Raw genomic sequence first — 175,080 nt, 5'->3', positions numbered from 1 at the left:
GAAACCCCCAAAGCCGACACGACCTGCGGAGCCGACGCACCACCCACCAGCATCCTCAACGCCTGAACACGTGTCTCCAACGACGAATCCGAAACCATCCCAACCCCTCCCAAGAACAAGAGGTGTTGCACTCACCAACTGAAACCGCCTCGCAAATTCAGACGTCTACTCACGACTCGGCCGGCAAGCCGGACGCTCCCCGCCGACGCGCCTTTCAGCCGGCCGCGCGGAACTCCTGCTCGAGGATGGCGTACACGGCGGTGTCCGACCACTCGCCCTTGAAGATCTCGGTCTCGCGGAGCAGGGCCTCCTGCCGCATCCCGATGCGCTCGCAGAGGCGCGCCGAGGCGTCGTTGCGGGCGTCCAGCTGCGCGAAGACGCGGTGGGCGCCGAGGGTGTCGAAGCAGAGTTCGAGCACGCGCTGTGCGGCCTCCGTGGCGAAGCCGCGACCGTGGACGGCGGGGTGGAACACCCAGCCCATCTCGAACTTGCCCCAGTTCGCGTTCTTGAGGAACAGGCTGATGTCGCCGATCACACGCCCCGGTCCGCCTTCCGCGTCGGCCAGCTCGACCGCGAAGACGATGCCGTCGCCGTTCTCGGCCAGGCGATTCATCGCGATGCGCTTGCGCAGGTGCTCGGCCGACTCGTCGTGGTCGTGCACCTCCCAGTAGAGGTAGCGGACGACGTCCTTCAGCTTCTGGTAGGAGTGCACATCCTGCAGGTCGCCCGTGTTGAGGGGGCGCAGCAGCAGCCGCTCGGTGCGGAGCTGCTCCGCTGCGTAGGGCAGCCCGGTTGCGCCGTGAGGCGGCACGGCGGTGGTCGTGGCTTCTTCGCTCACGGTCGCTCCTTCGGCGGTAGGGGTCAGGATGCCGCGGACTCGTCGTCCACGGCGGAAAGGCGGGGGCGGGCGGCTTCGGCTTCGGCCTCGACGTCCACACCGAAGAGGGCAGCGGCGCCCTCGATGAACGCCTGCGCGTCGCCCTGGCGGGCCAGCTCGCGGGCACGGACCGAGGGGGTGTGCAGCAGGACGCCGGCCAGGTGACGCAGCGCGGCCTCGGTCTGCTCGCTCCCGTCGCCGCGCGTGCGTGCGCGCTCGATCTCCGCATCCAGCACGCCGAAGACGTGCTTGCGCAGGGCGACGAGCGCGGGGGTGACCGCCTGCTCGGCCGTCCGTGCCTGGTACTCGGCGGCCGCGGCGTCCACGATGCTGCGTGCGTCATCGGCGGCGCGCAGCTCGGTCAGCGGCGCGTGCAGGCTGATCGTCTCCAGGTCGAGCAACTCGACGCCGACCAGCTCGGCGACCGCCGGGTCGACGTTCCGAGGGAGACCCAGGTCGACGATGAGCCGGCGTTCGAGTGCTCCTGGGCGCTCCAGCGCCTCCGTGAGCAGGGGCCCGGTGAGCACATAGTCGGTGACCGCGGAGCAGGTGACGACGAGGTCGCTCTCGGCCAGGGCATCCACGACGCCGTCGGCGGCGATCGGCGCGATGTCATGCGAGCGCGCGAACGCGGGCGCCCGGCCGGAGGGCGAGAAGACGCGCACGTCGGTGGCGCCCCGGTCGCGAAGAGCGGCGAGGCTGGCTCCGGCGTACTTGCCCGTGCCGACCAGCAGGACGCGGGTCTGCGCCCAGTCGCTGATCCGGCTCTCGGCGAGGTCGAGCGCGAGGCGGACCATCGAGCGGCCGGCCGACATGATGCCGGTCTGGTTCTTGACGCCGCGCGAGGTTCGCGAGGCGAGCTGGAAAAGACGCTCCAGCTCGCTGGTGACCGAGCCGGCCTTCCGGGCCGAATCGAGCGCGCGGCGCACCTGACCGGCGATCTCGCCCTCACCGACGACGACCGACTCCAGGCCGCTCGTCACCGCGAAGAGATGCTCGGCGACGGCGTGGTTGCTGTAGACAGCGCTCGCGGTGCGCAGGGTGTCGACGTCGATCCCGGATGCGGTGCTCACCGCCTCCAGCACGGCATCGGCAGAACCTGCACGTGCGCTGCCGGGGGCGGCAGCGATGTCGAGATACGCCTCGAACCGGTTGCAGGTGGCCAGGACGACGGAGCCCGAGACGATGTCGCTGTGCTCCGAGAGTGCAGCCGTGACGGCCGGAGCGCGACGCTCGAGCCGTTCCAGGAGGTCGAAGTCAGCCGTGCGGTGACTCGACGAGAAGCACAGAAGCACGGACGAAGCCTACGCTCGCGTCCGATCAACATCGAATCGGCACCCAGCATCCGATCAGCAGGGCGCCCGGCCCCAGCCGCTTGTCAGCCGGAGCACTGGCAGAATCGTGTGGTGACCACCCTCGCACCCGAGCATCCCCTCGCCTCCGGGCGTACCGCCTCCAGCCCCCTCGTGCGGGCCTATCAGGGCGAGCGCCAGGAGGTGACACCGGTCTGGTTCATGCGCCAGGCGGGGCGGTCCCTCCCCGAATACCGCGAGCTGCGGGTCGGAACGCACATGCTGGACGCCTGCCTCGATCCGGCGATGGCGAGCGAGATCACGCTCCAGCCGGTCCGCCGGCACGGGGTGGATGCCGGCATCTTCTTCAGCGACATCGTCGTTCCGCTCAGGCTGGCCGGCGTCGACGTCGAGATCGTCCCGGGCAAGGGGCCGGTCTTCGCACAGGCCGTGCGGACCGCCGCGGACGTGGACCGGCTGACGGCCGTCGACCCTGCCGCTCTCGGACCGGACGTCTTCGCGCCCATTCAAGAGGCCGTCCGGCTGACCATCGCCGAGCTCGACCGGACGCCGCTGATCGGGTTCGCGGGGGCGCCGTTCACCCTCGCCGCGTACCTCGTGGAGGGCGGTCCGTCGAAGGACCACATCCGTGCCCGGACGCTGATGCACGCCGACCCGGACGCCTGGGCCCGGCTGATGGCGTGGACAGCGGACATCTCCGGAGCCTTCCTCCGTGCGCAGGTGCTGGCCGGCGCGAGCGCCGCTCAACTGTTCGACTCATGGGCCGGATCCCTCTCACTGCACGACTACGTCACCCATGTCGCGCCCGCGTCGGCGCGAGCGCTCTCGCACGTCCGCGACCTGGCGTACGGGCTGCCGGAGGCGGAGGGCGCGACGGTCGACGGCGTCGAGCCCCCGATCGACGCCGTCGTCCGCAACGTCCCGCTGGTGCACTTCGGCGTCGGCACCGGCGAGCTCCTGAAGGCGATGCACGAGGTGGGAGCCGACGCGGTCGGCGTCGACTACCGCATTCCTCTCGATGAGGCGAGCCGCCGGCTGGGCCACGTCGTCCCGGTGCAGGGCAACGTCGACCCGGCGATGCTGGATGCGCCCTGGCCGGTGCTCGAGGCGCACGTCCGCGAGGTGCTGGCGCGTGGGCTCGAGGCGCCGGCGCACGTGCTCAACCTCGGCCACGGCGTGCCGCCGGAGACCGACCCCACCGTGCTCACCCGCGTGGTCGAACTGGTGCACGGGTGGCGTCCCGAATGAGCGACGAGCCGGTCCTTCCTGGCGACGGACCCGAGACGGTCGACGACATCGGCGAAGAGATCCGGCACGTTGTCGAGGCGCCCCCGACGCGGATCGTCGTGATCGGCGGCGGTGTGGCCGGCCTGGTGATCGCCCGCGAGTGCGCCCGTCCCGGTTTCGAAGTGACCGTACTGGAGGAGTCGGGACGCGTTGGCGGGAGCGTCGCACCGCTCGAACTCGGGGGGATGACGCTGGACGCGGGCGCCGAGAGCTTCGCGACCCGCGGAGGGCACGTCGCCGAGTTGCTGCAGGACCTGGGACTCGATGACGACGTGGTGCAGCCGAACCCGTCGGGCGCGTGGGTGCGGCACGGCTCGCGGTCGGTGCCGCTGCCGAAGGCCGGCCTGCTGGGCATCCCGAGCTCGCCCCTGGCGACGGATGTCGTGGCCGCGATCGGTGCGGCCGGCGCGGTGCGCGCCTACCTCGACCGCCTCATCCCGGTGCTGAAGATCGGCCAGGAGCGCCGGCTGGGCACCCTGGTCCGCAAGCGGATGGGACGCAAGGTCCTCGAACTCCTCGTGGCACCGGTGGCGACGGGCGTGTACTCGGCATCGCCGGACGACCTCGATGTGGAGGTGGTCGCGCCCGGCCTCAATTCCGCCCTCACCCGGCTGGGATCGCTCTCGGGCGCCGTCGGCGAACTGCGGTCGGCCGCGAAGGCGGGCAGCGCAGTCGGAGGCCTCCGGGGCGGGATGTGGCGACTTCCGCAGGCGCTCGCGGCGGACATCGAGGCGCGCGGCGGCGGAGTGCGGACGGATGCGCGGGTGATCTCGGTCGAACCGTGGAGCGCGACGGAGGTCGACGACACGGAGGCCGGCGAGGCGGAGTCCGGCCGCGCACAGCTCGACGACGCGGAGCGCGCGGCTGCGGAGCCGCAGCGTGCCGGTCGATGGATCGTGCGCACGGCGGACGGCGACCTTCTCGTCGCGGATGCCGTCGCGATCGCCGCGCCGGCCGACTCCGCGCTGACCCTCCTCGCTGGAGTCGCCCCGGAACTCGGCGAGCTGGCCGCGCTGGACTGGCCGGCCGCCTCCAGCGTCGAACTCGTGACTCTGGTCATCGACGACGACCGGCTCGCCGCGAGCCCCGTCGGCACCGGGGTACTGGTCGCCGACGTCCCTGGCGCGGACGTCACGGCGAAGGCGATGACCCATTCCAGCGCGAAGTGGGCCTGGGTCGCCGAGGCGGCCGGTGACGGTCGGCACGTCGTGCGGCTCTCCTACGGCCGTGCGGGCCGGGCGCCCGAGTCGACGGCTCTCGGTGACGCCGAACTCCGTGCTCTTGCGGTCGCCGACGCCTCCCGGCTGCTGAATATTCCGATCGCGGAATCCTCAGTGACCGCTTTCGCCCGCACCCCCTGGACGAACGCCCTCCCGTATGCGACAGTGGGGCAGCGAGAACGCATCGAGCGGGTTCGCTCCGGGGTCGACGGTGTCGAGGGTCTCGAGGTCACCGGGTCTTGGCTGACCGGAACTGGCCTCGCGTCCGTCATCCCGGATGCGCGCCGGACGGCCGAGCGGGTGCGAGGTCTACGGTGGAGATCCCTGACCGATGCCCTGCACGCGGACCGGCCAGCACAGACAGACTGACCCGAGGGAGACGGAATGCGCGGCAAGATCCTCTTCGTCACCGGAGCGGCGGTGGGCTTCGTGCTCGGCGCCCGCGCGGGACGTGAACGATACGAGCAGATCAAGGCGGCCGCCGGCAAGGTGTGGCAGTCCCCTGGGGTGCAGAAGCAGGTGCACTCGGTCGAGGATTTCGTGGCCGAGAAGGTGGGCGAGTTCCCCGAGACGGTCTACATCACCGTCAAGAAGCTCGTCGTGCAGGCGAACCGCCGCCGACGGGAGTCCCGCGCACCGTATCCGTCGCCTGCTGCCGAGGCCGCCCTCCGGGCCGACGAAGGCCGCAGCAACAGCGCCTCCTGACGGGGGTACTGTACGGAAGCGACGAGGGGAGAGGCGATGACCGACCCGGAACGGGCGCCGAGCGCGCGGACGAAGTCGCTGGCGCAGCTGGTCTCCGACCTGCCGCAGCTGATCGTCCGCCTGCTCAAGGCCGAACTGAACCACCTGAAGGCGGAGTTCGCCGAGAAGGCCAAGTATGCCGGGGTCGGCATGGGTCTGCTCGCCGCGGCGGCGCTGCTGCTGTTCTACGCGCTGGGCGTTCTCATCGCCGCCGCGATCCTCGGTATCGCTGTGGCCCTGCCCGCGTGGGCGGCTGCGCTCATCGTGTTCGGCGGCCTGGTCGTGATCGCTGTGGTGCTCGCGCTCATCGGCATGCGATCGTTCAAGAAGATGGACGGCGTCGCTCCGTCGCAGACCATCGACAGCATCAAGGAAGACGCCGACGCGCTGAAGGGACTGGGCAAGTATGACGACTGACCGCAGCGACGTCGACCGCGCGCGCGCCGAGCTGGCCGCGACCGTGGACGCCATCGAATACAGACTGAACGTGCCCAAAAGGGCGTCGGAACGCCTGCAGCGGCTCCGCAAAGAGAACCCCGCCGCCCTCGCCGGGATCGTCGCGGGTGCCGTGGTCGCGGTCGCCGGTGCCGTGTGGGGCATCGTGCGCCTCATCCGCCGGTGAGCGGCTCCCCGTTTTTGGCCTTCCCAGGTTTCAGAGGGAGACTGTGGGTATGAGTACCCCGGCTGCCGCTCCGGCAGAGTCGTCCACCCCCGAAACCCCCAGCGACAACCCGAACGGCTTCACCCTCTGGGCTGTGCTGCGCCGCGACCCCGCCCGCCCTGACGACCTCGACGGCACCGATGTGCCCAGGGCCGTGCGCGAGCTCGAGGGCGTCATCGCCGACATCGAGTTGCGGGGCGTGACCACCCGCGGCCTCTACGACGTCTCCGGCCTCCGCGCCGACGCCGACATCATGATCTGGCTGCACGGTCCCGAGGCGGACACCCTGCAGTGGGGGCTCCGCCAGCTGCGCCGCACACGGCTGCTGAAGGCGCTCCTTCCGACCTGGAACGCGATGGCGGTGCACCGCGACGCCGAGTTCAACAAGGCGCACGTCCCCGGCTTCCTGCGGGGCATCGAGCCGAAGGCCTGGCTGTGCGTCTACCCGTTCGTCCGCAGTTACGAGTGGTACCTGCTGCCGGATGAGGAGCGTTCGGCGATGCTGGCGGACCACGGCCGTAAGGGCGCCGCGTTCCGCGCCGTCGTCGCCAACACGGTGGCGTCGTTCGCCCTGGGCGACTACGAGTGGATCCTGCCGATGGAGGCCGACGAACTCACCGACCTGGTCGACATGATGCGTGAGCTGCGCTACACCGAGGCCCGTCGCCACGTGCGCGAAGAGGTCCCGTTCTTCACCGGCCGCCGGGTGGAGCCCGCCGAGGTCGTGGAGGTCTTGCAGTGACCGACGTCCAGGCGACGCAACCGCAAACCGTGCAGCGGGTCCTGGCAGCCACTCCCGCGGCGGCGGCAGGTCCGGAGCACGTGACCGAGCCCGTCGCGTACGACGCGATCCTGCTCGCCGGTTTCGGTGGCCCGGAGGGCCAGGACGACGTCATCCCGTTCCTTCGCAACGTCACGCGCGGTCGCGGCATCCCGGAGGAGCGCCTGGAGGAGGTGGCGCACCACTACCGCCACTTCGGCGGCGTCAGCCCGATCAACGACCAGAACCGTGAGCTGAAGGCGGCACTGGAGGCGGAACTCGCCGAGCGTGGGATCGATCTGCCGGTGCTGTGGGGAAACCGCAACTGGGATCCGTACCTGGCCGATGCCCTGCGCGAGGCCGATGAACGCGGCTTCACCCAGCTCATCGCCATCGCCACCAGTGCCTACTCCTCCTACTCGAGCTGTCGTCAGTACCGCGAGGACTTCGCCGGCGCCCTGCAGTCCACGGGCCTGGAGGGACGCATCCAGATCGACAAGGTGCGCCAGTTCTTCGACCACCCGGGTTTCGTCGAGCCGTTCATCGAGGGTGTGCGGAACGCCATCGACGAGCTGCAGCAGAAGCTGCCGGGCATCGACCCGGCGACCGAGGTGCGCATCCTCTACTCGACGCACTCCATCCCGTCGACCGATGCCGCCAAGTCCGGACCGGCCGAGCGTGCCGATACCGGTGGGCGCTGGGGTGAGGGCGGCGCGTACGCCGCGCAGCACCTGGCCGTCGCCGAGGTCGTCTCGCACGCCGCCACCGGCGGCACCGTGGGGTGGGATCTGGTCTTCCAGTCCCGGTCCGGGCCGCCGTCGATGCCGTGGCTGGAGCCCGACATCAACGACCGGATCGCGGAGCTGCCCGCGCTGGGCGTCAAGGGCGTGGTCATCGTGCCGCTCGGCTTCGTCAGCGACCACATGGAGGTGCTCTGGGACCTCGACAACGAGGCGATGGAGACCAGCGACCAGCACGGCCTGGTGGCCGTCCGCGTCCCGACCCCCGGCACGCACGCCGACTACGTGAAGGGCCTCGTCGACCTGGTCCTGGAGCGCCGCGACGGCGTCCCGGTCGACCAGCGGCCCGCCGTCACCTCGCTCGGCCCCTGGTACGACGTGTGCCGGCCGGGTTGCTGCGAGAACGTGCGGCTGGGCTTCAAGCCGGCCGCAGCGGGGCTGGCACCGTGACCGGAACCGTGACGAGGGTCGACGACGCCGCCGAGCGCCGCGATGGCGTGCTCCGCATCGGAACGCGTGGCAGCGCGCTCGCGGTCGCCCAGACCACGGCCGTCGCGCAGTCGGTCGCGCGCGCGACGGGGCTGGATGTGGAGATCGTCACGGTGACCACGCAGGGCGACACCTCGCGTGAGTCGCTGGCGCAGCTGGGCGGCACCGGCGTGTTCGCGACCGCGCTGCGGGACGCACTTCGCGCCGGGACGGTCGACCTGGTCGTGCACTCGCTCAAGGACCTCCCGACCGCGCCGGCACCCGGGCTCGTGGTCGGCGCCATCCCGAAACGTGCCGACGCCCGCGACGCCCTGTGCGCGCGGGATGGCCTCACGATCGAGACCCTGCCCGAGGGTGCCCGCGTCGGCACCGGCTCGCCGCGCCGCGTCGCGCAGCTGAAGGCGCAGCGTCCCGACCTCGAGGTCGTCGACCTGCGCGGAAATGTGGACACCCGGCTCGGCCGGGTCTCGGAGGGCGACTTGGACGCGGTGGTGCTCGCCGCAGCGGGTCTCACCCGACTCGGACGACTCGATGCGGTGACCGAATTCTTCCCGCTGTCGGTCATGCCGACTGCGCCCGGGCAGGGTGCTCTCGCGCTCGAGGTCCGCGCCGGCGACCAGAAGGGTCGCGGCGCGATCGCGCGCGCGCTCTCCGCCGTCGACCACGTCACCAGCCATGCGTCGGCCATCGCCGAGCGGGTCGTGCTCGCCGGCCTGGAGGCGGGCTGCGCAGCACCGATCGGCGCGACTGCGCTCGTCGACGACGGCCTGCTCTTCCTCACGGCGACGGTGTACCGGCCCGACGGAACCGAGCAGCTGACCGCATCCCACGCAGCCACCCCGGACTCGTTGAGCGCCGCGCACCTCGAGGAGGCCGCGCAGGACGTCGGCGCGCGCGTGGTCGCCGAGCTGCTGCAAGCGGGCGCCGCAGAGCTGGCGCCGCTGGGGAGCTCGCGATGACCAATACGGCACCGACCCCGAAACCGCTCGCCGGCTGGCGGGTGCTGGTGCCGCGCGGCGGCCCCTGGGGAGACTCGGTCGCCGCCGACCTGCGGTCGAAGGGAGCATCGCCCGTCGTCGCGGCGATGATCAACTTCGCACCCACCGCGGACGCACCCGCATTGGAGACCGCCCTCGCGCGGCTCGCCAACGGCGACTTCGACTGGATGACCGTCACCAGCGCCACCACGGTCGACGTGCTCAGCGCCCAGCGCGCGGTCGTGCCGCCGTCGACGCGCGTCGCCGCCGTCGGTGAGACGACGGCCGCAGCCCTCGCCGCCGCGGGCTACCACGTCGACCTGGTCCCCTCGGAGGACAACTCTGCGCGCGGCCTGCTCGCCGAGTGGGAGGCCGCGACGCAGGGCGCCTTCCCGCTGCGCGTCCTCACCCTCCGCTCGGAGATCGCGAAGCCTCTGCTCACGGAGGGCCTGCGGCGCATCGGCCACGAAGTGGAGTCGGTGGTCGCCTACCGCACGGTCGGAGTGCCGGTGCCGGAGACGGTGGTCGCCGACGTCCGCGAGGGTCGCGTCCAGGCCATCCTCGTGACCAGCGGCTCGGTCGCCGAGCAGGTGCAGCAGCAGCTCGGCCCGGTGCCCGAGTCGACGCTGATCGCGGCGATCGGTCCCCAGACCGCCCGCGACGCCCGCGGCTTCGGCCTCCGGGTGGATGTGGTCGCGGACGAACGCATCGCCGCATCCCTCATCGATGCGGTCGTCAAGGTCGCCGTCTCGCGCGCGATCGACGCCGACCACTGACCCTGTCCCGGCTGGGAAAACCCTCAGCGTGGCGGGCGTAGGGTGATGCGAGTGAGTGAACTGCATCCCGTCATCCGCCCCCGACGGCTGCGGCAGTCCCAGGCATTCCGCCGGCTGACCGCCGAGACCCGCCTCCACCCCGCCGAGTTGATCCTCCCGCTGTTCGTGCGCGAGGGCGCCACCGAGCCGGTCCCGATCGGCTCGATGCCGGGCGTCTCCCAGCACAGCCTGGACTCGCTGAAGCGGGTCGCGAACGAGGCGGCGGAGGCGGGCGTCGGCGGGCTGATGCTGTTCGGCGTGCCCGAGACGCGGGACGCGGTGGGCTCGGCGGCGACCGACCCGGACGGCATCCTGAACGTGGCGACACGCATCCTCGCCGAAGAGGTGGGCGACGCGCTGGTCGTGCAGACCGACCTCTGCCTGGACGAGTTCACCGACCACGGCCACTGCGGGGTGCTGGACGCGCACGGGCACGTCGACAACGACGCCACTCTCGTCCGCTACCGCGACATGGCTGTCGCCCAGGCCGAGGCCGGCTCGCAGCTGCTCGGGCTGAGCGGGATGATGGACGGCCAGGTGGCGGCCGTCCGTCAGGCGCTCGACGGCGCTGGCCGTACGGATGTGGCGATCCTCGCCTACTCGGCCAAGTACGCTTCCGGTTTCTACGGACCGTTCCGCGAGGCCGTCGACTCGCAGCTCTCCGGTGACCGCCGCGCCTACCAGCAGGACCCGGCGAACCGGCGGGAGGGGCTGCGCGAGGCGCGCCTCGACCTGGAGGAGGGCGCCGACATCCTCATGGTGAAGCCGGCGCTCAGCTACCTCGACGTGCTCAGCGATGTCGCCGCGATCAGCGATGTCCCCGTGTGGGCCTACCAGGTCTCCGGCGAGTACGCGATGGTGGAGGCGGCGGCCGCGAACGGCTGGATCGACCGCGACCGCATCATCGAGGAGACGCTGGTCGGCGCGAAGCGCGCAGGAGCCGACGCCATCCTGACCTATTGGGCGACCGAGGTGGCGGCGTGGCTGCGATGATCGAATCGAATCCGGGTGCGAACCGCGCGCAGTTCGAGCGCGCTCAGCGCGTCATCCCGGGCGGGGTCAACTCGCCGGTGCGCGCCTATGGGTCCGTCGGTGGCACGCCGCGCTTCCTCGTCTCGGCTCGCGGGCCGTATGTGACCGACGCGGAGGGGCGGGAGTACGTCGACCTGGTCGCGTCGTGGGGTCCGGCCATCCTCGGCCACGCCCATCCGGCCGTCGTGGAGGCGGTTCAGCAGGCGGCAGCGCGCGGTCTGTCGTTCGGCGCGTCCACCCCGGCGGAGACCGAGCTCGCCGAGACCGTGATCGGCCGCGTTCCGTTCGTCGAGAAGTTGCGCCTGGTCTCCACGGGCACCGAGGCGACGATGACCGCGATCCGCCTGGCGCGCGGCTTCACCGGCCGCCCGCTGCTGATCAAGTTCGCCGGGCACTACCACGGGCACTCCGATGGCCTGCTCGCGGAGGCCGGTTCGGGGCTTGCGACTCTCGCGCTGCCCGGCTCGGCCGGCGTCACCGAGGCGACGGCCGCGCAGACCATCGTGCTGCCGTACAACGACCTGGCTGCGGTCCGCGCCGTCTTCGAGGCGCAAGGCCCCGACATCGCGGCGGTCATCACCGAGGCGGCGGCGGCCAACATGGGCGTGGTGGCGCCGGACGAGGGCTTCAACGCCGCCCTCACCGACCTGGCGCACGAGTTCGGGGCGCTGCTCATCCTGGACGAGGTGCTGACCGGGTTCCGCGTCAGCGAAGCCGGCTTCTGGGGCCTCGACCGTGGCTACACTCCCGACCTCGTCACCTTCGGCAAAGTCGTCGGCGGTGGGATGCCGTTGGCGGCGCTGGGCGGGCGTGCCGAGCTGATGGACTTCCTCGCGCCGGCGGGTCCCGTCTACCAGGCGGGCACGCTCTCGGGGAACCCGGTCGCCGTCGCGGCCGGCCTTGCGACTCTGGCGCACGCCGACGCGGCCGTCTACGACCGGCTCGACACCGTCGCCGCGACGGTCTCGGCCGGCGTCTCCGACGCGCTGTCGGAGGCGGGCGTCGCGCATCGCGTGCAGCGCGCGGGCAACCTGTTCAGCTTCGTCTTCGGCGACTTCGCGGAAGCCCCGCGCACGTACTCCGAGGTGCAGCGGCAGGAGGCGTTCCGTTACCGGGCGTTCTTCCACGCGATGCTCGACCAGGGCGTCTCGCTCCCGCCGAGCGTGTTCGAGGCGTGGTTCGTCACGGCCGCACACGACGACGCGGCCGTCGCGCGCATCCTGGACGCGCTCCCCGCTGCCGCCCGCGCCGCAGCCTCCGCCACTCCCGCGTCTCCCGTCTCCTGAAGGCCGCCGAGTTGCGACATGACGTCGCGACTCGAGCCGGATAACAGCGCCGAGTCACGACTCGTGAGGCCCACGGCCTACGCGTCGGGAGCCGCGGGTTCCCTGGAGAGCGACTCGACGTACGTGTACGTCGCCGACGCAGGCCAGCCGTCGGCGTCCAGCAGCGCGTAGACGTCGAAGTTCAGTGTGCCACCGCCCCCGGCGGCCCTGCGCAGCGTGCGGGGCGGCGCATCCGACGACGACCGCACCGTCACCGTCTGCGGCTCCACTCCGAGACGCAGAAGGCGGGCGCGGAAGGTGGTGGTGCGGGTCACCCCACCACTCTCCCACGCCCGCCTCTCACGACACAGGCGGGACGGCGTCCCTAGGCTTGGCCGTGCGACTCCCGCGACCGCCGTGACAGCGAGTCGATGATCACCGCGAGCAGTAGCACTGCGCCCGTGATCATGAACCGGTACGACGAGTCCAGGTTCATGAGCGTCAGGCCGTTCGAGATCGACTGGATGACGAGGATGCCGAGCAGCGCCGACCACGCCGATCCGCGTCCACCGAACAGGCTCGTACCGCCGATGACCGCCGCCGCGATCGCGTTCAGGTTGGTGTCCGTGCCGCCGGACCCGGCTCCGACCGAGGCGAGGCGGGCCGCGGCGAGCAGACCGCCGACCGCAGCGAACGTCGAGCAGAGGATGAACACGCTGATGAACACCCGGTTCACCCGGATGCCCGACCGGCGCGCCGCCTCCACCGAACCGCCGACGGCGAACACCGAGCGGCCCCACTTGGTGCGGGTGAGCAGGAAGTTCATCACGATCACCAGGACCACGAAGAACAGGAACATCGCGCCGGTGCCGCGGTCGGTCGAGAGGTACCACACGCTGATGGCCAGACCGATCAGCAGGAACACCGCCTTGACCGCGACGACGGCCATCGAACCCTCTGACAGTCCGGCATTCCGTCGACGCACGTTGCGGCGCCAGTCGGAGAAGAACATCCCACCGGCGGCGATCACGGCCAGCGCGTACGCCGCCCACGGCGGAAGGAACCACTGCTGGGCGAACTGCACGATCCAGGAGTTGTAGGGGATGTTGATCGAGCTGTTCGCACCGAGGATCCACAGCTGGAGGCCCAGGAACCCGAGCAGACCGGCCAGCGTGATCACGAAGCTCGGCACGCCGAACCGGGTGAACAGGAAGCCGTAGAGCAGGCCGATCAGCGAGCCGGCGAGGATCGCCACGATCACGGTGAGCCAAAGCGGCCAGTGCAGCTGGGTGAAGCCGACGCCGAGGATGGCGGCGGACACACCACTGACCGAACCGACCGAGAGGTCGATCTGGCCGAGCAGCAGTACCAGCACGATGCCGATCGAGATGGTGCCGATCGCCGCGCACTGCAGCGTCAGGTTCACCAGGTTGTTGGCGCTGAGGAAGTTGGGGTTGAGGATCTGGAACACCACCCAGATCACGGCGAGGCCGATGACGACCGGGAGCGACCCCAGGTCGCCCCCGCGCACGCGGCGCCCGAAGGCGCGGACCGCGCCGGCGAGCCCCTGCTCGCGGATGAGGCGTTCGTCCTGAAGGTCGGCCGCCAGTTCGGCTGGCGTCTCCGGCGCCGTGGATGCCGGGGTTCGCGCTGTGTTGGTCATGCTTCCGGACTCCGTTCGATGGATTCTTCGGCCTCCATGAGCCGCTCGGCGCGACGGACGACGACGTTGTCCGTGGCTCCGGTGATGGCGGAGATGATCTCCTCGTAGCTGACATCCGGCACCCGGAAGTCACCGTTGTTGCGGCCGAGCCGCAGCACGGCGACCCGGTCGGCGACGGCCTGCACGTCGGCCATGTTGTGGCTGATCAGGAGGACGCCGAGCCCGCGCTCGCGCAGTCGCTCGATGAGGTTGAGCACCTCAGCGGTCTGGGCGACTCCCAGTGCGGCGGTCGGCTCGTCGAGGATGACGACGCGCGGGTCGCCGATCAGCGAGCGCGCGATGGCCACGGTCTGGCGCTGGCCGCCGGAGAGCGACGCGACCGCGATGCGGACGGAGGGGATGCGCGCGGACAGCTGGCGCAGCAGGCTCCAGGACCGCTTCTCCATCTCCTCCTCGTCCAGCGTCCCCTTGGTGATCTCGCGTCCGAGGAACAGGTTCGAGACGACGTCGAGGTTGTCGCACAGCGCGAGGTCCTGGAAGACCGTGGCGATGCCGAGTTCGCGCGACGCGGCGGGTGTTGGGATGCCCACCACCTGCCCGTCGAACTCGATCGTTCCCGAATCCTGCGGGTGCACGCCGGCGAGGATCTTGACGAGGGTCGATTTGCCGGCGCCGTTGTCGCCGACGAGGGCGACGACTTCGCCGGGATAGACGTCGAGGTGGATGTCGGTGAGCGCTTGGACGGCACCGAACCCCTTCGATACCCCCTGGAGGGACAGGACGGGCCGGCGGGTCGACCGGTCCTCGTCCACGATGGCGGATTCCATGGTCACGGCGTTCTCCTTCGAGCTGTGCGCAGCATGCTTCCTGTTCTCAGGCTAGAGCGGAACCACCCGGCCCGGGATGCGCCCTTCCGTGGAAAGGGGATGCAGCCCGGGCCGGGGTCCTTCGGGTCTTTCGTTTGCTAGATGTTCGCTTACTTGATGCCGTACTTGTCGCAGGCTGCCTTGTAGTCGGCGGTGCAGATCTTCGACGCGGAGTCCGCACCGTAGAACTCGTCCTTGACGACCGTGCTCTCGATGTTGTCCGTCGTGACCGAGACCGGGGTCAGCAGGAACGACTGGATCGCCGCACCGCCGGCCGTGTTGACCGTGGTGTCGCCCTTCGGCTTGTTGCCCTTGGTCAGGTCGACGGCGAGTTCTGCCGCCTTCTCGGCTTCTGGCTTCAGCGCCTTGTAGACGGTCATGTACTGGTCTCCGGCGAGGATGCGCTGGATGCCCGCGAGCTCGGCGTCCTGTCCGGTGACCGGCGGGAGCGGGCTTACGTTGGCCGCCTTCATGGCCGCGATGGCGCCGCCGCCGGTGCCGTCGTTAGCCGCGTAGACGCCCTTGATCTGGTCCTTGAACTGCGTGACCTGGCCGGCCACCCAGTCCTGAGCCTTGGCCGGGTCCCATCCTGGGGTGTCGAACTCGGCGAGCACCTTGTAGCCGCTGGAGTCGATGACGCTGTGCGCGCCCTTCTTGAACAGCGTCGCGTTGTTGTCCGTCGGCGAGCCGTTGACCATCAGGATGCCGGCGCCCGATGGCACGTTGTCCTTCTTCAGCTTGTCGACGAGCGCCTTGCCCTGCAGCTGACCGACCTTCTCGTTGTCGAACGAGATGTAGTAGTTGCTGTCGGGGCTGTTGATCAGACGGTCGTAGGAGATGACGGGCACGTTCTTGGCCTTCGCCTCGCCGACGATCGAGGCAGCGGCCTCACCGTCGAACGGGTCGAGCACGAGCACCTTGACGCCCTGGGTGAGCATCGACTCCGCCTGCTGCTGCTGCTTGCTGGCGTCGCCGTCGGCGTTCGCGTAGAGGACCTTGCAGCCGGAGCAGAGTTCCTTGACCTTCGCCTCGAAGAAGGGCTTGTCCGCCGCCTCGTAGCGGGCGGTGACGGAGTCGGGGAGGAGGAGGCCGATCTGGGCGTTGCTGGCGCCCGAGGTACTGCCGCCCGAACCGTTGCCGGATCCGTTCGAACACGCTGTAAGGGTGACGGCTGTGAGCAGAATCGTCGCCGATGCGATGACCGCTCTCTTGGTGGCGATCTTCATTGAAAAACCTCCGAATCGGGACCGCCTTCGTTGGCGGCTGCGTTGAGTGTGCCAGGTGGGACATTTGGCGTCAAGACTTGAAGCCAACGGATTCGATAACGGTTCGTGCCCAGTTCCGGGGCCAGCGGGAGAGCGCGATCAGTACGAGACGCCGTTGGAGCTGATCGAGACGCAGTCCACCGCGTAGGCGACGGCGCCCAGCGCTGCCGCGCGCGTCCCGAGCTGGCCTTGGACGATATCGGGCATCAGCTCCGGGTTGACGATGATGGAGCGCTCCACCGCATGCCGCATCGGGCCGAGCAGCAGCTCCCCGGCACGCGCCAATTCGCCGCCGACGATGACCCGCTCGGGGTCGAGCAGGTTGCACAGGTTGGCGGTCGCGACGCCGATGTGGCGGCCTGCGTCGGCGATCGCACGGATGCACCGCGCATCCCCTGCCATCGCTTGCAGCACGACATCGCCCAGCTTCAGGCTGCCGAGGTGGTCGCGGAGCTCGTCCAGGATGGCCGGACCGCCCGCGAGCGCCTCCAGACAGCCGCGATTCCCGCACCGGCAGAGCGGTCCGTTCTCGCGGATCGTGGTGTGTCCGAACTCGCCGGCGACGCCGTGGTTGCCCCGGTAGATCTGGCCGTTGAGGATGAGGCCGGCGCCGATCCCGTCACCGATATCGAGGGTGATCGTGTTCCGTTTGCCACGGCCCGCGCCGAAACGCGACTCCCCGAGGGCTCCGAGGTTCGCCGCGTTGTCGAGGTAGACCGGACGCTTGATCCGCCGCTCCATCGACTCGGCGATCACCACGCCGTCCCACCCGCGCATGATGCCGCTGCGCGCGATCGTGCCGGTCGCCCGGTCGATCGGCGCCGGTACGGCGATGCCGACGGCGAGCAGATCGTCGCGGGTGGCGTCCACCGATTCGAGCATGTCGTTCAGCAGCAGCGACACTTTGTCGAGCTCGTTGTCTGCTCGGTGATCCTTGGCGAGTGGCATGTGGTTCTCCGCGACCACGGTGTGGGCGACATCCGCCAGGGCGACGCGCAGGTGCCTGGTCGAAAAGTGCACGCCGACGACGAGACCGAGTGCGTGCGCGAGGGTGACATGTTGCGCGCGCCGGCCGGAGCGGATGCTCTGTGCGGTGTGCAGGACGCCGGAGGTCGAGAGCTCTTTGACGATGTTGGACACCGTCGCGGCCGACAGTCCCGTCGCGCCGGCCAGCTCGACCTGGGTGAGGCCGCCATGCTTCTTGATGGCGTCGACGATTCGCGCTCGGTTGGCTTCACGAAGTGAAGTCTGCGAACCCGGAGTTCGTCGCTGCGTTGCCACGACGAGAAGGATACATGCCCGCGGAACGGTCGCCGATCTCAGCGAAAGTAATGGCTTTGTGAGGTTCCTGTGACCCGCGGAGGCCGCCGGCTTGGCAGGATAGAGCTATGGCCGACCTGCACGTTCACCCCGACCGCCTGGAGATCCACCTCACGCGGGCCGAGAAGGTGCTGGCTGTGAAGCGCGACGACCTCGTGGTGCCGCGCGACAGCATCCGCTCGGTCGCCATCACGGAGGACCCGTGGATCTGGATCCGCGGCATCCGCGCCCCCGGGGCCGCTGTCCCGCTCACCCTGTCGCTCGGGACCTGGAAGTTCCACGGCGGCAAAGACTTCCTGCTCATCAAGGGCAAGCAGCGGGCGGCCGTCGTGATCGACCTCGACGGTGAGGAGTACTCGCGCATCATCGTCTCGACGCCGCATGCGGGCCGGCTCGTCGAAGCGCTGCGTGTCGACGGGAGCCAGCTCGCCGCCGACGGCAGCGTCATCGAGTGAGATCCCGGGCGGTGTAGTCGTTCTGCTCAGCGTTCGCCGATGGCGAGCCCGATGAGCAGCAGGATGAGCCCGATGAGGGGCAGGATGCCCTGGATGACGGCCGGTCGCAGATACCCGCGGCCGGTTGTGACCAGCACCACCGCGGCGCCGATCATGCTGGCCGAGGCGAAGATGATGAGCGCGAGCCCCGCCGCGTGCTGGCCGACGGCGTAGAGGACCAACCCGACCACCGCACCGATCGCCAGGAACAGGTTGTAGAAGCCCTGGTTGTACGCCATCGGCCGGACGGTGTCGGCCGCCTGCTGGCTGGCGACGCCGAACCGGCGCCACACGGCGGGCCGCGTCCAGGCGACACTCTCCATGAAGAAGATCGCGACGTGCAGCGCGGCGGCGAGGGTGACCACGATGGTGGCGAGGAGGATCATGGCGTCAGCATACCGACGGGTACGCCCGGCTCCGTCGCTTCGACCCGGCCCTGCGTTACAGCCGCGCCCGCCGGTTCAGGCGCGCACGTCGACGACCGTGCGCCCACGCAGCCGGCCGGCGAGGATGTCGTCGGCCGCGGGGATCGCCTCGGCCAGCGAGACGAAACGGGTCATCGCGGCCAGGGACTCCTCGTCGAGGTCGGTGGCCAGCCGACGCCAGGCCGTCTCACGCAGCGCGACGGGAGCCTCCACCGAGTTGATGCCGACGAGGCTCACCGCTCGGAGGATGAACGGGAGCACCGTGGCGGGCAGATCGGAGCCCTGGGCGAGGCCGCAGGCGGCGACGGTGCCGCCGTATCGTGTCTGCGCCAGCACCGTCGCGAGCGTCTGGCTGCCGACCGAGTCGACCGCACCCGCCCAGCGCTGCGACTGCAGAGGCTTGCCGGGAGTGTCGAGTTCGGAACGGTCGATGATCGTCGTGGCGCCGAGGTCCGCGAGGTAGTCGCCCACCTCATCCACCCGACCGGTGGATGCTGTGACCGGGTAACCCAGTTTCGCGAGAAGCGCCACCGCGACCGACCCGACGCCGCCCGCCGCGCCGGTGACCAGGACGCTGCTGCCGCTGGCGGCGACCTCCCGCGGGTCGACGCCGTTGCGCTCGAGGGCCAGCACCGCGAGCATCGCGGTGAAGCCCGCGGTGCCGATCGCTGCCGCCTGCTCGGAGGTGATCGAATCGGGGATGCGCACCAGCGCGTCGCCGCCTACCCGCGCCTTCTCCGCGAAGCCGCCGTGGTGCGACTCGCCCAGGCCGGCGCCATTGAGAACGACACGGTCGCCCGGACGCCAGCGCGAGTCATCGGACTGCTGCACGGTGCCCACCAGGTCGATACCCGGGATCAGCGGCGACGTCCGAGCAACCCCGGGGCGGCCTGCGATCGCGAGGCCGTCCTTGAAGTTGAGGTCGGAGAACTCCACGTCGATCGTGACGTCGCCCGCCATCAGGATCGCATCCGTCACCTGCCGGACCTCCGCGATATGGGCGGTGATCCGTCCTCCGTCCACCTGCTGCTCGATCACGATGGCCCGGAAGTCGCTCATGGCGACACCCTACGCTGCGCGCTCGCCGGCCCCGCCGACCGCTCCCTCAGTTGAGCGTCTGCGTGCCCGGGGGAAGCGCACCACCCGCGTACAGCTCCAGCGCGGAGTTCCGCAGGGCCGTCAGCGCGACCCGCTGCGTCCACGGACCGTAGGACACGCGGGCGACGCCCAGCTCCTGCAAGCGGGCGGGCGAGGGCGATCCGGGCACGGCGATGACGCTGAGTCTGCGCTCGCCGAGTCCGGCGACGAGCCGTTCGACCGTCCGCTCGTCGAGCTTTCCCGGGACGAAGACGCAGGTAGCGCCCTCGTCGAGGAACGCGCGACCGCGGCGAACGGCCTCCGCGATCCTCTCGTCAACGGTCGGGAAGGCGTCGCGGAGGAAGACGTCGGTGCGCGCGTTCAGGGCGAACGGGACTCCCTCGGCTGACGCGGCCGCGACGGCGGCCCGCACCGCGGCGACGGCGTCGTCGAACGGTCGCAGCTGGTCTTCGAGGTTGGCGCCGACGGCCCCGACGCCGATGGCGCGACGGATGGTCTCGCCGGCGTCGCCGTAGCCGCCCTCCAGGTCGGCGCTCACCGGGAGCTCCGTCGCCTGCACGATACGGCCGACCATGTCCAGCATGAGGTCGAGAGGGATGTTCTCGCCGTCGTCGTATCCGAGCGTTGCGGCGATGGAGTGGCTGGCGGTGGCGAGGGCGCGGCTGTCGGGGAGGTCGCCGATGACGCGGGCGCTCACCGCATCCCACACGTTGACGACCTGCAGGAGCTCGGGTGCGTCGTGGAGTCGGCGGAGTTCTTCGCCGCGCGCCTGGATGCTGTTCATGGGTTCACCCTACGGCGGGCGGACCCTGCCGTTCTAGGATGGCGCCATGGCCCGCACGGGGGAGCCCCAGGAAGTGCCGAAGAGTCGGTCGGCGCCGCATCGACGCGCCTCCGCCAGCACCGTCGTGGACTACTTCTTCTTCGTGTTCGGCGGGGTTGCCGCGGTGTGGCTGGCCTGGCTCGTGCTCACGGAGAGCTTCGAGTGGGGCTGGTTCCTCATCCTCTTCTTCGTGCTGTTCTGGGTCGTGCTCGCGTACCTCGTGCTGCCGCGGCTGCATCGGATCCTCACCGAGATCTACGTGCCGGACTATTTCATCGGCCGTGCCCGCACCAGCGACGGCCTGCTCGGTGACCCGATCAACCTGGCGTTGCTCGGTTCGGAGGCTCAGCTCGACGACGCCATGCGGCAGGCCGGGTGGACGCGCGCCGACGACGTGACCCTCCGTTCGAGCGGACGCATCATCGGGTCGACCCTGCTGCGGCGGAGCTACGACGAGGCGCCGGTGAGCCCGCTGTTCCTGTTCGGTCGACAGCAGGATGCCGCGTACCAGCAGGAGGTGAAGGGCAACCCCGCGAAGCGGCACCACGTCCGGTTCTGGCGGTGCCCGGACGGCTGGCTGCTGCCAGGCGGACGCCGGGTCGAGTGGCTGGCGGCGGGCACGTTCGACCGTTCCGTCGGGTTCTCCCTGTTCACGCTCCAGATCACCCACAAGATCGACGCCAACACCGACATCGAACGTGACCACATCGTCTCGACCCTGCTGGATGCGGACATCGGCGTCGAGGTGAACGTGATCCGCGACTTCGCCAGTGGCTACCACGCGCGCAATGGCGGCGGCGACACCATCGAGACGGACGGCGACCTGCCCGTGGTGGATCTGACGGCGGTGGCGGTGGATGCGCAGGGCACGTCGGTCGCGGGGGACGCGGATGCGCGTCGCCGCGCTGCGGCCGAGCGGCGGCCGGTCCCGACGGCGCTCGGCGTGCTGCTGATGGTTCTCCGGGTCGCGGCGGGTGTGGGCTACGTCGTCCTCAACCTGCTCGACTGGCAGCGGTTCGTCGGATCGGAGCTCGGGTCGGCATCGGTGACGCCGGACGAGCGGGCGACGGTGAGCCTCGTGCTCGGTGTCGCGATGGGCGTGTTCGCCGCCGGCCTGGTGCTGTACTTCCTGCTCGCGCTGCTGGTGTTCTTCGGCAGTAACTGGGCTCGCATCGCGGCGATGTCGTACAGCGCGCTGATCATCGTCGTCTCGGCGATCGACTTCTTCAATGGCGGCCCGCAGCTCTCGTTGAAGAACAACCTGCTCGGGCTGGCGCTGGACATCCTGGTGCTTCTCGCCCTCTCGTCGAAGCGTTCGCGCGTGTGGGCACGCCGTCCGGCGGCTCAGCGTGGTCGTCGGGACGGTGCGCCCGCAGCCTCCGCTGTTCTCGCCTCAGCCGACGCGGCGGCCGACGCGGCAGCCGACACGGACGCCGACGCGGCAGCCGACGACACGACCGTCCGCTGACGTCGCGGCGTTCCTCGCGCATGATGCGGGCCGGGTTCACATGAGCGACTTCTTCCCATCGGCGCCGCCCGCCTTGAGCGCCGATTCTTCCGCATCCAGGAAGGCCAGCACCGACCGCACGGCCTGCTCCTGATATCGGCCTTCCGCCCGCGCTTCCAGCACCGCCTGCCGTTCCGCCACGATCATCGTGCGGCGAAGCTTCCGGTACTCAAGGGGGAGGTCGGCCGCACCATCGGTCGCCGGGTTCTCCAGGGCATCAGCGAGGAACAGGGCGTTGATCCGCAGCCGTTCGATCACGCGTTCGTCCTCGCTGCCGGTCACCTGCGACTCGAGGTGCTCCAGACCCGCCGATTGCGCTTCCGCGAGCAGTCGCTGCATCTCGCTCGCCTCCTGCGCGAAGTCGGGTGGGGGCAGCTTGAGTCTGCGGATCACCCACGGCAGCGCGAGGCCCTCCAGCAGTGTCGCGATCACCACGATGAAGGCGAGGAACTGGAGGAACTCGCGATGGGGAGTCGACAACGGCAGCAGGAAGACGGCCGCGAGCGTGACCACGCCTCTGATGCCGGCGAAGGAGACCGCGATGCCGGTCGGCCACGACCAGCCGCGTTCCCTGAGTCTTTGCGGGCCGTAGCGGTAGAGCGTGGTCGTGCCGATCATCCAAAGGAACCGCGCGAGGAAGATGGCGAGCAGAACCACGACGCTGATGGCGATCGTCTGGGGAACGGTGATGCCGGACGTGAACGCCGCGGTCAGAATGGACCGCAACTCGAGCCCGATGAAGAGGAAGACCGCGTTCTCCAGCAGGAAGCTGATGGTTCGCCAATTGATCGTCTCCGCGATGCGTGCTTCGGCGGTCTGAATGGTGGGCGAGCGGTAGCCGAGGTAGAGACCGGCGACGACGACGGAGAGAACCCCCGAGCCGTGGAAGAGCTGCGACGGGATGAACGCGAGGTACGGGGTGACCAGGGCGAGCGATGTGTCGAGCACGGGCGAGCGCAGCTGTTTGCGGATAATGGCGAGCAGGAGGCCGACGACGAGCCCGACGCCGATGCCGACCACGACCGCGAGGACGAAGTCGCCGCCCACCGCCCACGGGTTCACCACGCTGACGATGGCCGCGATGCTCGCGTTCAGGGCGACGAGCGCCGTCGCATCGTTGAGCAGGCTCTCGCCTTCGAGCACCGTCACCAGCCGTCGAGGCAGCCGCGCGCGGCCGGCGATGGCCTGCACCGCCACCGTGTCGGTGGGGGCGACGACAGCACCGAAGGCGAAGGCGGCGGCCAGGGTGATGGCCGGCACCACCAGGAACGTCGCGAAGCCGACGACGATGACGGTGAACGCCACCAGGCCGACCGAGAGAAGCAGGATGCCGTCGCGCCTGGCGCGCACATCCACGATCGACGTCTGGATGGCTGCGGCGAACAGCAGAGGAGGGAGCAGACCGAAGAGCACCACCTCCGGTTCCAGTGCCACCTGGGGGACGCCGGGGACGAAGGAGGCGGCCGCTCCCACGACGACCAGCACGACGGGTGCCGACCAGCCCACCCTCCGGGACAGGCCGGTGACCGTGACCGTGACGACGACGAACGACACGATCCAGACGATTGTGGTGACCGGATCCATGCTGTTCATGATGGCGGCAACGCAACGGGGCTGCCAAGATTTCCGCTGAACGGTGGAGAACCTGTTCGCTCTCCGCGATGTGGAGAACCTTCGCCGTCAGGCTGCGTGCGCCTCGCAGGACGCCGAATCGCACTGCCCGCAGACGACAAGCTGCTCCCGGCATGCGAGGTCGACGCAGTTGCGCATCCTGCTCGTCCGTGCGCCGCAGGTGGTGCAACGGCCGATAACGGCGGGGTGGTCGCTGAAGGTCATTGATCCGCGGTCGTCGAAGACGTACAACGATCCGTCCCACAGACCGTCGTCGCCGTACGCCTCCCCGTAACGGACGATTCCGCCGTCGAGCTGGTAGACCTCCTGGAAGCCCCGCGACCGCATGAGCGACGAGAGCACCTCGCAGCGGATGCCCCCGGTACAATAGGTGACGACCGGTCGATCCTTCAGATGGTCGTAGGCGCCGCTGTCGAGCGCCTCGACGAACTCGCGGGTGTTGGCGACGTCGGGCACGACCGCATCCCGGAACCGCCCGATGCTCGCTTCGAAGCGATTGCGTCCGTCGAAGAACACGAGGTCGTCCCGCTTCTCGGCGAGCGCGTGCAGACCTTCGGGGTCGAGCCGTGCGCCGCCGCCCACGACGCCGTTCTCGTCGACCTGCACTTCGTCGGGTGCGCCGAACGAGACGATCTCGTCGCGCACTTTGACCGACAGTCGCGGAAAGTCCAGGCTGAGATTGTCCGCATTAAGGCCGGTGCCTTCGCTCCACTTCGCGTCCACGTCACGGAAGGCGGGGTACTCCTTCGTCACGCGCAGGTAGCGCTTGAGGGCATCGAGCTCACCGCCGAGCGTTCCGTTGATTCCGTGCGGTGAGAGGAGGATGCGGCCGCGCAGCGCGAGCCGCTCGCACAGCTCCCGCTGCCAGAGGCGGATGGCTTCCGGATCGGGCAGCGGCGCGAATACATAGAAGAGGAGAACTTTCGGGACGGCCACCGCCTCATCGTAGGCGAGGCTTTCCGGACGGCGATGATCGTAGGATCGTGGAGCCTGTGAGCGACGGAAGGCTCGTTCGCCTGCCGTTCAGACTGGTGCGACAGGGTGAGAGAGGTCCGCCGGGCGGCCCTGACAGAAAGGCGGGTTGTGCGAACCCTCGTGATCATCCCGACCTACAACGAGCGGGAGAACGTCGGCTCGATCGTCGGGCGCGTTCGTGCATCAGTGCCCGACGCGGACGTGCTGATCGTCGACGACGGTTCGCCCGACGGGACCGGAGAGCTTGCGGACGCGCTCGCGGCGACCGACGCGAGCGTGCACGTTATGCACCGCACCGCCAAGGAGGGCCTGGGCGCCGCCTACCGGGCAGGGATGACCTGGGCCTTGGATTCGGGCTACACCGCGATCGTCGAAATGGATGCGGACGGCTCGCACCAGCCGGAGCAGCTGCCCCGGCTCCTCGGCGCGCTTCGGAACGACGGCCTGCACGGCGGGGCCGCGGGCGCCGAGGCCGCGGGCGCCGATGTCGTAGGCGCCGATGTCGCGGGCGCCGATGTCGAAGGCGCCGATGTCGTACTCGGCTCGCGCTGGGTCGAGGGAGGCGGGGTCGTGAACTGGCCGGCCTACCGACGTCTGATCTCGCGGGGCGGCAGCGCGTACTCGCGTATCGCGCTGGGGATTCCGATTCGGGATGTGACGGGCGGCTTCCGCGTTTTCACTGCGGATGCGCTGCGCACGCTCCATTTCGAGCGCACCGAGAGTCAGGGCTATTGCTTCCAGATCGATATGACGCGGCGCGCGTACGCCGCGGGGCTCGACCTGGTCGAGGTGCCGATCACTTTCGTGGAGCGTGAGCGGGGGGCCTCGAAGATGGGCGGCGGAATCGTCGTCGAGGCGATGGTCCGGGTCACGCTGTGGGGCCTCGCCGGAATCCCGCGGCGCTTCCGCAAGGGTTCGACCACACCGGCGGTCGAACCGGTGGCCCGGGCGTAGCCTGGCGCCATGGCACACGATCCTCTCGAGCGCTTCGGCGCCGTCCCTTTGTTCACTGTGACCAGCGACGATGTCGCCGACGGACGACCGCTCGCGCGCGAGCACTGGGGCGCCAGCGGTGGCGGCGGTGACATCTCACCCCAGTTGTCGTGGTCCGGGTTCCCGGCCGAGACGAAGAGTTTCGCCGTGACGATCCACGACCCGGATGCGCCGACGGGCTCGGGCTTCTGGCATTGGGCCGTGTTCAACATCCCGGTCTCCGTCACCGACCTCGCCTCGAACGCCGGCGCTGAGGGCGGTGCCAACCTTCCGCAGGGCGCGGTCATGCTCTCCAACGAGCTCCGGTCGAAGAGCTTCACCGGTGCCGGGCCACCTCCCGGAACGGGAACGCACCGCTACGACATCGTCGTGCACGCGCTGGACGTCGAGCACCTGGAGCTCGACCCGGAGTCGACACCGGCCGTTCTCGGCTTCAACGCCCACTTCCACTCGCTGGCTCGGGCGGTCCTCGCGCCGGTGGCCACGGCAGGCGATATCTGAGAACGGGCCGCCGGCGTCCAGTCAGTGCTTGACGCCGGTGAAGGCGAGCACACCGCCCAGGCCGATCATCAGGACACCGCCCGTCGCGCCCAGTCGCTCCACCCGCTTGGGCGAGCGACCGAACCACTGGCGCGCTGTGCCGGCGGCGAGCGCCCAGATGCTGTCGAAGATGAGAGCAAGTACGAGGAACACCGCACCCAGTTCGAACAACTGCAGGGGGAGCGCACCCGCGCGGTAGTCCACGAACTGCGGCAGGACGGCGACGAAGAAGACCAGGGACTTGGGGTTGGTCAGCCCGACCACGAATCCTTCGCTGAGGATCCGCCAGCGGGATCGCTGCGGGGGCGTCGCCTCGTGCGTCACGGCCGTGTGCCTTCTGTGCCGGATCGCCTGGATTCCCAGATAGACCAGATAGCCGGCTCCGACGAATTTGATGACCGTGAAGAGGACGAGTGACTGGGCGACGATGGCCCCGATGCCCAAGGCCACCGCGATGACGAGGGGCAGCATCCCCATCGCATTCCCCAAGACGCTGAGCAGGCCTCCGAGTCGACCGAGGGCGAGGGATCGCCCGATGACGAACAGCACGCTCGGACCCGGGATGACGATGAGCGCCAGCGACGCAAGAGCGAACGCCAGCAGCGAGGGACCGGGAACCATGTGCCGAGCGTAGGGGAGGTAGGTTCGTTACGTGAAGCTCCACAACGTTCGTGTGCACAGCAGCGAGGAGAACCTGGCTCGCCAGGATCAGCTCGCGTGGAAGATCGCCGAGGTCGCGACCGATCCCGTCGAGGTCGACGCGGACGTCACCGAGATGGTGATCAACCGCGTGATTGACAACGCGGCTGTGGCGGCCGCTTCGCTGACCAGGCGGCCGGTGGTTTCCGCGCGGGCGCAGGCTCTGGCGCATCCGATCCCGGCTCGTCAGCTCCAGGAGTTGACCGAGTCGACGGAGCATCCGCAGGACGGCTCGACCGTCTTCGGGGAGTGGCCGTCGACCCGGGTGTCGCCGGAGTGGGCCGCCTGGGCCAACGGGGTCGCTGTCCGCGAACTCGACTATCACGACACATTTCTCGCCGCCGAGTATTCGCACCCGGGCGACAACATCCCGCCCGTCACCGCCGTTGCTCAGCACGCGGCCCGGGCTTACGGGCTGAGCGGCCGGGACCTGGTTCGTGGGATTGCGACCGGTTACGAGATCCAGATCGACCTCGCACGGGCGATCAGTCTGCACCGCCACAAGATCGACCACGTCGCCCATTTGGGGCCGTCGGCGGCCGCGGGCATCGGCACGCTGCTCGGGCTTCCCGCCGAGACGATCTTCCAAGCGGTGGGTCAGGCGCTCCACACCACGACGGCAACGAGACAGTCCAGGAAGGGTGAGATCTCGAGCTGGAAGGCGCACGCCCCCGCCTTCGCCGGAAAGATGGCGGTCGAGGCGATCGACCGTGCCCTTCGCGGCGAGACCAGCCCGACCCCGATCTACGAGGGGGAGGACGGGGTCATCGCCTGGCTTCTGGGCGGCCCGGACGCTTCCTACGACGTGCCCCTTCCGGAGCGCGGAGAGGCGAAGCGCGCCATCCTCGACTCGTACACGAAGGAGCACTCGGCCGAGTACCAGGCGCAAGCCTGGATCGACCTGGCCCGCAAGCTCCACCGGGAGCATCCGGAGGTCGCCGATGCCTCGCGCGTCGAGAGCATCGTCATCCACACGTCGCACCACACGCACAACGTCATCGGGTCCGGCGCGAACGACCCGCAGAAGTACGACCCCACCGCTTCCCGCGAGACGCTGGATCACAGCATTCCGTATATCTTCACGGTCGCGCTGCAGGACGGCGGCTGGCACCACGTCGACTCCTACCTTCCGTCGCGTGCCGCCCGCCCGGACACCGTGGAGCTCTGGGGCAAGGTGAGTACCACCGAGGACCCCGAGTGGACCCGCAGATACCATTCGGCCGACCCGGCCGAGAAGGCGTTCGGTGGCCGCGTCGTGATCCGGTTGGCCGACGGCACCGTCGTGGAGGACGAGATCGCCGTCGCGGACGCGCACCCGCTCGGCGCGCGCCCGTTCGCCCGTGAGGACTACGTCGCCAAGTTCCGCACTCTCGCGGCCGGGGTGCTGGAGGGGGAGGAGATCGAGCGTTTCCTGACGCTGGCGCAGCGCCTGCCGGAGCTGAGTTCCGCTGAGCTGGGTGGACTCACCATCACGGCCCGCCCCGGCGCGCTCGCCGCTGTCCCCGCCCCGCGGGGGCTGTTCTGACCCTGAGAAGATAGGTAGGGCCATCTTCTGGTGGCCCTTGTGACGACGAGGACTCCCCGCATGCTGTATTCGACCGTTCCGGCGCACGAGAAGCGCGCCGCTTTCCGCGCCCGTCTCGCTTCCGGAGAGCTGGTCCGGATGCCGGGTGCATTCAATCCACTGAGCGCACGGCTCATCGAACGCAAAGGCTTCGAGGGGGTCTACATCTCGGGGGCGGTGCTGTCGGCGGAGCTGGGGCTCCCGGACATCGGCCTCACAACGCAGACGGAGGTAGCGGGGCGTTCCGCGCAGATCGCGCGCATGACCGATCTGCCCGCCCTCGTGGACGCGGACACCGGTTTCGGCGAGCCGATGAACGTCGCGAGGACCGTGCAGGCGCTTGAAGACGCGGGCGTGGCCGGCCTGCACATCGAGGACCAGGTGAACCCGAAGCGTTGCGGCCACCTCGACGGTAAGCAGGTGGTCGACCAGGACACCGCGCTCAAGCGGATTCGTGCGGCAGTGGATGCTCGGCGGGACTCCAACCTGTTGATCATGGCTCGGACGGACATTCGCGCGGTCGAGGGTCTGCAGTCGGCCGTGGATCGCGCCAAGGCGCTCGTCGACGCCGGCGCGGACGCGCTCTTCCCGGAGGCGGTGGCGGACCTGTCCGAGTTCGAGGCCGTGCGGGCGGCCGTCGACGTCCCGATCCTTGCCAACATGACCGAGTTCGGAAAGAGCGATCTGTTCACGGTCGACCAGCTTCGGGACGTCGGCGTCAACATCGTCATCTGGCCGGTGTCGCTTCTTCGGCTGGCCATGGGCGCCGCCGAGCGCGGCCTCGAGCAGCTTCTCGCGCAGGGGACTCTGGAGCCGATGCTGGACGAGATGCAACATCGCGCCGATCTGTACGACCTGATTGACTACGAGGGATACAACGCGTTCGACACCTCGGTGTACAACTTCGAGGTGCGTCGCTAGGGACCGCTTCCCGCGGCCCACTCGAACGGCGACCCCAGCAGCGAAGGAGCTCAGATGACCGACCAGGAGATCCACAAGGGCCTCGCCGGTGTCGTCGTCGACACGACGACGATCTCTTCGGTGAATCCGCAGACCAACTCGTTGCTGTACCGGGGCTACCCCGTGCAGGAACTCGCGCGTCACTGCTCGTACGAGGAGGTCGCTTTCCTCCTCTGGCACGGCGAGCTGCCCAGCCACGACGAACTGGTCGCCTTCGAGTCTCTCGAGCGTTCCCTTCGCCGCCTCGACGACCGCACCCGCAGGGCAATCGATGATGTACCCGTGTCTGCCCACCCGATGGACGCGCTCCGCACGGCCGTGAGTCAGCTCGGAGGGCTGGACGCCACCCTGCAGCAGCCCGACGGTGCTCTCGACCGCGATCTCAATGAGGGGCGCGCGATCTACCTGCTCGCGCAGTTGCCCACGATCGTCGCCTACATCCAGCGCCGTCGGCGCGGACTCGAGCCGATCGAACCGCGCGACGATCTGGACTACTCGCGCAATTTCCTGTGGCTGACCTTCGGAGAAGTGCCGGACGACGTCGTGGTCGACGCCTTCCGCGTGTCGCTGATCCTCTACGCGGAGCACTCGTTCAACGCGTCGACCTTCACCGCGCGGGTGATCGCCTCGACACTGTCGGATGTCTATTCTGCGGTGACCGGTGCCATCGGGGCACTGAAGGGCCCCCTGCACGGAGGAGCCAACGAGGCCGTCATGCACGCTTTCGATGAGATCGGCTCGGCCGACCGCGCGGCGGACTGGCTGGACTCCGCGCTCGCCGAGAAGCGCAAGATCATGGGTTTCGGTCACCGCGTCTACAAGAACGGGGATTCGCGGGTTCCCACCATGAAAGCTTCGCTGGTCACGCTCGCCGAGCACTACGACCGGCAGGATCTGCTCGACCTCTACGAGGCCCTCGAGAGCGCAATGGGTGAGCGGAAGAACATCAAGCCGAACCTCGACTACCCCTCCGGGCCGGCGTACAACCTGATGGGCTTCGACACCGAGACGTTCACGCCGCTGTTCGCGGCCGCCCGAGTGAGCGGCTGGACCGCGCACATCTTCGAGCAGTACGCCGCGAACTCCCTCATCCGACCGCTCTCGCAGTACACCGGTCCGGACGAGCGTCACCTGGAGCGCTAGAACACGAGCTCGCAGCGACTCCAGCCACGCTCGGGCGGAGCTCAGCGGTACAGCAGCAGAGCGTCTCCCTGACCGCCGCCACCGCACAGCGCCACCGCAGCACGCCCAGAGCCGCGCCGCGCGAGTTCGTGCGCCGCGTGCCCGGCCAATCGTGCGCCGGACGCACCGATCGGGTGGCCCAGTGCGATCGCGCCACCGTGGATGTTGACCTTCTCCGGGTCGAGACCCAGATCGGACATCGACTGCAATGCGACCGCCGCGAAGGCTTCGTTGATTTCGATCATGTCGAGCTCGGAGACGCTCCAGCCCGCTCGCCTCAGCGCGGCGTCGATCGCCCGCGATGGCTGAGAGTGCAGGGAGTTGTCCGGTCCGGCCACCTGACCGCTGGCGCCGACGAGCGCGAGCCACTCCAAACCGAGTCGCTCGGCGTTCTCGCGACTGGTGAGCACCAGGGCCGCAGCGCCATCGCTCAAGGGAGACGAATTGCCCGCGGTCAGCGTGCCGGATTCGGCGAAGCTCGGACGAAGTCGCGCGAGCGTCTCGGCAGTGGAGTCGGGTCGCACTCCCTCGTCGGTGTCCACGATCACCGGGTCGCCCTTGCGCTGCGCGATGCTGACCGGCGCGATCTCGTCCTCGAACACTCCGTTGGTCGCCGCAGCTCCGGCCCGCTGGTGGGACCGCGCCGCGTACTCGTCCTGTGCTTCCCGCCGCAGCCCGAGTTTCTCCGTGTACTTCTCCGTCGATGCCCCCATTGACTCCCCGTCGAAGGCATCCGTCAGCCCGTCGTACGCAGCGGAGTCCAGTGCTTGGAGCGATCCGTAGTTCCAGCCCATCCGCGATCCGGGAAGGATGTGGGGCGCGTTGGTCATCGATTCCTGGCCGCCTGCGACGACTACCGTCGCCTCGCCGGTGCGGATGAGGCGTGCCGCATCGATCACGGCCGCCAGCCCCGACAGGCACACCTTGTTGATCGTGGTGGCAGGCACCTCCCAACCGATGCCGGCCCCGATCGCCGTCTGGCGTGCGGGGTTCTGACCGGCGCCGGCCTGGAGCACCTGCCCGAAGAGCACCGCGTCGACGGTATCCGCACCGATTCCCGACCGCTCCAGCGCCCTCTGCACCGCTATCGTCCCGAGCTGGACGGCGCTGAGGGACGCGAGCGCACCCTTGATCTTCCCCAGCGGTGTACGTGCGGCGGACAGGATGACGACGTCGTCGGAACTCATGGGCTACTCCTTCGTGCCTGGTCCCTCCATTCTCACACCTGCCGCACCGGTAGGCTTGGGGCTCGTGACAGCACGCGTTCTGATCAAAGACCTCGCCGCTCTTCCCGACGGCCCCGTGAGCGTCGCCGGATGGGTTGAGACCGTTCGCGACCAGAAGAAGGTGCAGTTCGTCGTGCTGCGTGACGAATCGGGTGCCGTGCAGCTGGTGAACCCGCGCACGGTCGGCGACGACGGCGCGGTCGTGGCCGATGAGCCCGCGCTCACCATTTCGGGTCTCTCCCAGGGCACGTTCGTCCGGGCGACCGGCGAGCTGAAGCACGACGAGCGCGTCAAGCTCGGCGGCATCGAGATCCGGCTCTCGACTCTCGAGGTCGAGACGGCCGCCATTCCCGAGACCCCGATCGCTGCGGACAGCGGCATCGACAAGCGCATGGACTGGCGGTTCCTCGACCTGCGCGAGCCTCGGCACAACCTGATCTTCCGTGTGCAGACGACCTTCGAGCACGCACTTCGTCAGTACTGGGTCGACAACGGCTTCGTCGAGATCCACACGCCGAAGCTCATGTCCTCTGCCTCCGAGTCGCGCGCCGAGCTGTTCGAACTCCCGTACTTCGAGACGACCGCGTACCTCGCTCAGAGCCCGCAGATCTTCAAGCAGATGGCACAGGCGGCCGGGTTCGGCCGCGTGTTCGAGATCGGCCCGGCGTTCCGTGCCGATCCGAGTTTCACCAGCCGCCACGCCACCGAGTTCACCAGTGTCGACACCGAGCTCAGCTGGATCGACAGCCACGAGGACGTCATGAAGGTGCACGAGGAGCTCCTCGTCACCGGCTTCACCGCGGTCAAGGAGAAGCACGGTGAGGAGATCGAGCGGCTCTTCGGTGTCGAGGTCACCGTGCCGTCGACTCCGTTCCCCCGCATCCCGCTCGCCGAGGCCAAGCGCATCGTCGCCGAGCGCGGTTACGAGATTCCGCGCGAGGACGACGACATGGACCCTGAAGGCGAGCGCCAGATCTCGGCGTACGTGAAGGAGACCTACGGTCATGAGTTCGTCTTCCTGACCGACTATGCCGCGAGCATCCGGCCGTATTATCACATGCGTCACCCCGAGGACCCGTCGATCACGCGGAGCTACGACCTGATCTTCAACGGGGTCGAGATCTCGACCGGAGCCCAGCGTGAGCACCGCGTCGACATCCTCGAGCAGCAGGCCGCAGAGAAGGGCCTCTCCGTCGAGGAGCTCGAAGACGTCCTGGCGTTCTTCCGGTACGGCATCCCACCGCACGGTGGCTTCGGCATGGGCCTGGCCCGCGTCCTGATGCTCATGCTGCACCTTGCGAACCTGCGCGAGACGACCTACCTCTTCCGCGGCCCGACCCGCCTGACGCCGTAGCGCCGGAACCAGCTGCCGGCAGAGCCGTCCAGCTGTCGCCCGCCACCAGGATGTGGCCGAGGAACCGCAGCCCAAGGGTTGCGGCCGACTGGTCGAGCCGCCGCGTGAGCATGAGGTCGGCCACGGACGCGTCGAGGACGCCGGACGGATGGTTGTGTGCAACGGCGAAGGAGCGTCCCCCACGAGTGAGGACAGCCTGCAGCACATCCGCCGGCTGCATGGCGGTTTCGTCGACGCCCCCGTCGCGCATGAGCACCAGTTCGATCGGCCGCGCGGCGCGGTCGGCGACGACCACGACGAAGCGCTCACTGTCGCGGTGCAGCAGCTCGGGGCGCACGACGTCGGCGATCGCCTTGTGGTCGACGAGCCGTGTCCACGCCGACGACGCTCCGGCCCTCCGCCAGATCTCGATGATGGCGACGAGTCGCCCGGCTGTCGCCGGCCCGACCCCCGGCAAGCGTTCGAGCCGGGCGAAGTCCATGGTGGCAAGCCCGGGGAACCCGCCGGTTCGCCGCAGTACCGATCGTGCCAGCGCGAGAACGCTGCGCCCGGTCTGGCCGGAGCCCAGCACCAGGGCGAGCACTTCGTCATCGGTGAGCGATCCGATGCCCAGGCGGCGCATCCGTTCGCGCGGTCTGTCATGGTTCGGGATGTTCGCAAGAGCCTCACCCTCTTCTTCCTCGTCGGCCATGGCTCGACGCTATGAAGTACTCGGCGTCAGGGGTCTGGCGGGGAGAAATCTGGGGATAAGGCGTCCTCCACAGTCGACTGTGGACGGAGGCTTATCCCCAGCCCGTCGCGCTCAGTGAATTCAAGGGGAACCCCTCCGTAGACTGGAGCGGTGGTAGCAAGCCAAGTGCACCTCGTCCGCCATGGCGAAGTGTTCAATCCCGACGGCATCCTGTATGGCAGGCTGCCGGGCTTCGGCCTCTCCAAACTCGGCCACAAGATGGCGCAGGCAGCGGCCGACGACCTGGTCGCCCGAGCCCGCCCGGTGAACGCGCTGCGGGTCTCCCCGCTGCAGCGCACCCGGGAGTCGGCAGCGCCCATCGCTGCAGCATTCGGTCTCGAGCCCGTGATAGACGAGCGCATCATCGAGCCGACGAATCGCTTCGAGGGCACGAAGATGAAGCTCGCCGTCCGCAAACCGACCTATTGGCCCTTCCTCGTCAACCCACTGCGCCCCAGTTGGGGCGAGGCCTACACGAGCATCGAGCGAAGGATGCTGGCCGCGATCGACGAGGCTTTCGAGTCCGTCGACTCCGGTGACGTCATCCTGGTCAGCCACCAGCTGCCCATCTGGGTGACACACCTGTCAGTGGCGGGGGAGCGTTACCCGCACGACCCGCGCAAGCGGCGCTGCGCCCTGTCCAGCATCACGACGTTCGAACGCGCCCCGGCTGCCGACACCGCAGACCAGCCGCAAGAGGAGTCGCAGCCGGCCCACCCCGGCCGCACGGCTCAGTCGCAGCGCCTCGTGGAGGTCTCGTACCTCGAGCCGGCTGCGAGCCTCCTCGTCGCAGCCACCGATGTGGGGGCCGTGTGACCGCCGCACCCCGTCGTCGCTCCCGCATCCTCCTTCCCGTCCTCGCCGCCGTCGCTGCGACAGCCCTTGCTCTCAGCGGTTGCACCGCGAACGACTCGCTGGCCACCCAGTACCGCTCCGGCAACGGCCAGAACTACATAGCCGGAGACGGAACCGTCAGCGAATACGCGGCGGGCAACCGCGGCGAGCCGGTGTCCTTCACCGGGACCCTGCAGAACGGCGAAACCGTGTCGTCGAAGGACTACGCAGGCAAAGTCCTTGTCGTGAACTTCTGGTACGCAGGCTGCCCCCCGTGCCGAGTCGAAGCGCCGGCACTGGAAACGTTGAGCCAGAAGTACGCAACGCAGGGCGTCGGCTTCCTGGGCGTCAACCTCTACGACTCCGCGCAGACGGCCGAGAGTTTCGAGAAGGAGAAGGGCGTCACCTACCCGTCGGCGCTCGATCGCGACACGGGCTCCATCCTGCTGGCGTTCAGCAAGACGGTTCCCCCGAAGGCGACCCCGACGACCCTCGTGGTCGACAAGGAGGGTCGCGTCGCGGCGCGCATCCTCGGCGCCATCCCGGACAAGAGCATCCTCGACACCCTCATTTCTGACGCCGTGGCCGAGCACTGACGTGGGCGACGTCGGTCAGATCGTCTTCAGCGGTCAGCTTCTGCTGGCCCTGCCGATCGCACTCGTTGCGGGCCTGGTGTCCTTCGCCTCTCCGTGCGTACTCCCCTTGGTTCCCGGCTACCTCGCGTATGTCGGGGGGATCAGCGATCCGGGTGCCAAGCGGGACCGCTCGCGTGTCCTCACCGGCGTCGCGCTGTTCATCCTCGGCTTCGCGATCGTCTTCATCGCGTACGGCGCCGCCTTCGGCGCTCTCGGATACTGGCTGGTGCGCTGGCAGGATGTGGTGGTCCGGGTCCTCGGCGCTCTCGTGATCGTGATGGGCCTGGTCTTCATCGGCCAGTTCTCCTTCCTGCAGCGCACGATCAAGCCGTCCTGGCGTCCAGCGACCGGGCTGATCGGAGCCCCCCTGCTGGGCATCGTCTTCGGGTTGGGCTGGACGCCCTGCATCGGACCGACCCTCGCCGCGATCAGCGCTCTGAGCGTGGGGAGCGGTTCGCCCTGGCGGGGCGCGCTCCTCGGGCTCTTCTACTGCATCGGCTTGGGGATACCCTTCCTCCTCGTTGCGCTCGGCTTCGACTGGGTGGCCGGTTCCGTCAGCTTCGTCAAGCGCCACATCCGGGCGATCAACGTGATCGGCGGCGTGCTCCTGGTGCTGATCGGTCTCCTGATGGTGACCGGTCTGTGGAGCGACCTCATGTCCCAGTTCTTGGCGGTGATCCAAGGTTTTGAGCCGGCCCTCTGATCACATCGACGCGGCGCCTCCCCTGGAGGACCCGGACGTCGCCCAACCGAAGCTCGGCCCCAGTGGGTGGCTGCGCTGGTTCTGGCGTCAACTCACGAGCATGCGCACCGCGCTGTTCCTCCTGCTCCTTCTCGCCATCGCCGCGGTGCCAGGGTCTCTGGTTCCGCAGCGGAGTTCGGACCCCAACGGCGTCACCAAGTACTTCACCGACAACCCCTCGTTGGCACCGGTGCTCGACAAGCTGCAGTTCTTCGACGTCTACACCTCGGTGTGGTTCTCGGCGATCTACCTGCTGCTGTTCGCCTCGCTGATCGGTTGCATCATCCCGCGCACGCGGCACCACTTCGCGGCGATGCGGGCGAAGCCGCCGAGGACGCCGGTCCGGCTGGCGCGGATGGCCGGTTTCCAGTCGCGCATCCTGCCCGCCGGCCTGCGAGGTGGCGGCACCGATCCGATCCTGGCCGCCCGTGACATCCTCAAGGCCAACCATTACCGGGTCGCCCTCTATCAGGATGCGCGCTCCACCTCGGTCTCGGCGGAGCGCGGCTACCTTCGCGAGTCGGGCAACCTGGTCTTCCACATCGCCCTCGTCGGGGTGCTGCTCGCGATCGGCGTCGGCGGCGGCTTCGGCTACACCGGCCAGAAGATCGTGGTCGAGGGCCAGAGCTTCGTGAACAGTCTGCCGTCGTACAACTCGTTCAACCCCGGGCGATTCTTCAGCGACGGGTCGCTCTCGCCTTTCTCGATCGCCGTGAACAAGCTCGACGTGCGTTACGAGACGAAGAACAAGGATGCGATCGGCACCCCGCTGGACTACACCGCCCACGTGACCACCACCGGTCCGGGCGACTCCAGCGGACAGACGACGATCAAGGTGAACGATCCGTTGGCGATCGGCGGAACCAACGTGTACCTGCTGGGGAACGGTTACGCCCCGACGATCACCGTGAAAGACACGAAGGGGCAGGTCGTGTTCAACGATTCGGTCCCGTTCATTCCGCAAGCGGACCCGAACCTGACGTCGTTGGGCTTCGTGAAGATCCCGGACGGGTTGAAGGAGCAGGTCGGGATGATCGGCTTCTTCTATCCGACAGTGACGGACAGCCAGACCGCGAAGGGGGCGCTTGCCTCGAAGTTCCCCGGCCTGGACGATCCGGTACTCAGTCTGAACGTGTACGCCGGTGATCTCGGCGTTGATGACGGTGTTCCGCAGTCCGTCTACAGCCTGAACACCGACACCCTGGAGCAACTCGCCGGACCACCGACGAAGACCAAGGCACTCGAGCTCAAGCCGGGCCAGACGGTCGAGCTTCCGAATGGGCTGGGGACAATCACCCTGGACGGTGTCAAACGGTTCGCGACGCTCGAGGTGCACAATGACCCGGCGCAGATCTGGGTGCTGCTGTTCGCGATCCTGATCCTCCTGGGGCTGCTGACCTCCCTGTTCGTTCCCCGGCGCAGGCTCTGGGTGAAGACGATCGAGAATCCGGACGGATCGCTCACACTCGAATACGCGGGTCTCGCTCGAGGCGACGACCCCAACCTCCTGGCCGCGGTGATGGCCGTGGCCGACCAGCATTCCCGGGTCCTTTCCGGGCGTCCGACGACTTAGGCTTGCATTGTGACCGAAACCCTGGCTCAGCTATCGACCGTGTTCCTGTACGCGGCGATGGGACTCTACGCGGCGGCGTTCATCGCCTTCGCGCTCGACCTCGCCCGTCGCGGCGCACGAGCGACCGCGGTGGAGGCCGCGGTGGTGCCCAGCGCGGTGGCGCGTCGCGCTGAAGTGGCGGCGCCTGTTGGAGCGCCGGCAGCGACGGTGATCGGAAGCGCACCGGTCGAGGCGTCGCCTCCCCCGTCCTCGGCGATCGGGCGGCTGTCCTCACGCATCAGCACGCGTGTGGAAGACGACGTGATGAATGGGTCCGGCGGCGGAGCGTCCCTGAAGTGGGCCTTCGCGCTGACGATCATCGGCTTCGCATTCCATCTGGTGGCGGTCGTGCTCAGAGGCATCGCGGCGGCACGGGTGCCGTGGGCCAATATGTGGGAGTTCTCGATGACGGGCACCCTCGTCATCATCGGCGTGTTCTTGGCCGCCAACCTGAGGTGGCCGATCAAGTACGTCGGCACGTTCGTTCTGGGGCTGGTCCTGGTGCTCCAGGGCATCGCTCTTCTGAGGTACTACGTGCCGGTGGTCCCCTTGCAGCCGGCTTTGCAGTCGTACTGGTTGGTCATCCACATCATCGTGGCCGTGCTGGGCACGGCGTTCTTCGCACTCGGGTTCGCTCTCTCGGGGTTGCAGCTGCTGCAGTACCGGCGCGAGCGGCAGGTCGCGGAATCGCGTCCGCAGCAGTTCCGCTTCTTGGCCACCCTGCCCAGCTCGGTCGCTCTGGAGAACCTTGCCTACCGGATCAACATCGTCGGCTTCATCGCCTGGACCTTCACGTTGATCGCCGGCGCCATTTGGGCCGAAAAGGCCTGGGGCCGGTATTGGGGATGGGACACCAAGGAAGTCTGGACGTTCATCATCTGGGTGATCTACGCGGGATACATCCACGCACGGGCGACGCGCGGTTGGCGCGGATCGCGCTCTGCGTGGCTGGCGATCATCGGATTCGCGGCCGTGCTCTTCAACTTCGGCATCGTGAACGTGTTCTTCCACGGCTTGCACGCCTACTCGGGACTCTGATCCCGCGAACGACTCGAGACCGAACCCCCTGGGATGCCGCGCAGCATTCCAGGGGGTTTCGTCGTTTTCCCGGGGCAGTGAGAGCTCTAGCGGTGGAGAGATCCGCGTAGTTCCGCGGAAGTCAAGCACGACACGCCCGGGCTGCTGGCCGAATTTGCACCCGCCGGAGGGCCTGCGTAAAGTACTTACTTGTCACCCCAAAGGTGCGGGAGAGCGGAAGAGCTCCCCGGCCTCAAGCGGGACCAAATCCAAGGCCTAGCGGCAAATCCGAACTTGAATTAGTTCGCTTGCTGCGCTTAGGATTAACACCCACTCACTGAGCAGGTCTAACCGGTTCGGATCGTGTGATTCGGTTGTGCCCAACAAGGGTCAACGAGGAACGCGAAACGCCAACTTGACAAACTGACTGAGAGTGGTAAGGTAGACAAGTTGCCTCACGGAGAAAGCCTAGCGGCTGAAAAGTGAGAGCGTCCGATCCTTGAGAACTCAACAGCGTGCACAATGTCAAATGCCAAATAACCTCTGCATTGGCTTCCTAGACCTAGTCTAGTGGCCGATGCGAGATTCCTTTGGATTAGAACAGAATGTCAGTAGATATTCGAAACTAGTCAAGACAAACTCGCAGTCGTAGACATATTTCCTGTCTGCTTCTGCACCATGTTTCCCGGTCGCTTGCGACTGTGGAGCTAAACATTTACGGAGAGTTTGATCCTGGCTCAGGACGAACGCTGGCGGCGTGCTTAACACATGCAAGTCGAACGATGAACCTGGAGCTTGCTCCGGGGGATTAGTGGCGAACGGGTGAGTAACACGTGAGTAACCTGCCCTTGACTCTGGGATAACCTCCGGAAACGGAAGCTAATACCGGATATGACGTACGGAGGCATCTCCTGTACGTGGAAAGAACTTCGGTCAAGGATGGACTCGCGGCCTATCAGGTAGTTGGTGAGGTAACGGCTCACCAAGCCTACGACGGGTAGCCGGCCTGAGAGGGTGACCGGCCACACTGGGACTGAGACACGGCCCAGACTCCTACGGGAGGCAGCAGTGGGGAATATTGCACAATGGGCGCAAGCCTGATGCAGCAACGCCGCGTGGGGGACGACGGCCTTCGGGTTGTAAACCTCTTTTAGTAGGGAAGAAGCGAAAGTGACGGTACCTGCAGAAAAAGCACCGGCTAACTACGTGCCAGCAGCCGCGGTAATACGTAGGGTGCGAGCGTTGTCCGGAATTATTGGGCGTAAAGAGCTCGTAGGCGGTCTGTCGCGTCTGCTGTGAAAACCCGAGGCTCAACCTCGGGCCTGCAGTGGGTACGGGCAGACTAGAGTGCGGTAGGGGAGAATGGAATTCCTGGTGTAGCGGTGGAATGCGCAGATATCAGGAGGAACACCGATGGCGAAGGCAGTTCTCTGGGCCGTAACTGACGCTGAGGAGCGAAAGCGTGGGGAGCGAACAGGATTAGATACCCTGGTAGTCCACGCCGTAAACGTTGGGCGCTAGATGTGGGGACCATTCCACGGTTTCCGTGTCGCAGCTAACGCATTAAGCGCCCCGCCTGGGGAGTACGGCCGCAAGGCTAAAACTCAAAGGAATTGACGGGGGCCCGCACAAGCGGCGGAGCATGCGGATTAATTCGATGCAACGCGAAGAACCTTACCAAGGCTTGACATATACGAGAACGGGCCAGAAATGGTCAACTCTTTGGACACTCGTAAACAGGTGGTGCATGGTTGTCGTCAGCTCGTGTCGTGAGATGTTGGGTTAAGTCCCGCAACGAGCGCAACCCTCGTTCTATGTTGCCAGCGCGTAATGGCGGGAACTCATAGGAGACTGCCGGGGTCAACTCGGAGGAAGGTGGGGATGACGTCAAATCATCATGCCCCTTATGTCTTGGGCTTCACGCATGCTACAATGGCCGGTACAAAGGGCTGCAATACCGTAAGGTGGAGCGAATCCCAAAAAGCCGGTCTCAGTTCGGATTGAGGTCTGCAACTCGACCTCATGAAGTCGGAGTCGCTAGTAATCGTGGATCAGCAACGCCACGGTGAATACGTTCCCGGGCCTTGTACACACCGCCCGTCAAGTCATGAAAGTCGGTAACACCCGAAGCCAGTGGCCCAACCGCAAGGAGGGAGCTGTCGAAGGTGGGATCGGTGATTAGGACTAAGTCGTAACAAGGTAGCCGTACCGGAAGGTGCGGCTGGATCACCTCCTTTCTAAGGAGCAACTGGCACTCTGTCGGTCTGACCGGCAAGAGTGTCCAGGCGCCGGATCTGGGCGAACGTCCCAGCCGGTAGCTCATGGGTGGAACATTGACATTGGTGCGGAGCCGAACGGCTCGAACTCAGTACATCTCTTGCAGATAGGAAAGGTTCGGAACGGGAAGCTTCGCACATGCACGCTGTTGGGTCCTGAGGGACCGGACCTCATCCGATCGGATGAGAACCGAATCCTCTGGACCTTTTCTCGTTGGCATAACTGGCCGGCAGAAAAGGTACCGCCCGTACTTTGAGAACTACACAGTGGACGCGAGCATCTTAGATTCGAACCTTCGGGTTCGAATCACAAAGATGATCATCAGTACTTATGTACTGATTAGATCATTGGTCAATCTGCCCATCTTCGACTGCGCTTGTCGCAGCTGGAGCTGGGCCGATCGATTCAAACTCATGTGATTTCAAATTTCTAAGAGCAAACGGTGGATGCCTTGGCATCTGGAGCCGAAGAAGGACGTAGTAATCTGCGATAAGCCTCGGGGAGTTGATAAACGAACTTTGATCCGAGGATTTCCGAATGGGGAAACCCCGCTGGGCCCTTTGGGTGACCCAGTGACTCCCGCCTGAATATATAGGGCGGGTAGAGGGAACGTGGGGAAGTGAAACATCTCAGTACCCACAGGAAGAGAAAGCAAAAGCGATTCCGTTAGTAGTGGCGAGCGAAACCGGAAGAGGCTAAACCGATCATGTGTGATAGCCGGCAGGCGTTGCATGGTCGGGGTTGCGGGACTTTTCAGCAGCTTCTGCCGAACTGCAAGCGTTACAAAGGAATATAGGCGAATGGTATTGAAAGGCCAGTCATAGAGGGTGCCAACCCCGTAGCCGAAATGTTCCAATGGCGCGAAGAGTATCCCAAGTAGCACGGGGCCCGAGAAATCCCGTGTGAATCTGTCAGGACCACCTGATAAGCCTAAATACTCCCAGATGACCGATAGCGGACAAGTACCGTGAGGGAAAGGTGAAAAGTACCCCGGGAGGGGAGTGAAATAGTACCTGAAACCGTTTGCTTACAAACCGTTGGAGCCTCCTTGTAGGGGTGACAGCGTGCCTTTTGAAGAATGAGCCTGCGAGTTAGCGATATGTGGCGAGGTTAACCCGTGAGGGGTAGCCGTAGCGAAAGCGAGTCTGAATAGGGCGATTCAGTCGCATGTCCTAGACCCGAAGCGAAGTGATCTATCCATGGCCAGGTTGAAGCGACGGTAAGACGTCGTGGAGGACCGAACCCACTTAGGTTGAAAACTGAGGGGATGAGCTGTGGATAGGGGTGAAAGGCCAATCAAACTTCGTGATAGCTGGTTCTCTCCGAAATGCATTTAGGTGCAGCGTTGCGTGTTTCTTGCCGGAGGTAGAGCTACTGGATGGCCGATGGGCCCTAAAAGGTTACTGACGTCAGCCAAACTCCGAATGCCGGTAAGTGAGAGCGCAGCAGTGAGACGGTGGGGGATAAGCTTCATCGTCGAGAGGGAAACAACCCAGACCACCAACTAAGGTCCCTAAGCGCGTGCTAAGTGGGAAAGGATGTGGAGTTGCACAGACAACCAGGAGGTTGGCTTAGAAGCAGCCACCCTTGAAAGAGTGCGTAATAGCTCACTGGTCAAGTGATTCCGCGCCGACAATGTAACGGGGCTCAAGCACGCCACCGAAGTTGTGGCATTGACATTATTGGTAGGCCTTCGTGGTCCAGCCGTGTTGATGGGTAGGAGAGCGTCGTGTGGCGAGTGAAGCGGCGGTGTAAACCAGCCGTGGACGCTACACGAGTGAGAATGCAGGCATGAGTAGCGAAAGACGGGTGAGAAACCCGTCCTCCGAAAGACCAAGGGTTCCAGGGCCAGGCTAATCCGCCCTGGGTAAGTCGGGACCTAAGGCGAGGCCGACAGGCGTAGTCGATGGACAACGGGTTGATATTCCCGTACCGGCGAAGAACCGCCCAAGCTAATCCAGTGGTGCTAAGAGTCCTAATCCTGGACACGGATCCCTTCGGGGTGAAGGTCCGGGCCTAACGCTCGACCCCATGCTGGTGCGGCTAGCGTATTAACAGGTGTGACGCAGGAAGGTAGCCCAGCCGGGCGATGGTTGTCCCGGTGTAAGTGTGTAAGCCGAGGGATAGGCAAATCCGTCTCTCATATAGGCCCAGGCACGATGCGTAGTCTTAATTGACGAAATGGGTGATCCTATGCTGCCAAGAAAAGCATCGACGCGAGGTTCAAGCCGCCCGTACCCCAAACCGACTCAGGTGGTCAGGTAGAGAATACTAAGGAGATCGAGAGAATCGTGGTTAAGGAACTCGGCAAAATGCCCCCGTAACTTCGGGAGAAGGGGGGCCTGAGGCGTGAAAGGACTTGCTCCTGGAGCGTTTGAAGGCCGCAGAGACCAGTGGGAAGCGACTGTTTACTAAAAACACAGGTCCGTGCCAAGTCGCAAGACGATGTATACGGACTGACGCCTGCCCGGTGCTGGAAGGTTAAGAGGAAGGGTTAGCTTCGGCGAAGCTCAGAATTTAAGCCCCAGTAAACGGCGGTGGTAACTATAACCATCCTAAGGTAGCGAAATTCCTTGTCGGGTAAGTTCCGACCTGCACGAATGGCGTAACGACTTCCCAGCTGTCTCAACCGCGAACTCGGCGAAATTGCACTACGAGTAAAGATGCTCGTTACGCGCAGCAGGACGGAAAGACCCCGTGACCTTTACTACAGCTTGGTATTGGTGTTCGGTGTGGCTTGTGTAGGATAGGTGGGAGACTTTGAAGCCGGCACGCCAGTGTCGGTGGAGTCAATGTTGAAATACCACTCTGGTCACTCTGGATATCTAACTTAGAACCGTAATCCGGTTCAGGGACAGTGCCTGGTGGGTAGTTTAACTGGGGCGGTTGCCTCCCAAAAAGTAACGGAGGCGCCCAAAGGTTCCCTCAACCTGGTTGGCAATCAGGTGTCGAGTGTAAGTGCACAAGGGAGCTTGACTGTGAGACTGACAAGTCGAGCAGGGACGAAAGTCGGGACTAGTGATCCGGCAGTGGCTTGTGGAAGCGCTGTCGCTCAACGGATAAAAGGTACCTCGGGGATAACAGGCTGATCTTGCCCAAGAGTCCATATCGACGGCRTGGTTTGGCACCTCGATGTCGGCTCRTCGCATCCTGGGGCTGGAGTAGGTCCCAAGGGTTGGGCTGTTCGCCCATTAAAGCGGTACGCGAGCTGGGTTTAGAACGTCGTGAGACAGTTCGGTCCCTATCCGCTGCGCGCGCAGGAAATTTGAGAGGATCTGACCCTAGTACGAGAGGACCGGGTTGGACGAACCTCTGGTGTGTCAGTTGTTCCGCCAGGAGCACCGCTGATTAGCTACGTTCGGGATGGATAACCGCTGAAAGCATCTAAGCGGGAAGCCGGCCTCAAGATGAGATTTCCATGCCTTCGGGCGAGAGGCTCCCAGCTAGACTACTGGGTTGATAGGCCGGATGTGGAAGTGGGGACTAAAGACCCATGGAGCTGACCGGTACTAATAAGCCGATAATTTGATAATCACTACTCTCATACATGTTGTAAGGCTGGTATGAGAGGCCAAGATTGCTTGCGTCCACTATGTGGTTCTCGATGTACGGTCGAGAACTGATTCGAGCTAACGCTCGACGTTCACTTTTGATACATCAATAGTGTTTCGGCGGCCATAGCGAGAGGGAAACGCCCGGTTACATTCCGAACCCGGAAGCTAAGACTCTCTGCGCCGATGGTACTGCAGGGGGGACCCTGTGGGAGAGTAGGACACCGCCGGACTTCTTTGTGAGATGGCCACCCAGTGATGGGTGGCCATTTCGCGTTAACGGGGTCGGTAGCAGCACGAAGCATAGGCTGGGCTCGACCCGCCCATTCGACAGGAGAAGCCGTGAGCGACACACCGGCAGACGAGAACCCTCGCAATGAGCGTTCCGAGCGTCGGCAGCAGCCGGGACGTCCCGCCCGGGCGGGCGACGGCCAGCGCCACCCCCGAAACGACAGCAACGGCGACGGCCGGCCTCGCGCCGGCGGCGCATCCCGTGACCGCTCCAACTCGAGCGGCGGGAGCCAGTGGCGCTCCGGTCGGCCCGGCGGCTCGCGGGACGGCGGCGGCAACGAAGGCGACTCGCGACCGAACCGCACCTCGGGCGGGTATCGCCCGGCGGGTGACGGAAGCCGTGGCTCCGGCACCGATGGCGGGCGTGCGGGCTATCGCGGCGGAGATTCCGACCGGAGCGGCGGTCAGCGCTCTGGAGGTCAGCGCTCCGGTGGTGAGCGCTCGGGCGGCCAGCGCTCGGGCGCATCCCGTACCGGTCAGGGTGATCGTCCGCGCTGGAGCAACCCAACGCGTGATGGGCATTCCGGTGACCGTCAGCAGGGCGGCTACCGCGGCAACTCGGGGGATGGGCGGTCCGGCGACCGTCAGCAGGGCGGCTACGGCCGCGGTGAGCGGAGCAGCTCGCCCGATCGTCGCTCCGGCGACCGCCAGCAGGGCGACCGTCAGCAGCAGGGCGGCTACCGCGGTGCTGAGCGCGATGGGTCTCGCGAGAGGCGCTACGGTGATCGCCCCCAGGGCGGTTATCGTGGCGGAGAGCGCAATGACTCCCGCGACGGCCGGTCCACCGATCGGAACGACGGTGGCTACCGGGGCGGACAGCGCGGAGCGTCTGGATACTCGAATGAGCGCGCCCAGGGCGGCTACCGCGGAGGCGAGCGAAGTGGTTCCCGTGAGGGGCGTTCGGGCGATCGCACCCAAGGCGGCTACCGCGGCGGCGACCGCAGCAACCCTCGCGAGGCGCGAGAGGGGGACCGCCCGCAGGGCGGCTACCGCTCGGGCGAGACTCGCGGACAGTCCGGCGGTCAGCGTCGCGACGGCGGTCAGCGTCGCGATGGTGCTCAGCGCCCGGGGCGCGATGACAAGCTCTGGACGCGAGAGGGCCGGCCGGCCCGCGGCGACAGAGACGCCCGCGACGACAGCCGCCAGCACGACGAAGACGCAGAGCGCGCGCGCGAACTGCAGTCGATCCGTCCGCGGCACGACGACCCGATCATCCCCGACGACATCCAGGCCCGCGACCTTCCCGGTGAGGCGCGCGTCGAATTGAAGACGCTCAGCAAGGACAATGCCGATTGGGTCGCGAAGCACCTGGTCATGGCAGGCAGGCTGATCGAGTCCGATCCGGAGCTCGCGCACCAGCACGCCGTTTCGGCGTCCCGGCGGGCGGGTCGGGTGGCGGTGGTCCGCGAAACGCTAGCGATCACTGCGTACGCGATCGGCGACTTCGCGCTGGCCCTGCGGGAGCTGCGCACGTATCGACGGATCTCCGGGTCCAACGACCAGCTTCCCCTCATGGTGGACAGCGAACGCGGCGTCGGGCGCGCCGACCGCGCGCTCGAGCTCGGACGCTCCGTCGATCGCTCCACGCTGCCCGCGGACGTCCAGGTGTCCCTGGCCATCGCGATGTCCGGCGCGCGCCTCGACCTGCAGCAGCCCGAAGCGGCGCTTGCCGAACTGGAGATCCCCCAGCTGGACCCCGACCGGGCCTTCAGCTACAGCGTCGACCTCTTCCACGCGTACGCCGAGGTCCTGGAAGAGCTCGGGCGCGACGATCAGGCTGCGGAGTGGCGCGAGCGCGCTGCGCGCGCCGAAGCGGCGTTCGACCAGGCGCACGCGGCCGACGAGCTCGAGACGATCGACATCATCGAAGAGGAGATCGAGTTCGAGACGATCGACATCGTCGAAGAGGACATCTCGGTGGATGGCGAGGACGACGGAGAGGACAAGCCCGACGATGGCGCTGTTTCGACGGAGCAGTGACGGGCCGGCGCCGCTCGACGGTGTCGACCTGGTGCTGGCCGATCTCGACGGCGTGGTCTACACGGGCCCGGACGCCATCCCGCACGCCGTCGGCAGCCTGAACTCGATTGCAGAAACCACCAGGGTCGGTTACATCACCAACAACGCCTCCCGAACGGATGCGACCGTCGCCGATCACCTCAGCGAGCTGGGTCTCCGGGTGCAGCCGTCGGATGTCGTGACGTCACCTCAGGCCGCGGTTCGGCTGCTCGCGCAGCACGTCCCTCCGGGCGCGAGCATCCTGGTCATCGGTGGCGATGGGCTGGTCGACGAGGTGCAGAAGGCCGGGTTCACCGTGACGCGCTCGGCGGAGGACGGACCAGCCGCGGTCATTCAGGGGTTCTCACCGGAGATCGGCTGGGCGGACCTCGCCGAAGCATCCTTCGCGCTGCAGGGCCGCACGGACGCCGAACGGCCCTGGATCGCAACGAACACGGATTGGACGATTCCCGTTGCGCGAGGCATCGCTCCGGGAAACGGCACTCTGGTGTCGGCGGTGCATACGGCGGTCGGCCGACTCCCTCTGGTCGCGGGCAAGCCCGAGCGGGCGATCTTCGACGAGGCGGTGGCCAGGTTCGGTGCGCAGAAGCCGCTCTTCATCGGCGACCGGCTGGATACGGACATCCTCGGAGCCAACCGCGCCGGGATCGCGTCCGTGCTGGTTCTCACCGGCGTCGACCGGGGCAAGCAACTGCTCGCGGCGGATGCGGAGTCGCGGCCGACGTTCATCCTCAGCGACCTGCGTGGACTGAACGAGCCGTATCCCGAGGTGCGCACCGGCCGGAACGGGTCGGTCAGTGTCCGGGATGCCACCGTCGCGATCGATGGGAACGACGTCCGGATCGTGTCCGAGGGTTCCGACCAGGTCGACCTGCTGCGCGCCGCATGTGCCGCCATCTGGAATTCGGGCCGGGCGATCTACGGCCTCGAGGTTCCGGAACGCCTCTACAGCTGAGGCCAGCGCGAGCTGCCGATCAGAGCGCGACCGCGTGCTCCAGGATGCGGTGGCACCGCCTGACCCGATCGAGCCACCACCGGGTACGCTCGGCGTCGGCCTGGAGCGCGTCGAGCCGGCCGGTCGAGACGGTCGGGCGCACGACCGGGATACTGCCGTCCTGGGGCCGGAGCGGCTCGTCGGCCACGTCCTCCACGAACATGGCCACCGTTCCGAGTCCGCAGTCGAACTCCAGCTCGGGGAGGGCAGCCGCAAGGTACGCGCCCATGGCGATGCCGACCGACGTGTCGATGGCGCTGGAGACGACGGCGGGAAGTCCGGACTCGGCGACGATGCGCTGAGCGGAGTGCACGCCTCCCAGCGGCTGGGCTTTCACCACGAGGAGATCCGCGGCGCCCGACCGCGCGACGGCCAACGGGTCGGCGGCTTTGCGCACGCTCTCGTCCGCCGCGATCGGGATGCCCATGTAATGGATGCGGCGCCGCAACTCGGCCAGCTCCTCGACCGTCGCGCAGGGCTGCTCCACATACTCGAGGTCGAACGGCGCGAGGGCATGGATGGCGTGCTCCGCCTCGTCGACGTTCCAGAGTGCGTTCGCGTCGACGCGTATGCGTCCTTCCGGGCCGAGCGTCTCGCGCACGGCTCGCACCCGGGCGACGTCGTCAGCGAGAGTCTGGCCCGGCTCGGCCACCTTCACCTTCGCGGTGCGGGCGCCGGGATAGCGGGCCAGAATAGAATCCACATCGCTCGCGGCGACCGCGGGCACGGTGGCGTTGACGGGGATGCGGTCGCGCAGAGGCGGCGGAGTGGCGCGCCACCCGAAGTCGATGGCGGCATGCAGCCAGGCGGCGGCTTCGGCGTCGTCGTACTCGACGAACGGCGAGAACTCGGTCCAGCCTTCCGGACCTTCGAACAGGACCGCTTCACGCACCGTGATGCCGCGGAAGCGCGTCGTCAGGGGGAGGGACACAACCCGAGCAGTTGCTAACAGGTCGGCGATTTCCGGCACCATTTCCACAGTCTTGCACGTCCGGACCCGCGCGGAACCGTGAACCGTAGGCTGGACCCATGCAAGCGGACGTCTCAGAACTCTTCGACCACGACGTGTGGCGCGAGGTCGCCGGATTCGGTGGGCTCACCGACATCACCTATCACCACGACGTCGGCGGTCGTATCGCGCGGGTCGCGTTCAACCGGCCCGAGGTACGCAACGCCTTCCGGCCGCACACCGTCGACGAGCTGTATGCGGCGTTGGAAGACGCGCGCACCAACCCGAAGATCGGCGTCGTTCTGCTGACCGGCAATGGCCCGAGCCCGAAAGACGGTGGATGGGCCTTCTGTTCGGGAGGAGATCAGCGCATCCGAGGTCGAGACGGTTACAAGTACGCCGAAGGGGAGACCGCTTCGGGGATCGACGCGGCCCGCGGCGGGCGACTCCACATCCTCGAGGTGCAGCGGCTGATCCGCTTCATGCCGAAGGTGGTCATCGCAGTGGTCCCGGGCTGGGCCGCCGGCGGGGGGCACTCGTTGCACGTCGTCTGCGATCTGACCATCGCGAGCGAAGAGCACGGGCGCTTCAAGCAGACGGATGCGGATGTCGGCTCATTCGACGCCGGTTACGGCTCGGCGTACTTCGCTCGTCAAGTCGGGCAGAAGGTGGGTCGGGAGGTGTTCTTCCTCGCTCGCGAGTACTCGGCGCAGCGAGCATACGAGATGGGAGCGGTCAACGCCGTCGTGCCGCACGCCGAATTGGAGAACGTGGCGCTCGAGTGGGCGAACGAGATTCTCACCAAGTCGCCGACGGCGATCCGGATGCTCAAATTCGCCTTCAACGCGGTCGATGATGGTCTGGTCGGGCAGCAGGTGTTCGCCGGGGAGGCGACGCGGCTCGCGTACGGGACGGACGAGGCGGTCGAGGGCCGCGACGCCTTTCTGCAGAAGCGCGAGCCGGACTGGTCACCGTTCCCCTGGCAGTACTGAGGTGGCGGCACCATGACGAGAAGGTTGCGGGTGGTAGACGCCTCCCGGCCGGAGGAGGTGTTCGCTGCTTTGCGGGACGCGCTCGCCGGCGCGGGCGCGGCGGTGGTGCCGCGGTCGGAAGCGACGGAACCGGAGGAGACTACGCGCTGGCCACACCCCGGAGAGACCGTGGCACAGAACGTCGCGCTCGTCATCGAGACGTCCGGTTCGACGGGTGTGCCGAAACGGGTGGCGCTGTCCGCCGACGCGCTGCTGGCGAGCGCGGCCGCATCCGCAGGGGCACTCGGCGGACAGGGGCGGTGGTTGCTTGCGCTCCCGGCGCACTACGTCGCGGGAGCGCAAGTCCTGGTGCGCTCCCTGGCGGCGGAGACCGAGCCGATCTATTACGGAACGGGGCACTTCGACGCTCGGCGATTCGCCGACCTGGCCGCTGACCTGGGCGACGAGAAGCGCTACACCTCTCTGGTTCCGGTGCAGCTCGGGCGGCTCGTGGAGGCAGCCGAGAACGGTTCGCGGGGCGTCGTCGCTGCCCTGCGCGGATTCGACGGGATCCTCGTCGGAGGTCAAGCACTGAATTCTGAGCTCAGGGAGCGCGCCGAGCGGCTCGGGGCACGGATCATCAGCACCTATGGCTCGAGCGAGACGGCCGGCGGCTGCGTCTACGACGGGCGGCCGATCGGCACCACGGCCGTGCGTGAAACGGGGGGACTCCTGGAGATCGCGGGTCCCGTGCTCGCCGAGGGATACCTCGGAGACCCCGAACGGACGGCAGCGACCTTCCACGAGGAGGGCGGCGCGCGCTGGTACCGCACTGGCGACCTCGGCGAGGTGTCGGTCGATGGACGGGTGACCGTGTTCGGCCGATCGGACAACGTCATCATCTCCGGAGGCGAAAAGGTCCTGCTCGACGCGGTCGAACGAGTCGTTCACGGCATGTCGGGGTTCGCGAACGCCGTCGTCGTCGGCGTGCCGAGTGCGGACTGGGGCCAGGTGCCGGTCGTCGTCACGGAGAGATCGTCGACTACGTCGTTGCAGGATCTACGGCAGGCCGTCGCGGATCGACTCGGGCGGGCAGCGGCACCCGCTCGCATCATCCAACTGGACCCGATACCCCGACTGGCGAGTGGCAAGCCGGACCGGGTCGCACTCGCTGCGGCAGTCCGCGAGCAAGAGGCATAGCCGATGTTGTTACGATTCGCTCTGTGATGAGTGAGAACAAGCCACGGATGCAGCGGATGGCCCCGCCGATGGCGCGCGGACCGCGCGGAGGCCGAAGCGGCCGGCCGGGCGCGGCCGCCGCCGCCGTCAAGCCCGCCACGACTGCCGACTGGATCGCCGGAGCACGACTACGAACGCTCCCTCTGGCGGTCGCTCCCGTGCTCATCGGAGTCGGAGCAGCGAAGGTCGCGGAGGGACCGGGAATCTGGCACCCCGTCCGCTCGCTGCTGTGCCTCGCGGTGGCCGTCCTGCTCCAGATCGCGGTCAACTACGCGAACGACTACTCGGACGGCGTGCGCGGTACGGATCGGTTCCGGGTCGGTCCCGGTCGCTTGACCGGTTCGGGCAAGGCCGCGCCGCGCGCTGTCCTCACGGTGGCGCTGACGTTCTTCGCACTGGCGGCGGTGGCCGGCCTCATCCTCGTCATCCTCACCCAGCACTGGTGGGTGCTGCTGATCGGGGCGGCAGCGATCGCCGCAGCCTGGTTCTACACCGGCGGCAGGCGACCCTACGGCTACTACGGGTTGGGCGAGCTCTTCGTCTTCGTCTTCTTCGGCCTGGTGGCGACGGCGGGCACCACCTACATGCTCGCCGGAACCGTCAACCAGGAGTCCTGGTACGGCGCCGTGATCGCGGGACTCATCGCCTGCGCGGTTCTGATGGTGAACAACATCCGCGACATCGAACCGGACCGGCAGGCTCGGAAGCGTACCCTCGCCGTACTCCTCGGCTGGGTGGCCTCCCGCATCGTCTTCTGCGTGCTGCTGCTGGTGCCGTTCGGCATCCTCGCCGTGCTCGCCGTCTTCTACCCGCTGGCCTGGTTCGGGATGTTCGCCCTGCTCGCGGCGCTCCCGGCATGCGTCATCACGCTGTTCGGGCGGTCACCGCGGGAGCTGGTGACGGCGCTGCAGCTGACCAGCCTGACCGGGCTGCTCGTCGGGATCGCGCTCGGCGCCGCCTACGCGTTCTGATCGCCGCGCTCGCGGTCGACGGCGGCGTCCTCGACATCATCGTCCTCCGACCGTGCAGGCTTGTCGCGGTGACGCACGGCGTACAGGTCTGACGAGACGGCGTTCCTCGGCCGGCTGAGGAAAATGTAGGAGAGGCAGAGCCCGATGAGAGCGGCTGCGATGACGGAGAGCCACCAGATGACGCCCAGCAGAAGCAGGATCACCAGCGGCACCACGAAGACCAGCAGGCGCAGCACGGTGTAGGTAATCCAGGAGGGAATCCGCTTCACCCTCCCAGCTTAGAGACCGTCTCTGAGAGTTACGATTGACGCATGGTCCGCCTTTGGATAGCCCTCGGCGTCGCAGCCTTGGTGTTCTACATCTATTCGGTGGCAGACTGCGCCCTGTTCGACCGATCCCGCGTGCGTGGCCTTCCGAAGCCCGTGTGGCTGCTCATCATCATCCTGTTCCCCATCATCGGCGGGGTCCTCTGGTTCCTCATCGGCCGCGGTCGTCGAAAGGCCGCTCTCGGTCGTCGTGTGACCGCTCCGGACGACGACCCAGAATTCTTGGGCAAGCTCCGGATGGACCACGACCAGGAGGAGCGGATCCGCAAGCTCGAGAAGGAGCTCTCAGAACTCGACGACGGCCCGGACAACGACCAGACCGGCCGCCGGGATGGGTGAGCGCCCGCACACGGGCGACTCCACTGCGGCGGGCATCGCTGCGCCCGTCGACGACCTCCAGACGGTCGACGACCTCCAGACGGTCGACGACCTCCAGACGTTCGACGACCTCCGGACGGGGAACCCGGCGACCGACTTCTCGATAGCGCTGCTGACCGCATTCGTGCGGAACGGTGTGCGAGACCTGGTCGTCAGCCCCGGCTCGCGATCCCAGGCCCTCGCGCTGGTCGCCGCCGAACTGGAGCGCTCCGGGTCCGCCCGGCTCCACGTGCGGATCGATGAGCGCTCCGGCGGCTTCCTCGCCCTGGGGCTCGCCCGCGAGACGGGCGCTCCCGCGGTCGTGATCACCACCAGTGGCACCGCGACCGCCAATCTGCACCCGGCGGTGCTCGAGGCCCACGAGGCCGGCATCCCCCTCATCGTCCTGACGGGCGACCGCCCGGAAGAATTCCGCGGCATCCGCTCGAACCAGACCACGCAGCAGGACGGCCTGTACGCGGCGGCCGTCCGTTGGTCGGTGGACGTCGAAGCCCCGGTCGGGAGTGAGGACGAGACGGAACGCGCGGTGGCGCTCGCCGAGGCGGCTGTGCGCGCGGCGGTCGGTGCGGACACCGCCGACCCGGGGCCTGCGCACCTGAACGTAGCGTTCCGCGAGCCGCTCTCGGCAGCGGTTCCCGCCCTCCCGGAAGCGCTGGTGCCAGAAGCGGTGGTGCCAGAAGAACTGACGGGCCGGCTCCCCGAGACCGCGGGGCCGTCGGCCGTCGGTCGTGACACTGTTGCGATCGCGGGCGGAGTGCGCACGGTCGTCGTCGCCGGAGCGGACGCAGGTCCCATCGCGGAGGAGTTCGCACGCGAAGGTGGTTTCCCTCTGCTCGCCGAAGTGTCGAGCGGCGCCCATTTCGGTCCCAATCTGGTCGTCTCGTACCGCGAACTCCTTCGTGACGAGACCTTCGGGGGCGCGGTCGAACGGGCGGTCGTGTTCGGGCACCCGACCCTCAGCAGAGAGGTGCCGGCACTCCTCACCCGCGACGACGTCGAGGTGATCGTCGTCGCCCCGACGGGTGTTCAGGCTTACAATCCGGGCCGCCGGGCGCAGGTGGTCGGCGGCGTGCAGGCTGACGGGTCGATCGATGTCCGCACGCCGGAGGTCCGAGGCTGGGTCGGGCGCTGGGTGTTCGCCAGCCGCCGCATCGCCGAGCAGGCGGAGCGTGACGCCGGTCCCGCTGCCGTCGCACCCGACGTCGACAAGGCGCGCTCATTCGAGCCGGCGGACGCGTTGGCCTTTGCTACGGCCGAACTTGCGGCCATCCGCGCACCGATCACCCGGGCTTTGCTCGCCGAAGCGGTCTGGCGATACACCTGGCCGCACGACCGGCTCGTCCTCGGTGCGTCCCGACTGATCCGAGAGGTCGACCGCGTCGTGCCGGGCAAGAAGATCTCCGTCCACGCCAATCGCGGCCTCGCGGGCATCGACGGGACGATCGCGACGGCGACCGGGATCGCGCTCGCCAGTCAACGGGCCGCCGAGATCGCCGGAACTCCGAGCGGCGTGACGCGCGTGCTGCTCGGCGACCTGGCTCTCCTCCACGACGTCGGTTCGCTCCTGTTCGGGGTCGGGGAGACGCGTCCCCATCTGCAGGTCATCGTCGGGAACGACGGCGGCGGGACCATCTTCGACGGCCTCGAAGTCGCCGGCACGGCGCCGGAGTCGGCATTCGACCGTGTCTTGTACACACCACAAGCGGCGAATCTTGCGGCCCTCGCGCAGGCATACGGGTGGCACCACGCCATCGCCCGCACCAAGGGCGAGCTCGACCAGGCGCTGTCCGCGCCGCCCGCCGGCCTCAGCGTCCTCGAAGTCCCCCTCACGCGCTGAGAGAGCCTGACGCCGGGAGCCCGTTCTGGTCCAGAATCGTCCTGTGACCGAGACACACGATGACACCGGTACGAACCTGCCCGAACCGATCCGGCGGTTCATCGACGCGACCAATAGTGGCGACTCCGAAGCGTTCGTCAATGCCTTCACGCCCAACGCCTTCCTGAGTGACTGGGGGCGGGAGTTCCATGGCCGCGAGGGGGTTCGACGCTGGGACGGCACGGACAACATCGGAGTCAACGCACACTTCGCCCTGGTCGACGTGAGTGCGGGAACGGATCCGGAGAGCTACGTCGTCACGCTGACGGTGACGGGCGATGGCTACAACGGAACCGGCCCCATGACCTTCACGCTTCGGGATGGCCTGATCGCGAGCCTCCGCATCGGTTGACGTGAGTGTCGCGCTGTGAGATGCAGACGTACATGGCGAACTGACGCTCGATTGCAACGCTGCAATATACTTGATAGGGTCGGCATCACCGCAGCAGAAACGGCTGCGGATCTCGCCAAGAGATCCAGTCAATGAAGATAGGACCAACATGCGATTCCCCCCGCTTCGCCCGCGCGTCAGCGACGCTTCGCACGGTCGTGGTCGCCGTCGCGCTGCTGCCGCTGCTTCCTTCGCCTTCATCGCAGCAGTCACTCTGACTGCATGCAGCAGTGGAGGAACGCCCGCCGCCTCGTCTCCCAGTGCGTCGTCGACCACCGCGGCGGGATGCACGTCCTCGGCGACGCCCCTGACCTTCTGGGGATGGCCGGCCGGTTACGACCTCGCCGTCAAAGAATTCAATAAGTCGCACCCAGATATCTGCGTGAAGCTCGAGAACGCGGGCGCAGCGGGAGCGGAGTACACGAAGCTCAGCGACGCGCTCACAGCGAAGAGCGGAACGCCGGACGTCGCTACGATCGAGTACTTTGAGTTGCCGTCGTTCGAGGTGACGAACAGTCTCGTCGACCTTTCCAAGTACGGTGTCTCATCGGCCAAGGCCAACGAGGCGCCCGTGGCCTGGTCGCAGGTGTCTCAGGGCAAGAAGATCTTTGCAATGCCGGTTGATCTCGGCCCGCTCGCCTTGTATTACAACAGCACCGAGTTCGCATCAAGCGGTGTATCGGTACCCACGACCTGGAGTGACTTCGCGACAGCGGCAGCGACACTCAAGCAGAAGAACCCCTCGGCGGCCATCACGAACTTCGACCCGGAGAGCGCCCAGGATGTTCTGGCGCTCATGCAGCAGTCCAACGCCTTCCCGTTCAGCTACACCGGCGGCGACAAGCTCGGGATCCACTTCACGGGAGCTGCCGAGACAGCGTTCGCGCAGTATTGGCAGAAGCTCATCGATGCCAAGGAGGTGACCACCGCCGGAGACTTCTCGCCCGAGCAGTGGGCAAACCTCGACAGCGGCGCCAACGCAGCCCGGCTGAGCCCGGCATGGGGTCCGGTCGGGATGCAGCTGAGCATCAAGAAGACGATCGGCGACTGGCGCGCCGCGCCGATGCCGCAGGCGGCAGCCGGCGCGAGTCTTTCAGGCAACTGGGGCGGATCAAGCCTTGCCGTGATCAAGGGCACTCCGCACGCCAAGCAGGCTGCGGAGTTCGTGAAGTGGTTCGGCGGCTCGGGTGACGCGTGGAAGATTCTCAGCGGCCCCGTCGCTGGCGCCTTCCCCGCCTACCTCCCCCTTCTCACGTCGCCGGCCTTCCAGGCGACGACGCTTCCGATCTCCGCCTCGTCAACGCCCAACGTCACCTTCGCCGCCGCCGCGCAGAACATGGTCAGCCCGGAGTGGCCCCCGATCATGACGGCCGCCCTCACGCAGTGGACCTCGAGCTTCGCCGGCGTGACGAAGGGAAGTGAGACGCTCTCGCAGGCGTTCGCGTCATTCCAGAAGTCGATCGTGTCATACGCGCGAGCACAGGGCTTCACGGTCACGACGAACTAGCGCAAAGGCACAACCATCACGGTCGATGCCGAGGCCGCCCTTCGATGAGCACCTCGGCATCGACCTCGCGGAAGGAACCCATGTCAGAGCACACGATTCGTGCCACGCGCTCGGCGAGCCCCTCATCGCCGGCGAACGCTGCGTCGAGGCTGACGTCGCCCCGCACCCGACGCCGAACATCGCGAAAGCAGTGGCCCGGCGCCGTGTTCATCGCCCCGCACATGCTGATGCTCGGCCTCTTCATGCTGGTGCCAACTGTTTACGCTGTCTACACGAGCCTGTTCACGAGCCGGCTCGTGGGCGGAACACGCTTCTCCGGGCTGGACAACTATGTCACCGTCCTCCACTCGTCCGCGTTCTGGGAGGGTGTCGGTCGCGTGCTCCTGTTCGGGGTCATCCAGGTTCCGGTCACTATCGGTCTCGCGTTCGCCTTCGCGGCCATCTTCGACGCGGGGATCGTCCCGTTCAGCCGGTTCTTCCGCACCGTCTTCTTTATGCCCTTCGCCGTCCCCGGTGTGGTCGCCTCTGTGATGTGGTCATTTCTGCTCCTGCCCGGCTTCGGCCCCTACGCCAAACTTGCGCAGTCGCTCGGACTGGGAAACATCGATTTCTTCTCCAGCCAGTTGATCCTGCCGACCATCTTGCTCATCGTGATCTGGGGGTGGACGGGCTACAACATGACCATTCTGTTCACCTCGCTCAAGTCCATCCCGAAAGAGGTAACGGAGGCTGCAATCGTCGAGGGCGCGTCTCTGTTGACGATCATCCTCCGTATCAAGTTGCCGATGGTCTTCCCGTCCATCGTGATGCTCGCTTTCCTCAACACGGTCGGAGCGCTTCAGCTGTTCACCGAACCGTCCATCCTGGCGGCCTTCCAGCCGCAGGCCATCTCGTTCGGATTCACTCCGTCGCTGTTCGTCTACAACACGGCGGTCGGCAGCGGCCAGTACAACCTCGGTGCGGCAGCGGCGGTCATCCTCGCGTTGATCATCGGCCTCATATCGGTCGGCGCGTTCGCGCTCCAGCGCCGGAAGGGAGAGGTCAAATGAGTCGCCAGAAAACAGCGCCGGAGCAGGTGCCCGCGCACCTTTACGGGCTGAACCGCTGGACGCGCGGAGTGGTGATCGCATTCGTCTTCCTCTTCGCCGCGTTCATCATCGGCCCGCTCCTCTGGCTGGTCATCAACGCGACCAAGGACCAAGCCAACGTCTACCAGAGCTTCGGCTTCTGGTTCAGCGGTCCGTTCAAGCTCTTCGACAACATCGCAGCACTTGGCCAGGACATCAGCGGCGCCGGCGTATTCGTCGACTGGCTGAAAAACACTCTGCTGTACGCGGTGATCGGCGCGATCGGCGCCACGTTGCTTTCCGCCCTCGCAGGTTACGGATTCTCCCGCTATCGCTTCCGCGGGTCGAACGCGTTGTTCTTCCTAGTCATGGCGACCTTGCTCGTCCCCATCACGTCCATCGCGCTCCCGCTCTTCCTCGTTTATGCGAAGGTCGGGCTGGTGAACTCGATCTGGGGCATGATCCTGCCAAGCATGGTGTCGGTCGTCGGCATCGTGCTCATGCGTACCTTCATCGACGCATCCGTGCCCAACGATCTCATCGAAGCAGCACGACTCGACGGAGCGAGCGAACTTGCCATCTTCATCCGAATCGCTCTGCCTCTCAGTATTCCGGGCCTTCTCACTGTCTTCCTCCTCACCGTCGTCGCCGTGTGGAACAACTACTTCCTGCCCCTGGTCATCTTCAGCAAGAACAGCCTCTACCCGCTTACTGTCGGCCTCTCCTCGCTGTCCCAGGCAGCCGAGACGGGCTCGAAAGCCGACCTCGTCCCCATCCTGATCACCGGCGGCCTCGTTACGGTGCTTCCCCTCATCGTCCTTTTCCTCTGCCTCGAACGGTATTTCCGCGGGGGGATGCTGCAGGGCGCAACCACCGGATGACAATGCGCGCTGGTCGATTATGCATCGCTGCAATATGCTGTGCTCTACCAGACTCCGGAGGTATTGAATGGGTGCCCCGCGCCTGCAGGACGTGGCCGAGCTCGCTGGCGTGTCCATCCGAACGGTCTCCAACGTGGTCAACGGCTACGTCCCGGTCTCGGATGCCAAGCGAGAGCGTGTCGAGGCAGCCGTGGCGGCGCTCGGTTATCGTCCGAATGTCGCCGCCCGTAACCTCAAAGCCGGCCGCAGCGGCCTGATCGCCCTCGTTGTACCGGAACTCGACGTTCCCTACTTCTCAGAGCTGGCCCGGTTCATCGTCACGTTTGGTCGCAATCTCGGATTCACGGTCGTCGTCGACCAGACCGACGGCGACCCCGATCGTGAGAAAGAGTTGATGACCCGCGACGGCCGTGCAGCCATGTTCGACGGCATCATCCTGAGTCCGCTTGCACTGTCGCAGGCGGATCTCGACCAACGTGAAGCGGCTGCACCGCTGGTTCTCCTCGGTGAACGGATCGCCGACGGGAACAACGACCACGTCACGATCGACAACGTGGCCGCAGCGCAGGAAGCGACCGGGCACTTGATCGATCTCGGCCGTCAGCGGATCGCCGCCATCGGTGATCAGCCGTACGAGACAGGCGAAACGGCTCAGCAACGCACGCGCGGCTACGAGCTCGCTCACGCGGCGCGCGGTCGCGCTGTCGACCGGTCGCTCATCGTTCCGACACGCCGCTTTCACTTCTCCGATGGTTCCAGTGCAATGACCGCGCTCCTGGAACGCCCCGGTCCTCCACCGGATGCAGTCTTCTGCTACAACGATCTGCTCGCGATCGGCGCTATCCGCACATTGCTGGCGGCCGGCCTGCGGGTGCCGGAGGACGTCGCCGTGGTCGGATTCGACGACATCGAGGCCGGCCGGTATCACACGCCGTCGCTCACCACGATCTCGCCGGACAAACCGGAGATTGCCAGGCTCGCGCTTGAGCGGCTGGTTGCCAGGCTCGGCGACCAGGCGCGGGAGCCTGCCGAAGAGCTCCGCGCCCCGCACCGACTGATCGTGCGAGAGAGCACCGTCGGCCGGCCTCTGTGATTGTCAGTACCCGTCGACGTCGGTGACGGGCGGAGGAGGGGACCGGTCTGAACGATGAGTCCCCTCCTTGCTGAGCGTCGGCCCTCAACTCAATCTCGGCTGACGTCGACCGATCCACGGCCCACAACGCCCGTCGCGTCAGTGAGCAGCACGTGCAAGCGTGCCGCGGTCGACGCAGGAGGCATCGGCATATTGACCGCGACCGTCTGGCTCAGGCGGAACGGCTCCACATGAACGGTCCCGACCCTCTCGGTCGGTGTCGTCGGCTCTTCGCCGAAGATCGGTCCCCATGCGGCACGGACGGTCACGTCGATGGGCGCGGCCCCGTGGTGCGACACCGCGACCCGGAAGTCGGCCACACCATCGGAGGCGATCAGGTCGCGGCCGGGCTCGATTGGAATCACATCGAAGACCGTCACCGTTTCGGCGTTGGCGTGGGCCGCCGGGCGCCCACCATGATCCCGCAGGTGGCGCTCGAAGTCGACGATACCGGCGGTCTCGTGCTCGATATCGGTGAGTTCCGTCCACACGTAGCCGGCGATCGAATCGTGTCTGCGGAGCTCCTGGGTCTGCCAGTGGAGGTTCCACCCGCGCTCGATAGAGGTGTAGCCACCGCCGAATTCACTGTTCACGAAGGGGACGTCTTGTGGCACTTCGCCTTTGACCATGAGCCGTTTGTCGACGATGGCGTCGACGGCGATTGCAACGGGGAAGCGTGGAGACGGGTCGACGACGAGATGCTGAACCTTTCGCGCCCATCCGGCCGGCTTCTCGTCATACACATGCCAGTCAACGAGGTCCGTTTCGAGATGGGTCCACCCCGAGTTGTCGACTGCGGGGCGTTGGGGGTCGAGCCGCTTCATGAGCCGGAACGCGTCGCGCACCGCCTCCTGCTTAGCGGGGTCGTCGGGGAGTGCCCAGTCAAGTCCCCACTCCTCGTTGTACAGGCCCCAGATGACGATGCTCGGATGGTTGCCATCGCGGCGGAACATCGGCTCGATCTGGTCGGCGAAAGCCGCTGCGGCCTCCGTCGAGAAGCGGCCGGTCGACGCGGGCTCGGCCCAGACGAGCATCCCGAGACGGTCGGCATGGTACAGAAAACGGGGGTCCTCGAGTTTGAGGTGCTTGCGGACGAGGTTGAACCCCGCGTCCCGGGCGATCTCCAGGTCGCGGACGAAAGCCTCGTCAGCGGGGGCCGTCAGCCCAGTGCGCGGCCAGTAGCCCTGATCGAGGACCCCGCGCATCGAGATCCGCTTACCGTTGAGGTACAGCTCGCGGCGACGGGCTTCGAATCGTCGCAGCCCTGTCTCCCCGGTGACGGTATCGACACCGTCATCGCTCATCACTGTCACTGTGACGGAGTAGCGGTGTGGATCCTCGGGCGACCAGAGGCGAGGTGAGGGAATACCAACGACCACTCCCGAATCGAGAGCCGAGCGGTCCACGGAAATCGCATCCACCCCGTCAAGAGCAATCCGAGCGGTCGCTCCGGTCGCCGAGGGGCCGGAGATCGTGGCCCTCACGAGGATGCCATCGAGGTCGGCTGTGGGCGTCAGCCCGAGCGTGGCCAGATAGGTCGCCGGGCGGCCCTCGAGCCAGACCGACTGCCAGATACCGCTCGTCGGCGTAAATGAGCATCCGTCGTAGTCGTCGCGCGGGACGCTCCGCTGCTTGCCGTGGGCGATGTAACGCTTGTCTATGGGAGCATCCACCCGAACTGTCAGCGTGTGGGTAGGGCCGAAGGCGAGTGCGTCCGTGATGTCGAATTCGAACGGCACGTACCCGCCGGCGTGCGACCCGATGTTAGTGTCATCGATCCAGATCGTGCAGGAGTGCTGGACGGCTCCGAAGTGCAGGATAATTCGGCCGGCCGCCACCTCTGGGGCGATCGTGAACTCTCGCCCATACCAGGCGCGATCGAGCCACTGCGCCTCGACGCCCGAAGCCTCGGTCTCCCACGCGAAAGGCACCAGGATCTTCTCGGTCCAGTCCTCCAACGCCGGTGCTGAAACCACGTGCCCGCCATCTCGAGCAAAGTCCCACACGCCGTTCAGCGACTGCCAGCTGTGCGACCGATCGAAATACGGACGCGGGTACTCCGGACGAGGGATCGAAGATCGAGATGATTCGGTCAGGGGGAGCGCTACCAGGGAGTCGGTCACGAAGTGATTCCTTCAAGGATAGGAGGTCAGAACGGCACGGATGAGCTCGAAGACGTCATCCGAGGCCTTTGGGCTTCACCGCGATCGCCTCACGCTAACACGCGTATTGCAGCGTTGCAATATACAGTGATCGGCGATAGCCTCTACGCGAATCCCACAATGCAACGATGCAAAGCAGAATCACATGGTCACATCCGTTACTCGCAGAGCGCTGACCGGCACCTTGGGGCGGCAAAGGAAAACGCGGCGACTGGCTGCTTTGGTCGTCGCCGCATCCGTCGCTCTCGGCTTCGGTGGCGTCGTCCAGTCGGTATCCCCGGCCGTCGCAGCCACGACGTCGAGCGGCGTGCTCTATGCCCCCAGCACGGCGTCCGGTTCGACCGAGGACGCTAGCTACCCGCGCGTCGTCCGACTGCAGCACTCAGGATCGGCCAACGGTACGCTCCTGGCGACGTTTGCCCTCTCCGGCAACGGCACAGCCAAGGCAAGCTTCCCGATCTACCGCTCGACTGACAACGGAGTGACGTGGACCTCCTCACCGATCGGAACGGTGACGGACACCCAGCACGGCTGGGATCTCGACGGCCCGACCCTCTACGAGTTGCCGCAGACGGAAGGTACGCTGGCCGCTGGGACGCTGGTGGCGGCCGGAACAGCCTGGAACCACGGTGACTACACCCAGCAGGCCGTCGAGGTCTTCACTTCGACCAACCAGGGAGCGACCTGGAGCTACCGCAGCTCATGCGCCTCGGAGTCGGGCACTGCCAATACCACCGGTCACGGTATCTGGGAGCCCGAGTTCGACGTCGCAGCCAACGGCGACCTGGTCTGCTACTTCTCAGACGAGCGCCCGTCGTCGAACAACTACCCGCAGGTCCTCGCGCACGTCGTATCCACGAACGGTGGCTCAACCTGGGGGAGCGAGGTCTACGACGTCGCCCTCCAGAACGGTGTCGAGCGACCGGGAATGGCCACAGTCGTGAACCTCCCGAACGGCACCTACGCAATGACATATGAGGACTGCAAAGCCGGGTACGACCCCGACCAAGCATGCGATGTGTACATCAAGACCACATCGAATGCGGAATCGTGGACGCCAGGCAGCCTGGGAACGCGGATACAAACCAGCGATTCACGCTTCCTGCTGCACACGCCGTACCTCACCTGGTCGCCGGCCGGCGGTGCCAATGGCACGCTCATCGTGTCGGGTCAGCGTGTTGTCGCCGGCGCCGACGGGTCGCTGGCGGTCCTGCCGGAGACCGGGCATGTCCTGTTCACGAACACGAACCTGGGTGTTGGAGCGTGGAAGGAGATCACGACACCGGTGACAACCGACCCGACAGGGGGGTACGACACGGGCGAGACCGCATGCGCTGGCTACAGCTCGCCGCTGCTCGGTGCGACATCAGGATCGAGCTACATCATGCTCGCGGGAACACACATCTCTACGGGCAAGTGTGAGACGCAGTTCGCTTCGGCCACCCTCCCGACGGCGAACGGTGCTATCACGGGACCGGGCGCCACGGGAAAGTGTGTCGATGTCAACACCAACACCTCGAACAATGGCAACGCTGTCCAGCTCTACACCTGCGGTGTGGCGGAAGGGCAGCGATGGGCGCTCGAGACAGACGGCACAATCCGCGCCTACGACAAGTGCCTCGACATCGTCGGAAATGGCACCGCCAACTTCACGAAGGTCGAACTGTGGGGGTGCAACCACGCGGTGGGAGGCCAGCAGTGGGTTGCCCGACCCGACGGGTCGTTGTACAACCCGCAATCCGGGCGATGCCTCGATGACCCGGCGGCCGTGACCACGGACGGCACCCAGTTGCAGATCTATGACTGCAACGGCCTGTCAACGCAGGTGTGGCATATGCCAACGACTAGTTAGGAATCGCACTAGCGAAGGACGTGGGCTCGTCGCACTCCCGGAGAGAACGCGACGAGCCCAACTCCAATTTGTATAGGGCGGACAAGCCGTCTATCGGGTAGCGCTCCGCCACGTATCTCTTCTGCTCCGCCAGATATCTATGCATCTCACACGCGCTCCGTACAAGCTGGCGCCGCTCCATGTGGATGACACTTGGAGAGGTTGCACAACGATCCCACGGATATGCCGGTGGATCACTAACATGACGGCGTGCACATGATCTTCCGGACGATGCTTCACGCGATCCTCTCGCGCTTCGGGCCACGGCTCGGTCACTGGGATGTGGCGCGCACGCGGTTCCGCGTGCTCCCGACCGACCTCGACATCCTGAAGCACATGAACAACGGTGTGTACCTGTCGATCGCCGACGTCGGACGCTTCGACCTGCTGCGCCGCAGCGGGGTGTGGGCGATCCTCGCGCAGCGCGGCTGGTATCCGGTGGTCGCCTCGGAGACCATCTCCTTCCGCAAGTCGCTGGAGTTGTGGCAACCGTTCATCATCGAGTCGCGCATTCTCGGGTTCGATGAGAAGGCGGTGTACGTCGAGCAGAGATTCACCGTGGACGGCGAGATCTACACACAGGCCTTCATCCGCGCGCGGTTCCTCAAGCGCACAGGCGGCGTCGTGACGATCGGTGAGCTGCTGGACGCCGTGGGTCCCTCTCCGAAGGATGTGACCATCCCTCAATGGCTCATCGAATGGGGATCAGACGCCGCCCTGCCGTCCACCCGCGCCGAGGCGCCGAGCGTCTGGGCCGAGTGACCCGGACCGAGTGACCTGGACCGAGTGATCGAGACCGGTAGGGATCAGGACGGCCCGAAGGCGAAGACGCGGTCCGGGTCCCACTGCGAACGCGTGGCTGCCAGCCGCTCCTGAACCGGATCCGGCCACGCCCCCTCGAATGCCGCTCGGTCGGCAAGGTCGCCGGCGAAGTTCACGTTCGTGATCGCGGAGATCCGATCCCTCAGCGCGTCGGCGACAGCCAGCGCCCGGGCCGGCGCTGCCTCGGCGAACGTCGACGGGTCGGCAGCGAGGAGTGCCAGCGTGTATCCGCCGTCGCGGCCGCCCACCGCCGTGCCGTCTGCCGTGTCGCGCGCGGTGGCGCCGCCGAGCTGGCGGAGTTCCACCGAGAGGAAGGGGGATCCCGAACCGGGCCCCGCGAGTTCCAGAAGGACGTCGCCGGCATCCTGATCGAACGTGTCGAGCATGAAGCCTCGGATCCAGGCCGGGCCGCCCTCTTCCGGGTCGTTGTGGATGCTCGCTACGGCTGTCGTCGGCATCTCGGCGACGAAATCGAGGTAGACGGGAGCAGCCGCGCGGATCGGGGCGAACAGCCGCTCGCCCTCGATGCTCACCCCGGGATAGGCGAAGCGGACACTCAGGACGGTGCGGCCGCGCAGCGGCGGCGGGGGGCCGTCGACATCCGGAAACGTCAGCAGAGCGATCGACGTCGTCGCTTCGTCGGGCAGGTCGGCAGACCAGTCGATCCACGCGCGCAGCGCCGGTTCGATCGCGCCGCCCTCGAAGAAGACGCTGCCGCCGTACAGCGAGCGCAAGGCGACGAGCTCCAGTGTCATCTCGGTGACCACCGCGAGACCGCCCTTGCCGCCGCGGAGAGCCCAGAACAAATCGGAGTTCGTGTCTCGGTCGGCCGTCACGATGCGACCGTCCGCCGTGACGACGCGGAAACCGCGCACCCAGTCGGACGTGTAGCCGTAGGTGCGGGCGAGCGGGCCGATTCCTCCTCCGAGGGTGTAGCCCACGGCACCCACGCTCGTGGACGATCCGGTGATCGGCGCGAGGCCGTGTTCCGCCGCGGCCACGATGACCGGCGCCCAGCGGACACCGGCGCCGATGTGGGCCAGCCGCGAGTCCGCGTCGATGGAGAGCCCGTCCAAGCTCCGCGTCGAGAGGATCATGCCCCCGACGATCGGAGCCTCCGCACCGTGGCCGGTCGCCTGAACACGCACAGGGAGGCCGGCGGCTCGGGCGAAGCTGACCGCTTCGACGACGTCGTCGTCGCTCGCGAGGGCGACCACGATCTCCGGGTCGTGACGGATGGCGGGGTTGAAGCAGGCGATCTCCGCGGCGAGCCCCTCCTCGCCGCGGAGGTAGACGGTTCCGGTGACCCGGTCGCGCAGGCGCGCGACAGCGGTCGTGTCGAGTTCGATTCCCATGTCGGAAATCTAGGGGAGGCCACCGACATGCGGGTACCCCCTTCGGCGAACGTCCACCGTCAGCTGTGTGACGTAGCATTCGTGCATGTCCGCCGTCCTGCCTGCTCCCCGCGCCGCGGGGTCGAACGCGGTACCGGACGCGGAGACCGTGTATCGCCCCGCCGGGCCCCTCGATCTCGCCGGAACGCTGGCGATGCTCGGTCGAGGCCCGTACGACCCCACCACCGTGTGGGACCTGAGGGGGATGTGGCGCACCTGGCGCACTCCGGCGGGCGCGGCGACGCTGCGCATCCATCGGCCCGCCGCGGACGGATCCGTGTCGGCTGCCGCCTGGGGACCCGGCGCCGAGTGGGCCGTCGCCGCCGTGCCTGATCTTCTGGGTCGGACCGACGACTGGTCGGAGCTCGATGTCGAAAGCCATCGACTACTGCGCGAGAGTCGCCGCCGCAACCCGGGTCTCCGGCTCGCGCGGACGGGGCGGATGCTGGAGGCGCTCCTCCCGGCGATCATCGAGCAGCGGGTGACGAGTCTGGAGGCCTACCGCTCCTGGTCACGCCTCCTCCGCTGGTACGGTGAGCCCGCGCCCGGCCCCGCGCCGGACGGCATGCGTGTGACGCCGACGCTGGAGCAGTGGCGCGGCATCCCCTCCTGGGACTGGCACCGCGCGGGCGTCGATCCGCGCAGAGCGCGGGCCGTGCAGGCAGTGCTCGCCGTCGCGCCGTCGCTGGAGCGCACGATCGACGCGGCCGATACCCTCAGCGCGGCTGAGGACGTATTGCGGACGATCCCGGGCGTCGGGGTGTGGACGGCAGCCGAGACGCTGCAGCGCTCACGCGGTCACCCTGACCTCGTCAGCGTCGGCGACTACCACCTCGCGCACCAGGTGGGGGAGGCGCTCATCGGTCGCCGCGTCGACGACGAGGGGATGCTCGAACTGCTGGAGCCGTGGCGGGGTCACCGCCAGCGTGTGGTGCGACTCATCCTCGCGAGCGGGTTCCGTTTCCAACGGCTCGGCCCGCGCATGGCCGTTCAGGACCACCGCTGGCATTGAGCCGCGTCCACGCGAGGCAGGTCAGCGGGAGGCTCCCGACCGCGCAGCGGCTGCATCCGAGCGCAGATCCCGGTCCAGTTCACGACACAGGATCCGGTAGTGCTCGTCCATCGCGGGCTGGTAGTTGCTCCAGTCGGGCTGGGGCTTGTGATCGTGTGCGGCGACCAGCCGGTCGAGGTAGTAGTCCCAGCGCGGGCCGGCGTCGGCCTCCTCCAGCAGCGATCGGAGCCTCAGGCCGACGGTGACCGTCGTATGGCCGCTCGCCTCGGTGAGGTGCGCGAACATGCGGTGGGATGCGCCTGCCGCCCCGATATCGGCGTGGAGGCGATGGGGTGCGGCGCACTCCATCACAGTGACGTCCTCCCACGGTCCCTCTGTGCCGTCCGCGGTCATCCGCAGCTTCACCGCACCTGTGGCCCCGGAGCCGGTGTACTCGCCGAGCCATTCGGCCAGGCGCGGTGACCGGCCGAAGTACGGCCATACGTGCTCGATGGGAGCTTTGAACATCCGGTCGAAGACGAGGTATACCCCGTCGTCCTTACGGACGAGTCGTCCTGTCGGCTGCGGCATCATTGTGACCTCCGTCGGCTCAGCCTCTGGTGATCCACACCTTAGTCATGCTGCCGCCGAATCGGCAGGGGGACGCTTCGAGAGCTTTCAGCCTTCGAGCACGGCCATCGCGGCGTTGTGGCCGCCGAGGCCGCTGACGGCGCCGCCGCGCCGCGCCCCGGAGCCGCACAGGAGGATGCGCGGATGGCGTGTGGCGACGCCCCAGCGCGCGGCGGGCGTGTCGAGTGCGTCGTCGTCCTCGGCGAAAGGCCACGACAGCGGACCGTGGAAGATGTTGCCGCCGGGCATGTTGAGCGCCTGCTCGAGGTCGCGGGTCGTCTTCGTCTCGATGCAGGGACGGCCCTCCGCGTCGGTGAGCAGCAGGTCTTCGACCGGTTCGGCCAGGACGGAGTTGAGCGAGGCGAGCACCGCATCCTGGAGCCGCTGCCGCGTCGCGTCGTTGTTCTCGTCAGTGAGCCAGCGGTCGGGTGTGTGCAGGCCGAAGACGGTGATGGTCTGCGCGCCGGACTCCGCAAGTTCGGGATCGAGGATGCTCGGATCCGCCAGCGTGTGGCAGTAGATCTCGCACGGGAGCAGCTCGGGCATGACGCCGCGGGTCATGCCCGAGTAGGCCTCCTCGAGCTGACCGTACGTCTCGTTGATGTGGAAGGTGCCGCCGAACGCCGCCTTCGGGTCGATGGACTCGTCGCGAAGCCGGGGGAGGCGTTCGAGCAGCAGGTTGACCTTCACCTGGGCGCCCTCGGCCTTCTCGCGGGGCGGCTCGGGCGTCTCGCCGAGCAGTCGGTCGAGCACCTCGGGCGCCACATTCACCAGCACGTTCTGTCCCTCGACGCGGCGTTCGTGGCCGTTGCGGACGTATTCCACGGTTCCGTCCGGGTCGATCCGTGTGACCTCGGCGCCGGTGACGATGCGGGCGCCGGCCTCGCGGGCGACGCGCAGGAGCTCGCCGGTGACCGCGCCCATCCCGCCGACCGGGACGTCCCATTCGCCGGTGCCCTGGCCGATCACGTGATAGAGGAAGCAGCGGTTCTGAGCGAGGCCGGGGTCGGAGACGCTCGCGAAGGTGCCGATGAGGGCGTCCGTGGCGACGACACCGCGCACCACGTCGTTCTGCACCCGGGACTCGATGAAGTCGCCGATGGGACGCTCGACGAGCGCATCCCACAACTCGTCGTCGCCCACGAGAGCCTGTGCCTCGGAACGCGTGAGGAGCGGCTCGGTGACCGTCGGCCAGAGCGCCCGCGCCAGTTCGCCCGTGCTCCGGTAGACCGAGTCGAAGCCCGCTGCGTCGTCGGCCGCTCCGATGCGGGCGAAGGATGCCGCGGTCGCCACCTCGTCGGTGTTGTCGATCAGGAGCCCTGCGCCGTCCGGGTCGCCCGGGACGGGCGTGTAGGACGAGTAGCGGCGGCGTGCCAGCCGGATGTCGAGGCCGAGGTCTTCGATGATCCGCTGCGGAAGGAGGCTGACCAGGTAGGAGTAGCGGGAGAGCCGCGCCTCGACGCCGCTGAACGCCTGGGCGCTGACGGCGGCGCCGCCGACGTCGTCGAGCCGTTCGACCAGGATGACGGATTTGCCGGCGCGCGCCAGGTAGGCCGCGGCGGTCAGTCCGTTGTGACCCCCTCCGACGATGACGATGTCGTGCGTCGCGGCGGAGGTCGAGGTGGCGCGGTCGTTCATGGATCGACTCTACCGGCGAGTTATCCACATCTTCAGGTCGCTTCCGGGCCCGTACAGCGCCGGGTAATAGTGTCGTGAGCATGGTCGATGGAACAGATGGCGTCGAGGTGCACCCGGCGGCGATCGCTCACGAGGCGGTCGGGCTGGTGCAGCGCTGGCTCGCCGAGAGCGCACGGGCGGATGACGGCTCAGCCGGCCGCCGGGATCCAGCGGCGGAACGGCTCGCGGGCGTGCTCCGCGACCCCGACGGGCTGGACTTCGCGGTCGGTTTCGTCGACGGTGTGGCGCGTCCGCAAGACCTGTTCGTCGCGGGGTACAACCTGCAGCGGGTGGCCAGGCGCATTCCGCGGTTCCTGCCCTGGCACCAGCGATTGGCGATCTGGCTCGGCGGGGTGTTCGGCCCGGTGCTTCCGTGGGTGGTCGTCCCGACAGCGCGGCGCGTGCTGCGCCGCATGGTCGGTCATCTGGTGGTGGATGCGACGCCCGAGAAGCTCGGCCCGGCCATCGAGAGGCTCCGCGGGTCGAGCGACCCCGACGGCCACGGCGCACGTCTCAACCTCAATCTGCTGGGCGAGGCGGTGCTCGGCGAGAAGGAGGCTCTCCGACGGCTCGAGGGAACGCGGACGCTGCTCGCGCGGGACGACGTCGACTACGTGTCCATCAAGGTGTCGTCCATCGCTTCGCAGCTCTCGATGTGGGCATTCGACGAGACGGTCGAGCGGGTGGTCGAGCGGCTCACACCGCTCTACGAACTGGCGGCGGCGTCGCCAACCCCGAAGTTCATCAACCTCGACATGGAGGAGTACCGCGATCTCGACCTGACCATGGCCGTCTTCACCGCCATCCTCAGCAAGCCGCAGTTCCTCGGGCTTGAGGCCGGGATCGTTCTGCAGGCGTATCTGCCGGACGCGCTGGACGCGCTCCAGACGCTGACCGAGTGGGCCACACAGCGGCGGGTCCAGGGCGGAGCCGCCATCAAGGTGCGCGTCGTGAAGGGCGCGAACCTGGCGATGGAGCACGTGGATGCGACGATCCACGACTGGCCGCTCGCGACCTATTCGAGCAAGCAGTCGACGGACGCGAACTACAAGCGCGTCCTCGACTGGGCGCTGACACGGGAGCATGCGGACGCGGTGAAGATCGGCGTCGCAGGTCACAACCTGTTCGACATCGCCTACGCGTGGCTGCTCGCCTCACGGCGAGGTGTCACCGATCGCATCGACTTCGAGATGCTGCTCGGGATGGCGACGGAGCAGGCGGCGGTCGTCACCCGCACCGTGGGTCGCCTGGTGCTCTACACGCCCGTCGTGGATCCCCGCGAATTCGACGTCGCCATCTCGTACCTGATCCGGAGACTCGAGGAGAACGCGAGTCCGGAGAACTTCATGTCGGCGGTGTTCGACCTCGGCTCGGACCGGGGGCTGTTCGAGCGCGAGAAGGAGCGTTTCCTGGCGTCGGTGGCCGAGTTGGAAGCGGATGACGGCCCTCGGGGAACGGCGCCGGTGCCGAACCGCCAGCAGGACCGCACCCACGAATGGGAGGAGGCGTCCGCGCCGTCGTTCACGCGGCCGCCCGCGCCCACTGCGGCGGCGGCAGACGAGCAGGGACTGACCAGCGTCGTGCTCGGGCTGACGCGCGGGTCGGGCGGGATGGACCTTCTCCCGCCCTCAACCGAGCCGACACCGGAACGCACTGAACCCGCCGCGGCGAGTGGCCGCACGGAGGAATTCCGCAATGCTCCGGACACGGATCCGTCGCGCGCGGCGAACCGTGCCTGGGGACGGCGCATCCTCGCCCGGGCGGAAGCGTCGACGATCGGCGCCGACACCATCGCCTCCGCTGTCGTCACAGAGAGGGACCGCCTCGACCGGATCATGCAGATGGTGGTGGAGGCAGGAGCCGGGTGGGGCGGACGCACCGGCCACGACCGTGCGGCGCTGCTCGACCGTGCCGGTCATTCCCTCGAAGCGAATCGCGACCGCCTCATCGAGGTCATGGCGTCCGAGACGGGCAAGACCATCGCCGAGGCCGATCCAGAGGTCAGCGAGGCGATCGACTTCGCCCATTACTACGCCACACGCGCGCGTGAACTGGATGTGGTGCAGGGAGCGCGTTTCATCCCGTCGGCGCTGACCGTCGTCGCGCCGCCGTGGAACTTCCCGGTCGCCATCCCGGCCGGGTCGGTGCTCGCCGCGCTCGCCGCTGGAAGCGGTGTCATCATCAAGCCGGCGCCGCAGGCCCGCCGATCGGCCGCGGTGATGGTGGAGGCACTGTGGGAGGCCGGTGTGCCCCGCGAACTGCTCGCCCTCGTCGACGTGGCAGAGAACGAACTCGGTCAGCAACTCATCTCCGACCCGCGGGTCGACAGGGTCATCCTGACCGGGTCGTACGAGACCGCGCGCCTGTTCCGCTCATGGCGACCCGACCTTCCTCTGCTGGCCGAGACCAGCGGGAAGAACGCGATCATCGTGACGCCGAGCGCCGACTACGACCTCGCGGTCTCCGACATCGTGAAGAGCGCGTTCGGGCATGCCGGCCAGAAGTGCTCGGCGGCGAGCCTCGTCATCCTGGTCGGTTCTGCGGCGAAGTCCGAGCGTTTCCGCAGCCAGCTGATCGATGCGACGACCAGCATGCGGGTCGGTTATCCGCAACAGCCGGCCACCCAGATGGGGCCGCTGATCGAGCCGGCGTCCGGCAAGCTGCACCATGCGCTCACCACCCTCGGTGCGGAGGAGGAGTGGCTGGTCGAACCGAGGGCGCTCGACCCGTCGGGGCGGCTCTGGTCGCCCGGCATTCGCACCGGCGTGCAGCCGGGCTCGTACTTCCACCTGACCGAGTTCTTCGGGCCGGTGCTCGGCATCATGACGGCACGGAACCTCGACGAAGCCATCCGCTACCAGAACGCGGTCGAGTACGGGCTGACGGCCGGTCTCCACTCGCTCGACTCCGACGAGCTGGCGCACTGGCTCGACACCGTCGAGGCAGGCAACCTCTACGTGAACCGTGGCATCACCGGTGCGATCGTACGGCGACAGCCGTTCGGCGGCTGGAAGCGATCCTCGGTCGGAGCCGGTGCGAAGGCCGGCGGCCCGAACTACCTGATCGGCCTCGGCAGTTGGGTGCCGGAGGCGGGCCATTCGAGCTCCAGCCTCCACCTCCGCGGCCTCGAGCCACGAGTGTCCGATCTCATCGAGTCGGGTCAGGCGTCCATGGACTATCCGTCCTTCGACCTCGTCCGCCGCTCGGCCCTCAGCGATGCGATCGCCGTAGCGAACGAATACCACCGGGTGAGAGACGTCTCCGCGCTCGGCGTCGAGCGCAACCTGTTCCGTTACCGCCCGGTCCCGGTGGCGATCCGTCTCTCCGAAGGCAGCTCGCTCCCGGAGTTGCTGCGCGTCATGGCGGCAGGGACCGTCGCCCGGTCGCCGTTCACGGTCAGCACGCCCGTACCGCTGCCCAAGGGGATGCTCGCACTGCTGCGCGAACGTGAGGTCGAGGTGGTCGTCGAATCGGATGCGCACTGGCTCTCCCGGGTGCGTGGCAGACGCATCACCGCGCACCGGATCCGCCTGATCGGAGGCGACCCAGCCGCGCTGGCCGCCGCACTGGGAGGGAGCCCCGACGTCGCCGTCTACAGCGGACCGGTGACGCCCTCAGGCCGGGTCGAGGTGCTCACCTTCCTCCGAGAACAGGCCATCTCCATCACCAACCATCGGTTCGGCAACCCCACCGCGCTGTCCGACGGCGTGATTTGAGCCCGCGTAAGGTGTCAGCCATGGCGACCCCGATCCCCTCCCTCCCCTTCCGTGACGGCGGCAGCATCCCCCAGATCGGCCTGGGCACCTGGCCGCTCGATGACGCCGAGGTCGAAAAGGCCGTCGTGGCTGCGGCCGGGATCGGTTACCGGCACGTCGACACGGCGGTCAAATACGGCAACGAGGTCGGCGTGGGGCGGGGCGTCGCGGCCAGCGGGCTGCCTCGCGACGAGTGGTTCGTCACCACCAAGCTCGACGGCGTCTATCAGGGGCAGGACCGCGCGGTGGGCGGCCTCGACGCCAGCCTGCAGCGGCTCGGCCTCGACTACGTCGACCTGCTGCTCATCCACTGGCCGCTGCCCCAGCGCGACCAGTTCGTCGACACGTGGGAGACGTTCATCCGCCTGCGCGAGACGGGGAAGGCCCGCGCGATCGGCGTCTCCAACTTCAAGCCGGCCCACATCGACAGGCTCATCGCCGAGACCGGGGTCGTCCCGGCCGTCAACCAGATCCAGCTCAGCCCGGCGATCCCGCGCAGAATGCAGCGCGCCTACGACGGCGAGCACGGCATCGTCACCGAATCCTGGAGCCCCATCGGGGGCACCGGCGACCTGCTGGCCGAACCGGCGCTCAGCCGTCTGGCCGAGAAGCACGGCCGCACGCCCAGCCAGATCGTCCTCCGCTGGCACATCCAGAACGGGCTGGTCGCCATCCCGAAGTCACGCAACCCCGAGCGGATGGCCCAGAACTTCGCGGTGTTCGACTTCGAGCTCGACGCTGACGATCTGGCCGCACTCGACTCCCTCGACGAAGGCCCCGACGCCGGCGTCGACTCCGACCGCGCCGGGCACTGACCGGTCTCAGTTGCGGAGCAGTGGCAGCGTCACGGTCACCGTCAGGCCGGACGGCTCCGAATTCGCCAGCGCCACCCGGCCACCCGCCGCGTCCGCGAGGGCGCCCACGATCGCCAAGCCGAGCCCACCGCCGGACTGACCCGTGCGCGAACCGTCCGCGCGCGTGAACCGGTCCAAGGCCACCGGGATGAACTCCTCCGGCATGCCCGGCCCCGAGTCGCGCACGGTCAGGACGACGGTCTCGCCGCCGTTCGCATCCACAGACAGCACGAGCGATGCCGTCACGGTCGCATCCTCATGCTCGTCATCGGTCGAGCGGATCGCCGTGATCGCGTTGCCCAGCAGGTTGTCCAGGATGCGGCCGAAATCCGTGGGCGACAGCGCCACCCGTGCCCCGGGTGCCGGTCGCCGGCGTGGGTCGTACTCGAAGTCGACGGAGATGCCGGCCGAGTCGTCGTCACTGCTCACCAGCAGCCGCGCCCGGTCGATCGCGTCGGTCAGTTCGTCGACAAGGGTGCGCCAGTCTATCCGTCCGCTGGACGGCCCCGCCTCGATCCGGGACAGCTCCAGCAGATTGTTGGCCAGCTGGGCCAGCCGGATCGCCGTGGAGTGCGACGAGCGGATGTCGTGGAGCAGCGCGTCCGGGTCGCCCGCATCCAACTCGGCCAGCTCCAGCTGTCCGCGCAACACAGCGAGCGGGGTGCGCAGCTCGTGACTCGCGTCCGACACCATCTGGCGTTCCCGGTCCGCGGACGCCCGCAAGCGCAGGATGAGGTCGTTGAGCGTGGTCGCAAGCTCCGACAGTTCATCCTGCGCCGGTCCGACCGGGAGCAGACCGACCTTGTCGGGCGTGGAAGCTGCGATGCGGTCGGCCTGTTCGCGCATCCGGCTCACCGGGCGCAACGCCGTGCGCGTCAGCAGCCAGGAGGCCGCCCCGAACGCGAAGATGAGCACCCCGGCGCCGACGAGCAGGGCAGCCGTGAGCCGGTCCAGCAGAAGCGCCGTGGTCTCGCCGTTCCGCGCCGCCACGACGTACATGACGCCCGACGACGTCGCAACGCTCCGGCTGAGCACGAGATAGTTCTCCGGGCCTACCTGAACATCGCGCGGCTGGTCGCCCTGGTCGATCAGTCGGTCGATCCGGTCCTGCAAACCGTCCGGCAGGGTCGACGCCAGGATGGTGCCGTCCTTCGACACGATCGCGAGCTCCTGTCCGCCGCCCGGCAGGTCGAACGGGCCTCCCGGCTTCGCGGGAAGCGACTCCGCCGGCGCCGCGATGTCGTTGTTGAGCAACGTGGTCGTGGCGTTGTGGAGGATCGACGAGACCCCGATCCGGATGATCACGACGGCGACGAGAGCGAACAAAGCGGCGACGACCAGGCTGCCGATCGTGATCCGCGCCGTGATCGACAGCCGTCGCAGCCGATTCACGGCGTGGGCGCGGCGCCGTGTACGGAGCTGTCGGCGTCGGAGCGCTTGAACTCCGCGGCGTTGCGGGCATCGAGGCGGTAGCCGCGTCCCCGCTCGGTGACGATCGAGAGCCCGGCTCCGGCGGCATCCAGCTTCTTCCGCAGGTACGAGACGTACTGGTCGATGACGTTGGTCCCGATGTTGTCGGTGGTCCCCCAGACCGCCTCGAGGATGTCCGCGCGGGACAGGGTCTTGTCCGGGTTCGTTGCGAACAGCCGCAAGAGCGTGAACTCGCGGCGGCTGAGCGGCATCTCGTGTCCGGCCACCAGAGCCTGGTGCTCGTGCGAGTCGATCGTCAGTCGCCCGACCGATACGTGGGGGCGCATCCCGGTCGGCTCCCGGCGCAGAAGCGCCCGCACGCGGGCGGCCAGCTCGGCGAACGCGAACGGCTTCGTGAGGTAGTCGTCGGCACCGGAGTCGAGGCCGTGGACGCGGTCCTCGATGGCGTCGCGTGCGGTCAGCAGCAGGATGGGCATCGGGTTGGACGCCTCGCGGATGTGGCGGCACAGCTCGAAGCCGCTCATCCCGGGGAGCATCACGTCGATCGCGGCTGCGGAGAAGACGTTGTCGCGCAGGGCGATCATCGCGTCGACCCCGTTGGTTACGAGTGTGACGTCGTAGCCTTCGGCCGCGAGCCCTCGCTGAACGAGGCCCCCCATGTCCGGATCGTCTTCGACAACGAGCAGCTTCATGCGCCCATCGTGCCACTCTTGCCCGTGTCCGTGCTCTGATGAGGCGTCGGCACGGCTCGCCCGGGCTGAAGATTCTCGCAGGAGGCGGGTCAGTCGCCCTCGACCACCGTCTTGAGCGTCTGCAGCACCATGCCCCAGTTCTCGCCCATCCGCTCCGCCTCTGCGTCGTCGGCGCAGCCGTCCTGGGTGATCGCGACGAGCGTCCCGTCGCCGTCGTCCGCGAGCAGGTAGGACACGGTCTGGTAGCTGGCCGGCTCGTCGGGTTTGCCGCTGAGCGGGCTGTAGTAGCTGGTCACCAGTCGGTCGCCGGGAACGAACTCGAGGATCACGCCCTTGTCTTCGTACGGCTTGCCGTCCCATTCGCCGTGGTAGGTGATCGGGCTGCCTTCGCGCCAATCCGTCTCCACGCGGCTGCCGAAGAGGAAGCGCGCGATGGTGTCGGGGTCGGTCAGCGCCTCCCAGAGGCGGTCGCGTGAGGCGTCCACGTGGATGTCGGCTCGTGCTGTCGTGGTCATGCCGCCAGTCTCATCCACTGGGAAGCTCGTGTCTTGAAGTTTCGCGACGCTCAGGCGTGCCCGCGGTTGATGAGGCGCGAGAGCACGATCGCGCTCCGGGTGTGGTCGACGTTGGGGGCGAGCCGCACCTTCTCCAGCGCCGCCTCCAGGCTCGGGATGTCGCGTGAGCGGATGTGGACGATCGCGTCGGCGCTGCCGGTCACCGTTCCGGCGTCCACGACCTCCGGTACGGCCGAGAGGATGCGGAGCAGCTCCTCCGGCGACACGGTGCCCCGGCAGAACAGCTCGACGTACGCTTCGGTGCTCATGCCGTCGATCGCGGGGTCGACCTGGATGGTGAACCCGCGGATGACCCCGTCGGCGACCAGGCGGTCGACGCGACGCTTGACGGCCGACGCCGAGAGTCCGACGACGGAGCCGATGTCGCCGTAGCCGGCCCGCGCGTTCTGACGCAGGAGGTCGAGGATGCTGCGATCGAGGTTGTCCACGAGCCCGAGTTTATGGTGAATCGTTGCGTGAGCGTCACTGAAGTGGTCAAATCGTGCGCAGTCGCGCAACGTCCGGCCGAGCGGAGCGTTTCGCCGGGCCCGTGACGGTGGCACCATGGGCGCCATGAGTGAAACGGATACCAGGCCAGCCAGGCGGGACGACGACGCCAGCCACGGCTTCTTCGGTCAGCCGCGTGCGCTGGCGAACATCTTCGGCGTGGAGATGTGGGAGCGGTTCTCCTTCTACGGGATGCAGGGCATCCTCCTCATCTACCTGTACTACTCCGCCGCGCGCGGCGGTCTGGGGATCGACCAGCCGACCGCGGCCGGGGTCGTCGGCGCGTACGGCGGGGCGGTGTACCTCTCGACGATCCTCGGCGCGTGGCTCGCCGATCGCCTCTTCGGCTCGGAGCGGGTGCTGTTCTGGAGCGCGGTCGTCATCATGGCCGGCCACATCTCGCTCGCGCTGATCCCCGGCGTCGCCGGTGTGCTGGTCGGCCTGCTCTTCGTCGCACTGGGCAGCGGCGGACTCAAGGCCAACGCCACTCGAATCGTCGGAACGCTGTACGAGCAGAAGGATCCGCGGCGAGACGCCGGCTTCTCGCTGTTCTATCTCGGCATCAATCTGGGCGCCTTCTTCGGGCCCCTGCTGACCGGCCTGCTGCAGACGACGCTCGGCTTCCACTGGGGGTTCGGGCTGGCGGCGGTCGGGATGGCGATCGGCCTCATCCAGTACTCGCTGGGCCGGAAGCGGCTGCCGGATGAGGCACGCCACGTTCCGAACCCGCTGCCGCGTGGCCGCTACGCGCTGGTGATCGGCGTCGCGGTCGCCGCCGTGATCGTCATCGTCGTCCTCGTGCTGACCCACGTCGTCAACGCGTTCAACCTGGCGCTGTGGGTGATCGGTGTGACCATCGCCGCCGCGGTGGCGTACTTCATCGTCATCCTGTCGTCCCGGTTGCTGACGGGCGAGGAGCGCAGCCGGATCCTGGCATTCATCCCCCTCTTCATCACGAACGCAGCGTTCTGGTCGCTGTACCAGCAGCAGTTCACCGTGCTCACGATCTACTCCGACGAGCGGCTGGACCGCAACCTGTTCGGCTGGGAGTTCCCGGTCTCCTGGGTGCAGTCGATCAACCCGATCTTCATCATCATCCTGTCGGGTGTCTTCGCGGCGATCTGGACGAAGTGGGGCGCGAAGCAGCCGTCGACGCCGATCAAGTTCGCGGCGGGCACCGTGATCATGGGGCTGGCGTTCTTCCTGTTCCTGTTCTGGGCGGGCGGCGGCCCGAACAGCACTCCGCTGTTGGCGATCATCGGCATCCTGCTCGTCTTCACGGTGGCGGAGCTGCTCATCTCACCGCCCGGGCTTTCGGTGACGACGAAACTCGCGCCGAGGTCGTTCCAGGCGCAGATGGTGGCCCTCTACTTCCTCTCGGTGGCCCTCGGGACGGCGATGGCCGGTCAGCTGGCGAAGCTGTACCACCCGGCGACCGAGGGGATCTACTTCAGCGTGATCGGCGGCGTCGCGGTCGTGATCGGCATCATGCTCGCCGTGATCAGCCCGTGGGTGCTGCGGCTGATGCGCGGCGTCCGCTGAGAATCGGGCGCTGGCATACTGGGCCGATGGCGGAGATTCTGGCGGTGTGCCGTGTCGAGCAGTTGCATCCCGATACCGGGACAATCGGCGTCACGGCCATCGATAAGCGGCCGGTCGAGAGACGCCTGCGGGTGCGTCCGCTCGGGCTGCACGGGGACGTGCAGGCCGACAGGAAGCACCACGGCGGGGTGTCGAAGGCGCTCTACGCGTACGCCGAGGAGGACGCCGCCTTCTGGGCCGAGAAGCTGGGCCGCGACATCACGGCCGGGCTGTTCGGCGAGAACCTGCGGACGGCGGGGATCGACGTCAACGGCGCGGAGATCGGCGAACGGTGGGCCATCGGCGACGAACTGGTCGTCGAGGTGACGTGCCCCCGGGAGCCGTGCGCCGTCTTCCAGCGGCGGATGCGCGAGCCGCAGTGGGTGAAGCGCTTCACGCAGGAAGGGCGGCCCGGCGCGTACTTGTCGGTCGTGAAGTCGGGGAGCGTCGGTGCGGGTGACTCCGTCCGGGTGCTGTCGCGTCCGGGTCACGGTGTCACGGTCGCGTCGTGGTTCTCGGGCGCGGACGCACCCCAGGCGGATGCTCTCGAGGCGGCAGAAGCCGAGGGCGCGTTGATGCTCGCTCGTGAGATGCGGGAATCAATCGCGCACATTCGCAAACAGTATTTACTTGTTCTTGACAAGTGAACTTGCAAAGAGCAAGCTAGGCCATGTCGAACCACCGGATCACCTCAGGAGGAACACATGGCCACCAACATCTTCGTCAACTTCACCACCAGCGACCTCGAACGCTCCAAGGCGTTCTACGAGGCGCTCGGCTACACCATCAACCCGCTCTTCACCGACGAGAACGCCGCGTGCGTCGTGCTCAGCGACACCATCTACTTCATGGTGCAGACCCGCGAGTTCTACGCGACGTTCACCGACAAGGAGATCATCGACCCGCGGACCCAGGCGGGCGCGTCGATCGGGCTGAGCCAGGACTCGCGCGAGGAGGTCGACGCGATCCTCGCCAAGGGCCTCGAAGCAGGCGGCAGCGAACCGCGCCCGGCGCAGGACTACGGCTTCATGTACTCCCGTGACCTGGAGGACCCGGACGGCAACAACCTGTCCTACCTCTACATGGCCCCCGCCGCCGTCGAGAAGGGCCCGGAGCTCTACATGTCCGAGCAGGGAGCCGGCGCTCCGGCCCAGGCCTGATCACACATGGCCGCTCGATCTCCCCGCGGCTTCGGCCAGTCCGGCGGCGTCGCGCGTGCCCTCGAGCGGGTCGGCGAGCGGTGGGCTCTGCTCATCGTCCGCGACCTGCTCGCGGGGGCGCGGCGCTACAGCGACCTGAAGGCCGGGCTGCCGCGCATCCCGACCAACATCCTCAGCGACCGGCTGAAGGAACTGCAGGAGGCCGGCGTCGTCCGCCGGGTACCCACCGTGCGCGGCGGCTACGAATTGACGGCGCTCGGCCGCGAGCTGGAACCGGTCGTGCTGGCGCTGGAGCGGTGGGGCTGGGCGCAGGCGGGCGAGGGCGCAGAGGCGGACGTGCTCACGGCCGACGCGCTCGCGGTGACGCTGCACGCGGCGTTCCACGACCGGCAGGCCGAGGCGCTGCCCCCCACCGAGTATCTGCTGCACGCCGGCGAGACGTCGGTGAGTGCGGTGGTGGATGGGCGGCTGCTGGACGTGATGGACGTCGGCCCGGCTGCCCTGCCGCAGCCGCACCGCCGGGTGGACATCGCGGCGCCCGCGGATGTGCTCGAACTCCGGGTCGACCGGGACGACCTCGGCGGGCTGCTCTGCGGCGGGATGGTTGCGGTGCAGGTTCTTGCGGGGAGGGACGAGCTGCTGGCTCGCTTCCGGCGCACCTTCCGCTTCGATCCGCTGCCGGGCGCCGAGGCGGCACCAGAGGCGTCGGTCGCCTGACGCGGCCGGGTGGCGTTCGCGAGACATCGATCGAGCGTATGGCGAGTGCCCTACTGAGCAGTACGATCACTGAATGGAACTGCGTCAACTCGAGCACTTCGTCGCTGTAGCGGAGGAGCGCCACTTCACCCGGGCGGCCGAACTGCTGCGCATCTCGCAGTCGGGGCTCTCTGCGTCCATCCGCTCGCTGGAGCAGGAGTTGGGCACCTCGCTCTTCGTCCGCAGCACCCGCCGCGTGGAGCTGACTTCGGCCGGTCAGGCGCTGCTCGCCGACTCGGTGCGCACGCTGGCCAGCGCCGCGGCCGCGCGGGATGCGGTCGCCGCGGTTCGCGGGCTGGTGCGCGGCCGTCTGACGATCGGGGCCGAGCCGTGCCTGGGGGCGGTCGACCTGCCGGCGGAGCTGGCCGGCTTCCGGACGGCGAATCCGGGCGTCGAGGTGCGGCTGCGCTACTCCGGCTCGGAGGAGCTGGTGGATGACGTCGCCGGCGGACGGACGGATGTCGCCCTGGTCGTCGACACCGGCCACGCGCCGGCGGGAGTGCGGTTCCGCCGGCTGAGCACGCAGGAGATGCTGGTGCTCTGCCATCCCGGGCACCGGTTCGCCGCCGAGCGCAGCATCCCCTTGGATCGCCTGCGCGGCGAGCCGTTGGTGGGCTTCCAGGAGGGCTGGGGAGCGCAGGCGCTGACCCGGCGCGCGTTCGCGGCGGCCGGTTTCGACTACCGGGCCGCGATGGAGGTCAACGACGTGCATCCCCTGCTCGACCTCGTCGGCTACAATCTCGGGGTCGCCGTCGTTCCGGCGAGCTTCGCCCTCAAACGGCCGGACGCCCTGCGGGCCGTCGGCCTGCAGGGCGCCCCGGCGTGGACGGTCGCCGTCGCGGTCTCCGATCAGCCCAGCCCGGCCGCAGCGGCTTTCATCGCGCAGCTCGAGCCGGCCTGACCGGCGTCCGTCGTTCGGCCGTCCGTCGTTCGGCCGTCAGGCCGCGTTCAGCGCGTCGAGCTCCTCGGGGGTGAGCTCCACATCCACTGCGCTGGCCGAGTCCCGGATGGTCTCGGGTCGCGACGATCCAGGGATCGGAATGACGTGCGGGCTCTGCGCCAGGTGCCAGGCGAGCGCGACGACCTGGGGGCTGATCCCACGGGCGTCCGCGACGTCCTTGAACGGCTCGAAGCGGCTTCCGAGGTCGCCAGCGGATGTGATGCCGCCGAGGGGGCTCCAGGGCAGGAAGGCGATGCCGAGCTCGTCCGCCAGGCGCAGCTCCGGCTCACTGGAGCGGAACGCGGGGGAGAACTGGTTCTGTACCGACACCAGGCGGCCTCCCAGGATCTCCTGAGCCTCCCGGATCTGCTGCGGGTTCGCGTTCGAGATGCCCGCCATCCGGATGATGCCTTCGTCGAGCAGATCGCGCACCGCTCCGACCGACTCGGCGTAGGGCACCTCCGGGTCAGGACGGTGGAACTGGTACAGCCCGATGGCGTCGCCTCCGAGCCGTCGCAGCGACTCCTTGGCGGCCTGCGCGATGTACTCGGGACGGCCGTTCAGGGTCCAGGAGCCGTCGCCCGGGCGGAGGTGGCCGCCCTTGGTGGCGACGAGCACGGTGGAGGCGTCGCCGCCCCAGGTGCGGAGCGCCTCCGCGATGAGCTCCTCGTTGTGACCGACCTCGTCCGCGTGCAGGTGGTACGCGTCCGCGGTGTCGATGAAGGTGATCCCCTCATCCAGCGCCGCGTGGATGGTCGCGATCGCGCGCTCCCGGTCAGGGCGCCCCTCGATCGACATGGGCATGCCGCCCAGGCCGATGGCCGAGACCTGAACGTCGCCGATGGTGCGTGTCTTCACGTGTTTCCTTCTGTTCGGTTGCTGCCCGGAATCACCAGGCGTAGTCCTCGGGAGCCGTCCGGTGGCCCGGGAAGATCTCGTCGAGCCGCGCCAGCGCTGCGCCGTCGAGGGTGATGTCGAGTGCGCGCAGGCCGCCGTCCAGCTGCTCCTGCGTGCGCGGGCCGATGATGGGCCCGGTCACTCCCGGACGGGACAGCAGCCAGGCGAGCGCCAGGTCGCCTGGCTCGTGGCCGAGCTCCTCGGCGAACGCCTCGTACGACTCGATGGCCTCGCGATGCTTCTCCAGCGTCTCCGCTGCGCGACCCTCCAGCCGGCGCTTGCCCTCGTTCTGCTTGCGCACGACGCCGCCGAGCAGTCCGCCCTGCAGCGGCGACCAGGCGATCACGCCGACACCGTTCGCCTGCGCCGCGGGCAGCACCTCCACCTCGACCTGCCGGGTCAGCAGGTTGTAGATCGACTGCTCGCTGACGAGCCCGAGCAGGTTGCGCTTGCGCGCCTCGGCCTGCGCGGTGGCGATGTGCCAGCCCGCGAAGTTGCTGGAGCCGGCGTACAGGATCTTGCCCTGCGCGATCGCCGTCTCGATGCCCTGCCAGATCTCGTCCCACGGAGTGTCCCGGTCGACGTGGTGGAACTGATAGATGTCGATGTAGTCGGTCTGCAGGCGCCTGAGGCTCGCATCCAGCGCTCGCCGGATGTTCAGCGCGGACAGGCGGCCCTCGTTCGGCCAGTCGCCCATGTCGCCGTACAGCTTCGTCGCCAGCACGGTCCGCTCGCGGCGGCCCTCGCCCTGCGCGAACCAGTTGCCGACGATCGTCTCCGTCGCGCCGCGGCCCTTGTGCTGGCCGTAGACGTTGGCGGTGTCGAAATAGTTGATGCCGGCGTCGTGCGCGGCGTCCATGATCCGGTGGGAATCCTCTTCGGTGGTCTGCGGACCGAAGTTCATCGTGCCGAGGACGAGGCGCGAGACCTTCAGGCCGGACCGGCCCAGGTGTGTGTACTCCATGCTCGCCACTCTCCGCCGGCGAGAGTCAGTTGTCCAACAGGTGATTCGGATCGGATTGCGCGCCCTGGTCGATCAATCCGCTTGCGGCGGTCAGGCTGGAGCCGTGGATATCGTCGCCCAGATCGGCTGGCAGAGGGCCTCGACGCGGTCGCACATGGCGGCGAGGTCCGAGTTGGTCGCGCCCTCGGTCACGATCCGGTCGAGGTCTCGAAGGCCGGCGTAGTCCATCAGGCGCTTCTCGTTGGTGACCCACGTGCCGCGGGATGCGAGTGCGGCGTGGGCGGTCTGGAGGACGGCGACGGTGAGCGTGCTGGTGCACTGGGCCACTCGTCCGGCGGCTGCGTGCGATCGGGCATATCCGACGTGCAGCTGCCCGATCCCGGACCACACGGCGGGCGCTGACGCGCGAAGCGCCTGCGGGTAGTCCGGGCGGGGGAGGGATCCGACCAGCACGTCGGCGATGGCGAGTTCCGCCAGCAGGATGTATCCCGGAATGCCGGCCAGGTGGAAGGCGAGCGGCTCGATGTGCATCCTGCCGGCCGCAGCGTCCGCGAGCTCCCGATCGACGACGTCGAGGTCGCGCCAGTGCAGGTCCACCGCCGTGCCATCGACGGTCAGCCAGGCTCCGCCGTTGAACACGCCGCCGCCCCACGCCCCCAGTTCGGAGACCTCGCCCGGGTAGCCGAGCGCACGGACGCTCGCTGGGCTGAAATCCCCGCGATAGTAGACGCCGAGGTCCCAGTCGCTGTCGGCACGTGCTTCCCCCGTTGCCCGGGAACCGCCGAGTGCCACCGCCTGCACGCCCTCGATTGTCGCGAGTTGATCGACCAACCGTCTGAGTGCGCTATCCATTGGGCGATGCTATCCACCACGCGTGCGCGCGAGTGGCGAGTCGTTGCTCGTATTCGGCGCGAGTTGCGACATGTAGTCGCGAGTCGCGCGGGGGTGCGGGCGTGCCGGTGCGCGTCAGGCGCGGAGCGCTGCCTCGAGTTCGGGGTCCGTCGGCTCGACCAGGTGGCGGCCGTCCGGGAAGACGACGACGGGGATGTTGGTCCGGCCGCTGATCGCGTGGGCGCGGTCGGCCTCCTCGGGGCGGGCGACGAGGTCGATGTACTCGTAGTCGGCGCCGAGCCGGTCGAGGAGCGACTTGGAGCGGATGCAGTCGCGGCACCAGTCGGCACCGAAGACGGTCACGCGGTCGAAGGCAGGGGTCGGGGAGGTCATTGCTCCAGGTTAAGCGACGGCACCTGGGAGCCCGGTGGTGCCGTCGACCAGAAGCGTCGCGCGGGCCCGCGAGGCCTCGATCAGCACGGCGTTCGCGCCGTCGACGTCCCGAGCCCACGCGGTCGCGGCCTCCACCGTGCGTCCGTGTCGGGTGTGGCGGTCGACCAGGCGTCGCATGCGCTCTGCCTCTGGTGTCGTCACGAACCAGCCCTCGGCCAGCAGGTCCGGGATGCGCGACCAAGGGTCCTGGTCGACGAGCAGGTAGTTGCCTTCGGCGACGACCAGCCTCGTGCCCGGCGGGATCGGGATGGAGCCGGCGACAGGTTCATCCACGGCCCGCTCGAAGGCGGGCGCGTAGACAGTGTTGCCGGTCTCGGCCAGCACGCGTTCGAGGAGGGCGACGAAGCCCCAGCCGTCGAAGGTGTCGATCGCGCCCTTCCGGTCGTGCCGCCCGAGCGCATCCAACGTCGCATTGGCCAGGTGGAAGCCGTCCATGGGCAGGTGAACGGCGGTGCCGGCCCCCGCCAGGTCGTCGACGCGGTCGGCGATCGTGCGGGCGAGCGTCGTCTTGCCGGAGCCCGGGCTGCCTGCGACGCCGAGGATCACGCGGTGGCCCTCGGGTGCGAGCGCGAGGGCACGCTGAGCGAGCACGGTCAGATCGTGAGAGGCGGTGGCGGAGGTCACGTGTCCCATTCTCGCCCGCGCGCGGACCCCGGTCAGGACGCGCGGGTGGCGGCAAGTCGAGGGACCGGACCGGCCATTGGTCATTCGTTGTTTCGTTGCGCTTCGATGAAGTCTTCCTGCTCCTGCGAGTGCCGGGCTGTCATGGCGTGGTAGTCCTCTTCGAGCGCGGCGATCCTTTGGCCTGCTGGGCGGGTGTTCTGGTCGGTCAGGTCGGAGACGTGTTGGAGTTCGGTTCGGAAGTCGGGGTCGTCTTGGGTGCTGTGGCGTGCGCTGAGCTCGTAGGAGCTTTCCTGCACCAGGTGGATGCGGGAGCGGTAGTAGGCGACGTATTCCTCGGCTAGCTCGATGCGCAGCCTGGCGGTTTGGCTCTCCCGCTGTTGAGCGTCGTCGAGTTCGTGGAGTGATCGGTAGTTCACCATGTGATGCTGTTCACCCCTCGCGCGTAGTCGCTATCCGAACGGAGCTCGCCGATCCCCTCTTTCACTTTGTCGGCGACCGCGCCGGCGAGCACGGTGTTGCCGACATCCGCTGTGCCGATAGTGAATCCGACGACTCCGCCGGCACCGATCACGGTGGTGGACTCGCTGATCTTCACCACGGAGGTGTTCGCGTGGACGAGCGGGGGGAGCATGCTGTGCAGCAGACCAACCGCCACGCTGTGCACTTGCCCCTCGATCCAGTCCTGAACTCCCTTCTCTCCGGTCTCGACCTCGAGGTTGAGGTGGTCGGACAGGTCTTGAACGAACTGGTACGGGTCATCGCCGCCGTAGTGGGACATGTCGTGTTTCCTTCTGTCTACTGTGTCGCAAAGGCGAGAGCCCATTGCGCGTCTTGGGCGAAGGTGTGGAGGACGGCGTTGGAGATGCCGTCGGAGATCTCGTTCACTCGGGAGATGTGTTTGTCGACGAGTCGGTCGACCTCCGCGACGGCGTTCTCGTCGATCCTCTGGTGCACGTGCAGCCGGTTCTGATGGACGCAGTTCTCGATGTCGAGGGTGGTGATGTAGGGCAGCAGCGCTGCGGCGTTCATCGCGGCCAGCAGTCCCTCCTCCATGCGCGGGACGAGCCGGGCGTTCGCTTGCTTGATCTCGGCCAGCGCCACCTGTGTGCCTGCGATGCTCGCCGCGAGCCCCAGTGCGGAGACCGTGTTCACGGTGACGATCAGGCCGGCGATGCTGTTGCCGGCTCTCTTCGTGAACTCCGGGTTTCGCAACGTGGCGACCAGGCCGGTGAGCCCAGGGCCCAGCGCTTGGGCCAAGCCCGGTAGGTGGACCGCGTTCTCGATGATCTCCTCCAGAGAGCGGCCCTTGGCCCCGGCACCCTTGATCGTGCCGTCCGGGTTGACCTCGAAGCCTCCCCCTTTTCCAATGTTGTGGTAACCGAAGATGGACCTACCTGCCCGGTCGGTCACGTAGTCCGCAGATCCGGTCTTGTTCGGGTACAGGTTGCCGATCAGGTCACGCTCGTTGACATAGTTGTGCAGCGGATTGCGCCCGGCCGCCAGCTCGTTCCGCAACCATTCCTTCGCCTGCGGCGACAACGACTCCCACGGGTCAGGTCCGTTAAACGTCGTCGCCGACCACCCGTTCTCGGCCGCGATCAACAACGCCAGGAACGCACCCAGCGAGTGTCCCGCCGTGGTGAAGGTTGCACCAGGGTACTGATCTCGCACCCGGGCAGCGAACATCTTCGCGTCAAACACCTGGCTACCCGACCCCTGCTGACCACCGACGACCGACTCCACATCCGAGAGAAGATCCGCCCGATGATCCGGATTCGTCCCCGCATACGACACAGTGATGTGGGACATGTCCGGCTTCCCATTCACCACCGGCACAACTGCCATCGCCTGAAACCCACTCACCGGATCATTCTCGGAATCAATCACCTGGTAGAGCTGCTGATGTTCCCCACTACCAGCGGTAAACTTGGATCCCATTCGAAGTGGAGGTAGACCATGCCACAACGGGTCCACTGCGTAAGCCTCGTTAGCAATCTTCAGGTACTCCTCGGCGGTCGTCATTCAATAACCTCCGACGTTCCGTCGCTATAGACCACCGTCAGCGGCACTGCTGGAGACGGTGTAGGAGCCTCTGGCGGCACATCGCTCCCTCCCACGAAGGCGGCTCCGTTGTCTGTGCCGATGATTACCTGGTACTCCGTGCCACCCACAGTGGCCACCGCATAGACCCGCCACGAAGCGCCGAACCCCGGCCTCTTACCCTCACGGGGAAACTGGATCTCCTCGACGTTCGGCCAATCGGCACGGAATACCAGCGCCGACTCCCGCTGCAACGCCAGGTTCGGTTTGTCCTTCGTCATCAAGCGATCTCCTATCATCGAACAACCCGTCGAACCCGCCAGAAGCACGAGGCACAGCCCCAGAACACCAACCACCCGAGACACTCGCACGAGCGCTCCTTCCTTCGACGTCGAACACATGAACCACATCGCGAGCCCACGCTCGGACCATCCATAGACCGGTCTATGTCTTAAGACGGCGCGCTCGCCCGATCGTGACGCGGCCAACCGGATGTCATTCAATGACCTCCGACGTTCCATCGCTATAGACCACCGTCAGCGGCACCGCTGGCGGCGGCATGGGTGAATCCGGCGGCGGGTATCCTGTCGGAAATCCTGGGGAGTCGTTCGGGCCGATGATCACCTGGTACTCCGTACCGCCGACTGTGGCCACCGCGTTCACACTCCACGGAACGCCGAACCCGGGACGGTTACCCTCCTGGGTGAATCTGATCTTCTCAACGTTCGGCTGCCAATCCCTGCGGTAAGCCACCGCCGCTTCCCGCTGCAACGCTAGGTTCGGTTTATCCTTCGTCATCAAGCGATCTCCTATCATCGAACAAGCCGTCGAACCCGCCAGAAGCACGAGGAACAGCCCCAGAACACCCACTACTCGAGGCACTCGCACGAGTGCTCCTCCCTTCGACCTCGAATCACATCAACCCGACTAGGGCCACGTCAGATGGTCTATAGACCGGTCTATGTCTTAAGACGGCGCGTTCGCCCGATCGTGACGCGGCCAACCGGTCGTCATTCGATAACCTCCGACGTTCCGTCGCTGTAAATCACCGTCAGAGGCATGCGAAGGAGTGGCGTGGGTGGCTCTGGCGGCACACCGCTCCCTCCCACGAAACCCGGCCCGATGCCCGGGCCGATGCTCGAAGGTCCACGGCTGGACGGCTCACCGGCCCGTCTGCGTCCTAAGACGAAGCAATTCACCCGTTCGCGACGCGTCACGCCCTCCGCATATCGCTAGGACCGTCGAGCTACCCGGCGAGTCCCGCGTCCGCCGGATCAGGACGCGCGGGTGGCGGTGGCCTCAGTCTCTTCGAGCTGCTGGCGGACGACCTCGGGCGGGGCGAGGACGACGCGGGGACGCATCCGGGTGAAGCGCACCCGGAGACCGCGGTACTTCACCAGGTAGAAGACGCCGACGAGTGCTGCGGCGAAACCGCTCGCCGCGCCGACGCCCAGCGCCCAGCGCGGGCCGAACGCGTCGGCGACCCAGCCGACGATGGGGGCGCCGATCGGGGTACCGCCCATGAAGATGGCCATGTAGATCGCCATCACGCGTCCGCGCAGCACCGGGTCCGTGGTCAGCTGCACCGTGCCGTTGGCGGTCGTCATCAGGGTCTGGGACGAGACGCCGATCACGATCAGCGCAAGCGCGAACAGCCAGTAGGTGGGCATGACGGCCGCCAGCGCGCAACCGAAGCCGAAGAACGCCGCTCCCGCGAACAGCAGCGAGACACGCGGGCGCTCCCGCCGGGCCGACAGCAGCGCCCCGACGACCGAGCCGATCGCCATGATCGACGACAGGAGGCCGTACTCGCCCGCACCCCGGTGGAACACGCTCACCGACATGGTCGCGATGAAGATCGGGAAGTTGAGGCCGAAGGTGCCGATCAGGAACACCATGACCAGGATGACCAGGATGTCCGGCCGCTTGCGCACGTAGCGGAAGCCGTCGACGAGGCCGCCGCGTGACCGCTTGGCGCGTTCCGTCCGGTACAGCTGCTCCCGCCGCAGCATCGCCAGCGACAGCAGGACTGCACCGAAGGTGGCCGCATTGATGAGGAAGACCCAGCCGGCGCCGACGGCTGCCGTGAGGAGTCCGGCGACCGCAGGCCCGATCAACCGCGCGACGTTGAAGGATGCGGAGTTGAGTGCCACCGCGTTCGAGAGGTTGGGGCCGGCGACGAGTTCGGAGACGAACGTCTGCCGTGCGGGCGCGTCGAAGGCGGCAACGACGCCGAGGAGGGCGGCGAACAGGTAGACCTGCCAGAGCTGCACAGCACCGGTGACCGTGAGGATGCCGAGGCCCAGCCCGAGGGCGCCCATCGCCCCCTGCGTCGCCATGAGCAGCTTGCGGCGGTCGAGGTGGTCGGCTGCCCATCCGGTCACGGGCAGCAGCAGGAGCTGCGGCGCGAACTGGAGCGCCATGACGAAGCCGACGGCGGACGCGTTGTTGTGGGTCAGCTGGGTCAGGACGATCCAGTCCTGAGCTGTGCGCTGCATCCAGGTGCCGACGTTCGAGACGATCGCGCCACCCGCCCAGATGCGGTAGTTGACCCCGTTGAGGGACCGGAACATGGCGCTCACGAGTCGGCGAGCTCCCGCATGATCCTGGCGGCTTCCGCCAGGGTGGCGCGCTCCTCGGGGCTGAGCGTGCGCAGGCGCTGGTGCAGCCAGGCATCCCGCCGCTGGCGGGTCTGCGCGACCACTTCGGCGCCCCGCTCGGTGGGGACGACCACGACTTTGCGGCCGTCCGAGGCGTCCGCCGTCCGCTGGACGTAGCCGGCCTCCTCGAGCCGATTGACGGTGCGATTCATCGACGGGGGCCTGACGCGCTCGAACTCGCTGAGGCGGCCGATCGTGCCGGACCCCTCACGCACGAGGTAGGCGAGCGCCGCCGTCTGGGAGTCGCTCAGCTCGTCGTCCGCCTTCTCGGCGCGCAGGCGCCGGGAGAGCCGCGCCACCGCGACGCGGAGCGCGCCGCTGAGGTCGTGAGTCGACATCCGTCCATTCATACATAGTTAGCCTAACAAATTAGGCTGGCTAACTAAACCCCCTTCGCCGTCGGCGTACGTCAGAATGAGCCCGTGCAAAGCGAACACGACCGGACCTTCGATGACGAGGACGGCGTCCGCATCCACTTCGATGTGTACGCGCCACAGGCGACCGGCACAACACCGGCGGCCGCAGTGCAACTCGCCCACGGCGTGGGCGAGCACGCCGGTCGGTACCGCGAGCTCTGCGAGCGGCTCGCCGCCGCCGGGTTTCTCGTCTACGCCGACGATCACCTCGGGCACGGGCGCACCGGCATGGAGCAGTGGAAAGGGGATGCGAGCAGGCTCGGCCGCCTCGGGCCCGGTGGGCTGCGCGCCGCGGTGCGCGACGTGCACGCGTTCAGCACCCTCATCCGCGACGAGAACCCCGATCTGCCGCTCGTCTTCGTCGGCCACAGCTGGGGCTCGCTCATCGGCCAGCTGCTGCTCAACCGGCACAGCGACGAGTACGACGCCATGGTGCTCTCTGGCACGGCCTACCGGATGCTCGGCTCCATGAACGGCGGCGACCTGAACAAGCGCCACGCGAAGCTCGGCACCACCGGCGCCGAGTGGCTGAGCCGCGACCCGGCCGTCGCGCAGGCGTTCGTCGACGACCCGCTGACCACGCTGACCCCGCTGCAGAAGCTGTTCGGGACGATGGACGCGGCGCGGCTCATCGGCCGCCCGGCTCGCCACCTCGCCCACGACCTGCCCGTGCTGATCCAGGTCGGCTCGGACGACCCGCTCGGCGGGCCGGTCAGCGCCCGGAAGCTCGAGGCGGCTCTGCGCTCGCGCTCCGGACTGACGGACGTGACGACCATCGTCTACGAGGGGGCCCGGCACGAGGTTTTCAACGAGACCAACCGCGAGGAGGTCTTCGCCGACCTGACCACGTGGCTGGCCGACCGCTTCCCGTCGCGCAGCTGACGACCCGTCGCCGTGCGGTCGTAGGCTGAAGCCATGCATGGTGAGTACAAGGTCCCGGGTGGCAAGCTCGTCGTCGTCGACCTGGAGGTGGTCGACGGCAGGATCTCGGACTTCCAGCTCGCGGGCGACTTCTTCCTCGAACCGGACTCCGCCCTGGAGGCCATCGACGCGGCGGTGAACGGCCTCCCCGCCGAGGTGGACGCCAAGACCATCGCGACCGCGGTGAAGGAGGCCCTCCCGGAGGGTGCCAGCCTGCTCGGCTTCTCGCCGGAGGCCGTCGCCGTGACCGTCCGCCGCGCTCTGGCCAAGGCGACGAGCTGGCGCGACTACGACTGGCAGATCGTGCACGCCAAGGCGGTGTCACCGCAGATGCACCTGGCCCTCGACGAGGTGCTCACGAACGAGGTCGGCGAGGGACGCCGCGGTCCAACGCTTCGCATCTGGGAGTGGGACGAGCCGGCCGTCGTCATCGGCAGCTTCCAGTCGGTCAAGAACGAGGTCGACCCGGAGAACGCGGCCAAGTACGGCGTCCAGATCGTCCGGCGCATCACCGGCGGCGGTGCGATGTTCATGGAGGCGGGATCGGTCGTCACGTACTCGATCTACGCCCCGGCCGACCTGGTGCAGGGGATGAGCTTCGCGGACAGTTACGCCTTCCTCGACGAGTGGGCGATCGTCGCTCTCAAGTCGCTCGGCATCGACGCCGTCTACCAGCCGCTCAACGACATCACGAGCCCGACCGGAAAGATCGGCGGCGCCGCGCAGAAGCGGCTCGGGTCGGGCGCCGTGCTGCACCACGTCACCATGAGCTACGACATGGACGGCCAGAAGATGACCGAGGTGCTCCGCATCGGCCGCGAGAAGATCAGCGACAAGGGCATCACCAGTGCGGCCAAGCGGGTGGACCCGTTGCGCAGCCAGACCGGCCTCAGCCGCGCCGAGATCATCGAGCAGATGAAGCTCACCTTCCGGAACCTGTACGGCGCGACGGACGGTGACCTCACCGACGCCGAGTACGCGGCGGCGGAGCAGCTGGTGGCGGAGAAGTTCGACACCGAGGAGTGGCTGTACCGCGTGCCGTGACGTTGGGTCTCGGCTGGGCTCACCTGCTCCAGCGCTGCGCCAGCACCTCGCCGGCTCTGCGCGCCCATCCCGCGGTGTCGGCGAGGGAGGCGGCGGCCGACCCCGCGAGCGCGGTCAGCTCGACGTGATCCGTGAAGCCGGCAGGGTCGATCGTCGCAAGCCCGGCGACGAGCGCCACCGGTACGCCGGCTTCGTGTGCGAGGGCGGCCACGTGCGCAGCCACCTTGCCCTCGGACGTCTGTTCGTCGTAGCGCCCTTCGCCCGTGATGACCAGGTCGGCGTCGCGTAGCGCATCCTGGAGGCCGATCCGGTCCGCCACCTCGTCCGCGCCCGGCCGGATCGTCGCACCCCAGACCGTCAGCCCGAACCCTGTCCCACCGGCGGCGCCCGCGCCCGGACGGTCGCTCAGGGCCGTCACGGCCGGGTCGTTCTCGGCGAGCACTCGGACGAACGCCGCCAGGTTGCGATCGAGCTCCTCGACGTCGCTCGGCGATGCGCCCTTCTGCGGCCCGAATACGCGGGCGGCACCGCGCTCGCCGAGTAGTGGGCTCCGGACGTCGGTGAGCAGGACGACGCCGCCGGCGGGAAGTGGCCGAAGGCCACTGAGGTCGATCGCCGCGATCGCCGCCAGGCCTGCATTGCCGTCCGAAGCGGCCGCTCCCGTCGCAACCGTGAAACGTGCACCCAGGGCGGCGAGCGCGCCGGCACCCCCGTCGTTGGTCGCACTTCCCCCGAGACCGACGAGGATGCGCGAGACCCCTTCGTCGAGGGCAGCACCGATCGCCTGACCGAGACCGCGGGTGTGCGCATCGAAGGGCAGCAGCTGCTCCAGCAGGTCGAGGCCGCTCGTCTGCGCCACCTCCACGACGGCCGTGCCACCGGGGGCGTCCGGGGCTGCGGGTAACAGCGCCCAGCGAGCGCTCACCGGGCGACCGTCCGGGCCGTCCACGACGACCGTGCGCTCGCGTGCGCCCGGCACGGCAGTGAGGAACGCCTCCACTGTTCCCTCGCCGCCATCCGCCATGGGCAGCAGCGCCAGTTCGTCGTCCGGGCGTGTGCGACGCCAGCCCTCCGCGATCGCGTCGGCGATGACGGCCGCGCCGGCCGACCCCTTGAAGGAATCCGGCGCGACGACGATCCGAGCGCTCATGGGCGGGAGGGCGCCGCCTGCGCCTCGATCAGCTCGCCCCGACGTGGATGCGAGACAGCCGGCGGCACGTGCGCGCCGTCGCCCGACGCCCAGCCTGCCGCGTTCGCCAGCACCCGTCGCACTCCGGCGTTGAGGTACACCGGATACTTCTGGTCGCCCGGGCTGAAGTAGAAGACCCGGCCGCGGCCGCGTCGGTAGACGAGGCCCGAGCGGAACGCCTCCCCGCCGCTGAACGCACTCACGAAGACGGTTTCCTCCGGCTCCGGCACGTCGAAATGCTCGCCGTACGTCTCGTGCGCGTCGATCACAAGAGGAGAGGGTACACCGGTGGTGAGGGGATGACCGGGAGCCGTGGTCCACACCGCCTCGCGGTCGGCGTCGTCCCGCCACGCCAGCGAGCACGTCGTACCCATGAGCCGGGTGAAGATCTTCGAGAAGTGGCCCGAGTGGAGCACGACCAGGCCCATCCCGCCGAGGACGTGCCGCTGCACCCGGTCCACGACCTCGTCAGCGACGCCGTCGTGGGCGAGGTGCCCCCACCAGAACAGCACATCCGTCGCGGCCAGGACGTCCTCCGTGAGCCCGTGCTCCGGTTGGTCGAGAGTCGCCGTGCGAACCTCGACGGTGTCGCCCAGGTGCTCGCGGAGCGCCGACGCGACCGCGCCCTGGATGCCCTCCGGGTAGAACGGCATGATGTGCGGCTCGGTGGTCTCGTGGACGTTCTCGTTCCACACGGTGGCGCGGACGACGCTCATCGGGGGGCTCCGATCTTCTGGGAGAGGTCGAGCGCGAGCGCGGCCGTCCAGCTGAACCGCCGCGTCCCGCGCGGGTCGGAGGAGTAGGGGTCGAGGTACTCGGGGAAGTCGTGCTCCAGCGCCCCGTCGTCCATGTTGCGCGACAGCAGCTCCGCCTCGTCCGTGAATCCACGCTCGTAGAGCGCCTCGGCGATCAGCCACGCCGTGTTGAACCAGGACGGGCCGCGCCAGTAGCGCGCCGAGTCGAACGTCGGAGCGGTCAGGTCGTGGCTCGGCACCATAGCGACCTCGCCCAGCCGGAAGTGGGGCCCCCGAAGCAGTTCGAGCAGTTCGGCCGTGTGCGGCAGCTCAGGGAGCAGGAGCGGGACCAGGCCTGCCACGGTGCGGTAGGGCTGGAGGTCGCCGCTCCGGACATCCCGCGCCACGTAGCATCCCACCTCCGGCGACCAGAGGCGCTCGAGCTGCCGCGCGATGCGGCGGGCTTCGGCGCGATGCGGCTCGGGATCGGCTCCCACGATCGCTGCGATCGCGGCGAGCGACAGCTCCGACCGTGCCCAGAGGGCATTGAAGGCCGGGTCTTCGAACTGAAACGGGAAGCCGGCGTCGGCGTCGTCGCAGTCGTGATCGCGATACCGCGCCGCCAGGTAGAGGTACTTGCCGTACTCTCCGTTCGAGGGGCGGTGCCCGGCGTCCGCGTGCAGCAGATCGGGGCGCGGGATGTCGTCCGCGTACGTCTGGGTCATGCCCTTCAGGCAGGCATCCCAGTACGGCGAGTTGTCCATGCCGCTCTCCCAGGGATGCACGACCCGGGCGAGGCCGGAGGTGCCTCCGCGGCGGTCGCGCAGGTACTCGTGCCAGCGGACCAGCCGCGGGTACGCCCGCTCGAGGAAACGACGTCGCTCAGACTCGGCCGGGTCCGCCTCATGCACCATGAGCGCGGCCAGCGCGTGGTTCGGCGGCTGTATCAGGCCTGAGGTCTCGACGGGCGGTGACCCGGGGATTCGGCTGCTGTGCCAGAAGCTGACGCCGGGGGAGTAGCCGTCGTCATGCCCGGAGTGGAAGACGATCTGTGGAAGCCGTCCGTCGCTCCACTGCGAGCTCAGGATGGTGTCCAACTCCTGTTGAGCGCGGCGCGGCGACAGGTGGCGGAGGCCGATCGCGATGAACGCGGAGTCCCAGCTCCACTGGTGCGGGTAGAGCCCGCCGGCGGGGACCGTGTAGCCGCGGCGCCAGTTGCTCAGCAGGATGCCGGCCGCGGCTGAGGCGAGCGCGTTCACAAGTACCGCCGGAGGAGCGGCGGTACCTTCGGCAGCACCGCCTCCGCGTCGCCGGAGAGCCGGCTCTCGATCGCGATCGAGCGCTCGTAACCGATGGCCTGAACCGTTGCGCCGAAGAGCGCCCAGTCGACGTGACCGGCGCCCGGCTCGAGCCGGTTCGAGTCGCTGGCCTGCAGGTGGCCGATGTGCGGTGCCACCTCGAGCAGCGCGGCGGCCGGATCGGCCTCCTCGATGTTCATGTGGTAGGTGTCGGCCACGATCCGGACAGCGGGCGAGCCGACCTCGCGGAGGAGAGCCGCAGCGCCGGCCATCGTGTTCACCAGGTAGTCCTCGTACCGGTTCAGCGGCTCGAGGAAGAGCTCGACGCCCTCGCGCTCGGCGTGCTCGCCGAGACGGCTGAGCGCATCCACCAGAATCGCGCGGTCCTCGTCGGGCGATCGCGGCGGCTCGAAGGGCGGCAGCCGCCGGGAGAACATCCCGTACGAGCCCGGGGTCATCACACCGGTGCCGCCGATCTCGGCCATGACACTCAGCTGCGACGAGAGCTGCGCGATGGCGTCCTCTCGCAGTTCGCGGTCGAATGCGCCGATGAAGTGCGACATCTCCACGCAGGTCGTCGGCATGACCACGCCTGCGGCCGCCGCGCGCTTCAGCTCGGACAGTCGCCCGGCGAAGTGGAAGTCGCCGCGGCTGCGCAGCTCGATGCCGTCGAAGCCCCAGGCGAGGGCCGTCTCGAACTTCTGCTCGAGCGTCTCGCCGGGGAGGTGCTGCTCCTGGACCGTGATCTGGTTCATCAGAACTCCAGCACCACCTGGAGGGCGGCCGACGGATCCGTGTCGAGCAGCCGGTAAGCCTCCGCGGCGTCTTCGATCCGGTAGCGGTGGGTCACCAGGGAGGCGGCGTCGACGCGACCGTCCGCCAGCGCGTCGACGACCGTGCGCTGGAGGCGGGGGACGTCCCAGCGGGCACGGAGGCGGTTCGGAGCGGAGCCGATCTGCGACGCGAGGAGCTGCACGCGGTTGTGGTGGAACTCCTCACCGAGACGCAGGGGCGTCGCCTCGCCCTGGTAGAAGCCGGACGCGACGACGGTGCCATCCGCTCCGACGGCGCGGACCGCCGACTGAAGTGCGTGGTAATTGCCGCTCATCTCGATGGCCGCGTCGGCGCCTGCTCCACCGGTGAGCTCTCGGAGTGTCAATGCGAGCGAGTCATCCGGCGCCAGCGCGTGTGCAGCACCCCAGCGGATGGCGGCTTCACGGCGCGAGGAGATGCCGTCGACGGCGAACACGGTCGCACCGTTGAGCGACGCCAGCCGTGTCGCGAGCAGGCCGATCACTCCCTGGCCGAAGACCACCACCGTCGACCCGACCCCGAGGTCGGCGGCGAGGACGCCGTTCAGCGCGATCGCCCCGACGCGCACGAACGCGGCGGCCAGAGGGTCGAGGCCGTCCGGCAGGACATGCCCGCGCAGGGCCTCCACCGCGAGCACGCCCTCCGCGCGGTGTCCCCAGATGCCCCAGACCCGATCTCCGACCTGCGGAGCGTCGGCGGGGAGCCCGCTCTCGGGCTCGACGATCTCGACGACCTCGCCGACTTCGGAGTATCCCCAGCCGTCGAGCGGGTACGCGAGTTGTCCGCTATCCGCCCCGCTGCGGAACAGCCGGAACTCCGGGTCCCACTGTGAGGTGAGGTAGGGATTCGTCCCGCGATACGCCGTCAGCTCGGTGCCGGCGGAGATGCCGGAGTACAGCGTGCGGACCCGAACCTGACCGGGCGTCAATTCAGCCCGCGGGACGTCGATCACCTCGACGGTGCGCGGGGCGGCGAAGCGGAGAAGGCTGTTCATGCGACCGTCCTTGGTTTCGTGATGGCGACTACATTAGCATCGTGATTATGCTTCTTGTGTATAGACATTATGCATAAGTTGGATTACTCTCCAAACACACCCATCCCCCAGAGAGGAGACGCGATGATGACGTCGCGCATCACGAAGATCGTCGCCGGTGCGACGCTGCTGGTCGCCGGCGCGGCCGCCCTGGCCGGTTGCTCCGGCAGTTCGAACAGCACCAGCGATAAGGGCAAGACGATCACCGTATGGTCGGAGGAGAACCAGCCGGATCGCGTCAACGCGACGAAGGAGATCATCGCCGGTTTCACCAAGAAGACCGGCATCCAGGTCAAGCTCGTGCCCGTCGACGAGAACCAGGTGCCGCAGCTGGTCGCGTCCGCGGCGATCTCGGGCAAGCTCCCCGACGTGATGGGCGCCATCCCGCTGTCACTCGTGCGCCAGCTCGACTCGCAGAAGCTGCTCAACCCGGAGTCGGCCGCGAATGTCGTCAAGAGCCTCGGCGAGAAGACGTTCGTCGATTCCGCCCTTGTCCTCGACCGCGACGGCGAACGCCAGCTCGCCGTTCCGGACTCCGCCTACGCGCAGATCCTCGTCTACCGGAAGGACCTGTTCGAGAAGGCCGGACTGAAGCCGCCGACCACGTATGCAGACCTCGAGAAGGCGGCGAAGACGCTCACCTCTGGAAGCGACTACGGCATCACCCTCGCGACCGATCCGGCCGACGTCTTCACGTCGCAGACCTTCGAGTCGCTCGCGCTGGGCAACGACTGCCAGCTCGTCGACAGCAGCGGCAAGGTCGGCCTCGACTCGAGCGCGTGCAAGACCACCTGGGATCTGTACGGCTCGCTCGCCCAGCACTACTCGCCGCAGGGTACCCAGACCGTCGACACCACCCGTGCTACATATTTCGCAGGGCAGGCGGCGATGGTCGACTGGTCCACGTACATCCTGGATGAGCTCGGCGGCCTCCGGAACGACGCGCTCCCCACCTGCGCGCAGTGCGCATCCGACCCGACCTGGCTCGCCAAGAACAGCGGCATCGTGACGTCCATCCAGGGCCCGGACGGCAAGAAGGGCGCCACGTACGGCGAGGCGACCTCCTGGCTCGTGACCAAGAAGGCGAACGCCTCGGCGTCCGAGAAGTTCATCGAGTACATGATGTCCGACGGCTACCTCAAGTGGCTCGGGATGGCTCCCGAGGGCAAGTTCCCGCTACGCACCGGCACCTCCGCCGAGCCGAACGCCTATACCGACGGCTGGAAGAACCTCGAAGCCGGAGTCGACACCAAGAAGAAGCTGTCCGAGATCTACGACGCGGCGACGATCGACGCCCTGCTGAAAGTGCCGTCCGAGATCGACCGCTGGGCCATCCCCCAGGGCCAGGGTGCCCTGCTCGGACCGGTCAACACGCAGCTGCCCATCTCGAAGGCCGTGGCGAGCCTCGGCTCCGGAACCAACGCGAGTGAGGCGGCGAAGACGGCGACGGATGCGGTCGAGCAGCTGCAGGCGAAGCTGAAGAAGTGACTTCATGACGCAACTCGCACCACCTCCCACGCCGACGCAGGCGGCCCCCTCGCGGGGCCGCCCGCGCCGGGGCGCGCTGGCCGGCCGCGACAACCGCGCCGGCCTGGGCATGGTCCTCCCCACCACGATCATCATCGTGGCGATCGTGATCGTGCCGGTGATCTGGAACCTCATCCTGGCGTTCCAGGACACCGACTTCACCAGCATTGCCGAGAACGGGCTGCTCAACTCGTTCACGCTCAACAACTTCGTCGAGGTCTTCACAGATCCGGGCTTCTGGACCTCGTTGTGGACGACGATCGTCTATTCGGTCTTCTCGACGGCTGGGTCGATCGTCGTCGGGCTGGTCGCCGCGCTGTCCTTCCGCGCCCCCTTCCGCGGGCGCGGGGTGGTCCGCTCTCTCATGCTGCTGCCGTACGTCGCACCCGTGGTCGCGGTCACCTTCGTGTGGCAGATCATGCTGAATTCGCAATTCGGGATCGTGAACACGCTCGGCAAGGAGTGGTTCGGGTGGGAGCATCCGATCGACTTCCTGGGCAAGGCACCGTACGCGCTCATCACCGTGATCTTCTTCGAGATCTGGCGCTACTTCCCGTTCGCGTTCCTCTTCATCACCGCGCGCCTGGTCGCCCTTCCGCGCGATGTGGAGGAGGCGGCGCTCGTCGACGGTGTCACCCCGTGGCAGAACTTCCGCCATATCGTGTTCCCGCAGCTGCTGCCGGTGATCTCCCTCCTGTCGGTGCTCCGGCTGATCATGACGTTCAACAAATTCGACGACGTGTATCTGCTGACCGGCGGTGCGGCAGGCACCGAGGTCTCGGCCGTCCGGGTCTACGACACCCTGATCGGCAGTTTCGACATCGGAGGCGCGGCAGCCAACGCGTTCGTGCTGTCCGCGATCCTGGGCGTCTTCCTGTTCGTCTATGTCAAGTTCTTCGCCGGAAAGGGGGACGACGAATGAGTCGGATCGTGGTGCAGAAACGCACCTTCGGTGCCCTGCGCTGGGTCGTGATCGCCGTCCTGGTCGTCGCGACCGTCTTCCCGTTCTACTACATGGTCGAGCTGAGTCTCGTGCCGATCGAGCAGGTGCTGCTCCACCCGGAGCGGCTGTGGGTGCCGCTGCAGAACCTCACCCTCCAGACGTACGCCGACGTCCTGAAGCCGCAGGAGGACGGCGGTCAGGGGTTCGCGCAGTTCATGATGAACTCCGCACTCGTCGCCATCGCCGCGGTCATCATCACCCTGATCGTCGCCATCCCCGGCTCGTATGCCGTGTCGCGACTGGCGTTCTTCGGCCGCCGGCAGATCAGTGCGCTGTTCCTTGCCGTGTATCTGTTTCCGACGATCATCATCGCCATCCCGCTGTTCGTCGGCTTCTCCGCCCTCGGGATCCGGGAGTCGCTCGCGTCGCTGGTGATCGTCTATATCGCCCAGACCATCCCCGTGTCGATCCATATGCTCCGGTCGTACCTGCGCTCGATCCCGGAGAGTGTGGAAGAGGCCGCGATGGTCGACGGCGCGGGCCGGTTCCGCATCCTGTGGCGCATCACAGTGCCGCTGGCGATGCCATCCATCGTTTCCACCGGCCTCTACGTGTTCATGATCGCCTGGAACGAGTTCCTGTTCGCGCTGCTCTTCCTGGCGGCCGACCGCGACCTGTGGACGGTGTCGCTCGGCCTCTCGCAGCTGTCGAACGGCATCGAAGTGTCGAAGACCGTGCTGATGGCCGGTTCCGTGCTGCTGACCATCCCGATCATCGTGCTCTACGGACTCGCCGAGCGATCGCTCACCGAGGGTCTCACGAGCGGGGCGGACAAAGGGTGACGGACGAGCCCGGCCGACCTCGTACGATGGGGAGGCGAATGTGGGTCCCCCCGGAGGAAAGGCGGCCGATGAGCTCCGGTCCGGGAGACGTGCTGCAGCTGATCCGCCGCTCCGAGGCTACGACGCGCCGCGACCTCCAGCAGGTCACCGGCCTGTCGCGGGTCACCGTGGCGCAACGGGTCGACGCGCTGATGGATGCCGGGCTGGTGACCGAGGTCGCGGGGGGCGGTGGCGCGACAGGTGGCCGCCGCCCCGACAGGCTGGCCTTCCACTCCGAGCGGTCGTTGCTTGCGGTTGCTGCGGTCGACACGGCGCACTCGCGCACAGCGCTCACCGACCTGAGCGGCCGCATCCTCGCCACCGACACCGTGGACGTCGCGATCGTCGATGGTCCGAAGACGGTACTGGATGCGCTCGCCGCATCCATTCGCGGACTCATCGCGGCCTCTGGGGACGACCGGAACATCGTCGGATCGGGTATCTCGGTGCCCGGACCGGTGGACCCGAAGACCCGGCGCCCCGCCCAGCCGCCGATCATGCCCGGCTGGGACGGCTACCCGATCGCCGACCATCTGAGCGACGCGCTCCCGGTTCCGACCTTCGTCGAGAACGATGCCGACGCCATGGCCTTCGGAGAGCAATCGACCAACTTCGGCGACAGCAACGCCGTCTGCCTGGTGAAGGTCTCGACCGGTATCGGATCCGGCCTCGTCATCAACGGGTCCGTCTACCACGGCATCGACGGCGGGGCCGGCGACATCGGCCACATCCGACTCGCGGGAGAGGACGCCATCTGCCAGTGCGGTTCCCGCGGTTGCCTGGCCGCTGTGGCGAGCGGTCGTGCCGTCGCGATGACGCTCGCCGAACGCGGCTTCACCGCGGCGTCCGGGCGCGATGTCGGGCGCCTGCTGCGCGCCGGCAACATCGAGGCCCTGGCGCTCACCCACGAGGCCGGACGCCGGATCGGCGAGGTGATGGCCACCGTGGTCTCCATGATCAACCCGGGGGTGCTCGTCGTCAGCGGCGACCTGGCCTCCAATGAGCTTCTCGGCGGTCTTCGCGAGACCCTCTACCCCCGCTCGCTTCCTCGAGCGACCCGCAACCTCGACATCCGCCTCGGCGCGCTCGGTGAAGATGCCGGCCTGATCGGTATGGCCCGGATCGTCACAGATGCGCTCTACTCAGCCGAGGCGATCAACCACCAGTTCGCACTCTGACGACTCCGGCGACGATCGGCCCGCTTCGGCCGATCCTCAGGATGCCCACAGGTCCTCCGGTACCCTGGATGGCGTGAATTGGTGGGTCGTGGGGATCGTGGCGGGGTTCGTCATGCTGATCGTGGTCGGCGTGAAGCTCGGCTGGATCGACCTCTCGAACAAGGCGCAGCGCGGCTCCGGCACGATGAGCGGCGCGATCGGCGGCTCGTTCGACGAGGTCTTCGCGCCCACCCGTCACGAGGCCCAGCAGGAGATGGACCGGCAGGCCCTCCTGCCCGCTCCGGCCCCACTGCCCGGCGATCGCGGCGACAGCGGCTGGGAGGGCGGCAAGATCACCCTCGACCTCGGCCGCGCCGGTCAGGGACAGCGGGTGGAGGGGCGCACGCCCAGCGACGACGGCCGCGCTACCGCTTCTGCAACGCCGCGTAGTCGGGGTGCTCGCTGAGCCAGCTCCGCACGTAGGGGCAGGAGGCGACCACGCGCCGGTCGGAACGGTCGCGCACGTCATCGAGGGCCGTCCGCACGAGTGTGGACGCCATCCCTTTCTCCCGCTTGGCCTCATCCACCTCGGTGTGAGTGAACACGATCGCGTCGTCGCGCAGGTCGTACTCGGCCACCCCGATCACCTCGCCGTCCTGCAACAGGGCGTAGCGGGACTCCGCGGGCTGGTTCTCGACAGTCAGGCTCATGCGGCAACGCTACCCGGTGCTCCGACGTCTCCTGTCGCGGCTCCGTAGCACCTCGGTAGTTTCCCCGTTCCGGCCGATGGAGCACGGGAAAGAGTCTGGGGTCATCGATCGGGAAGCACCTCGATCAGGACCCCCGACCGAGGAGCCACGATGACCGCCACCGCGTCGCGACCGACCGACCGGGAACTGCTGGACCTGGTCCGCGACGGCGGCCATGCGCACTTCGGCGAGCTCTGGAACCGCTACGAAGGATGGGCGCATCACATCGCTCGCCGCACGACGGGTCGCTACGACGCCGAGGACATCGTGCAGGAGGCCTTCGCGAAGGTGTTCGCTGCCCTGCGCAACGGGAACGGCCCCCGGGACGGGTTCGCGCATTACCTGCAGACCGCCATCCGGAACGTGGCGGCGACCTGGGGTGCTCGCGACTCGCGGGCCACCATGGTGCCGTTGATTGCGGAGACCGCCATCGGCTGCTACGAGTTCGAGGTGTGCGACCTCGGCGAGCTGGAGCAGCCGTTCCGCCGGCTTCCCGAGCGCTGGCAGCGCATCCTCCACCTGACCTGTCTGCAGGACCTCCCCATGGCCACCGCCGCCAAGACGATGGGCGTGACGGTCGCCGCCGCGACGGCCCTTGCTGCCCGTGCCCGTCGCGGCCTCCGCGCGTCGCTCGGTGCCACCCGCGACGACTTCGACGTCGCCGCCTGAGATGTCCGCCCCGGACGGCACGCGCGCGAGGCCGTGCCTTCCGGGTGAGCGGTCGCGGCGCCCTCCACCTCGATGAGGTCAGCGCGCGTTCGCCTGCTCGCGGTACCAGACCGCGAGTTCCGTCCGCGAGCGGAGCCCCAGCTTGACCAGCGCGTTCTGGACGTGGGATTCGACGGTGCGGATCGACACGAACAGCCGCCCTGCGATCGCCTTGTTGGTCTCGCCCTCCGCGACCAGCGAAGCAACCTGCGTCTCGCGGGGCGTCAGCCCACTGGCGGCCGTGGGCTGCGGCGTCCCGGAGCGCAGTCGCGCCTCGACGATGCTGTGCAGGGCGTAGTGGATGGCCTCGTCCTCGCCCAGTTCCAGGCCGTAGCCGAAAGCGCGATCGAAGACGGCATCCCCGAGCCGGAGGCGCAGTGCGCGCTCGGTGCTCTGCCGGTCGTAGAAGTACGGCGGGTAGTTGATCCGGATGGCGCCCGCCTCGCGCCACCTGCCTGCGGCGCAGCCCAGAAGCGTCGCACCACGCGCCGCATCCGCCTTCTCTCGGGCGACGTCGGCGAGGAGTTCCAGAGCGAGCGCCACGCCGATGCGATCACCGAGGCCGCGCTTCAGCAGGAGTGCTTCGCGCGCGTCGGCCTCGGTCCCCGCGTAGTCTCCGGCGGCGGCCTCCGCGGTGGCGCGGGTGGTGAGCGCGAACGACCGCTCGAAGCGGTCCCCGACCGCGAGACCGCGTCGGGCGATCTCGTCGTCGATCCGGCGGCCCTCCTCCCAGCGGCCGAGCGAGTGGAGGCGCGCCGCCAGTCGCTGTGGCGGATTCAGCCGGCCAAAGAGGTAGGCCTCCTCGCCGAGTTCGTCCATGAGGGCCGTCAGGGCGTCGACGGCCGCCGTATCGTCCGGCTCCTCCACCTCCTGCGCGCTGCGGAGGCCGATACGGCACTCGTGCTCGGCAGCGACGTCACCGCCGGCAGCGACCTCGTCGTAGGCGGCGGCGGCCAGGCTCAGTTCGGCCTGCGCCAGAAGAGGCTTGTGCATCGCCCCGTAGACCCATGAGCGCAGGGAGTGACCGAGCGACGCCCAATACGGCGACACCGGGCCCGCCTGCAGCGAGAGGTCCAGCCACGATGCGAGTTCGTCCCCGCTACCGTGGATCCACCACGCCTGGCGCCACAGCGTCGTCACCGCCTCGATCGCGGTGTCGGCGCGGCCCAGCGCTGCAGCCGTCAGCACAGCGTTGCGGATGTTCGGGATATCGGCGCGGAGCCGGCGCAGGATGTCGCGTTGCCGCCCCGAGAACCAGTTGTCCTCTGCGTCGTGCAGGCGAACCAGCATGCAGACGATGAAGTGGAGTCGCGCCTCGTCGAGGTTCTCAGCGTGGGCGGCCCCGAACTCCTGGATCGCGGGCAGGAGCTCATAGCGCACACCGTCGTCCGTGCGGCGGCGGTGAATGACGGAGCGGCGGATCAGCTGCTTGATGACCTGCGTCGCCTCGCGCTGTCCGCTCGCCCTGCGTCCGGCCACCGCCTCCCCGAGCTCAAGGTCCCACCCGGGCGCGAGCACGGACAGATCCGACCAGACCTGCCGCTCGGCGGGGAGGGAGCGCTCCCAGCTGTCCACCACCGCGGCCCGCAACGAGCGGGCCGTCGGCTCAGCCGGTTCCAGCGTCTCCAGTTGTTCGCCGATGCGGCCCGCGAGGGTCTGAATGTCCATGAACTGCAGTTGGGCTGCCGCGAGCTCGATGGCGAGCGGAACTCCCCGCGTCGCCTCGCACACGCGGAGAACCTCCGTCAACGTCGTGTCGTCGACGGCGAAGAAGGCGTCCCCCGAGACGGCCCGCTCCCCGAACAAGCGCACGGCGTCGCTGGAGGCGCTCAGCCCGGTGTGCGCGAACGGGCCGAGGGCGACCAGAGCCTGCGCCGGCGAGACGAGAGGCTCCCGGCTGGTGACGACGAGGCGTGCTCCGGCGCACGACCCGAGGAGGGCGTCGACGAAGGCGGACACCTCCGGCACCGCGGCGTCCGCGTTGTCGAGCAGGAGCAGGACGTCCGCGTCGGCGATCGCCGCGACGACCGCGTCCACTGCATCGTCGCCCGGATCGACCTTCAGCTCGTGTGCCACCAAGGTGGCCACCGCTGTGTCGCGGTTGCGGAGGTCCACGTACCAGACGCCGGAAACGGAACGCTGCATGCTCTCGGCGACGGCGACGGCCACACTGCTCTTGCCGACACCCGGCGCGCCGGTGAGCGTCACCACGCGGGCGGAGGTCTGCAGCAGCCGGCGCACGAGGGAGACCTCCTCCCGGCGACCGATCATCGAATCGAAACGCACCGGGAGGTCGTGGGTCGCGGTGGACCCCAGCATGGCAACCCCCTCGTCAGCGGATCGAGGCAGATGCTTCTCACCTGGGTGGAGGCTAGTCGCGGCGTCTCGGGTTTCGCCAGGCAGCTCTCCGCCCCACCCCGATCAGGGTCGGTCTTCGAATGGTCGGCTGTCGGAATCGGATTCGGACTCGGGTTCGTCGAGGGGCCACTCCAACTCCACGCCGGACTGCAACCGCACGCGCACGCCATCCCCGACGAGGTCGACCCGCTCCACCGCGGGGTCGTGGAAGGCGTGCCGCCACGCCCGGAGTCGCTCGGGCAGTCGGTCCGGGTCGTCGTTCACTCGACCACCTCATCTCTGCCGCAGCGAGCGCTTCCATAGTCAGCTTCGCGCCCCGGAGGCGATTTGGCTAGATAAGAAAGGGAATTCAACTGTCTAGCCAAATCGGTCGCGGCGTTTCACGATGTCGATCAAGGGGATGAGAGGGGAAACCATGACATCACCGGACGGTCCCCGAGAGCATCGCCCGGGGCGTTTCCCCGTGTGGGCCATCGTGGTGCTCGCCGTTGTGGCGGCGGTCATCCTGCTCGGTGCGGGGACGCTGGGTGGCCTCGCCATCCGATCCGCCGGCACGATCGGAGCTCTGACCGCGTCGCGCGTGACGGGCCTCTCGAGCCAGTCGGTGTGCGACGCCGAGCGGGTCGCTCGCGACGTTCTCCCCACCATCGTCACGATCGGCGTCAGCGCGGGTGACGGATCGGGCGGCACCGGCAGCGGCGAGGTGATCACCTCCGACGGCTACATCCTGACCAACAACCACGTCATCGCACCGGCAGCGGATGGTGCGGAGATCACGGTGCTGTACAGCGACGGGACGACGCACGCGGCGAAACTCGTCGGCCGGTCGCCGCGGGCGGACGTCGCCGTCGTGAAGGTGGACGCCACCGGGCTGCCGGTCATTCAGCAGGGCAACTCCACGAACCTGAAGGTGGGGCAGCCCGTCGTCGCCCTGGGCGCACCGCTGGGGCTGTCCAGCACGGTGACGACCGGCGTCGTCAGCGCTCTCGGGCGCACCGTGCCGGTGCAGGGTGACGACGACCGGAATGCTGTTCTCGCGAACGCGATCCAGACGGATGCCTCCATCAACCCGGGCAACTCCGGTGGCGCTCTCGTCGACTGTGATGGTCGTCTCGTCGGCGTCAACTCCGCGATCGCGACCGTCCCGAGCGCGACCGGCGTTGCAGGCGGCGGGAGCGTCGGGATCGGCTTCGCCATCCCGGAATCGATCGCCATGCCCATCGCCAAGCAGATCATCGATACGGGGAAAGTCACGTACCCGACCTTCGGGATCAGCGTCGCGCCGATCCAGCCCGGAGTGAGCGGGAACGAGCAGAGCGGCCTCTACGTGCAATCCGTGACGCCGGGCGGTCCCGCAGCGGCTGCGGGCATCCAGGCCGGTGACATCATCACGAAGGTCGACGGAAAGCCGGTCGCCAGCATCGACGATCTCACCGTCATCCAGCTGACCCACAAGCCCGGCGATCAGGTCGAGGTGACCTACGAGAGGGACGGGAAGAAGCAGACCACCCGCGTGACCCTGGGAAGCGGATAGGCCGGCCCTCACGTCTGCCACAGGAGTTGTGGCTGCGGGTCGGTGGTGCACTTGAATCGGTCGATGATCCGGTACGCGTCGGCCGACCCGCCTTCTTCGACCCGGACGGTGTCGTAGACCCGGAAGTCGAGGGTACGCAACTCGGTCAGCCGGTCGGAGCGCTCATTGAGCAGGGCGGAACGCAGCGGGGAGGAAGGGTCTCGCGGAATGAGGGGTGTGACGACCTCGCCGCGCCACCCGTCGGTGATCACGCTGATCAACCGGGCCGCGTTCTCTCGCGGGCCGTAGGGAGTCGAACTCATCTCATCCTTTCGAGCTACTGGGGGCCGGACGGGCGGGGATGAGCGGAGTGACCCGGGCGCTCCCTCGTACCCGTCGAGGGACCCGGGCCACTCCGCAGAGAAGCAACTGTGGGGTGCCGCTTCCCGTGAGAGCGCGAAGCCCGATACGCGCTCTCACTGAAGAAAGACGCACGTCAGGCGTGATCGTGACGCGCAACCCGACGTGAGTTTTGTCAGCGGCCCAGTTCCCACTGCGCTCGAATCTGTTCGGGGGTCAGGGCGATGCCGTAGACGGCCGCATATTCGAGGTCGCCCGCGAACGCGCGGCGTGACGGCGTGTCCGGGCCCCAGTTGTCGAGGTTGTCGTAGCCCACCCGCCAGTAACCCGCGAAAGCCTGGGCGGTCGTGACGGCCTCGTCCTGGGCGACGCGCTCGCCGTCGACGTACAGTGACATGCCCTGGGGTGAGAGGGTGGCTGTCGCCTGGTGCCAGCTGTTGTCGAGATAGCTGCGGCTCGAGGCGATGGTGCGCACGGAATTCGGGAAGACGCCGAACACCAGCCGCCCGTCATCTGAGAGGAAGAGGTGGCGGTCGTACGCCGACGAGAGCCCCTCCTCGGCGGAGCTGAAGCCGAGGAGTCGGCCACCGCCTGTGGTCGCCCGGAACCAGATCTGCACGCTGAAGACGTCACTGGGTTGCCGCAAGGGTCCGTCACGAAGCGCCCAGGTCGATCCGTCAGCCGATTCGTCGTACTGCGCCGTCCCGTTGTGGATGAAGTCCTCTGCGGTGCCGGTAGTGCCTTCGCCCAGGCGGTAGGCGAACAGCGTGTCGTCGGCGGGGATGGTTCGGACGGCTGCCTCGCGTCCCGAGAGCGCTTCCGGTGCGCCCGGCTCGCGGTCGACGCCGAGTTCGTCGCTGGGGGCCTCGTCGGCCACGAAGCCCGGCTGCGACGTCGCGGGTGGGGCCTCACGCTCTCCGTCCCGTTCCGCGGCCGTCGGGTCGGGTCCGGGATCCGAGGGAGCCGGTCCCCGCTCGCTGTCGCCTGATCCTTCTGCTGCGGCGCCTTTTCCGGGCGGAACAGTGTTCGTGTCGCTGGACCGGACGATGGAGCTGTCGCCCTGCTGGGCGGTCAGGATCGTCCCCGCGGTCAGCACGGCAGCCATGACAACGCTCGCTGCAACCGCGGCCAGCCCGGCGTGAGTGGCGGCGCCGGTGACGGCCAGGCCGTCACCGGCCCGAGCCCCGGGTGCTGAGGAGGCGGCTCCTGAGGCCGTTGCGGCGACTGCGGAGGACGAGGAGTTCACCCACTCGGTGTAGGCGGCGGCGCCGGCCACCCCGAGGAAGAGGGGGAGGAGGCTCAGGGCGAGTCGGGATCCGATGCTCTCCGCTTCGACCGCAGCGTTCGAGCAGGTGTCGCACTCGTCGAGATGCTCCGTCAGCTTCCGTCGGTCCGATTTGGAGAGCTTGCCGCGGACGTGGGCACCGAGCCGCGTGATTGTCCACGCGTGTACAGGGTTGCCGGGCGGGACCTCAGCGAGGTGGGCGCCGATCCAGGCCTGTCTGAGGCCTTCGCGAGCGCGCGCCGACAGCGAAGAGGCCGCGTTGGGAGTCATCCCGATGAGAGGTGCGGCCTCACGCGGCGTCATGTCTTCGACCTGCATGTACCAGAGCACCTCCTGCCAGCTGTCCGGGAGGGTGTAGAACGCCTTGGTGATCGTCTCGCGCTCGATGTTGTCAAGGGCCGTGAGCTCGCTGTACGACCAGTCCTCGATCGAGTCGGGGTCTTCGATGTTCGTAGTGGCCTTGCGGCGCGACCAGTCGATCGCGACGTTGCGCACCGTTTTGGCGAGGTAGGCGCGGAAGCCGCTCGTGGGACCCTTGCCCTTCTCTACAGCGCTCAGGATGCGCGCGAACGCTTCGGATGCGAGGTCTTCCGGCTCGAAGCGTGCGGTGACGGAGGCCGCCATGGCGCGGGCAGCCGGCCAGTGGCGCTTCCAGAGCACGCCGAAGGCGGGACTCTCGCCGTCGCGGGCGCGGCTGAGCAGATCGGCGTCGGAGAGGTCGTCGAGTTCACGGGTCATATGGGTCGGGTTCCTTGCGGGCAGGGCGGGGTTTACTGACGTAGACGAGCCGAAACCCGGATCGTGACGCAGCGCGGGCGAAAAGTTCGAAGAATCTTTTTCGGGCTCACCGGAAGAGACCGGGAATCGGCCTACGCGCTGACGCGCCGCTCAGGCTGCGGGAGTCGCGTCCTGCTCCAGCCACGGAAGCGGGTCGACCGCGTCCCCGCCGGGGAGCAGGACCTCGAAGTGCACGTGCGACCCGGTCGATACGGCGGTGCTCCCGACGGCGGTGACGCGCGCGGGCGCGGCGACCGCTCCTACCGGGTCGGCGACGCCGACGAGCGGCAGGGCGGTGGCGGCGACGTCGGACAGGCGGCGGAGCATTGCAAGCCTCTCGGTCTCGGGATGGTGCTTTCACCATCCCGGCCCCGACCCGCTCCGCGGGACCGTGGGACTACCGAGGCGCTACCTATTCGTTTGCGGTGCGCTCAGAACGACCGCGGGTCGCGAGGTTCCACAGGCCGGCGATGAGCAGAGCGCCCGCGACACCGTTGAGGACGCCGCCGACGACGTCGGTGCCGTAGTGCACGCCGACGTAGAGGCGCGACCAGCCCACCGCGAGCACGAACACGGCGCCGACGATCAGGACGATCGTTCGGGAGCGCGGGCCGCGGCAGACCATCACGAGCGCGGCGACGAGAGCTGTGGCGAAGACCACGTGGCCGCTCGGGTAGCTCAGGGTGGCGGGGGAGATGTGGAGGAGGTGGGTCAGACCGCCGGTCGACGGGCGCGGCTGAGCCACCACCGTTTTGACGACCAGCGTGGTCAGCCAGCCGGCGCCGGCGGTGACGCACGCGCCCAGCGCTCTGCGCCATCCCACCGCCAGGAGCAGCACGACGAAGACGATCAGGAGGATGACGGCGACGATCACCGGGCTGTCCAGCCGGTCGAGCAGGAGGGCCGCGTTGTCCAGCAGCGGCGAGTTGACGCGGTTCACCGCGGCGTCCAGCCCCTCCAGTCGCAGGGCGGGCAGCGCCTTCGCCAGCAGGCCGAGTGCGATGGTGACGATGAAGAGGACGACCGTCCACACGATCCAGTGGGCGGGCGTGACGAGCGACCAGGTGCGCGAGCGGCGGGACTCCATGCTCCGAGCGTACGGCGTGGCGCCCCCCGAACACTGAAGATGCCTCGGTGCGGCTATGAGGACGTTCACTCGGAATGGTGCAGTCCTGCACAACATTAGTTGACTTTGGTCATCTATTTATATATGGTTGACAATCGTCAACCAATTGCGTCGAAGGATCTGCATGTCCACCACACTCTCCAGGGATGGCTCACCACTCGTGATGTCGCACCGCCAGGTGCTCGAATCCCTCTCCGGGCTGCTGCTCGGAATGTTCGTCTCGATCCTCGCGGGCACGGTCGTGTCGACCTCGATGCCGCGGATCATCTCCGAGCTGCACGGCAACCAGACGGCCTACACCTGGGTCGTCACCAGCACGCTGCTCGCGACCACCGTGTCCACACCGATCTGGGGCAAGCTCGCCGACCTGTTCAACCGCAAGCTGCTCATCCAGCTCGCCCTCGGACTCTTCGTGGTCGGCTCGGCGCTCGCCGGCTTCTCGCAGGACACCAACATGCTCATCGGCTTCCGCGTCGTGCAGGGGCTCGGCGCAGGCGGCCTGACCGCCCTCAGCCAGATCATCATGGCCGACATCATCAGCCCGCGTGAGCGCGGCCGCTACATGGGCCTGTTCGGCGGCATCATGGCCGTCGGAACCGTCGGAGGACCGCTGATCGGCGGGCTGCTGACCGACTCGGTCGGCTGGCGCTGGAACTTCTTCGTCGGCGTTCCCGTCGCGATCGTCGCCATCATCCTGCTGCAGTTCACGCTGAAGCTGCCGAAGCGTCCCGCGCGGAAGGTTCGGATCGACTACCTGGGCGCGGCGTTCCTCACGGCCGGTGTCTCGCTGTTGCTGATCTGGGTATCGCTCGCGGGCAAGAACTTCGACTGGTGGAGCCCCCAGACGGTCTGGATGGTCGGCGGAGCCATCGCTCTCCTCATCGCCATGATCGTCACGGAGATGGTCGTCAAGGAGCCGATCATCCCGCTCGGGATGTTCAAGAACCGCACGTTCACGCTCGCGGTCATCGCGTCCATTTCGGTCGGTGTCGCCATGTTCGGCACGTCGGTCTACCTGGGTCAGTACATGCAGCTCGCCCGCGGCGCCACGCCGACGGAGTCCGGTCTGCTGACGCTGCCGATGATCTTCGGCCTGCTGCTCTCGTCGATGATCGTGGGAAACCTGATCAGCCGGTTCGGCAAGTGGAAGGCCTTCATGGTCGTCGGCTCGGTGCTGCTGACCGTCGGGCTCTACCTGATGAGCACCATCGCGTTCGACACGAACTACCTGCTCGTCTCGGTCTACATGCTCATCCTCGGCGCGGGCGTCGGCATGGTGATGCAGAACCTGGTGCTGATCGTGCAGAACACGGTCCAGCCGGAGCAGCTCGGCGCGGCCAGCTCCAACGTCGCCTTCTTCCGCAGCCTCGGCGGCACCATCGGAGTCTCCGTGATGGGAAGCGTGCTCGGGTCGACGATCGTCAACATGATGGGCGACCGCAAGGACGACCTGATCGCCGCCGCCACCAAGAGCGGCGCAGCGGGTCTGAAGGCGCTCCAGTCGCTGCAGGGCGGCACGCTGCCGGAGGTCAACCACCTGCCGGTCGCCGTCCGCACCATCGTGGAGTCGGTATACGGCCAGGCGGTCGCCGGAATCTTCCTCATCGCGGTGCCACTCGCGATCGTCACCATCGTCGCCATCCTCTTCCTGCCGAACATCACGCTCGGCACGAAGACCGCGATCGAGCGGATGGAGGAGAAGGAGGCTGAAGGCGGCCCGCTGGAGGCCGCAGAAGAGAACGCGGTCGAGGTGGCGGAGGCGCTGATCGGCGCCCCGGTCACGGGCTCGGTGGGGGCGGTCGGACGGGAGACCGGCCAGCGGGCATCGGCTGAGAACGGCCGCTAGACGGGCGCGTTATGATCACGGCCATGGACAACACGGGACGGGTGGCGACGGGTGACGCCGCCACCCGTCCGGCCGACGGCGGCTCGACCGGCTCGACCGACCAGGCGATCGCCGGCGTCGAGGAGCAGTTCACCCGGCTGTTCAATCAGGTCGGCATGGCGATGCGGGACCGCGCGTCCCACATCCACCCGGACCTGCAGCCCGGCGGCTACAAACTGCTCAGCACGATCGTGCGCAGCGGGCCGATCCACGCCGGAGATCTCGCGGCCATGCTCTACACCGACAAGAGCGTGATCAGTCGGCAGGTGAGAATCCTCGAAGACATGGGCTTCGTGGAGCGGCAGACCGACCCGACCGACCGGCGGGCGAGTTTCCTCGCCGCGACACCGGAGGCGATCGACAAGGTGAACGAGGTGCGGGCGGCCGATCAGGCGAATCTGTACCGCAGCCTGCGGCGCTGGGGCGAGGAGGACGTCCGGCGCCTCGCCGAGCTCCTGGAGCGGCTGAACGAGGTCGCGCGGTAGCCCGTCCTGGTGACGATCCAGCGGGACGCTGGTACTCTTCGACGGGTATGCCCCCCGCATCCGCCTCCCTCCGCCCCCGCGGCCGCCGACCGGCCGGCCGTCGTGCTGCCGTTCCGACGCAGCGGGTGCGCATCCGGTTGCCCAGGTCGAAGCGACGGCCGGTGCTGCCGCTGCATCACCGGATCGGGGTGACGCTCGCCGTGATCGGCCTGGTGTGCGGCTTCTCGATCGTGCCGACCGACGAGGCGCTCGCCTCGACGCTTCGCATCGCGCCCTCGACGACGCTCGCCCCCGGCGCTCCTGCCGAGCGGGTGCCGTCGCATGTCCCCGCGCAGGAGCTGCTGGTGGATGCGACGATCGCCGCTCCCGTCGTCAACCGGGAGAACCTGAGCGCGACCGACGGGCTCCAGACCCTCGCGCGCGTCGGGACCAATGAGGCCTGGGCGAAGCTCGTGCTGATGTTCGGCGGCTGGCCGGAGACCGACGCCAACGTCACCGTGATGCTGCGCTGGATGCGCCAGGAGAACGGTCCGCCGGACTGGTGGAACCGCAACAACCCGCTGAACAACGGCTACGGCTCGGGCGGCGGCGCGGGACTGGGCAGCTATCCCGACCTGGTCTCGGCGGCCGAGTACTGCGCCAAGAATCTGCAGCGCGGCTACCCGGACATCGTCGCGGGGCTCGAGGCCGGCACGTCCGCCGACACGACGGCCGCCGCCATCTGGGCGAGCCCGTGGGCGACGAGCCACTACGGCAACGGGACGCACTGGAGCACGCGTCCCGTCGACATCGTGCAGGCACCGGCGTCCGCCTGGGGATTCTGACCCTTCCGCCGGCCGAGTCGTGAGTCGTCGCGTCTACCCGGCGCGAGTTGCGACGTGATGTCGCAACTGGGTCAGGACTTGGCGAGCCAGCTGCGGAGGCGGTCCAGCGGCCAGGTGGTGATGATGCGGTCCGCGGGCACGCCGTTGGCGACAGCGCGCGCCGCGCCGTAGGCGAGGAAGTCCAGCTGGCCAGGCGCGTGCGCATCCGTGTCGATCGAGAAGAAGCAGCCCGCGTCGAGGGCGCGCTGGATGAGGTCGTCCGGCGGGTCCTGGCGCTCCGGCCGCGAGTTGATCTCGACCGCGACCTCGTTCTCGACGCACGCCGCGAACACGGCGTCCGCGTCGAACTCCGAGGGCGGACGCGTCCCGCGCGAGCCCTGCACGAGCCGGCCCGTGCAGTGGCCGAGCACGTTGGTGTGCGGGTCGCGGATGCCGCCGAGCATGCGCTTCGTCATGGTGCGCCGGTCGGAGCGGAGCTTCGAGTGGACGCTGCCGACCACCACATCCAGCCGGCTGAGCAGGTCGGGCGTCTGGTCGAGTGTGCCGTCCTCGAGGATGTCGACCTCGATGCCCGTCAGCAGCGTGACGGATCCCGTGTCCAGGTCGCCGATGATCTCGAGCTGCTCCTCGAGCCGTTCGGCGCTGAGGCCGCTGGCGACGGTGAGCGTCGGCGAGTGGTCGGTGATCGCCTGGTACTCGCGGTCCAGCGTGGCGGCCGCCGCAGCCATCACCTCGATGGGTACCGTGCCGTCCGACCACTCCGTGTGGCTGTGCAGGTCGCCGCGCAGCTGGGCGAGCAGCTCCGAGCCGCCGGTGTCGAGCGGCGCAGTGTTGCGTTCCCGGAGGTCGGCCAGGTAGGTGGGGACCTCTCCGTCGACCGCCTGGGCGATCACCTGGAAGGTGCGATCGCCGATCCCCTTGGTCCGCTTGAGCCGGCCGTCCGCCACGCGCGCGGCCAGCTCGTCCTGGCCGATCCCGTCGATCGTCGCGGCGGCACGGCGGAACGCCTGCACCTTGAACGTCGGGGCGAGCTCGCGCTCCAGCCAGAAGGCGATCTCGTTCAGCGCGTCGACGGCATCCATGCGCCCCATGCTCCCACCGTGTCGGTGGTAGCCGGTACCGTCGCGGCATGGCGAGAATCATCTTCGATACCGCAGCGACCATCAACGGGTGGATCGCGGACGAGCACGACTCGCTGGCCTGGCTGTTCGCGGTGCCCGGCGGCGACACTCCGGATCCGGGGCTGCTGCCGGCAGATGCGGCCGTGATGGTGGAGGGGCGCACCACGTACGAGTGGGTGCTGCGCGAGTCCGACATCCTGGCGCACCCGGAGAAATGGCAGGAGTTCCACGGCACCCGGCCGACGTTCGTCTTCACGCACCGCGAGCTGCCGGTGCCGGAGGGCGCCGACATCCGGTTCGTATCGGGGTCGGTTCAGGATGCGCTGCCCGCCATTTGCGAGGCCGCCGGCGACGGCGACATCTGGGTGGTCGGCGGTGGCGACCTCGCCGGGCAGTTCTTCGACGCTGGCGCGCTAGACGAGCTGGCGCTCTCGATCGCGCCCGCCGCACTCACCGGGGGCGCCCCGCTGTTCCCCCGGACGGTGGGGCCCGATCGGCTCCGCCTCGAGTCGGCGACCGCAATCGGCCAGTTCGCCCGGCTCCGGTACAGCGTGGTCTCCAGCGGCACTTCGTCCTGAGATAACGTGGGTCGCGCTCGACGGAGGGAATCGACATGACGGCCACGGCAGACAGTCACGACGTGATCCGCGTGCAGGGTGCGCGCGAGAACAACCTCAAAGAGGTGAACCTCGAGCTCCCGAAACGGCGGCTCACGGTATTCACCGGAGTGTCCGGCTCGGGCAAGAGTTCGCTCGTGTTCGGCACGATCGCCGCCGAGTCGCAGCGGATGATCAACGAGACGTACAGCGCGTTCGTGCAGGGATTCATGCCGTCGCTCGCGCGTCCGGACGTCGACGTGCTCGAAGGGCTCACGACCGCGATCATCGTCGACCAGGAGCGGATGGGCGCGAACGCGCGCTCCACGGTCGGCACGGTGACGGACGCGAACGCGATGCTGCGCATCCTGTTCAGCCGGCTGGGGCAGCCCCACATCGGGTCGCCGCAGGCGTACTCCTTCAACATCCCCTCGGTGAGCGGCAAGGGTGCGATCACGGTCGGCGGCAAGACCGAGGTCCGCGAGTTCGCGCAGCTGGGCGGAATGTGTCCGCGCTGCGAGGGCATGGGGTCGGTGAGCGACATCGACCTGAGGCAGCTGTTCGACGACAGCAAGTCGCTCGCTGAAGGCGCCATCATGGTTCCCGGCTTCACGGTGGACGGCTGGTCGGTACGCATCTTCAGCGAGTCCGGCTTCTTCGACCGGGACAAGCCGATCCGCGACTACAGCGAGACCGAGCGGAACGATTTCCTGTACCGCGAGCCGACCAAGGTCAAGATCAACGGGATCAACCTGACGTTCGAAGGCCTGATCCCCAAGGTGCAGAAGTCGATGCTGTCGAAGGATGTGGACGCGATGCAGCCGCACATCCGGGCCTTCGTGGAGCGAGCGGTCACCTTCGCCCCGTGTCCCGAGTGCGGCGGGACGCGGCTGAACGAGGGCGCGCGCTCATCCACGATCCAGGGGATCAGCATCGCCGACGCGTGCGCGATGCAGATCACCGATCTCTCCGACTGGGTGCGCTCGCTGAACGAGCCCTCTGTCGCGCCGCTCCTGAAGAACCTGCAGCACCTCCTCGACTCATTCGTCGACATCGGCCTCGGCTACCTCTCCCTCGACCGCCCGTCGGGCACGCTCTCGGGCGGGGAGGCCCAGCGCACGAAGATGATCCGGCACCTCGGGTCGTCGCTCACCGACATCACCTACGTCTTCGATGAGCCGACCGTCGGATTGCATCCGCACGACATTCAGCGGATGAACGAGCTGCTGCAGCAGCTGCGCGACAAGGGCAACACCGTGCTCGTCGTCGAGCACAAGCCGGAGGCGATCGCGATCGCCGACCACGTCGTCGACCTGGGGCCTCGGGCAGGTTCGGAGGGCGGCCAGGTCGTCTTCGAGGGGACCGTCGACGCGCTGCGGGCCAGCGGGACGCTCACGGGCCGTCACCTGGACGACCGTGCGCGACTGAAGGACTCGGTGCGGACGCCGAACGGGGCGCTGGAGGTGCGCGGCGCCATCGAGCACAACCTGCAGGGGGTGGATGTCGACATCCCGCTCGGCGTGCTCGTGGTGGTGACCGGGGTGGCGGGTTCGGGCAAGAGCTCGCTCATCCACGGGTCGGTCGCTCCACGCGACGGCGTCGTGGCCGTCGACCAGGGCGCGATCCGCGGTTCCCGGCGCAGCAACCCGGCGACCTACACCGGGATGCTCGAACCGATCCGCAAGGCGTTCGCCAAGGCCAACGGGGTGAAGCCGGCGCTGTTCAGCGCCAACTCCGAGGGGGCATGCCCGAACTGCAACGGCGCGGGCGTCATCTACACCGACCTCGGCGTCATGGCCGGCGTCTCGACGGTCTGCGAGGTGTGCGAGGGGCGGCGCTTCGACCAGTCGGTGCTCGAGTACACGCTCGGCGGTCGCGACATCAGTCAGGTGCTCGCGATGCCGGTGTCGGAGGCGGAACGGTTCTTCGCCGAGGGCGAGGCGAAACTGCCCGCCGCCCACGCCATCCTGAAGCGGCTGTCGGATGTGGGGCTCGGCTACCTGACCATCGGCCAGCCGCTCACCACACTGTCGGGCGGGGAGCGTCAGCGGCTCAAACTGGCGACGCACATGGCGGAGAAGGGCGGCGTCTACGTGCTCGACGAGCCGACGACGGGTCTGCACCTCGCCGACGTCGAGCAGCTGCTCGGTCTGCTCGACCGGCTGGTCGACACCGGCAAGTCGGTCATCGTCATCGAGCACCACCAGGCCGTGATGGCGCACGCCGACTGGATCATCGACCTCGGGCCGGGGGCAGGCCACGACGGCGGCCGCCTGGTGTTCGAAGGCACACCGGCCGACCTGGTCGCCGACCGCTCGACGCTCACTGGCGAGCACCTCGCCCGCTACATCGGCGCCTGATTCGCACTCAGCGCCGCAGCTCGGCGTCGTCCATGCCGGACGTTGTCACGCCTTCTGCAGCCCAGCGGCCGAGATGACCGCGTCGCGGAACCACGGCGTCAGTTGCTCCGCGGTGGGCCGAGCTTCCGGGGCGCTCGACGTCATGGCCAGGAGGATGCGCGTCCAGTCGTCGGGAAGGTTCGGCGGCACCGGCGGCTCATGCTCGAGCCGCGCCAGGGCCGCCTCGACCGCGTCGCCCGGGTAGGTCACCGAGCGGGTGAAGCACTCCAGGAGGACCAGACCCAGCGAGTAGATATCGCTGGCGGAGGTGGCCGGCTGCCGCCTCGCCTGCTCCGGGCTCAGGTAGGCGGCCGTGCCGGTCGTCTTCCCCTCGTCGGGCTGCGACGGCGCGCCCGCGATGCCGCTCGCGATGCCGAAGTCGGTCAGCCGGGCACGCGCGCGGAACGTCGTGGTGCCGTAGGAGACCAGCATGATGTTCGACGGCTTGATGTCGCGGTGGACGACACCGTTCGCATGCACGTACTCGAGCGCCTCCGAGACGTCGTAGGCGATCTCCGCGATCTCCTCCAGGGTCAGCTCACGCTGCCCCAGGATGGCGGCCAGGTCGGTCCCCGAGACCAGCTCCATGATGAGGAACGGCCGCGGGTCCTTCGGCGACGTGTAGTCGATGCCCGCGTCGATGAGCGACACGATTCCGTGGTGGCTGAGGCGCGCCAGCGCCGCCTGCTCGGTGCGGTACTGAGCCATCTCCTCCTCGCCGCCGGAACGGTAGAGCTTGATGGCGACCTCGCGGCCGAGCAGCTCGTCCGTCGCGCGGAAGATGCTGGCCTCGCCGCCGCGGCCGATGACGTTCTGCGGGCGGTATCGCCCGAGCAGCGCCGGGATGGTGGACTCGGTCATCAGCTGTTCCGTGACCTCAGCAGGGCGAACGACGACTCGCCCAGGATGACGCTCTCGCCGTCACCGAGGTTCAACTCGGGGTCGCTGGAGAGCTCCAGCTCCCAGTCGGCGCCCGCCGCCTCGGGCAGGACGAACTCCACGCCGTTCCCGGCGGCGTTCAGCATCAGCAGGAACGAGTCCGTGCCCTCGTGGCGCAGCTCGAAGGCGATGGTCCGCGCCTCCGGGTCGCCCCAGTCCTCGTCCGCGAAGGGCTCGCCGTCCGCGCGCAGGATGCAGACCACGTCGGGGCCGCCCACATCGGGAGCGTGGCGGTACCAGACCGGACGGAGCGCGGGCTCGGTGCGGCGCAGGTGGATCAGCTTCGAGGTGAACTCGTGCAGGTCCCAGTCGGCGTTCTGCCAGTCGAACCACGAGATCTCGTTGTCCTGGCAGTAGGCGTTGTTGTTGCCCTGCTGGGTGCGGCCGATCTCATCCCCGCCCAGGATCATCGGAACGCCCGCCGAGAGGAGCAGCGTGGCCAGGAAGTTCTTCCGCTGCCGGACGCGGAAGGCAGTGAGCCCAAAGTCGTCGGTCGGTCCCTCGACGCCGTAGTTGCTCGAGCGGTTGTCGGACTCACCGTCGCGGTTGTCCTCGCCGTTCGCCTCGTTGTGCTTCTCGTTGTAGCTGGTCAGGTCGGCGAGGGTGAAGCCGTCGTGGGCGGTGACGAAGTTGACGCTCGATACGGGTGCGCGTCGAGAGTCTTCGTAGATGTCCGGGCTGCCGAGCACACGCTGCGAGAGGGTCGACAGCACGCCGGGAGTCCCCCGCCAAAAGTCGCGGACGTCGTCACGGAACTTCCCGTTCCACTCGGCCCAGTCCGCGGGGAACCCGCCGAGCTGGTAGCCGGCGACATCCCACGGCTCGGCGATCAGCTTCACCTGGGCGAGCGTCGGGTCCTGCTGGATCAGGGTCAGGAACGCGCTGTGCAGGCTGGCGTCTCCGCCCTGCCGGGTCAGCGTGGTCGCCAGGTCGAATCGGAAGCCGTCGATGTGCATGTCCTCGACCCAGTAGCGCAGCGAGTCCATGATCACCTGCAGGGCCGCGGGGTGGCTCACGTTGAAGCTGTTGCCTGTGCCGGTGGTGTCGAAGTAGTGGGCGCCGTCACCGTCGACCAGCCGGTAGTACGACGGGTTGTCGATTCCCTTGAAGCTGTAGGTGGGACCCATGTCGTTGCCCTCGGCGGTGTGGTTGTAGACCACGTCCAGGATGACCTCGATGCCGGCCGCGTGCAGCGCCTTCACCATGCCCTTGAACTCGTCGACCTGGTGGCCGGTGTCGCCGGTGGCGGCGTACTCGTTGTGCGGCGCGAAGAAGCCGATGGAGTTGTAGCCCCAGTAGTTGCGCAGCCCCTTCTCCTTCAGGTGCGCATCCTGCACGAACTGGTGGATGGGCAGCAGCTCGACCGCGGTCACGCCCAGGTTCTTGAGGTATTCGACGGCCGCGGGATGCGCGAGACCGGCGTAGGTGCCGCGGAACTCCTCGGGCACCCACTCCATCAGCTTCGTGAACCCCTTCACGTGGACCTCGTAGATGATGGTCTCGCTGAGCGGCGTGTGCGGACGCTCGTGGTCGCCCCAGTCGAACTCCTGGCGGTCGATTGCGACGCCCAGGGCGACGTGCCTGGCGCCGTTGGTGTCGCTGCGGCGCTTCGGCCGGCCGAGCTGGTGGCCGAAGACGGCCTGCGTGTTGTCCCAGGATCCCGTGACGGCGCGGGCGTGCGGGGGGAGCAGCACCTTCGCGGGCGAGAACCGCAAGCCGTTGGCCGGATCCCACGGGCCGTCGACCCGGAGCCCGTACCGGGTGCCAGGGACCAGCCCGGGGACGAACCCGTGGAAGACGTGACCGGTGCGCTCCGGCAGCACGGTCTGCGACTCGCGCCCGCGCCCGTCGAAGAGCGAGACGATGACCTTGTCCGCGCGCTCGCTGTAGACGGCGACGTTCGCGCCGCCGTCCTGCAGGGTGATCCCCAGCGGGTACGGCGTCGAGCCGGCGGTCATCGGTCTGCTCCGTCGCGGACTCGGCTACCGCTGGGGCAGCAATACAGGGGACAGGGCAGGGACACGGTGTCTCCGATCGGCGTTAGACCGCCACGATACCTGCGACGCGCCGTGTCCCTCCAGGCATTGACACGGACCGGCCGGGACGTTAAGCCCGCTGTGGGATTGATTTTCGGTGTCAATAGTGACACCATACATTGTTCAAGACGCCGTGGAGCGGTGATCCTGGGTCAACATCCAGAACGACCACGGACGCGCGAAGCGGTATCAAGTAATCCAGGTTCTGCAGGCGATCGATCGATGGGAGAGTGAGCGACGATGACAGACTTCACGCACTACACGTATCGGGTTCTCTGGTCGGCCGAAGACCGCGAGTTCGTCGGCCAGGTTGCGGAGTTCCCATCGCTTTCCTGGCTGGCACCGACGCAATCGGAGGCGCTGCGTGGCGTTGTGCAGCTCGTGGAGGACGTAGTGGAAGACATGGACCGGGCGGGGGAGCCCATCCCGGAACCCTTCGCCGAACGCCCGTACAGCGGTGAGTTCAAGGTCCGCATCCCGCCGGAGCTCCACCGCAGGCTGGCAATAAGGGCGGCAGAGGAGCACGTCAGTCTCAACCGTCTCGTCAGTTCGCGCCTGGCGTCCTGACCGCTTACGGACCCCTCCAGGACGTTAGACGCGCGGCCTGAACCAGGCGGAGAGCGCGCGGGCGATGTCCCCGATGTCCTCGATCTCTCCGGCCGCCACGGCCAGGATGAAATCGAACATCGCGTCCTCCTCGTACTGCTCTTCGAAGCCGTTCATCGTGAAGAACAGGACGCAGACCACCCAGCCGGTGCGCTTGTTGCCGTCGAGCAGCGCGTGATTCCGCACCATCGAGTGCAGGAGAGCAGCGCCTTTGGCGTAGATATCCGGGTACGCATCCCGGCCGAACAGGGTTGCGGCGGGCCTTTCGAGCGCTGATTGAAGCAGAACCATGTCGCGAATGTACGTAATCGGCTCGCCGCCGTGGACGGCGCGGATCACGAGGAGAGACTCCTCGAGCGTCACAAAACGGACGCTCACGCGTCGCGGAGGCGCTCGAGCAGACCCGCGTTCTGGGAGACGACGCGATCGATCATTTGCTGCGTAGCACGGTCGTGGGCGGCGATGTACGCGTCCACGGCATCGAGGACCGTCGCGGTGAAGTTGCTGTGCGTGTCGTCAGCTATTGCGGCCAGCGCCTCCACCTGGTCCTCGCGGAAGGAGATGAGCTTCTTGCTGCGCTGGGGCAGCGTTACCTGTGCCATGAAACCCTCCTTATATACCCGAACGATTCAAGTATATACGCGAGAGACGCGGACTGCCTGGTCGAAGGCGGCGACCGCGTCGGCGGGAGCGTCGCCGAGGCCGGTTCCGGAGAGGCTGACCTCCACCAGCAGGCCGCCGCGCGCGAAGCGGAAGACGCCGTCGGCGTAGGCGACGTCCGTCGCCGGCACGTCGAGCGGCATGGTGCGGCGTAGCGCGGTGAGCGTCCGGTACCACTCCAGCATGCGGGCGCTCGCGGGCCTATCGAGCTCCGACCAGTCCAGTTTCGACCGTTGGAACGTCTCCGGGTCCTGCGGGTCCGGCACCACGTCCGGGTCCCAGCCCATTTTCGCGAACTCCGCGATGCGGCCCTCCGCCGTCGCCTTGCCCAGGTCCGGCTCGGGGTGCGAGGTGAAGAACTGCCAGGGTGTCGTGGCCGCCCACTCCTCGCCCATGAACAGCATCGGCGTGAACGGCCCGAGCAGGGTGAGCGCCGCGGCGGCCGCCAGCCGGCCCGGGTCGAGGGTCGCGGTCAGGCGGTCACCCTCCGCCCGGTTCCCGATCTGGTCGTGATCCTGACTGAACGCCACGAGCCGCCGGAACGGGATGTCGGGGTCGAGCGGGCGACCGTGGTGCCGCTCGCGGAAGCTCGACCAGGTGCCGTCGTGGAAGAACCCGCGCTCGAAAACCCGGACCAGCGCCGACGGGTCCGCGAAGTCGGCGTAGTAGCCGGTGTCCTCGCCGGTCAGGTTGGCGTGGATGCTGTGGTGCACGTCGTCGTCCCATTGCGCGTGCAGCCCGAAGCCGTGGTGCGAGCGCCGGCGGATCAGCTTGGGGTCGTTGAGGTCGCTCTCCGCGATGAGCGTCCGGGGACGCCCGGTCTCGCCGGCCAGCTCGTCGGCGAGCACCGCGAGCTCCTCGAGCAGGTGGGTGGCGCCGTGATCCTGCAGAGCGTGCACGGCGTCCAGGCGCAGCCCATCGACGTGCATCTCACGAAGCCAGTACTCCGCGTTGTCGAGGATGTAGCGCCGCACTTCGTCGGACAGCGGACCGTCGAGGTTGACGTTGACGCCCCAGGTGCTCGCGCCCTGGCCCAGGTACGGGCCGAACTTCGGCAGGTAGTTGCCGCTCGGTCCCAGGTGGTTGTAGACGACGTCCTGGATGACGGCCAGCCCGCGCTGGTGGCACGCCTCGACGAAGCGCTGATACGCCGCCGGCCCGCCGTACTGCTCCTGTACGGCGTACCAGAGGACGCCGTCGTAGCCCCAGTTGTGCGTGCCGTTGAACGCGTTCACGGGCAGCACTTCGACGGCGTCGACGCCCAGCTCGACCAGGTGGTCGAGGCGCTCGACCGCCGCGTCGAGCGTCCCCTCGGGGGTGAAGGTGCCGATGTGGAGTTCGTAGATCAGTGTGCCGGTCAGGTCGCGGCCCTCCCACGCGCCGTCCGACCACTGGTGCGCCCGGGGGTCGAACTCGCGGCTCAACTCGTGGACGCCGTGCGGCTGGCGCAGCGAGCGCGGGTCCGGGAAGGGGCCCTCGCCGTCGACGAGGAAGCCGTAGTCGACGGGTTCGTCCGGCAACCCGGGGGACTCGGCGAGCTGCCACCAGCCACCGGTCGGGTCCTCGTCGGTGGCCGGCACCGGCGCGAGCGGGAAGGTTCCGAGGGCGCCGATCACCACATCCACTGCGCGGGCCGTCGGCGCCCAGACGGGAACGCGGCGCTCACCCCAGCCGACGGTCATCGGATCACCGCCAGCAGTGCGACGGGGTACCGCTCGAACAGGGTCGCGAGTGACACCCGCCCGCGGTGCTCGCTGCCGGTCAGTTCGTCGCGCATGGGTTCCTCCCCGATGTCGATCGTGGTGTCCGCCCATCCACCTGTGGCGGACAGGCCGACAGGCAGGCGGGTCGCCAGCGCGATCGCGCCGCCGCGGTCGAACCCGATCAGGTGGCCGGCGCGCGAGCCCTCGGCGTAGACGGGGCGATAGCCGGTGAACAGCTCGGGTCGGTCGCGCAGCAGGCGGAGCGCCCGGGAGGTGACCAGCACTTTGGCGGCGCCCGACGAGTCGATGTCGGGACGCCATCCCTCATCGATGTGCGCCAGCAGTCCGGCCGACACGTCGAACTCGACGGGACGCCGATTGTCCGGGTCGACGAGCGACCGCTCCCACCGCTCGGACCCTTGGTAGACGTCCGGCCGGCCGGGTGCCATCAGCTGGAGCAGCTTGGCGCCGAGGCCGTTGCTCGCGCCGGGAGCCTCGATCACCGCGGAGAGGGCCTCCACCTCGGCGCGCACCCTCTCATCGTCGAACGCCGCATCGATCGCGGTGGCCATGCGGGCCTCGAACTGCTCGTCCGGGTCCGTCCAGGCGGTGGATGCGCCCGCCTCGCGCGCCGCCTTCAGCGCGTAGTCCTGCAGGCGCTCGCGAGATGCCGGCCATGCGCCGACGACCGCCTGCCACAGCAGGCTCTCCAGCGAACCGTCGCCGAAACCGACGCGTTCGCGCACCGTTCGGAGGAACCGCTCGAAGCGTCCGGGCAGCTCAGCCAGTACCGCAATGCGGGCGCGGGTGTCCTCCCCGCGCTTGGTGTCGTGGGTGGAGAGGACGGTCATCGACTCGGGGAGGCGCCGCTGGCGGTCCTCCTGTCGCCGGTGGAACTCCTCCGGGGAGAGGGCGAACTCGGAGGGGTCGCCGCCGACTTCCGTGAGGGAGGTGAGCCGGGTGTACCGATAGAAGGCGTTGTCCTCGACGCCCTTTGCCATGATCGCCCCCGTGGCCTGCTCGAACCGGTCGCCGAGGCGGTCGGCGATGCGGGCGATCGCGGGAGCGAGATCCGGCCGGGATTCGGCGGCGGCGAGGCGCGCCTCCTCCAGGTGCTCGGCGCCGAACGGCAGGTAGCTCCGGTACACCGGGAACCACGCCGCCAGCTCGGCGACCGCATCCGCCGTCTCCTCGTCGGTGCCTTCGCCCAGCTCGCGGACCACGCGCAGCACCTCGGAGCGGAGGATGCTGTCGGCGACGGCGCGCTTGCGGCGATGAACCAACTCGACCCAGTCCTGGCTCTCCTCCCGCTCGTCCAGCTGGCCGGCCAGCGCGGTGAGCGGACCCTCGCCGGACGGGTCGACGAAGACCCGGTCGATGGTGCCGAGGGCGTCGTAGCCGGTCGTGCCCTGCACGGGCCAGTCGGGCATCCGCTCGTCGCCCTCGATGATCTTCTCGACCCAGATCGGTGCGTCGCCGGCGAGGGCGCGGAGGCGCTCCAGGTACGGACTGGGGTCCCGCAGTCCGTCGGGATGGTCCACCCGGAGGCCGTCCGCCAGACCTTCGCTCAGCCAGCGGCCGATCTCCCGGTGCGTGTCGTCGAAGACCTGCTGATCCTCGACGCGGAGGCCGGCGAGCGTGTTCACGGCGAAGAAGCGGCGGTAGTTCAACTCGGCGTCGGCGCGGCGCCACGACATCAGCTCGTAGTGCTGGCGGGCGTGCACCTCGCGCGGCGTTCCCTCCTCAGTGCCGGGAGCGATCGGGAAGCGGTGGTCGTAGTAGCGGAGCTCGCCGCCCTCGACACGGAGGGCGTCCTCCTCATCGGGGCCGTCGCCGAGGACCGGGAGGCGCAGCCGTCCGCGGCCGAACTCCCAGTCGATGTCGAAGTAGGAGGCATAGCGCGACTCCGTGCCGAAGGTGAGGAGGTCCCACCACCACGCGTTGACCGCGGGCGTCGCCACTCCCATGTGGTTGGGAACGATGTCGACCAGCACCTTCAGCCCGCGGGTGTGGGCGGCGTCCGCGAACTCCCGAAAGGCTTCGGGTCCACCGCGGGAGGCGTCGACACGGCTGTGGTCGACGACGTCGTAACCGTGCATCGAGCCGGGCTCGGCCTCGAGCAGCGGCGAGAGATAGACCCAGTCGGCGCCGAGGCGTTGGATGTGGTCGAGCACCTGCGTCGCGTCGCGCAGAGTGAAGGTGGGGGAGATCTGAAGGCGGTAGGTGCTCACAGCGTTCATTCTGAACGAGGCACGAATGCGCGAGTAGGCCTTGCATTCCGAAGCCGGTCTTATTGCTAGACAGGCGAGTTATATGGTTAGACTAAATAAATGACTACAGCACGTGCGGCCGCCGACACCCAGGAGCGATCGTAAATGGGAGTGCTGAGCTACGGCGGCACGGACTATGTCCTCGATGATCGGCTGCTGGCCCACCTCCAGATCGTGATCACCACCAAGCTGCGACGGCGGGAGAGCTTCGCCCTCAGCTGGGTTCCCGACGGCGACAGCGGGCGCGAAGCGATCTGGGTGGACAACGGGCTGCCGATCCGCTTCCGGTACCACGAGTCCGCCATCTCGCCGCTGAACCGCGAATGGTTGGAGGTGCTGATGGATGGCACGCACCGCCCGAACGGTCTGCTCGTCGCCCCAGAGCCCGCTCGGCAAACCGACCAGGCTCGGCGGCCCAGCGCAGCCTGAGCGTCTGGTGAATCCGGGCTCCGGAGGGCTAGACCGCCTGCCGCGACGGTGGGAACGTTTGTGGCGTATCGGACACGAAAGGGGACCTCATGGGACTCGACGACAAGATCGAGAACGCCGGCGAGAAGGCTGGGGGCAACGCCAAGGAAGCCGCAGGCAAGGCGACGGGAAACGAGCGCCTCGAAGCCGAGGGCAAGGGCGACCAGATGAAAGCCGACGTCAAGCAGGCAGGCGAGAAGGTCAAGGACGCCTTCAAAGACTGACCTCTGTATGAGCGAGGCCCCCGTGCGGCGAAGGCCGCGCGGGGGCTTCGTGGTGTCCGGCGGGCTCGCCAGCCATTCGAGAAAGATTCACCTTTTCTTCACCGGATCAGCGGAGTAGTTTCCGAATTATGGGAGACGGCATGGACCGCGCGCGAGCCCGGCGCAGGGAGTGGATCGGCGCCGTGCTCACCGCCCTGACGCTGGTCGCCACCATCGCGCTCGCCGTGGCCATCCCGACCCAGGGCGAGAACCCGAGCGCGTGGGGCGTCATCGTCTGCGGAGTGGTCACCGCCGCTCTGTGCGCGCAGCTGGCGCTCCGCAATCGGCGTCTGCTCCGGCACTATCGGGGCGATGACCTCGCCCCGCCGCCTCATGGACCGTCCCGGCAGGCGCGATCGCATCGCGCTGGGACGCATCAGACGCGGGCGAAGGCCGCCCGGTAGCGGGTGGGCGGAACCCCGACCTCGGCGTCGAAGTGGTGCCGCAGCAGCGTTGCGCTGCCGAAGCCGCACTGGCGCGCGACCTCGTCGATCGGGAGGTCGGTCGTCTCGAGCAGCAGGCGGGCGTGCAGGATGCGCTGGGTCGTCAGCCACTGCATCGGCGGGACGCCCGTTTCGGCCACGAATCGCCGCGAGAAGCTGCGGGTCGACATATGCACACGGTCGGCCAGGCTGCTCACCGTGTGGGCCTCATCCAATCGGTCGGTGAGCTCGTCGAGGAGTTCGCTGAACGTGTCGTCCTCGCAGTCGCTGACCGGCTTGTCGATGTACTGGCGCTGGCCGCCGTCGCGCTGCGGCGGGACCACCATGTTGCGCGCGATGGTGTTCGCGACGGCGCTGCCGAGCTCGCGTCGCACGAGGTGGAGGCTGGCGTCGATGCCGGCCGACGTGCCGGCGCTGGTGATGATGCGGCCGTCATCGACGAAGAGCACATCGGGGTCGACGCGTGCCTCGGGGAATCGTCGCTGCAGCTCGGCGGAGAAGCGCCAGTGCGTCGTGCAGTCGCGGCCGTCGAGCAGGCCCGCGGCACCGAGGGCGAACGCGCCGGAGCAGACGCTGAGGAGGATCGCGCCCCGGTCGTAGGCGCGGCGGAGCGCATCCAGGAACTCCTCCGGGTATTCGTCGCGGACGGTGGCGGCAGGAATGGCGATGAGGTCGGCGTCGTCCATCGCTTCGAGTCCGAACGGTGCCGTGAGCGTCACGCCGACCGCGCTGGTCACCGAGGATTCCGGGTGGATGGTGCACACGCGGAAGTCGAACGGCTCCAGCCCGGCATAGCTGCGGTCCAGCCCGAAGACTTCGCAGACCACCCCGAATTCGAACACGGCGAAGTCGTCGATGAGGGGGACCGCGACGGATCGGATCATGTCGCCCAGTGTAGTGGCCGTATCTTTGCGAAGATAGACCTAATGCCATCTCGTGTCCGGATCTTTACGTCCGTAACGTGAAGGTCATGGCGAACACGACATGGACACAGGGAATCGAACACGGCTGGGTCAGTCACCCGGTGCGGACCAACGGGGGAGAGCCGGTCGCCCGGCGGCGGTTCGTCCTCAGCGACTGGCTGCCCGCGGCGATCCTCGCGCGCGGCGGACACGTCGACCGCGAGACGGAGCGGGCGCTGGGCGACCTCCGCGCGGCGCACGGTGCGCGCGAGACCGGCCGCTGAGCGGCCGCGGGCGATCGTCAGTCGGAGATTCGGCCGCTGCGAGTTCGGATCTCCGACCCACCGCGGCCGGTCGGAAATCTGCGGCCGCTACTCCGCCGGAAGCGGCGGGATCTCCGACCGGACGGGAATGGCAGTGCCGGCCGCGACGCCCGCGGCGACGGGAGGGGGTCCGACCGAGGAACGGCGCACGAGGTCGGCGTCGAAGACCACCGACTCCTCCTCCACCCGCTCCCCGTGGATGCGCTGCAGCGCACGTCGCGCGGCCGCGGCACCCAGCTCGTAGATCGGCTGCTCGACGACCGTCAGCGGCGGCGTGGTGATCTTGGTCCACTCCGGGTTGTCGAACGCGATGAGCGAGACATCCTCCGGGATGCGCAGGCCCAGCGTCCGGATCGTCTGGAAGACGGTCATCGCGATGAGGCTGTCGGACGCGATGACGGCGGTCACGGGGTCGTCGCCGGCGAGGAGCTCGCGGGCCACCGCATCCACCCCCCGGCGGCGCGCGTCGAGTCGGATGTTGCTCTCCGGTGACGGGATGCCCGCGTCGGTGAGCGCCTGCATCACCCCGTCCACGCGGTCCGCGACGCTGGACATGGTGATGGTGTCGCCGGGGGTGTAGACGGGCGCCGGGTGGTCGTGCGTCGATAGGAATGCGATCCGGCGGTGCCCCTCGGCGAGAAGTTCGGCCGTCGCGTGCGCCGCAGCCGTGCGGTTGTCGACGGTGACCGAGTCGTAGTGCTGCCCGTCGGCGCGGCGGTCGAGGAGCACGAGCGGCCGGCCGGCGGCACCGACCGCTGCCAGGTGCCCCACCCGCGCCGAGGAGGCGGGCGCGACGATGAGCGCGTCCACCTGCTTGTCGAGGAGCACGTCGACAGCGGCTTCTTCCGCATCCACGTCCTCGTCGGAGTTGGTGAGGATGACGTCGTAGCCGGCGCTGCTGGCCACGTCGGAGATTCCGCGCATCGCGTGCGCGAAGTACGGGTTCTCGATGTCTCCGACGACCACGCCGATGGTGTTGGAGCGTCCGGTGTTCATCGACTTCGCCAGGGAGTTCGGGCGGTAGTTCAGCTCCTCCGCTGCCGCTTGGACGCGCGACCGAACCGCCTCGCTGACCTGGCCATAGTCACCGAGCGCGCGGGCCGCCGTCGCCTTGGAGACTTTCGCCGCACGGGCGATATCCGCCACCGTGACGGCGCGACGGGATGCGGGGCGTGGGGACATCGGTGGACCCTTCCTGTTCGCGTCTCCGCGGTTGACGAACGGGGGAAACGTGTTGTAACGTCCCAGAAAACCAACTGAGACCGGTCTCAGCGTAATCGCGAGAGACCGGTCTCAGCAACAGGTAGATCGACGAGGATCGCGTCCCGCACCACGTCGGCACTCCCCACACGATTGGATCCCGCAGTGAAACGACGCACCTTCTTCCGGCCGGCGGCGCTGCTCGCCGCAGCGGCATCGGCCGCTCTGGTCCTCGCCGCCTGCAGTTCCGGGGGCGCTTCAGGCGCCGCCACCAAGGACAACCCGTACGGACTCATCGAAGCGGGGACCGTCCGCGTGGCCAGCCTCGGCGACGCGAAGCCCTACACGTTCACCGACTCCAGCGGCAACTTCACCGGGTTCGACGTCGAACTCTTCACCGATGTCGCCAAACGCGCACACCTCGGAAAGGCCGTCTTCACGGGCCAGGACTTCTCCGGCCTCCTCTCCGCCGTCGCCAACCACCAGTTCGACGTCGGCGTCGCAGCCATCGGCATCACCGACGAGCGCAAGAAAACGGTCGACTTCTCCGACGGCTACCTGGCCGGCTACCTGACCGTGCTCACGACGAAGACCGCGGGCATCGACTCGGCGAAGGACCTCGCAGGCAAGCGCCTCGGCGTCGTGCAGGGCACCCTCCAAGAGGCCTACGCGGTCAAGAACTTCCCGAAGGCGAACCTGGTCCGTTTCCCCGACAACAACGCGGCCGTCTCGGCGATCAACAGCGGGTCGGTGGATGCGCACTTCCTCGACTACGAGGCGGCGAAGAGCTACGTCGCCCAGTACCCGTCGCTCAAGGACGCCGAAGACATCCCCTCCTTCGACGCCCCCGCCGGCTTCGCCATCGCCAAGGGCAACCCGGCCCTCAAGAAGGCCCTCGACACAGCACTGCACGCCGCCATGGAGGACGGCACCTGGAAGAAGCTCTACCAGAAGTGGTTCCCGGGCTCGCCGATGCCGAAGCAGTACCTGCCGAAGGCCGAGCAGGGCGCGACGCCCAGCCCGACCAAGTAGGCGGACAGGGAGATCCCCATGGACTGGCTCACCACCATCACGCACACCTTCTTCGACATCCCGTCGATGCTGCAGGTCTTCCCGCAGCTGCTGGGCGTCGGACTCGTCAACACGCTGGTCATCTCGGCCGCGGCGACCGTCATCGGCGTCGTGCTCGGCATGGTGGTCGCCGTTATGGGGATCTCCACCTCCCGCTGGCTGCGCATCCCCGCCCGCATCTACACGGACGTGTTCCGTGGACTGCCGGCGATCCTCACCATCCTGCTCATCGGCCAGGGCTTCGCGCGGTTCTCGCAGTCGATCTTCGGACCGTCGCCGTACCCGCTCGGCATCCTGGCGCTGTCGCTCATCGCGGCGGCGTACATCGGCGAGATCTTCCGCGCCGGCATCCAGAGCGTCGAGAGGGGCCAGCTGGAGGCGTGCCGCGCGCTCGGCCTCAGCTACGGCAAGGCGATGCGTCTCGTCGTGGTGCCCCAGGGCATCCGCCGCGTCCTCCCCGCCCTGGTCAACCAGTTCATCGCCATCGTGAAGGACTCCAGCCTGGTGTACTTCCTCGGCCTGCTGGTGGGCGAGCGCGAGCTGTTCCGTGTCGGCCAGGACGCCGCCGTGCTCACGGGCAACCTGTCGCCGCTGGTGCTCGCCGGGCTGTTCTACCTGGTGATCACGGTGCCGCTGACGCACCTCGTCAACTACTTCGACAACCGGTTCCGTACCGGACGCCGCAAGCCGGCCCCGCCCAGGAGCGGATTGGACGAGCTCGACGAGGTCCAGCCGCCGACGCCCCTCACCCTCGGGAGCAACACATGACCTACACATCGCCCTTCCCCGCCCAGACGACGCCCGACTTCCGTGGCTCGGCGCTCGACCTCGTCGACCTGACGATGGCCTACGGTGACATCGAGGTGCTCCGCGGCGTGACCTTGTCCGTCGCTCCCGGCACCACCACCTGCGTGATCGGTCCGTCCGGCTCGGGCAAGTCCACCATGCTCCGCGGCATCAACCGCCTGCACGAGCCGAAGAGCGGCGACGTGCTGCTCGGCGGCGCGAGCATCCTCGGAACGAAGCCGGATGTCCTGCGCCGACGGATCGGCCTGGTCTTCCAGCACTTCAACCTGTTCCCGGACCACACCGCTCTGCAGAACGTCACCCTCGCGCTGCGCTCGGTGAAGCGGATGCCGAAGGCCGAGGCGCAGCGCGTGGCCGAGGAGCGGCTGGCCGAGGTCGGCCTCGGCGAGCGGATGGACCACCGCCCGCGCGACCTGTCCGGCGGCCAGCAGCAGCGCGTCGCCATCGCTCGTGCGCTCGCCATGGAGCCGGAGGTCATGCTCTTCGACGAGGTCACCAGTGCGCTCGACCCGGAGCTGGTGAAGGGCGTCCTCAACCTGATGGCCGACCTGGGACGTCGGGGCATGACCATGGTCGTCGTCACCCACGAGATGAACTTCGCTCGGAAGGTCGCCGACCAGGTGGTCTTCATGGACGAGGGTCGCGTGGTGGAGGCCGGCCGTCCGGACGACCTGTTCGACCGCCCGCAGAGCCCCCGCCTGCAGCGCTTCCTGTCGGAGGTGCTGTGAGCGGCGGCAGCCCGATCCGCGTCGGCCTGATCGGCTACGGCGTCGCGGGGCGGGTGTTCCACGCGCCCTTCCTGGCGGCGGACCCGTCGTTCGAGCTGGCCGCGGTCGTCACCTCGCAGGTCGACCGGCTGGCCGCCGACGTCCCCGACGCGACGGCGGTGCCCGATGTGGATGCGCTGCTCGCCCATCCCGGGCTCGACCTGGTGGTCGTGGCGTCGCCGACACCGCTCCACGTCGCCCACGCGACGGCCGCCGTGGAGGCCGGGCTGCCGACCGTCGTGGACAAGCCGTTCGCGCCGGACGCCGAGTCCGGACGCGCCCTCATCGAGCGGGCGGAGGCGGCGGGCGTCCGGTTCACCGTCTTCCAGAACCGGCGGTGGGACGGCGACTTCCTGACGCTGCGCCACCTGGTCGATGAGGGGACACTGGGGGATGTCCGCCGCTTCGAGTCGCGCTTCGAGTGGTGGAAGCCGACGGCCGACGACTCCTGGAAGTCCACCACCTCCGCCGGCGAGGGCGGCGGCATCCTCTTCGATCTCGGCGCCCACCTGATCGACCAGGCGCTGCTGCTGTTCGGGCCGGCGCGGGTCGCCCACGCCGAGCTCCGCAACCGGCGGGGCGGACAAGCCGACGACGACGCCTTCGTCGTCCTCGAGCACGACTCCGGCACGACGAGCCACCTGTGGATGAGCGCCGTCGCGCCCATCAGCGGCCCGCGCTTCCGCGTGCTCGGCGCGCACTCCGGCTTCGTCTCCTGGGGGCTCGACCCGCAGGAGGGGCAGCTGGCCGGCGGGATGCGCCCGCACGACCGGCGGCTGGGCCGGGCGATCGCCCCGGCCCGGCTGGGGACCGACGCCCACCCCGACGAGGTCACCCTCGCCGCCGGTGACTACGCCGACTTCTACCGTCGGCTCGCGGCGTCCCTGCGCGGCGACGCACCCCCGCCGGTCAACCCGCGGGAAAGCCTCGCGGTCCTCGAACTGATCGACACCATCCACACGCAGAACCGAAAGTGAGCACCATGACTGCACCATCCACTCGTTCCCGCGTCGTCGTCATCGGCGGGGGCATCCTCGGCGTCTCGACCGCGACGCAGCTGGTCCGCTCGGGCGCCGACGTGACCCTGCTCACCGAGGGCGAGCTCGCCAGCGGGGCGAGCGGGCGCTCCCTCTCGTGGCTGAACACGGCGGGCCTGCGCTCTCCGGAGTACCACGCGCTCCGCCAGCTCGGGATCGACCGCTATCGCACGCTCGCCGCCCGGGAGGACGTGTCCGCTTTCCTCCGCTTCGACGGCGGCCTGACGTGGGCGCCCGAGGGTGAGTCGCTCGCGGCCGTCATCGAGCACGAGCGGTCCATCGGCTACGACGCCCTCTGGGTCACCGCCGAGGACGTCGCCGACGTGACGCCGGGGGTCGACCCGAACGCGATCGCGACCGAGGGCGGCATCTTCAACCCGGGAGAGGGATGGGTCGACCTCCCGTCGCTGATCGCCCACCTCGCTGAGGAGTTCACAGCGCGCGGGGGCACGCTGATCACCGGAACCGGTCACGCGGAGGTCGTCGTCGAAGACGGTCGGGCCGTCGGCGCACTCACCCCCGACGGCCGTCGGTTCGACGCCGACGCCGTGCTCCTCGCGACCGGACCGGGTGTCCCGGCGCAGGTCGCCGAGCACGGCATCGCGATCGAGGACGGCAGCCCGACGGCCCTGCTGGTCTGGACGAAGCCGGTCGCGACCGACCTGAAGGCCGTGCTGAACACCCCGAACGTCGCCGTCCGCCCGACGCCGACCGGTGCGCTCGCCCTCGACTCCGCATGGTCGGAGGAGGCGCTCATCGTCGCCGACGACGGCACGGTCACCGTCCCGGACGGCATCGTCGAGCGGCTGCTGGAGGAGGCGTCCCGCGTCCTCGCGGGCAACCCCCGGCTGGAGCTGGACGGTCTCGGCATCGGCGGCAAGCCCATCCCGGGCGACGGCGAGCCGGTCCTCGGAGAGATTGAGGACATCTCCGGATACTTCGTCGCCTTCACGCACAGCGGCGCCACGCTGGGGCTGATCGCCGGCGAGCTGCTCGCCCGCGAGATCCTCACCGGCGAGAAGTCGCCGCTGCTCGACACGTTCCGGCCCGCGCGCTTCTCCGCTGCGCTGGTCTGAACGTCGCGGCGGGGGCAGGTGGGATGGCCCCCTCCGCCGGCCGGCCCGGCCGCCTCGGTTCCTGCGTCTCCTATCCTTGGAGCGTGGATGCGATCGAGGCGGCCGGGTTCCTGTTCGACATGGACGGGACGCTGGTCGACTCGACGGCGGTGGTCGAGTCGGTCTGGACCGAGTTCTGCGCCCGCAACGCCCTGGACCCTGTCGCCGTCCTCGCCTTCGCGCACGGCCGCCAGGCGGTCGACACCGTCGCCCATTTCCTCCCGTCGCTGGGTGAGGGCGAGCGCGCGGAGCTGGTTCGCGACCTCGTCGCCCAGGAGCTGACACGCACCGACGGGATCGTGGAGATCCCCGGCGCCGCGTCGCTGCTATCGCGACTCCGGGCGGATGGAGCCCCACTCGCCGTGGTGACGAGCGCCCCGCGAGAGCTTGCCGTGGTCCGGATGCGCGCCGCGGAGGTGCCGGTGCCGGAGGTGCTGGTCGCGGCCGAGGACGTCGACCGCGGCAAGCCCGACCCGCAGGGTTACCGGCTCGCGGCGGAGCGCGTGGGCGTGCCGATCGAGGACTGCGTGGTCTTCGAGGACGCCGAAGCCGGCCTGGTCGCCGCCGTCGCCTCCGGTGCCCGCGTCGTCGTGATCGGGGCGCACGAGTCGGCGACCACCGCCGGCCTGCTCCGGCTGCCCGATTACGCGCGCTTCGAGGCGGCCGTCTTCGCCTGACTCTCCGCTCAGCTTGCTTTTGCGGCCACTGCTTCCAACCCGGACGCGTGATCCAGCCAACATGGAACCGGATCACCCGAAAGGACCGGACAGTTGCACCTCCTCTTCGTTGACGAGAGCGGGACCGCTCCGACCGCTGAACAAGCGGCCAAGAATCCCATCTTTGTGATGGGTGGGCTGATCATTCCTGAGGACGTCTGGCCGAGACTGAAGGCGGACCTGGATGCGGTGAAGCGCAGGTTCGGCGTTACCGGGGAAATCAAATGGCGGTTCTTCTCACAGGCTCGGCCCGGAAGCAAACGAAATTCACTGAGCCACTTGGACGGGCGGCAGAAGGAAGAATTTCGCTCGTCGCTTCTTGGCTTCATCTCGAAGTATCAGAAGATCAAGCTCAGTACTTCCTTCAGGGCTTGGAGCGAGAGTCGCGCGTTCGAATGAACGGCATGATCGTGTGCGACAACCGTAACAACGACCAGGACAATCGCCTGAAAGAGTTCCACCAAACACTTCTGACGGGCGAAGGCAGGAACACGTCGGTGTACGAAAACCTCGTCGAGGGTCTCTTCATCGCAGCGAGTCACCACAGCGTCGGTACGCAGTTCGCGGACCTCGTGGCCGGCGCGGTCTTTCGGGCAGAAGCGCGAAACGACACACGATTCACGTCTCAAATCATGTCGGCGTTCCGTACGTCTCCGGGCGGTGTGATCCCGGGATATGGCGTGGTGTATGTGCCGAAAAAGTAAGACGCCGTGTCCGGGTTTCCCAGAACCTGCAAGTATCGGCGCAGTCACGGCGTATGCACAGGTTAACACAGTCCAGCCTGATCGAGAGAAGTCGTCAGTCTCGCCGCCAGCTGGCAGAACGGCATTGCGCGGAGCCTCCGCAAGCGAGGAGGATCTGCGGCATGGGCACCACGCGCGCCCCACGGCGACTTCCGAGACGGCCGGCGTCGAGCCTGGCGGAGCGATGGACGACGGTCGACGGGGTCGACGTCTTCTACCGCGAGTCGGCGCAGCCTCCGGATGCGCCCGCGATGATGCACGTCCACGGCTTCGGTCTGTCCGGACGTTACCTCCTTCCCACCGCTGAACGGCTGGCCGACGACTTCCACACGCTCGTCCCCGACCTGCCCGGGTTCGGCCGCAGCGGGAAGACGCCGAGCGGGCTCGACATCCCCGACCTCGCACACGCGGCTGCCCGGTTCCTGGACGATCGCCGCATCGAGAAGGTCACCCTGGTCGGGAACTCGATGGGCTGCCCGGTCATCCTCGAGTTCGCGCACCACTATCCCGAACGCCTCGAGCGGGCCGTGCTCGTCTCACCCGCCGGCGGCGTCTACAACCAGCCCCTCCGCCGCGCGATCGGTCAGCTGACCAAGGACGGCGGACGCGAGCCCGCGCGGATGGTGCGGGTCGCCACCCCCGACTACCTGCGATTCGGGGTGCCGAGCACGATGAAGATGTTCCGCGCCCTGACCCAGTACCCGTCGCTGGAGCGACTGCTCGAACTGCACGTCCCGACGCTCGTGGTGCTCGGCGACCGCGACCCCTTGATGCCACACCACGAGCGGGTGAGGCAGATCGCAGCAGAGACCGACAACCACGTCCTCCTGGTGCGGATCGAAGGGGCGGCCCACGCCATCAACTTCAGCCACTCGGGGGAGCTGTCCCACATCATCCGGCAGTTCATGGCGGACCAGCCGATCACCGACGACCCGGATTCTCCGGGGCATGCCCGCTTGTACGAGATCCATCGGGGGATCCACCTTCCGCCGGCTCCGTAGCCGCCCCTCAGCGGCTGGCCGCCCTCAACGGCTGGTCAGGCCGCTGCCCTGGCCGCAGATCGTGCGCCGCACCCACGCGTCCGCATCCGCGGGCGCCAGTTCGCCTGTGCGGACGAGGTGGACGAAGTCGAGCGCGTGATCCGTGAGCTGCCCGTCCGCAGAGTCGGGGGAATCGCGGCCGACATGGATGGACAGCCAGCGGGTTGCGCGAGTCCCGATTCGTGCGGCCACGGCGACGATGCCGGCGAAGTGCCGGGCCTGGCCGTCGGTGCCGTCGTCGACGTGACGGCGGAACCCCCGTCCGGGGATGCGGTTGGAGCCGCCGCGGCCAGCGTCGAGGGGCCAGAACAGGCCGCGGCGCACGCCCGCCGCCTCGTGCCCGAGCCTGCGGAGGAACTCACGAGGTGATAGCGCGCGGGAGGCCAGCCGCGAGCACGCCTCGGCGAGTTGCGCGCATCCGTCGCCGCTCATCCTGCGCCGCCGCTCATCCCGCCCCGCCGCGGAGCAGCGCTTCGGCGCCCGACTGCCACCACACCCCGGCGGCCGGTCCGCCGTTGCAGCTGCCGTCGCTGACGCCGGGGTGCTTCACCCAGAGGAGCGCGTCCAGCTTGCGGCCGTCGCCTTCCGTCACCTTCGGGTCCTCGCCCAGTTTCGCGCCGGGCGGGTTGCACCACGTGCCGGTCCAGCCGTTCCCGTTGCGGGAGACGTCGATGACGTAGTGCTTCCAGCCGACCTTCGACGACAGCCTTCCGGCGTAGTCCTGCTCGCGCGCGGTTGTGTCGAAGTTGGAGACGTTCGTGAAGAAGCCGTGCGCATCCTGCACCCCGGCCTTCCTCAGCCACGACGCCTGGTCGGCCGCGGACAGCCAGCGGGCGTTCCCGCCATCGAGATAGGTCGCGATGCCCGCCGATTCAAGGATGCCGACCGACGCCTTGAGCAGCGGCAGCCGCACCTCCGCCGAGCCGTCGCATTTGGGGTCGGCGAGCATGCCGAGCGAGTCCGGCTCCAGCAGCACGACGGCGTGGCTGCCGCGAAGGGTGGATGCGATGGTCCGGATCCACGGCAGGTACTGGTCGGCGGCGAGCCCGCCCTTCGAGTACCCGCCGCAGTCGCGGTTCGGGATGGCGTACGCGACGAAGACGGGCGTCGCCAGCTGGGAGCTGGAGTCCGCGACGTCATTCCGCAATTCGGTCACCAAGCGGTCACCCTGGAACCATTCGCCCAGCCAGACGGCGGTCGGAACGGCGGCGATCCGCCCGACGATCAACGCGGACGCTGTGTCGCCCTGAAGCTCCAGCCGCTTCTCGGCCGCGGCGGCTTCCGTGTTCGGATCGAGGTAGAGGCGAGTGGATGCGAAGGCCCGGGAGGCCGGGGCGCTCGCCGACGCCGTGGGTGCGGCCGAGGGACCGGTCGTCGCACTGCCATGGCGCGCCAATCCGAACGCCACCCCGGCCGCCACGATGACGACGGCCGCCGCGAGTGACGCGACGACGACCCGCTTGCGCATCCGCTCCCCTTTCGGACTGCTCGGAAAGCACACGATAACAGCGCCGTGTGCACCGCATCCATGTCGCCCGGATTGGGGTACAGATTCATGTCCTCCAAACGACCCACAGAACGGTCTTTCTGGCTATGCTGCGGATGTCACACCCGAGTTACTGCCTGTAGCCCCGCGAAGCCGAGCCCGAAACCCGGCCAGCGGGAGACCCGAACGCTGCAAAGGACGTATCGTGAACACCTCCTACAACCGCGCCCACGACCAGGCGCAACTCCTCGCCCGCCGCCACGAGCGCGACCTGCACTGGGCGAAGGAACGCCGCCGCCAGCACGAGCGGGAGGCGGCCGAAGCGCGCGTCCTCCTGGCCACGAACCCGCTGCGCCTCGCCGGAACTACCTTGTGGACCGCGGGCGCTCTGCTCGTCGCGGCGGCCGGTGCGTGGGGCCTCGCCATCGCTGCGGCCCCGTCATTCTGGGCGCTGATCGTCGACGCGATCGGGGTGGCCTTCGCCCTCGTCGTGCTGCTCGGTGCGGCCGTCTCGCTCAACCGTGTGCGGCGACGGCGTGCAGCCGCGCGCTCGCTGCTCCACGCGCGGGAGGCCCGGCTTTCGCACACGCAGTTCCACATCCATGAGAGCGTGCACTCGTTCATCGGAGCGCGCGTGGAGGTCGTCAACACCCGGGAGCAGGTCTCGGCCTGACACCTCTCCAGGGAGCAGAATGTCGGCGACGCTGAACCGTTCAGCAAGAGGAGCGCCATGGCCATCGAGGTGCTGCCGGCCACCGGTCGATGGGACGACTTCGCCCGCTTCATGGTGCCCCGCAAGCCCGGCGGTGGTGGCTGCGTGTGCATGTCGTACCGCGACGCGCGGCTCGGGATGCCGGCGCGCATCGCCTACATGCACGCCGAGTGCTCGGCGGAGCCGGGGCCGGGAGTCCTCGCCTACGTCGACGACGAGGTCGCCGGCTGGTGCTCCGTCGCTCCCAAGTCCACCTACCGGCGGCTGATGAACTCGCGCACCATCCCGCACCTGGACGAAGACCAGGAGCCGTGGTCGATCGTGTGCTTCGTCGTGCGGGGCGGATTCCGGAAGCGCGGTCTCATGCACCAGCTGCTGGATGGGGCGGTCGACCATGCGCGGTCCTCCGGCGCGACGATGGTCGAGGGCTACCCGGTCGACACCGACGAACGGGTGGATCAGATCAGCGGCTACGTGGGGACGGTGCGCCTGTTCGAGGCCCACGGCTTCTCGCGCCTGCAGGGGACGGAGGCTCACTCTGGCGGCGCCCAGCGCTGGGTCATGCGGCGGGAGCTGCCCTCTTCGTAGCGTCACGAGGCGAGGGCAGCTGCCAGCATTTGCGGTAACCGATCCACTCAGGGAAGGACGATGACCTTCCCGGTGATCGGGCCGGCCGCGGCTTCTGCGTGCAGGGCCGGCAGCTCCGTCAGCTGGATCCGTCGGGTGACCTCGACGGTGAGCTCGCCGGCATCGACGAGGGACACCAGCTCTGCGAGGCGTTCCCGGTTCGGCAGCACGAACACCGTCGATGCGCGCACCCCACGAGCGTCGTCGCCGGGTGTGGCCATGAAGGCGGTGGTGCTGACGACCACGCCGCCGTCGCGCACGGCCGCGACGTACGCGGCGAACTGCTGCGGCTCGATGGGCGCGAGGTTCAGCAGGACGTCGACCTGCCCGTCGATCGCGGTGAGCAGGTCGGTGCTGGTGTGGTCGACGATCTGGTCCGCGCCGGCGGCTCGCACCGCGTCCAGGCTGCGAGGGCTGGCCGTCGCGATGACGTTCACCCCGGACCGCTTGGCGAGCTGGATGGCGTACTTGCCCACGACGCCGCCGGCCCCGACGATGAGGACCCGCTGGCCCGCCTCGAGGCCGCCATTGTCGAAGAGGGCCTGCCATGCGGTGAGTGCGACCGACGGCAGTGCGGCGGCATCCGCGAGGGGGATGGTCCTGGGCGCCGGGACCACAGCCTCCGCCGGAGCGATCACGTACTCGGCCGCAGCACCGTCGCGCTCCATCGGCAGGAACCCGATCACGGCATCCCCGACCGCGAGCCCCTCGACGCCGTCGCCCAGCGCATCGATGGTGCCCGAGACGTCGTACCCGGGCACGTGCGGGAGCTCGAGCGGGATCGGCAGGAACCCGGCCCGCATGCCGGTGTCTGCTGGGCTGTACGCCGACGCGGCAACGCGTACTCGAACCTGCCCGGGAGCAGCGGTCGGCTCCTCGACGTCGTTGTACTGGAGGACTTCCGGTCCTCCGAATTCGTGGAACTGTACTGCCTTCATGGGGAGACCCTTCTCGTAGTGCTTCGAATTCGAAGCATCTAACGACAAAGTAGCACTGCTTCGAAGTCGAAGCAACAGCTATTGTCGGAACATGACGGAAACACCTGCCTCCCTGACCCCGACGCAGCTCAGCGCGTACTTCGCGTTCACGGAGGTGGGAAGCCTCCTGCGCCCGGCGGTCGAGAAGCAACTGCGTGAAGTCGGCGGGCTGAGCTACGTGCAGTTCCAGCTGCTGGCGCGCCTGGGCGACTCGCCGACCGGCCACCAGCGGATGACGGACCTCGCCGACGGCGTCGTCTACAGCCGCAGCGGCTTGACCTATCAGGCGCAACTGCTCGAGCAGCGCGGCCTCATCACCCGCTCGCCGTCGCCGGACGACGAACGCAGCACCGTTGTCGCCATCACTGCCGGAGGGCGCGAGGTGCTCGCTGCGGTGTTCCCCGGCCACATCGACACCGTGTACCAGCTCCTGTTCGCGCCGCTCACCGACGCCGACGCCGGCGACCTCGCCCGCATCCTCGGACGCGTCAGTGAGCACCTGCGCGCAGCGCCGCCGCGCTCGGCGACCAGGCGCCGAGCGAAATGAGGCGGCCTCAGCGGGAGGAATCCCTCCTCTTGAGGCCGATCCAGGCGAAAGCGACGGCCAGGCTGATAGCCGCGAGCGCCGAGCCGAAGACGGACAGGCTTCTCGCTTGATCGGGTTCGCTCCCGATGCGGGATATGCCCATTACGAGGACAGCGAGCGCTGATCCGGCGAGCGCCCCGACGAGGAGCAACATGAGTCGATCGAGAGTCTTCATCGATTGCCCTCTCTCATCGAGGCGGCAGCAGGGCTTCCGTCACCTGTTATGACGCGAATGCATCCGGATCGTGACGCAGCACCATCGAAATCGTTGCTTGTTGCTCTGCCCGCCAGTCGGGGACCTCCTACGAAACAGAGAACGTTTCTATAATCGAACACATGCCCTCGATCGATGACGGAGCCGGCCCCTCCGCGCCACCGCTGCAGACACTGTCGCGCGGGATCCGGATGCTCGAACTGCTGGCCGACGCGGGGGAGCCGCTGAGCATCCCGGCGATCGCCTCCCGGCTGGGCCTGCACCGCTCGATCGCGTACCGCATCCTGCGCACGCTCGAAGATCACGGTCTGGTGATCCGGGATGCGGCGGGCGCGGTCGAACTGGGCCCGCGGATGGCGACCCTCGCCCGCGCGGTGTCGCGGGACCTGCAGTCGGCCGCGCTGCCGCAGCTCACGGCCGTGGCGAATGAGCTCGGAATGACCGCGTTCCTTGCGGTGCTCGACCGGCACGACGTGGTGACCTTGGTGACCGTGGAGCCGACCCACGCACACGCCACGGTGGCGCAACGGCCGGGGACGCGGCATCCGCTCGCCTCCGGTGCCCCCGGAATCGCCATCCAGTCGGTGCTCACCGATGCACAGTGGAGCGCGCTGCCGGGAGAGCATGTGCGCGATGAGGCGGAACTCGCCCGCGCTCGCGGCTACGCGACCAGCCACGACGAGGTGATCGCGGGACTCGCCTCCATCGCCGTCCCGGTGCGTGCGCCCCGGCAGCCGGTGGCCGCGCTCGCCGTCGTCTATGTGACCAACGACGTGGATGCGGACGCCCTCGGTGCGCGGCTGCGTCAGGCGGCCTCCGCCATCGAATCCGACCTGCGCTGAGGGCACGCCGATGCATCGTGTGAGCGACGCCGACGGCTCGCCGCCCTCGGACGTCGTGGCGGCGTTCGGCGGCACCGGACCCGTGGAAAAGCTCCCGGGCGGGCGGGGAGTCACCTGGCGCGCGGGTGCCGTGGTCCTGCGGCCGGTGGAGGCCGACGGTGAGACGGAGTGGGCGTCGGAGGTCCTCGCCCGGCTGGAGGCCTCGGATGCGTTCGGCGTGCCCGCGCCGCTTCCGGACGACCGCGGTTCGTGGACGCGCGACGGCTGGCACGCCCTCCGCTGGGTCCCGGGGGCGGCCGATCCCTCACGGGTGGATGACGTCCTCCGTGCCGGGGACGCGTTCCATCGCGCCCTGTCCACTGTTGCGAAGCCGGACTTCCTCGAGCGCAGGTCGCACCCGTGGGCCCGCGCCGACCGGATCGCCTGGAGTGAGGAGCCGGGTCCGGTCGAGCCGTTCCTCGCCCGGCTGCGGGATGCGTACCGCCCCGTGGACCTCCCTGCCGGACTGATCCACGGTGACCTGCTCGGGAACGTGCTGTTCGCGGACGGCCGTGCTCCCGCGGTCATCGACTGGGCGCCCTACTGGCGTCCGCGGGTCTACGCCGACGCGATCGTGGTGGCCGACGCCGCCTGCTGGCACGGCTACGCTCTCGACCGTCTCGGCGACGATCGGGGGGTCACCGAGTGGAGGCAACTGCTGCTGCGCGCGCTGGTCTTCCGCATCGCCACCTTCCAGCTCGTCGGCACGTGGTCCGACTCCCTGCGCGCAAGGCACGACCCTGTCGTGGAGGCCGTTCTGGCGCTCTGACCGCGACGCCTGCCCGCTCAGCGAGCGAGCGAGGTGAGTGCCAGGATCGGGCGGAAGAACGCCGTGAGTTCGTCGGTCGCGGTCAGCGGAAGGACGTGCGCAACGTACTGGTCCGGTCGCACCACCACCATGGCGCCGCCCCGGTCGATGCCGCGCTCGGCGAAAATGTCGTGCTCGGGGTCGCTGGCGTAGATCTTCTCGTAGTCGATCAGGCCGAACGGCCCGACCCGGGGCAGGAACGTCTCCGGCACGACGCCGAGATCGACGGCGGTGTGGTCCTGCTGGTAGATCACCTTCACGTCGAACCAGGCGTCTGGGTCGGCGCCCTCCGGTGTCGCGGCGAGCGGTGACTCCGGCGCGGACAGCATCCACTCGGCCAGGTCCGCGACGGCAGACGGCTGCCCGGCCGCCGCCTCGTCCGCGAAGACGTAGATGCGCCAGCGACCGTCGGCGCGGGCGTGGTGCCCGAGGTGCACCGGGTTGCCGTCGCACACCCGCTCGACCGGCGCGGACTTGAAGCGCTTGCCAATGGGGAAGCCGCCGGCGAGGTCCTGGTGTGCCGCTTCGCCGACGATCAGCGACGGCGAGTACTGCGTCATGAAGCCGGCCGGGAACTCCGCCGTCCTCACGTAGAAGTCCTCCAGCTCGGACGGGCTGGCGAACTCCTCCGGCTTCTTCGCCATCAGCGTCGACCACTCCTTGTCGAAGTCGATGAGGTCCTTCGCGACCACCTGGCGCTCCGCCGAGTAGGTGGCGAGGAGCGCCTCCGGAGCCCGTCCGTCAAGCACGTGGCCGAGCTTCCAGCCGATGTTGAAGCCGTCCTGCATCGAGACGTTCATGCCCTGACCGGCCTTCGCGCTGTGCGTGTGGCAGGCATCGCCGGTGATGAAGACGCGCGGTGTGCGCATCCCGAGCTCGTGGGGGAGGACGTCGTCGAAGCGGTCGGTCAGGCGGTGGCCCACTTCGTAGACGCTGTGCCAGGCGACATTGCGCACGTCGAGGGTGTACGGATGCAGGATGGCGTTCGCCTTCGCGATGATCTGGTCGATCGTGGTCGACCGCACGGCGCCGTTGTCGTCGGGGCGGACCTCGCCGAGGTCGACGTACATCCGGAAGAGGTAGCCGCCTTCGCGCGGGATCAGCAGGATGTTGCCCGCCTCCGACTGGATCGAGCACTTGGTCCGGATGTCGGGGAAGTCGGTGACCGCCAGAGCGTCCATCACACCCCAGGCGTGGTTGGCCTGGTCGCCCGCGAGGTGGCAGCCGATCGCCTCGCGGACCTTGCTGCGTGCGCCGTCGGCGCCGACCACGTACTTGGCGTGGACGACTCGCTCGGCTCCCTCGTCCGGCCCCGCCGTGCGGCGGAGGGTGACGGCGACGGGATGCTCGCCCTCGCCGACCTGCAGCCCCACGAACTCGTAGCCGTAGTCGGGCGTCAGGCGGGACGGCGAGTGGGCCGCCACCTCGGCGAAGTAGTCGAGCACGCGCGCCTGGTTGACGATGAGGTGCGGGAACTCGCTGACGCCGGTGGGGTCGTCCACCGGGCGGGCGGTGCGGACGATGCGGGACGGATCGGCCGGGTCCGGCTTCCAGAAGGCCATTTCGGTGATGCGGTACGCCTCGGCGATGATCCGCTCGGCGAACCCGAACGCCTGGAAGGTCTCCACGCTGCGCGCCTGGATGCCGTCCGCCTGGCCGATGGCGAGCCGGCCGGGGCGACGCTCCACGAGGCGGGTGACGACGTTCGGGAACTGTGCAAGCTGCGCCGCGGCGATCATCCCCGCCGGACCGCTGCCGACGATGAGCACGTCGACGGTGTCCGGGAGCTCGGCCGGGCGATCGACCCCCGTTCCGCCGGGCTCGTGGATGCGCGGGTCGCCGGAGACGTAGCCGTGGTGGTGGAACTGCACAGGGTCCTCACTTCGTTGGCAGGCGTTCATTATGCGAACGCAGTGTTCGCATATCGCAGCAAGGGTACCGCATTGCGCCCGTCTGCGTCACGATCCGGCCCCGATGCTCGTCTGGAGGGGCATGGACGTCACCACCTCCCGGCCCGCAATCGCATCCGTGGGCCGGCGAATCCTGGTGCATCTCGCCCTCAGCGGCAACCTGCTCGTCCAGCTCGTGCTGGTCGCGGTCGGGATTCTCCTCCTCCTCGACGGCGGTGCGGAGAGCACCGTGATCCTGCTGGCGGGCTGGTGCCTGCTCGCGTTCGGGTACGTGGTTGCGGTCGCGGCGGTCATCGCCATGGTGTCGCGGCCGCCGCGCACCGCGCCGGGCGCCCCGCTGCCGGGGATCTACCTGGGCTGGGCCGGCCACGTCGTCGCGGCGACCTCGACTCTGCTCGCCAGCCTCTGTGGCATCGCGGGCGCCGTACAGGTCAAGCTCACTCACGGCCAGGATCAGGACGAGGCATTCGCCGCCGTCGTCGGCACCGCTGCGATGCTGCTGTCGTGGCTGCTGCTGCACTGGGGGTACGCGCAGTTCTACCACCGTCGGCACATCCGCGCTCCCCGGTCGGTGCTCGCCTTCCCAGGCACCGAGCGCCCGCGGCTGAGCGACTTCGTCTACTTCGCCTTCACCGTCGGCACCACGTTCGCCGCATCGGACGTGAAAGTGCTGTCGCCGCGGCTGCGGTGGGTGGTGACGAAGCACTCGATCATCAGCTTCTTCTACAACGGCGCGATCATCGTCCTCGCGTTCAACACGCTGACGGCGGCCAGGTGATCGCGTAGCTTTCCGCAACAGAGCGGTCGCGCTTCGAGGCGGTACCGCACCATAGTGGGATGCCGGAGTTCAGCACAGCCCAGGTCCACGCGGGAGAGTCCCGCGACGCCGCCCACGGTGCCCGCGTCACGCCCATCTACCTGACCGCGGGGTTCGAGTTCGACAGCTTCGCCCAGGCGGAAGGCCGCTTCGGTGGTGAGGAGCCGGGCTACACCTACAGCCGCTCGGGCAATCCGACGACGGCCGCCCTGGAGCGGCGCGTCGCCGCCCTCGAGCACGGCCGCGAGGCCATCGCGGTCGGAAGCGGTCAGGCGGCGCTCACGGTGGCGCTGCTCGGCCTGGTGCAGACCGGCGATCACGTCCTGTCGGCCCAGAGCGTCTACTCCGGCACGCGCGGACTCTTCGAGAACGGCCTCCGCCGGCTGGGCATCGTGATCGAGTTCGTCGACGACCCGACCGACCTGGACGAGTGGCGTCGCCGCGTGCGGCCCAACACGCGTGTCCTGTTCGGCGAGTCGATCGCCAACCCCGGCAACGAGATCCTCGACATCGAGGGCGTCGCCGCGGTGGCGCACGACAACGGCATCCCGCTGATCGTGGACAACACGCTCGCCACCCCGTACCTGCTGCGGCCCGGTGCCCACGGCGCCGACATCGTCGTGCACTCGGCCAGCAAGTACCTCGGTGGCCACGGCAGCACCCTCGGCGGAGTCGTCGTCGACCAGGGCAGCTACGACTGGGCCGCGTCGCCCTTCACGCACCTGACATCGCCGGACGAGTGGCTGGAGGGGTCCAGCTACGTCGAGGCGCATGGGGCCGCCGCCTACACGCGGTTTGCTCGATCGGTCATCGCTTCGTTGTTCGGGCCGGTGCTGTCGCCCATGAACGCCTTCCTCATCCAGCAGGGGGTCGAGACTCTCTCACTGCGCGTCCAACGCCAGTCCGACAGCGCACTCGCCGTCGCCCGTTGGCTCGAGTCGCGTCCCGAGGTCGTGCGGGTCGACTACGCGGGGTTGGAGTCGCATCCCGACCACGAGCTCGCCCTCCGCTACCTGCCCCGCGGTCAGGGTGCGGTGGTCGGGTTCGCTCTTGCCGGAGGAACGTCGGCTGCCGAGCGCTTCTACGACGCCGTCGAGCTGTTCAGCCGGATGACCCATATCGGCGACGTGCGCTCGCTCATCCTCCACCCCGCCTCCACCACCCACGCCCACCTGAACCGCGGCGTACGCGAGGAGACGGGGATCACGGACGGACTGCTCCGCCTCTCGATCGGGCTGGAGGACGCGGATGACCTGATCGCCGACTTGGTTCGTGGAATCGCGGCGGTGAATGCGGCCGATGCGATCGTGACGGACGCGGTCGTGGCCGCCGCCGGACGCTAGGAGGAGACGATGGCACGACTGCAGCACTTCGGCTGGTTCTTCAGCCGTGGGTTCGGCCCGCAAGGCTGGGGCCACCCGTACTGGGAGTGGGGCTACGACTGGACGCGACCCGACCTCTACCAGCAGTCGGCACGTGAGCTGGAGCAGGCCGGTCTGGACCTGGTCATCATCGAGGACGCGCTGTCTCTGGGCTTCCCCGACACCGTCGACCTGCGCGTGCGCGAAGCGTACGGCGGCCCGAAGCACGACCCGCTCATGCTCTCCCCCTACCTGCTCGATGCCACGCGGCACCTCGGCGTCGCGCCCACGATCAACGCGGGCGCGTACCCGCCGTACGTCGCCGCACGGCAGTTCGCCAGCCTCCACCACCTGAGCGGCCACCGTCTCGGCGTCAATGTGGTCACCGACGTGGGCAGCGCCCGCCACATCGGGCTGCCGGCGCTGTCGCACGACGCCGCCTACGACCGTGCCGAGGAGTGGCTGACCGTCATCCGCCGGCTGTGGCACAGCTGGGACGACGACGCACTCATCCAGGACGCCTCCACCCGGCACTTCGCCGACGGTTCGAAGATCCGGCCCTTCCAGCACGAGGGCGAGTACTTCCGCCTCGCCGGGCCGCTCAATGCCGTGCCGTTCACCGAGGGCGACCCGGCGATCGTGTCGCCCGGCGGATCGCCGCGCGGGATCGCGTTCGCGGGCACCCACTCCGACGTGCAGCTCGCGCTCGCGCCGCTCGACGCGCAGAGCATCCGCGACTACCGCAGCAAGATCAGGGAGGCCGCGATCGCCGCGGGCCGTCACCCCGACTCGATCAAGGTGCTCTTCGTCTTCAAGCCCGAGGTCGTCCCGAGCGACGAGGAGGGGCGCCGCGTCGTCGAGGCGTCGAAGCATCCCACCGACGATGAGCTGTTCCGGGCGCTCGCCGGCCAGTCGAGCGACCTGGAGACCGACCTGACCGTGCTCTCGCTCGACGAACCGTTCGACGTCTCGGTCTTCGGCGACCACGTCTCGCAGGGCAGCATCAAGGGGCTGTTCGGCAAGCAGGGCATCCGCGACGGCGTGACGCTGCGCGAGCTCATCGCGCCGAAGGTCGTGAAGGGCCGCATCGCGGACCGCGCGGGGTTCGTGGGGACGGCCGAGCAGATCGCCGACTTCATCGAGGAGATCGGGGAGGAGGCCGACAACGACGGCTTCATCTTCTCCGGCGACCTGCACCCGGTGACGCTGCACCGCTACCTCGACGAGCTCGTCCCGGTGCTGCGTCGGCGTGGCATCCTGCGCCAGGAGTACGGGAACGGCGGCATCCGCGCCAACCTCTCGGACTTCTGACCCGGTCGTGTCCGGCGGCGGGCCTCAGCGCAACGCGCGCAGGTAGCGCCGCTTCGCCACCCGCTGCGCGATCAGCAGCAGCGGGAACAGCGCGCGCCAGGGCTGCTGCGGTGCCGCGCGGGTGAGGGATCGGACGGTCAGCCGCACCTCGTCGTTGCGGCGGTGCACGACGAAAGCCTCTTCGCCGCTGACCGGATGCCCGGGAAGCGTGCGGTACGAGAAGCCCACCCGCTCGTCCGTCGCGACCACGGCGACCACTTCGACCGGCTCCACCACGCGGAGGCCGAGGACCGTCGCGGTGACGGTCAAGCGCTCGCCCTCTGCGACCGCCGTCTCGGACTCCACGACGAAGCCGCTCGCCGTCTTCACGCCCCAGTGCAGCACCGCGCGGGTCGCGCGTTCCCAGGCCGACCGCCCGTGGCCGATCACGGCGGACGCCTCGGCGCGGCGGTATGAGGGGTCGCTCGGGCCCCAGCTGACGGCGGCGGGATCGGTCACGCATTCCTCACTTCGCTGACGGGCTGAAGGCCATCGTAGGAGAACCCGGTCCGAATCTCCGACAGGCCGCGGTCGGGAGGTCTTTCGGAGCCATTCGGGCCGAACGGTCCGACCGAAGGGTCCGAATCTCCGACGGAGGCGACGGCCGCGCCGGGATCGGAGCTCCGCTCGGGCTCAGGACACAGCGTCCTTCCGCGCGCGGAACGCGATCATGTTCACCCGGTTGCCGCAGCGCACGCTGCAGAACCGCTTCGAACCGTTGCGGGACAGGTCGAGCAGCAGGCCGTCGCAGTCGTCGGCGGCGCAGACGCGCAGTCGGCCGGTCTCGCCCGAGCGGATGACGTCGACCAGCGCGAGTGCGATCTCCACCCGGATCCGTTCCGCGAGGGGCGCATCCTGAGCCGTCGCGTGCAGGTGCCAATCGAACCCGTCGTGGCGCATCAGGTAGGGGAGGGCGTGAGCTTCGGCGAGCATGGCGTTGACCTCCAGTGCAGCATCGTCGCGCTCGAGCGACCAGGTCCGGCGCAGGCGTTCCCGCGTCTCGTGCACGTCGCGCAGTTCCCGCTCGTCGCCGTCCACCCGGCCGGAGTAGCGGTTCTCGGCCAGTAGCGCGGCCAGCTGCGCCGGGCTTGCGAGTTCGTCATCGCCGGTGCGGGATGCGCCGGGCGCGGTGTTGCACAGCACGACGGCGAACTCCAGCGCATCGACCGTGTCAGGGGCAAATTGCAAGTTGACTCCTTACTTGCGACAAGACTAGCGTCAGGATCATCGTCCTCTTCGACCCTGACAGGTGAGTCCCATGCCGCACCGCCACCCGACCTCCCTCGGCCTTCTCATCGCCGTGGTCGCAGCGGCTACCTTCGGCATGTCGGGCGCGTTCATCAAGCCGCTGCTGGAGAGCGGCTGGTCGCCGGTCGCCGCGGTCACGGCCCGGGCCGCGATCGGGGGACTGGTGCTGCTGCCGTTCGCGCTCATCGCTGTCCGCGGTCGCTGGAGCGCCGTGTGGCGCGGGCGCTGGCGGCTGCTCGGGATGGCGTTGGTCGGCGTGGCGGGAACGCAGGTGCTGTATTTCGCGGCGATCCAGCGCATCCCCGTGAGCACCGGCATCCTGGTCGAGTATCTGGCTCCGGTGCTTCTGGTTGCCGTGGCGTGGGCGCACACGAGGAGGGCGCCGCGGGCCGTGGTCCTGGCCGGCTCCGCCGTCGCCGTGGCCGGACTGGTCCTCGTGGTCTCACCCGGCGGGGGCGGCGCCCTCGACCCGCTCGGCCTCGTGCTCGCCGTGCTGGCCATGGGCGGGTGCGCAGCGTTCTACGTGATCGCCGCACGCCCCAGCGAGGACCTCCCTCCTGTTGCACTGGCTTCCGGTGGACTGCTGCTGGGCGCACTCGCGCTCGCGGTCGTCGGTGCGACCGGCCTTCTGCCGGTCACCGTCAGCTTCGCGGACGTGCCGCTGTTCGGTCAGCCGACCGCCTGGTGGGTGCCTCTCGCCGTCGTCGGTGTCTTCGCCACGGCGATCGCCTACGCCGCGAGCATCACTGCGACCGAGTTGCTGGGCTCCCGCCTTGCCTCCTTCACCGGGTTGCTCGAAGTCGTCGCTGCCACCCTGTACGCGTGGCTGCTGCTCGGCGAACGTCTCAGCCTGCTGCAGCTTCTGGGCGGTCTGCTCATCCTCGGCGGCATCGCCCTCGTGCGCGCCGACTCCGGAGACGCAGCGGTGCCGACGACGCCCGTTCGAACGACGCGCGTTCGGACACGTACCCGCTCGGACTCCACGCTTCCGTTAGGCTGACAGGCTCGGCGTCGCCCGGGCAGAGGGGCGGGTGCGGGATGTCGGAGTTCACCGACGCGAACAGGGCCAACTGGGACGACCGGGCAACGCTCCACGCCGACCGGGGCCAGCACGGCTACCGGATCTCGCAGTACATCGACGACCGGGCCGCGATCTCCGGCGTCGTGCGGTTCGACCTGCCGCGACTCGGCTCGGTGGAGGGTCTCCGTACGGCGCACCTCCAGTGTCACATCGGCACGGACACGCTGTCCCTCGCCCGGCTCGGCGCCCACGTCACCGGCCTCGACTTCTCCGCGAACGCCATCGACGAAGCCCGGCGGCTGGTGGCCGACACCGGCGACGACGTCGACTTCGTCGTGGCGGACGTCTACGAAGCGGCGTCCGTGCTGCAACCCGGTTCGTTCGACCTCGTCTACACGGGGGTGGGTGCGCTCTGCTGGCTGCCGCGGGTCGACCGCTGGGCGGCCGTGGTCGCAGCGCTGCTGGCTCCCGGCGGTTCCCTGTTCCTGCGGGAGGGCCACCCCATCCTCTGGTCGATGGACGAGGGGCTCGACGACGATCTGCACCTGCGGTTCCCGTACTTCGAGCGCGAGCAGCCGCTCGAGTGGGACGACGACTCGACGTACGTGGAGACCACGCGCCCGCTCACGGCGACGCGCACCTACGAGTGGAACCACTCCCTGGGCGAGATCGTCACGGCGCTCATCGCCGCGGGCCTGCGCATCGACCTGCTGGAGGAGCACGACAGTGTTCCCTGGCTGGCGCTGCCCGGGCAGATGGTGATGCGGCCGGACGGCGAGTTCGCGCTCGGTGCCCTCGATGGGGTGGCACCGCTCAGCTACACGCTCCGTGCGGGCAAACCGTCCTGACCCCCTTGCTGTGGGCGGTTCCTGCGCCGAAGGTGGGGTCATGGATGGGACAGGCGCCGACGAGAACCGGCGCGGGCACGACGGCGACAAGTCCACGATCGGCGAGCGGCTGACCGGCACGCGTGACCCGAAGGACCCGGACGGCCTGCTCACCGTGGAGGACGACGCCGAGCGGCCCGATCCGGTGCGGTTCGGTTCGCCGGAGACGGACACCCTCCAGCGTGAACGGGAGCACTTCGCGCAACTGGGCGAGGGCGGGTCCTCCGACGAACTGCCCGAGGTGCCCGCGAAGCGCGGGGTGACGGGTCTCGGCTGACCGCCGCGGGCTGGCGGGCGTCGCCTCGGCCTAGCGTCGGAGATCCGGACTCTATCGTCGGAGACTGGCGCGCATGCGGCGCCAGATCGCCGACACACCGCGGCCGGTCGGAGATTCGCGCCCGTCTCTCCGACGCAAGGCGCGCCCCGCCCGGAGGGAGAATGGGCGGATGGCCCTCCCCGCGTCCGAGCGCATCGTCCCCGTCCCGGTCATCCGCATCGAGTTGGAGGCCGCGGTCGCGTTCGGGACCCTGCGTCGCGCCTTCGAGGCCGAGGTCCCGCCGCTGGATGTGGCCCGCCTGCGCGAGCTGCTGTCAGCCGGCGCGGAGTGGCGCCAGCTCGTGTCGGAGCTGGCCGGCCCCGGCATCCACCGGTTCGTCCGGTTCTGGACCGACCACCCGACACCCGTCATGCGCATCGGCGGGGCCGACATCCCGAGCGCCGTCTACCTGATCGGCGACTACGCCACCGCTGCCCGGATGTTCCGGCACGACCCCGGCACGCTGCTGTACACGCCGCTGCGGGTCGAGTTGCACGCCACCCGCAGCGGGGGCTCGATCGTGAGCGTCGACCAGCCGAGTAGCCGGTTGGGCAGCTTCGGCAACAACAAGGTCGCCCAGGCCGGCTTCGAACTCGACCGGATGCTCGGCGACCTGCTCGAGGAACTGGGCTTGCCCCGCCCCAGCGTCCTGCGCCGCTGACCGCTAGGCAACCGCGGCAGCGTGGCCCTGCTAGTCTGCGGCCGTGACAATGCAGCCGGCAGGACAGCACGGACCGACACTCGTTCAGGTCGGTAACGTGACCGCCAACGAGGCGTGGATCGTGACGCCCGCCGGCACCTGGCCCATCGCCGATGTGAACGTGACGAGTGTCGACCAGACGTCGATGACGACCCACACTCCGGCCTGGGCGATCGTCCTCGTCATCCTTCTCATCTGGTTCTTCTTCCTGAGCCTGCTTTTCCTGCTGGCCCGCGAGACACGAGTGGGCGGGTACGTCGCCATTCACATCAGTGCACGCAACGGGCAGACGTACACCGAACAGATACCGGTCTTCAGTGCCGAACAACGCGCCGCTGTCCTGGGCCGCGCCGGTTACCTGCAGGCGCTGATCGGACACGCGCGCGCTGTGCGCGGCTGACCGCTCGTCACCTCCCCTTCGATCGGGCCGACGCCGAGCGGCTGGGAATGGCGTCCGCGGTCATCGGGTTGCCTCTTCCATGACCCCGACTCCGAAGGCTGCCGCTGTGGCGGCGCCCGCGCGAGCGGTGCTGGGTGAGGTGGACCGGCTGCTGGCGCGCCTGGAGTGGACACTGCTCGACTTCGGCCAGCGGAAGCTCGCAGCGGGGAATGTGGTGGCCGTGCCGCCCGGCTCCACGCGGTTCCACTACGTCGTCTCCGGGGCAGTCGAGACGACAGCGGGTGGCGCTCCGGTGCGGCTTGCCGTGGGCGACTTCCTCATGTTGCCGCGGGCGGGTGCACACCGCATCCTGGCGCTTCAGGATGCGGTGCTCGCGTCCGGCGAGCTCGAGACGGCCGCGTCGATGGGTCTGCCCCTCACTCTGACCCTTCCCGAGACGTTCGCGGCGTGCGGGTTCGTGGTCCGCGAACCGCATATGGGGCCCCTCATCGAGACTCTCGGCCTGGAGTTCGGTGGCGTGCGCGCCGGCAACTCGGTCATGGCGAGCCGGATCGCGACCATCATCGCGTCCGCCGCCATCCGCTCCTGGGTCGAAAACGGATGCGCTCCCGACCAGTGGCTCGTGAGCGTGCGCGACCCGCACATCGCCCGGGCGGTCGCGGCGATGCAAGAGGCGCCCGGCGAGCCGTGGACAGTGGAGACGCTTGCACGGGTAGCCCGCGCGTCCCGCACCGTCTTCGCCGAGCGCTTCCGCGAACTCGTCGGCGACTCCCCGAGCCGTTACCTCGCGGCGGTGCGAATGGAGCAGGCCGGTGACCTGCTGAGCCAGGGGGACCTGAGCGTCGGCGCCGTCGCGCACCGCCTGGGCTACAGTTCCGATGTTGCCTTCAGCCGCGCCTTCCGCCGCCACACAGGGGTGAGCCCAGCGGCCTGGCGTCGTGAGGCGGACTCCCGAGTGCAGGGCGTGACCGCCTAGAGGGCTCGCCGACGCCGGGCAGAGCCGAGCAGCACCCCGCCCAGCGCGGCGACGATCCCCCCGGCGACCAGTGCTTCCTTCACACCGGCGCCGTCGACGAGGAGCCCACCGGCCGCCGCTCCGAGTGCGATCGCCAGCTGGAACGCCGCGACGACGAGGCCGCCTGCCGCCTCCATCCGTTCGGGCTCCACCCGGGCCGCCCAGGTCTGCACCAGGGTGGGGACGCCGCCGAACGCGAAGCCCCACAGCGCGACCGCCGCGAACGCCAGCGGAACCTGATCGGGCAGCAGCGCGAAAACGGTGACGGCCGTCCCGAGCACCGCCGGCATCACGACCAGCGCGGTGCGCAGACGACGGTCCGCGACCACACCGGCCACGACGTTGCCCGCGAAGCCGCCGACCCCATACACGGCCAGAAGGACCGCCAGCCCGGCCGTCGTCAGCCCGGGGATGTCTGCCGCTCCAAGCCGGATGTACGTGAACCCGGCGAAATGCCCGCCCGCCAGGAGCGCGATGCCGAGCAGCCCGACGATCATCACCGGCGAGCGGAGCGCCGCCAGGAGGGTGCGCAGGCCGGACCCCTGGGCCGGCGCCACCTTCGGAAGGAGAAGGACCTGCGCCACAGCCGCAGCCACGGACATCGCGGCCACGAGCACGAACACGGCGCGCCACCCCCACACCGCCCCGAGGAACGCACCGAGAGGAACGGCGACCACCGTGGCGAGCGATACGCCCGTGTTGACGATCATCATGGCTCGCCCGAGGCGTTCTGCGGGCACGAGCTGGGCAGCCACGGCGACGGCCATCGACCAGAAACCCGAGATGGCGATCCCGAGGAGCACCCGCGCGACCAGCAGCAGCCAGAACTGGGGTGCCACGGCCACCAGGAGGTTGGACACCGCAGCGAGAACCGCGAGGCCGACCAACAGGAGGCGTCGATCAAGACGGGGGAACAGGGGGCCGATCGCCGGTCCCGCGATCACGCCGATCAGGGCCGTCGCGGTAACCGCCTGCCCGGCCGTCCCCTCGCTCACATGCAGTCCAGAGGCAATCGGTGACAGGAGACTGGCGGGCAGGAATTCGCTGGTGACCAGTGCGAAAACGCCGACCATCAGGGCGACGACTCCTCCCCACGAGGCCCGCCGCGCAGAGGCCGGGGTCGCGGGTAAGGAGGAGGTGTCCGGACCGGAAGAGGTATCGATGGTCATGGTTCCAGCCTGGTGCCACGCGGCCTCCCTCGCCCGACCGATCGTCCGCGGCACCTGATCGGCCGTCCGGACGGAGGGCTGTCAGACCCGGGAGGCGGGAACCGCATTCCGTAGGAAGTCCGCCACCCAGCGGGCGCTCCGCTTCGGCGTGCGCTTCTGCGTCCGGTAGTCGACGTGGACGATGCCGAAGCGGCGGGAGTATCCCCACGCCCACTCCCAGTTGTCCATGAGGGACCAGATGAAGTAGCCCTTCAGCGGGAGCCCCTCGGCCACCGCATCCCTGGCTGCCTCGAAGTGCGCCTCCAGGTACTCGGCTCGCTGCGGGTCGTCGATCTCGCCGTCCGAGTCCACCCGGTCGGGGTAGGCGGCGCCGTTCTCCGTGATGTACAGGGGCAGATCGGGGGCCAGCTGGTTCGCCTGACGGATGACGTCGACCATCCCGTCGGGGTGGATCTCCCACCCCATCTGCGTGACCGGTGCGCCCGTCGTGATGAAGCGGACGTGCTCGCTGCCCGGGTAGGCGCTCGCCGGTGCGCCTGCGGCCGGCGACGAGCCGGAGGCGACCGTGTGGCGGCTGTAGTAGTTGATTCCGAGGAAGTCGATCGGGGCCGAGATGCGACGGAGGTCGTCATCCGTAGCGTTCTCGGCGAACCACTCCGCCTCGCCGAGGTCATCGAGCACGTCGGCCGGGTAGGAGCCGGCCAGCACCGGCTCCAGGAACAGGCGGTTGCTGAGACCGTCGATTCGGCGCGCGGCGTCCGAGTCGGCGTCGGAGTCGCTCGCGGGGTGCACCGAATAGAGGTTCAGCGTCGTGCCCACCCGTGCTGACGGAACGGTCGCCCGCAGCGCCTCGAGCGCGTGGCCGTGGCCGAGCAGCAGGTGGTGCGCGGCGTGCGCCGACCGGGAGCCGACCGTGCGCCCGGGGGCGTGGTGCCCGCTGGCGTAGCCGAGGAACGACGAGCACCACGGCTCGTTGAGGGTGATCCAGTCGCTGACGACGTCGCCGAGCTCCTCCGCCATGATGGCGGCGTAGTCGGCGAACCGACGGGCCGTGTCGCGATTCAGCCAGCCGCCCCGGTCCTCCAGAGCCTGCGGCAGGTCCCAGTGGTACAGCGTCGCCCACGGGGTCACGCCCCGCTCGAGCAGCGACTCCGACAACCGGCGGTAGAAGTCCAGACCGGCGCGGTTGGGTGCGCCTTTGCCGTCGGCCTGGATGCGCGGCCACGCGATGGAGAACCGGTACGCGTCGAGTCCGAGGTCGGACATCAGCGAGACGTCCTCCGGCCAGCGGTGGTAGTGGTCGTCGGCGACGTCGCCGGTGCTGCCGTCGGCGATGGCGCCGGGGACGCGCGCGAACGCATCCCAGATGCTCTCGCCGCGGCCGCCCTCATGGGTGGCGCCTTCGATCTGGTATGAGGCGGTCGCGGTCCCGACGATGAAACCGTCGGGGAGGTCGCTTCTCTGCATGGTCACTTGGGGGAGCGTACCCCGTACGCCGAACGCGGGCGCTATCCGTTCCTCAGAGTCCTCTCAGCCGTTCGCCACGGTCGCCCAGGCTGGCGGGGCGTCGGTCAGGGATGCTGAGGGGATGCGCAACACGGTGCCCGCCGTCACCGCCCTGTTCTGGGTGACCAAGCTGCTGACGACAGCGATGGGCGAGACCGCGTCCGATTTCCTGGTCAAGACCATCGACCCGGTGATCGCCGTGGCCGCAGGCTTCGTGGTCTTCGCGGCTGCCCTGACCCTGCAGTTCGCGGTGCGCCGGTACATCCCGTGGGTGTACTGGTCGGCGGTGCTCATGGTGGCGGTGTTCGGCACGATGGTGGCCGACGTGCTCCACGTCGAGCTGGGGGTCCCGTACGCTGTCTCGACGGTCGTGTTCGCGATCGCGCTCGCCGCCGTCTTCGTGCTCTGGTACCTGACGCAGCGGACCCTCTCGGTGCATCGCATCGACTCCCGTGCCCGCCAGGTCTTCTACTGGTGCGCAGTGCTGGCGACGTTCGCCCTGGGCACCGCTCTCGGCGACCTGACCGCTGTCACCTTCGGTCTCGGATACTTCGCGTCGGCGCTGGTGTTCGGCATCCTGTTCGCGGTCCCTGGGATCGCCTACCGCTGGTGGGGGCTCGGAGCGACGGCCGCCTTCTGGTCCGCGTACGTCCTCACCCGGCCGTTCGGTGCGTCGGTCTCCGATGGCCTGGCCGTTTCGCACGCACGCGGCGGGCTCGCGCTCGGCACCGGTCCGGTGAGCCTCGCGCTGCTGGCGGCGATCGTCGTGTGCGTAGCGGCGCTCAGCCGACGCGGGGGCCGGACGGCGGGCGAGCCGCTCGCAGCCGCCTCGCCGGCTGCTGAACCGGCCGCTTGAACCGGTAACGCTGCGCCGCTAGACCTCGGTGTGCCCCAGCCGCGGCTCGGAGACGAAGGCGGCGGTCGCCTCGGCCGCCGACTCCAGCTCCAGCACGATCAACTCGTTGCGCCCGACGCGCAGGACGCCGCGTGGCACGTACAGGGTCTCCTGCGGGCCCCGCGCCCAGTAGCGACCCAGGTTGAAGCCGTTGATCCAGGCCACGCCCTTGCCCCAGCCGGTGGTGTCGAGGAAGAGCGCCCCCGGCTCTTCGAGCTCGAACACCGCGCGCCCGAAGACAGGGCCCGCTAGGCGCTCGGGCGCGTCGCCCGCGTCGGCTGCCAGCGCCTCGCTCACGGGATCGATGGAGGACAGCTCCAGCGGCAGGACGCTCCACCGGCTCAGCTGCTCGCCGTTCAACTGGACCGGAGCGACCAGTCCCTTCGGCTCGCCGATGCGGGGGCCGTAGTCGACGCGTCCCTGATCCTCGACCAGCACCGTCAACGTTCCGCGGCTCGGGGAGAGGGAGATGGAGGACTCGTGGTGGTCGCGCGCCAGCACGCCCAGGCGACTGCTGCCGACCCAGACGTAGGCGCGGTCGCGCACCTCGCCGAACTCGAGAACGGCCGGCTCCGTGGTGTCGATCTCCGTGCGGTACAGACCGAGCCCGCTGTAGTGCCCGAGCTCGTCGAAGGTGGGGAGCGCGTCGCTGTGCGACCACTGACCGAGCCGGTCGGCGACCGCCCACAGCGGCACTGCCGCGTCGAACGGCACGGTGAAGGCGGGGGCGGCCGCCGCGACCACCGGCTCCAGCTCCGGCACGGTCGCGTACTTGGCGATGACGTCGCGGTACGCCCAGAACTTCTCGGTCGGCTCGCCGGCCTCGTCGAGCGGGGCGTCGTAGTCGTAGCTGGTCACGATGGGCTGGTAGACGCCCTTGTCGTTGGCGCCGTTGGTGAAGCCGAAATTCGTGCCGCCGTGGAACATGTACAGGTTCACGGACGCGCCAAGCGCGAGCAGCTCATCCAGGTCCGCGGCCGAATCGGCGACCGGCGTGGTGTGGTGGTGGGTGCCCCAGCTGTCGAACCAGCCGTCCCAGAACTCCGAGCACATCAGCGGCCCGGTCTGCTGGTGGCGTCGCAGCGTCGCCAGGCGTTCCCGCGACCGGGAGCCGAAGGAGGCCGTCTTGAGGAGGCCGGGCAGCGACCCGTTCTCGAGCATGTCGTCCTGCGGCTGGTCGACGGTCGTCAGCGGGACGGTGATGCCCGCTCCGCGGATCACCTCCACCAGGGCAGCCAAGTAGTCCTTGTCGTCGCCGTATGCGCCGTACTCGTTCTCGACCTGCACCAGCAGCACGGGGCCGCCCTCGGTTACCTGGAGCGGCCGGACGATGTCGAGCACGTTGCGCAGGAAGTCGCTGACCGCCGCGACGAACGTGGGCTCCGAGCGGCGGATGCCGACCGCCGGGTCGGTGAACAGCCAGGCCGGAAGCCCGCCGTTGTCCCACTCGGCGCAGATATAGGGGCCGGGACGGACGATCGCGTGCATCCCCTCGGCGGCGACGGTCCGCAGGAACCGTCCCAGGTCCAGCCAGCCGTCCGCGCGCCACTCGCCCTGCCGGGGTTCGTGCGCGTTCCACGGCACATACGTCTCGATCGTGTTCAGCCCCATCAGCCGGGCCTTCCGGATGCGGTCCGCCCAGTCGTCCGGGTGCACGCGGAAGTAGTGGAGGGCTCCGCCGCGAACACCGCGGCCGGCCACCAGGGGTGTTACTTGCCGGTGACGGTGAAGCCCTGCTGGTTGCCGTACTGCACCAGCTGCTTCTGCCAGGCGACGAGGCCAGGGTTCAGGCTGCTGGCCGAGCTGTAGGACTGACCGACCGTGTCGGGGAAGATGCTGTTCGCATAGACCTCGAACGGCAGGTACTGCCAGCCGGTGGACACGTTCTTGGCACCGTCCACGAGCACCTCGTTGATCTTCTGGCCGCCGAAGTACGAAGGCGCCTGGGCCTGGAAGTCGGACGAGTTCAGGTCCTTCGTGGTCGACGGGAACCCGCCGGACTTCAGGAAGACGTCGATGCTGTCCTGGCTGTTGTTCAGCCACTTGAGGAAGCCGGCCGCGAGAGCCTGGTTCTTGGACTGCTTCATGACCACCTGGGCGCCGCCGCCGTTCTCGGAGTTGGTCGGCGTTCCGTCATACGTCGGGGTGGGGGCCACGCGCCACTGGCCTGCGCCGTCCTTGACTGAGCCCTCGAGCACGCCGGGCATCCAGGCGCCGGTCACCAGGCTTGCGATCTGGCCGTTGCCGAGCGCCTTGAACCACTCATCGCTCCACCCGGGAACGGTGGAGACCAGCTTGCCCTCTACCAGCTTGTCCCAGACGGCCGTCCACTTCTTCGAGCCGTCGTCCTGCAGGTTGATCGTGGCCTTCGTGCCGTCGACCGAGAAGGGTCGCCCGCCCGCCTGCCAGATCATCGAGGTCGCGAAGCCGGGGTCGCCGGAGTCGCTGGTGATGTACTCGTTCGGGTCTGCGGCGTGGAGCTTCTGAGCGTCGGCGACGTACTCGTCCCACGTCGTGGGAACCTGGAGGCCGTACTTGTCGAAGATGGTCTTGTTGTAGAACAGCGCCATGGGCCCCGAGTCCTGCGGCAGGCCGACGAGCTTGCCGCCGATATTGACGGAGCCCCACGGGCCAGGGGTGTAGCTGCTCTTGAGCTTGTCGAAGCCGTACTGCGTCAGGTCGACGAGAGAGTCCGAAAGCGCGAACTGCGGGATGGCGTAGTACTCGACCTGAGCGACATCCGGTGCGCCGGATCCAGCCTTGACGGCGTTCTGCAGCTTCGTGTACTCGGTGGTGTTGGTACCGGCGTTGACCAGCTTCACCTTGACCTTCGGGTACTGCTTCTCGAATGCGGCGACCTGTGCCTGGGCCGACGGGGTCCAGGACCAGTAGGTGATGGTCCCGCCCTGCTTGAGGGCTGCGTCGACGTCCGAGGCGCCCCCGCTGCCTGCGGCCGTGCCTCCCGAGCAGGCGGCGAGCGAGGCGGCGGCAACGGCGCCGACCACCGCTGCGGTGACGATCCTGGCGAGACGCCGGGATGAGATCATGCGCTTCATGAGCTTCCTTTCACTTCTTCGTGGAATGCGATTGCGTGGATGGGATTTCGGGTTACTGCTTGACGCTTCCGGCGGCCAGACCTGACTGCCAGTAGCGCTGGAGCACCAGGAACGCCGCCACGATCGGGACGATCGTGATGAGAGATCCGGTGATCACGAGGTTGAAGATCGGCTGGGCGCCGACCCCGATTGCCTGGGCGCTCCACTGCCCGAGTCCGACCGTGAGGGGATACCAGGTGGGGTCGCTGAGCATGATGAGCGGCAGGAAGTAGTTGTTCCAGGTGGCGACGATCGCGAACAGGGCGACAGTGACGACGCCCGGCGCGAGCAGGCGCAGCGAGATGGTGAAGAAGGTGCGGAGCTCGCCTGCGCCGTCCATCCGTGCCGCTTCCAGCAGCTCGGTGGGAACGGCCTCCGTCGTGTAGGTCCAGATCAGGAACAGGCCGAACGGGCTGATCAGAGACGGGAGGATGATCGCCCACGGGGTGTTCGTGAGGCCCACCTGGCTGAACATCAGGAACGTCGGAACGGCCAGCGCCGTCCCCGGGACGGCGATCGCGCCGAGAACCACGGCGGACACGGCCCGCTTGCCGGGGAAGTTGTACTTGGCGAGCCCGTAGCCGGCGACCGTGGCGAGCACGGTGGCGCCGCCGGCGCCGACGACGACGTACAGAAGCGTGTTCCCGAGCCACTGCAGGAAGATCCCGCCGTGGTAGCTGAACGTTTCAGCGATGTTCTGGAAGAGGTTGAAGTCCTTGCCGAACCACAGACCGAACGACGAGTAGAGATCGGGCTGGGACTTGGTGGCGTTGACGAGCAGCCAGACCAGAGGGACCAGGGAGTAGAGGACGAACAGCACCATCACGATCGTCAGCAGGGGCGATTTCCGGACACGGCCGTGAGTCGCGGCGGCGCTGCGGGATCGTGCTGCGGCGCGCGAGGGCGCTTTGGGAGAACGGCTGCTCCTCGTCTCGGTGACGACGGCCATCAGCGGAGCTCCTTCCTCGAGCCGCGCAGCTGGACGACGTACGCGATCGTGGCCGTGATGACGCCCATCACGATGGCGACGGTCGCGGCGTAGTTGAACTGCTGCCCGGCGAACGAGAGGTTGTAGGCGTACATGTTCGGGGTGAAGTAACTGCTGATCGCGTTCTGCGCCAGCGGCTTCAGGAGGTTGGGTTCGTTGAACAGCTGGAAGCTGCCGATGATGGAGAAGATGGTGGCGATCACGAGCGCGCCGCGGATGGCGGGGATCTTGATGCTGAACACCGTGCGGAAAGCGCCGGCCCCGTCGATCTCGGCCGCCTCGTAGAGCTCGGTCGGGATGACGCGGAGCGCGGCGTAGAAGATGAGCATGTTGTAGCCCATGAACTCCCAGGTCACGATGTTGCCGATGGAGGCGAGCACCCACTGCCCGCTCAGCGGTTGGAGGCCGGTCCCGAGCAGGTGGTTGAGGCTCGCGGTGAGGCCGAACTGGTCTCCGTAGATGAACGCCCAGATCAGGGCGGCGACCACGCCCGGTACGGCGTACGGCAAGAAGAGCGCGATGCGGAAGAAGGCGGCGCCGTACAGGCGCGCGCTGTCGAGGGCGAGTGCGGCGACGAGGGAGAGCGCGAGCATGATCGGCACCTGGACCAGCAGGAACAGCGTGACTCGGCCGAGCGACTCCCAGAACTTCGTGTCCTGCATGATCGCCAGGTAGTTGCTGAGGCCGACGAAGGCGTTGCCGCCGATGAGTTGCTGGCGGAACAGGCTGAGGTAGATCGCGTACAGCACCGGCGCGATGATCATCGCCGCGAAGACGATCATGAACGGGGCGACGAAGGCCCAGCCGCGCCAGTCTCGGCGTGACCGCCGGGGGCGCGTGCCGCGTGCCGACGCAGTCGCCTGCGTGAGGGACGTCGTTGTCATGGTTTCCCTGGGTTCGGGGGTCGGATCGCGATGTTTACGTCAACATCGTGGCGCTTACTCTAGCATGTTGACGTCAACACGATGCAAGGTCGAGTTGTGCGCGAAGATGTGGAGACCATGACAGAGCCGCTTGCCGACACCCCGCCCGCCCGACCGGCAGCGCGCAAGCGCGGCCCGTCGCTGGGCGATGTGGCGTTGGACGCGGGGGTGTCGACGCAGACCGTCTCGCGCGTCGCCAACGGACTGACCAACGTCGAGGAGTCGACGCGTCAGCGTGTCCTCGCGTCGATGCAGTCGCTCGGCTACCGGCCCAACCGCGCAGCCAGGGCCCTCCGCTCCGGCCAGTTCCGCAACATCGGCGTGATCATGTTCACGCTCTCCTCCTACGGCAACATGCGGACCCTGGATGCGATCGCCAGCTCAGCCGCGACCGTCGGCTACTCGATCACGGTCGTCCCGGTGGAGCGGCCGACGCAGCGCGACGTGAGCCTTGCGTTCAGTCGCCTGCTGGAGCAGGCCGTGGACGGCATCATCGTCGTCCTTGAGGCCCACATCGTCGACAGGGCCGACGTCGAGCTGCCGCCGGGACTGTCCGTCGTGGTCGTCGACTCCACGGAGCGTCCCGACTATCCGCAGGTCGACACCGACCAGGCGGAGGGCGCGCGCCAGGCGACCGAGCACCTGCTCGGCCTGGGCCACCGCACCGTCTGGCACGTCTCCGGACCGGCCGAGTCGTACTCCGCCGCGCGTCGCGAGGAGTCGTGGCGCCGCACGCTGGAGGGGGCGGGCGCACCCGTCCCCGAGGTCTTCCGCGGCGACTGGTCGACCGCGGCCGGTTACCGCCACGGCCGCGAGATCGCAGAGCGCCCGGAGATCACGGCGGTCTTCGCGGCCAACGACCAGATGGCGCTCGGCGTGCTCCGAGCGCTGCACGAGGCCGGCCGCCGCGTGCCCGAGGATGTCAGCGTCGTGGGCTTCGACGACATGGCGGAGTCCGACTCCTTCTGGCCCCCGTTGACGACCGTGCACCAGGAGTTCGAGGCGATCGGCCGCCGCGCGCTCGACCTCCTGATCGCCGAGATCGAGGAGCGCCCGGAGCCGGTGCGCTCGTCGGTGCAGCACACCCGTCTGGTGGTCCGCGCGAGCACCGCCCCGCCGCCCTCGGCGCACCGCCTCACCGCTTCGTGAGCGCGCCAGTTCGTACCATCGGCTGCCGCTCGACCGCCCGCTGACGTTCCGAGCGACGGCGCTCACTCCCATGACGTGCCAGCAGGGCGCGTTGGTATCCTCCCGGCATGCGGACGGTGGATTGGGATGGGCTGCGTAACGTGCGCGACCTGGGTGGGCTGCCCACGCCGCTGTCGCGGACCGGCGCGACGTCGTGGCGGCTAAATGAACAGACCGTTCGCAAGTTCAGAAGTAATTCTGAAGTAGACTAGCTGCATGATCGCCACTGCCCAGCCTTCGCATGTCTTCCAGTCCTCGGAACTGAGCCGGCATTCGACACGCGTCTTCGCTGCGGCCGAGGAGCAGCCGGTCGAAGTCACTCGCCGCGATGGGGAAGATCTCGTTCTCATGTCCAAGCGCGAGGCCTCCGCGCGCAGCACCCTGCTCCAACTCGCGGCCACCCTCATCGGAGTCGCAACCGACACCAGGGGGACTCTCGCCGATCGAATGTCCCAGGCACTGCCCTGGATGTTCGCCCTCAACCCGGCGGACCGTGCAGCCTGCGCGGAAGAGCTCCTGGATGCGGCCCGCGCGTCGTTCTCCACGGGACAGTCGCACCTGGCAACCGCGGCAATGAACTCCTGGATGGAGACCGCGACCGCCGTAGCCGCAGGCCTTGGCAACGCACCGGTCGAATGGCTCGACGCCGGCATCCCCGTCGAGCGTCCGTAGGTGGCACGGGATAAGAAGGTCGCCCGGCCCACCAAGCGCAGCGAGTTCAGCATCGTGTTCGCGAGCTTGCAAGCGCAACGCGGCTGGACCGATCTGTGCGCGACAACCCGGAACGCGATGGTCGAAGCTTGGGACTTCCTCACGCGCACGCCGCTCATCGAAACGCCGACGAACTACCGGCTCCGCGGCGAGCTGGGATCAATCACGCGGGACGGCGTGACGCACGAGCGGTGGCAGCACAAGCCGACACTCAAAGGCGACGCGCGGCTCTGGTTTTACGTCCACGAGCAGACTGTCTATCTGGAGCAGGTGCACACGCACCACCCGAACGCGACCAAATAGCCCTCCGAGCATCAGACTTGCGTAGGGGTCTAGCCTGTGGCGGCGCTCAGCGCGGCGCGGGCCAGCTGCACGATCGCGGGAGTTGCGACGGTGAGATCGGCGTTGTCCGCGCCGGCGATGGTGTCGAAGGTCTCGAAGCTGGTCACGGCGAGGAGTTGCGAGACGACCTCCGTGCCCGGAGCGCTCGCAGGATGGCTCGCACCCAGGATGCGACCGGCTAGCTCGGAGAGGCCCCGGCGTCGGCGCTCGTCCCGCGACTCGATCACCGCGCGAACGTCGGGGTCGAGTGCGGCGAGGGCCCGCAGTCGGCGCATCACGTCGCGGTCCGCCTGCCAGAACTGCGCGAAGCAGTCGATGAACGCCGTCAGCGCCTGCAACGGGTCCTCCTTCGCGAACGCCCCAGGCAGGTCGGCCAGCCCGCCGACCTGGGCCAACTCATCGCAGAGCGCTTCGAGGAGGCCGGTTTTGGATTCGAACTGGTAGTAGACGGTGCCGCGCGCAACGTCGGCCCGCTGGGCCACGGCATTCACGGTGAAGTCGGTGTAGCTGGTCGCCTCGCCGAGCAGCGCCCGAGCGGCGTCCACGATCTGGCGGCGCCCCTGGTCGATCTGCTCATGACGGCGGCCCAGGTTGTATGGGCGAGGACTCATGGTCTTGACGGCGCCTCTCGTCGGTGCTTTAGTTGAACGCACTGTACGATCAAATTATAGCGTAGAGGGAAGAGCCAGCGCGATGAACGACACACTTCCTGGGCGCGGTGCCGTCTATCCGGACCTTGCGGGCAAGACCGCAGTGGTGACCGGCGGATCGCGGGGGATCGGCGCTGCGACCGCTCGTGCCTTGGCCGCCAACGGCGTCGCTGTTGTCGTTGTCGGTCGCGACCACGCAGCCGCTGCGGCGGTCGAGACGGACATCGAGGCCGAGGGTGGCCGGGCGCTGGCCGTTATTGCGGACTGCAGCAGCGAGGACGACGTGCGCCGCCTCGCTGCCGAGGTCCACGAGTCGTTCGGGCCGATCGACATCCTGGTCGCCTTCGCCGGGGGCAATGGCGGCCCGGTCCCCACCGCCACCGAAACGGCAGAGCACTGGCGTGAGGTTCTCGAGGGAAACGTGACCGCTACCTTCCTGACGATCTCCGCCTTCCTCGACGACCTGACCAGCCGATCCGGTGCAATCGTGACGATGTCTTCCTCCGCCGCCCGACAGGCGACAAACGCCAACGCCGCGTATGCGGCGGCCAAGGCCGGTGTGATCGGATTGTCACGTCACCTCGCTGGGGAGCTGGCGCAATACGGCGTCCGAGTCAACTGCCTATGCCCGGCGACCGTCGAGAACGACCGGATGCGGTCCTACATGACCGACGAAGCCCGCTCCCGCCTGGCCGCCGGGTTCCCGCTGGGGCGGATCGGCCAGCCGGACGATATCGCTGCGGCCACCCTGTTCCTCGCCTCCGACGCCTCGTCATGGATCACCGGAGTGACACTCGACATCGCCGGCGGCCAGCAGCTGTCCTGACCACGAAAACGAAAAGCTTCGCGCCTAGGACTGCTAGCTTCTGAACAGCCGATGCACTCTGCCGCGGCACGCGGGCCAGCCGATTGCGTCGCTCCACACCACCCGACCTGGTCAGCGGCATAGCCGTGACCGGATCAGGCACCCGCCGGGTCCGTTCCCAACCAGACAAGGACCACAATGGGTCTTCTCATCACCGCTGCCCTCTGGGGCGTTGGTCTTCTCATCGTGCTGATCGCGCTCATCACCGTGCTGCGCGGCATCAAGATGGCGAAACCGAACGAGGCGATCATCGTCACCTCGAAGCAGCGGACCAACAAGGACGGAGACGAGACCGGCGGCCAGCGCGTCGTGTTCGGTTCGCGTGTCTTCGTCCGCCCGCTCGTGGAGGCGTACTCGCGCCTGAGCCTGTCCAGCCGACAGCTGGATGTGACCGCGAACGTGCAGACCAAAGATGCCGTCGGTATCAGCGTCAAAGCTGTCGCCGTCGTCAAGGTCGGTGGCACCGAGGCGGACGTTCGCGCAGCCGCGCAGCGCTTCCTCGACCAGCAGGACCAGATCGAGCGTTCCACCGAAGAGGTTCTCATCGGTTCGGTCCGCGCGATCGTCGGTCAGTTGACGGTGCAGGAGATCATCACCAACCGCACCACGCTGCAGGCCAACGTGTTCGAGGAGGTCAAGGAAGCTCTCGGCGTCCAGGGCCTCACCGTGGACACGCTGCAGATCAAGGAGATCTCCGACGCGAGCTCGTACATCGTCAACCTGGGCCGTGCCGAAGCTGCCCGTGTGCGTCAGATCGCAGAGATCGCAGAGGCCCAGGCGAACCAGGCCTCGGAGGAGGCCCGCATCCGTGCCGAGCAGGCCGTTGCGGATCAGCAGCGTGAGCTCGACCTGCGGAAGGCGGCCATCCAGAAGGAGACTGACAAGGCAAAGGCGGAAGCCGACCAGGCCAAGCCGCTCGCTGACGCGATCGCGCAGCAGGAGGTCATCGCCCAGCAGGAGCAGACGGCGAAGCGTCGGGTGGCGCTTCGCCAACAGGAGCTCGAGGCGGACGTCAACGCCGTCGCCGACGCGGACGCGTACAAGGTGCGGAAGGAGGCCGAGGCAGCCGCCGCGGCATCCATCGACACCGCGCGCGCCGAGCGTGACACCCGTATCGCCGTCGCCGAGGCCGTCAGGGCGGAAGCGGCAGCGAATGCGGAGGCGATCACCGCGGTCGGTGAGGCCGAGGCATCAGCCACCAAGGCGAAGGGTGAGGCGCTCGACGCGTCGAAGACCTTCCTGCTGGAGAAGCTGATCGAACGATTGCCGGAGATCGTCCGCGCAGCGGCAGAGCCGATGTCCGCGATCAGCCAGATGACGGTCATCTCCGGCGGTGGTAGCGATGACCCGGGTGCGTCCAGCGTTGTCGGCGCCCTGCCGCACACGCTCGCGACGACGACCGAGCTGGTGAGGAACATCACCGGCCTCGACATCGCGGAGCTGGTCACCGGTCGCGAGACCGGCCGTGCGCTGGGACGGGCAATCGTGGAGGCGGCTCCGGCCGTCGCCGAGACGCCCGCCCTGGTGAAGCCGGCCGAGATCGCCAAGCCGGCAGGGAACGCTGTCGAGGAGCCCGCACCCACGGCATGACCCGCCAGGCAACGATTGAGCCGCCCCAGCCGGCATCACTGGTTGGGGCGGCTCGCGGGCAGAGAAAAGGCCCGGTGATCCGAGCGGTTTCCACCGCCTCACCGGGCCTTTTTTCTGCACGTTGCCGTACAATCACTGTCTCAACCAGTGTGCGCCACGAGGGATTCGAACCCCCAACCTTCTGATCCGTAGTCAGATGCTCTATCCGTTGAGCTAGTGGCGCATGATCCGCACGCGGACCGGATAAGAGCCTACATGACCGCATCCAAGACTGCCAATTGACGGCGCAGCGCCACCTGGCGGTACGACGTCTCGATCAGTTCGGCCGTTTCGGACCAGTCCGCGGTCGAGCGATCGAGTTCGATCGCCAGCCATCCGCTCGGCCCCCAATACTTGGGCACGAACACGCGCGGGTCTTCCCGCCACGCCGGCGCCTCCGCAGGATCGGGCTTGAAGACGAGCGTGTCGGTGCGGTCCATGGAGGCGCCGAGAACGCCGAAAACGCGGCCCTTCTCGCCGGCCTTCCAGGACGGGCGGCCGTGGTTGAGCGTCTCAACGGCCTCCGGTAGCCGCAGGGCCAGCGCGCGTACTTGCGTCACCAGCGGGTCGCCATCGTCGAACAGCAGCGGATGCTCCATCAGCGGAACACCTCGTCGAGGAAGCAGACCAGCGCTCGCCAACTGCGGGCGTCCGCGACGGGGCGGTAGCGGTCCATTCCCGGGATCGTGAACGCGTGCGGCGCGCCCGAGTAGGTGGTGACCTGCCAGTCGACGTGCGGCGCGCCCCGGAGCTCCTTCTTGAAGGCGACGATCGCCTCGTCGGGGACCACCGCGTCATCGCCGCCGGTGAGCACCAGCACCGAGCCGGCGATCTGGGCCGCGTCGGACGGGTCGTGGGCGATCAGGCCGCCGTGGAAGGACACCACCCCACGCACCGGCGCGCCCGTGCGTGCGAACTCCAGGGCGGCGGTCCCTCCGAAGCAGTAGCCGATCACGGCCAGGCGGGCCGGGTCGACGGTGGGCTGCTGCTGGAGCCAGCTGAAGCCGGCCGCGGCCCGTGCCCGCAGCAGTTGCAGATCGCGGTAGTACTTGCCCGCCTCCGCGGAGGCCGCGTCACCCGTCGGCCGCACGTCCGCGCCGTAGAGGTCGGCCGCGAAGGCGACGTAGCCGCGCCGGGCCAGCATCTGCGCGCGCATCCGCACGTTGTCTGCGACGCCGAACCAGTCGTGCAGGATGAGCACCGCCGGGCGTCGCTCATCCGCCTGCGCATCGCGGGCCAGGTAGCCCTCCAGTGGCAGGCCCTCGTGTTCGTAGGGCACGGTCTCGACCTCGATGACCGAGTGCTCGCCGATCGGGACCTGCTCGAGGAGCTCCTGGAAGGCCGGGGCGAGGGCAGGCTGCGGAGTGTCGAACGTCACGGTGGGACTCCAGTGTCGTCACGTCGCGCGGTCGGCGGGCGCCGCCGGCGGCCTGGGCTGCTGTGGCCTCGGTCGCGGAACTGCGCGGGAACCCTCGGGTGCGGGTCGGGATCCCACGCTTTTACACTACCCCGCTTCGCCGGCGACCCCGCGGACGTACCATGGGCGCATGGCCACCGAATTCAGCGATCAGGCGGATGCGAGCCGGTTCGCGATGCACATCGACGGCGAGCTCGTCGGGGTGCTCGACTACCGCATCCTGGGCGACTCCATCTCGCTGACGCGCGCCTTCACCGTGCCGCAGTACCGGGGCAACGGGTATGCGGCACAGCTGGTCGAGTACGCGGTCGACGAGATCGAGAAGAGCGGGTCTCTGCACATCGTCCCGATGTGCTGGTACGTGGCCGACTGGTTCGAAGCGCACCCCGAGCGCGGCGCGCTGCTGCAGCGCCGCGCGGGCTGACCGCCCGATGCGAGACGCTACCGGCGACGCCCCTTCGCGGCTCGTCGCCCGGGTCTCCCGCTTCGGCGACCCGACCGCGATGGTGCTGGCCCGCGAGCCGCTGCGCCCGCCGCGCGGCAACGAGGTGGTCGTCCGGGTGACCCATGCGTCGCTCGGGGCGACGGAGCTGCTGGCCCGGCGGGGAGGATACGTCCTCCAACCCGTGCCTGGCTTCGTGACGGGCTACGACTTCGTCGGCGAGCTGCTCACCGAGTCGGCCGTGTCCATCGCGCTCGGGTTGCGCGAGGGCGCAACGGTTGCGGGCGTTCTGCCGAGGATGGGGGCGCACGCCACCTTCCTGATCGTCGCACCGACGCTGCTGGTGGCAGTGCCTTCGGGCATGGATCCGGCGGTCGCCGCCGTCCTGCCGCTCGACGGGGTGACCGCGGCGCACGCGCTGGAACTCGCCGGGCCGGCACGGAGCCTGCTCGTGCAGGGCGCCTCGGGAGCCGTCGGTTCGCTCGCCGTCCAGCTGGCCCAGCGCTCGGGCCGCACCGTGGTCGGCACCGCCTCGGCGCGGACGGCCGACCGCGTCCGCGAGCTCGGCATCCCCGTCGTCGACCACGCCGCGGACGACTGGCCGGCGCTGGTCCGCGAGGCTGCCGGGGGAGCGGTGGATGCGGCGATCGACCACACCGGGTCCCGGCGCGTGCGTGAGGCCCTCACCTCCGACGGCGTCCTGGTGCACACCGCATTCGCTGGTCGGCCGGGTCATGAGCGGGCCGACGCGCTGCGGGGTTCCACGATCGCCGCGCGACACCGGTCGGAGCGGGTCTGCAGCACGCCGCTGTACGTCGCGACGCGACGGAACGACTACCGGCGGCTGCTCTCGCGGTTGCTGGCGGATGCGGCCTCCGGGTCTCTGCGCACGGCCGAGCCGGTCGTCCACCCGCTGACGGAGGTCTGGGAGGCGCACCGGGTGGCGGAGTCGCTCGCGTCCGGCCGTAAGGTCGTGCTCGCCGTCGGCTGACCCGTCAGAAGGCGAACATCTGCCCGAGGACCACCACGGCGATGATGAAGAGCACCACGATCGCGGCGATGGTGATGACGGCTCGCGACGACAGTCGTGCGATGCCGAAGCCGACGATGAACGGAAGCGCCAGGCAGCCGAGCGCGAGCACCCACCAGAATGCCGCGAAACCGCCCGCCGAGGCCGACTCCAGGCGGCCGCCGAACAGCTTCTGGGTCGTCGGATGGGTCGCGAAGGCGATGCACGCCGAGAGCGGGTAGGCGATGAGCACGGCGGTGATGAGTCCCGCGAAGGCACCCCACAGCCCCCTCTTCTCGCCAAGCTGCAGCGTCTGCTCCTGGTGCGGGCCTTGGCGGCTCTTCGTGCTCATGGCGCACAGCATAGCCAGCGGTCGGATGGTCGGGAATGCAGCGCCGTGCGCAGCTCGCCGGGTTCTCACAGGAGTTATATGGCACTAAGTGCCATAATCGCGTCAGAAACCCACGAGGAGGGACGACGATGACCGAACCGAAGCCGTTGACGGCACACAGCACCATCGGAGAATGGCTGGAGCACCCGAAGGGCGCCCCGCTCATCCACGGATTTCTCGCGCAGGCCGGCGTCGGCGAGGAGATGCTCGCGCCGGTGCGCGGCCTCCCGCTGCAGCAGCTGGTCGCGATGAGCCAGGGACAGCTGCCGCAGTCCGTGGTCGACGACCTGGTCCTGCAGGCCAACGACGGCGTGATGCCGGAAGACGTCGAGACCGGATGGGTCGAGAAGGTGACGCCCGGGCGTTTCGACGGCCGAACGGTCATCGTGACAGGCGCAGCCTCCGGGATCGGACGCGCCACCGCCTCCCGAATCGCCCGTGAAGGCGGCCGTGTGGTCGCCGTCGACATCTCCGCCGAGCGGCTCGCCGACCTGGCATCGTCGTTGCCCGAGGGCGCCGTCGTCACGGTCGTCGGGGACATCACGCAGCAGGCCGACATCGACAGCATCGTTGCGGCGGCGGGGGATCGCATCGACGCGCTCGCGAACATCGCCGGCGTCAACGACGACTTCTCACCGGCGCACGAAACGTCGGACGCCGTGTGGGACCGGACCATCGGCATCAATCTGACCGGCGGCTTCAAGCTGACCCGCGCCGTCCTGCCCACGATGCTGGAGGCCGGCCAGGGCTCCATCGTCAACGTGGCATCGGAGGCGGGACTGCGCGGCAACGCCTCGGGCACGGCCTACACGGTGTCCAAGCACGGGGTGGTCGGACTCACGCGCAGCACCGCCTTCATGTACGGTCCGCAGGGCATCCGCGTGAACGCGGTCGCTCCGGGCGGCGTCGCGACGGGCATCCCGATGCCGGCGCATCCGTCCGAGGCGGGGACGGCTCGGCTCACGCCGTTCCAGCAGCAGATCCCGACGATCGCGACTGCGGAGCAACTGGCTGCGTCGATCACCTTCCTGCTCAGCGACGACGGCGTCAACATCAACGGCGCGATCCTGCCGAGCGACGGCGGCTGGTCGGTCCAGTAGTCCTCGCCCGGGGTGGGAGTCAGTCTCGAGCACCGCGCTTCGCGCGCCGCGCGCGCCATCGCTCTGCCCGCGCCGGCGACCGTCCGCCCTGGAGGCCTTGACAGCTCGGGATGAGGCGGCAGGCCTTACGCGTGCAGCGGCCGTCGCGGAAGGGCTGCCGCGAGTCGCACGCGGAGCCGAGCATGGGAGACACCAGGAGAAGAGGAGCATCTCATGACCGGCCCCGACACCGACTCCGGATTCCGGCACGCCAAGCGGCCCCGCTCGATCATCGCCGGGCCGTACGGACACCCGTTCCACGCCATCCTGGTCACCATTCCCATCGGGGCATGGACCGCCGCTGTCATCTTCGACATCGCCGCATTGCTCGGCGCCGCACCACACGCGCTCTCCGTCGGCGCCCTGTGGCTGGTCGTCATCGGCGTGATCGGCGGGTTGCTCGCGGCGATCTTCGGCCTTCTGGACTTCTCGCAACTGCCCGCCGGCACGAAGGTGCGACGCATCGCGGTGTGGCATCTGCTGTTCAACTCCACCGCGATCGTGCTGTTCGTCATCAGCGCGATCGTCCGCGCCGGCAACCCGGATGACCCCAGCGTCGGCGGGTTCATCCTCGCGCTGATCGGCATCCTCGTCGTCGGCGTCTCCGGGACGCTGGGCGGCGAACTGGCGTACCGTCACGGCGTCCGCGTGGCCGACGAGCGGGACCAGGAGCGCGCGTACACCCGATGACGACAGGCTCGACCGGTGCGACCGGTGCGATCAGTGCGATCAGTGCGATCAGTTACCGTGGCCGCATGACACGCATCGAAGACGTCGCCCGCGATTCGTTCGGCTGGGAGGAGCTGCGCCCGCGCCTCGCGGCGGCGATGGAGGTGTTGCTCGACGGCGGTGACGTGCTCGCCATCATGCCGACCGGCTACGGGAAGTCCTCGCTGTACCAGGTGACCGGCACGATCCTCGGTGGGGTGACGATCGTCGTCTCGCCGCTGATCTCTCTGCAGGAGGACCAGGTCCGCAGCCTGGCAGAGGCGAAGGATGTCCCTCGCGCGTTCGCGATCAACTCGTCCGCGGGTCAGCACGAGCGGGAGCGCGACTGGGAGGCTCTGGAGTCGGGTGAGCCCGCGTTCGTGTTCCTCGCTCCCGAGCAACTGGCGAATCCGGAGGTCCGCGAGCGACTCCGCGCGCTCCCGGTGTCCCTGTTCGCGGTCGACGAGGCGCATTGCGTGTCGTCGTGGGGGCACGACTTCCGCCCCGACTACCTCCTGCTCGGCGACGTCATCGACGAGCTGGGACACCCTCCGGTCGTCGCCATGACCGCGACGGGTGCGCCACCCATCCGGGCGGAGATCGGCGAGCGGCTCCGGATGCGGCGGCCGCGGCTGTTCGCGACCGGGTTCGATCGCCCCAACCTGCGTCTGGAGGTGCGTCGCTATGAGGAGGACTCCGAGAAGCGCTCCGGTCTCATCGAGCACGTCCGGGAGCTGCAGGGATCGGGCCTGGTGTACACGGCGACGCGGAAGGATGCGGAGCAGTACGCCGCCGAGCTCGCGAAAGACGGCATTCCCGCCGCCGCATACCATGCTGGTCTGCGCTCGGCGGAGCGCGAACACGTCTACGAGCGGTTCATGGATGACCGGGCGCGGGTGGTCACAGCCACCAGCGCATTCGGGATGGGCATCGACAAGCACGACGTGCGCTTCGTCGTCCACGCATCGGTCACCGACTCCCTCGACAGCTACTACCAGGAAGCGGGCCGAGCGGGCCGTGACGGTGATCCGGCGCTGGTCACCCTCCACTACCGGCCGGTGGACTTCGCGCTGACCAAGTTCTTCTCCGGCGGGGGCCCGCACCCGGACGAACTCGCCAGCGTCTTCGCCGCCATCCGCACGCAGCCGGGGACGACCCGGGCGGCCGTCGCCGAGCGCTCCGGCATCAGGGTCCGGTCGCTCGGGCGGCTGCTGGGTTTGTTGCGCGACGCGGACGTGCTCACCGGATCCGACGACGACCTGGTGGCTGCCGAGTTGAAACCGACGGAAGCGGCATCCCGTGCAGTAGCCGAGGCGGAGTCCCGCCAGCGCATCGAACACTCGCGTTCTCAGCTGATGCAGGAGTATGCCGAAACGGGAATGTGCCGCAGGCAGTTCCTGCTCGGGTACTTCGGGGAGGAACTCCCGGAGCCCTGCGGCAACTGCGATACCTGCTCGTCCGGCAGCGCCTACCGCTGGGCCGAGGAGCATGATGCCGCCGCCGACACCCCGTTCCCGCTCGCGGCGCGGGTCACCCACGACACCTGGGGATCCGGGGTGGTGATGCACACGGAGGCCGACCGGCTCACGGTGTTCTTCGACGATGCGGGCTACAAAGTGCTCTCGCTCTCGGCCGTGCAGGACGGCGGGCTGCTGCAGGTGGTCGGCCCGATCGCCTGAACGGCGGCCGTCTGCAGCGGGACGGCCCGATCAGCTGCGTCCGACGGCGCGCGCCGAGGCGACAGCCGATTCCACGCCGTCCAGCCACGGTTCGCCGTGCCCGGGCAGAAGCACGCGGGCGCCGGTCGCCGCGATGGCGTCGAGCGACGCGAGCGCCTGCGCCGAGTCGGCCGTGGCGGCTCCCGCGACGATCTGAGCGCCGCGGATGCCCTTGTACGGATCCAGTGTGACGATCGCGTCGCCGCTCAGCAGGGTCTCGCGATCGCGCAGGAGCAGGCCGCAATGCCCGAAAGTGTGGCCAGGGGTGAAGACCACCTCCGGGCGGCCCGGCAGGTCGAGCAGCCC

The 175,080-nt window shown here is 68.3% G+C and carries 176 protein-coding genes, 1 tRNA gene and 3 rRNA genes (1 of these 180 cut by a window edge); 102 read left to right on the top strand and 78 right to left on the bottom strand.

Going from position 1 to position 175,080, the window contains the following annotated elements; genetic code table 11:
- Positions 1 to 214 precede the first annotated feature (214 nt).
- Both AB4079_RS03530 and AB4079_RS03525 read right to left on the bottom strand, forming a co-directional pair.
- A complete protein-coding gene (locus AB4079_RS03530; protein WP_441785887.1) occupies positions 215 to 838 on the bottom strand; it encodes a GNAT family N-acetyltransferase in 624 nt (207 codons plus the stop codon).
- Positions 839 to 861: 23 nt separating this feature from the next.
- Positions 862 to 2,172: a glutamyl-tRNA reductase gene (locus AB4079_RS03525; RefSeq protein ID WP_441785886.1), complete on the bottom strand. Its 1,311-nt coding sequence runs from the start codon at positions 2,170 to 2,172 to the stop codon at positions 862 to 864.
- 111 nt (positions 2,173 to 2,283) lie between these two features.
- Between AB4079_RS03525 and hemE the strand changes: the two genes are divergently transcribed.
- The 11 genes from hemE to hemL are packed head-to-tail and all read left to right on the top strand — an operon-like array spanning position 2,284 to position 12,201.
- A complete protein-coding gene (gene hemE, locus AB4079_RS03520; RefSeq protein WP_441785885.1) occupies positions 2,284 to 3,438 on the top strand; it encodes a uroporphyrinogen decarboxylase in 1,155 nt (384 codons plus the stop codon).
- A complete protein-coding gene (gene hemG / locus AB4079_RS03515; protein ID WP_441785884.1) occupies positions 3,435 to 5,066 on the top strand; it encodes a protoporphyrinogen oxidase in 1,632 nt (543 codons plus the stop codon). Before hemE ends, hemG begins: the two co-directional genes overlap by 4 nt.
- A 15-nt stretch (positions 5,067 to 5,081) precedes the next feature.
- Positions 5,082 to 5,402 carry a hypothetical protein gene (locus AB4079_RS03510; RefSeq protein WP_441785883.1) on the top strand — a complete coding sequence of 107 codons (321 nt, stop codon included), beginning with the start codon at positions 5,082 to 5,084 and terminating at the stop codon, positions 5,400 to 5,402.
- Positions 5,403 to 5,438: 36 nt separating this feature from the next.
- Complete coding sequence (locus tag AB4079_RS03505; RefSeq protein WP_441785882.1) at positions 5,439 to 5,858, top strand: phage holin family protein; 420 nt, start codon at positions 5,439 to 5,441, stop codon at positions 5,856 to 5,858.
- On the top strand, positions 5,848 to 6,063 hold the full coding sequence (locus tag AB4079_RS03500) for a DUF3618 domain-containing protein (protein WP_441785881.1): 216 nt from the start codon (positions 5,848 to 5,850) through the stop codon (positions 6,061 to 6,063). Before AB4079_RS03505 ends, AB4079_RS03500 begins: the two co-directional genes overlap by 11 nt.
- A gap of 49 nt (positions 6,064 to 6,112) precedes the next feature.
- Positions 6,113 to 6,844 (top strand): hydrogen peroxide-dependent heme synthase, encoded by a 732-nt coding sequence (gene hemQ, locus AB4079_RS03495; RefSeq protein WP_441785880.1) that lies wholly within the window; start codon positions 6,113 to 6,115, stop codon positions 6,842 to 6,844.
- Positions 6,841 to 8,052 (top strand): ferrochelatase, encoded by a 1,212-nt coding sequence (locus AB4079_RS03490; protein WP_441785879.1) that lies wholly within the window; start codon positions 6,841 to 6,843, stop codon positions 8,050 to 8,052. The genes hemQ and AB4079_RS03490 overlap by 4 nt, the downstream gene beginning before the upstream one ends.
- A complete protein-coding gene (gene hemC, locus AB4079_RS03485) occupies positions 8,049 to 9,050 on the top strand; it encodes a hydroxymethylbilane synthase (protein WP_441785878.1) in 1,002 nt (333 codons plus the stop codon). The genes AB4079_RS03490 and hemC overlap by 4 nt, the downstream gene beginning before the upstream one ends.
- Positions 9,047 to 9,844 (top strand): uroporphyrinogen-III synthase, encoded by a 798-nt coding sequence (locus tag AB4079_RS03480; protein ID WP_441785877.1) that lies wholly within the window; start codon positions 9,047 to 9,049, stop codon positions 9,842 to 9,844. The genes hemC and AB4079_RS03480 overlap by 4 nt, the downstream gene beginning before the upstream one ends.
- A gap of 60 nt (positions 9,845 to 9,904) precedes the next feature.
- A complete protein-coding gene (hemB, locus tag AB4079_RS03475; protein ID WP_441785909.1) occupies positions 9,905 to 10,876 on the top strand; it encodes a porphobilinogen synthase in 972 nt (323 codons plus the stop codon).
- Positions 10,876 to 12,201, top strand: coding sequence for a glutamate-1-semialdehyde 2,1-aminomutase (hemL, locus tag AB4079_RS03470; RefSeq protein ID WP_441785908.1), 1,326 nt, complete (start codon positions 10,876 to 10,878; stop codon positions 12,199 to 12,201). The genes hemB and hemL overlap by 1 nt, the downstream gene beginning before the upstream one ends.
- A gap of 77 nt (positions 12,202 to 12,278) precedes the next feature.
- Here the strand turns inward: hemL and AB4079_RS03465 are convergent, their stop codons facing one another.
- The 5 genes from AB4079_RS03465 to AB4079_RS03445 all read right to left on the bottom strand — a co-directional run bounded on the left by AB4079_RS03465 (position 12,279) and on the right by AB4079_RS03445 (position 17,255).
- Entirely contained in the window at positions 12,279 to 12,515 is a 237-nt protein-coding gene (locus tag AB4079_RS03465) for a hypothetical protein (protein WP_441785876.1), read from the bottom strand.
- A 50-nt stretch (positions 12,516 to 12,565) separates the two neighbouring features.
- Positions 12,566 to 13,843: a sugar ABC transporter permease gene (locus AB4079_RS03460; RefSeq protein ID WP_441785875.1), complete on the bottom strand. Its 1,278-nt coding sequence runs from the start codon at positions 13,841 to 13,843 to the stop codon at positions 12,566 to 12,568.
- The gene (locus AB4079_RS03455; RefSeq protein WP_441785907.1) at positions 13,840 to 14,670 is read right to left on the bottom strand and encodes an ATP-binding cassette domain-containing protein; all 831 of its coding nucleotides are present in this window, start codon (positions 14,668 to 14,670) and stop codon (positions 13,840 to 13,842) included. Before AB4079_RS03455 ends, AB4079_RS03460 begins: the two co-directional genes overlap by 4 nt.
- A gap of 149 nt (positions 14,671 to 14,819) precedes the next feature.
- Positions 14,820 to 15,935 carry an ABC transporter substrate-binding protein gene (locus AB4079_RS03450; RefSeq protein WP_441785874.1) on the bottom strand — a complete coding sequence of 372 codons (1,116 nt, stop codon included), beginning with the start codon at positions 15,933 to 15,935 and terminating at the stop codon, positions 14,820 to 14,822.
- Between the two features lie 138 nt (positions 15,936 to 16,073).
- Positions 16,074 to 17,255, bottom strand: coding sequence for an ROK family transcriptional regulator (locus AB4079_RS03445; protein ID WP_441785873.1), 1,182 nt, complete (start codon positions 17,253 to 17,255; stop codon positions 16,074 to 16,076).
- Positions 17,256 to 17,362: 107 nt separating this feature from the next.
- On the opposite strand from AB4079_RS03445, the gene AB4079_RS03440 reads away from it, so the two are divergent.
- The gene (locus AB4079_RS03440; protein WP_441785872.1) at positions 17,363 to 17,749 is read left to right on the top strand and encodes a hypothetical protein; all 387 of its coding nucleotides are present in this window, start codon (positions 17,363 to 17,365) and stop codon (positions 17,747 to 17,749) included.
- A gap of 26 nt (positions 17,750 to 17,775) precedes the next feature.
- Here AB4079_RS03440 and AB4079_RS03435 read toward each other — a convergent pair whose 3' ends face one another.
- The 3 genes from AB4079_RS03435 to AB4079_RS03425 all read right to left on the bottom strand — a co-directional run bounded on the left by AB4079_RS03435 (position 17,776) and on the right by AB4079_RS03425 (position 20,095).
- Complete coding sequence (locus tag AB4079_RS03435; RefSeq protein WP_441785871.1) at positions 17,776 to 18,174, bottom strand: DUF1304 domain-containing protein; 399 nt, start codon at positions 18,172 to 18,174, stop codon at positions 17,776 to 17,778.
- Positions 18,175 to 18,249: 75 nt separating this feature from the next.
- Positions 18,250 to 19,272, bottom strand: a complete 1,023-nt coding sequence (locus AB4079_RS03430; RefSeq protein WP_441785870.1) for an MDR family oxidoreductase — start codon at positions 19,270 to 19,272, stop codon at positions 18,250 to 18,252.
- A 46-nt stretch (positions 19,273 to 19,318) separates the two neighbouring features.
- Complete coding sequence (locus tag AB4079_RS03425) at positions 19,319 to 20,095, bottom strand: isocitrate lyase/PEP mutase family protein (protein ID WP_441785869.1); 777 nt, start codon at positions 20,093 to 20,095, stop codon at positions 19,319 to 19,321.
- A 46-nt stretch (positions 20,096 to 20,141) separates the two neighbouring features.
- Here AB4079_RS03425 and AB4079_RS03420 point away from each other — a divergent pair, with 46 nt between their 5' ends.
- A complete protein-coding gene (locus AB4079_RS03420; protein WP_441785868.1) occupies positions 20,142 to 21,602 on the top strand; it encodes an LssY C-terminal domain-containing protein in 1,461 nt (486 codons plus the stop codon).
- Between the two features lie 36 nt (positions 21,603 to 21,638).
- Here AB4079_RS03420 and AB4079_RS03415 read toward each other — a convergent pair whose 3' ends face one another.
- Together AB4079_RS03415 and trhO are read right to left on the bottom strand one after the other, a co-directional pair.
- A complete protein-coding gene (locus AB4079_RS03415; protein WP_441785867.1) occupies positions 21,639 to 23,225 on the bottom strand; it encodes a Na+/H+ antiporter in 1,587 nt (528 codons plus the stop codon).
- Between the two features lie 96 nt (positions 23,226 to 23,321).
- Positions 23,322 to 24,209, bottom strand: a complete 888-nt coding sequence (gene trhO, locus AB4079_RS03410; protein ID WP_441785866.1) for an oxygen-dependent tRNA uridine(34) hydroxylase TrhO — start codon at positions 24,207 to 24,209, stop codon at positions 23,322 to 23,324.
- A 147-nt stretch (positions 24,210 to 24,356) separates the two neighbouring features.
- On the opposite strand from trhO, the gene AB4079_RS03405 reads away from it, so the two are divergent.
- A complete protein-coding gene (locus tag AB4079_RS03405) occupies positions 24,357 to 25,202 on the top strand; it encodes a polyprenol monophosphomannose synthase (protein WP_441785865.1) in 846 nt (281 codons plus the stop codon).
- A gap of 9 nt (positions 25,203 to 25,211) precedes the next feature.
- A complete protein-coding gene (locus tag AB4079_RS03400; RefSeq protein ID WP_441785864.1) occupies positions 25,212 to 25,742 on the top strand; it encodes a YbhB/YbcL family Raf kinase inhibitor-like protein in 531 nt (176 codons plus the stop codon).
- Between the two features lie 21 nt (positions 25,743 to 25,763).
- On the opposite strand, the gene AB4079_RS03395 is transcribed toward AB4079_RS03400, so the two are convergent.
- Positions 25,764 to 26,402 (bottom strand): LysE family translocator, encoded by a 639-nt coding sequence (locus AB4079_RS03395; protein WP_441785863.1) that lies wholly within the window; start codon positions 26,400 to 26,402, stop codon positions 25,764 to 25,766.
- Positions 26,403 to 26,433: 31 nt separating this feature from the next.
- On the opposite strand from AB4079_RS03395, the gene AB4079_RS03390 reads away from it, so the two are divergent.
- Genes AB4079_RS03390 through AB4079_RS03380 form a run of 3 tightly spaced genes read left to right on the top strand, consistent with a single transcriptional unit; the run spans position 26,434 to position 30,147 of the window.
- A complete protein-coding gene (locus AB4079_RS03390; RefSeq protein WP_441785862.1) occupies positions 26,434 to 28,005 on the top strand; it encodes an MmgE/PrpD family protein in 1,572 nt (523 codons plus the stop codon).
- 60 nt (positions 28,006 to 28,065) lie between these two features.
- Entirely contained in the window at positions 28,066 to 28,965 is a 900-nt protein-coding gene (gene prpB / locus AB4079_RS03385) for a methylisocitrate lyase (RefSeq protein ID WP_441785861.1), read from the top strand.
- Positions 28,966 to 29,019: 54 nt separating this feature from the next.
- Positions 29,020 to 30,147: a bifunctional 2-methylcitrate synthase/citrate synthase gene (locus AB4079_RS03380; RefSeq protein ID WP_441785860.1), complete on the top strand. Its 1,128-nt coding sequence runs from the start codon at positions 29,020 to 29,022 to the stop codon at positions 30,145 to 30,147.
- Between the two features lie 41 nt (positions 30,148 to 30,188).
- Here the strand turns inward: AB4079_RS03380 and AB4079_RS03375 are convergent, their stop codons facing one another.
- Positions 30,189 to 31,373: an acetyl-CoA C-acetyltransferase gene (locus AB4079_RS03375; protein ID WP_441785859.1), complete on the bottom strand. Its 1,185-nt coding sequence runs from the start codon at positions 31,371 to 31,373 to the stop codon at positions 30,189 to 30,191.
- A gap of 64 nt (positions 31,374 to 31,437) precedes the next feature.
- Here AB4079_RS03375 and aspS point away from each other — a divergent pair, with 64 nt between their 5' ends.
- Positions 31,438 to 32,766 (top strand): aspartate--tRNA(Asn) ligase, encoded by a 1,329-nt coding sequence (gene aspS, locus AB4079_RS03370; protein ID WP_441785858.1) that lies wholly within the window; start codon positions 31,438 to 31,440, stop codon positions 32,764 to 32,766.
- On the opposite strand, the gene AB4079_RS03365 is transcribed toward aspS, so the two are convergent.
- Complete coding sequence (locus AB4079_RS03365; RefSeq protein ID WP_441785857.1) at positions 32,696 to 33,457, bottom strand: JAB domain-containing protein; 762 nt, start codon at positions 33,455 to 33,457, stop codon at positions 32,696 to 32,698. The two genes, aspS and AB4079_RS03365, sit on opposite strands and share 71 nt — an antisense overlap.
- Positions 33,458 to 33,607: 150 nt before the next feature.
- Between AB4079_RS03365 and AB4079_RS03360 the strand changes: the two genes are divergently transcribed.
- The 10 genes from AB4079_RS03360 to AB4079_RS03315 all read left to right on the top strand — a co-directional run bounded on the left by AB4079_RS03360 (position 33,608) and on the right by AB4079_RS03315 (position 47,429).
- Positions 33,608 to 34,312, top strand: a complete 705-nt coding sequence (locus AB4079_RS03360; protein WP_441785856.1) for a histidine phosphatase family protein — start codon at positions 33,608 to 33,610, stop codon at positions 34,310 to 34,312.
- Positions 34,309 to 34,926 (top strand): TlpA family protein disulfide reductase, encoded by a 618-nt coding sequence (locus AB4079_RS03355; RefSeq protein WP_441785855.1) that lies wholly within the window; start codon positions 34,309 to 34,311, stop codon positions 34,924 to 34,926. The genes AB4079_RS03360 and AB4079_RS03355 overlap by 4 nt, the downstream gene beginning before the upstream one ends.
- A 1-nt stretch (position 34,927) precedes the next feature.
- A complete protein-coding gene (locus AB4079_RS03350; protein ID WP_441785854.1) occupies positions 34,928 to 35,668 on the top strand; it encodes a cytochrome c biogenesis CcdA family protein in 741 nt (246 codons plus the stop codon).
- Between the two features lie 100 nt (positions 35,669 to 35,768).
- A complete protein-coding gene (resB, locus tag AB4079_RS03345; protein ID WP_441785853.1) occupies positions 35,769 to 37,280 on the top strand; it encodes a cytochrome c biogenesis protein ResB in 1,512 nt (503 codons plus the stop codon).
- A gap of 9 nt (positions 37,281 to 37,289) precedes the next feature.
- On the top strand, positions 37,290 to 38,357 hold the full coding sequence (gene ccsB / locus AB4079_RS03340) for a c-type cytochrome biogenesis protein CcsB (RefSeq protein ID WP_441785852.1): 1,068 nt from the start codon (positions 37,290 to 37,292) through the stop codon (positions 38,355 to 38,357).
- Between the two features lie 693 nt (positions 38,358 to 39,050).
- A 16S ribosomal RNA gene (locus AB4079_RS03335) occupies positions 39,051 to 40,573 on the top strand.
- Positions 40,574 to 41,032: 459 nt separating this feature from the next.
- A 23S ribosomal RNA gene (locus AB4079_RS03330) occupies positions 41,033 to 44,146 on the top strand.
- 134 nt (positions 44,147 to 44,280) lie between these two features.
- Positions 44,281 to 44,397, top strand: a 5S ribosomal RNA gene (gene rrf, locus AB4079_RS03325).
- The 16S, 23S and 5S rRNA genes sit together here, the layout of an rRNA operon.
- A 109-nt stretch (positions 44,398 to 44,506) precedes the next feature.
- The gene (locus AB4079_RS03320; RefSeq protein WP_441785851.1) at positions 44,507 to 46,435 is read left to right on the top strand and encodes a hypothetical protein; all 1,929 of its coding nucleotides are present in this window, start codon (positions 44,507 to 44,509) and stop codon (positions 46,433 to 46,435) included.
- On the top strand, positions 46,410 to 47,429 hold the full coding sequence (locus AB4079_RS03315) for an HAD-IIA family hydrolase (protein ID WP_441785850.1): 1,020 nt from the start codon (positions 46,410 to 46,412) through the stop codon (positions 47,427 to 47,429). The genes AB4079_RS03320 and AB4079_RS03315 overlap by 26 nt, the downstream gene beginning before the upstream one ends.
- Positions 47,430 to 47,448: 19 nt before the next feature.
- On the opposite strand, the gene AB4079_RS03310 is transcribed toward AB4079_RS03315, so the two are convergent.
- Positions 47,449 to 48,441, bottom strand: a complete 993-nt coding sequence (locus AB4079_RS03310; protein ID WP_441785849.1) for an o-succinylbenzoate synthase — start codon at positions 48,439 to 48,441, stop codon at positions 47,449 to 47,451.
- A 56-nt stretch (positions 48,442 to 48,497) separates the two neighbouring features.
- Between AB4079_RS03310 and AB4079_RS03305 the strand changes: the two genes are divergently transcribed.
- From AB4079_RS03305 to AB4079_RS03295, 3 genes are read left to right on the top strand one after another with little or no spacing between them, the layout of a single operon-like run.
- The gene (locus tag AB4079_RS03305; protein ID WP_441785848.1) at positions 48,498 to 49,409 is read left to right on the top strand and encodes a 1,4-dihydroxy-2-naphthoyl-CoA synthase; all 912 of its coding nucleotides are present in this window, start codon (positions 48,498 to 48,500) and stop codon (positions 49,407 to 49,409) included.
- 12 nt (positions 49,410 to 49,421) lie between these two features.
- Complete coding sequence (locus AB4079_RS03300; RefSeq protein ID WP_441785847.1) at positions 49,422 to 50,588, top strand: AMP-binding protein; 1,167 nt, start codon at positions 49,422 to 49,424, stop codon at positions 50,586 to 50,588.
- Positions 50,589 to 50,614: 26 nt separating this feature from the next.
- Positions 50,615 to 51,598, top strand: coding sequence for a 1,4-dihydroxy-2-naphthoate polyprenyltransferase (locus AB4079_RS03295; RefSeq protein WP_441785846.1), 984 nt, complete (start codon positions 50,615 to 50,617; stop codon positions 51,596 to 51,598).
- Here the strand turns inward: AB4079_RS03295 and AB4079_RS03290 are convergent.
- The gene (locus tag AB4079_RS03290) at positions 51,586 to 51,867 is read right to left on the bottom strand and encodes a DUF4229 domain-containing protein (protein WP_441785845.1); all 282 of its coding nucleotides are present in this window, start codon (positions 51,865 to 51,867) and stop codon (positions 51,586 to 51,588) included. The two genes, AB4079_RS03295 and AB4079_RS03290, sit on opposite strands and share 13 nt — an antisense overlap.
- Positions 51,868 to 51,909: 42 nt before the next feature.
- On the opposite strand from AB4079_RS03290, the gene AB4079_RS03285 reads away from it, so the two are divergent.
- From AB4079_RS03285 to AB4079_RS03270, 4 genes are all read left to right on the top strand, one after another.
- A complete protein-coding gene (locus AB4079_RS03285; RefSeq protein WP_441785844.1) occupies positions 51,910 to 52,263 on the top strand; it encodes a PLDc N-terminal domain-containing protein in 354 nt (117 codons plus the stop codon).
- Positions 52,256 to 54,139, top strand: coding sequence for a 2-succinyl-5-enolpyruvyl-6-hydroxy-3-cyclohexene-1-carboxylic-acid synthase (gene menD, locus AB4079_RS03280; RefSeq protein ID WP_441785843.1), 1,884 nt, complete (start codon positions 52,256 to 52,258; stop codon positions 54,137 to 54,139). Before AB4079_RS03285 ends, menD begins: the two co-directional genes overlap by 8 nt.
- Positions 54,140 to 54,182: 43 nt before the next feature.
- A complete protein-coding gene (locus AB4079_RS03275) occupies positions 54,183 to 54,530 on the top strand; it encodes a nuclear transport factor 2 family protein (RefSeq protein WP_441785842.1) in 348 nt (115 codons plus the stop codon).
- Positions 54,531 to 54,678: 148 nt separating this feature from the next.
- Complete coding sequence (locus AB4079_RS03270) at positions 54,679 to 56,076, top strand: extracellular solute-binding protein (RefSeq protein WP_441785841.1); 1,398 nt, start codon at positions 54,679 to 54,681, stop codon at positions 56,074 to 56,076.
- 16 nt (positions 56,077 to 56,092) lie between these two features.
- Here AB4079_RS03270 and AB4079_RS03265 read toward each other — a convergent pair whose 3' ends face one another.
- Positions 56,093 to 56,287 carry a hypothetical protein gene (locus tag AB4079_RS03265; RefSeq protein ID WP_441785840.1) on the bottom strand — a complete coding sequence of 65 codons (195 nt, stop codon included), beginning with the start codon at positions 56,285 to 56,287 and terminating at the stop codon, positions 56,093 to 56,095.
- Here AB4079_RS03265 and AB4079_RS03260 point away from each other — a divergent pair.
- From AB4079_RS03260 to AB4079_RS03250, 3 genes are all read left to right on the top strand, one after another.
- Complete coding sequence (locus AB4079_RS03260; protein WP_441785839.1) at positions 56,280 to 57,125, top strand: carbohydrate ABC transporter permease; 846 nt, start codon at positions 56,280 to 56,282, stop codon at positions 57,123 to 57,125. The two genes, AB4079_RS03265 and AB4079_RS03260, sit on opposite strands and share 8 nt — an antisense overlap.
- Positions 57,122 to 58,024 (top strand): carbohydrate ABC transporter permease, encoded by a 903-nt coding sequence (locus tag AB4079_RS03255; RefSeq protein WP_441785838.1) that lies wholly within the window; start codon positions 57,122 to 57,124, stop codon positions 58,022 to 58,024. The genes AB4079_RS03260 and AB4079_RS03255 overlap by 4 nt, the downstream gene beginning before the upstream one ends.
- Positions 58,025 to 58,115: 91 nt before the next feature.
- Positions 58,116 to 59,117, top strand: coding sequence for a LacI family DNA-binding transcriptional regulator (locus tag AB4079_RS03250; protein ID WP_441785837.1), 1,002 nt, complete (start codon positions 58,116 to 58,118; stop codon positions 59,115 to 59,117).
- A gap of 89 nt (positions 59,118 to 59,206) precedes the next feature.
- Here AB4079_RS03250 and AB4079_RS03245 read toward each other — a convergent pair whose 3' ends face one another.
- Positions 59,207 to 61,279, bottom strand: coding sequence for a glycoside hydrolase family 2 protein (locus AB4079_RS03245; protein ID WP_441785836.1), 2,073 nt, complete (start codon positions 61,277 to 61,279; stop codon positions 59,207 to 59,209).
- Between the two features lie 184 nt (positions 61,280 to 61,463).
- Here AB4079_RS03245 and AB4079_RS03240 point away from each other — a divergent pair, with 184 nt between their 5' ends.
- Positions 61,464 to 63,170, top strand: a complete 1,707-nt coding sequence (locus tag AB4079_RS03240; RefSeq protein ID WP_441785835.1) for a ricin-type beta-trefoil lectin domain protein — start codon at positions 61,464 to 61,466, stop codon at positions 63,168 to 63,170.
- Between the two features lie 249 nt (positions 63,171 to 63,419).
- Complete coding sequence (locus AB4079_RS03235; protein WP_441785834.1) at positions 63,420 to 63,971, top strand: acyl-CoA thioesterase; 552 nt, start codon at positions 63,420 to 63,422, stop codon at positions 63,969 to 63,971.
- A 44-nt stretch (positions 63,972 to 64,015) separates the two neighbouring features.
- Here AB4079_RS03235 and AB4079_RS03230 read toward each other — a convergent pair whose 3' ends face one another.
- Positions 64,016 to 65,386 carry an FAD-binding oxidoreductase gene (locus AB4079_RS03230; RefSeq protein ID WP_441785833.1) on the bottom strand — a complete coding sequence of 457 codons (1,371 nt, stop codon included), beginning with the start codon at positions 65,384 to 65,386 and terminating at the stop codon, positions 64,016 to 64,018.
- An 85-nt stretch (positions 65,387 to 65,471) separates the two neighbouring features.
- Between AB4079_RS03230 and AB4079_RS03225 the strand changes: the two genes are divergently transcribed.
- Positions 65,472 to 66,437 carry a DNA-3-methyladenine glycosylase family protein gene (locus AB4079_RS03225; RefSeq protein ID WP_441785832.1) on the top strand — a complete coding sequence of 322 codons (966 nt, stop codon included), beginning with the start codon at positions 65,472 to 65,474 and terminating at the stop codon, positions 66,435 to 66,437.
- Between the two features lie 21 nt (positions 66,438 to 66,458).
- Here AB4079_RS03225 and AB4079_RS03220 read toward each other — a convergent pair whose 3' ends face one another.
- Both AB4079_RS03220 and AB4079_RS03215 read right to left on the bottom strand, forming a co-directional pair.
- Positions 66,459 to 67,010, bottom strand: a complete 552-nt coding sequence (locus AB4079_RS03220) for an SRPBCC domain-containing protein (protein ID WP_441785831.1) — start codon at positions 67,008 to 67,010, stop codon at positions 66,459 to 66,461.
- Positions 67,011 to 67,094: 84 nt separating this feature from the next.
- Entirely contained in the window at positions 67,095 to 68,684 is a 1,590-nt protein-coding gene (locus AB4079_RS03215; protein WP_441785830.1) for a phytoene desaturase family protein, read from the bottom strand.
- Between the two features lie 80 nt (positions 68,685 to 68,764).
- Between AB4079_RS03215 and AB4079_RS03210 the strand changes: the two genes are divergently transcribed.
- Complete coding sequence (locus tag AB4079_RS03210) at positions 68,765 to 72,439, top strand: proline dehydrogenase family protein (RefSeq protein ID WP_441785829.1); 3,675 nt, start codon at positions 68,765 to 68,767, stop codon at positions 72,437 to 72,439.
- A gap of 20 nt (positions 72,440 to 72,459) precedes the next feature.
- Complete coding sequence (locus AB4079_RS03205; protein WP_441785828.1) at positions 72,460 to 73,293, top strand: aldo/keto reductase; 834 nt, start codon at positions 72,460 to 72,462, stop codon at positions 73,291 to 73,293.
- A 6-nt stretch (positions 73,294 to 73,299) separates the two neighbouring features.
- Here AB4079_RS03205 and AB4079_RS03200 read toward each other — a convergent pair whose 3' ends face one another.
- The 4 genes from AB4079_RS03200 to AB4079_RS03185 form a co-directional block, all read right to left on the bottom strand.
- The gene (locus AB4079_RS03200; protein ID WP_441785827.1) at positions 73,300 to 74,724 is read right to left on the bottom strand and encodes a sensor histidine kinase; all 1,425 of its coding nucleotides are present in this window, start codon (positions 74,722 to 74,724) and stop codon (positions 73,300 to 73,302) included.
- A complete protein-coding gene (locus AB4079_RS03195; protein ID WP_441785826.1) occupies positions 74,721 to 75,455 on the bottom strand; it encodes a response regulator transcription factor in 735 nt (244 codons plus the stop codon). The genes AB4079_RS03200 and AB4079_RS03195 overlap by 4 nt, the downstream gene beginning before the upstream one ends.
- Before the next feature lie 89 nt (positions 75,456 to 75,544).
- Positions 75,545 to 75,970, bottom strand: coding sequence for an SRPBCC family protein (locus AB4079_RS03190; RefSeq protein WP_441785825.1), 426 nt, complete (start codon positions 75,968 to 75,970; stop codon positions 75,545 to 75,547).
- 50 nt (positions 75,971 to 76,020) lie between these two features.
- Entirely contained in the window at positions 76,021 to 76,458 is a 438-nt protein-coding gene (locus AB4079_RS03185) for an Lrp/AsnC family transcriptional regulator (RefSeq protein WP_089915549.1), read from the bottom strand.
- A gap of 115 nt (positions 76,459 to 76,573) precedes the next feature.
- Here AB4079_RS03185 and AB4079_RS03180 point away from each other — a divergent pair, with 115 nt between their 5' ends.
- From AB4079_RS03180 to AB4079_RS03160, 5 genes are all read left to right on the top strand, one after another.
- Positions 76,574 to 78,058: a peptide MFS transporter gene (locus tag AB4079_RS03180; RefSeq protein WP_441785824.1), complete on the top strand. Its 1,485-nt coding sequence runs from the start codon at positions 76,574 to 76,576 to the stop codon at positions 78,056 to 78,058.
- A 26-nt stretch (positions 78,059 to 78,084) separates the two neighbouring features.
- Positions 78,085 to 78,744 (top strand): MOSC domain-containing protein, encoded by a 660-nt coding sequence (locus AB4079_RS03175; protein ID WP_441785823.1) that lies wholly within the window; start codon positions 78,085 to 78,087, stop codon positions 78,742 to 78,744.
- Positions 78,745 to 78,801: 57 nt separating this feature from the next.
- The gene (locus tag AB4079_RS03170) at positions 78,802 to 79,257 is read left to right on the top strand and encodes a VOC family protein (protein WP_441785822.1); all 456 of its coding nucleotides are present in this window, start codon (positions 78,802 to 78,804) and stop codon (positions 79,255 to 79,257) included.
- A gap of 6 nt (positions 79,258 to 79,263) precedes the next feature.
- A complete protein-coding gene (locus AB4079_RS03165; RefSeq protein ID WP_441785821.1) occupies positions 79,264 to 79,974 on the top strand; it encodes a winged helix-turn-helix transcriptional regulator in 711 nt (236 codons plus the stop codon).
- Positions 79,975 to 80,047: 73 nt separating this feature from the next.
- A complete protein-coding gene (locus tag AB4079_RS03160; protein WP_441785820.1) occupies positions 80,048 to 80,914 on the top strand; it encodes a LysR family transcriptional regulator in 867 nt (288 codons plus the stop codon).
- A gap of 36 nt (positions 80,915 to 80,950) precedes the next feature.
- Here the strand turns inward: AB4079_RS03160 and AB4079_RS03155 are convergent, their stop codons facing one another.
- The 12 genes from AB4079_RS03155 to AB4079_RS03100 form a co-directional block, all read right to left on the bottom strand.
- Positions 80,951 to 81,811 carry an aldo/keto reductase gene (locus AB4079_RS03155; protein WP_441785819.1) on the bottom strand — a complete coding sequence of 287 codons (861 nt, stop codon included), beginning with the start codon at positions 81,809 to 81,811 and terminating at the stop codon, positions 80,951 to 80,953.
- A 31-nt stretch (positions 81,812 to 81,842) separates the two neighbouring features.
- Positions 81,843 to 82,814: an aldo/keto reductase gene (locus tag AB4079_RS03150; protein WP_441785818.1), complete on the bottom strand. Its 972-nt coding sequence runs from the start codon at positions 82,812 to 82,814 to the stop codon at positions 81,843 to 81,845.
- 90 nt (positions 82,815 to 82,904) lie between these two features.
- Positions 82,905 to 83,666 carry a nucleotidyltransferase domain-containing protein gene (locus AB4079_RS03145; protein ID WP_441785817.1) on the bottom strand — a complete coding sequence of 254 codons (762 nt, stop codon included), beginning with the start codon at positions 83,664 to 83,666 and terminating at the stop codon, positions 82,905 to 82,907.
- A gap of 114 nt (positions 83,667 to 83,780) precedes the next feature.
- The gene (locus AB4079_RS03140) at positions 83,781 to 84,038 is read right to left on the bottom strand and encodes a glutaredoxin family protein (RefSeq protein WP_441785816.1); all 258 of its coding nucleotides are present in this window, start codon (positions 84,036 to 84,038) and stop codon (positions 83,781 to 83,783) included.
- A 9-nt stretch (positions 84,039 to 84,047) separates the two neighbouring features.
- A complete protein-coding gene (locus tag AB4079_RS03135) occupies positions 84,048 to 84,731 on the bottom strand; it encodes a nucleoside/nucleotide kinase family protein (protein ID WP_441785815.1) in 684 nt (227 codons plus the stop codon).
- 71 nt (positions 84,732 to 84,802) lie between these two features.
- Complete coding sequence (locus AB4079_RS03130; protein WP_441785814.1) at positions 84,803 to 85,138, bottom strand: hypothetical protein; 336 nt, start codon at positions 85,136 to 85,138, stop codon at positions 84,803 to 84,805.
- Complete coding sequence (locus tag AB4079_RS03125) at positions 85,135 to 85,500, bottom strand: hypothetical protein (RefSeq protein ID WP_441785813.1); 366 nt, start codon at positions 85,498 to 85,500, stop codon at positions 85,135 to 85,137. The genes AB4079_RS03130 and AB4079_RS03125 overlap by 4 nt, the downstream gene beginning before the upstream one ends.
- A gap of 17 nt (positions 85,501 to 85,517) precedes the next feature.
- Positions 85,518 to 86,744, bottom strand: a complete 1,227-nt coding sequence (locus AB4079_RS03120; RefSeq protein ID WP_441785812.1) for a hypothetical protein — start codon at positions 86,742 to 86,744, stop codon at positions 85,518 to 85,520.
- On the bottom strand, positions 86,741 to 87,043 hold the full coding sequence (locus AB4079_RS03115) for a hypothetical protein (RefSeq protein ID WP_441785811.1): 303 nt from the start codon (positions 87,041 to 87,043) through the stop codon (positions 86,741 to 86,743). Before AB4079_RS03115 ends, AB4079_RS03120 begins: the two co-directional genes overlap by 4 nt.
- A gap of 214 nt (positions 87,044 to 87,257) precedes the next feature.
- The gene (locus AB4079_RS03110) at positions 87,258 to 87,560 is read right to left on the bottom strand and encodes a hypothetical protein (RefSeq protein WP_441785810.1); all 303 of its coding nucleotides are present in this window, start codon (positions 87,558 to 87,560) and stop codon (positions 87,258 to 87,260) included.
- A gap of 476 nt (positions 87,561 to 88,036) precedes the next feature.
- Positions 88,037 to 89,335, bottom strand: coding sequence for an MFS transporter (locus tag AB4079_RS03105; protein ID WP_441785906.1), 1,299 nt, complete (start codon positions 89,333 to 89,335; stop codon positions 88,037 to 88,039).
- A 5-nt stretch (positions 89,336 to 89,340) separates the two neighbouring features.
- The gene (locus AB4079_RS03100) at positions 89,341 to 89,760 is read right to left on the bottom strand and encodes a MarR family winged helix-turn-helix transcriptional regulator (RefSeq protein ID WP_441785809.1); all 420 of its coding nucleotides are present in this window, start codon (positions 89,758 to 89,760) and stop codon (positions 89,341 to 89,343) included.
- 84 nt (positions 89,761 to 89,844) lie between these two features.
- Between AB4079_RS03100 and AB4079_RS03095 the strand changes: the two genes are divergently transcribed.
- Both AB4079_RS03095 and AB4079_RS03090 read left to right on the top strand, forming a co-directional pair.
- Positions 89,845 to 90,720, top strand: a complete 876-nt coding sequence (locus tag AB4079_RS03095; RefSeq protein WP_441785808.1) for an alpha/beta fold hydrolase — start codon at positions 89,845 to 89,847, stop codon at positions 90,718 to 90,720.
- A 33-nt stretch (positions 90,721 to 90,753) separates the two neighbouring features.
- Positions 90,754 to 91,803, top strand: a complete 1,050-nt coding sequence (locus AB4079_RS03090) for a lipoate--protein ligase family protein (protein WP_441785807.1) — start codon at positions 90,754 to 90,756, stop codon at positions 91,801 to 91,803.
- Between the two features lie 19 nt (positions 91,804 to 91,822).
- Here AB4079_RS03090 and AB4079_RS03085 read toward each other — a convergent pair whose 3' ends face one another.
- Genes AB4079_RS03085 through AB4079_RS03065 form a run of 5 tightly spaced genes read right to left on the bottom strand, consistent with a single transcriptional unit; the run spans position 91,823 to position 96,831 of the window.
- Positions 91,823 to 92,953: a glycerate kinase gene (locus AB4079_RS03085; protein ID WP_441785806.1), complete on the bottom strand. Its 1,131-nt coding sequence runs from the start codon at positions 92,951 to 92,953 to the stop codon at positions 91,823 to 91,825.
- Entirely contained in the window at positions 92,950 to 93,708 is a 759-nt protein-coding gene (locus AB4079_RS03080) for a ThuA domain-containing protein (RefSeq protein ID WP_441785805.1), read from the bottom strand. The genes AB4079_RS03085 and AB4079_RS03080 overlap by 4 nt, the downstream gene beginning before the upstream one ends.
- Positions 93,705 to 94,985: an MGH1-like glycoside hydrolase domain-containing protein gene (locus AB4079_RS03075; RefSeq protein ID WP_441785804.1), complete on the bottom strand. Its 1,281-nt coding sequence runs from the start codon at positions 94,983 to 94,985 to the stop codon at positions 93,705 to 93,707. The genes AB4079_RS03080 and AB4079_RS03075 overlap by 4 nt, the downstream gene beginning before the upstream one ends.
- Positions 94,982 to 95,779 (bottom strand): sugar phosphate isomerase/epimerase family protein, encoded by a 798-nt coding sequence (locus AB4079_RS03070; RefSeq protein WP_441785803.1) that lies wholly within the window; start codon positions 95,777 to 95,779, stop codon positions 94,982 to 94,984. The genes AB4079_RS03075 and AB4079_RS03070 overlap by 4 nt, the downstream gene beginning before the upstream one ends.
- A complete protein-coding gene (locus AB4079_RS03065; protein WP_441785802.1) occupies positions 95,779 to 96,831 on the bottom strand; it encodes a zinc-dependent alcohol dehydrogenase in 1,053 nt (350 codons plus the stop codon). Before AB4079_RS03065 ends, AB4079_RS03070 begins: the two co-directional genes overlap by 1 nt.
- A 126-nt stretch (positions 96,832 to 96,957) precedes the next feature.
- Between AB4079_RS03065 and AB4079_RS03060 the strand changes: the two genes are divergently transcribed.
- From AB4079_RS03060 to AB4079_RS03040, 5 genes are all read left to right on the top strand, one after another.
- Complete coding sequence (locus AB4079_RS03060; RefSeq protein ID WP_441785801.1) at positions 96,958 to 98,358, top strand: ABC transporter substrate-binding protein; 1,401 nt, start codon at positions 96,958 to 96,960, stop codon at positions 98,356 to 98,358.
- Positions 98,359 to 98,362: 4 nt separating this feature from the next.
- Entirely contained in the window at positions 98,363 to 99,319 is a 957-nt protein-coding gene (locus AB4079_RS03055; RefSeq protein WP_441785800.1) for a carbohydrate ABC transporter permease, read from the top strand.
- Positions 99,316 to 100,182 carry a carbohydrate ABC transporter permease gene (locus AB4079_RS03050; protein ID WP_441785799.1) on the top strand — a complete coding sequence of 289 codons (867 nt, stop codon included), beginning with the start codon at positions 99,316 to 99,318 and terminating at the stop codon, positions 100,180 to 100,182. Before AB4079_RS03055 ends, AB4079_RS03050 begins: the two co-directional genes overlap by 4 nt.
- Positions 100,183 to 100,250: 68 nt before the next feature.
- On the top strand, positions 100,251 to 101,399 hold the full coding sequence (locus AB4079_RS03045; protein ID WP_441785798.1) for an ROK family transcriptional regulator: 1,149 nt from the start codon (positions 100,251 to 100,253) through the stop codon (positions 101,397 to 101,399).
- Positions 101,400 to 101,472: 73 nt separating this feature from the next.
- Positions 101,473 to 101,844, top strand: a complete 372-nt coding sequence (locus tag AB4079_RS03040; protein WP_441785797.1) for a hypothetical protein — start codon at positions 101,473 to 101,475, stop codon at positions 101,842 to 101,844.
- On the opposite strand, the gene AB4079_RS03035 is transcribed toward AB4079_RS03040, so the two are convergent.
- Complete coding sequence (locus AB4079_RS03035) at positions 101,804 to 102,088, bottom strand: GNAT family N-acetyltransferase (RefSeq protein ID WP_441785796.1); 285 nt, start codon at positions 102,086 to 102,088, stop codon at positions 101,804 to 101,806. The genes AB4079_RS03040 and AB4079_RS03035 overlap by 41 nt on opposite strands.
- Before the next feature lie 150 nt (positions 102,089 to 102,238).
- Between AB4079_RS03035 and AB4079_RS03030 the strand changes: the two genes are divergently transcribed.
- Positions 102,239 to 102,796, top strand: coding sequence for a sigma-70 family RNA polymerase sigma factor (locus tag AB4079_RS03030; RefSeq protein ID WP_441785795.1), 558 nt, complete (start codon positions 102,239 to 102,241; stop codon positions 102,794 to 102,796).
- 78 nt (positions 102,797 to 102,874) lie between these two features.
- Here the strand turns inward: AB4079_RS03030 and AB4079_RS03025 are convergent, their stop codons facing one another.
- Both AB4079_RS03025 and AB4079_RS03020 read right to left on the bottom strand, forming a co-directional pair.
- The gene (locus AB4079_RS03025) at positions 102,875 to 105,154 is read right to left on the bottom strand and encodes a helix-turn-helix transcriptional regulator (RefSeq protein WP_441785794.1); all 2,280 of its coding nucleotides are present in this window, start codon (positions 105,152 to 105,154) and stop codon (positions 102,875 to 102,877) included.
- A 102-nt stretch (positions 105,155 to 105,256) separates the two neighbouring features.
- On the bottom strand, positions 105,257 to 105,457 hold the full coding sequence (locus tag AB4079_RS03020) for a hypothetical protein (RefSeq protein ID WP_441785793.1): 201 nt from the start codon (positions 105,455 to 105,457) through the stop codon (positions 105,257 to 105,259).
- Positions 105,458 to 105,608: 151 nt separating this feature from the next.
- Here AB4079_RS03020 and AB4079_RS03015 point away from each other — a divergent pair, with 151 nt between their 5' ends.
- Positions 105,609 to 106,727, top strand: coding sequence for a S1C family serine protease (locus AB4079_RS03015; protein WP_441785792.1), 1,119 nt, complete (start codon positions 105,609 to 105,611; stop codon positions 106,725 to 106,727).
- A gap of 8 nt (positions 106,728 to 106,735) precedes the next feature.
- On the opposite strand, the gene AB4079_RS03010 is transcribed toward AB4079_RS03015, so the two are convergent.
- From AB4079_RS03010 to AB4079_RS02995, 4 genes are all read right to left on the bottom strand, one after another.
- Complete coding sequence (locus tag AB4079_RS03010) at positions 106,736 to 107,029, bottom strand: hypothetical protein (RefSeq protein ID WP_441785791.1); 294 nt, start codon at positions 107,027 to 107,029, stop codon at positions 106,736 to 106,738.
- Positions 107,030 to 107,241: 212 nt separating this feature from the next.
- A complete protein-coding gene (locus AB4079_RS03005; RefSeq protein ID WP_441785790.1) occupies positions 107,242 to 109,089 on the bottom strand; it encodes a sigma-70 family RNA polymerase sigma factor in 1,848 nt (615 codons plus the stop codon).
- A 150-nt stretch (positions 109,090 to 109,239) separates the two neighbouring features.
- Positions 109,240 to 109,455, bottom strand: coding sequence for a hypothetical protein (locus AB4079_RS03000; protein WP_441785789.1), 216 nt, complete (start codon positions 109,453 to 109,455; stop codon positions 109,240 to 109,242).
- An 85-nt stretch (positions 109,456 to 109,540) separates the two neighbouring features.
- Positions 109,541 to 110,215, bottom strand: coding sequence for a phosphatase PAP2 family protein (locus AB4079_RS02995; RefSeq protein ID WP_441785788.1), 675 nt, complete (start codon positions 110,213 to 110,215; stop codon positions 109,541 to 109,543).
- A 202-nt stretch (positions 110,216 to 110,417) separates the two neighbouring features.
- Between AB4079_RS02995 and AB4079_RS02990 the strand changes: the two genes are divergently transcribed.
- The 3 genes from AB4079_RS02990 to AB4079_RS02980 are packed head-to-tail and all read left to right on the top strand — an operon-like array spanning position 110,418 to position 113,448.
- Positions 110,418 to 112,100, top strand: a complete 1,683-nt coding sequence (locus AB4079_RS02990) for an MDR family MFS transporter (RefSeq protein ID WP_441785905.1) — start codon at positions 110,418 to 110,420, stop codon at positions 112,098 to 112,100.
- A gap of 23 nt (positions 112,101 to 112,123) precedes the next feature.
- Positions 112,124 to 112,624 carry a MarR family winged helix-turn-helix transcriptional regulator gene (locus AB4079_RS02985; RefSeq protein ID WP_441785787.1) on the top strand — a complete coding sequence of 167 codons (501 nt, stop codon included), beginning with the start codon at positions 112,124 to 112,126 and terminating at the stop codon, positions 112,622 to 112,624.
- A gap of 47 nt (positions 112,625 to 112,671) precedes the next feature.
- The gene (locus tag AB4079_RS02980; RefSeq protein WP_441785786.1) at positions 112,672 to 113,448 is read left to right on the top strand and encodes a hypothetical protein; all 777 of its coding nucleotides are present in this window, start codon (positions 112,672 to 112,674) and stop codon (positions 113,446 to 113,448) included.
- 71 nt (positions 113,449 to 113,519) lie between these two features.
- On the opposite strand, the gene AB4079_RS02975 is transcribed toward AB4079_RS02980, so the two are convergent.
- Entirely contained in the window at positions 113,520 to 114,530 is a 1,011-nt protein-coding gene (locus AB4079_RS02975) for a PHP domain-containing protein (protein ID WP_441785785.1), read from the bottom strand.
- A gap of 47 nt (positions 114,531 to 114,577) precedes the next feature.
- Here AB4079_RS02975 and AB4079_RS02970 point away from each other — a divergent pair, with 47 nt between their 5' ends.
- Complete coding sequence (locus AB4079_RS02970) at positions 114,578 to 115,147, top strand: dihydrofolate reductase family protein (RefSeq protein WP_441785784.1); 570 nt, start codon at positions 114,578 to 114,580, stop codon at positions 115,145 to 115,147.
- Between the two features lie 35 nt (positions 115,148 to 115,182).
- Positions 115,183 to 117,525 carry an ATP-binding cassette domain-containing protein gene (locus AB4079_RS02965; RefSeq protein WP_441785783.1) on the top strand — a complete coding sequence of 781 codons (2,343 nt, stop codon included), beginning with the start codon at positions 115,183 to 115,185 and terminating at the stop codon, positions 117,523 to 117,525.
- Between the two features lie 45 nt (positions 117,526 to 117,570).
- Here AB4079_RS02965 and AB4079_RS02960 read toward each other — a convergent pair whose 3' ends face one another.
- On the bottom strand, positions 117,571 to 118,425 hold the full coding sequence (locus tag AB4079_RS02960) for a serine/threonine-protein kinase (protein WP_441785782.1): 855 nt from the start codon (positions 118,423 to 118,425) through the stop codon (positions 117,571 to 117,573).
- Positions 118,425 to 120,461 carry a glycogen debranching protein GlgX gene (gene glgX / locus AB4079_RS02955; RefSeq protein WP_441785781.1) on the bottom strand — a complete coding sequence of 679 codons (2,037 nt, stop codon included), beginning with the start codon at positions 120,459 to 120,461 and terminating at the stop codon, positions 118,425 to 118,427. The genes AB4079_RS02960 and glgX overlap by 1 nt, the downstream gene beginning before the upstream one ends.
- 318 nt (positions 120,462 to 120,779) lie before the next feature.
- On the opposite strand from glgX, the gene AB4079_RS02950 reads away from it, so the two are divergent.
- Positions 120,780 to 121,106, top strand: coding sequence for a type II toxin-antitoxin system HicB family antitoxin (locus AB4079_RS02950; protein ID WP_441785780.1), 327 nt, complete (start codon positions 120,780 to 120,782; stop codon positions 121,104 to 121,106).
- 24 nt (positions 121,107 to 121,130) lie between these two features.
- Here AB4079_RS02950 and AB4079_RS02945 read toward each other — a convergent pair whose 3' ends face one another.
- The 4 genes from AB4079_RS02945 to treY are packed head-to-tail and all read right to left on the bottom strand — an operon-like array spanning position 121,131 to position 125,748.
- Positions 121,131 to 121,484, bottom strand: coding sequence for a type II toxin-antitoxin system death-on-curing family toxin (locus AB4079_RS02945; protein ID WP_441785779.1), 354 nt, complete (start codon positions 121,482 to 121,484; stop codon positions 121,131 to 121,133).
- A 35-nt stretch (positions 121,485 to 121,519) separates the two neighbouring features.
- Positions 121,520 to 121,747, bottom strand: coding sequence for a hypothetical protein (locus AB4079_RS02940; protein WP_441785778.1), 228 nt, complete (start codon positions 121,745 to 121,747; stop codon positions 121,520 to 121,522).
- A 27-nt stretch (positions 121,748 to 121,774) separates the two neighbouring features.
- A complete protein-coding gene (gene treZ, locus AB4079_RS02935; protein WP_441785777.1) occupies positions 121,775 to 123,487 on the bottom strand; it encodes a malto-oligosyltrehalose trehalohydrolase in 1,713 nt (570 codons plus the stop codon).
- The gene (treY, locus tag AB4079_RS02930) at positions 123,484 to 125,748 is read right to left on the bottom strand and encodes a malto-oligosyltrehalose synthase (protein WP_441785776.1); all 2,265 of its coding nucleotides are present in this window, start codon (positions 125,746 to 125,748) and stop codon (positions 123,484 to 123,486) included. Before treY ends, treZ begins: the two co-directional genes overlap by 4 nt.
- 135 nt (positions 125,749 to 125,883) lie before the next feature.
- On the opposite strand from treY, the gene AB4079_RS02925 reads away from it, so the two are divergent.
- The 3 genes from AB4079_RS02925 (at position 125,884) to AB4079_RS02915 (ending at position 126,913) form a co-directional block, all read left to right on the top strand.
- Positions 125,884 to 126,207 (top strand): DUF7882 family protein, encoded by a 324-nt coding sequence (locus AB4079_RS02925; protein ID WP_441785775.1) that lies wholly within the window; start codon positions 125,884 to 125,886, stop codon positions 126,205 to 126,207.
- An 89-nt stretch (positions 126,208 to 126,296) separates the two neighbouring features.
- Positions 126,297 to 126,470 (top strand): CsbD family protein, encoded by a 174-nt coding sequence (locus AB4079_RS02920; protein ID WP_441785774.1) that lies wholly within the window; start codon positions 126,297 to 126,299, stop codon positions 126,468 to 126,470.
- Between the two features lie 140 nt (positions 126,471 to 126,610).
- On the top strand, positions 126,611 to 126,913 hold the full coding sequence (locus AB4079_RS02915) for a hypothetical protein (protein ID WP_441785773.1): 303 nt from the start codon (positions 126,611 to 126,613) through the stop codon (positions 126,911 to 126,913).
- Here the strand turns inward: AB4079_RS02915 and AB4079_RS02910 are convergent.
- Positions 126,886 to 127,836, bottom strand: coding sequence for a GlxA family transcriptional regulator (locus AB4079_RS02910; protein ID WP_441785772.1), 951 nt, complete (start codon positions 127,834 to 127,836; stop codon positions 126,886 to 126,888). The two genes, AB4079_RS02915 and AB4079_RS02910, sit on opposite strands and share 28 nt — an antisense overlap.
- An 86-nt stretch (positions 127,837 to 127,922) precedes the next feature.
- Here AB4079_RS02910 and AB4079_RS02905 point away from each other — a divergent pair, with 86 nt between their 5' ends.
- Positions 127,923 to 128,138, top strand: coding sequence for a hypothetical protein (locus AB4079_RS02905; RefSeq protein WP_441785771.1), 216 nt, complete (start codon positions 127,923 to 127,925; stop codon positions 128,136 to 128,138).
- Between the two features lie 87 nt (positions 128,139 to 128,225).
- On the opposite strand, the gene AB4079_RS02900 is transcribed toward AB4079_RS02905, so the two are convergent.
- Complete coding sequence (locus tag AB4079_RS02900; RefSeq protein WP_441785770.1) at positions 128,226 to 129,359, bottom strand: LacI family DNA-binding transcriptional regulator; 1,134 nt, start codon at positions 129,357 to 129,359, stop codon at positions 128,226 to 128,228.
- Positions 129,360 to 129,542: 183 nt separating this feature from the next.
- Here AB4079_RS02900 and AB4079_RS02895 point away from each other — a divergent pair, with 183 nt between their 5' ends.
- From AB4079_RS02895 to AB4079_RS02855, 9 genes are all read left to right on the top strand, one after another.
- Complete coding sequence (locus tag AB4079_RS02895) at positions 129,543 to 130,409, top strand: ABC transporter substrate-binding protein (protein WP_441785769.1); 867 nt, start codon at positions 129,543 to 129,545, stop codon at positions 130,407 to 130,409.
- Between the two features lie 18 nt (positions 130,410 to 130,427).
- Positions 130,428 to 131,216 (top strand): amino acid ABC transporter permease, encoded by a 789-nt coding sequence (locus AB4079_RS02890; RefSeq protein ID WP_441785768.1) that lies wholly within the window; start codon positions 130,428 to 130,430, stop codon positions 131,214 to 131,216.
- Positions 131,213 to 131,983: an amino acid ABC transporter ATP-binding protein gene (locus AB4079_RS02885; protein ID WP_441785767.1), complete on the top strand. Its 771-nt coding sequence runs from the start codon at positions 131,213 to 131,215 to the stop codon at positions 131,981 to 131,983. The genes AB4079_RS02890 and AB4079_RS02885 overlap by 4 nt, the downstream gene beginning before the upstream one ends.
- On the top strand, positions 131,980 to 132,999 hold the full coding sequence (locus tag AB4079_RS02880; protein ID WP_441785766.1) for a Gfo/Idh/MocA family protein: 1,020 nt from the start codon (positions 131,980 to 131,982) through the stop codon (positions 132,997 to 132,999). The genes AB4079_RS02885 and AB4079_RS02880 overlap by 4 nt, the downstream gene beginning before the upstream one ends.
- 5 nt (positions 133,000 to 133,004) lie before the next feature.
- A complete protein-coding gene (locus AB4079_RS02875) occupies positions 133,005 to 134,135 on the top strand; it encodes an NAD(P)/FAD-dependent oxidoreductase (RefSeq protein ID WP_441785765.1) in 1,131 nt (376 codons plus the stop codon).
- Between the two features lie 83 nt (positions 134,136 to 134,218).
- Positions 134,219 to 134,851 (top strand): HAD-IA family hydrolase, encoded by a 633-nt coding sequence (locus tag AB4079_RS02870; protein ID WP_441785764.1) that lies wholly within the window; start codon positions 134,219 to 134,221, stop codon positions 134,849 to 134,851.
- 93 nt (positions 134,852 to 134,944) lie between these two features.
- A complete protein-coding gene (locus AB4079_RS02865; RefSeq protein WP_441785763.1) occupies positions 134,945 to 135,289 on the top strand; it encodes a DUF3800 domain-containing protein in 345 nt (114 codons plus the stop codon).
- Positions 135,286 to 135,594 carry a DUF3800 domain-containing protein gene (locus AB4079_RS02860; protein WP_441785762.1) on the top strand — a complete coding sequence of 103 codons (309 nt, stop codon included), beginning with the start codon at positions 135,286 to 135,288 and terminating at the stop codon, positions 135,592 to 135,594. Before AB4079_RS02865 ends, AB4079_RS02860 begins: the two co-directional genes overlap by 4 nt.
- Positions 135,595 to 135,755: 161 nt before the next feature.
- A complete protein-coding gene (locus AB4079_RS02855) occupies positions 135,756 to 136,634 on the top strand; it encodes an alpha/beta fold hydrolase (protein WP_441785761.1) in 879 nt (292 codons plus the stop codon).
- A gap of 24 nt (positions 136,635 to 136,658) precedes the next feature.
- On the opposite strand, the gene AB4079_RS02850 is transcribed toward AB4079_RS02855, so the two are convergent.
- On the bottom strand, positions 136,659 to 137,105 hold the full coding sequence (locus tag AB4079_RS02850) for a hypothetical protein (protein WP_441785760.1): 447 nt from the start codon (positions 137,103 to 137,105) through the stop codon (positions 136,659 to 136,661).
- Between the two features lie 13 nt (positions 137,106 to 137,118).
- Positions 137,119 to 138,141 (bottom strand): glycoside hydrolase family 6 protein, encoded by a 1,023-nt coding sequence (locus AB4079_RS02845; protein ID WP_441785759.1) that lies wholly within the window; start codon positions 138,139 to 138,141, stop codon positions 137,119 to 137,121.
- 223 nt (positions 138,142 to 138,364) lie between these two features.
- Between AB4079_RS02845 and AB4079_RS02840 the strand changes: the two genes are divergently transcribed.
- Together AB4079_RS02840 and AB4079_RS02835 are read left to right on the top strand one after the other, a co-directional pair.
- A complete protein-coding gene (locus AB4079_RS02840) occupies positions 138,365 to 138,832 on the top strand; it encodes a hypothetical protein (protein WP_441785758.1) in 468 nt (155 codons plus the stop codon).
- A gap of 57 nt (positions 138,833 to 138,889) precedes the next feature.
- Positions 138,890 to 139,459 (top strand): GNAT family N-acetyltransferase, encoded by a 570-nt coding sequence (locus tag AB4079_RS02835; RefSeq protein ID WP_441785757.1) that lies wholly within the window; start codon positions 138,890 to 138,892, stop codon positions 139,457 to 139,459.
- A gap of 47 nt (positions 139,460 to 139,506) precedes the next feature.
- Here the strand turns inward: AB4079_RS02835 and AB4079_RS02830 are convergent, their stop codons facing one another.
- Positions 139,507 to 140,436 (bottom strand): NADP-dependent oxidoreductase, encoded by a 930-nt coding sequence (locus tag AB4079_RS02830; protein ID WP_441785756.1) that lies wholly within the window; start codon positions 140,434 to 140,436, stop codon positions 139,507 to 139,509.
- 91 nt (positions 140,437 to 140,527) lie between these two features.
- Between AB4079_RS02830 and AB4079_RS02825 the strand changes: the two genes are divergently transcribed.
- Complete coding sequence (locus AB4079_RS02825) at positions 140,528 to 141,022, top strand: MarR family winged helix-turn-helix transcriptional regulator (protein ID WP_441785755.1); 495 nt, start codon at positions 140,528 to 140,530, stop codon at positions 141,020 to 141,022.
- Between the two features lie 7 nt (positions 141,023 to 141,029).
- Here the strand turns inward: AB4079_RS02825 and AB4079_RS02820 are convergent, their stop codons facing one another.
- Positions 141,030 to 141,236: a hypothetical protein gene (locus tag AB4079_RS02820; protein WP_441785754.1), complete on the bottom strand. Its 207-nt coding sequence runs from the start codon at positions 141,234 to 141,236 to the stop codon at positions 141,030 to 141,032.
- A gap of 161 nt (positions 141,237 to 141,397) precedes the next feature.
- Between AB4079_RS02820 and AB4079_RS02815 the strand changes: the two genes are divergently transcribed.
- Both AB4079_RS02815 and AB4079_RS02810 read left to right on the top strand, forming a co-directional pair.
- Complete coding sequence (locus tag AB4079_RS02815) at positions 141,398 to 142,117, top strand: IclR family transcriptional regulator (protein WP_441785753.1); 720 nt, start codon at positions 141,398 to 141,400, stop codon at positions 142,115 to 142,117.
- A 10-nt stretch (positions 142,118 to 142,127) separates the two neighbouring features.
- Positions 142,128 to 142,925: a hypothetical protein gene (locus AB4079_RS02810; RefSeq protein WP_441785752.1), complete on the top strand. Its 798-nt coding sequence runs from the start codon at positions 142,128 to 142,130 to the stop codon at positions 142,923 to 142,925.
- A gap of 17 nt (positions 142,926 to 142,942) precedes the next feature.
- Here AB4079_RS02810 and AB4079_RS02805 read toward each other — a convergent pair whose 3' ends face one another.
- Positions 142,943 to 144,835, bottom strand: a complete 1,893-nt coding sequence (locus AB4079_RS02805) for an FAD-binding monooxygenase (RefSeq protein ID WP_441785751.1) — start codon at positions 144,833 to 144,835, stop codon at positions 142,943 to 142,945.
- Between the two features lie 121 nt (positions 144,836 to 144,956).
- Here AB4079_RS02805 and AB4079_RS02800 point away from each other — a divergent pair, with 121 nt between their 5' ends.
- The 3 genes from AB4079_RS02800 to AB4079_RS02790 are packed head-to-tail and all read left to right on the top strand — an operon-like array spanning position 144,957 to position 148,363.
- Positions 144,957 to 145,652 carry a DUF1345 domain-containing protein gene (locus AB4079_RS02800; protein WP_441785750.1) on the top strand — a complete coding sequence of 232 codons (696 nt, stop codon included), beginning with the start codon at positions 144,957 to 144,959 and terminating at the stop codon, positions 145,650 to 145,652.
- A gap of 59 nt (positions 145,653 to 145,711) precedes the next feature.
- Positions 145,712 to 147,034 (top strand): O-acetylhomoserine aminocarboxypropyltransferase/cysteine synthase family protein, encoded by a 1,323-nt coding sequence (locus AB4079_RS02795; RefSeq protein ID WP_441785749.1) that lies wholly within the window; start codon positions 145,712 to 145,714, stop codon positions 147,032 to 147,034.
- A gap of 9 nt (positions 147,035 to 147,043) precedes the next feature.
- The gene (locus tag AB4079_RS02790; protein WP_441785748.1) at positions 147,044 to 148,363 is read left to right on the top strand and encodes an NtaA/DmoA family FMN-dependent monooxygenase; all 1,320 of its coding nucleotides are present in this window, start codon (positions 147,044 to 147,046) and stop codon (positions 148,361 to 148,363) included.
- A 24-nt stretch (positions 148,364 to 148,387) separates the two neighbouring features.
- Here AB4079_RS02790 and AB4079_RS02785 read toward each other — a convergent pair whose 3' ends face one another.
- Complete coding sequence (locus AB4079_RS02785; protein ID WP_441785747.1) at positions 148,388 to 148,861, bottom strand: DUF1990 family protein; 474 nt, start codon at positions 148,859 to 148,861, stop codon at positions 148,388 to 148,390.
- 174 nt (positions 148,862 to 149,035) lie between these two features.
- Positions 149,036 to 149,590, bottom strand: coding sequence for a CGNR zinc finger domain-containing protein (locus AB4079_RS02780; protein ID WP_441785746.1), 555 nt, complete (start codon positions 149,588 to 149,590; stop codon positions 149,036 to 149,038).
- A gap of 70 nt (positions 149,591 to 149,660) precedes the next feature.
- On the opposite strand from AB4079_RS02780, the gene AB4079_RS02775 reads away from it, so the two are divergent.
- The 6 genes from AB4079_RS02775 to AB4079_RS02750 all read left to right on the top strand — a co-directional run bounded on the left by AB4079_RS02775 (position 149,661) and on the right by AB4079_RS02750 (position 153,950).
- Positions 149,661 to 150,650, top strand: a complete 990-nt coding sequence (locus AB4079_RS02775) for a DMT family transporter (RefSeq protein ID WP_441785745.1) — start codon at positions 149,661 to 149,663, stop codon at positions 150,648 to 150,650.
- A gap of 38 nt (positions 150,651 to 150,688) precedes the next feature.
- Entirely contained in the window at positions 150,689 to 151,519 is an 831-nt protein-coding gene (locus tag AB4079_RS02770) for a class I SAM-dependent methyltransferase (protein ID WP_441785744.1), read from the top strand.
- Between the two features lie 40 nt (positions 151,520 to 151,559).
- Positions 151,560 to 151,835 (top strand): hypothetical protein, encoded by a 276-nt coding sequence (locus AB4079_RS02765; protein ID WP_441785743.1) that lies wholly within the window; start codon positions 151,560 to 151,562, stop codon positions 151,833 to 151,835.
- 169 nt (positions 151,836 to 152,004) lie between these two features.
- On the top strand, positions 152,005 to 152,535 hold the full coding sequence (locus AB4079_RS02760; protein WP_441785742.1) for a hypothetical protein: 531 nt from the start codon (positions 152,005 to 152,007) through the stop codon (positions 152,533 to 152,535).
- 43 nt (positions 152,536 to 152,578) lie between these two features.
- A complete protein-coding gene (locus AB4079_RS02755; protein WP_441785741.1) occupies positions 152,579 to 152,974 on the top strand; it encodes a hypothetical protein in 396 nt (131 codons plus the stop codon).
- 79 nt (positions 152,975 to 153,053) lie between these two features.
- The gene (locus AB4079_RS02750; protein ID WP_441785740.1) at positions 153,054 to 153,950 is read left to right on the top strand and encodes a helix-turn-helix domain-containing protein; all 897 of its coding nucleotides are present in this window, start codon (positions 153,054 to 153,056) and stop codon (positions 153,948 to 153,950) included.
- Here the strand turns inward: AB4079_RS02750 and AB4079_RS02745 are convergent.
- Entirely contained in the window at positions 153,947 to 155,158 is a 1,212-nt protein-coding gene (locus tag AB4079_RS02745) for an MFS transporter (RefSeq protein WP_441785739.1), read from the bottom strand. The genes AB4079_RS02750 and AB4079_RS02745 overlap by 4 nt on opposite strands.
- An 81-nt stretch (positions 155,159 to 155,239) precedes the next feature.
- Positions 155,240 to 156,625: a GH1 family beta-glucosidase gene (locus AB4079_RS02740; protein ID WP_441785904.1), complete on the bottom strand. Its 1,386-nt coding sequence runs from the start codon at positions 156,623 to 156,625 to the stop codon at positions 155,240 to 155,242.
- Between the two features lie 121 nt (positions 156,626 to 156,746).
- Here AB4079_RS02740 and AB4079_RS02735 point away from each other — a divergent pair, with 121 nt between their 5' ends.
- Positions 156,747 to 157,520: a COG4705 family protein gene (locus AB4079_RS02735; RefSeq protein WP_441785738.1), complete on the top strand. Its 774-nt coding sequence runs from the start codon at positions 156,747 to 156,749 to the stop codon at positions 157,518 to 157,520.
- 18 nt (positions 157,521 to 157,538) lie between these two features.
- Here AB4079_RS02735 and AB4079_RS02730 read toward each other — a convergent pair whose 3' ends face one another.
- From AB4079_RS02730 to AB4079_RS02715, 4 genes are read right to left on the bottom strand one after another with little or no spacing between them, the layout of a single operon-like run.
- On the bottom strand, positions 157,539 to 159,260 hold the full coding sequence (locus AB4079_RS02730; protein WP_441785737.1) for a glycoside hydrolase family 35 protein: 1,722 nt from the start codon (positions 159,258 to 159,260) through the stop codon (positions 157,539 to 157,541).
- A gap of 8 nt (positions 159,261 to 159,268) precedes the next feature.
- Positions 159,269 to 160,615, bottom strand: coding sequence for an ABC transporter substrate-binding protein (locus tag AB4079_RS02725; RefSeq protein WP_441785736.1), 1,347 nt, complete (start codon positions 160,613 to 160,615; stop codon positions 159,269 to 159,271).
- Positions 160,616 to 160,667: 52 nt separating this feature from the next.
- Positions 160,668 to 161,603 (bottom strand): carbohydrate ABC transporter permease, encoded by a 936-nt coding sequence (locus AB4079_RS02720; RefSeq protein WP_441785735.1) that lies wholly within the window; start codon positions 161,601 to 161,603, stop codon positions 160,668 to 160,670.
- On the bottom strand, positions 161,603 to 162,526 hold the full coding sequence (locus AB4079_RS02715) for a carbohydrate ABC transporter permease (protein WP_441785734.1): 924 nt from the start codon (positions 162,524 to 162,526) through the stop codon (positions 161,603 to 161,605). Before AB4079_RS02715 ends, AB4079_RS02720 begins: the two co-directional genes overlap by 1 nt.
- Before the next feature lie 117 nt (positions 162,527 to 162,643).
- Here AB4079_RS02715 and AB4079_RS02710 point away from each other — a divergent pair, with 117 nt between their 5' ends.
- From AB4079_RS02710 to AB4079_RS02700, 3 genes are all read left to right on the top strand, one after another.
- Positions 162,644 to 163,714, top strand: coding sequence for a LacI family DNA-binding transcriptional regulator (locus AB4079_RS02710; protein WP_441785733.1), 1,071 nt, complete (start codon positions 162,644 to 162,646; stop codon positions 163,712 to 163,714).
- A 255-nt stretch (positions 163,715 to 163,969) separates the two neighbouring features.
- Positions 163,970 to 164,425 (top strand): prevent-host-death protein, encoded by a 456-nt coding sequence (locus AB4079_RS02705; RefSeq protein ID WP_441785732.1) that lies wholly within the window; start codon positions 163,970 to 163,972, stop codon positions 164,423 to 164,425.
- Positions 164,426 to 164,767: a hypothetical protein gene (locus AB4079_RS02700; protein ID WP_441785731.1), complete on the top strand. Its 342-nt coding sequence runs from the start codon at positions 164,426 to 164,428 to the stop codon at positions 164,765 to 164,767.
- Positions 164,768 to 164,796: 29 nt separating this feature from the next.
- Here AB4079_RS02700 and AB4079_RS02695 read toward each other — a convergent pair whose 3' ends face one another.
- Complete coding sequence (locus AB4079_RS02695; RefSeq protein WP_441785730.1) at positions 164,797 to 165,417, bottom strand: TetR/AcrR family transcriptional regulator; 621 nt, start codon at positions 165,415 to 165,417, stop codon at positions 164,797 to 164,799.
- 82 nt (positions 165,418 to 165,499) lie between these two features.
- Between AB4079_RS02695 and AB4079_RS02690 the strand changes: the two genes are divergently transcribed.
- Both AB4079_RS02690 and AB4079_RS02685 read left to right on the top strand, forming a co-directional pair.
- On the top strand, positions 165,500 to 166,282 hold the full coding sequence (locus AB4079_RS02690; protein ID WP_441785729.1) for an SDR family NAD(P)-dependent oxidoreductase: 783 nt from the start codon (positions 165,500 to 165,502) through the stop codon (positions 166,280 to 166,282).
- Between the two features lie 177 nt (positions 166,283 to 166,459).
- Complete coding sequence (locus tag AB4079_RS02685) at positions 166,460 to 167,911, top strand: flotillin family protein (protein WP_441785728.1); 1,452 nt, start codon at positions 166,460 to 166,462, stop codon at positions 167,909 to 167,911.
- Positions 167,912 to 168,061: 150 nt separating this feature from the next.
- Here the strand turns inward: AB4079_RS02685 and AB4079_RS02680 are convergent.
- From AB4079_RS02680 to AB4079_RS02670, 3 genes are all read right to left on the bottom strand, one after another.
- Positions 168,062 to 168,134, bottom strand: a tRNA-Arg gene (locus tag AB4079_RS02680).
- Positions 168,135 to 168,162: 28 nt separating this feature from the next.
- Positions 168,163 to 168,549, bottom strand: a complete 387-nt coding sequence (locus AB4079_RS02675; protein ID WP_441785727.1) for an MmcQ/YjbR family DNA-binding protein — start codon at positions 168,547 to 168,549, stop codon at positions 168,163 to 168,165.
- Positions 168,549 to 169,328, bottom strand: a complete 780-nt coding sequence (locus AB4079_RS02670; protein ID WP_441785726.1) for a dienelactone hydrolase family protein — start codon at positions 169,326 to 169,328, stop codon at positions 168,549 to 168,551. Before AB4079_RS02670 ends, AB4079_RS02675 begins: the two co-directional genes overlap by 1 nt.
- On the opposite strand from AB4079_RS02670, the gene AB4079_RS02665 reads away from it, so the two are divergent.
- Together AB4079_RS02665 and AB4079_RS02660 are read left to right on the top strand one after the other, a co-directional pair.
- Positions 169,243 to 169,791 (top strand): GNAT family N-acetyltransferase, encoded by a 549-nt coding sequence (locus tag AB4079_RS02665; protein ID WP_441785725.1) that lies wholly within the window; start codon positions 169,243 to 169,245, stop codon positions 169,789 to 169,791. The genes AB4079_RS02670 and AB4079_RS02665 overlap by 86 nt on opposite strands.
- A 7-nt stretch (positions 169,792 to 169,798) precedes the next feature.
- Positions 169,799 to 170,800 carry a quinone oxidoreductase family protein gene (locus AB4079_RS02660; protein ID WP_441785724.1) on the top strand — a complete coding sequence of 334 codons (1,002 nt, stop codon included), beginning with the start codon at positions 169,799 to 169,801 and terminating at the stop codon, positions 170,798 to 170,800.
- 4 nt (positions 170,801 to 170,804) lie between these two features.
- Here AB4079_RS02660 and AB4079_RS02655 read toward each other — a convergent pair whose 3' ends face one another.
- Positions 170,805 to 171,170, bottom strand: a complete 366-nt coding sequence (locus AB4079_RS02655) for a hypothetical protein (RefSeq protein WP_441785723.1) — start codon at positions 171,168 to 171,170, stop codon at positions 170,805 to 170,807.
- 128 nt (positions 171,171 to 171,298) lie between these two features.
- Between AB4079_RS02655 and AB4079_RS02650 the strand changes: the two genes are divergently transcribed.
- The 3 genes from AB4079_RS02650 (at position 171,299) to AB4079_RS02640 (ending at position 174,735) form a co-directional block, all read left to right on the top strand.
- A complete protein-coding gene (locus AB4079_RS02650) occupies positions 171,299 to 172,309 on the top strand; it encodes an SDR family NAD(P)-dependent oxidoreductase (protein ID WP_441785722.1) in 1,011 nt (336 codons plus the stop codon).
- A 213-nt stretch (positions 172,310 to 172,522) separates the two neighbouring features.
- Positions 172,523 to 173,038, top strand: a complete 516-nt coding sequence (locus tag AB4079_RS02645; protein WP_441785721.1) for a DUF2231 domain-containing protein — start codon at positions 172,523 to 172,525, stop codon at positions 173,036 to 173,038.
- 65 nt (positions 173,039 to 173,103) lie between these two features.
- Positions 173,104 to 174,735 (top strand): RecQ family ATP-dependent DNA helicase, encoded by a 1,632-nt coding sequence (locus AB4079_RS02640; RefSeq protein WP_441785720.1) that lies wholly within the window; start codon positions 173,104 to 173,106, stop codon positions 174,733 to 174,735.
- A 30-nt stretch (positions 174,736 to 174,765) separates the two neighbouring features.
- Here AB4079_RS02640 and AB4079_RS02635 read toward each other — a convergent pair whose 3' ends face one another.
- A protein-coding gene (locus AB4079_RS02635; RefSeq protein WP_441785719.1) for an MBL fold metallo-hydrolase crosses the window boundary here: on the bottom strand, positions 174,766 to 175,080 show its 3' portion. It continues 477 nt past the right edge of the window; 315 of the gene's 792 nt are visible here — the last part of the coding sequence; its start codon lies beyond the right edge, outside the window; it ends in the stop codon at positions 174,766 to 174,768.

Source organism: Leifsonia sp. 2MCAF36, assembly GCF_052115525.1.
Taxonomy (GTDB): Bacteria; Actinomycetota; Actinomycetes; order Actinomycetales; family Microbacteriaceae; genus Leifsonia.
The sequence above is the reverse complement of the archived record's forward strand: the minus strand, read 5'-3'. Positions and strand labels throughout refer to the sequence as shown.

What these genes read in the sequence shown, in the direction of transcription:
- AB4079_RS03015 (WP_441785792.1), top strand. Translation starts at nt 105,609, where the DNA reads ATGACATCACCGGACGGTCCCCGAGAGCATCGCCCGGGGCGTTTCCCC.
- AB4079_RS03395 (WP_441785863.1), bottom strand. Translation starts at nt 26,402, where the DNA reads ATGGTTCCCGGTCCCTCGCTGCTGGCGTTCGCTCTTGCGTCGCTGGCG.
- AB4079_RS02795 (WP_441785749.1), top strand. Translation starts at nt 145,712, where the DNA reads ATGCCGGAGTTCAGCACAGCCCAGGTCCACGCGGGAGAGTCCCGCGAC.
- glgX (WP_441785781.1), bottom strand. Translation starts at nt 120,461, where the DNA reads ATGACCGCCGGCTCGACGCCGTACCCGCTGGGGATCACCCTGCAGGAC.
- AB4079_RS02845 (WP_441785759.1), bottom strand. Translation starts at nt 138,141, where the DNA reads ATGCGCAAGCGGGTCGTCGTCGCGTCACTCGCGGCGGCCGTCGTCATC.
- AB4079_RS02985 (WP_441785787.1), top strand. Translation starts at nt 112,124, where the DNA reads ATGGACAACACGGGACGGGTGGCGACGGGTGACGCCGCCACCCGTCCG.
- AB4079_RS02830 (WP_441785756.1), bottom strand. Translation starts at nt 140,436, where the DNA reads ATGAAGGCAGTACAGTTCCACGAATTCGGAGGACCGGAAGTCCTCCAG.
- AB4079_RS02995 (WP_441785788.1), bottom strand. Translation starts at nt 110,215, where the DNA reads ATGGAGTCCCGCCGCTCGCGCACCTGGTCGCTCGTCACGCCCGCCCAC.
- AB4079_RS02760 (WP_441785742.1), top strand. Translation starts at nt 152,005, where the DNA reads ATGGCCCTCCCCGCGTCCGAGCGCATCGTCCCCGTCCCGGTCATCCGC.
- AB4079_RS02815 (WP_441785753.1), top strand. Translation starts at nt 141,398, where the DNA reads ATGCCCTCGATCGATGACGGAGCCGGCCCCTCCGCGCCACCGCTGCAG.
- AB4079_RS03265 (WP_441785840.1), bottom strand. Translation starts at nt 56,287, where the DNA reads ATGAACACGGCGCCGGGCCACTGCTTTCGCGATGTTCGGCGTCGGGTG.
- AB4079_RS02740 (WP_441785904.1), bottom strand. Translation starts at nt 156,625, where the DNA reads ATGCAGAGAAGCGACCTCCCCGACGGTTTCATCGTCGGGACCGCGACC.
- AB4079_RS03225 (WP_441785832.1), top strand. Translation starts at nt 65,472, where the DNA reads ATGTCCGCCGTCCTGCCTGCTCCCCGCGCCGCGGGGTCGAACGCGGTA.
- AB4079_RS03230 (WP_441785833.1), bottom strand. Translation starts at nt 65,386, where the DNA reads ATGGGAATCGAACTCGACACGACCGCTGTCGCGCGCCTGCGCGACCGG.
- resB (WP_441785853.1), top strand. Translation starts at nt 35,769, where the DNA reads ATGCGCACCGCGCTGTTCCTCCTGCTCCTTCTCGCCATCGCCGCGGTG.
- AB4079_RS02685 (WP_441785728.1), top strand. Translation starts at nt 166,460, where the DNA reads ATGGGTCTTCTCATCACCGCTGCCCTCTGGGGCGTTGGTCTTCTCATC.
- AB4079_RS02645 (WP_441785721.1), top strand. Translation starts at nt 172,523, where the DNA reads ATGACCGGCCCCGACACCGACTCCGGATTCCGGCACGCCAAGCGGCCC.
- AB4079_RS03375 (WP_441785859.1), bottom strand. Translation starts at nt 31,373, where the DNA reads ATGAGTTCCGACGACGTCGTCATCCTGTCCGCCGCACGTACACCGCTG.
- AB4079_RS02850 (WP_441785760.1), bottom strand. Translation starts at nt 137,105, where the DNA reads ATGAGCGGCGACGGATGCGCGCAACTCGCCGAGGCGTGCTCGCGGCTG.
- hemG (WP_441785884.1), top strand. Translation starts at nt 3,435, where the DNA reads ATGAGCGACGAGCCGGTCCTTCCTGGCGACGGACCCGAGACGGTCGAC.
- AB4079_RS03425 (WP_441785869.1), bottom strand. Translation starts at nt 20,095, where the DNA reads ATGAACAGCATCCAGGCGCGCGGCGAAGAACTCCGCCGACTCCACGAC.
- AB4079_RS03255 (WP_441785838.1), top strand. Translation starts at nt 57,122, where the DNA reads ATGAGTCGCCAGAAAACAGCGCCGGAGCAGGTGCCCGCGCACCTTTAC.
- AB4079_RS02940 (WP_441785778.1), bottom strand. Translation starts at nt 121,747, where the DNA reads ATGGCACAGGTAACGCTGCCCCAGCGCAGCAAGAAGCTCATCTCCTTC.
- AB4079_RS03400 (WP_441785864.1), top strand. Translation starts at nt 25,212, where the DNA reads ATGGCACACGATCCTCTCGAGCGCTTCGGCGCCGTCCCTTTGTTCACT.
- AB4079_RS02920 (WP_441785774.1), top strand. Translation starts at nt 126,297, where the DNA reads ATGGGACTCGACGACAAGATCGAGAACGCCGGCGAGAAGGCTGGGGGC.
- AB4079_RS03195 (WP_441785826.1), bottom strand. Translation starts at nt 75,455, where the DNA reads ATGAAGCTGCTCGTTGTCGAAGACGATCCGGACATGGGGGGCCTCGTT.
- AB4079_RS03000 (WP_441785789.1), bottom strand. Translation starts at nt 109,455, where the DNA reads ATGCTCCGCCGCCTGTCCGACGTCGCCGCCACCGCCCTGCCGCTCGTC.
- AB4079_RS02675 (WP_441785727.1), bottom strand. Translation starts at nt 168,549, where the DNA reads ATGGAGCATCCGCTGCTGTTCGACGATGGCGACCCGCTGGTGACGCAA.
- hemQ (WP_441785880.1), top strand. Translation starts at nt 6,113, where the DNA reads ATGAGTACCCCGGCTGCCGCTCCGGCAGAGTCGTCCACCCCCGAAACC.
- AB4079_RS03010 (WP_441785791.1), bottom strand. Translation starts at nt 107,029, where the DNA reads ATGAGTTCGACTCCCTACGGCCCGCGAGAGAACGCGGCCCGGTTGATC.
- AB4079_RS02820 (WP_441785754.1), bottom strand. Translation starts at nt 141,236, where the DNA reads ATGAAGACTCTCGATCGACTCATGTTGCTCCTCGTCGGGGCGCTCGCC.
- AB4079_RS03070 (WP_441785803.1), bottom strand. Translation starts at nt 95,779, where the DNA reads ATGAACCAGATCACGGTCCAGGAGCAGCACCTCCCCGGCGAGACGCTC.
- AB4079_RS03100 (WP_441785809.1), bottom strand. Translation starts at nt 89,760, where the DNA reads ATGTCGACTCACGACCTCAGCGGCGCGCTCCGCGTCGCGGTGGCGCGG.
- AB4079_RS02905 (WP_441785771.1), top strand. Translation starts at nt 127,923, where the DNA reads ATGGCGAACACGACATGGACACAGGGAATCGAACACGGCTGGGTCAGT.
- AB4079_RS02735 (WP_441785738.1), top strand. Translation starts at nt 156,747, where the DNA reads ATGCGCAACACGGTGCCCGCCGTCACCGCCCTGTTCTGGGTGACCAAG.
- treY (WP_441785776.1), bottom strand. Translation starts at nt 125,748, where the DNA reads ATGAACGCTGTGAGCACCTACCGCCTTCAGATCTCCCCCACCTTCACT.
- AB4079_RS03460 (WP_441785875.1), bottom strand. Translation starts at nt 13,843, where the DNA reads ATGACCAACACAGCGCGAACCCCGGCATCCACGGCGCCGGAGACGCCA.
- AB4079_RS03080 (WP_441785805.1), bottom strand. Translation starts at nt 93,708, where the DNA reads ATGAGCGTCGTCCGCGCCACCGTGTGGAACGAGAACGTCCACGAGACC.
- AB4079_RS02790 (WP_441785748.1), top strand. Translation starts at nt 147,044, where the DNA reads ATGGCACGACTGCAGCACTTCGGCTGGTTCTTCAGCCGTGGGTTCGGC.
- AB4079_RS03455 (WP_441785907.1), bottom strand. Translation starts at nt 14,670, where the DNA reads ATGGAATCCGCCATCGTGGACGAGGACCGGTCGACCCGCCGGCCCGTC.
- AB4079_RS02835 (WP_441785757.1), top strand. Translation starts at nt 138,890, where the DNA reads ATGGCCATCGAGGTGCTGCCGGCCACCGGTCGATGGGACGACTTCGCC.
- AB4079_RS03090 (WP_441785807.1), top strand. Translation starts at nt 90,754, where the DNA reads ATGCATGGTGAGTACAAGGTCCCGGGTGGCAAGCTCGTCGTCGTCGAC.
- AB4079_RS03050 (WP_441785799.1), top strand. Translation starts at nt 99,316, where the DNA reads ATGAGTCGGATCGTGGTGCAGAAACGCACCTTCGGTGCCCTGCGCTGG.
- AB4079_RS03085 (WP_441785806.1), bottom strand. Translation starts at nt 92,953, where the DNA reads ATGAGCGCTCGGATCGTCGTCGCGCCGGATTCCTTCAAGGGGTCGGCC.
- AB4079_RS03300 (WP_441785847.1), top strand. Translation starts at nt 49,422, where the DNA reads ATGACGAGAAGGTTGCGGGTGGTAGACGCCTCCCGGCCGGAGGAGGTG.
- AB4079_RS02875 (WP_441785765.1), top strand. Translation starts at nt 133,005, where the DNA reads ATGACTGCACCATCCACTCGTTCCCGCGTCGTCGTCATCGGCGGGGGC.
- AB4079_RS03435 (WP_441785871.1), bottom strand. Translation starts at nt 18,174, where the DNA reads ATGATCCTCCTCGCCACCATCGTGGTCACCCTCGCCGCCGCGCTGCAC.
- AB4079_RS02800 (WP_441785750.1), top strand. Translation starts at nt 144,957, where the DNA reads ATGGACGTCACCACCTCCCGGCCCGCAATCGCATCCGTGGGCCGGCGA.
- AB4079_RS03480 (WP_441785877.1), top strand. Translation starts at nt 9,047, where the DNA reads ATGACCAATACGGCACCGACCCCGAAACCGCTCGCCGGCTGGCGGGTG.
- AB4079_RS02725 (WP_441785736.1), bottom strand. Translation starts at nt 160,615, where the DNA reads ATGAAGCGCATGATCTCATCCCGGCGTCTCGCCAGGATCGTCACCGCA.
- AB4079_RS03510 (WP_441785883.1), top strand. Translation starts at nt 5,082, where the DNA reads ATGCGCGGCAAGATCCTCTTCGTCACCGGAGCGGCGGTGGGCTTCGTG.
- AB4079_RS03035 (WP_441785796.1), bottom strand. Translation starts at nt 102,088, where the DNA reads ATGAGCCTGACTGTCGAGAACCAGCCCGCGGAGTCCCGCTACGCCCTG.
- AB4079_RS03150 (WP_441785818.1), bottom strand. Translation starts at nt 82,814, where the DNA reads ATGGAGTACACACACCTGGGCCGGTCCGGCCTGAAGGTCTCGCGCCTC.
- AB4079_RS02770 (WP_441785744.1), top strand. Translation starts at nt 150,689, where the DNA reads ATGTCGGAGTTCACCGACGCGAACAGGGCCAACTGGGACGACCGGGCA.
- AB4079_RS03190 (WP_441785825.1), bottom strand. Translation starts at nt 75,970, where the DNA reads ATGACCACGACAGCACGAGCCGACATCCACGTGGACGCCTCACGCGAC.
- AB4079_RS02655 (WP_441785723.1), bottom strand. Translation starts at nt 171,170, where the DNA reads ATGAGCACGAAGAGCCGCCAAGGCCCGCACCAGGAGCAGACGCTGCAG.
- AB4079_RS02775 (WP_441785745.1), top strand. Translation starts at nt 149,661, where the DNA reads ATGCCGCACCGCCACCCGACCTCCCTCGGCCTTCTCATCGCCGTGGTC.
- AB4079_RS03205 (WP_441785828.1), top strand. Translation starts at nt 72,460, where the DNA reads ATGGCGACCCCGATCCCCTCCCTCCCCTTCCGTGACGGCGGCAGCATC.
- AB4079_RS03210 (WP_441785829.1), top strand. Translation starts at nt 68,765, where the DNA reads ATGGTCGATGGAACAGATGGCGTCGAGGTGCACCCGGCGGCGATCGCT.
- AB4079_RS03315 (WP_441785850.1), top strand. Translation starts at nt 46,410, where the DNA reads ATGGCGCTGTTTCGACGGAGCAGTGACGGGCCGGCGCCGCTCGACGGT.
- AB4079_RS03110 (WP_441785810.1), bottom strand. Translation starts at nt 87,560, where the DNA reads ATGACGAAGGATAAACCGAACCTAGCGTTGCAGCGGGAAGCGGCGGTG.
- AB4079_RS03450 (WP_441785874.1), bottom strand. Translation starts at nt 15,935, where the DNA reads ATGAAGATCGCCACCAAGAGAGCGGTCATCGCATCGGCGACGATTCTG.
- AB4079_RS03380 (WP_441785860.1), top strand. Translation starts at nt 29,020, where the DNA reads ATGACCGACCAGGAGATCCACAAGGGCCTCGCCGGTGTCGTCGTCGAC.
- AB4079_RS03125 (WP_441785813.1), bottom strand. Translation starts at nt 85,500, where the DNA reads ATGTCCCACTACGGCGGCGATGACCCGTACCAGTTCGTTCAAGACCTG.
- AB4079_RS02975 (WP_441785785.1), bottom strand. Translation starts at nt 114,530, where the DNA reads ATGGATGCCGTCGACGCGCTGAACGAGATCGCCTTCTGGCTGGAGCGC.
- AB4079_RS03160 (WP_441785820.1), top strand. Translation starts at nt 80,048, where the DNA reads ATGGAACTGCGTCAACTCGAGCACTTCGTCGCTGTAGCGGAGGAGCGC.
- AB4079_RS03045 (WP_441785798.1), top strand. Translation starts at nt 100,251, where the DNA reads ATGAGCTCCGGTCCGGGAGACGTGCTGCAGCTGATCCGCCGCTCCGAG.
- AB4079_RS02890 (WP_441785768.1), top strand. Translation starts at nt 130,428, where the DNA reads ATGGACTGGCTCACCACCATCACGCACACCTTCTTCGACATCCCGTCG.
- AB4079_RS02665 (WP_441785725.1), top strand. Translation starts at nt 169,243, where the DNA reads ATGACCGAGTGCTCGCCGATCGGGACCTGCTCGAGGAGCTCCTGGAAG.
- AB4079_RS03120 (WP_441785812.1), bottom strand. Translation starts at nt 86,744, where the DNA reads ATGACGACCGCCGAGGAGTACCTGAAGATTGCTAACGAGGCTTACGCA.
- AB4079_RS02970 (WP_441785784.1), top strand. Translation starts at nt 114,578, where the DNA reads ATGGCGAGAATCATCTTCGATACCGCAGCGACCATCAACGGGTGGATC.
- menD (WP_441785843.1), top strand. Translation starts at nt 52,256, where the DNA reads ATGGGTGAGCGCCCGCACACGGGCGACTCCACTGCGGCGGGCATCGCT.
- AB4079_RS03115 (WP_441785811.1), bottom strand. Translation starts at nt 87,043, where the DNA reads ATGACGAAGGACAAACCGAACCTGGCGTTGCAGCGGGAGTCGGCGCTG.
- AB4079_RS03305 (WP_441785848.1), top strand. Translation starts at nt 48,498, where the DNA reads ATGCAAGCGGACGTCTCAGAACTCTTCGACCACGACGTGTGGCGCGAG.
- AB4079_RS02980 (WP_441785786.1), top strand. Translation starts at nt 112,672, where the DNA reads ATGCCCCCCGCATCCGCCTCCCTCCGCCCCCGCGGCCGCCGACCGGCC.
- AB4079_RS02765 (WP_441785743.1), top strand. Translation starts at nt 151,560, where the DNA reads ATGGATGGGACAGGCGCCGACGAGAACCGGCGCGGGCACGACGGCGAC.
- AB4079_RS02855 (WP_441785761.1), top strand. Translation starts at nt 135,756, where the DNA reads ATGGGCACCACGCGCGCCCCACGGCGACTTCCGAGACGGCCGGCGTCG.
- AB4079_RS03005 (WP_441785790.1), bottom strand. Translation starts at nt 109,089, where the DNA reads ATGACCCGTGAACTCGACGACCTCTCCGACGCCGATCTGCTCAGCCGC.
- AB4079_RS02915 (WP_441785773.1), top strand. Translation starts at nt 126,611, where the DNA reads ATGGACCGCGCGCGAGCCCGGCGCAGGGAGTGGATCGGCGCCGTGCTC.
- AB4079_RS02750 (WP_441785740.1), top strand. Translation starts at nt 153,054, where the DNA reads ATGACCCCGACTCCGAAGGCTGCCGCTGTGGCGGCGCCCGCGCGAGCG.
- AB4079_RS02900 (WP_441785770.1), bottom strand. Translation starts at nt 129,359, where the DNA reads ATGTCCCCACGCCCCGCATCCCGTCGCGCCGTCACGGTGGCGGATATC.
- AB4079_RS03175 (WP_441785823.1), top strand. Translation starts at nt 78,085, where the DNA reads ATGGCGGAGATTCTGGCGGTGTGCCGTGTCGAGCAGTTGCATCCCGAT.
- AB4079_RS03135 (WP_441785815.1), bottom strand. Translation starts at nt 84,731, where the DNA reads ATGGGACACGTGACCTCCGCCACCGCCTCTCACGATCTGACCGTGCTC.
- AB4079_RS03030 (WP_441785795.1), top strand. Translation starts at nt 102,239, where the DNA reads ATGACCGCCACCGCGTCGCGACCGACCGACCGGGAACTGCTGGACCTG.
- AB4079_RS03055 (WP_441785800.1), top strand. Translation starts at nt 98,363, where the DNA reads ATGACGCAACTCGCACCACCTCCCACGCCGACGCAGGCGGCCCCCTCG.
- AB4079_RS03270 (WP_441785841.1), top strand. Translation starts at nt 54,679, where the DNA reads ATGCGATTCCCCCCGCTTCGCCCGCGCGTCAGCGACGCTTCGCACGGT.
- AB4079_RS02650 (WP_441785722.1), top strand. Translation starts at nt 171,299, where the DNA reads ATGACCGAACCGAAGCCGTTGACGGCACACAGCACCATCGGAGAATGG.
- AB4079_RS02715 (WP_441785734.1), bottom strand. Translation starts at nt 162,526, where the DNA reads ATGACAACGACGTCCCTCACGCAGGCGACTGCGTCGGCACGCGGCACG.
- AB4079_RS02860 (WP_441785762.1), top strand. Translation starts at nt 135,286, where the DNA reads ATGAACGGCATGATCGTGTGCGACAACCGTAACAACGACCAGGACAAT.
- AB4079_RS02990 (WP_441785905.1), top strand. Translation starts at nt 110,418, where the DNA reads ATGTCGCACCGCCAGGTGCTCGAATCCCTCTCCGGGCTGCTGCTCGGA.
- AB4079_RS02825 (WP_441785755.1), top strand. Translation starts at nt 140,528, where the DNA reads ATGACGGAAACACCTGCCTCCCTGACCCCGACGCAGCTCAGCGCGTAC.
- AB4079_RS02660 (WP_441785724.1), top strand. Translation starts at nt 169,799, where the DNA reads ATGCGAGACGCTACCGGCGACGCCCCTTCGCGGCTCGTCGCCCGGGTC.
- AB4079_RS02710 (WP_441785733.1), top strand. Translation starts at nt 162,644, where the DNA reads ATGACAGAGCCGCTTGCCGACACCCCGCCCGCCCGACCGGCAGCGCGC.
- AB4079_RS02810 (WP_441785752.1), top strand. Translation starts at nt 142,128, where the DNA reads ATGCATCGTGTGAGCGACGCCGACGGCTCGCCGCCCTCGGACGTCGTG.
- AB4079_RS03065 (WP_441785802.1), bottom strand. Translation starts at nt 96,831, where the DNA reads ATGAACAGCCTTCTCCGCTTCGCCGCCCCGCGCACCGTCGAGGTGATC.
- AB4079_RS02960 (WP_441785782.1), bottom strand. Translation starts at nt 118,425, where the DNA reads ATGACCGAGTCCACCATCCCGGCGCTGCTCGGGCGATACCGCCCGCAG.
- AB4079_RS02720 (WP_441785735.1), bottom strand. Translation starts at nt 161,603, where the DNA reads ATGGCCGTCGTCACCGAGACGAGGAGCAGCCGTTCTCCCAAAGCGCCC.
- AB4079_RS03105 (WP_441785906.1), bottom strand. Translation starts at nt 89,335, where the DNA reads ATGTTCCGGTCCCTCAACGGGGTCAACTACCGCATCTGGGCGGGTGGC.
- AB4079_RS02885 (WP_441785767.1), top strand. Translation starts at nt 131,213, where the DNA reads ATGACCTACACATCGCCCTTCCCCGCCCAGACGACGCCCGACTTCCGT.
- AB4079_RS03240 (WP_441785835.1), top strand. Translation starts at nt 61,464, where the DNA reads ATGGTCACATCCGTTACTCGCAGAGCGCTGACCGGCACCTTGGGGCGG.
- AB4079_RS03365 (WP_441785857.1), bottom strand. Translation starts at nt 33,457, where the DNA reads ATGGCCGACGAGGAAGAAGAGGGTGAGGCTCTTGCGAACATCCCGAAC.
- AB4079_RS03170 (WP_441785822.1), top strand. Translation starts at nt 78,802, where the DNA reads ATGGCCACCAACATCTTCGTCAACTTCACCACCAGCGACCTCGAACGC.
- AB4079_RS02640 (WP_441785720.1), top strand. Translation starts at nt 173,104, where the DNA reads ATGACACGCATCGAAGACGTCGCCCGCGATTCGTTCGGCTGGGAGGAG.
- AB4079_RS03180 (WP_441785824.1), top strand. Translation starts at nt 76,574, where the DNA reads ATGGGCGCCATGAGTGAAACGGATACCAGGCCAGCCAGGCGGGACGAC.
- AB4079_RS02705 (WP_441785732.1), top strand. Translation starts at nt 163,970, where the DNA reads ATGATCGCCACTGCCCAGCCTTCGCATGTCTTCCAGTCCTCGGAACTG.
- AB4079_RS02950 (WP_441785780.1), top strand. Translation starts at nt 120,780, where the DNA reads ATGACAGACTTCACGCACTACACGTATCGGGTTCTCTGGTCGGCCGAA.
- AB4079_RS03215 (WP_441785830.1), bottom strand. Translation starts at nt 68,684, where the DNA reads ATGAACGACCGCGCCACCTCGACCTCCGCCGCGACGCACGACATCGTC.
- AB4079_RS03430 (WP_441785870.1), bottom strand. Translation starts at nt 19,272, where the DNA reads ATGAGCGACTTCCGGGCCATCGTGATCGAGCAGCAGGTGGACGGAGGA.
- AB4079_RS03295 (WP_441785846.1), top strand. Translation starts at nt 50,615, where the DNA reads ATGAGTGAGAACAAGCCACGGATGCAGCGGATGGCCCCGCCGATGGCG.
- AB4079_RS02695 (WP_441785730.1), bottom strand. Translation starts at nt 165,417, where the DNA reads ATGAGTCCTCGCCCATACAACCTGGGCCGCCGTCATGAGCAGATCGAC.
- AB4079_RS02745 (WP_441785739.1), bottom strand. Translation starts at nt 155,158, where the DNA reads ATGACCATCGATACCTCTTCCGGTCCGGACACCTCCTCCTTACCCGCG.
- AB4079_RS03415 (WP_441785867.1), bottom strand. Translation starts at nt 23,225, where the DNA reads ATGGATCCGGTCACCACAATCGTCTGGATCGTGTCGTTCGTCGTCGTC.
- AB4079_RS02925 (WP_441785775.1), top strand. Translation starts at nt 125,884, where the DNA reads ATGGGAGTGCTGAGCTACGGCGGCACGGACTATGTCCTCGATGATCGG.
- AB4079_RS03025 (WP_441785794.1), bottom strand. Translation starts at nt 105,154, where the DNA reads ATGCTGGGGTCCACCGCGACCCACGACCTCCCGGTGCGTTTCGATTCG.
- AB4079_RS03505 (WP_441785882.1), top strand. Translation starts at nt 5,439, where the DNA reads ATGACCGACCCGGAACGGGCGCCGAGCGCGCGGACGAAGTCGCTGGCG.
- AB4079_RS03165 (WP_441785821.1), top strand. Translation starts at nt 79,264, where the DNA reads ATGGCCGCTCGATCTCCCCGCGGCTTCGGCCAGTCCGGCGGCGTCGCG.
- AB4079_RS03500 (WP_441785881.1), top strand. Translation starts at nt 5,848, where the DNA reads ATGACGACTGACCGCAGCGACGTCGACCGCGCGCGCGCCGAGCTGGCC.
- AB4079_RS03420 (WP_441785868.1), top strand. Translation starts at nt 20,142, where the DNA reads ATGGCCCGCACGGGGGAGCCCCAGGAAGTGCCGAAGAGTCGGTCGGCG.
- AB4079_RS02965 (WP_441785783.1), top strand. Translation starts at nt 115,183, where the DNA reads ATGACGGCCACGGCAGACAGTCACGACGTGATCCGCGTGCAGGGTGCG.
- AB4079_RS03140 (WP_441785816.1), bottom strand. Translation starts at nt 84,038, where the DNA reads ATGACCTCCCCGACCCCTGCCTTCGACCGCGTGACCGTCTTCGGTGCC.
- AB4079_RS03440 (WP_441785872.1), top strand. Translation starts at nt 17,363, where the DNA reads ATGGCCGACCTGCACGTTCACCCCGACCGCCTGGAGATCCACCTCACG.
- AB4079_RS03310 (WP_441785849.1), bottom strand. Translation starts at nt 48,441, where the DNA reads ATGGTGCCGGAAATCGCCGACCTGTTAGCAACTGCTCGGGTTGTGTCC.
- AB4079_RS03220 (WP_441785831.1), bottom strand. Translation starts at nt 67,010, where the DNA reads ATGATGCCGCAGCCGACAGGACGACTCGTCCGTAAGGACGACGGGGTA.
- AB4079_RS03285 (WP_441785844.1), top strand. Translation starts at nt 51,910, where the DNA reads ATGGTCCGCCTTTGGATAGCCCTCGGCGTCGCAGCCTTGGTGTTCTAC.
- prpB (WP_441785861.1), top strand. Translation starts at nt 28,066, where the DNA reads ATGCTGTATTCGACCGTTCCGGCGCACGAGAAGCGCGCCGCTTTCCGC.
- AB4079_RS02910 (WP_441785772.1), bottom strand. Translation starts at nt 127,836, where the DNA reads ATGATCCGATCCGTCGCGGTCCCCCTCATCGACGACTTCGCCGTGTTC.
- AB4079_RS02690 (WP_441785729.1), top strand. Translation starts at nt 165,500, where the DNA reads ATGAACGACACACTTCCTGGGCGCGGTGCCGTCTATCCGGACCTTGCG.
- AB4079_RS03060 (WP_441785801.1), top strand. Translation starts at nt 96,958, where the DNA reads ATGACGTCGCGCATCACGAAGATCGTCGCCGGTGCGACGCTGCTGGTC.
- treZ (WP_441785777.1), bottom strand. Translation starts at nt 123,487, where the DNA reads ATGACCGTCGGCTGGGGTGAGCGCCGCGTTCCCGTCTGGGCGCCGACG.
- AB4079_RS03145 (WP_441785817.1), bottom strand. Translation starts at nt 83,666, where the DNA reads ATGGATAGCGCACTCAGACGGTTGGTCGATCAACTCGCGACAATCGAG.